The sequence below is a fragment of the Streptomyces sp. NPDC055632 genome (assembly GCF_053618675.1).
Map to the genome: position 1 here is coordinate 56530 of NZ_JBSHHY010000004.1, position 225163 is coordinate 281692.

201 protein-coding genes and 28 pseudogenes (2 of these 229 running past the window's edge) are annotated in these 225163 nt (G+C 70.7%); 113 read left to right on the plus strand and 116 right to left on the minus strand.

Going from position 1 to position 225163, the window contains the following annotated elements; all coding sequences use genetic code 11:
* The 6 genes and pseudogenes from ACWGSR_RS07580 to ACWGSR_RS07605 all read left to right on the plus strand — a co-directional run.
* Positions 1-258, plus strand: a pseudogene (locus ACWGSR_RS07580) (IS5 family transposase) (its annotated part extends 303 nt beyond the left edge of the window); the annotation flags it as partial.
* Positions 259-519: 261 nt separating this feature from the next.
* Entirely contained in the window at positions 520-1161 is a 642-nt protein-coding gene (locus ACWGSR_RS07585; protein ID WP_453564353.1) for a DUF1254 domain-containing protein, read from the plus strand.
* The gene (locus ACWGSR_RS07590; protein WP_453564355.1) at positions 1062-1814 is read left to right on the plus strand and encodes a DUF1214 domain-containing protein; all 753 of its coding nucleotides are present in this window, start codon (positions 1062-1064) and stop codon (positions 1812-1814) included. The genes ACWGSR_RS07585 and ACWGSR_RS07590 overlap by 100 nt, the downstream gene beginning before the upstream one ends.
* 213 nt (positions 1815-2027) lie before the next feature.
* Positions 2028-2648 carry a DinB family protein gene (locus tag ACWGSR_RS07595; RefSeq protein WP_376245232.1) on the plus strand — a complete coding sequence of 207 codons (621 nt, stop codon included), beginning with the start codon at positions 2028-2030 and terminating at the stop codon, positions 2646-2648.
* Between the two features lie 102 nt (positions 2649-2750).
* A pseudogene (locus tag ACWGSR_RS07600) lies at positions 2751-3542 on the plus strand (transposase); the annotation flags it as partial.
* 32 nt (positions 3543-3574) lie between these two features.
* Entirely contained in the window at positions 3575-4156 is a 582-nt protein-coding gene (locus tag ACWGSR_RS07605; protein ID WP_453564358.1) for a hypothetical protein, read from the plus strand.
* 75 nt (positions 4157-4231) lie between these two features.
* Here ACWGSR_RS07605 and ACWGSR_RS07610 read toward each other — a convergent pair.
* Positions 4232-4875, minus strand: a pseudogene (locus ACWGSR_RS07610) (IS5 family transposase); the annotation flags it as partial.
* 345 nt (positions 4876-5220) lie between these two features.
* Here ACWGSR_RS07610 and ACWGSR_RS07615 point away from each other — a divergent pair.
* A complete protein-coding gene (locus ACWGSR_RS07615) occupies positions 5221-7500 on the plus strand; it encodes a PA14 domain-containing protein (protein ID WP_453564360.1) in 2280 nt (759 codons plus the stop codon).
* A gap of 897 nt (positions 7501-8397) precedes the next feature.
* The gene (locus ACWGSR_RS07620; RefSeq protein WP_453564363.1) at positions 8398-8937 is read left to right on the plus strand and encodes an SMI1/KNR4 family protein; all 540 of its coding nucleotides are present in this window, start codon (positions 8398-8400) and stop codon (positions 8935-8937) included.
* A 132-nt stretch (positions 8938-9069) separates the two neighbouring features.
* Here ACWGSR_RS07620 and ACWGSR_RS07625 read toward each other — a convergent pair whose 3' ends face one another.
* Complete coding sequence (locus ACWGSR_RS07625; RefSeq protein WP_453564366.1) at positions 9070-9714, minus strand: hypothetical protein; 645 nt, start codon at positions 9712-9714, stop codon at positions 9070-9072.
* Between the two features lie 82 nt (positions 9715-9796).
* Between ACWGSR_RS07625 and ACWGSR_RS07630 the strand changes: the two genes are divergently transcribed.
* On the plus strand, positions 9797-10663 hold the full coding sequence (locus tag ACWGSR_RS07630) for an IS5 family transposase (RefSeq protein ID WP_453564369.1): 867 nt from the start codon (positions 9797-9799) through the stop codon (positions 10661-10663).
* Between the two features lie 64 nt (positions 10664-10727).
* Positions 10728-11609 (plus strand): annotated as a pseudogene (locus ACWGSR_RS07635) (IS5 family transposase).
* Here the strand turns inward: ACWGSR_RS07635 and ACWGSR_RS07640 are convergent.
* A complete protein-coding gene (locus ACWGSR_RS07640) occupies positions 11610-11954 on the minus strand; it encodes a hypothetical protein (RefSeq protein WP_453564372.1) in 345 nt (114 codons plus the stop codon).
* Between the two features lie 701 nt (positions 11955-12655).
* Here ACWGSR_RS07640 and ACWGSR_RS07645 point away from each other — a divergent pair.
* The 9 genes from ACWGSR_RS07645 (at position 12656) to ACWGSR_RS07685 (ending at position 19113) form a co-directional block, all read left to right on the plus strand.
* Complete coding sequence (locus tag ACWGSR_RS07645) at positions 12656-13162, plus strand: hypothetical protein (RefSeq protein ID WP_453564375.1); 507 nt, start codon at positions 12656-12658, stop codon at positions 13160-13162.
* The gene (locus ACWGSR_RS07650) at positions 13120-13338 is read left to right on the plus strand and encodes a hypothetical protein (protein WP_453564378.1); all 219 of its coding nucleotides are present in this window, start codon (positions 13120-13122) and stop codon (positions 13336-13338) included. The genes ACWGSR_RS07645 and ACWGSR_RS07650 overlap by 43 nt, the downstream gene beginning before the upstream one ends.
* Before the next feature lie 36 nt (positions 13339-13374).
* The gene (locus ACWGSR_RS07655; RefSeq protein ID WP_453564381.1) at positions 13375-14268 is read left to right on the plus strand and encodes a helicase associated domain-containing protein; all 894 of its coding nucleotides are present in this window, start codon (positions 13375-13377) and stop codon (positions 14266-14268) included.
* A gap of 269 nt (positions 14269-14537) precedes the next feature.
* A complete protein-coding gene (locus ACWGSR_RS07660; RefSeq protein WP_376239800.1) occupies positions 14538-15281 on the plus strand; it encodes a hyaluronoglucosaminidase in 744 nt (247 codons plus the stop codon).
* A 23-nt stretch (positions 15282-15304) separates the two neighbouring features.
* Positions 15305-15451 (plus strand): hypothetical protein, encoded by a 147-nt coding sequence (locus ACWGSR_RS07665; RefSeq protein ID WP_376239803.1) that lies wholly within the window; start codon positions 15305-15307, stop codon positions 15449-15451.
* A gap of 83 nt (positions 15452-15534) precedes the next feature.
* The gene (locus tag ACWGSR_RS07670; protein ID WP_453564386.1) at positions 15535-16044 is read left to right on the plus strand and encodes a hypothetical protein; all 510 of its coding nucleotides are present in this window, start codon (positions 15535-15537) and stop codon (positions 16042-16044) included.
* Entirely contained in the window at positions 15929-17449 is a 1521-nt protein-coding gene (locus ACWGSR_RS07675; protein ID WP_453564389.1) for a glycoside hydrolase family 6 protein, read from the plus strand. The genes ACWGSR_RS07670 and ACWGSR_RS07675 overlap by 116 nt, the downstream gene beginning before the upstream one ends.
* Before the next feature lie 512 nt (positions 17450-17961).
* Positions 17962-18720, plus strand: a complete 759-nt coding sequence (locus tag ACWGSR_RS07680; protein WP_453564392.1) for a hypothetical protein — start codon at positions 17962-17964, stop codon at positions 18718-18720.
* Between the two features lie 123 nt (positions 18721-18843).
* Positions 18844-19113 carry a GlsB/YeaQ/YmgE family stress response membrane protein gene (locus ACWGSR_RS07685; RefSeq protein WP_453564395.1) on the plus strand — a complete coding sequence of 90 codons (270 nt, stop codon included), beginning with the start codon at positions 18844-18846 and terminating at the stop codon, positions 19111-19113.
* A gap of 376 nt (positions 19114-19489) precedes the next feature.
* On the opposite strand, the gene ACWGSR_RS07690 is transcribed toward ACWGSR_RS07685, so the two are convergent.
* Complete coding sequence (locus tag ACWGSR_RS07690) at positions 19490-20701, minus strand: saccharopine dehydrogenase family protein (RefSeq protein WP_376239817.1); 1212 nt, start codon at positions 20699-20701, stop codon at positions 19490-19492.
* A gap of 115 nt (positions 20702-20816) precedes the next feature.
* Between ACWGSR_RS07690 and ACWGSR_RS07695 the strand changes: the two genes are divergently transcribed.
* Positions 20817-21518, plus strand: a complete 702-nt coding sequence (locus tag ACWGSR_RS07695) for a TetR/AcrR family transcriptional regulator (RefSeq protein WP_376239820.1) — start codon at positions 20817-20819, stop codon at positions 21516-21518.
* A 258-nt stretch (positions 21519-21776) separates the two neighbouring features.
* Here the strand turns inward: ACWGSR_RS07695 and ACWGSR_RS07700 are convergent, their stop codons facing one another.
* The gene (locus ACWGSR_RS07700; protein ID WP_453564398.1) at positions 21777-22517 is read right to left on the minus strand and encodes a hypothetical protein; all 741 of its coding nucleotides are present in this window, start codon (positions 22515-22517) and stop codon (positions 21777-21779) included.
* Positions 22518-23014: 497 nt separating this feature from the next.
* Between ACWGSR_RS07700 and ACWGSR_RS07705 the strand changes: the two genes are divergently transcribed.
* The gene (locus tag ACWGSR_RS07705) at positions 23015-23461 is read left to right on the plus strand and encodes a universal stress protein (protein WP_376239884.1); all 447 of its coding nucleotides are present in this window, start codon (positions 23015-23017) and stop codon (positions 23459-23461) included.
* Positions 23458-23743 (plus strand): annotated as a pseudogene (locus ACWGSR_RS07710) (adenylate/guanylate cyclase domain-containing protein); the annotation flags it as partial. The gene ACWGSR_RS07705 and the pseudogene ACWGSR_RS07710, both read left to right, overlap by 4 nt.
* Positions 23744-24266: 523 nt before the next feature.
* On the opposite strand, the gene ACWGSR_RS07715 reads toward ACWGSR_RS07710, so the two are convergent.
* The 4 genes from ACWGSR_RS07715 to ACWGSR_RS07730 all read right to left on the minus strand — a co-directional run bounded on the left by ACWGSR_RS07715 (position 24267) and on the right by ACWGSR_RS07730 (position 30938).
* Positions 24267-24998 carry a DUF7873 family protein gene (locus tag ACWGSR_RS07715; protein ID WP_376239826.1) on the minus strand — a complete coding sequence of 244 codons (732 nt, stop codon included), beginning with the start codon at positions 24996-24998 and terminating at the stop codon, positions 24267-24269.
* A gap of 263 nt (positions 24999-25261) precedes the next feature.
* Positions 25262-25480: a hypothetical protein gene (locus ACWGSR_RS07720; RefSeq protein ID WP_453564401.1), complete on the minus strand. Its 219-nt coding sequence runs from the start codon at positions 25478-25480 to the stop codon at positions 25262-25264.
* A 746-nt stretch (positions 25481-26226) separates the two neighbouring features.
* Positions 26227-28017, minus strand: a complete 1791-nt coding sequence (locus ACWGSR_RS07725; RefSeq protein WP_453564404.1) for a ThuA domain-containing protein — start codon at positions 28015-28017, stop codon at positions 26227-26229.
* Positions 28018-28067: 50 nt separating this feature from the next.
* On the minus strand, positions 28068-30938 hold the full coding sequence (locus tag ACWGSR_RS07730; RefSeq protein WP_453564406.1) for a PQQ-dependent sugar dehydrogenase: 2871 nt from the start codon (positions 30936-30938) through the stop codon (positions 28068-28070).
* 640 nt (positions 30939-31578) lie between these two features.
* Here ACWGSR_RS07730 and ACWGSR_RS07735 point away from each other — a divergent pair.
* The 16 genes and pseudogenes from ACWGSR_RS07735 to ACWGSR_RS07810 all read left to right on the plus strand — a co-directional run.
* The gene (locus ACWGSR_RS07735) at positions 31579-33909 is read left to right on the plus strand and encodes a lectin (protein ID WP_453564409.1); all 2331 of its coding nucleotides are present in this window, start codon (positions 31579-31581) and stop codon (positions 33907-33909) included.
* 229 nt (positions 33910-34138) lie between these two features.
* Complete coding sequence (locus ACWGSR_RS07740; protein ID WP_365542302.1) at positions 34139-35320, plus strand: ROK family transcriptional regulator; 1182 nt, start codon at positions 34139-34141, stop codon at positions 35318-35320.
* A gap of 334 nt (positions 35321-35654) precedes the next feature.
* Positions 35655-37178 carry a sugar ABC transporter ATP-binding protein gene (locus ACWGSR_RS07745; RefSeq protein ID WP_453564411.1) on the plus strand — a complete coding sequence of 508 codons (1524 nt, stop codon included), beginning with the start codon at positions 35655-35657 and terminating at the stop codon, positions 37176-37178.
* Positions 37175-38206, plus strand: coding sequence for an ABC transporter permease (locus tag ACWGSR_RS07750; protein WP_453564414.1), 1032 nt, complete (start codon positions 37175-37177; stop codon positions 38204-38206). The genes ACWGSR_RS07745 and ACWGSR_RS07750 overlap by 4 nt, the downstream gene beginning before the upstream one ends.
* Before the next feature lie 45 nt (positions 38207-38251).
* Complete coding sequence (locus ACWGSR_RS07755; protein WP_453564416.1) at positions 38252-39289, plus strand: substrate-binding domain-containing protein; 1038 nt, start codon at positions 38252-38254, stop codon at positions 39287-39289.
* Positions 39290-39425: 136 nt separating this feature from the next.
* Complete coding sequence (locus tag ACWGSR_RS07760; protein ID WP_376239845.1) at positions 39426-40673, plus strand: Gfo/Idh/MocA family protein; 1248 nt, start codon at positions 39426-39428, stop codon at positions 40671-40673.
* 12 nt (positions 40674-40685) lie between these two features.
* A complete protein-coding gene (locus tag ACWGSR_RS07765; protein ID WP_453564418.1) occupies positions 40686-41687 on the plus strand; it encodes a sugar phosphate isomerase/epimerase family protein in 1002 nt (333 codons plus the stop codon).
* A 150-nt stretch (positions 41688-41837) separates the two neighbouring features.
* Positions 41838-42986 carry an inositol-3-phosphate synthase gene (locus tag ACWGSR_RS07770; protein WP_453564421.1) on the plus strand — a complete coding sequence of 383 codons (1149 nt, stop codon included), beginning with the start codon at positions 41838-41840 and terminating at the stop codon, positions 42984-42986.
* The gene (locus ACWGSR_RS07775; protein ID WP_453564424.1) at positions 42983-44188 is read left to right on the plus strand and encodes an SCO3242 family prenyltransferase; all 1206 of its coding nucleotides are present in this window, start codon (positions 42983-42985) and stop codon (positions 44186-44188) included. The genes ACWGSR_RS07770 and ACWGSR_RS07775 overlap by 4 nt, the downstream gene beginning before the upstream one ends.
* The gene (locus ACWGSR_RS07780) at positions 44185-45060 is read left to right on the plus strand and encodes a sugar phosphate isomerase/epimerase family protein (RefSeq protein ID WP_376239856.1); all 876 of its coding nucleotides are present in this window, start codon (positions 44185-44187) and stop codon (positions 45058-45060) included. Before ACWGSR_RS07775 ends, ACWGSR_RS07780 begins: the two co-directional genes overlap by 4 nt.
* Positions 45057-45746 carry an EboA domain-containing protein gene (locus ACWGSR_RS07785; RefSeq protein WP_453564426.1) on the plus strand — a complete coding sequence of 230 codons (690 nt, stop codon included), beginning with the start codon at positions 45057-45059 and terminating at the stop codon, positions 45744-45746. Before ACWGSR_RS07780 ends, ACWGSR_RS07785 begins: the two co-directional genes overlap by 4 nt.
* Positions 45747-45770: 24 nt before the next feature.
* The gene (locus tag ACWGSR_RS07790; RefSeq protein ID WP_453564428.1) at positions 45771-46619 is read left to right on the plus strand and encodes a TatD family hydrolase; all 849 of its coding nucleotides are present in this window, start codon (positions 45771-45773) and stop codon (positions 46617-46619) included.
* 12 nt (positions 46620-46631) lie between these two features.
* Positions 46632-47804, plus strand: a complete 1173-nt coding sequence (eboE, locus tag ACWGSR_RS07795) for a metabolite traffic protein EboE (RefSeq protein ID WP_453564431.1) — start codon at positions 46632-46634, stop codon at positions 47802-47804.
* Positions 47801-49234: an alkaline phosphatase family protein gene (locus ACWGSR_RS07800; protein WP_453564434.1), complete on the plus strand. Its 1434-nt coding sequence runs from the start codon at positions 47801-47803 to the stop codon at positions 49232-49234. Before eboE ends, ACWGSR_RS07800 begins: the two co-directional genes overlap by 4 nt.
* Positions 49235-49803: 569 nt before the next feature.
* Positions 49804-52701: a sigma-70 family RNA polymerase sigma factor gene (locus ACWGSR_RS07805; protein WP_453564436.1), complete on the plus strand. Its 2898-nt coding sequence runs from the start codon at positions 49804-49806 to the stop codon at positions 52699-52701.
* A gap of 142 nt (positions 52702-52843) precedes the next feature.
* Positions 52844-52969, plus strand: a pseudogene (locus tag ACWGSR_RS07810) (IS701 family transposase); the annotation flags it as partial.
* A gap of 126 nt (positions 52970-53095) precedes the next feature.
* Here ACWGSR_RS07810 and ACWGSR_RS07815 read toward each other — a convergent pair.
* Positions 53096-54139, minus strand: coding sequence for a zinc-dependent alcohol dehydrogenase family protein (locus tag ACWGSR_RS07815; RefSeq protein WP_453564439.1), 1044 nt, complete (start codon positions 54137-54139; stop codon positions 53096-53098).
* A gap of 99 nt (positions 54140-54238) precedes the next feature.
* Between ACWGSR_RS07815 and ACWGSR_RS07820 the strand changes: the two genes are divergently transcribed.
* Complete coding sequence (locus ACWGSR_RS07820; protein WP_453564442.1) at positions 54239-55138, plus strand: LysR family transcriptional regulator; 900 nt, start codon at positions 54239-54241, stop codon at positions 55136-55138.
* A gap of 143 nt (positions 55139-55281) precedes the next feature.
* Positions 55282-55877, plus strand: a pseudogene (locus ACWGSR_RS07825) (transposase family protein).
* Positions 55878-56621: 744 nt separating this feature from the next.
* On the opposite strand, the gene ACWGSR_RS07830 reads toward ACWGSR_RS07825, so the two are convergent.
* Both ACWGSR_RS07830 and ACWGSR_RS07835 read right to left on the minus strand, forming a co-directional pair.
* Positions 56622-57077, minus strand: a complete 456-nt coding sequence (locus ACWGSR_RS07830; RefSeq protein ID WP_453564444.1) for a DUF1360 domain-containing protein — start codon at positions 57075-57077, stop codon at positions 56622-56624.
* 323 nt (positions 57078-57400) lie between these two features.
* Positions 57401-57685, minus strand: coding sequence for a hypothetical protein (locus ACWGSR_RS07835; RefSeq protein ID WP_376239880.1), 285 nt, complete (start codon positions 57683-57685; stop codon positions 57401-57403).
* Positions 57686-58070: 385 nt separating this feature from the next.
* On the opposite strand from ACWGSR_RS07835, the gene ACWGSR_RS07840 reads away from it, so the two are divergent.
* Complete coding sequence (locus tag ACWGSR_RS07840) at positions 58071-58391, plus strand: hypothetical protein (RefSeq protein ID WP_453564446.1); 321 nt, start codon at positions 58071-58073, stop codon at positions 58389-58391.
* A 246-nt stretch (positions 58392-58637) separates the two neighbouring features.
* On the opposite strand, the gene ACWGSR_RS07845 is transcribed toward ACWGSR_RS07840, so the two are convergent.
* Positions 58638-58913, minus strand: coding sequence for an ATP-binding protein (locus ACWGSR_RS07845; protein WP_453564448.1), 276 nt, complete (start codon positions 58911-58913; stop codon positions 58638-58640).
* Between the two features lie 20 nt (positions 58914-58933).
* On the opposite strand from ACWGSR_RS07845, the pseudogene ACWGSR_RS07850 reads away from it, so the two are divergent.
* A pseudogene (locus tag ACWGSR_RS07850) lies at positions 58934-59230 on the plus strand (STAS domain-containing protein); the annotation flags it as partial.
* A gap of 545 nt (positions 59231-59775) precedes the next feature.
* On the opposite strand, the pseudogene ACWGSR_RS07855 reads toward ACWGSR_RS07850, so the two are convergent.
* The 6 genes and pseudogenes from ACWGSR_RS07855 to ACWGSR_RS07880 form a co-directional block, all read right to left on the minus strand.
* A pseudogene (locus tag ACWGSR_RS07855) lies at positions 59776-60656 on the minus strand (DUF4394 domain-containing protein).
* A gap of 71 nt (positions 60657-60727) precedes the next feature.
* Complete coding sequence (locus ACWGSR_RS07860; RefSeq protein ID WP_453564450.1) at positions 60728-61108, minus strand: hypothetical protein; 381 nt, start codon at positions 61106-61108, stop codon at positions 60728-60730.
* Between the two features lie 94 nt (positions 61109-61202).
* On the minus strand, positions 61203-61889 hold the full coding sequence (locus ACWGSR_RS07865) for a class F sortase (protein ID WP_453564453.1): 687 nt from the start codon (positions 61887-61889) through the stop codon (positions 61203-61205).
* Positions 61890-62044: 155 nt separating this feature from the next.
* A complete protein-coding gene (locus ACWGSR_RS07870) occupies positions 62045-62683 on the minus strand; it encodes a hypothetical protein (RefSeq protein WP_453564455.1) in 639 nt (212 codons plus the stop codon).
* A gap of 510 nt (positions 62684-63193) precedes the next feature.
* Complete coding sequence (locus ACWGSR_RS07875) at positions 63194-64006, minus strand: DUF4394 domain-containing protein (protein WP_453564895.1); 813 nt, start codon at positions 64004-64006, stop codon at positions 63194-63196.
* A 301-nt stretch (positions 64007-64307) separates the two neighbouring features.
* Entirely contained in the window at positions 64308-64643 is a 336-nt protein-coding gene (locus tag ACWGSR_RS07880; RefSeq protein WP_453564457.1) for a hypothetical protein, read from the minus strand.
* Between the two features lie 199 nt (positions 64644-64842).
* Between ACWGSR_RS07880 and ACWGSR_RS07885 the strand changes: the two genes are divergently transcribed.
* On the plus strand, positions 64843-65178 hold the full coding sequence (locus tag ACWGSR_RS07885) for a chaplin family protein (protein ID WP_453564459.1): 336 nt from the start codon (positions 64843-64845) through the stop codon (positions 65176-65178).
* A gap of 234 nt (positions 65179-65412) precedes the next feature.
* On the opposite strand, the gene ACWGSR_RS07890 is transcribed toward ACWGSR_RS07885, so the two are convergent.
* From ACWGSR_RS07890 to ACWGSR_RS07905, 4 genes and pseudogenes are all read right to left on the minus strand, one after another.
* Positions 65413-65838: a resolvase gene (locus ACWGSR_RS07890; protein WP_453564462.1), complete on the minus strand. Its 426-nt coding sequence runs from the start codon at positions 65836-65838 to the stop codon at positions 65413-65415.
* A 74-nt stretch (positions 65839-65912) separates the two neighbouring features.
* Positions 65913-66035 carry a hypothetical protein gene (locus tag ACWGSR_RS07895; RefSeq protein ID WP_453564465.1) on the minus strand — a complete coding sequence of 41 codons (123 nt, stop codon included), beginning with the start codon at positions 66033-66035 and terminating at the stop codon, positions 65913-65915.
* A gap of 1035 nt (positions 66036-67070) precedes the next feature.
* The gene (locus ACWGSR_RS07900; RefSeq protein WP_453564467.1) at positions 67071-67379 is read right to left on the minus strand and encodes a hypothetical protein; all 309 of its coding nucleotides are present in this window, start codon (positions 67377-67379) and stop codon (positions 67071-67073) included.
* A gap of 47 nt (positions 67380-67426) precedes the next feature.
* Positions 67427-68598 (minus strand): annotated as a pseudogene (locus tag ACWGSR_RS07905) (IS110 family transposase).
* Positions 68599-69385: 787 nt separating this feature from the next.
* On the opposite strand from ACWGSR_RS07905, the gene ACWGSR_RS07910 reads away from it, so the two are divergent.
* On the plus strand, positions 69386-69925 hold the full coding sequence (locus ACWGSR_RS07910) for a TIGR04222 domain-containing membrane protein (protein WP_453564469.1): 540 nt from the start codon (positions 69386-69388) through the stop codon (positions 69923-69925).
* 540 nt (positions 69926-70465) lie between these two features.
* On the opposite strand, the pseudogene ACWGSR_RS07915 reads toward ACWGSR_RS07910, so the two are convergent.
* The 3 genes and pseudogenes from ACWGSR_RS07915 to ACWGSR_RS07925 form a co-directional block, all read right to left on the minus strand.
* A pseudogene (locus ACWGSR_RS07915) lies at positions 70466-71083 on the minus strand (replication-relaxation family protein); the annotation flags it as partial.
* A 681-nt stretch (positions 71084-71764) separates the two neighbouring features.
* A complete protein-coding gene (locus ACWGSR_RS07920) occupies positions 71765-72688 on the minus strand; it encodes an NADP-dependent oxidoreductase (protein ID WP_453564472.1) in 924 nt (307 codons plus the stop codon).
* 106 nt (positions 72689-72794) lie between these two features.
* Complete coding sequence (locus tag ACWGSR_RS07925) at positions 72795-73190, minus strand: MerR family transcriptional regulator (protein ID WP_453564475.1); 396 nt, start codon at positions 73188-73190, stop codon at positions 72795-72797.
* A gap of 225 nt (positions 73191-73415) precedes the next feature.
* Here ACWGSR_RS07925 and ACWGSR_RS07930 point away from each other — a divergent pair, with 225 nt between their 5' ends.
* Complete coding sequence (locus ACWGSR_RS07930; protein WP_376231303.1) at positions 73416-73565, plus strand: hypothetical protein; 150 nt, start codon at positions 73416-73418, stop codon at positions 73563-73565.
* Between the two features lie 129 nt (positions 73566-73694).
* Positions 73695-74003 carry a DUF6300 family protein gene (locus ACWGSR_RS07935; RefSeq protein ID WP_453564477.1) on the plus strand — a complete coding sequence of 103 codons (309 nt, stop codon included), beginning with the start codon at positions 73695-73697 and terminating at the stop codon, positions 74001-74003.
* Between the two features lie 12 nt (positions 74004-74015).
* Here the strand turns inward: ACWGSR_RS07935 and ACWGSR_RS07940 are convergent, their stop codons facing one another.
* Entirely contained in the window at positions 74016-74795 is a 780-nt protein-coding gene (locus tag ACWGSR_RS07940) for a hypothetical protein (RefSeq protein WP_453564480.1), read from the minus strand.
* An 896-nt stretch (positions 74796-75691) separates the two neighbouring features.
* On the opposite strand from ACWGSR_RS07940, the gene ACWGSR_RS07945 reads away from it, so the two are divergent.
* Both ACWGSR_RS07945 and ACWGSR_RS07950 read left to right on the plus strand, forming a co-directional pair.
* The gene (locus tag ACWGSR_RS07945; RefSeq protein ID WP_453564483.1) at positions 75692-75937 is read left to right on the plus strand and encodes a hypothetical protein; all 246 of its coding nucleotides are present in this window, start codon (positions 75692-75694) and stop codon (positions 75935-75937) included.
* A gap of 122 nt (positions 75938-76059) precedes the next feature.
* Positions 76060-76497 (plus strand): hypothetical protein, encoded by a 438-nt coding sequence (locus tag ACWGSR_RS07950; RefSeq protein ID WP_453564485.1) that lies wholly within the window; start codon positions 76060-76062, stop codon positions 76495-76497.
* Between the two features lie 64 nt (positions 76498-76561).
* On the opposite strand, the gene tpg is transcribed toward ACWGSR_RS07950, so the two are convergent.
* The 5 genes and pseudogenes from tpg to ACWGSR_RS07975 all read right to left on the minus strand — a co-directional run bounded on the left by tpg (position 76562) and on the right by ACWGSR_RS07975 (position 80898).
* Positions 76562-77119, minus strand: a complete 558-nt coding sequence (tpg, locus tag ACWGSR_RS07955) for a telomere-protecting terminal protein Tpg (RefSeq protein ID WP_453564487.1) — start codon at positions 77117-77119, stop codon at positions 76562-76564.
* Positions 77120-78366: 1247 nt separating this feature from the next.
* Positions 78367-78840, minus strand: a pseudogene (locus ACWGSR_RS07960) (transposase); the annotation flags it as partial.
* A 140-nt stretch (positions 78841-78980) separates the two neighbouring features.
* Positions 78981-79280 (minus strand): transposase, encoded by a 300-nt coding sequence (locus ACWGSR_RS07965; RefSeq protein ID WP_453564489.1) that lies wholly within the window; start codon positions 79278-79280, stop codon positions 78981-78983.
* A 69-nt stretch (positions 79281-79349) separates the two neighbouring features.
* The gene (locus ACWGSR_RS07970; RefSeq protein ID WP_453564491.1) at positions 79350-79895 is read right to left on the minus strand and encodes an SRPBCC family protein; all 546 of its coding nucleotides are present in this window, start codon (positions 79893-79895) and stop codon (positions 79350-79352) included.
* A gap of 37 nt (positions 79896-79932) precedes the next feature.
* Positions 79933-80898 (minus strand): sterol desaturase family protein, encoded by a 966-nt coding sequence (locus tag ACWGSR_RS07975; protein WP_453564493.1) that lies wholly within the window; start codon positions 80896-80898, stop codon positions 79933-79935.
* Positions 80899-80976: 78 nt separating this feature from the next.
* Here ACWGSR_RS07975 and ACWGSR_RS07980 point away from each other — a divergent pair, with 78 nt between their 5' ends.
* The gene (locus ACWGSR_RS07980) at positions 80977-81639 is read left to right on the plus strand and encodes a TetR/AcrR family transcriptional regulator (RefSeq protein ID WP_376231290.1); all 663 of its coding nucleotides are present in this window, start codon (positions 80977-80979) and stop codon (positions 81637-81639) included.
* Between the two features lie 136 nt (positions 81640-81775).
* Positions 81776-82138, plus strand: coding sequence for a hypothetical protein (locus ACWGSR_RS07985; RefSeq protein WP_453564497.1), 363 nt, complete (start codon positions 81776-81778; stop codon positions 82136-82138).
* Positions 82139-82143: 5 nt separating this feature from the next.
* Here ACWGSR_RS07985 and ACWGSR_RS07990 read toward each other — a convergent pair.
* Positions 82144-82952, minus strand: a pseudogene (locus tag ACWGSR_RS07990) (IS5 family transposase).
* Positions 82953-83046: 94 nt separating this feature from the next.
* On the opposite strand from ACWGSR_RS07990, the gene ACWGSR_RS07995 reads away from it, so the two are divergent.
* The 3 genes and pseudogenes from ACWGSR_RS07995 to ACWGSR_RS08005 form a co-directional block, all read left to right on the plus strand.
* A complete protein-coding gene (locus ACWGSR_RS07995) occupies positions 83047-84885 on the plus strand; it encodes a hypothetical protein (protein ID WP_453564499.1) in 1839 nt (612 codons plus the stop codon).
* Positions 84886-84977: 92 nt separating this feature from the next.
* A pseudogene (locus ACWGSR_RS08000) lies at positions 84978-85745 on the plus strand (IS701 family transposase); the annotation flags it as partial.
* A gap of 48 nt (positions 85746-85793) precedes the next feature.
* Positions 85794-86302 (plus strand): annotated as a pseudogene (locus tag ACWGSR_RS08005) (IS5 family transposase); the annotation flags it as partial.
* Here ACWGSR_RS08005 and ACWGSR_RS08010 read toward each other — a convergent pair.
* The 3 genes from ACWGSR_RS08010 to ACWGSR_RS08020 all read right to left on the minus strand — a co-directional run bounded on the left by ACWGSR_RS08010 (position 86299) and on the right by ACWGSR_RS08020 (position 88849).
* On the minus strand, positions 86299-86676 hold the full coding sequence (locus ACWGSR_RS08010; RefSeq protein ID WP_453564504.1) for a hypothetical protein: 378 nt from the start codon (positions 86674-86676) through the stop codon (positions 86299-86301). The pseudogene ACWGSR_RS08005 and the gene ACWGSR_RS08010 sit on opposite strands and share 4 nt — an antisense overlap.
* Positions 86677-86714: 38 nt before the next feature.
* Complete coding sequence (locus ACWGSR_RS08015; RefSeq protein ID WP_453564506.1) at positions 86715-87614, minus strand: GNAT family N-acetyltransferase; 900 nt, start codon at positions 87612-87614, stop codon at positions 86715-86717.
* A gap of 845 nt (positions 87615-88459) precedes the next feature.
* Positions 88460-88849, minus strand: a complete 390-nt coding sequence (locus ACWGSR_RS08020; RefSeq protein ID WP_453564508.1) for an ATP-binding protein — start codon at positions 88847-88849, stop codon at positions 88460-88462.
* Positions 88850-89074: 225 nt separating this feature from the next.
* Here ACWGSR_RS08020 and ACWGSR_RS08025 point away from each other — a divergent pair, with 225 nt between their 5' ends.
* Entirely contained in the window at positions 89075-89437 is a 363-nt protein-coding gene (locus tag ACWGSR_RS08025; protein WP_376231282.1) for an STAS domain-containing protein, read from the plus strand.
* Between the two features lie 67 nt (positions 89438-89504).
* Here ACWGSR_RS08025 and ACWGSR_RS08030 read toward each other — a convergent pair whose 3' ends face one another.
* Positions 89505-89840 (minus strand): YnfA family protein, encoded by a 336-nt coding sequence (locus ACWGSR_RS08030; protein ID WP_453564510.1) that lies wholly within the window; start codon positions 89838-89840, stop codon positions 89505-89507.
* A gap of 31 nt (positions 89841-89871) precedes the next feature.
* Positions 89872-90654: a MerR family transcriptional regulator gene (locus ACWGSR_RS08035; protein WP_453564513.1), complete on the minus strand. Its 783-nt coding sequence runs from the start codon at positions 90652-90654 to the stop codon at positions 89872-89874.
* Between the two features lie 190 nt (positions 90655-90844).
* On the opposite strand from ACWGSR_RS08035, the gene ACWGSR_RS08040 reads away from it, so the two are divergent.
* A complete protein-coding gene (locus ACWGSR_RS08040) occupies positions 90845-91189 on the plus strand; it encodes a hypothetical protein (RefSeq protein WP_453564515.1) in 345 nt (114 codons plus the stop codon).
* Positions 91190-91216: 27 nt separating this feature from the next.
* On the opposite strand, the gene ACWGSR_RS08045 is transcribed toward ACWGSR_RS08040, so the two are convergent.
* Positions 91217-91681 (minus strand): hypothetical protein, encoded by a 465-nt coding sequence (locus tag ACWGSR_RS08045; RefSeq protein ID WP_453564518.1) that lies wholly within the window; start codon positions 91679-91681, stop codon positions 91217-91219.
* A gap of 399 nt (positions 91682-92080) precedes the next feature.
* Between ACWGSR_RS08045 and ACWGSR_RS08050 the strand changes: the two genes are divergently transcribed.
* The 3 genes from ACWGSR_RS08050 (at position 92081) to ACWGSR_RS08060 (ending at position 95380) form a co-directional block, all read left to right on the plus strand.
* Positions 92081-93085, plus strand: a complete 1005-nt coding sequence (locus ACWGSR_RS08050) for a hypothetical protein (protein ID WP_453564521.1) — start codon at positions 92081-92083, stop codon at positions 93083-93085.
* Positions 93086-94566: 1481 nt separating this feature from the next.
* Positions 94567-95115 carry a hypothetical protein gene (locus ACWGSR_RS08055; protein WP_453564522.1) on the plus strand — a complete coding sequence of 183 codons (549 nt, stop codon included), beginning with the start codon at positions 94567-94569 and terminating at the stop codon, positions 95113-95115.
* Positions 95116-95215: 100 nt separating this feature from the next.
* Positions 95216-95380, plus strand: a complete 165-nt coding sequence (locus ACWGSR_RS08060; RefSeq protein ID WP_453564524.1) for a hypothetical protein — start codon at positions 95216-95218, stop codon at positions 95378-95380.
* A gap of 396 nt (positions 95381-95776) precedes the next feature.
* Here the strand turns inward: ACWGSR_RS08060 and ACWGSR_RS08065 are convergent, their stop codons facing one another.
* The 3 genes from ACWGSR_RS08065 to ACWGSR_RS08075 all read right to left on the minus strand — a co-directional run bounded on the left by ACWGSR_RS08065 (position 95777) and on the right by ACWGSR_RS08075 (position 98522).
* On the minus strand, positions 95777-96232 hold the full coding sequence (locus tag ACWGSR_RS08065; protein WP_453564898.1) for an NUDIX domain-containing protein: 456 nt from the start codon (positions 96230-96232) through the stop codon (positions 95777-95779).
* A 359-nt stretch (positions 96233-96591) separates the two neighbouring features.
* Positions 96592-97464 (minus strand): 3-hydroxyacyl-CoA dehydrogenase family protein, encoded by an 873-nt coding sequence (locus ACWGSR_RS08070; protein ID WP_453564526.1) that lies wholly within the window; start codon positions 97462-97464, stop codon positions 96592-96594.
* Between the two features lie 143 nt (positions 97465-97607).
* Positions 97608-98522 (minus strand): hypothetical protein, encoded by a 915-nt coding sequence (locus tag ACWGSR_RS08075; protein WP_453564528.1) that lies wholly within the window; start codon positions 98520-98522, stop codon positions 97608-97610.
* A gap of 144 nt (positions 98523-98666) precedes the next feature.
* Here ACWGSR_RS08075 and ACWGSR_RS08080 point away from each other — a divergent pair, with 144 nt between their 5' ends.
* Positions 98667-99632 (plus strand): LysR family transcriptional regulator, encoded by a 966-nt coding sequence (locus tag ACWGSR_RS08080; RefSeq protein ID WP_376231269.1) that lies wholly within the window; start codon positions 98667-98669, stop codon positions 99630-99632.
* Positions 99633-100330: 698 nt separating this feature from the next.
* On the opposite strand, the gene ACWGSR_RS08085 is transcribed toward ACWGSR_RS08080, so the two are convergent.
* The 4 genes and pseudogenes from ACWGSR_RS08085 to ACWGSR_RS08100 all read right to left on the minus strand — a co-directional run bounded on the left by ACWGSR_RS08085 (position 100331) and on the right by ACWGSR_RS08100 (position 102178).
* Positions 100331-100723, minus strand: coding sequence for a hypothetical protein (locus tag ACWGSR_RS08085; RefSeq protein ID WP_453564530.1), 393 nt, complete (start codon positions 100721-100723; stop codon positions 100331-100333).
* Positions 100720-101064 (minus strand): hypothetical protein, encoded by a 345-nt coding sequence (locus ACWGSR_RS08090; RefSeq protein ID WP_453564921.1) that lies wholly within the window; start codon positions 101062-101064, stop codon positions 100720-100722. The genes ACWGSR_RS08085 and ACWGSR_RS08090 overlap by 4 nt, the downstream gene beginning before the upstream one ends.
* Before the next feature lie 9 nt (positions 101065-101073).
* Positions 101074-101226 (minus strand): annotated as a pseudogene (locus ACWGSR_RS08095) (transposase); the annotation flags it as partial.
* A gap of 475 nt (positions 101227-101701) precedes the next feature.
* Positions 101702-102178 carry a MarR family winged helix-turn-helix transcriptional regulator gene (locus ACWGSR_RS08100; RefSeq protein ID WP_453564533.1) on the minus strand — a complete coding sequence of 159 codons (477 nt, stop codon included), beginning with the start codon at positions 102176-102178 and terminating at the stop codon, positions 101702-101704.
* Between the two features lie 159 nt (positions 102179-102337).
* Between ACWGSR_RS08100 and ACWGSR_RS08105 the strand changes: the two genes are divergently transcribed.
* Positions 102338-103840 carry an MFS transporter gene (locus ACWGSR_RS08105; RefSeq protein WP_453564535.1) on the plus strand — a complete coding sequence of 501 codons (1503 nt, stop codon included), beginning with the start codon at positions 102338-102340 and terminating at the stop codon, positions 103838-103840.
* Between the two features lie 110 nt (positions 103841-103950).
* Positions 103951-105141 carry an FAD-dependent monooxygenase gene (locus ACWGSR_RS08110; RefSeq protein ID WP_453564537.1) on the plus strand — a complete coding sequence of 397 codons (1191 nt, stop codon included), beginning with the start codon at positions 103951-103953 and terminating at the stop codon, positions 105139-105141.
* Between the two features lie 56 nt (positions 105142-105197).
* On the opposite strand, the gene ACWGSR_RS08115 is transcribed toward ACWGSR_RS08110, so the two are convergent.
* From ACWGSR_RS08115 to ACWGSR_RS08130, 4 genes are all read right to left on the minus strand, one after another.
* The gene (locus ACWGSR_RS08115; RefSeq protein ID WP_376231263.1) at positions 105198-105554 is read right to left on the minus strand and encodes an STAS domain-containing protein; all 357 of its coding nucleotides are present in this window, start codon (positions 105552-105554) and stop codon (positions 105198-105200) included.
* Between the two features lie 83 nt (positions 105555-105637).
* The gene (locus ACWGSR_RS08120; RefSeq protein ID WP_376231262.1) at positions 105638-106972 is read right to left on the minus strand and encodes a SpoIIE family protein phosphatase; all 1335 of its coding nucleotides are present in this window, start codon (positions 106970-106972) and stop codon (positions 105638-105640) included.
* 448 nt (positions 106973-107420) lie between these two features.
* Positions 107421-108071 (minus strand): fasciclin domain-containing protein, encoded by a 651-nt coding sequence (locus tag ACWGSR_RS08125; RefSeq protein ID WP_453564539.1) that lies wholly within the window; start codon positions 108069-108071, stop codon positions 107421-107423.
* 89 nt (positions 108072-108160) lie between these two features.
* On the minus strand, positions 108161-109735 hold the full coding sequence (locus ACWGSR_RS08130; RefSeq protein WP_453564542.1) for a molybdopterin-dependent oxidoreductase: 1575 nt from the start codon (positions 109733-109735) through the stop codon (positions 108161-108163).
* A gap of 165 nt (positions 109736-109900) precedes the next feature.
* On the opposite strand from ACWGSR_RS08130, the gene ACWGSR_RS08135 reads away from it, so the two are divergent.
* Positions 109901-110422: an alkyl sulfatase C-terminal domain-containing protein gene (locus ACWGSR_RS08135; RefSeq protein WP_453564544.1), complete on the plus strand. Its 522-nt coding sequence runs from the start codon at positions 109901-109903 to the stop codon at positions 110420-110422.
* 79 nt (positions 110423-110501) lie between these two features.
* Here the strand turns inward: ACWGSR_RS08135 and ACWGSR_RS08140 are convergent, their stop codons facing one another.
* Positions 110502-111521, minus strand: coding sequence for a DUF389 domain-containing protein (locus ACWGSR_RS08140; protein ID WP_453564545.1), 1020 nt, complete (start codon positions 111519-111521; stop codon positions 110502-110504).
* Between the two features lie 500 nt (positions 111522-112021).
* On the opposite strand from ACWGSR_RS08140, the gene ACWGSR_RS08145 reads away from it, so the two are divergent.
* The 7 genes and pseudogenes from ACWGSR_RS08145 (at position 112022) to ACWGSR_RS08175 (ending at position 120215) form a co-directional block, all read left to right on the plus strand.
* Positions 112022-112564 carry a hypothetical protein gene (locus tag ACWGSR_RS08145; protein ID WP_453564546.1) on the plus strand — a complete coding sequence of 181 codons (543 nt, stop codon included), beginning with the start codon at positions 112022-112024 and terminating at the stop codon, positions 112562-112564.
* Positions 112565-112946: 382 nt separating this feature from the next.
* Positions 112947-113549, plus strand: a complete 603-nt coding sequence (locus ACWGSR_RS08150) for a TetR/AcrR family transcriptional regulator (protein WP_453564549.1) — start codon at positions 112947-112949, stop codon at positions 113547-113549.
* A gap of 126 nt (positions 113550-113675) precedes the next feature.
* Entirely contained in the window at positions 113676-114599 is a 924-nt protein-coding gene (locus tag ACWGSR_RS08155; RefSeq protein WP_453564552.1) for a TauD/TfdA dioxygenase family protein, read from the plus strand.
* A gap of 280 nt (positions 114600-114879) precedes the next feature.
* Positions 114880-116202, plus strand: coding sequence for an MFS transporter (locus tag ACWGSR_RS08160; protein ID WP_453564555.1), 1323 nt, complete (start codon positions 114880-114882; stop codon positions 116200-116202).
* A 76-nt stretch (positions 116203-116278) separates the two neighbouring features.
* Entirely contained in the window at positions 116279-118000 is a 1722-nt protein-coding gene (locus ACWGSR_RS08165; protein WP_453564557.1) for an aldehyde dehydrogenase family protein, read from the plus strand.
* Between the two features lie 52 nt (positions 118001-118052).
* A pseudogene (locus ACWGSR_RS08170) lies at positions 118053-119124 on the plus strand (AMP-binding protein).
* Between the two features lie 578 nt (positions 119125-119702).
* Positions 119703-120215 (plus strand): DUF6624 domain-containing protein, encoded by a 513-nt coding sequence (locus ACWGSR_RS08175; RefSeq protein ID WP_453564560.1) that lies wholly within the window; start codon positions 119703-119705, stop codon positions 120213-120215.
* A gap of 307 nt (positions 120216-120522) precedes the next feature.
* On the opposite strand, the gene ACWGSR_RS08180 is transcribed toward ACWGSR_RS08175, so the two are convergent.
* Positions 120523-121371 (minus strand): LysR family transcriptional regulator, encoded by an 849-nt coding sequence (locus tag ACWGSR_RS08180; RefSeq protein WP_453564562.1) that lies wholly within the window; start codon positions 121369-121371, stop codon positions 120523-120525.
* Positions 121372-121473: 102 nt separating this feature from the next.
* Between ACWGSR_RS08180 and ACWGSR_RS08185 the strand changes: the two genes are divergently transcribed.
* Together ACWGSR_RS08185 and ACWGSR_RS08190 are read left to right on the plus strand one after the other, a co-directional pair.
* Positions 121474-122217, plus strand: a complete 744-nt coding sequence (locus ACWGSR_RS08185) for an SDR family oxidoreductase (protein ID WP_376231245.1) — start codon at positions 121474-121476, stop codon at positions 122215-122217.
* A 470-nt stretch (positions 122218-122687) separates the two neighbouring features.
* Positions 122688-124271: an FMN-binding glutamate synthase family protein gene (locus ACWGSR_RS08190; RefSeq protein WP_453564565.1), complete on the plus strand. Its 1584-nt coding sequence runs from the start codon at positions 122688-122690 to the stop codon at positions 124269-124271.
* A 162-nt stretch (positions 124272-124433) separates the two neighbouring features.
* Here the strand turns inward: ACWGSR_RS08190 and ACWGSR_RS08195 are convergent.
* The 4 genes and pseudogenes from ACWGSR_RS08195 to ACWGSR_RS08210 form a co-directional block, all read right to left on the minus strand.
* Positions 124434-124575, minus strand: a pseudogene (locus tag ACWGSR_RS08195) (glutaminase); the annotation flags it as partial.
* A gap of 347 nt (positions 124576-124922) precedes the next feature.
* Positions 124923-125072 (minus strand): annotated as a pseudogene (locus ACWGSR_RS08200) (transposase); the annotation flags it as partial.
* A 31-nt stretch (positions 125073-125103) separates the two neighbouring features.
* Positions 125104-125688: a S1 RNA-binding domain-containing protein gene (locus ACWGSR_RS08205; RefSeq protein ID WP_376231241.1), complete on the minus strand. Its 585-nt coding sequence runs from the start codon at positions 125686-125688 to the stop codon at positions 125104-125106.
* Positions 125689-126186: 498 nt separating this feature from the next.
* Complete coding sequence (locus tag ACWGSR_RS08210; RefSeq protein ID WP_376231239.1) at positions 126187-126780, minus strand: TetR/AcrR family transcriptional regulator; 594 nt, start codon at positions 126778-126780, stop codon at positions 126187-126189.
* Between the two features lie 125 nt (positions 126781-126905).
* On the opposite strand from ACWGSR_RS08210, the gene ACWGSR_RS08215 reads away from it, so the two are divergent.
* On the plus strand, positions 126906-128336 hold the full coding sequence (locus ACWGSR_RS08215; protein ID WP_453564900.1) for an amidase: 1431 nt from the start codon (positions 126906-126908) through the stop codon (positions 128334-128336).
* Here ACWGSR_RS08215 and ACWGSR_RS08220 read toward each other — a convergent pair.
* The 7 genes and pseudogenes from ACWGSR_RS08220 to ACWGSR_RS08250 all read right to left on the minus strand — a co-directional run.
* Positions 128296-128529 (minus strand): annotated as a pseudogene (locus ACWGSR_RS08220) (hypothetical protein); the annotation flags it as partial. The gene ACWGSR_RS08215 and the pseudogene ACWGSR_RS08220 sit on opposite strands and share 41 nt — an antisense overlap.
* A complete protein-coding gene (locus tag ACWGSR_RS08225; protein ID WP_453564902.1) occupies positions 128453-128974 on the minus strand; it encodes a relaxase domain-containing protein in 522 nt (173 codons plus the stop codon). The gene ACWGSR_RS08225 and the pseudogene ACWGSR_RS08220, both read right to left, overlap by 77 nt.
* Positions 128975-128999: 25 nt before the next feature.
* Positions 129000-129293: pseudogene (locus ACWGSR_RS08230) on the minus strand (relaxase domain-containing protein); the annotation flags it as partial.
* Positions 129242-129529 (minus strand): annotated as a pseudogene (locus ACWGSR_RS08235) (relaxase domain-containing protein); the annotation flags it as partial. The pseudogenes ACWGSR_RS08230 and ACWGSR_RS08235, both read right to left, overlap by 52 nt.
* 407 nt (positions 129530-129936) lie before the next feature.
* Entirely contained in the window at positions 129937-130218 is a 282-nt protein-coding gene (locus ACWGSR_RS08240; protein WP_453564569.1) for a DUF3027 domain-containing protein, read from the minus strand.
* Between the two features lie 288 nt (positions 130219-130506).
* A pseudogene (locus tag ACWGSR_RS08245) lies at positions 130507-130733 on the minus strand (ATP-binding cassette domain-containing protein); the annotation flags it as partial.
* An 8-nt stretch (positions 130734-130741) separates the two neighbouring features.
* Complete coding sequence (locus tag ACWGSR_RS08250; RefSeq protein ID WP_376231233.1) at positions 130742-130915, minus strand: hypothetical protein; 174 nt, start codon at positions 130913-130915, stop codon at positions 130742-130744.
* Positions 130916-130932: 17 nt separating this feature from the next.
* Between ACWGSR_RS08250 and ACWGSR_RS08255 the strand changes: the two genes are divergently transcribed.
* Complete coding sequence (locus ACWGSR_RS08255; protein ID WP_453564571.1) at positions 130933-131262, plus strand: hypothetical protein; 330 nt, start codon at positions 130933-130935, stop codon at positions 131260-131262.
* 22 nt (positions 131263-131284) lie between these two features.
* Positions 131285-132508 carry a serine hydrolase domain-containing protein gene (locus tag ACWGSR_RS08260; protein WP_453564573.1) on the plus strand — a complete coding sequence of 408 codons (1224 nt, stop codon included), beginning with the start codon at positions 131285-131287 and terminating at the stop codon, positions 132506-132508.
* On the opposite strand, the gene ACWGSR_RS08265 is transcribed toward ACWGSR_RS08260, so the two are convergent.
* Positions 132486-132887, minus strand: coding sequence for a hypothetical protein (locus ACWGSR_RS08265; RefSeq protein WP_453564576.1), 402 nt, complete (start codon positions 132885-132887; stop codon positions 132486-132488). The genes ACWGSR_RS08260 and ACWGSR_RS08265 overlap by 23 nt on opposite strands.
* Before the next feature lie 483 nt (positions 132888-133370).
* A complete protein-coding gene (locus ACWGSR_RS08270) occupies positions 133371-133997 on the minus strand; it encodes a TetR/AcrR family transcriptional regulator (RefSeq protein ID WP_453564578.1) in 627 nt (208 codons plus the stop codon).
* Positions 133998-134096: 99 nt separating this feature from the next.
* On the opposite strand from ACWGSR_RS08270, the gene ACWGSR_RS08275 reads away from it, so the two are divergent.
* From ACWGSR_RS08275 to ACWGSR_RS08290, 4 genes and pseudogenes are all read left to right on the plus strand, one after another.
* The gene (locus ACWGSR_RS08275) at positions 134097-134750 is read left to right on the plus strand and encodes a CatB-related O-acetyltransferase (protein ID WP_453564580.1); all 654 of its coding nucleotides are present in this window, start codon (positions 134097-134099) and stop codon (positions 134748-134750) included.
* Positions 134751-134834: 84 nt separating this feature from the next.
* Positions 134835-135430 (plus strand): annotated as a pseudogene (locus tag ACWGSR_RS08280) (glycosyl transferase); the annotation flags it as partial.
* Positions 135431-135577: 147 nt separating this feature from the next.
* Entirely contained in the window at positions 135578-136117 is a 540-nt protein-coding gene (locus ACWGSR_RS08285; RefSeq protein ID WP_453564582.1) for an EF-hand domain-containing protein, read from the plus strand.
* 1032 nt (positions 136118-137149) lie between these two features.
* Positions 137150-138439 carry an outer membrane protein assembly factor BamB family protein gene (locus ACWGSR_RS08290; protein ID WP_453564584.1) on the plus strand — a complete coding sequence of 430 codons (1290 nt, stop codon included), beginning with the start codon at positions 137150-137152 and terminating at the stop codon, positions 138437-138439.
* Between the two features lie 543 nt (positions 138440-138982).
* Here ACWGSR_RS08290 and ACWGSR_RS08295 read toward each other — a convergent pair.
* Positions 138983-139819: a DUF6461 domain-containing protein gene (locus ACWGSR_RS08295; RefSeq protein ID WP_453564587.1), complete on the minus strand. Its 837-nt coding sequence runs from the start codon at positions 139817-139819 to the stop codon at positions 138983-138985.
* A gap of 489 nt (positions 139820-140308) precedes the next feature.
* Here ACWGSR_RS08295 and ACWGSR_RS08300 point away from each other — a divergent pair, with 489 nt between their 5' ends.
* Both ACWGSR_RS08300 and ACWGSR_RS08305 read left to right on the plus strand, forming a co-directional pair.
* The gene (locus ACWGSR_RS08300) at positions 140309-140554 is read left to right on the plus strand and encodes a hypothetical protein (protein ID WP_376231223.1); all 246 of its coding nucleotides are present in this window, start codon (positions 140309-140311) and stop codon (positions 140552-140554) included.
* Between the two features lie 543 nt (positions 140555-141097).
* On the plus strand, positions 141098-141322 hold the full coding sequence (locus ACWGSR_RS08305) for a hypothetical protein (protein WP_453564591.1): 225 nt from the start codon (positions 141098-141100) through the stop codon (positions 141320-141322).
* Positions 141323-141526: 204 nt separating this feature from the next.
* Here the strand turns inward: ACWGSR_RS08305 and ACWGSR_RS08310 are convergent, their stop codons facing one another.
* Both ACWGSR_RS08310 and ACWGSR_RS08315 read right to left on the minus strand, forming a co-directional pair.
* A complete protein-coding gene (locus tag ACWGSR_RS08310; protein WP_453564594.1) occupies positions 141527-145786 on the minus strand; it encodes a caspase family protein in 4260 nt (1419 codons plus the stop codon).
* Positions 145787-145908: 122 nt separating this feature from the next.
* Entirely contained in the window at positions 145909-146787 is an 879-nt protein-coding gene (locus ACWGSR_RS08315) for an antibiotic ABC transporter ATP-binding protein (protein ID WP_453564597.1), read from the minus strand.
* 205 nt (positions 146788-146992) lie between these two features.
* On the opposite strand from ACWGSR_RS08315, the gene ACWGSR_RS08320 reads away from it, so the two are divergent.
* Positions 146993-147265, plus strand: coding sequence for a DUF6000 family protein (locus ACWGSR_RS08320; RefSeq protein WP_453564599.1), 273 nt, complete (start codon positions 146993-146995; stop codon positions 147263-147265).
* A gap of 973 nt (positions 147266-148238) precedes the next feature.
* On the opposite strand, the gene ACWGSR_RS08325 is transcribed toward ACWGSR_RS08320, so the two are convergent.
* On the minus strand, positions 148239-148877 hold the full coding sequence (locus tag ACWGSR_RS08325) for a hypothetical protein (protein ID WP_453564905.1): 639 nt from the start codon (positions 148875-148877) through the stop codon (positions 148239-148241).
* Between the two features lie 819 nt (positions 148878-149696).
* Between ACWGSR_RS08325 and ACWGSR_RS08330 the strand changes: the two genes are divergently transcribed.
* Together ACWGSR_RS08330 and ACWGSR_RS08335 are read left to right on the plus strand one after the other, a co-directional pair.
* The gene (locus ACWGSR_RS08330; RefSeq protein WP_453564601.1) at positions 149697-150029 is read left to right on the plus strand and encodes a helix-turn-helix transcriptional regulator; all 333 of its coding nucleotides are present in this window, start codon (positions 149697-149699) and stop codon (positions 150027-150029) included.
* A gap of 431 nt (positions 150030-150460) precedes the next feature.
* On the plus strand, positions 150461-150598 hold the full coding sequence (locus tag ACWGSR_RS08335) for a hypothetical protein (protein WP_453564604.1): 138 nt from the start codon (positions 150461-150463) through the stop codon (positions 150596-150598).
* A gap of 157 nt (positions 150599-150755) precedes the next feature.
* Here the strand turns inward: ACWGSR_RS08335 and ACWGSR_RS08340 are convergent.
* The 4 genes and pseudogenes from ACWGSR_RS08340 to ACWGSR_RS08355 all read right to left on the minus strand — a co-directional run.
* Positions 150756-150866, minus strand: a pseudogene (locus ACWGSR_RS08340) (IS5/IS1182 family transposase); the annotation flags it as partial.
* Positions 150860-151090, minus strand: coding sequence for a hypothetical protein (locus tag ACWGSR_RS08345; RefSeq protein ID WP_453564924.1), 231 nt, complete (start codon positions 151088-151090; stop codon positions 150860-150862). The pseudogene ACWGSR_RS08340 and the gene ACWGSR_RS08345, both read right to left, overlap by 7 nt.
* Before the next feature lie 15 nt (positions 151091-151105).
* Positions 151106-151744, minus strand: a complete 639-nt coding sequence (locus ACWGSR_RS08350) for a hypothetical protein (protein ID WP_453564607.1) — start codon at positions 151742-151744, stop codon at positions 151106-151108.
* 75 nt (positions 151745-151819) lie between these two features.
* A pseudogene (locus ACWGSR_RS08355) lies at positions 151820-152557 on the minus strand (hypothetical protein); the annotation flags it as partial.
* A 26-nt stretch (positions 152558-152583) separates the two neighbouring features.
* Here ACWGSR_RS08355 and ACWGSR_RS08360 point away from each other — a divergent pair.
* Together ACWGSR_RS08360 and ACWGSR_RS08365 are read left to right on the plus strand one after the other, a co-directional pair.
* Entirely contained in the window at positions 152584-152715 is a 132-nt protein-coding gene (locus ACWGSR_RS08360) for a hypothetical protein (protein ID WP_453564609.1), read from the plus strand.
* 3 nt (positions 152716-152718) lie between these two features.
* Positions 152719-153519 carry a hypothetical protein gene (locus ACWGSR_RS08365; RefSeq protein ID WP_453564612.1) on the plus strand — a complete coding sequence of 267 codons (801 nt, stop codon included), beginning with the start codon at positions 152719-152721 and terminating at the stop codon, positions 153517-153519.
* Here the strand turns inward: ACWGSR_RS08365 and ACWGSR_RS08370 are convergent.
* Positions 153411-154271, minus strand: a complete 861-nt coding sequence (locus ACWGSR_RS08370) for an SDR family oxidoreductase (protein WP_453564615.1) — start codon at positions 154269-154271, stop codon at positions 153411-153413. The two genes, ACWGSR_RS08365 and ACWGSR_RS08370, sit on opposite strands and share 109 nt — an antisense overlap.
* A 173-nt stretch (positions 154272-154444) precedes the next feature.
* Positions 154445-155131: a TMEM175 family protein gene (locus tag ACWGSR_RS08375; RefSeq protein ID WP_376231204.1), complete on the minus strand. Its 687-nt coding sequence runs from the start codon at positions 155129-155131 to the stop codon at positions 154445-154447.
* A gap of 504 nt (positions 155132-155635) precedes the next feature.
* Here ACWGSR_RS08375 and ACWGSR_RS08380 point away from each other — a divergent pair.
* The gene (locus ACWGSR_RS08380; RefSeq protein WP_453564618.1) at positions 155636-156478 is read left to right on the plus strand and encodes a class I SAM-dependent methyltransferase; all 843 of its coding nucleotides are present in this window, start codon (positions 155636-155638) and stop codon (positions 156476-156478) included.
* A 99-nt stretch (positions 156479-156577) separates the two neighbouring features.
* Complete coding sequence (locus tag ACWGSR_RS08385) at positions 156578-157528, plus strand: endonuclease/exonuclease/phosphatase family protein (RefSeq protein ID WP_453564621.1); 951 nt, start codon at positions 156578-156580, stop codon at positions 157526-157528.
* Between the two features lie 2059 nt (positions 157529-159587).
* On the opposite strand, the gene ACWGSR_RS08390 is transcribed toward ACWGSR_RS08385, so the two are convergent.
* Both ACWGSR_RS08390 and ACWGSR_RS08395 read right to left on the minus strand, forming a co-directional pair.
* Entirely contained in the window at positions 159588-160007 is a 420-nt protein-coding gene (locus ACWGSR_RS08390) for a DUF5958 family protein (protein ID WP_453564624.1), read from the minus strand.
* A 69-nt stretch (positions 160008-160076) separates the two neighbouring features.
* Positions 160077-160247 carry a hypothetical protein gene (locus ACWGSR_RS08395; protein ID WP_453564627.1) on the minus strand — a complete coding sequence of 57 codons (171 nt, stop codon included), beginning with the start codon at positions 160245-160247 and terminating at the stop codon, positions 160077-160079.
* A gap of 385 nt (positions 160248-160632) precedes the next feature.
* Here ACWGSR_RS08395 and ACWGSR_RS08400 point away from each other — a divergent pair, with 385 nt between their 5' ends.
* The 3 genes from ACWGSR_RS08400 to ACWGSR_RS08410 all read left to right on the plus strand — a co-directional run bounded on the left by ACWGSR_RS08400 (position 160633) and on the right by ACWGSR_RS08410 (position 163763).
* The gene (locus ACWGSR_RS08400; RefSeq protein WP_453564629.1) at positions 160633-161934 is read left to right on the plus strand and encodes a TerD family protein; all 1302 of its coding nucleotides are present in this window, start codon (positions 160633-160635) and stop codon (positions 161932-161934) included.
* Positions 161935-162797: 863 nt separating this feature from the next.
* Positions 162798-163175: a hypothetical protein gene (locus ACWGSR_RS08405; RefSeq protein ID WP_453564632.1), complete on the plus strand. Its 378-nt coding sequence runs from the start codon at positions 162798-162800 to the stop codon at positions 163173-163175.
* A gap of 60 nt (positions 163176-163235) precedes the next feature.
* Positions 163236-163763, plus strand: a complete 528-nt coding sequence (locus ACWGSR_RS08410) for a hypothetical protein (protein WP_453564635.1) — start codon at positions 163236-163238, stop codon at positions 163761-163763.
* 108 nt (positions 163764-163871) lie between these two features.
* Here ACWGSR_RS08410 and ACWGSR_RS08415 read toward each other — a convergent pair.
* The 5 genes and pseudogenes from ACWGSR_RS08415 to ACWGSR_RS08435 form a co-directional block, all read right to left on the minus strand.
* Positions 163872-165288 (minus strand): annotated as a pseudogene (locus ACWGSR_RS08415) (glycosyltransferase family 39 protein).
* A 163-nt stretch (positions 165289-165451) separates the two neighbouring features.
* Positions 165452-166861 carry a VanZ family protein gene (locus ACWGSR_RS08420; protein ID WP_453564638.1) on the minus strand — a complete coding sequence of 470 codons (1410 nt, stop codon included), beginning with the start codon at positions 166859-166861 and terminating at the stop codon, positions 165452-165454.
* A 225-nt stretch (positions 166862-167086) separates the two neighbouring features.
* Complete coding sequence (locus ACWGSR_RS08425) at positions 167087-167230, minus strand: hypothetical protein (protein WP_453564641.1); 144 nt, start codon at positions 167228-167230, stop codon at positions 167087-167089.
* A gap of 155 nt (positions 167231-167385) precedes the next feature.
* Positions 167386-168498, minus strand: coding sequence for a hypothetical protein (locus tag ACWGSR_RS08430; RefSeq protein WP_453564644.1), 1113 nt, complete (start codon positions 168496-168498; stop codon positions 167386-167388).
* On the minus strand, positions 168410-169072 hold the full coding sequence (locus tag ACWGSR_RS08435; RefSeq protein WP_453564647.1) for a hypothetical protein: 663 nt from the start codon (positions 169070-169072) through the stop codon (positions 168410-168412). Before ACWGSR_RS08435 ends, ACWGSR_RS08430 begins: the two co-directional genes overlap by 89 nt.
* A 949-nt stretch (positions 169073-170021) precedes the next feature.
* On the opposite strand from ACWGSR_RS08435, the gene ACWGSR_RS08440 reads away from it, so the two are divergent.
* Both ACWGSR_RS08440 and ACWGSR_RS08445 read left to right on the plus strand, forming a co-directional pair.
* Positions 170022-170360 (plus strand): hypothetical protein, encoded by a 339-nt coding sequence (locus ACWGSR_RS08440; RefSeq protein ID WP_453564650.1) that lies wholly within the window; start codon positions 170022-170024, stop codon positions 170358-170360.
* A 3-nt stretch (positions 170361-170363) separates the two neighbouring features.
* Positions 170364-170573, plus strand: a complete 210-nt coding sequence (locus ACWGSR_RS08445) for a hypothetical protein (RefSeq protein ID WP_453564652.1) — start codon at positions 170364-170366, stop codon at positions 170571-170573.
* A 124-nt stretch (positions 170574-170697) separates the two neighbouring features.
* Here ACWGSR_RS08445 and ACWGSR_RS08450 read toward each other — a convergent pair whose 3' ends face one another.
* From ACWGSR_RS08450 to ACWGSR_RS08470, 5 genes are all read right to left on the minus strand, one after another.
* The gene (locus ACWGSR_RS08450) at positions 170698-170976 is read right to left on the minus strand and encodes a hypothetical protein (RefSeq protein ID WP_453564655.1); all 279 of its coding nucleotides are present in this window, start codon (positions 170974-170976) and stop codon (positions 170698-170700) included.
* A 235-nt stretch (positions 170977-171211) separates the two neighbouring features.
* Positions 171212-171637, minus strand: coding sequence for an SUKH-4 family immunity protein (locus ACWGSR_RS08455; protein ID WP_453564657.1), 426 nt, complete (start codon positions 171635-171637; stop codon positions 171212-171214).
* A gap of 351 nt (positions 171638-171988) precedes the next feature.
* Entirely contained in the window at positions 171989-172372 is a 384-nt protein-coding gene (locus ACWGSR_RS08460; protein WP_453564659.1) for a hypothetical protein, read from the minus strand.
* A gap of 85 nt (positions 172373-172457) precedes the next feature.
* On the minus strand, positions 172458-173015 hold the full coding sequence (locus ACWGSR_RS08465; protein ID WP_453564661.1) for a hypothetical protein: 558 nt from the start codon (positions 173013-173015) through the stop codon (positions 172458-172460).
* Between the two features lie 325 nt (positions 173016-173340).
* Positions 173341-173481: a hypothetical protein gene (locus ACWGSR_RS08470; RefSeq protein ID WP_453564662.1), complete on the minus strand. Its 141-nt coding sequence runs from the start codon at positions 173479-173481 to the stop codon at positions 173341-173343.
* A gap of 121 nt (positions 173482-173602) precedes the next feature.
* Between ACWGSR_RS08470 and ACWGSR_RS08475 the strand changes: the two genes are divergently transcribed.
* A complete protein-coding gene (locus tag ACWGSR_RS08475; RefSeq protein WP_376231190.1) occupies positions 173603-176155 on the plus strand; it encodes a helix-turn-helix domain-containing protein in 2553 nt (850 codons plus the stop codon).
* Between the two features lie 211 nt (positions 176156-176366).
* Here the strand turns inward: ACWGSR_RS08475 and ACWGSR_RS08480 are convergent, their stop codons facing one another.
* Complete coding sequence (locus tag ACWGSR_RS08480) at positions 176367-176879, minus strand: hypothetical protein (RefSeq protein WP_376231189.1); 513 nt, start codon at positions 176877-176879, stop codon at positions 176367-176369.
* A 146-nt stretch (positions 176880-177025) separates the two neighbouring features.
* Positions 177026-177970, minus strand: a complete 945-nt coding sequence (locus tag ACWGSR_RS08485; RefSeq protein ID WP_376231188.1) for a helix-turn-helix domain-containing protein — start codon at positions 177968-177970, stop codon at positions 177026-177028.
* A gap of 344 nt (positions 177971-178314) precedes the next feature.
* Here ACWGSR_RS08485 and ACWGSR_RS08490 point away from each other — a divergent pair, with 344 nt between their 5' ends.
* On the plus strand, positions 178315-181131 hold the full coding sequence (locus ACWGSR_RS08490) for a helix-turn-helix transcriptional regulator (RefSeq protein ID WP_376231187.1): 2817 nt from the start codon (positions 178315-178317) through the stop codon (positions 181129-181131).
* 85 nt (positions 181132-181216) lie between these two features.
* Here the strand turns inward: ACWGSR_RS08490 and ACWGSR_RS08495 are convergent, their stop codons facing one another.
* The 4 genes from ACWGSR_RS08495 to ACWGSR_RS08510 form a co-directional block, all read right to left on the minus strand.
* The gene (locus ACWGSR_RS08495; RefSeq protein WP_376231186.1) at positions 181217-182089 is read right to left on the minus strand and encodes an alpha/beta hydrolase; all 873 of its coding nucleotides are present in this window, start codon (positions 182087-182089) and stop codon (positions 181217-181219) included.
* 34 nt (positions 182090-182123) lie between these two features.
* Positions 182124-182966 (minus strand): alpha/beta fold hydrolase, encoded by an 843-nt coding sequence (locus ACWGSR_RS08500; protein ID WP_376231185.1) that lies wholly within the window; start codon positions 182964-182966, stop codon positions 182124-182126.
* Between the two features lie 202 nt (positions 182967-183168).
* Positions 183169-183843 carry a hydrolase gene (locus tag ACWGSR_RS08505; RefSeq protein ID WP_376231184.1) on the minus strand — a complete coding sequence of 225 codons (675 nt, stop codon included), beginning with the start codon at positions 183841-183843 and terminating at the stop codon, positions 183169-183171.
* A 285-nt stretch (positions 183844-184128) separates the two neighbouring features.
* Entirely contained in the window at positions 184129-185106 is a 978-nt protein-coding gene (locus ACWGSR_RS08510) for an alpha/beta hydrolase (protein ID WP_453564666.1), read from the minus strand.
* A gap of 227 nt (positions 185107-185333) precedes the next feature.
* Here ACWGSR_RS08510 and ACWGSR_RS08515 point away from each other — a divergent pair, with 227 nt between their 5' ends.
* Positions 185334-186332 (plus strand): AraC-like ligand-binding domain-containing protein, encoded by a 999-nt coding sequence (locus ACWGSR_RS08515; protein ID WP_453564669.1) that lies wholly within the window; start codon positions 185334-185336, stop codon positions 186330-186332.
* A 253-nt stretch (positions 186333-186585) separates the two neighbouring features.
* On the opposite strand, the gene ACWGSR_RS08520 is transcribed toward ACWGSR_RS08515, so the two are convergent.
* The 6 genes from ACWGSR_RS08520 to aztB all read right to left on the minus strand — a co-directional run bounded on the left by ACWGSR_RS08520 (position 186586) and on the right by aztB (position 192014).
* Positions 186586-187254, minus strand: coding sequence for an NADPH-dependent F420 reductase (locus tag ACWGSR_RS08520; RefSeq protein ID WP_453564672.1), 669 nt, complete (start codon positions 187252-187254; stop codon positions 186586-186588).
* 161 nt (positions 187255-187415) lie between these two features.
* The gene (locus tag ACWGSR_RS08525; protein WP_453564674.1) at positions 187416-187748 is read right to left on the minus strand and encodes a glyoxalase superfamily protein; all 333 of its coding nucleotides are present in this window, start codon (positions 187746-187748) and stop codon (positions 187416-187418) included.
* 303 nt (positions 187749-188051) lie between these two features.
* Positions 188052-188942 (minus strand): hypothetical protein, encoded by an 891-nt coding sequence (locus ACWGSR_RS08530; RefSeq protein WP_453564676.1) that lies wholly within the window; start codon positions 188940-188942, stop codon positions 188052-188054.
* Positions 188939-189934, minus strand: a complete 996-nt coding sequence (gene aztC, locus ACWGSR_RS08535) for a zinc ABC transporter substrate-binding protein AztC (RefSeq protein WP_453564678.1) — start codon at positions 189932-189934, stop codon at positions 188939-188941. The genes ACWGSR_RS08530 and aztC overlap by 4 nt, the downstream gene beginning before the upstream one ends.
* Complete coding sequence (locus tag ACWGSR_RS08540) at positions 189931-191127, minus strand: hypothetical protein (RefSeq protein ID WP_453564907.1); 1197 nt, start codon at positions 191125-191127, stop codon at positions 189931-189933. Before ACWGSR_RS08540 ends, aztC begins: the two co-directional genes overlap by 4 nt.
* Positions 191127-192014: a zinc ABC transporter permease AztB gene (aztB, locus tag ACWGSR_RS08545; protein WP_453564680.1), complete on the minus strand. Its 888-nt coding sequence runs from the start codon at positions 192012-192014 to the stop codon at positions 191127-191129. Before aztB ends, ACWGSR_RS08540 begins: the two co-directional genes overlap by 1 nt.
* A 50-nt stretch (positions 192015-192064) precedes the next feature.
* On the opposite strand from aztB, the gene aztA reads away from it, so the two are divergent.
* The 3 genes from aztA to ACWGSR_RS08560 all read left to right on the plus strand — a co-directional run bounded on the left by aztA (position 192065) and on the right by ACWGSR_RS08560 (position 194708).
* Positions 192065-192778, plus strand: a complete 714-nt coding sequence (gene aztA, locus ACWGSR_RS08550) for a zinc ABC transporter ATP-binding protein AztA (protein WP_376231175.1) — start codon at positions 192065-192067, stop codon at positions 192776-192778.
* A gap of 125 nt (positions 192779-192903) precedes the next feature.
* Entirely contained in the window at positions 192904-193950 is a 1047-nt protein-coding gene (locus ACWGSR_RS08555; RefSeq protein ID WP_376231174.1) for a permease, read from the plus strand.
* Positions 193947-194708, plus strand: a complete 762-nt coding sequence (locus tag ACWGSR_RS08560; protein WP_453564684.1) for a TIGR03943 family putative permease subunit — start codon at positions 193947-193949, stop codon at positions 194706-194708. The genes ACWGSR_RS08555 and ACWGSR_RS08560 overlap by 4 nt, the downstream gene beginning before the upstream one ends.
* 72 nt (positions 194709-194780) lie before the next feature.
* Here the strand turns inward: ACWGSR_RS08560 and ACWGSR_RS08565 are convergent, their stop codons facing one another.
* Positions 194781-195290: a hypothetical protein gene (locus ACWGSR_RS08565; protein WP_376231172.1), complete on the minus strand. Its 510-nt coding sequence runs from the start codon at positions 195288-195290 to the stop codon at positions 194781-194783.
* Between the two features lie 104 nt (positions 195291-195394).
* On the minus strand, positions 195395-196198 hold the full coding sequence (locus ACWGSR_RS08570) for an SGNH/GDSL hydrolase family protein (protein WP_376231171.1): 804 nt from the start codon (positions 196196-196198) through the stop codon (positions 195395-195397).
* Between the two features lie 800 nt (positions 196199-196998).
* Between ACWGSR_RS08570 and ACWGSR_RS08575 the strand changes: the two genes are divergently transcribed.
* On the plus strand, positions 196999-197910 hold the full coding sequence (locus ACWGSR_RS08575; RefSeq protein ID WP_376231170.1) for a S1 family peptidase: 912 nt from the start codon (positions 196999-197001) through the stop codon (positions 197908-197910).
* A 170-nt stretch (positions 197911-198080) separates the two neighbouring features.
* The gene (locus ACWGSR_RS08580; protein ID WP_453564689.1) at positions 198081-199448 is read left to right on the plus strand and encodes an N-acetylmuramoyl-L-alanine amidase; all 1368 of its coding nucleotides are present in this window, start codon (positions 198081-198083) and stop codon (positions 199446-199448) included.
* Positions 199449-199518: 70 nt separating this feature from the next.
* Here ACWGSR_RS08580 and ACWGSR_RS08585 read toward each other — a convergent pair whose 3' ends face one another.
* From ACWGSR_RS08585 to ACWGSR_RS08595, 3 genes are all read right to left on the minus strand, one after another.
* Complete coding sequence (locus ACWGSR_RS08585; protein ID WP_453564691.1) at positions 199519-200019, minus strand: WapI family immunity protein; 501 nt, start codon at positions 200017-200019, stop codon at positions 199519-199521.
* A gap of 47 nt (positions 200020-200066) precedes the next feature.
* On the minus strand, positions 200067-200870 hold the full coding sequence (locus ACWGSR_RS08590; protein WP_376231167.1) for an MBL fold metallo-hydrolase: 804 nt from the start codon (positions 200868-200870) through the stop codon (positions 200067-200069).
* Between the two features lie 174 nt (positions 200871-201044).
* Positions 201045-201782 (minus strand): 3-keto-5-aminohexanoate cleavage protein, encoded by a 738-nt coding sequence (locus tag ACWGSR_RS08595; RefSeq protein ID WP_453564694.1) that lies wholly within the window; start codon positions 201780-201782, stop codon positions 201045-201047.
* 295 nt (positions 201783-202077) lie between these two features.
* Here ACWGSR_RS08595 and ACWGSR_RS08600 point away from each other — a divergent pair, with 295 nt between their 5' ends.
* Positions 202078-203502 carry a lamin tail domain-containing protein gene (locus ACWGSR_RS08600; protein ID WP_453564696.1) on the plus strand — a complete coding sequence of 475 codons (1425 nt, stop codon included), beginning with the start codon at positions 202078-202080 and terminating at the stop codon, positions 203500-203502.
* A 99-nt stretch (positions 203503-203601) separates the two neighbouring features.
* On the opposite strand, the gene ACWGSR_RS08605 is transcribed toward ACWGSR_RS08600, so the two are convergent.
* The 3 genes from ACWGSR_RS08605 to ACWGSR_RS08615 form a co-directional block, all read right to left on the minus strand.
* Entirely contained in the window at positions 203602-203835 is a 234-nt protein-coding gene (locus ACWGSR_RS08605; protein WP_453564699.1) for a hypothetical protein, read from the minus strand.
* A gap of 92 nt (positions 203836-203927) precedes the next feature.
* Complete coding sequence (locus tag ACWGSR_RS08610) at positions 203928-204851, minus strand: serine hydrolase (protein ID WP_453564701.1); 924 nt, start codon at positions 204849-204851, stop codon at positions 203928-203930.
* Positions 204852-204975: 124 nt separating this feature from the next.
* Positions 204976-205533, minus strand: coding sequence for a DUF3291 domain-containing protein (locus ACWGSR_RS08615; RefSeq protein ID WP_453564704.1), 558 nt, complete (start codon positions 205531-205533; stop codon positions 204976-204978).
* Positions 205534-205831: 298 nt separating this feature from the next.
* Between ACWGSR_RS08615 and ACWGSR_RS08620 the strand changes: the two genes are divergently transcribed.
* On the plus strand, positions 205832-206341 hold the full coding sequence (locus tag ACWGSR_RS08620; RefSeq protein WP_453564707.1) for a DUF6924 domain-containing protein: 510 nt from the start codon (positions 205832-205834) through the stop codon (positions 206339-206341).
* Between the two features lie 55 nt (positions 206342-206396).
* Here ACWGSR_RS08620 and ACWGSR_RS08625 read toward each other — a convergent pair whose 3' ends face one another.
* The 4 genes from ACWGSR_RS08625 to ACWGSR_RS08640 all read right to left on the minus strand — a co-directional run bounded on the left by ACWGSR_RS08625 (position 206397) and on the right by ACWGSR_RS08640 (position 212178).
* Positions 206397-207758: a carotenoid oxygenase family protein gene (locus ACWGSR_RS08625; RefSeq protein ID WP_453564710.1), complete on the minus strand. Its 1362-nt coding sequence runs from the start codon at positions 207756-207758 to the stop codon at positions 206397-206399.
* Between the two features lie 102 nt (positions 207759-207860).
* Entirely contained in the window at positions 207861-208301 is a 441-nt protein-coding gene (locus ACWGSR_RS08630) for an SRPBCC family protein (RefSeq protein WP_453564712.1), read from the minus strand.
* 131 nt (positions 208302-208432) lie between these two features.
* A complete protein-coding gene (locus ACWGSR_RS08635; RefSeq protein ID WP_453564715.1) occupies positions 208433-209950 on the minus strand; it encodes an MFS transporter in 1518 nt (505 codons plus the stop codon).
* A gap of 227 nt (positions 209951-210177) precedes the next feature.
* Positions 210178-212178, minus strand: coding sequence for an ATP-binding protein (locus tag ACWGSR_RS08640; protein WP_453564718.1), 2001 nt, complete (start codon positions 212176-212178; stop codon positions 210178-210180).
* A gap of 475 nt (positions 212179-212653) precedes the next feature.
* On the opposite strand from ACWGSR_RS08640, the gene ACWGSR_RS08645 reads away from it, so the two are divergent.
* From ACWGSR_RS08645 to ACWGSR_RS08665, 5 genes and pseudogenes are all read left to right on the plus strand, one after another.
* A complete protein-coding gene (locus tag ACWGSR_RS08645) occupies positions 212654-212941 on the plus strand; it encodes a zinc finger domain-containing protein (protein WP_376231156.1) in 288 nt (95 codons plus the stop codon).
* 166 nt (positions 212942-213107) lie between these two features.
* Positions 213108-213317, plus strand: a pseudogene (locus ACWGSR_RS08650) (DUF2199 domain-containing protein); the annotation flags it as partial.
* A 110-nt stretch (positions 213318-213427) separates the two neighbouring features.
* The gene (locus ACWGSR_RS08655; RefSeq protein ID WP_453564722.1) at positions 213428-214522 is read left to right on the plus strand and encodes a barstar family protein; all 1095 of its coding nucleotides are present in this window, start codon (positions 213428-213430) and stop codon (positions 214520-214522) included.
* Positions 214523-214708: 186 nt separating this feature from the next.
* A complete protein-coding gene (locus tag ACWGSR_RS08660; protein ID WP_453564724.1) occupies positions 214709-215431 on the plus strand; it encodes an SMI1/KNR4 family protein in 723 nt (240 codons plus the stop codon).
* 235 nt (positions 215432-215666) lie between these two features.
* Positions 215667-216104, plus strand: a complete 438-nt coding sequence (locus ACWGSR_RS08665; RefSeq protein ID WP_376231153.1) for a DUF4259 domain-containing protein — start codon at positions 215667-215669, stop codon at positions 216102-216104.
* 106 nt (positions 216105-216210) lie between these two features.
* Here the strand turns inward: ACWGSR_RS08665 and ACWGSR_RS08670 are convergent, their stop codons facing one another.
* Entirely contained in the window at positions 216211-216741 is a 531-nt protein-coding gene (locus tag ACWGSR_RS08670; RefSeq protein ID WP_453564727.1) for a DUF7822 domain-containing protein, read from the minus strand.
* A 345-nt stretch (positions 216742-217086) separates the two neighbouring features.
* On the opposite strand from ACWGSR_RS08670, the gene ACWGSR_RS08675 reads away from it, so the two are divergent.
* From ACWGSR_RS08675 to proP, 3 genes are all read left to right on the plus strand, one after another.
* Positions 217087-217551, plus strand: a complete 465-nt coding sequence (locus ACWGSR_RS08675; RefSeq protein ID WP_453564731.1) for a DUF4262 domain-containing protein — start codon at positions 217087-217089, stop codon at positions 217549-217551.
* 89 nt (positions 217552-217640) lie between these two features.
* Positions 217641-218060, plus strand: coding sequence for a hypothetical protein (locus ACWGSR_RS08680; protein WP_453564733.1), 420 nt, complete (start codon positions 217641-217643; stop codon positions 218058-218060).
* A 351-nt stretch (positions 218061-218411) separates the two neighbouring features.
* Positions 218412-219986, plus strand: a complete 1575-nt coding sequence (gene proP, locus ACWGSR_RS08685) for a glycine betaine/L-proline transporter ProP (protein WP_376231149.1) — start codon at positions 218412-218414, stop codon at positions 219984-219986.
* Positions 219987-220144: 158 nt separating this feature from the next.
* On the opposite strand, the gene ACWGSR_RS08690 is transcribed toward proP, so the two are convergent.
* Positions 220145-220549 (minus strand): hypothetical protein, encoded by a 405-nt coding sequence (locus ACWGSR_RS08690; protein WP_453564735.1) that lies wholly within the window; start codon positions 220547-220549, stop codon positions 220145-220147.
* A gap of 5 nt (positions 220550-220554) precedes the next feature.
* On the opposite strand from ACWGSR_RS08690, the gene ACWGSR_RS08695 reads away from it, so the two are divergent.
* From ACWGSR_RS08695 to ACWGSR_RS08705, 3 genes are all read left to right on the plus strand, one after another.
* The gene (locus ACWGSR_RS08695) at positions 220555-221760 is read left to right on the plus strand and encodes a cupin domain-containing protein (RefSeq protein WP_453564737.1); all 1206 of its coding nucleotides are present in this window, start codon (positions 220555-220557) and stop codon (positions 221758-221760) included.
* A gap of 10 nt (positions 221761-221770) precedes the next feature.
* Positions 221771-222667 (plus strand): sucrase ferredoxin, encoded by an 897-nt coding sequence (locus tag ACWGSR_RS08700; protein ID WP_453564739.1) that lies wholly within the window; start codon positions 221771-221773, stop codon positions 222665-222667.
* A gap of 196 nt (positions 222668-222863) precedes the next feature.
* A complete protein-coding gene (locus tag ACWGSR_RS08705; protein ID WP_453564741.1) occupies positions 222864-223598 on the plus strand; it encodes an alpha/beta hydrolase in 735 nt (244 codons plus the stop codon).
* A gap of 149 nt (positions 223599-223747) precedes the next feature.
* Here ACWGSR_RS08705 and ACWGSR_RS08710 read toward each other — a convergent pair whose 3' ends face one another.
* The 3 genes from ACWGSR_RS08710 to ACWGSR_RS08720 form a co-directional block, all read right to left on the minus strand.
* Complete coding sequence (locus ACWGSR_RS08710; RefSeq protein WP_453564909.1) at positions 223748-224065, minus strand: hypothetical protein; 318 nt, start codon at positions 224063-224065, stop codon at positions 223748-223750.
* Between the two features lie 2 nt (positions 224066-224067).
* Positions 224068-224685 (minus strand): RNA polymerase sigma factor, encoded by a 618-nt coding sequence (locus ACWGSR_RS08715; RefSeq protein WP_376231143.1) that lies wholly within the window; start codon positions 224683-224685, stop codon positions 224068-224070.
* Between the two features lie 221 nt (positions 224686-224906).
* A protein-coding gene (locus tag ACWGSR_RS08720; protein ID WP_376231142.1) for an antibiotic biosynthesis monooxygenase crosses the window boundary here: on the minus strand, positions 224907-225163 show its end. Its footprint extends 316 nt past the window's final position; the window shows 257 of its 573 coding nt (coding positions 317-573); its start codon lies beyond the right edge, outside the window — the gene reads right to left on this strand; it ends in the stop codon at positions 224907-224909.

The window sequence follows — 225163 nt, forward strand, 5'->3', positions numbered from 1 at the left end:
GACTGCGCGATCGACGGCTCGCACATCAGGGTCCTGAAGGGGGCTCACACCGGACCTTCGCCGGTCGACCGCGCCCGGCCGGGCAGCAAGCACCATCTGATTGTCGACCGACATGGCACCCCTCTCGCTGTGACGCTGACCGGCGGGAACAGGCATGACGTCACGCAGCTGACGCCGCTGCTGGACTTGATCCCCCGCATCCGCGGACTTCGCGGGCGGCCGCGGCACCGGCCGGGCCGGTTGTTCGCCGACCGCGGCAGGGAATTGTTGCTGGATCGGTCCTGGTGGCGAGGTGGGCTGTTTGGAGGGAGGCTGGCTGTCTGGGCTGGTCAGGAGAGGGCCGTGCAGGGTGTCGGGACTTGAGGTGCTGGCGGCGGAGGCGTACGTCTACGGCTTTCCGATGGTGTTCAACCTGGATGAGGTGGGTTGTTTCACCCGCGAGGGCATGGGCTCGCCGCCGGCCGCCCCTTTAACCGGTTCAGCTACGCCGCCGCTCTGGCCGGGCCGAAGGACACCTTCGTGACCGTCAGCAACGACACCGTGTACTCCATCGCCCAGGTCGACCTGAGCGAGGTCCCGCTCCTGCTGCACGTGCCCGACACCGCCGGACGGTACTACGTGTTCCAGTTCGTCGACGCCTGGACGAACAACTTCGCCTACGTCGGCCGCCGCGCCACCGGCACCGCCGCTGGAAGCCATCTGCTGACCGGTCCCTGCTGGAGCGGCAAGGTCCCGGAGGGCATCACCCGGATCGCGGCGCCGACCGCGGTGGTCTCGATCGTGGGCCGCTGGGCTTGCGACGACCCCGGTGACCTGGCCGCCGTCCAGACCCTGCAGCAGGCCACCACGCTCGAACCCCTCGACGCCGACATGCCGACGCCCGCCGGACTTCCCGCACCGCACGACGGGGTCGACGGTGGCGAGCTGCTGTTCTTCGAGAAGCTGCGCACCTGGATGCGGGCCTTCCCGCCATCCGCCGCATACCGGGCCTATCAGGAGCGGTTCGCCCCGCTCGGCCTCCTGGACGAGGCCAGCCCCTACGCCGCTGCCTCCGCCGCGAGATGGTCCAGGCTCTGGCGGCCGGCTACCGCCAGGGCAAGGAGCGGGTGGAGTACGCCACCACCCACGACGACAACTCCGAGCAGCACAGGTGGAAGCTGACCTACCACGCCTTCGACTACAACCTCGACTTCTTCCAGACCGGCACCCTGAACAGCCCCCGGTGGGTGATCGCGGACCGGGCCACCGCCCGCGTCGTGCGGGCCGCCGCCACCCGTGCCGGACTGTGGGGCAACCACGCCTACGAAGCCGCCTACGCCATGACCTGGAACGAGGGTGACGGCCGGCGCCTGGACGGCACCCGTTCCTACACCCTGACCTTCGCCACGCCCTCGTCGGTGGATGCCTTCTGGTCGATCACCATGTACGACCTGTCCGACTACTACCTCGTCGACAACCCCATCGACCGCTACTCCATCGGCGACCGCACCCCCCACCTGCACCACGCTCCCGACGGCTCCCTGACCCTGCACCTCCAGCCGCAGCGCCCCACAGCACCGGAAGCCGCCGCCAACTGGCTGCCCACACCGCCCGGCCGCTTCCGGCCCGTCCTGCGCATGTACCAGCCCCGCCCGGCCGCCTTCGACGGCACCTACCCCCTCCCGCCCATCACCCGCTCACCCGCTCACCCGGATGAGGACGGCGGCCAGGTGGAGTGGGGCACCTGGTGCGAGACGAACCCAACGACCTCGTGCGCGATAAGAGTCGTCACCGTATCTGTGCAGGTCAGCGGATCAGGCTCTGTGAAGATGTAAAGCGCTGACCTGCAGTGATACTTATCGTGTACGAGGTCGTAAGGGTTGTCCCGTAACGACTGGACGAGACTTGTCAGCCAGGGCCCATTTTGCTGAGGAAAGCGCAGTTTGGCCCGAACTGGTGAGGGCTCTCAGAAAATGGGGCGCGGCCGTTCTGCTGGTTGTGCCACGCTGACGGATCGCACCCAGACCGGTCCTGTGCAGGAGCCTTCGTTGACGACACCGTCCCGCTTGATTCCGCTGCTCGAGCAATTCGACTTCGCGCGCGAGCGCCTCACCGCTCGCATGGCTGGGCCCATCATGGACAGCGGCGACGGGGCGGACACCAGGGTCGGCCCCATGACCGACGAGGAGTATCTCTGGGAGCCGGTGGCCGGTTGCTGGTCGGTACGCCGACGCGTCAACGGGCCGGGATCGCGCGCAACCGCCCTGGCCGGCACCGGCGAGTGGGGGCGCGACGCCGCCTCTTACCCGCACCCCTGGCCGCCGCCCTTCACCACCATCGCCTGGCGCCTGAGCCACCTCAGCGAAATGCTGACCCTGCGCGCCGACCACACCGCCGGTAGCCGTACTTTGACCAGGGACGACTACATGGTCAACGGGGACGTCGCAGGGGCGGTAGCGGCCTTCGACGCCGGCGCCGCGGCCTGGCAGAAGACCCTGCTGAGCGTGGACGACGCCGCACTCGACACCGTGGGGTTGTGCACCTATCCGCATGGCAGCGACGCGGAAGAGCCGTTTCTCGACATCGTGTGGTGGGTGAACCAGGAACTGCTGCACCACGGGGCCGAGATCGCCCTGCTGCGCGACCTCTACCGCGCCCGATCACGCTGATCCCCGCCGAAGCCGCGACGCACACGGCAGTCAGGTTTCCTTCCACGGAAGGCTTGACGTGAGGGCGGTGCTCGCAGTCGGCAGCGCGAGGGGAAAGCCGCCGAACCGGCGCCGCGCGAGGAGAAGGCGGACTCTCCATGGCGGAGCGAGCGGTTCGCCAATCGCGTCCGGGCCAGGCATGCCACGGTCCACGCGCTGCTGGAAGCCGGCCACAGCCGCCGTTCCATCGGGCGCCAGCTGAACATGACCCACCGCACCGTCAAGAGCCTCGCCGACGCCGCCATGCCGGAAGACCTCTTTCGCGGACAGTGGCGGCACAACAGGACCTCCGTCCTCGACGAGTACGAGCCCTGCCTGGACGAACGCTGGGACGAGGGTTGCACCAGCGCCTGGAAGCTCTGGGAGGAGATCGTTCCCCTGGGCCATCGAGGCAGCTACGGCCGGGTCAGCGCCCACCTGCGACAGAAGCGCACCTCGCCACGGCCGGTCACCGCGCAACCGCCGGCACCCCGCGTAGTGACGAGATGGATCCTCAGCCGACCCGAGACGCTGACCGAGATCGAACAGCTCCGACTCAAGACCGTCCTGGCCAACTGCCCCGAACTCGACGCCCTGACCGGTCACGTCCGGTCCTTCGCCCACATGCTCACCGAGCGCCAGGGTGAACGACTCCCTCAGTGGCTCGACGCCGTCCGCCGGGACGACCTGCCCAGCCTCCACACTCTCGCGGCCGGCATCGACCGGGACCGTGACGCCGTCATCGCCGGCCTGACCCTGCCCTGGAGCTCCGGCGTCGTCGAAGGACACGTCAACCGGATCAAGATGCTCAAGCGCCAGATGTTCGGTCGCGCCGGCTTCGCACTGCTCCGCAAGCGAGTCCTGTTGGCTCACTGATCGATGTCAGATGCGCGCGATAGCTTCCCCACATGGGTGTTTACCTGGTGAGCGTCGGCGTGGAGGAATGGTTCGGTGACGAGGAGGACGGGTGGGGTGAAGTCGCTTCGGCACTCGATGCTGAACTCAGGCGGCGGGACATGCCGCCCTACGAGGACGTCCCCGCAGAGACGGCCTTCGCACCTGGCTCAGGACAAGCTTTCGAGGAAAAGCTGACCCCCGACATGACCGGGTTCCTCGCCTTGTGTCAGACGCACCTGTCACGAGCGGAATCGGAGATCCTCTGCGGCTGGACCGTGCTCGTGCCCTTCTCGCTCGATGAGGAGATCTGGTTGCCCATTGAATCCGACGACCACGAGTCCATGCTCGCCGGCGCTCCTCAGGTACTACCGCTCGCCGAGAAGCTGGCGGCAGCCGTCGATCTGCCAGCCGAAACCCCGGCGACATGCGACAACCTCGACCTGAGCACGTGGTTCAGGAACCAAGCAAAGGAACTGGCCACTACTCGAACAGGGCCGTGGACCAAGGACCTGGACACAGCCTTCTACGTCGCACTGTTCCTGCGCGCTGCACAGCACTCGATCCGACGCGGCTGCCCCATTGTCTGCACCTGAGGCCCCTTCGGTCCCGCTGGTCTCACAGCGAAGATCACACACCGTGCACGCGTCACGGAAAGCAAGCCAGAACCGGTTCGCGTGAACAAAGCCACGGGCGATCATCGGCTTGATGCCGCGTTTCCACGGCAGGCGGCGGTACTTGTCGAAGTCGTAGCCCCGGTCGGCATACAGGCGCCGGGGCTTGCTGCGGGAGCGTCCCCGCCGACCCCGGATCGGCGGGACGGCGTCGAGCAGCGGCAGGAGCTGGGTGACGTCGTGCCGGTTGCCACCGGTCAGGGTGACGGCGAGTGGGGTTCCGTGTCGGTCGACGATCAGGTGGTGCTTCGAGCCGGGACGGGCGCGGTCGACGGGCGAGGGGCCGACATGATCCCCCCTTTGAGCGCCCGGACGTGCGACCCGTCCACAGAGCGGTCGTCCAGGTCCAGCAGACCGGCGCGGCGCAGCTCGGTCAGCAGGGCAGCGTGCAGGCGCGGCCATACACCTGCCTCGGTCCAGTCTCACGGCCGGCGCCAGGCCGTCACACCGGAGCATCCCACCGTCTCCGCGAGAACGTCGCGCCACGCGACACCCGTCCGCAGCACGAACAGGACGCCGGCGAGGGCCACTCGGTCAGGAACACGCAGCCGCCCGGGACAGCGGCGGCGCCTCTCGGGAGCGGGCGGCAGAAGCGGGGCCGCCCGCTCCCACAGGCCGTCAGGAACAAGAGCAGCACGCACCCGGACACCCTGCCGACCAAGATCATCGAGTGCAAGACCCGCAGCTCAACTCATTCCGAAACGATCAGTTGTGCGCTCTCCCATCCGTGCGTGCCAAACAGGCGAGCAAGATCACCCGCGATCCGCACGCCAGAACCGCTCCCCCACCCCGCACCCCGAGCGTGTCCACCCGGATGACGCGTGACGGCACGTCACCAACCACCCAAGCTCCCTTGGAAACAAGGGCAAAGCGGACGATTTACTTCCAGATAAACCTCTTTCCGAACGAGCTCTCGAAATGGCACGATCAGGTCGACATACGCCATCCCCTGCACCGCCTTCGATCGAAAGTGTGACCGTCAGCAGATGCGCATATCCCTCGGCGTGGCACGCCGCACCGCCGGTGCCGCCATGCTCTCCTTGGCCATCTCCCTCACCGGGCTCGTCTCCCCCAGCACCGCACAGGCCGCCGTGACCTGCGCGTCCGGCGTGTGGAAGGCCGAGTACTTCGCCAACATCACCCTCACGGGCACCCCGAAGGCCACTGTCTGCGATACCTCCATCGCCGAGAACTACGGCTTCGGCGACCCCGCCGGCGTCACGCTGCCGAGGGACAACTTCGGCGTCCGCTGGAGCACCACTCGCAACTTCGGTTCCGGCGGCCCCTTCGACCTCAACCTCGCCGTCCAGGACGGCGCCCGTGTCTACCTCGACGGCGAGCGCAAGATCGACCTGTGGCGCGATGTCACCTCGACGCAGAAGAAGACGCTCCGGCTGACCGTCCCGCGCGGAATCCACAGTCTGCGCGTGGACTTCGCCGCCGTCACCGGCGCCGCCGACGTCTCCTTCGGCTATGCCCCGGTCATCGGCGCGACCTACGACAAGGTCACGCCCCTGGCCCCGGCCGGCCTGAAGGCCACCTACACGGCGTCCACCCTGAAGTCGACGCTGAGCTGGTCGCGCAACTACGAGATGGACCTGTCCGGCTACCGCCTCTACCGCCGCACGGGCAGCACCGGCACCTGGAGCCAGCTGAACACCACCACCCTCACCGGCACCACGTACACGGACACGCCCCCGGCCACCGGCGCCACGTACGAGTACGCGCTCCGCGCCCTCGACCGCTCCGGCAACCTGTCCCCGCTGTCCGCCCTGGTACGGGTCGTCAGCGCCGACAAGACGCCTCCCGGCGTCCCCACCGGCCTCAAGGCCACGCACGACCCCTACGGCGCCGGCGCCCGGCTCTCCTGGTCCGCGGTGAGCGGGGCGAGCGCCTACGAGGTGCAGCGGTCCCTCGCGTCCGCGGGCCCGTACGCCTCCGTCGGCATGCCCGCGACCGGCACCGAGATGACGGACCCGAGCATCGCCCCGGCCACGACCTACTACTACCGCGTGCGCGCCCGCGACGCCGCGGCCAACACCTCCGCGTATTCCGCGCCCGTCCGGCTCGACGTGCCCGAGGCCAAGCCCCTGGCGCCGACTGGCATCTCCGCCAACGGCCGGCTCGACCGCAACACCATCGGCTGGACGTACACCGCTGACGCGTCCCACCGGTTCCACGTCTACGCCGCCGACGCGGCCACCGGCCCGTGGACTCGCCTGACCGAGAGCCCGGCCCCCAACGCCTTGTACGACGACGTCACGGCCATCGCCGGCCAGGTGCGCTACTACCAGGTCCGGACGGTCACGCCGCTCGGCACGGAGTCGGCCCCGTCGGCGACGGTCTCGGCCACCCGCGTCCGCGACACCACCCCGCCGTCCATGCCGCGCAACCTGAGCGCGTACAGCGAGACGGACGGGGTGCACCTGTCCTGGAACCCCAACACCGGCGACGACACGAACCACTACGTCGTCATGCGCAAGCAGTCGTTGACCGGATGGGAGCAGATCGCCAGCGTGTGGGGCGATTCGTACGTGGACACCAGCACCCCGGAAGGCGTGCAGTACGGCTACACCGTCCTCGCCGTCGACGAGGCCGGCAACGTCTCTCGCCTGCCCGAGCCCGGCTACGGCACCGTCTACGGCAAGCGCCTGCCGGTCTACCCGACCCCGGACGCACCCGCCTCGCTGACCGCCACCATGGGGAACGGCAAGGTCAAGCTGGAGTGGACCCCGAGCACGGCGACCGATCTGTCCGGCTACTACGTCTACCGCACGACCGGCACGGACCCCGCGCAGGCCTACAGCGTCTCCCCGATCCTCACCGGGACGACCTTCACCGACGAAACCCCGCCCGCCGGCAGGACCTGGCGCTACGTGGTCCGCGCCGTCAGCACGCAGGGCAAGTGGTCCGGCTACTCGCCGATGGCCGAGGCCGTGGTCCCCTGCCCGATCCTGACCGCACCGCCCACTCCCCGAATCACCGGGACCGCCGTCGATGACGGTCCCCTCGTCCGGATCGTCTGGGAGCCCGGAACATGTGACCAGGGCATGACCGTCTCGTACAACGTGTACAGGTCCATGTCCCACTCGGGCGTCTTCGCCCCTGAGAACCGCATCGCCTCGGGCCTCACGGAACCGACGTACATGGACCTCGGCCCCTTCACGCCGCTGCGCTACTACTACTACCTGGTCACTGCCGTGGCCGCCGACGGCACCGAATCGGCACCGCAGGCCGGCCCCATCAACATCCCGATCCCGGGCTGACACCCCCTGAGGCCCCCGCCGCCCGGACATCACAGCTCCGGAACGGCGGGGCCTCCCCGTCAGCCGGTCACCGGCCCCGGCCCGGCCCTGCCCCGGCCCCGAAACGACGAAAATCCCGCCCGATCTTGCGATCTGACGGGATTCCCGGTGTCTGTGGGGTGTTCACGATTACCCCTGACCAGGCATTCCAGAACCGTACGAAGACATTGCAGCGACGTACGGCCACCACCGACGCTGCCGGCCCGCACCACAATCCGAAGGCGTCGGTGATGGCCGCAGGGAGACGTCACCGTCGAAAAGGAAAAATCTACTGCAATCAGGCTCGAGAGCCTACGGAAACGCCCAGCTCAGACCACCTGCGAAGCACAGCGGAGCATAGCGGAGCACCCCCGCCACGCCCTTCCGGCGCACAGCGCCGGATCCTCCCAGGACCGCGCAGCGGGCCCGCAAAGAGCAGCGCAACGGAACCCCCTGCCTTCACCCCGACGCACCGCGCCGGCCCCTCACGGGCCGCACAGCGGCCCGTCCGCGCAGCGGGGAACCCGCTGCGCGGGGAGAAGAAGGCCACGCAACTCCCGGAGCACCGCAGGCGTTCCGCATCCCGTTGCCGCGAAACAGCACGTCCGGGAAGCGCTTCGGTGCGCCCAGGTATCGACCGGAGCCGGCCGCGCCGCGCTCTCCTCGCACCGTCAGGCGCGAGGCCGCGCCCCGCCTGTCGCCAGACGAGCGCCGGGCCGTCAGGCCCGGCTTCGAGGGCTTTCTGTCCAGGACAGTCTCCTTTGGCCCCACCACGACGGCTTCATCTGGCCTCGGGCAGGAACGGTTTGAACTGGCCCCACCCGGCTTCCAGGAGGCCCTGTCGACGTCAATGTCGGTGGTGGCACCTACCTTTTACTCATGGCTGATCAGCAGTGGGCGGGTGTCCGTCAACGGGCTGAGGCTCTGAAGGCATCCCCCACGAGCAACGACGTGTTCGGGGCCCGGGGGCACCGATGGGTTCTGGAGGAGCCGCTCAGTTATGCCGAGCTCGCGGAGCTCGAGGCGCAGATGAAGGTGACGCTGCCAGAGGAGTTCCGGGCATTCCTCCTTCTTGTCGGCGCGGGTGGCGCAGGTCCCGCTCATGGCGTGTTCCCGGTGCGGCGAGTGCAGGGCCGCTGGCGGTGGGAGGGCGACGGCGCGGACATGGCAGACCTGTCCCGGCTCGCCGAGCCCTTTCCCGAGCAGGGCCCAGACCCCGAGATGGTCGACGTGCTCCTTGCCGAACGCCCCGAGGAAGAGGAGTTCGATGAGATCGAGGAGTTCGACGACGCCATCGAGGCATGGGACGAACGGTGGGACGCCGTCATGCTCGCCCCCGAGCGCACCGTCGGCGCCGCACGCTCAGCCTGCCGCTGGAGGCCCCTGACCCTCATGTCATTGATGAGCTTGCACGGATAGCCCTCCAGCGTCCCTCCATATGTCGAAGACATTCGCAGCTCGGTGAGCTCGATCGAACGTCCAGACGAGAGGGCTATATGGCTCAGCGACATGCCGACACCCTATGTGCAGGATTCACTTCCGATACACGGCCTAATCGTACGGCGGGCCGATGACCGCCTGGCCGATCTGCTCGGCCAGCCAGGCAGCGTAGCTCTGCGAGTCCCCGGTCTTCTGGACGTTGACGCATACGGTGTGGGTCCCAATTTGCCAGTCGGTTCCAGGGTCTTCGCAGTTGAAGACCAGGGTGATGCCGTCGTGTTCGACCCGCCCGCTGTACCCGCGCTCATCCACCGCCGGCCAGATCACCTGGTCCCAGCGGATCGATCCGTATCGCGGACCCACCAACGCGGTGAAAGCGTCCTCGACGCTGCCGACCGGCTGGTCCAGCAATGACGCCCAGAGCGGGAGCAGGTCAACGAGGCCATCCGCATCCTCAGAAAGCTCGGCCGCTTGCCAGTCGCACCGCAAGCCCGCCTTCGCATCAAACTCCCTCGCCCAAAACTCTTCGTTCTCCGTGCGGAACCAGGCGTCCGGCAGTAACCGCCGCAGTTCCCAGACCTCTGCAACCGTGCAGAGCTCCACGTCCACCGATACCTGGGCATAATCCCGATCGCCCAGCGCGAGGAGCTGACGTGCTGCGGCGAGGGCCGCTACCGGGTCGGACGTGCGGAAGACAGGATGGGAGACGCCGCTGGACATGTGAGCACCCTGCCACACGTCGATGTTGGCCAGCATCTGAGTTTCGAATGCCTGTGACCAGCCCTTTCACAACAGGCCCTAGGAGCCGTCTTCAAAGGTGATCAAGTGATGAGGGATCATGCTTGTCATGGTGCGTCGTCATGAGCTTTCGGATGCCGAATGGGCTGTGCTGTCGCGCTTGCTGCCGAGTTCGGGGGCCGCGGGACGGCCTCGTTCGGACGACCGGGTGGTGCTGAACGGGATCGTGTGGAATCTGCGGACCGGATCTGCCTGGCGCGACGCGCCGGAACGGTATGGCTCCTGGCAGACTCTGTACGCGCGTTTCCGCAGGTGGGCCCTGGACGGCACCTTCTCGCGCATGCTGCGCCATTCAGGCGGAGAAGGACGCGGCCGGGGACATCCAGTGGCTGGTGTCGGTCGACTCCACCATCGTGCGGGCCCACCAGCATGCCGTCGGCGGCAAAAGGGGACGGTCGACCGGGACGAAGCGGGTGATCACGCCCTCGGCCGGTCCCGCGGCGGACTGAGCACGAAAGTCCACCTGGCCTGCGACGGGCTCGGCCGCCCTCTCGGGTTCGTGCTGTCGGGCGGCAACGCCAACGACTGCACTCGCTTCGAGCAGGTGATGGGCTCGATCAGCGTGCCCCGAGTCGGGCCAGGCCGTCCGCAGGCCCGGCCCGACCACGTGATCGCGGACAAGGGCTACAGCTCTCGGAAGATCCGTTCCTACCTGCGCAGGCGCGGCATCGGGCACACGATCCCCGAACACGCCGATCAGGTCATCGGCCGGCTGAACCGTGGCGCACGCGGCGGTCGGCCACCCCGCTTCGACCGGTGTGTCTACCGCCGCCGCAACGTCGTCGAACGCTGCTTCAACCGCCTCAAACAGTGGCGCGGGCTGGCCACCCGCTACGACAAGACCCGCGAGTCCTACCAGGCCACCGTCACCATCGCGTCCCTCCTCCTCTGGCTCCGACCTATTTGAAGACACTGCCTAGGGCCTGTCCGGCGGATCATATGATCGCCTCGCGTGGACCATTGTGTTGGTCGTGGGGCGGGGTGATCTTACGAATGACGAGTGGGCGCAACTTGCCCCACATCTGCCGAAGACCGGGCGCCGGGGCGGACGTTGGATTGATCACTGAACGGTGATCAACGGGATCCTGTTCCGGGTTCGCACGGGTGTCCCGTGGCGGGACCTGCCGGAGCGGTTCGGGAGCTGGAAAACCGTGTACGAGCGCCACCGCCAGTGGTCGGCGGACGGCACCTGGGAAAGGATCCTCCAGGCCGTCCAGGCCGAGGCCGACTCTCAGGGGTGCATCGACTGGAGCATGGTGAGCGTGGACTCGACCTCGTGCCGGGCTCACCAGCATGCTGCCGGTGCACCGCGCAGAACACCCCGTACACCGAAACGGAGATCGGCGCTCCTGCAGCACCGCCCCGACGAAGGACTCGGCCGGTCCCGTGGCGGTCTGACCTCCAAGATCCACCTGGCCGGGGAGGGCGGCCGCCGCCCACTGGTCTTCCTGATCACGCCGGGCCAGTGGGGCGACAGCCCGCAGCTGGTACCCGTCCTCGAACGGATCCGGGTCAAGCGGCCCGGCGGTGGCCATCCACGCACCCGCCCTGATCACCTGGGCGGCGATAAGGCGTACAGCTCTCGCCGCAACCGCCGTTACCTGCGCAGACGGCAGATCAAGCACACCATCCCGGAACGGAAGGACCAGCGGGCCAACCGTCGGCGCCGCGGCAGCCGGGGAGGCCGGCCCGCTGGCTTCGACAAAGAGAGGTACAAGCGCAGGAACGAGGTCGAGCGCACGATCAACCGGCTCAAGCACTCCAGGGCTGTGGCAACACGGCATGACAAGCGCGCCTACGTCTTCCATGGCATCGTCACGGTTGCGTCGATCCGCCTTTGGCTCAGGCCGTGATCAATCGGCTTCCAGAGCGTCGGCCCGTTTCTTGAGGCCCTCTGCAATGTGGTCCCAGTCCGGGCCATGCATCCACAGATTCTCGGCAGCCTCCCACAGCAGTGCCGGTTCGTCCGGCCGTTGCAAGAGCACCAGCCGATAGGCCAGATTCCGGACCCAGACCGGCAGGTGGCCATCCACCACGTGCGGACAAAGTTCACGAAGCATGGCAAGGATCGAATCCGCATCGGCGAACGTCAGCTCCTCGACGAAGTAGTGCTCCCCGTGTTCGAGCCCGCACTCCGGCGTCGGTCGGTACTCGTCTCCGTAGAGACATCTGGCGTGCTCCGTCAGAGTTCCGTGCATGGCCTGGAGCCTTTGCCGCCACGATCCGCCGGACAGAACCTAAAAGCGCCGCAATGTCGTGGAACGCTGCTTCGACCGGCTGAAGCAGTGGCGGGGCATCGCCACCCGCTACGACAAGACCACCCGGTCCTACGAAGCAGCCGTCACCCCCGCCTCACTCCTGATGTGGGCATGCGATTTGACGACAGAACCTAGTGGACCGTGAGGACGTCGACGCTCCCGAGGGGCCGGCGGAAGGTTCGCGGGCCGCTGGAGGCCGCCCCGGGGGTGGGGAGCGCCTATACGGCCAGCAGATGGCCCGTTCGACCTCGCCATCGTGGATGAGGCAAACTCAACCGCTGGCGATCTGGGGTGTCCGTGGGCGGCCATCCACGACAACGCCCGGATCCCTGCCGACTTCCGGCTCTACCTGACCGCGACACCGCGCATCCTCGCCGCTCCCCGGCCGCAGAAGGGCACCGGCGGTCAGGAGGTGGAGCTGGCGACTATGGCCGACGACCCGGGCGCGTGGCTCGCCGAGCTCGATCTGGGCGAGGCAGTCGAGCGGGAGATCCTTGCGGGCTTTGAGATCGACGTGCTGGAGATCCGCGACCCCTCCCCCCGTTCTCGGGGAGCCGGAGGAAGCGCGGCGCGGCCGGCGCCTGGCGCTGCTGCAGACCGCGCTCCTGGAACATGCCGGCGCATGGAACCTCCAGGCCGTCATGACCTTCCACCAGAAGGTCGAGGAAGCCCGCGCGTTCGCGGAGAAGCTCTCCGAGATCGCAGCCGAGCTGTATGTGAACGACGCCTCGGACGAAGACCTCGCGAAGGCGGCAAAGCTCCCGACATCGTCGATCAACGCGGAGTTCTACGAACTCGAGGCCGGACACCACGTACCCTCGGAGCGGGTGTGGTCGGCATGGCTGTGCGGCAACCACCTCGTCTCCGAGCGCTGCGAGGTCCTGCGCCAGTTCGCCAACGGCATCAACGCGACCGGGCGCCGGGTCCACCGGGCCTTCCTCGCCAGCGTTCGCGTTCTCGGCGAGGGGGTGGACATCACCGGCGAACGGGGAGTCGACTCGATCTGCTTCGCCGACACCCGCGGCGCACAGGTCGAGTCGTCCAGAACATCGGCCGGGCCCTCCGCCTCAACCGCGACGGCACCACCAAAGTCGCCAGGATCATCGTGCCGGTCTTCCTGGAACCGAACGAGGACCCCGAGGACATGATCGCCTCCGCGAGCTACAAGCCACTCGTAGCCGTCCGCCAGGGCCTGTGCTCACATGACGAGCGCCTGGTCGAGCAGTTCGCTTCCCGGACACTCACCAGCGGCAAGCGCAAGGTGCGCGTCCGGCGTGACGAGAACGGGCGGATCGTCGGGGCCGGCAACGCGGGCGACGGCTAGGACCAGGAGGACGACGGCACGCAGGCCGCTGCCGAAGTGGCCCTGCTGCACTTCTCCAGCCCCCGCGACGCCATCGCCATCGCCGCGTTCCTGCGCACCCGGGTCTACCGGCCCGAATCCCTGGTGTGGCTGGAGGGCCATCAGGCGCTGATGCAGTGGCGGGCGGAGAACGAGACCACCGGCCTGCACGCCGTTCCGTATGACGTCGAGGTCGAAGTCGGGACGACGAAGTCGTTTCCGCTCGGCCGGTGGGTGCACCAGCAGCGCAAGGCGCTGCGAGCCGGGGAGCCGGAGGAGCGGCGCAAGGTGCTACTGGACGCGTCGGAAGCCGGGATGGTGTGGGAGCCAGGCAAGGAAACATGGGAGAACAAACTCGCCGTGCTGAGGTCTTACCGGCGGGTGATGGGGCACCTCGCGCCCCGTCAGGACGCCGTGTGGGGCGAGGGCGAGGCGATGGTGCCCATCGGGCAGCACATGGCCGACCTCCGCCGCAAAGGCGGCCTGGGCAAGGATCCGGAGCGGGCCGGCGTGCGCGCGCAGCAGTTGGCCACGGTCGACGAAGACCGGGACTGCCCCTGGCCGCTCGACTGGCAGCGCCACTACCGCGTCCTGGCGGATCTGGGCGACGCCGACGGGGTTCTGCCGGCCATCGCACCCGGGGTGCTGTTCGAAGACAATGGCATCGGGCGGTGGCTGAAGCGGCAGAAGAACCCGGGCACCTGGGCACAGCTGTCGACCGAGCAGCAGCAGCGACTGTGGAAGCTGGGCGTACAGCCCAACCAGACCCCGGCATCCGCCCCGCCCCGCCAGCCGCGCGCACCACGAAGGGCCCGAGCAAGGCGCAGGCAGCGTTCCAGCGAGGCCTGCCCCCCTCACGCAGTGGGTGGAACGGGAAGGCGCGGACCGGCCCGTGCCGAGGGGGCATGGTGAACGGATCACCGCCGACGGCGAGACGGAGCCAGTGCCCGTACGACTGGGCGTATGGATCTCCAACACCGAAAGCCGACGGGACGAACTCGACCAGAAACGGCGCGACGCACTACGAGAACTCGGCATGCGGTGGGCGTGATGGATGTCGTCGTCACCGATGCGGGTGTTGTGCGGGGTCGGGGCGGCCGGCCGAGAGCGCCGAACTGCACTTGTGCGCCGGGCGAGTTCCAGTATGGAATACATTTTCGAAACTAGAACAGGGAGGCATCATGACTGTTGGACGCAGGATTTTCCTCGGTGGGTTCACCGCGGGAGCCGTGACGCTGGCGGCCGCCAGCACCGCGGCGGCGAGTACGACCGAGGCGGCCGCGGGCGACCCGACCGTGTTCGACGGGCCGGTCGTTGCCCACGGCTTCCGCGCCGAGGGGACGACGAACGCGGCCTTCTTCAGGACCACCTCGACGACCGAGCACGCGGCCACGATCCACCAGGCCGGCACCTCCGGCTCCGGCGTGGCCCTGAACATCATCTCCGACAACCCGCAGACCTCCGCGGTCTACCTGACCGGCCACGAGACCGACCGCGGCACCCTGAAGATCAGCCACGTGGGCCGGGCCGACGGCACCGACACGGGCGCCTCCGCGATCTCCATCGACCTCAAGACCGCCGGCACCGCCAGCCAGGGCATCTTCCTCACCGCCACCCAGGGCCCCACCACCGGCAACCTCATCACCCTGCGTAATAACCCCGGCGTGGAGGACCTCGCCGTCAAGGGCAGCGGCCGCATCGGCATCGGCATCGAACGCGGCGCGACCCCCTACGCCCAAGTCCACATCGTGCAACGGCCCACCACCCCCGCCGGTCTCCTCGTCGAGGGCACCGTCCGCGTCGGCAACGCCGCCACCGTCCCCACCGGCATCGACTCCAAGGGCGGCGGCGCCCTCTACGCCAAGGACGGCGCCCTCTTCTGGCGCGGCTCCGCCGGCACCGTCACCCAGATCGCATCCGCCTGAGCGGCCACCCCACGGAACACATCATGCAACTGACACCCGAGCAACTCGTCTCCGAGTTCCATGACGCTGTCATGGAACTCTACTTCGCCCGCAAGCGGATCGCCGTCCTGGAGGCGGAGAACGCGGCCCTGCGCACGGAGCTCAACCAGGCATCCGGCACAGCCGACTGACCGGGGTCGGTACCCCGCGGCGGACGCCGGTGCTCCCCGGCCCCGTCCGCCGCAGTCACCGGCAGGTCTCCAAGCCGGTCCCCGTGCGTGTCCTTGAGATTCATGGGACCGTCGGCACCGACAACTCCTCGTTCACCAGCGGCCGCCCGGACCGGGGCGGCCGCGACAGCGACCTCGGAGGCATCGGGTACGCCGGGCCGGAAGCCGAGGCAGCAGCCACGAAGGTGCTCGCCGACGGACTCGTCGTCACCGCCGGCAACAGCGACGACGACCCGAACGAGATGTCCCCGGCACGCGGGATCTTCGTGACCGACTCCATCCACGCGGTCGTCGACTCGGGACACATCGACGGCGTCGAGATCGACCGGCACGATGGCCGCAGCGACACCGTACCGAAGAGAAGAACGAGCCTCTCCAAGACCTCAGTACACGAACCGGTACTCGGAATCCATCCAGGCCCTCCGAAGAAAGCCGAGCATGAGACACTACCCCCTCCCCCTCTCCGCCCTCGTCGCACCGGCGCTCGCCGCAGGTCTTCTCGCCGTACCGGCTCCTACGGCCCAGGCGGCCCCGGAGCAGGCCGTATACGGTGAGCTGGCCCGCAACGGCACCTTCACCACGACCACCGAGCAATGGTGGGGAACCCCTGGCGCGTCGGTGAACTCCGTCGGCGGCGCGTTGCGGGCGACGGTCGAGCCAGCCCCCGCGAGCCAGGTCGGCCAGCTCTACCGTACGGTCGTGGGCCAGAACGGCATCAAGTTGCGCCGGGGTGCCCGGTACACCCTCTCCTTCGACGCCAAGGCGTCCACGGCCACGAAAATCAAGTCCACCGTCCAGCTGGGCACCGATCCGTACCCGGAGACCCTGGCGAACACCCTCGATCTGACTACCACCACCCAGCGGTTCAGCTGGACCTTCACCTCCTCATTGGCCTCGGACGACGGCCACATCGACTTCCAGGTCGGCGGCCGGCCCGTACAGACAGACATCACCCTCGACAACGTCTCGCTGACGACGTCGACGGCGCGCGAGGGCTTCTTCGTCGACCCCGACTCCAACGCGCGCAAGTGGGTGGACTCCAATCCCGGCAGCCCCACCCGCGACAAGATCCGCAACGAGCTGGCGAACCGGATGACCGTCAAGTGGTTCGGCGGCTGGAACACCGACATAGAGACGGCCGTCGACGACTACGTCACCAAGGCCACGGCCGCCGGGCAGCTGCCCACACTCGTCTCCTACAACATCCCCGGTCGTGACTGCGGCGGTGCCTCCGGCGGCGGCGCGAAGGACGCGGACGCGTACAAGGCGTGGATGAACGGCTTCATCGCCGGCATCGCCAAGCGGCCGGCGCTCGTCATCCTGGAACCGGACGCGGTGGCCCAGGCCGACGTGGAGCAGAACTGCCTCACCCCGGAGAGGCGCGAGGCTCGCTTCGACATGCTCTGGTACGCCAACCAGCACCTCGACGCCCAGGGCCCGCACGTCAAGACCTACATCGACGCCGGCAACGCGACGTGGACACTGGGCGCGCGCCGTGAGGACAACCCGGCGGACAAGGGGATCGGTCTGAGCGACATGGCCGACCTGCTGGGCCGCTCCGGGATCTACCTGGCCGACGGCGTGGCGGTGAATGTGGCCAACTACCACTCCACCGACATCTCCAACGACTACGGCCGCCGGCTCGCCGCGCGGGTCAAGGAGCGGCTGGGTGTCGACACCACCTGGGTCGTGGACACCTCCCGCAACGGCAACGGTGCCTACAAGGTCCCCGGGAACGAGACCAGCGGACAGGTCGGCTTCTGCAACCCGCCCCTGCGCAAGCTGGGTTCAGCCTCCCGGGTCGGTGAAGGCGGCGCCGCCTACTACCTGTGGATCAAGAACCCCGGCGACTCCGACGGCCGGCACATCGACGACGCGCGCTGCACGGCGGACGGCCCGCAGTACAAGGCGGGTGACTTCTCGCCTGAGTTCGCGGAACGCCTGATCGACGGCAGCTGACGACGAGCGCGGTACGGCCCGACCATGGTCGGGCCGTACCGCAAGACGGCACCGGCTCTTGCCGGTGACACGTGGTGACAACGTCGCGGTGCAACGCGGAAGCGGGCCTCCCCGCCGGTTCCCCACGCGGTGGTGCGGTAGGACCGGAGCCCTACTTATGGCCTTGAGCGGGGGTACGAGCTCCGGCCACAGCTCGTAGCCCGTGCAGTCGTCCCCGCAACGGCGCTGTGACCGGTGCCCCCGGCACCTCCGCGCCCGAACCTGAGCCCCAGCATCTCCGTCCCAGCGTGTGGCGACAGGCATGGTGATCGTCGGCTTTGCCGCCCTGGTCGCCGTCGTCGTCCTCGCCCTGACCGGCCACTCCGAAGCCCCGGAACCGGCCGCCGTCATCGGTGTCGCCTTCGCCGGCGGTGGGATCAGCATCAGGGTCGACATCCGCCGCCTGACATCGCAGGAAGGGGCCCTCAGGTATCTGCCTGAGGGCCCCTTCCTGTCCGTCCTCGTCGTCAGCGGTGGACACGAACCGGGCGGCTTGTGTACGGGCGGCTACCGGCGGCGCGGGCGGTGGCCCGCACCTCCGCCAGGACGCGGTGACGTCGTTCGCGGTCCGCCGGTTCATCACCCGTGGGCTGTTGGTCGATCTGCCCGGCAAGCCGAAGGGCACGCTGCATCACCCCGGGCAGGTCGCCGAGGTCTGCGCGCGGGCGGACCTGGCCGAGCTCGTCGCCGCGGACACCCCACTCGGCCCCGACCAGGCCGCCGCCCGTCTTCAGGTGAGGCGGGTGGAGTTCGACTGGATGGTCAAGCTCCAGTGGATCCGGCCCGCGGAATGGGCCGAGGCCGAGTTCGGCACTTCGCGGGCAGGAGCGGTCCAGGTCCCGCTCCACCGCGCCGCCGACGTCGACGCCCTCGAGGCGGTCGCCCGAGGTTCCCGGGCGGCCGCCCCTTCCGGGCGGGTCGGGCGGGGTGGAGGCGGTCAGGACGGGGTGGTCGACGTGGTGGTGCTCGATGTCGACGCCGTACGCGCCGCCCCACGCCTCCCAGACGAGCCGGCCGACCGTCTCGGCAGCCGCGACACTGCGGTGCCCGCCTCCCTGGCACGCGACCGTGCGGCGGACGGGGCAACCTACGGGCACCTCGTCCGCCAGGGCGCGCAACTGCACGGCAGTCCGGTTGATCAGGATCAGGGGCCGGGCGTCCTCAGGGCGTGGCGCTCAAGGCTCCTGCTTCAGCCCTGCTCCTGCTCCGTCCTGATCCCGATCACGTCCTGATCAGGGTTGGCGGGCGGGCCGTGCACAGCCTCGTCCATGGAACGCATGAGGGGTTTAGAAGCTGCAGGAGCGCGTATACGCCGTATTGACGCAGACTTTATATCAGCAGGTAGGAGACGCATCATGAGCATCATCGCGTGGATTCTCATCGGCCTCGTCGCCGGTTTCATCGCCAAGGCGATCATGCCGGGCAAGGACCCGGGCGGCGTCATCATCACCATCCTCATCGGCGTCGCGGGCGGTCTACTGGGGGGCTTCCTCGGAAAGGTCATATTCGGCGTCGACTCCATCGACGGTTTCTTCGACCTCTCCACCTGGATCGCGGCCATCATCGGCTCCGTCATCCTGCTGGCCATCTACCGCGTCGTCACCGGTAACCGACGACACGCCTGAGTGGCCTCCGCACAACCGCAGCACCCGTGAAACGGCTCCCCCCTTCCTTCCAGGGGCGGAGCCGTTCGCCGTCTCCGAGTCGCCTGTCTCCAACAGCACGGAGGCGGAATGGACCGCTGCCGCGTCCGGTATGCCGGACGCGGCGGACGAAGAAGTGGTGATCACCTCGCTCGCCACCTCGCCGAACGTGGCCTGCTCCCTGCCGACGCCCGCGCCCTCCCTGCTCCTCACCGCGGTGGACCGGCGCGGAAAGATACGCGCCGGCCTCGTCGCCGAAGGTGTCAAGGCCGTCGGGTTCGACGGCCGCACGGGCACCCTTTGGATGCCGGTGCGGGCGGTCTCGGCGTCGCCGATCGGACGGGACCCCGGCGCCGGCTCACTGCTCGCGCATGCCCCAGGGGGATCCGTACGCGGTCAGCAGGTCGAGGAACGGCTGAGGGGCGAAGGCCTCGGGACCGAGGACGCCGGTGCCGGTCCAGGTGCCGTTCGCGATGAGTTCCAGGGCGATGACCGGGTTGATCGCGGTCTGCCAGACCACCGCCTGGGATCCGTACTCCTTCATCGACCACTGGTTGTCGACGACGTGGTAGAGGTACACCTCACGAGCCCGGCCGTCCTTCGTGCCTTTCACCCAGGTGCCGGCGCAGGTCTTGCCGTGCATGCGCTCGCCGAGCGTCGCCGGGTCGGGCAGACAGGCCGCGACGACGTCACGCGGCGAGACCTCGACGCCGCCGGGCAGGGTCACCTTCTCGGTGCGGTCCAGGCCCAGCTTGTGCAGCGTCTTGAGGGTGTCGATGAATTCGTCGCCGAGGCCGTACTTGAACGTGACCCGCCGAGCGTCCACCCAGCGCGGGATCAGCAGGACCTCCTCGTGTTCGACGTTGACGCACTCGACGGGGCCGATGCCCTCGGGGAAGTCGAAGACCTCCGGCTCGCTGAAGGGGGCGGTGGTGAACCAGCCTCGGTCCTTCTCCCAGATCACCGGCGGGTTCAGACACTCCTCGATCGTCGTCCAGATGGAGAACGACGGTGCGAAGTCGTAGCCGTCGACCGTCAGGTTCGCGCCGTCCCGTACGCCGATCTCCTCGATCTCGTCGAACAACTCGTCCGCGGCGTAGCGGGCGAAGACGTCGGAGAGGCCGGGCTCCACACCGAACCCGACGAGCGCGAGCTTCCCGGCCTCCTCCCACGCGGCGGCCCGTTCGAACTGGCCGTCGCCGAGCTTGGTCCCGCACTCCTCGTACGGGTGCTCCGGGTGTGGGGACGACAGTGACATCGCCATGTCCAGGTAATGTGCGTCGGCCGCCAGTGCGGCTTCGAACAGCGGCAGCACGAACCGCGGGTCGGTGGCGTTGAGCAATACGTCGCACCGCTCCCGGCGGAGCAGGCCGGTGACCGCCTCCTGGTCGGACGCGTCGACGTGCGTGGAACTGAACCGGGTGTCGTCCGTGCCCAGCGCGGCCACGGCCGCTTCGGCGCGGGAGACGTCGTAGTCGGCGACGACCATGTGGTCGAAGAAGGAGCGGCGGGCAGCGATCTTGGTGATCGCGGTGCCCACGCCGCCCGCGCCCACAAGGAGTACTCGCATGACAGGGTGCCTTTCGACGGGGAGGCCGAAGCCTTGGGTGCGTCATGAAACGGGAGCGGCCGAGAACCGTCAACGGTGTTGGCATAAGGTCGTGGCAGCGAACAAGGGGTTACCCATGGCGAAGGAAGTGGTGCCGGAGACGGACCGGCGCCGTAGAAAACCCACGAAGCAGGGTGTCGTCCTCACTCAGAAGCTAATCGTGGAGACCGCTCTGCGCATGCTGCGCGAACACGGCAGGGAGGGGATCACCGTACGACGGCTGGGCGTGGCGCTCGGTGCCGATCCCAGCACCCTGTACCGCTACTTCCGCGGCACCGACGACCTGACACTGGCCATCGCCGACGAACTGATCGGACGCGCGATGCGGGACTGGCGGGCCACCGGCGACTGGCGTTGCGACCTGCGGGACATCGGCCTTCGCATCCACACGGCCTACCTCGACCACCCGGAAGCGGCCGTCCTCACCGCCAGCCGGGTCAGCGGCCGGGCGAACGAGATCGCCACCGACGAGGTCGTCCTCGGCATCCTGCGCGCCACCGGCCTGCCCGATCCCGATGTCGTCCGCATCTACCAGGCGTTCATCGACCAAACCCTCGCCTTCGCCGCCCTCGACGCCGCCAGCCTCGCCCTGCCCGCCACGGCCCGCACCGCCGACGAGGAAGTCTGGCGCGCCACCTACGCCCGCCTCTCCCCCGACACCCACCCGCACATCGCGGCCACCGCGCCCCTGCTGGTGGCCCGCATGAACCACAGCGCCTACCCGACCGCCCTGGAAATGCTGCTCGACAGCGCGGCGGGAACACTCCGGGCGGACTGAGCCAGCTGTCGCGCTTAGGTTCTGTCCGGCGGATCTTGTGACTGTCGGATTGCCGACTCGTTGTGTCTGGCGTGGGGCGGGATGATCTGACGAATGCCGAGGGGGTCCGTAGGATCCCACCAACGAAGCTGCCACACCCACGGAACCAACGAAAAGATCAGTAGGGGCAGCGTTTGTCCGCCGGTTTGGGCAGCAGTTGCGGATCTTGAAGCCTGTGAATGTTCATGGGAAAGAGCAATGGGGGCGCCGCGCGGTGCGTCACTGCGTGGCGGGCCCTCGGGTGAGTCCGGTTCCGACTCTGGTCAGCATCTGGCCGAGGAGGTGGAGGGCTCGTGCGCGTGTCGGCACTCCGCGCGCTGTTCCCGTCCAGTAGGCGTCGGTAAGCTTCTCGGTCGCCGCGAGGATCCGGTCCTCGTCCTGAGCGGCCAGCACGAGGACGAACCGCACGTAGTCGCCGGTGTCGGCGCCCTGCGGGTGCTGGTGGAGGAAGGTCCGCAGCCGCGGTGTCAGGGCGGGCAGGGTGCGGTCTGTCGGGAAGACGACGGCGAGGCCGGCGAGGGCGAGGCGAACCGCAGGGCATTCGGCCGACCAGCGGGTCAGCAGATCTGGAGCGTGAGCCTGGACCGCGCTGCGGGCTCGGGCTTCGCTGTCGGGATCGGCATGTTGCGGGGTGGCCGGCCAGGTTTCGGCGAGGTGGCGCTCAGCGACGGTGGCGGCGCTGAACAGCAGGTCGACGGCTTGGAACCGTTGCCTGGCGGGAGTCCGCTCGTCGACGGCGAGGGCCGCGACGAGGGCGAGGCCGTCGGCGGTGGCGGGCCGGCAGGTGTCCTGGTGGAGGATCTCGTTGTAGAAGTCGGCAAGGAAGCTCCGGTCGTCCCGGTAGGGGTCGATCTCGGGGCCGAACAGCATCACCGCTTGAGGCGGCCTGCGGCCCGGCATGCGGTCGGCGATGACGTGGCGGAAGAGCTGCCGAATCGTCACACCGGACCAGGCGGCCATGCGCCGGGTCAGCCGGTGATCGACGTTTCGCGGTGCGGCCAGGATTTCCGTGCTTCGCCGTTTCCCCGGTCCTGGCCATGCCACACGGAGTTCGTTGCAGGCGTCGGTCTTCGTCACTTCGCTCATGGGAGCCTGGGGAGACGTAGGGTTCCTCGCTGCCCAGGCGGCCACCCGAAATCGTCCGCTGTCCAGCCATCTCGGTATTGAACTCCAGGCCCAGAAGGATGACCAGGGTCGTGATTCACGACCGCGTGGGGAACGGGGTGAGACCGAGTCGTGGGCGGGTTGAGCCGTTTGCACAGCTCTGTGTCCTCGGCCTGGGAAGGAGCCGAGCCGTCGGCCTGTTCACCTGCGCCCGCGCCCACAGGGGCGGATGGGGTGTTCTCAGGTGTGGTGAGCAGTTGCCGCTTCACGCCGTCTTGCCCGCTGTAACGGCCACGCTCTACCTTACTTAAAAGTAAGTTTACTACTGAGTAAGGAGTTTGGCCTTGACCACGATCCCCTATCAGACCGTGCTGGTCGGCACGGACGGCTCGGAGTCGTCGTTCGCGGCGGTCACCAGTGCGGCACGCCTCGCTGTCGCCTGTAAGGCCAGGCTCGTGATCGCCTGCGCGTACTCTCCGATGCGCGGGACCGACCTGGACGTGGCAAAGGACCGGTTGGGAGCCGAGGCGTACCAGGTGGTGGGTTCGGCGCCGGCCGAGGCCACCCTCCGCGTCGCCAGGGACAAGGCCCGAAACGAGGGTGCGGAGGATGTTCGAACGGTCGCGGTGGAGGACAAACCTGTCGCGGCTCTGGAGCGGATCGCGCAGGAGTACGCGGCGGATCTGATCGTCGTCGGGAACCGGGGGTTACGTTCGCTCGCCGGGCGAATCCTCGGCTCGGTGCCGGCCGACATCGCGCGGAAGGCCGGGCTCGACGTGCTGATCGTGCACACCACATGAGCGTGGCGGAGTCAGGAGGAAAGGCTGCGACCGACCTGACGAGGGCCGGTGAGCTGCACCGGGCCATCGAGGAGGTGCTGCTCGGCGGCGGCCGTCTTTGGACCAGGCGGGACATCGCCGAGCGGTCCGGGGTGGGACCGGAGCGCTCGGCGCAGATCTGGCGAGCGCTCGGGTCTCCTGTGGTCGACGACCACGCGAGGGTGTTCACCGACGCCGATGTCGAGGCGCCGCGGTCGGGTGAGCGGCTCGTCGAGGCCGGGCTCATCACCGAGGACGGCGAGAACGACGCGGACGCGTCCGGATCCGCGGCGAAAAGAAATACCTGCTGGAGCCGTCAGATCCCTGCCCGCCCCGGCCCGACCACTCGACTCCGTGAACTTTCCCGGTCGCAGCGCAAGCCCCGGGCCGGAACGTGACGGAGCCCGGGAGCATGTCCAGCTCCCGGGCTCCAGCTTGCCACCCATTTGCGCACACCGGCAGCGTTTAAGAACCGCGGGTCATATTGAGATCGACGTGTTCTGCCTTTGAACTACAGCGCCACGAGAGAGGCGCCGAGGGGACTTGAACCCCCATCCGTCGATGTTCGCCCACGCTCGGTCGATCCGGTGTTCGGCGGCGAATACTGAGACTGGAGCGAGAATCTGAGTTTCACGGGGCCGCCTCTGCCAGGCTTGGGCCACCCCCGCACGTGGTGCGGGGAGAGGGATTCGAACCCCCAACTGACACCCCTTGATCAGCTTCAACATCAGTTTCAGCTTGCGCTCATCGCGCACCCTCCGCTCGCGACGGAGGGCGTGTGTGGGGGCTACCGGAAGAGGTAGCCGAAGACCGCGTCGCCGACCCGCTGGTCGGTGACCTCGGTGTTGTTCGCCTCCTCGCGGGCGAACTTGACGGCCTGCTGGAGCTTCTCGACGCGGTCGAGGAGCTCGTTGACCCGCCGGGCGGGTAGCGCGCCGGAGAACTTCACGGTGGTCCAGTAACCGACCGGGACGTCCTCGTAGTACACCTCGACCTGCGCCGGGTGCTTCTCCGTGGCCTCGGCCTTCACGTGGTTGCGCGGAACCTTCTTCGTGCGGATGGTCCGCACCGGATCCGTCTTCCATGCATCCGTCGAGGGGTCCAGGTTCCACGACTCGGAGGCGTCGAGCACCGGCAGTTTGCGCACGAAGGTGTGCAGATCGGTGAGCTGCTTCTCCAGGAACAACAGGTACGGGACGGGAACCTGGGACAGCAGCACCGTACCGTCGACCATCACGTCCGCGACCGCGGACCGGTTCGCCCAGTCCTTCGTCGCGGTCACGTCGAAGAGCCGCGTCAGCGTCCCGGCGGTCGCCCGCAGAACGTCCTCGGCCTTGATCTGCACCCGCGTGGACTCGGGCGGCAGCTGCTCGCCCTCCTCGTCCTTGGGCTGGTAAGTCCGGGAGATGCCGGCCAGCAGGGCGGGCTTCTGCACGTCCTGGTGAGCCTGGGTGAGCTCCTGGAGGGCCTTGGACTTGACGCCCTTTTCGACTGCGATGATCTGATTCAGCTTCGGCACACGGCGAACCTAACAACTCCGCGCCGCACGTACATCCGATTAAACGTCTGCCCATCCCTTCCGGCCGAGAGGGCGGGGCGGCGGGTGTGAGCCCGGACCGGGACGGGTCACCAACCGTAAGGCGGCCGCTTGACCGGCGGCCCGTGCGGTGTATCGCAAGGCAAAGGAGCACGGCTCCTGTCAGACGTACCTCAGTGGTCCGACAACGTGTCGAGGCGCCGTGCCGGCCGTCGCCACACAGTGCCCCTTCCCGGTCACAGTACCTAGCGGGCGGCGTTCGACAAGGGGTCGTGGTCCGGGCAGGGCGGGCGCAGGGACGGGGACGGAACCCGGTAGTGGATTCGGTCGCGCAGCCGGCCCGTCCACGGCTCCTCCGGGGAGGCGCGCCTGACGAGCGGATGGCGGCTGCTCCCTCGCACGAGAGGGGTGCGGTACTCGTGCAGCAACGGGTCCTCGGCACCGAGGAGGTCCCTCACCTGCACGCCACCAAGACCTCGGACGGCGGCACCCTCGGCAAGACCTCCTGCGCACCCGCCTCCTTCACGGGTGCCGCCGGGGCGACGACCACGAGGAGGCGGTCCCGGCCTGCGTCTGGGAAAAGGCCGAAAACGACGACGGCGAAGTGACCACCGATCGCCACCCCCTCGTGTGCGTACCGGAGGTGTGGGACATTCGCTCCGTGCTCCGGCCCCACATCTCCGGCATCGGACACCTCCGCCGGCGGGAGTCGGACCGAGCCGCCTTGTCCGGGTGTCCCACCCCGACGGTTCATGGAGCTGCGTTCGGGGCACCATCGCCCCGGACAGCGGGACCGCCTTCACCCGCGGCGGCTGGACGGCCGTCCCGCAGCCCGCCCTCGATCTCGTGAACGGGTCCCCGGGCCAGGTCCTTCCCGGCCCGGGGACCCGTACTTTTGTCCGCTGTCGCCGAGACCGCTCTCCACAGCACGGACGCGTTCTCGCGAAAGAACGCCCGCGCGCCGTGCATCTCCAGCACGGCCTGTGCCGGCTTTCAGACGCCACCCCCGGCTCGGCCGCGTCCCCTGTCGGCCCGTGGAGACCTTCAGGCAGCTTCGTCGGCGTCGGTCCCGCCGGGCTGTTCGCCCCGACGATCGCCGGTGTCCCTCCTTCATGACGGCGGGCGTCGAACCGTCGGACGCGAGGAGCCGACGATCGGCCCCGCCGGCCGGGCGGGGCAGATCGGTTCGGTGGCCGGGTCACGCCTCCGGTCAGGGCAGGGTCCACTTCTGGTTGGCTCCGGTGTGGCAGGTCCACAGGTGGACGGCCGTCCCGTCGTTCCAGACCCCTCCGGAGGCGTCCAGGCACTTGGCCGACTGCGGGTTGCGGACCGTGCCGTCGGCCTGGGGCGTCCACTTCTGCGCACCCGTGCCGTTGCACGTCCACAGCTGGATCTTCGTGCCGTCCGCGCTACCGCCACCCGAGACGTCCAGGCACTTGCCCAGCGCCTTCACCGTGCCGTCGCCCCCGACCGTCCACTTCTGCGCACCCGTGCCGTTGCACGTCCACAGCTGGATCTTCGTGCCGTCCGCGGTCTGGGAATTGTCGACGTCCAGGCACTTGCCGTTGACCCCCTTGATCTCACCCGTGCGGGGGGCGGGCTGTCCTCCGCTCTGCTTGATCCGGATGTTGCGGAAGGACACGTCGTCGCCGGTCCCGTGGTTCTGGAGGCCGACGTGTCCCTGGCGCAGGCTCCGGGCCGGGTCGGTGTTGGTGAAGTCGTTGATCTTGGAGCCGTTCAGGAAGATCTCCAGGCGTTCGCCGGTGACCCGGAGTTCGTACGTGTTCCACTCGCCGGGCGGGTTCAGCGCGGCGTCGCGCGCGGCGATGTCGGCGGACTTGAAGCCGTAGACGGCTCCGGTGGTGCGGTCGGCCGCGTCGGTGGCGTCGATCTGGATCTCGTAGCCGTTGTTGACCGCGGACCACGGGTCGTCGGAGGCCGGGAACCCGATGAAGACGCCGGAGTTGTCGTCGCCCGCGGCCTTCCAGTCGAGCTTGAGGGAGTAGTCGCCGGTGAACTCCTTGGCGGAGTACCACAACATGCCGAGGCCGCCCTGGGAGGTGAGCGTGCCGTCCGCGAGGGCGAACCCGCCCGGACCGGCCTGTCGCCAGCCGGTGGTGGACGAGCCGTCGAAGAGGGACGTGTAGCCGGTCTCCGGGCGGCAGTCGGCCTCGGTCATGCCGGCGGCCCATCGGATTCCGCCCAGGAGGTGCCGGCGGAAGGCGGGTTCGGCGTACGACTCGTCGGTGTGGCCGCCTCCGGTGTAGAAGGCTCGGCCGCCCTCGTATCCCTTGCACCAGGCGATCGGGTGGTCGCCGGACATGTTCCCGCCGGAGTAGCTGGTCTCGTCGAGCGAGGCCAGGACGTGGGCGGTGGAGCGCGGGTTGGTGCGGTAGTTGTACCACTCGTCGGTGCGCTGCCAGGTGGTACCCAGGTGGGCGGTGGCGTCGTGCGCGCGGTCCTCCACCTTGACGGTGGCGGACTGGACGGCCGGGTGCGAGTGGAAGAGGGCTCCGGCCAGGCCCTCGTAGAAGGGCCAGTCGTACTCGGTGTCGGCGGCGGCGTGGATGCCGACGTATCCGCCGCCGCCGCGTACGTACTGCTCGAACGCGGTCTGCTGTGCGGTGTTCAGCACGTCGCCGGTGGTCGACAGGAAGACGATCGCCTTGTACTGGCCGAGGTTGCCGGCAGTGAAGGCCTGGGCGTCCTCGGTGGCGTCGACGGTGAAGTTGTTCGTCGTGCCCAGGGCACGCAGGGCCGCGATGCCCGGTGTGATCGAGGAGTGCCGGAAACCTGCCGTCTTGGAGAAGACGAGGACCTTGTAGGCCGGGTCCGCCGCGGCGCGTGCCTCGGCGGTCGTGCCGGTCGTGGCGGTCGTGGCGGTCGTGGCGGTCGTGGCGGCGGAGTGTCCCGGGGGTGCGGCCTGGGCCGCCGCCTGGGGGGTCAGGCAGAGCGCGGCACCGGCCAGCAGGCCGAGAACCGCTTTCAGAGGGGTGCGCATGGAACGGTTGCCTCCTTGTCTGGGGACTGTGGGGCTGTGAGGTGCCGGGGCTACGGCAGGGTCCACTTCTGGTTGGCTCCGGTGTGGCAGGTCCACAGGTGGACGGCCGTCCCGTCGTTCCAGACCCCTCCGGAGGCGTCCAGGCACTTGCCGGACTGCGGGTTGCGCACGGTGCCGTCGGCCTGGGCCGTCCAGCTCTGGGCGGCGGTGCCGTTGCAGGTCCACAGCTGGACCTTCGTGCCGTCCGCCGAACCGCCGCCCGAGACGTCCAGGCACTTGCCGAGCGCCTTCACCGTGCCGTCGCCGGGGACCGTCCAGTTCTGGGCGGCGCTGTTGTTGCAGGTCCAGAGCTGGATCTTCGTGCCGTCCGCGGTGCCGGCGTTGTCGACGTCGAGGCACTTGGCGTTCACGCCTCTCACCGGGCCCGAGCGGGGGCCGCCGCCGGAGGTCGTGATGGAGAACTCGTCCACGTCGAAGAGCGAACCGGTGCCGCCCTTGAAGACGAGGTACAGGGTGGTGGAGCCGGACGGGCGGTCGGTGAGCGCGGTGGTCACGTCCTGGAAGGTCTCCCAGCCGCCGGTGACCGGTACGGCGACCGTGCCGAGCAGGGTGCCGGTCGACGAGCCGGCGCGTACCTCGATCGTGCCGCCCGCCCCCGCCGAGGAGACCCGGGCGGTGAACCGGTCCGCGTTCGCCAGGGCGTACGGCCGGAAGGCGATCCAGTCGCCGTTCTCGACGTATCCGACGGTCTTGCCGCCGTGCGCGGGGGTGTGGGTGACGACCTGGACGCCCGAGGCCTCGCTGTAGTGCTCGGCCTGGCGGTGGCTGGGCTGGGTGACGTGCTGGTCGTGCGCGGTCAGGGCGGGCTGGCCGTTCGCGCCCTTGTCGGTGTACTCGGCGTCGATGACGCCGAAGATGTTGGCGTTGGGGTCGTGCTCCCCGTCGGCGAGGGTCCGCAGGGTGCCGGTGCAGCCGGTGGCCGAGGTCTGCGGGTGTCCGTGGCTGTCGTGCCCGACGATGAAGGTGACCTTCACCTTGGAGCAGTCGATCGTGCCGTCCTCGGGGTCGGTCACGGTCACCTTGAACGGGATCGCCGCGCCGAAGTCGTAGACGCTCCCGTCGGCGGGCAGGTCGAGGCGGACCGTGGGGGCCGTGTTCCCGACCGTGATCAGGACCGAGGCGGTCGCCGACCTGCCGGTGGTGTCGGTGGCCTTGAGGGTGGCCGTGTACTGGCCGTTGGTGGAGTAGGTGTGGGAGGGGTTGGCGGCGGTGGAGGTGGCGCCGTCGCCGAAGGTCCAGGCGTAGGAGAGGACGTCGCCGTCGGGGTCGGAGGTGCCGGCCGACGAGAAGGAGACGGCCAGCGGTGCCTTGCCGGAGGTAACGTTCGCCCGGGCCTGGGCGACCGGGGCGCGGCCGCCCGTGACGTGCTCGATCCGGTAGAGGGCGGAGTTCGCGTCGCCGTTGAAGTACCCGGTGCCGTAGTCGAGGACGTACAGGGCGCCGTCCGGCCCGAAGGCCGTGTCCATCACCTGGGTGCCGCTCCACGGGAAGGGGTTGATCGACTGCACGGTGCCGTCGCCGGCGGCCTCGATCCGTTTGATCCAGCGGCGGCCGAACTCGCCGGCGAAGAAGTCCCCGTCGTACTCCTGGGGGAACTTCACGTCGGAGGTCGAGGCGGCGTCGTAGCGGTAGACGGGACCGGCCATGGGCGACTCCGAGCCGCCGCCGAACTCGGGGACGGAGGAGCCGTTGTACGGGATCCAGGCGGGCTGGGCGGGCGGCAGGTCGGTGAGGCCGGTGTTGCGCGGGGAGGTGTTCTTCGGGGCGGCGCAGTTGAACACCGCTCCCGAGGTGCCGGTGGCGAAGTCGTAGTCCGTGTAGGCGTTGTTCTTGCCCGTGCAGTACGGCCAGCCGAAGTTGCCCGCCTTGGTGATCCGGTTGAACTCGACCTGGCCCTCCGGTCCCCGGGCGGGTGAGGCGGTGCCCGAGTCGGGTCCGTAGTCGCCGAGGTAGACGGTGCCGGTGGCCTTGTCGACGCTCATCCGGAAGGGGTTGCGGAAGCCCATGGCGTAGATCTCGGGGCGGGTCTTCGCGGTGCCGGGCGCGAAGAGGTTGCCGCCGGGGATCGCGTAGGAGCCGTCGGCGTTCACCTTGATGCGCAGGACCTTGCCGCGCAGGTCGTTGGTGTTGCCGGCCGAGCGCTGGGCGTCGTAGGCGGGGTTGCGGCCGGCCCGTTCGTCGATCGGGGTGAAGCCGTCCGAGGCGAAGGGGTTGCTGTCGTCGCCGGTCGACAGGTAGAGGTTGCCGGCCGCGTCGAAGTCGATGTCGCCGCCGACGTGGCAGCACAGCCCGCGGGAGGCGGGCACGTCCAGGATCTTCTTCTCGCTGCCGAGGTCCAGGGTGCCGTCGGTCCTCAGGACGAACCGGGACAGCCGGTTGACCCCGTCGTAGGGGGCGAAGTCGGCGGCCGTGCCGTCCGCGGGGGCGTCCCCGCCCGGAGTGGTGAGCTTGGGCGCGTAGTAGAGGTAGACCTGCCGGTTGGAGGAGAAGCCCGGGTCCGCCGCGACGCCCTGCAGGCCCTCCTCGTCGTGGCTGTACACGTCGAGCTTGCCCGCCACGGTGGTGGTGCCCGCGGCATTGGTCAGCCGGAGCGTGCCGTCGCGCGAGGTGTGCAGGACCGAACGGTCCGGGAGCACGGCCAGGGTCATGGGCTCGCCCGTCTCGGCCACGCCCTTGGCCAGCGTGACCTGCTGGAACTCGGGGGCGGCCGCGGCCGGGGCCGCGGACGGGACTTCGCTCCCGGCACCGTGGTCCCGGTGCGCGGGCGCGGAGTTGGCCGGGGACACCGGCAAGAGACAGCCGAGGGTGCATGCCACGGCGGTCAGCAGGAAGCGGGCGCGTCCGCGCCCGGGCGTTCTCATGCGCACAGAGGTCTCCCGACAGAGGTGGGGTGGTGGCAGCCTCGGTGTGCTGCCGAGGGACTACGGGCGTGCGCCGTCACGCCGTAGGGACCGGCCCGCAGCTCATGACCGGTTCGTTTCAAGGAAGTTAGCGGGCTTTGTCGAAGTCCGTAACCCGGTGCGCGCCAGTTTCCGCGACTTTCTCCATGCGCGGGACAAAGTGCTCGTCACCGGGGCGCGGGGGGCGGGAAAGGAGTGGTGATCGCCGCGGCGCGGTGACTTTGCGTGCGTACAGGACAAAGTATGGACGGTGCCGGGAGAAGTCCCTACTGTGTCCGACGCGACGGTGCGGACCCGCTCCCTCCCGCCCGCAGCGCCTCCGTACCCGGGACGACGACGCGTCCCGGCAGCGGTGGATCCCCCACTTGCCCGATCGAGCCCTTCACGACCTGAAGGGCCGTCAGGAGGTCACGTGCGTCCACGGCTGTACTCCCACCGATCGGCCGGCCGCTTGGCCGGAGCGCTCATCACCTCGTTACTGGCCACCGCCCTGTCGGTCTCCCCGGCCTCCCCGGCCGCTCCCCCCTCCCCCACCGCGCCGGCCGCCCCGGTCTCCCGGGGCCCCGCGCACGACCCCTCCGACACGAACAGGCCCGTCCGCGTGAAGGGCCGTGCCGTCGCGTCCGGTTCGACCCTCGCGGGACGCTCCGCCGCCGCGCTCCCCCCGCAGACACCCGGGGTCACGCTCCGCGTCTTCGACGTACAGGTCCCGCTGAACAACCTTTGCGTGCTGAAGCCGGGGCAGACACCCAACATCGACAAGCTGATGCCGGTGGTGAACTGGTCCACGGCCGCCGACTTCGGCCTGGAGACCCACTTCGTCACCCACGTCGTCGGCAACCTCCAGGTCCCGCAGGCGGGCAGCTACACCCTCCGCCTCGCCAGCGACGACGGCTCCCGCCTCCTGATCGACGACCAGGTGGTGATCGACCACGACGGACTGCACGGTCCGGACCCCAAGGACACGACCGTGAACCTGACGGCGGGCGCCCACTCGCTGCGCATCGAGCACTTCGAGCGCGACGGCGGCCAGCAGATCACGCTGTCCTGGAAGCCGCCGGGCGCCACCGGCTTCACCGTCGTACCGAATTCCGCCCTGAGCACGGACGCCGATGTCGTCCGCGTGACCGCGCCGGGCCGCAAGGAGTGCGAGGGCATCGCGGACACGCCCGGCGACGGCCTGCCGCTCACCGGCGTCCACCCGAACTACACCCTCACCGACCTGCGCCCCAAGGGCTTCGAGCCGCAGGTCTCCGCGATGGACTGGCTCCCGGACGGCCGCCTGGCCGTGACCACCTGGGGCGGCAGCAACAACACCACGGGCGAGGTCTACCTGCTCGGCAACGTCACGGGGAACACCGGCCCCGACAAGGTGACGGTGAAGAAGGTGGCATCGGGCCTCAAGGAGCCCATGGGCGTCAAGTACGTCGACGGCAAGCTCTACGTCTCCCAGAAGCACGAGCTGACCGAGCTGAACGACACCAACGGAGACGAGGTCACCGACCAGTACCGGCGGGTCGCGACCTGGCCCTTCGGCGGCAACTTCCACGAGTTCGCCTTCGGCCTCCTCTACAAGGACGGCTTCTTCTACCTGAACCTCTCGGTCTCCATCAACTACGGCGGGGCGACCACGAACCCGCAGCCGGCGCCGAACCGCGGGACCACCGTCAAGGTGAACCGGCAGACCGGCGAGGTCTCGTACGTGGCCGGCGGCCTGCGCACCCCGAACGGCATCGGCTGGGGCCCCGAGGGCGGCATCTTCGTCACCGACAACCAGGGCGGCTGGCTGCCCTCGTCGAAACTGGTGCACATCAAGCAGGACCGGTTCTTCAACCACTACACGAACCCGGCCGGCCCCTTCGACTCCCGGCCGGTGACCAAACCGGTGCTCTGGCTGCCGCAGAACGAGATAGGCAACTCCCCCAGCACACCGCTCCAGTTGACCGACGGCCCGTTCGCCGGGCAGATGCTGTTCGGCGACGTGACGTACGGCGGCGTGCAGCGCGGCTTCCTGGAGAAGGTCGGCGGCGAGTACCAGGGCGCGGTCTTCCGGCTCACCCAGGGCCTGGAGGCGGGCGTGACCCGGATCAGCGTCGGCCCGGACGGCGCGCTGTACGCCGGCGGGCTCGGCGCGGGCGGCAACTGGGGCCAGGAGGGCAAGCTCGCCTTCGGCCTGCAGAAGCTGGCACCGAACGGCGCCAACGCCTTCGACATCCGCGCCATGCGCGCCGTGCCGGGCGGCTTCGCCCTGGAGTACACCCAGCCGCTGTCGACGCAGACCGCAACCGACCTGGCCGGGCGCTACAAGATCAAGCAGTGGCGTTACGCGCCGACCGCCGACTACGGCGGCCCGAAGATCGGGGAGGAGACGCTCACCGCGCAGTCGGCCGCCCTCTCCGCCGACAGGAAGACGGTCACCCTGGCCATTCCCGGCCTCAAGGCCGACCGGGTGGTGCACGTCCGCTCGCCGCGCCCCTTCAGCTCCTCCACCGGGGAGTCCCTGTGGAGCACCGAGGCCTGGTACACCCTGAACCGGCTGGCCGGCGGGGTGCCCACGGGAGAGGTGCGGGGGCTCGGCAACAAGTGCCTGGACGTCGACAACTCCCAGACCGCGGACGGCACGAAGATCCAGGTGTGGGGCTGCAACGGCACCGGCGCCCAGCAGTGGACGGTGGCCGGGGACGGCGCCCTGAAGGTGCTCGGCAAGTGCCTGGACGTCTCCAACGGCGGCTCGGCGGACGGGACGAAGGTCCAGCTCTGGACCTGCAACGGATCGGGCGCCCAGACCTGGCAGGCCCAGGCCGACGGCAGTCTGCGCAACCCGCAGTCCGCCAAGTGCCTGGACGTCGCGGGCGGCACCTCGGCCGACGGCACGAAGGTCCAGCTCTGGACCTGCAACGGGACGAGCGCCCAGAAATGGGCCCTTCCCTGACGTGAGGTGAGGTGACGTGAGGTGGCCTGACCTCACGTGACAACGGGGTGGTGCGGGCCGTACGCCACGGCGTACGGCCCGCACGCGTTCTCCCTTTGTCCTGAGTGTGGAAGAAGTCGAAGTGGAACTGTGCGCAAGTTCTTCCCCTCCGGGTGAAGCGCTGCTACGTTCCCCTCGAAAGCGAAGCACGGAAGAAGCACGGAAGAGGAGAGGAGGGGACATGCGACGCATGACGGCCCGGCCCGCGAACGCGCATCAGGCCCGCCTGCTGCGGCTGTTGCGCGACGGGGGCCCCAACTCGCGTGCTCAGCTCGGCGATCAGGTCGACCTCTCCCGCTCCAAGCTCGCGGTCGAGGTGGACCGGCTCCTGGAGACGGGCCTCGTCGTCGCGGACGGCCTCGCCGCCTCCCGGGGCGGACGCCGCTCGCACAACATCCGGCTCGCGCCCGGTCTGCGCTTCCTCGGCGTCGACATCGGCGCGACCTCGATCGACGTCGCGGTGACCAACGCCGAACTGGAGGTCCTGGGGCACCTCAACCACTCCATGGACGTGCGCGAGGGCCCCGTCGCGGTCTTCGAGCAGGTCCTGTCGATGGTCGGGAAGCTCAAGGCGTCGGGGCTCACGGACGGACTCGACGGCGCGGGCATCGGCGTACCGGGCCCCGTCCGTTTTCCCGAGGGCGTCCCGGTGGCTCCGCCGATCATGCCCGGATGGGACGGGTTCCCCGTCCGGGAGGCGCTCAGCCAGGACCTGGGGTGCCCCGTGATGGTCGACAACGACGCCAACCTGATGGCCATGGGCGAGCAGCACGCGGGTGTCGCCCGTTCCGTCAACGACTTCCTGTACGTCAAGATCGGCACCGGCATCGGCTGCGGCATCGTCGTCGGCGGAGAGGTCCACCGCGGAACGACGGGAAGCGCCGGCGACATCGGGCACATCCAGGTCGATCCGGAGGGCCGGGCCTGCGGCTGCGGCAACCGGGGGTGCCTGGAGGCCCACTTCGGCGGCGCGGCGCTCGCCCGTGACGCCGAGGACGCGGCGCGCGAGGGACGCTCGGTCGCCCTCGCGGCCCGTCTGGAGGCCGCCGGCGCGCTGACCGCGGCGGACGTCTCCGCGGCCGCCGCGGCGGGGGACGCCACGGCCCTGGACCTGATCCGGGCGGGCGGTGACCGGGTCGGCCAGGTCGTCGCCGGCCTGGTGAGCTTCTTCAACCCGGGAATGGTCGTGATCGGAGGCGGGGTGACGGGACTCGGGCACACGCTCCTCGCGAGCGTGCGGACCCAGGTCTACCGGCGCTCCCTCCCCCTCGCGACCAGGAACCTGCCCATCGTCCTGGGCGAGCTGGGCTCGACCGCCGGTGTGACCGGCGCGGCCCGGCTCATCAGCGACCACCTGTTCTCGCCGGCCTGATCCCGGTCGGCGGGCACCGCGAGGTGCCGAGCACACCGGCACCACGAGGTGCCCAGTACGTGAACACCGCGACGTGTCCAGTACGTGAGCACCGCGAGGTGCCGGGCACCGGGCACACCCGTACGACCTGCCGCACGCGCCTCCCGCACCGCTCGCACCACCCGTAGGCCCCGCACCGTTCATACCGTTCGCACCCCCCGTACGGCCCACCTCTCCGCGGCCGCGCCGTCCGCGCGGAGCCGCGGCACCGCACCGCCGTCGGAACACCCGGCCACGCCCCCCCGTTCTCGCGCCGCCCCGTCAGCTCACGGCCCGCAACAGCCGAGGAATCGTCATGGCACCAGAACCACCCCTGCTCACCATGTCCGGCATCACGAAGTCGTTTCCCGGAGTGCGCGCCCTCGACGGCGTCGACCTGGAGGTCCGGGCCGGAGAGGTCCACTGCGTCCTCGGCCAGAACGGCGCCGGGAAGTCCACCCTGATCAAGGTCCTCGCCGGCGCCCACCAGCCGGACGGGGGCACGATCACCTGGTGCGGGCGGGACGTGACGCCGGGCTCCCCGATCGCGGCCATGCGCCTCGGCATCGCCACCATCTACCAGGAACTCGACCTGGTCGAGGGGCTGTCCGTCGCCGAGAACGTCTTCCTCGGCCACGAGCCCACCTCCGCGGGCTTCGTCGTCCGCACACGGGACGCCCGCACCGCCGCCGCACGGCTGCTGGGACGGCTCGGCCACGGCGAGATCGACCCCGCCCGCCGGGCCGGTGAACTGTCCGCCGCCCAGCGGCAGATCGTCTCCATGGCCCGCGCGCTCTCCCACGACGTCCGCCTCATCGTCATGGACGAACCGTCCGCCGCCCTCGACCCGGAGGAGGTCGACAACCTGTTCCGGACCGTCGGCGACCTGACCGCCGAGGGGGTCGCCGTCGTCTACATCTCCCACCGCCTGGAGGAGATCCGCCGGATCGGCGACCGGGTCACCGTCCTCAAGGACGGCCGGACCGTCGCGGGCGGACTGCCCGCGAAGACCACCTCGACCGACGAGGTCGTCACGCTGATGACCGGCCGCAGCGTCGAATACGTCTTCCCGGAGCGTCCCCGGCGGACGGCCGCCACCGCGGCCGAGCCCGTCCTGCGCGTCGAAGGGCTCTGCCGCAAGGGGGAGTTCACCCCCCTCGACCTGGAGCTGCGTCCCGGTGAGATCGTCGGCCTCGCCGGGCTCGTCGGATCGGGGCGCTCCGAGATCCTGGAGACGGTCTACGGCGCGCGCAGGCCGACCGGCGGGCGCGTCCTCGTCGACGGGGTCCCCCTGCGGCCGGGCAGCGTCCGCGCGGCCGTCCGCGCCGGCATCGGCCTCGCCCCCGAGGAACGCAAGGCGCAGGCCCTGCTGCCGATGGAGTCCGTCACCCACAACGTCACCCTCTCCACCCTCTCCCGCTTCTCCCGCGGCGGCCGGCTCGACCGGCGGCGGGAGCGGGAGGCCGCCCGGCGGGTCACCCGCGAGCTGTCCCTGCGGCCCGACGACCCCGACGCCCGGATCCGGACCCTGTCCGGCGGCAACCAGCAGAAGGCGGTGCTCGCCCGCTGGCTCCTGCGCGGCTGCAAGGTCCTGCTCCTCGACGAACCGACCCGGGGCGTCGACGTCGGCGCCCGCGCCGAGCTGTACGCCGTCGTCCGGCGGCTCGCCGACGAGGGCCTCGCCGTCCTCCTCGTGTCCAGCGAGGTGCCCGAGGTGCTGGGACTCGCCGACCGCGTCCTCGTACTGCGCGAAGGAGACGTCGTGCACACCGCCGACGCCCGGGAGCTCGACGAGCACCGCGTACTCGACCTCGTGATGGAAGGAAGCCCGACGGCATGACGCAGTCGACCACTCCGGCGGGACACGACGCGCCGGTCACACCCCTCTCTCCCCCGCCGGGCGGGAAGACCGCGGCACGCCGGCCCCTGGGCCTGCGCCCGGACGTGCGCAACCTGTCCCTGCTCGGCGTCCTGGCCGCCCTGGTGATCGTCGGCGGCCTCACCCGGCCCGCCGAGTTCCTGGCCGCGAGCAACCTGCAACTCGTCCTGACCCAGGCTTCCGTCATCGGCGTCGTCACCGTCGGCATGACCTTCGTCATCACGAGCGGCGGCATCGATCTGTCGGTCGGGGCCATCGTGGCCCTGGCGTCCGTCTGGGCCACGACGGTGGCGACCCAGGAATACGGGTTCGCCGGCATCCTCTTCACGGCGGTGGTCGTCGGCCTCGGCTGCGGCCTGGTGAACGGCATCCTCATCGCGTACGGCGGGATGGTCCCCTTCATCGCCACCCTCGCGATGTTCGCCTCCGCCCGCGGCCTCGCCCTCCAGATCACCGAGGGCAGGACCCAGATCGTGACCGTCGAGTCCGTGCTCGACCTCGGCGTGAAGGACGCCTACGTCCTCGGGATCCCACCCCTCGTCCTGGTCTTCGCGGCCGTCACCCTCGTGGGCTGGTTCCTGTTCGGCCGCACCACCTTCGGCCGCCGGACGGTGGCCGTGGGCGGCAACGCGGAGGCCGCCCGGCTCGCCGGCATCGACGTGCGCCGCCAGCGCCTCTACCTCTACCTGCTCTCCGGCCTGTGCTGCGGCATCGCGGCCTTCCTGCTGATCGTCCTCGCCGGCTCGGGCCAGAATACCAACGGCAATCTGTACGAGCTCGACGCCATCGCCGCCGCCATCATCGGCGGCACCCTCCTCAGCGGCGGCCGGGGCACCATCGCCGGCTCCGTCCTCGGCGTCCTCGTCTTCACCACGATCACCAACATCTTCGCCCTCAACAACCTGGAGAGCGCGGTCCAGCAGATCGCCAAGGGCGCGATCATCGTGGCCGCCGTCCTCGTCCAGCACCGCGCCGTCCGCGACGCCTGACACCCCGGCACCCCCGCCCCGCCCCGCTCGAAGGGATCCACCGCCATGCCCGCAACCAGCCGCAGACACCTCCTCCTCGGCGGCGCCGCCGTCTCCGCCGGAGCCCTGCTCACCGCCTGCACCAGCAACGAGCCCAAGGGACAGGCGCCCGCCGGGAGCGCCGCGCCCGCCGCCGACGGCAAGCCCGGCGCTCCCGTCACCATCGGCTTCGCCGGCCCGCAGGCCGACCACGGCTGGCTCAACGCCATCAACGAGAACGCCAAGCGGCGCGCCGCGACGTACTCCGACGTCACCCTGGAGATCACCGAGGGCTCCAACGACACCGCCGCCCAGATCGGCCAGGTCCAGACGCTCGTCAACAAGAAGGTCGACGTCCTCGTCATCCTCCCCGCCGACGGCAAGGCCCTCACCCAGGTCGGCCTCCAGGCCATGAGGGCCGGCATCCCCGTCGTCAACCTCGACCGGATCTTCGCCTCCCCGCAGGCCTACCGCTGCTGGATCGGCGGCGACAACTACGGCATGGGCCTCAACGCCGGCCGCTTCATCGGCGAACAGCTCAAGGACAAGCCGGACGCCACCGTCGTCGAACTCGCCGGCATGGACAGCCTGGAGCTCACCAAGCAGCGCACCCAGGGCTTCGACGACGCCCTCAAGAACTACCCCAACATCCGCAAGGTCGCCCGCCAGGCCGCCGACTTCACCGTCGAGTCCGGCCAGGCCAAGATGGCCCAACTGCTCCAGGCCCAGCAGAAGTTCGACGCCCTCTGGAACCACGACGACGACCAGGGCGTGGGCGCGCTCCGCGCGATCGCCCAGGCCGGCCGCAAGGACTTCCTCATGGTCGGCGGCGCCGGGGCCAAGTCCGCCATGGACGCCATCAAGGCCGACGACGGCGTCCTCAAGGCCACCGTCCTCTACCCGCCGACCATGGCCGCCTCCGCGATCGACCTCGCCCGCGCCCTCGGCCAGAAGAAGGGGATCGGCGGGATGTCCGAACTGGAGATCCCCGCCTCGATCACCCTCTACTCGGCCGTCGTCACCAAGGAGAACGTCGACGAGTACCTGCCCACCGGCTTCAACTGACCGGCGCGAGCGCCGCCCGGGCGGACCTCCTGCGGTCCGTCGGCCCTTCGCTCCCGTCCGGGCGGGGCCCCGCTTCCGGCGCGCCACGGAACCGACGTCTCCACCGGCCGTGGCCGGTGCCTGCGAGAGGACACCAATGGAACAGAGCGACAGCGAGAGGGTCCCGCCGACGCTCGGCGTCGGCCTGATCGGTTACGCCTTCATGGGCGCCGCCCACTCCCAGGGCTGGCGCACGGCCGGCCGCGCCTTCGACCTGCCACTGAGGCCGGTGCTCGCCGCGGTGGCCGGCCGGAACCCCGCGGCCGTGCGCGCGGCGGCCGAGAGGCACGGCTGGGCGGCGGCCGAGACCGACTGGCGCGCCCTGATCGCCCGCGACGACGTCCAGCTCGTGGACGTCTGCACCCCGGGCGACAGCCACGCGGAGATCGCGATCGCCGCCCTGGAGGCCGGCAAGCACGTGCTGTGCGAGAAGCCGCTCGCCAACTCGGTGGCCGAGGCCGAGGCGATGACGGCCGCCGCCGAGGCCGCCGCCGCCCGGGGCCAGATCGCCATGGTCGGCTTCAACTACCGCCGGGTGCCGGCCCTCGCGTACGCCCGGACGCTCGTCGCGGACGGCCGGCTCGGCGCCCTGCGGCACGTCCGCGTCACGTACCTCCAGGACTGGCTGGTCGACCCCGACTTCCCGCTGACCTGGCGCCTGGAGCGCGAGCACGCCGGGTCGGGGGCGCTCGGGGACCTGGGGGCGCACGCCGTCGACCTCGCCCAGCACCTGGCGGGCGAACCGCTCGTCGGGGTCTCGGCGCTCACCGAGACCTTCGTACGGAAGCGTCCACTGCTCGCGGGAGCCGCCGCGGGCCTCTCCTCGGGGCCGGCCCGCGGCGGCCACGGGCGGGTCACGGTCGACGACGCGGCCCTGTTCACCGGGCGGCTCGCCTCCGGGGCGCTCGCCTCCTTCGAGGCGACCCGGATGGCCGCCGGCCGCAAGAACGCGCTGCGCCTGGAGATCAACGGGGAGCGCGGCTCCCTCGCCTTCGACCTGGAGCGGCTCAACGAACTGTCCTTCCACGACCACACCGAGCCCGCCGTCTCGGCCGGCTTCCGGCGCATCCTCGTCACCGAGCCCGGCCACCCCTACCTGGAGGGCTGGTGGCCGCCCGGCCACGCGCTCGGCTACGAGCACACCTTCGCCCACCAGGCCCGCGACCTGGTGCACGCCGTCGCGACCGGCACCGCCCCCGAGCCCTCCTTCGCCGACGGCCTCCAGGTCCAGCGGGTCCTGGCCGCCGTGGAGGAGAGCGCGGCGCGGAACGCCGTCTACACGCCCGTACCCGTACCCGTGCTCGCTCCGGCACCGGAGGCCGAGCGCGCGCAGGCACAGGTCTGAGGAGGAGACCCCATGCCACGACCCTTCACGCTCTTCACCGGCCAGTGGGCCGACCTGCCCCTGGAGGAGGTCTGCCGGCTCGCCCGCGACTTCGGCTACGACGGCCTCGAACTCGCCTGCTGGGGCGACCACTTCGAGGTGGACCGGGCCCTCGCCGACCCGGCGTACGTCAAGGGCAGGCGGGAGCTGCTCGACGCGTACGGCCTGAAGTGCTGGGCGATCTCCAACCACCTGGTGGGGCAGGCCGTCTGCGACGACCCGATCGACGAGCGCCACCGGGCGATCGTGCCCGCCCGGATCTGGGGCGATGGCGAGGCCGAGGGGGTGCGGCGGCGGGCGGCCCGCGAGCTCGCGGACACCGCGCGGGCGGCGGCGGCGCTCGGCGTCGACACCGTCGTCGGCTTCACCGGCTCCTCCATCTGGCACCTGGTGGCGATGTTCCCGCCGGTCCCCGAGCGCATGGTCGAGCGCGGCTTCGAGGACTTCGCGGAGCGCTGGAACCCGATCCTCGACGTCTTCGACGCCGAGGGCGTGCGCTTCGCCCACGAGGTGCACCCCAGCGAGATCGCCTACGACTACTGGACCACCCGGCGGGCCCTGGAGGCGGTCGGCCGGCGTCCCGCCTTCGGCCTGAACTTCGACCCGAGCCACTTCGTGTGGCAGGACCTCGACCCGGTCGGCTTCCTGTGGGACTTCCGCGACCGGATCTACCACGTGGACTGCAAGGAGGCCCGCAAGCGGCTCGACGGGCGCAACGGACGGCTCGGCTCCCACCTGCCCTGGGGCGATCCCCGGCGCGGCTGGGACTTCGTCTCCGCCGGCCACGGCGACGTGCCCTGGGAGGACGTCTTCCGGATGCTCCGCTCGATCGGCTACGCCGGGCCCGTCTCCGTGGAGTGGGAGGACGCCGGCATGGACCGGCTCATCGGCGCCCCCGAGGCGCTCTCCTTCCTCAAGCGGTACGACTTCGACCCCCCGGCCGCCTCCTTCGACGCCGCCTTCTCCGGGCCGTGAACCGCGAGCGCCGGCCGAAGCCGGAGGACACGCCCCGGTGGAGGGGCCGTCCATGAGCCGGCGGCGGGCGGGGAGGCGTCGTACCCCCCGCCCGCCGTCTTCCCCACCCACACCGACACCCGCACCACCGACACGGCAGGGAGGCAGTCAGTGCACCACGGGAACGCGACGGGGAGAACGGTCCACGACCGGCGGGCACGCACCGGGGTCTGGTTCGTGGGGGCGCGCGGATCGGTGGCGACCACCGCCGTCGCCGGATGCGCGGCCGTCACCGCGGGGCTGTACCCGCCGACCGGGATGGTCACCGAGACGCCGCCGTTCGCGGGGACGGGGCTGCCTCCGCTGGCATCGCTCGTCTTCGGCGGCCACGACACCGCCGACTGTCCCCTGCCCAAACGCGCCGAGGACCTCACCGGGGCCGGGGTGCTGCCCGCCGGTCTCGCCCGGGCCGTCCATTCCGAACTGGCCGCGGCGGACGGGGAGATACGGCCGGGCGGACCGCTCGCCGGGGACACGCGCACCGAGGAGGATCTGATCACCGGCTTCGCCGACGACCTGACCGCCTTCCGTTCGCGTCACGCGCTGGCGCGGGTCGTCGTCGTCAACGTGTCCTCCACCGAGCCGCTGCCGGGACCGGACGCCACGCGTCTGCCGCCCAGCTCCCTGTACGCCGCCGCGGCGCTGCGCGCCGGCTGTCCGTACGTCAACTTCACGCCCTCGACCGGGCTGCGCGCCCCCGCGCTCACGGCCGCCGCCGAGGCGAGCGGCCTGCCCCACGCGGGCCGTGACGGCAAGACGGGCCAGACGCTCCTGCGGTCCGTCCTCGCCCCGATGTTCGTCCAGCGGGCCCTGGCCGTCCGGGCGTGGTCCGGCACCAACCTGCTGGGGGGCGGGGACGGAGCGGCCCTGGCCGATCCGGCGGCGGCCGCGGCCAAGAACGCCGGGAAGGAGCGCGTCCTCACCGAGACGCTCGGCGCCGGTGTCGAGGGCGACGTCCACATCGACGACGTCCCCGCCCTCGGCGAGTGGAAGACCGCCTGGGACCACATCGCCTTCGACGGCTTCCTCGGCTCCCGGGCCGTCCTCCAGACGATCTGGCAGGGGTGCGACTCGGCCCTCGCCGCTCCCCTGGTCCTGGACCTGGCGCGGCTCGTCGCCCGTGCCCACGAAGCGGGCCTCGCCGGGCCCCGCCCCGAACTCGGCTTCTACTTCAAGGACCCGGACGGCGGGCCGGCGGGTCTGTCCGAGCAGTTCGGCGCGCTCCTCTCCTTCGCCGACCGTCTCCGGGAGGCCGGATGATCCGCTCCCTGTTCCTCCGTTCCGTCCCCTCCCGCGCGGGCGGTCCGGCCACGACGGAGGCCACCGGGCACGGGACGGGGACGCGGTCCGTCCCCGCGCACGAATCCGCCGCCGCGCGCGGGGTCGCGTCGGCCCGGGGGAAGCTGAGGGCCTGGAGCGAGCTCCTGCGCGTCTCGGCCCTGCCCGGCGTCCCCGGCGACGCCCTCGCCGGAGCCGCGGCCGCGGGTGCGCGGCCCGGTGGCGGCACCGTCTGGGCCATCGGCTCCTCGCTGTGCCTCTACGAGGCGGGCATGGCGCTCAACGACTGGGCGGACCGGTACGAGGACGCCGCCGAGCGTCCCCACCGCCCCGTCCCCTCCGGCCGCGTGAGCCCCGGGGCGGCCCTGGGCGCGGCCGGTGTGCTGACCGCCGCCGGACTCGCCCTCGCGGCCCGTGCGGGGCGGCCCCCCTTGGCGGTCGCCGCGGTCCTGGCCGCGACGGTCTGGGCGTACGACCTCCGGCTCAAGCACACGGCCGCCGGTCCGGCCGTCATGGCCGCGGCCCGCGGCCTCGACCTCCTCCTCGGTGCCACGGCGACGGTGTCGACCGCCCGGAGGGGGACGCCGGGCGCACCCGCCGGCAGGGCAGGGGGCGGCTTCCGCCGTACGGCGTCCCCGCCGCTCACCGCCCCGCTCCGCACCGCCCTCCCCCTCGCAGCACCACCGCTCGGCGTTCCCGTGCCCACCGCCTTCCCGCTCTCCGCCCTCCCCGCGGCGGCGGTGCTCGCGGCGCACACCTACGCCGTCACCGCGGTGTCCCGGCACGAGGTCCACGGCGGTTCCACGACCGCGCCCCTGGGCGCACTCGCCGCCGCGGCGGTCCTCGGTGCCCTCACCGCCTCGCCCCGTCCGGACCCGTACCGTCCCGGCGCGCGGCGAAAGCCACCGGCCGCGCCCCGCCGCCTCCCCGACCGTTCCGCGGTGGAGCGCGTCACCCCGCTCCTGGCCGCCGTCTACTTCCGCACCACCGCCCGTCCCCTCCTCGACGCGGCCCTGAACCCGTCCCAGCCGCTCACCCGGCACGCCGTCGTCGGCGGACTCCGGGCGATGATCCCCCTGCAGGCGGCCCTCATGTCCCGGTCCGGGGCACCCGTCGGCGGACTCGCCCTCCTGGGCCTCGCCCCCCTGGCCCGCCGTCTCGCGCGAAAGGTCAGCCCCACGTGAACGGATCCCGCACGGCCACCCTCCGCTACGGCTACGGAACCAACGGTCTGACCGACCTCCGGCTCGACGACGCCCTCGCGCTCCTCGCCGGCCTCGGCTACGACGGTGTCGGCCTCACCCTCGACCACATGCACCTCGACCCCCTCGCCCCCGACCTGGCCGCCCGCACGGCGCGCGTGGCCCGCCGGCTCGGTGAGCTCGGCCTGGCCGTCACCGTCGAGACCGGCGCCCGCTACGTCCTCGACCCCCGCCGCAAACACGGGCCCTCCCTCCTCGACCCCGACCCGGACGACCGCGCCCTCCGCCGCCGGCTGCTGATCACCGCGGTGCGCACCGCCGCGGACCTCGGGGCCCACGCCGTGCACTGCTTCAGCGGCACCGCCCCGCCCGGCACCGCCCCGGACACCGCCTGGGAACGCCTCGCGGAAGCCCTCGGTCCGGTCGTCGAGGCCGCCGCGGCCGCGGGCGTCCCCCTCGCGATTGAACCCGAGCCGGGCCACCTGCTCGCCACGCTCGACGACTTCCACCGCCTGCGCGCCGCCCTGGGGGACCCCGCGCCCCTCGGTCTCACCCTCGACATCGGCCACTGCCAGTGCCTGGAACCGCTGTCGCCCGCCGCCTGCGTCCGCGCCGCCGCGCCCTGGCTGCGTCACGTCCAGATCGAGGACATGCGGCGCGGCGTCCACGAGCACCTGCCGTTCGGCGACGGCGAGATCGACTTTCCCCCGGTGCTCGACGCCCTCGCCTCCACCGGCTACCGGGGGCTCACCGTGGTCGAACTCCCGCGCCACTCCCACGCGGGCCCCGAACTCGCCCGCACCTCCCTCGCCTTCCTCCGCTCCCGGACCCCGGAAGGAGACCCGGTCGCGTGACCGTCACCCCCTCCCCCGACGCCCCGGCCGTCTCGCGCACCGCCCTCGACGCGCGCCTCACCGCCACCGCCCGCGCGTGGCTGGACGACGCGCTGACCGAAGCCGCCGGTACGGGTCCGGACGCGGACCACCGCCGTACCGGTCCGGACGCAGCCTCCGCCCGTACGGAGCCGATCACCACCTCCACCGGCACCGGTCCCGCCTGGGAGGCGCGCTTCGCCGCCGCGGGCCGCCACTGCGGCCACGAGCACGCCGATGCCGTGCGCGTCCTCCTCCTCACCGAGGCCCGCCCCGGCCCGGAGACCCTCGCCTTCCTCTACCACCGGGGCAGCGCCGCCGAGCGCCGGGCCGTGCTCCACGCGCTGCCGCACCTCGTCGGCGGTCCCGAGGCGCTTCCCCTCGTCACCGACGCGCTGCGCACCAACGACACCACGCTCGTCGCCGCGGCCGTCGGTCCCTACGCGGCCGCCCACCTCGATCAGCAGGCCTGGCGGCACGCCGTCCTCAAGTGCCTCTTCGTCCACGTCCCCGTCGACGTGGTCGCGGGGCTGGGGCGTCGCGCCCGCGGCGACGCCACGCTCGCCCGCATGCTCGCCGACCACGCCGCCGAACGCACCGCCGCCGGCCGCGACGTCCCCCACGACCTGGAGCGCGTGCTCGCCCTGACGGCCCAGGCGCGTCCGTAGCCCTCCGCAGCCCGAGGAGTCCCGATGCGCATCTTCGACCCGCACATCCACATGACCTCCCGCACCACCGACGACTACGAGGCCATGCACGCCGCCGGTGTACGCGCCCTGGTCGAGCCGTCCTTCTGGCTCGGCCAGCCGCGCACTTCCCCCGCCAGTTTCCTCGACTACTTCGACGCCCTCCTGGGCTGGGAGCCCCACCGGGCCGCCCAGTACGGCATCGCCCACCACTGCGCCCTGGCCCTCAACCCCAAGGAGGCCAACGACACCCGTTGCGCCCCCGTCCTCGACGTCCTGCCCCGGTACCTCGCCAAGGACGGTGTCGTCGCCGTCGGCGAGATCGGCTACGACTCCATGACGCCCGCCGAGGACACCGCCCTGGCCGCGCAGCTCCAGCTCGCCGCCGACCACGGGCTGCCGGCGCTGGTCCACACGCCCCACCGGGACAAGCTCGCCGGACTGCGCCGCACGATCGACGTGGTGCGCGAGTCCGCCCTCCCTCCCGAGCGCGTCCTCCTCGACCACCTCAACGAGACGACGGTCCGGGAGGCCCGGGAGAGCGGCTGCTGGCTCGGCTTCTCCGTCTATCCGGACACGAAGATGGACGAGGACCGGACGGTCGCGGTCCTGAGGGACCACGGCACCGAGAGGGTGCTGGTCAACTCGGCGGCGGACTGGGGGAGGAGCGATCCGCTGAAGACCCGCCGGGTCGGCGAGGCGATGCTCGCCGCCGGGTTCGACGAGGACGACGTGGATCGGGTGCTGTGGCGCAACCCGGTCGCCTTCTACGGGCTCAGCGGCCGCCTCCGGCTCGACGTGCCGCCGCCACGGGGACTGCACGAGGGGAACTCCGTTCTCCGCGGCGGGGAATGAGAGGGGACGGCGATGCGCTTCCGGCATCCCGACGGGTCCGTCGTCCATCTGTCGTACTGCACCAACGTCCACCCCGCCGAGACCCTCGACGGGGTCCTCGCCCAGCTCCGCGACCACTGCGAGCCCGTCCGCCGGCGGCTGGGGCGCGACCGGCTGGGCATCGGCCTGTGGCTGGCGAGGGCCGCGTCCCGCACCCTGACGGACGACCCGGCGGCGCTGCGCGGCCTGCGGGCCGAGCTGGACCGCCGCGGTCTCGAGGTCGTCACCCTCAACGGCTTCCCCTACGAGGGCTTCGGCCGGGACGAGGTCAAGCACCGGGTGTACCGGCCGGACTGGACCGAGCCCGAGCGCCTCGCGTACACGACCGATCTCGCCCGCCTCCTCGCCGCCCTCCTGCCCGCCGACGTCGACGAGGGGACGATCTCCACCCTGCCGCTCGCGTGGCGCCGGGGGTTCGGTCCGTCCGGGAGCTCGACCGCGCGGGACGCCCTCGCCGTCCTCGCCGAACGCCTCGACGTCCTGGAGGAGCTGACGGGAAAGTCGATCCGAGTCGCCCTCGAACCCGAGCCCGGTTGCGCCGTCGAGACCACCGCCGACGCCATCGGCCCCCTCAGCGCCGTCGGCGCGCCGCACCGCGTCGGCGTCTGCGTCGACACCTGCCACCTCGCCACCTCCTTCGAGGACCCGGCCACCGCGCTGTCCGTCCTGGAGGCGGCGGGCGTCACCGTTCCCAAGGCCCAGCTGTCCGCCGCCCTGCACGCCGACCACCCGCACCTGCCCGCCGTGCGCGAGGCGCTGGCCGCCTTCGCCGAGCCCCGATTCCTCCACCAGACCCGTACCGTCACCGCCGGCGTACTGCACGGGACCGACGACCTCGACGAGGCCCTCGCGGGAGGGACCCTCCCGCGCACGGGTCCCTGGCGCTCCCACTTCCACGTCCCCCTGCACGCGCGGCCCGCGCCGCCGCTGGCCTCCACGCTCGGGGTGGTCGAGGAGACCCTGGCCCTGCTGGTGGGCGGTCCCGCCCCCCGCACGCGTCACCTGGAGGTCGAGACCTACACCTGGCAGGCGCTCCCGCCCGAGCTGCGGCCCCTCACCCGCGCCCAGCTCGCCGACGGCATCGCCGCCGAACTCTCCCTGGCACGCGACCTCCTGACCGACCTCGGCCTCAAGGAACTGCCATGACCGACACGACCGGTTCCTCCGTCCCCCCGCGTCCCACTCCGCTCCTCGTCCTGGACGTCGTCGGCCTCACCCCCCGGCTCCTGGAACACATGCCGAACCTGAGGGCGCTCGCCGCCGCCGGTTCCCGGGCACCGCTGACCACCGTCCTGCCGGCCGTCACCTGCACCGCCCAGACCACCTTCCTGACCGGCACCCTCCCGTCGGAGCACGGCGTCGTCGGCAACGGCTGGTACTTCCGGGACCTCGGCGACGTCCTGCTGTGGCGCCAGCACAACGGCCTCGTCTCCGGCGACCGGCTCTGGGACGCCGCCCGCCGCGTCCACCCCGGCTACACCGTCGCCAACATCTGCTGGTGGTACGCCATGGGCGCCGACACCGACATCATCGTCACCCCCCGCCCCGTCTACTACGCCGACGGCCGCAAGGAACCCGACTGCTACACCCGTCCGCCGGCCCTCCACGACGAGCTCACCGAGAAGTTCGGCACCTTCCCCCTCTTCCACTTCTGGGGTCCGGGAGCCGACATCACCTCCAGCCGGTGGATCGCCGAGGCCACCCGGCACATCATGCGCACCCGGCGTCCCGACCTGACCCTCTGCTACCTCCCGCACCTCGACTACGACCTCCAGCGCTACGGCCCCGACGACCCGCGCTCCCACCGGGCCGCCGCCGAGCTCGACGCCGTCCTCGGACCGCTCCTCGCGGACGCCCGCTCGGAGGGCCGCACGGTCGTGGCCCTCTCCGAGTACGGCATCACCCGGGTGGAGCGGCCGGTCGACATCAACCGCGCCCTGCGCCGGGCGGGTCTCCTGGAGGTCCACGCCCAGGACGGCATGGAGTACCTGGACCCCATGACGTCCCGGGCCTTCGCCGTGGCCGACCACCAGGTCGCGCACGTCTACGTCCGGCGCCCCGCAGACCTCCCGGCCGTCCGGGAGGCGCTCGCGGACCTCCCCGGACTCGCGCGGCTCCTCGACGACGAGGGCAAGAAGGAGCACGGCCTCGACCACCCGCGCTCGGGGGAACTGGTCGCCCTCGCCGAACCCGACGCCTGGTTCACGTACTACTACTGGCTCGACGACGCCCGAGCCCCCGACTTCGCGCAGCTCGTCGAAATCCACCGCAAGCCGGGCTACGACCCCGCCGAACTCCTCATGGACCCGTCCGACCCCTACGTGAGGATTAGGGCGGCCAGGGAGATCACCCGCAAGAAGCTCGGTATGCGCTACCGACTCGCGGTCGTCCCGCTCGACCCCTCTCCCCTGCGCGGCAGCCACGGACTCCTCCCCGCGCACGAGGAGGAGGGCCCGCTCCTCGTGTGCTCCCTCCCCGGAGCCGTGGACGGCCGGATCGAGGCCGTCGACGTGAAGTCCCTGCTCCTGCGCCTCGCCGGGGCGGAGACGAGCGCGGCGACTCCAGCTCCCCACTGAGCAGGGCGCTTCGACGGGGCTCGTGTCGCCGCGCCCCTCACACCGGACGACGGAGCACGCGCCCTCAGCATCCGGCGAGCTCGTGCACGACAGGAGCCGTCGCTCCGTCCGCGGAGGTCAACGCCTCGGGCTCTGCGAAGACGTAAAGCGCTGACCTGCGGTGATTCTTGCCGTGCACGAGCTCGTAGGGTGTGTGTCGCAAGTCCCGCCTCCCCGGCGGCGACCCGGCGACCGTTGTCGCCGACACCATCCTGTCGGTTGCGGGCCAGGCACCCGTCCCGGCCACCACGCTCGCCAAGCACATCGTCGTGATCGGCACAAAAGGTTCTGCGCGGACCCGACGGCGTTGCCTCGGGATCCGCCCGCGCCGCCGGACACGCCGTCGGGTGACAGCAGGCCCTGCCCGGCTCCGGGTGAGCGATCAGGCGGCAGCGACCGGGGACGCGTTCCTCGGCACGATCGCCGACTACCGGAACGGAAAGTGTTATGCCCGGGGCCCCTGCTCGTCTACTAGTGCGACAACCGCCCACCAGAGCAGCCATACCTGCTTCTGTCCGAGGATGTATCGCATGCGACATGACAGGTCCGACGGGACCGACACGTTTCCGGACCGCCGCACGGTGGAGGCGGCCCGCGACGGGGACACCAGAGCGGTCGAACGGCTCACCGCGGGCGCCCTGCCGCTGGTCTACAACGTGGTCGGGCGGGCGGCGGAGACCGACCTCGACGTCGACGACATCGTGCAGGACACCATGGTCGCGGTGATCCGCGCACTGCCGGACCTGCGGGACGCGGCGAAGTTCCGCTCGTGGCTGGTGGCCATCGCGGTCCGCCAGCTCACCGACGCCCGGCGTCGGGCGCGATCCGGCCGGCTGACGACACTGGAGCACGCCGACGAACGGCACGCGCCGGAAACCGACTTCACGACCCTTTTCCTGCTGCGGCAGTCGCTCTCCGCCGAGCAGCGGCAGGTCGCCGCGGCCACCACGTGGCTCGACCCGTCGCACCGCGACCTGCTGTCGCTGTGGTGGCTGGAGGCGTGCGGACGGCTGTCCCGGAAAGACATCGCGGTGGCCATGAACCTTCCGGCGGCCCACTTGGCGGTCCAGGTGCAGCGGATGAAGGCCCAACTGGACGTGGCGCGGACGGTCGTGCGAGCACTGTCCCGCCTCCCGCGCTGCGCGGAGCTGACCGAGCTCGCCGGCCCGGGCGACCCGATTCCCAGCCCCCTGCTGCGCAAACGGATCGCCCGGCACCTGCGCTCCTGCGAGCCGTGCGGTCATCCCGCCGGCCGCCTGGTCCCGCCCGAGCGGCTGCTCGCGGGCCTGCCCCTGCTCGTGCCGGATCGCACGGGAGATCTCGGGGCGGCCGGGGCGACGGGGTGGCCCGGCCCGGCGGAGCAGTCGGCACTCAGTGAGGCGGGGAGTCCGGCGAACGCCCTCGGCGAGCCGGGCCTGGGCACGAACGACCTTGCCGAAGCCGGTGTCGCAGGCACCGGGGGCCTTCCCCACCCGGCCGCGCCCGTCCGGCACACCGCTCACCGGCCGGCGCCCCGCGGGCACAGCCGTCGCGCGACCGGCCGCCCGCGTGGCGACCACGGCGTGCTCGGCGGGCTCTCCGCCAAGGCGACGGGCGCGACCGTCGCCGCCGGGGTGGCCGCGCTCGTTGTGACCGGCCTCGTCATGGTCCCGTCGGGGGCTGAGTCCCCCGCCGGCGCACGGAATGCGGCCTCCCGGGTAAGCCCATCGACGATGGCGGAGACGCCCGCCTCCACCGCGCCCAGGAGCGCCACCCCGCCCGGCCCCGAGCCGACCGCCCCCGCGGGGAGCCGTACCCCCGCCCCGTCCCCCGTCGCCGCGCGCGTCCTGCGCACGTCCCTACCCGTGAAGACCCCCGCCCCGACCTATTTCGTGAGCCCCGGCGGCAGCGACTCCAACCCCGGCACGTCGGCCGGATCGCCGTTCCGCACCCTTCAGAAGGCCGCGGACACCGCCGGCCCCGGCGATGTCGTCGCCGTCATGAACGGCACCTACACCGAGCCCCGCAAGGGCTCCAACGTGCTGACCGTCAAACGCTCGGGACGCCCGGGAGCTCCCATCACCTTCACGGCGTACCCCGGCCACCGGCCGGTCCTGAACCCCAAGACGGCCTGGAACGGCATCAGCGTCTACGGCGCGTCCCACATCGTCATCAAGAACCTGGAGGTCAAGGGCAACAACGCCGCCCTGTCCCTGGCCGACGCCGAACGCTCGTCGAGCAAGACCGACCCCACGTACAACACCAACTGCATATCCGTGGAGAAGAACCGGGAGTCCGGCACGTTCCCCCACCACATCGACATCATCGGCAACCTGGTGCACGGCTGCGCGGGCGGCGGGATCTCCGCGGTCGAGGCCGACCACGTCGACATCATCGGCAACCACGTCCACTCCAACGGCTGGTTCACCGTCTACGGCACCAGCGGCATCTCCGTCCTCACTCCCCGCGACACCGACGGCGGCGGTTCCCAGCCGTACAAGATCCGCATCACCGGCAACCGCGTCCACGACAACGAGACCAAGGTCAAGTGGGAAGGCTGCCGCTGCTACTCCGACGGCAACGGCATCATCGTCGACACGACGAAGGGCGACCCCGGGCGCGGCAGGCCCGCCTACAACGGACGCGTTCTGGTCGCCAACAACATCAGTTACGACAACGGCGGTTCAGGTATCCACGCCTACAAGAGCCAGCACGTCGACATCGTCCACAACACGGCCTACCTCAACGGCCGCAGCACCCGCATCAAAACTCCCTACGCCAACATCTTCGCCCACGACAGCACCGACGTACGGCTCCTCAACAACATCGCCTACGGCCGCCCGGGCCAGGCCACCAACAGCAAGTCCCACAACGTGAACGTCACGTACGACTACAACGTCTACTTCGGCGGCAGGGCGCCCGAGACCAAAGGCCCGCACGACATCATCGCCGACCCGAAGTTCACCGCCCCCGGCAAGAACCCGAACGCGGACTTCCGGCTCACCAAGGGCTCACCCGCCATCGGCTCCGGCACCCCGTTCCCGGCCATGACCACCGACTTCACCGGGGCGATCCGCAAGGGCGGCGCACCGGACCGAGGCGCGTACAGCTTCGGAGCCTCCACGAGTGGCGGTGACTCGTCGGCACCGGAGCAGGAGAGCCCGAACGCGGGCGCCGGCGAACCGTCCGGTGAAACGAACGCGGGCCCCTCGGCCGGTACGGACGCGGTCGAAGGCGCGGGCACGGAGACCGGTGCGGATGCGGCCGGCGGCAAGGACGCGAAAACCGGCGCGACCGGCGGCGACGGCTCCGGCCTCACGGCCCACGGAGAGAGCGAACCGCTGGCGCAGACCGGCGGGACCGACCCGGTGCTGTTGCTGGGTATCGCCGCGAGCGTCCTGGTCACCGGGGCCGGCCTGCTCGTGCTCGCGCGGCGCAGGCGTTCTTGACACGTCCGGGCCGTCCCCGGGACTGTCGGGGACGGCCCGGGCCCTCGTCGTGGCGAGGGAGCCGAGGCCGGACTTGCCGGCCTCGGCCTGGTCACACCTTGCCGACAGAACGGCGATGCCGACCACACCCTCGTCGTGATGACGGTGCGACAACTGTCAGGCCGGAGTGTTCGCCGCTTACGCGATGGGGCGTGGACGGGCTGTGGTGGACCGAGAGTCGTACCTGCCGACGGCCTGGACGTCCGACCGTGGACGCTGCCAGGCCGCACCGACAAGCCACCGCCAGGCACTGCCACTACCGGCGAAGAACCGCTTCGGGCCACAGTCCGCTCCTGGAGCACTGAGCATCCCGCAAGTACGACTCCCTCGTGGTCGCAGTTGCGGGAAAACAACGCTAGAAGGCGATCCGTACTTTCAGTGCTTCGCGGTCGTGCATGGCGCGGTAGCCGTCCGGCACCCCGTCGAGATCGACGGTACGGTCAAAGACCAGGCCCGGGTTGATGGCGCCGGAGAGCACATCGGGCAAGAGCTCAGGGATGTAGGCGCGGGCAGGGGCGACGCCGCCGCTCAGTGTCACGTTTCGGTCGAACATCTGGGGGATGTCCACGCCGGCGCTTCCGCCGTGCGGCACGCCGACGTATCCGACCGCACCGCCGTCACGGGCGATCGAGATTGCGGTGCGCATCGCTTCTTCGGTGCCGACAGCCTCCAGGACGGCGTGCGCACCAAAACCACCGGTCAGCTCCCTGACCGCTTCGACGGCGGCCTCGCCGCGCTCTGCCACCACGTCGGTGGCGCCGAAGGTGCGAGCGATCGCGGTGCGCTGCTCGTGGCGCCCCAGTGCGATGATTCGGTCAGCGCCGAGGCGGTGGGCGGCGAGCACTCCGCACAAGCCGACCGCACCATCGCCCACCACGGCGACCGTGGTACCGGGGCGGGTCCTTGCTGCGACGGCGGCGTGGTGGCCGGTGCTCATCACGTCGGAGAGCGCGAGCAGACTGGGCAGAAATTTCTCCTCGGTGGCCGCCTCTTTGGGCAGTTTGACCAGGGTGCCGTCAGCGTGAGGGACGCGGACGGCCTCGCCCTGACCTCCGTCGGAGCCGACCTCGCCCCAGAAGCCGCCCTCGGGGCAAGAGGTGTGCAAGCCCTCGCGGCAGTAGTCGCAGGTGCCGTCGGACCAGACAAACGGAGCGACCACGAAGTCCCCGCGGGTGAAGCCGGTCACCTCAGAGCCGACCTCCTCGACGAGGCCGATGAACTCGTGGCCAATCCGCTGACCCGCTACCCGTGAAGCCACGCCCCGATACGCCCACAGGTCGCTGCCGCAGATGCAGGCGTTCACCACTCGTACGACAGCGTCGGTAGGCCTCCGCACAACCGGGTCCGGCGCCTGCTCGATCCGGATGTCGTTGGGGCCGTGGATCACGGTGGCGCGCACGGAACTCTCCTTTTTCATGGGGCTGGGCCATTCAGGGTCGCTGTATCCATGCCATTGTGTCCAGCTACATCTACTACAGCACTACTTTAAGGTGAGCTTATGCTCGATGTTCGACGGCTTGTCCTCCTGCGTGACCTGGCTGCGCTCGGCACGGTGACCGCTGTGGCCGAGCTGCACCGCGTCACACCCTCAGCCGTCTCGCAGCAGCTGCGGCTGCTCGAAGACGAGACAGGGATCGGGCTGCTCGAGCGCACCGGCCGTTCCGTCCACCTCACTGCCGCCGGGCACAGGCTCGTCGAGGACACCGGGCATGTGCTCACCGCGCTCGAACGCGCTCAAGACAGACTGCACGCCGGCACGGGAGAGCCGACCGGCCCCCTCCGTATCGCGTGCTTTCCCAGCGTTCTCGTGCCGCTCGCCGTCCCGCTCAGCGCCAGCTTGGAGAGCGACTACGCGAACCTGCAATTGCACCTCACCGAAGCGGAACCCGAAGCGGCCCTCAGACTCCTGCTGCAGCGACGTGTCGACGTCGCCCTCCTCTATCGCTATGCCAATCTGGCCATGCCCCCGTACGCCGGCGTCGAGACCTGCACCCTGCTGACCGATCCGCTCGTCGCCATCCTGCCGACAGACCACCCAGCGGTGCGCCCAAAGGGAATGCCCATCGATCTGCGAGATCTGGCCGACACTCAATGGATCACCGCCCCGCCGCAAACGGACTGCGGGGACGCCGTCCTTCGAGCCTGCCGGTCGGCCGGTTTCACTCCGCAGATCCGTCATACCTGTACCGACTTCTCTGCCATGATCGCTCTTGCCGCCAGTGGTGGTCACACGACCCTCATTCCGCGTATGGCCGCAGGTCACCTCCCTCCTACGATGATGGCGCGGCCGGTGACAGACAGCTCTCTCACACGCACCGTCGAGACTGCGATCAGGCACGGGACAGACCGAGAACCGGCGATCTCCGCCTGTCTCGCCGCACTTCGTGCTGCCGTGTGACGACGGCCCACGCGAGAATCCGAGTGACCGAGCTCTTTCGGAGTGGCCGCTGATCGGGTGACGGGATGACGGACCGAAACACACGAGGCTCCTGCGCCGTCGAGAGGGATTCGGCGTCTCAACTCATCCGCACAGGAGCCTCGTTGGTTTCCTGTTCTGCCGCGCTCGAACTGCCCCGTGCCCCGGCCGAGTGGATGACCGTGCTCACCGTCACCCGTGAGGGTGACCGACGCTGCAAGCTCCCGCTCCACCGGCGCGCTCTCGTCGGCCCGGTCCGCCTTCGCCGGCACGACACGCTCGCGCGGATCGCCGCCGGCTTCGACACGTCCGTCGGCACCGCCCACGCCTACGTCACGGCCGTCATCGGCCACCTGCCCCGAAGGGCGCCTGGGCTGCTACGGGTCCTGCGCGAGACCGATCCAGATCATGTCCTGCTCGCCGTCACGCTCGCCGAGTGCGACCGTGTCGGCGACAGCCGGCAGGGCGTCCCCGTCCTCGCCGACCGCGCCTGCATCGGCACCGGCCTCTGGGTGACCACACCGATCAGACGGCTTCCCCCTGCCGGGCCCTCGCCACGATCCGGCAGGCAGTCGACCGGGTCCTGTCAGTGACGCGAGCACCGGTCGAACGAAGCATCGCGCGACTGAAGTCCTGGCGCATCTTCCTCCGGTCCCACTGGAGCCCCGATGGCATGACGGCCACCGCCGCAGCGGTCCTCACCCTGGAGCGTCGGATCTGAAAAGGCTCCCTACGTTGTGCGGCGGGACAGGGCGGGCCTTTCGTATGGTTCTCCCACCCAGGGGTGCCGGGTGTGGTTCAAAAGGCTCTGCCGCGTGTGGCTTCCAGTGATCGGCCGCCCGGCGCCCCACGACGACTCGGCTGCCAATGAGGAATTGCGAATGATCGCTCCATAGGGAATCGCCAGCGAGGTCGTCCGTCGGGAGGCACCCCGTGTCCTCGCTCCCTCCGAGCCCTTTTCCTGGACGATGGTGTCGAACCCGCCCGCACTGCGGTCGGCACCAGGAACGGACGGTCGTATGGACCTCCTCGACCGCGCCGCCTTCCGCACGGCACGAACCGCCGCCCGTCGCCGTGGCGACGGGCCCGCCCTGCATCCCGGGGGGGTGGTCATCGCGGGGCCTCTCGTCGTACCCGACCACCGGGATCAATGGGACGTGCCGTCCCGCATCGGTGAGCACCGCCGTGATCCGACGGCCCGTGATCTTCCAGCTCTGTTTCGGGAAGACCCGGAACCGGAGTCCCCTGGCTCGGCTCACTCTCCATGGAGGGCTGCCTCAGTCCTTGCCGGAAGGCGGCGCGTTCGATCCCTACCTCGCCTTCCTGCCCGGTTTTCACCCCGTTGGCCGCCTTCGGTCACTGCGTCCCGCCGCGTACGCGGGGTCACGAGCCGGACGGCACGCAGAGCGCCCCTTCTGAGGGGTCCCGGTGCGGAAGGACCCGTACGACATCCGTACGAAGGCGTTCAGGCACCGAGCTTGCCGACCACGTCGTTCAACATCGTCGCCAGCCGCGTCACTTCGCTCGGGTCCGGTGTCGAGATGCCCAGCCGGTCCACCGATTCCGCCCGGGTCAACAGGGCCGCCGCGCCACGGAAGGCGTCGCTGTCACGGGTGGCGGGCCCGGCCAGTTGCGCTCCGCCCTCCAACAGGACCGAGGCAGCGTCGTCCTCCGCCGCCAGCAGTTCACGCGACAACGCCTCGCCGACCATCACGTGTTCCCTTCCATGCGCACCGATGAAGGTGGCCGTCAGCCGGACGCTCAGGCGGAACGGACAGGTGACCAGCTCACCCGCGGTCGACCTGACACCGTCCCCGCGAGGGCTCTCGCTCACCTCGGCAGGGCCCGACGCCGACTCGTACCGTGTGAACGGCGCCCGGAGCGGGCCGGTGACGGACCCCTTGCCGAGCAGTCCGCTCAACCGGAACACGGCCGGTAAGCCAGGTGACCGCCGATCTCTCCGCCGAGCCCCACTCCGATCAGGGTGCCCGTCGCCTTCCGCCGTCCGGGAACCGCGTCGAGCACCACCGCCGAGAACCAGGCGCCGACTCGCAGGACGACGCCAGCGCCGCGCATCAAGGCAGACACGACCAGAAGGCCGCGGCGCCCCGTCCCCCTGTCCTACAGGTGATCGCTGTGGCGGCGGCCGAAGCACCGGACGAAGGCCCACCCAATACGATGGGCGGGCCATCCACCACCAAGGGTCACCCAGGAATCCTGCGGTGACGGGCAGGCGACGCCTGCTCAGGTGCCGACGGCGGTGACACCGAACATCAGGGTCCGGCGGCTGACGTCGTAGTGCACGGTCGGCGTGCTGCGCAGGAGGTCCTGAAGTACGTCGGCGTCGTCGGCGTCGACGGTCAGCACCTCCTCCCAGGCGCCTTCGTCCAGGACGAGCTGCAGGGTGAGGGTGCCCCGGGCGGCGGGCTCACCGGCGACCCAACTGAACTGGTAGTGGCTGAGCTGGCGCACCTTGATGCTGTCGTCCGTGACGGGCTGGGGCACCTTGGTCGTAGTAGCTCTGGGCATGATGGCTCTCCTCGCGTGGGGGATGCGGGTGCGGGCAGCCGGCGTGGGGGACATGGATGTCCGTACGGCCGTGGGCTGCTGGACTCAGACTCAGGGTGCCCGGCAGCACCCGCCAGGTGAGGCGTCCACTCGGCCGAGTCCTGTCCCGCGGATCCGCTTACGACAGCACCGGTCCCATTCACAAACCCCTCTCGAGCAGTGCAACGCCGCGCCCCAGGCCGTCGCCGCCACCGGGGCCAGGTCACGCCGTCGCCGCCACCGGGGCCAGGTCACGGGAGCACGTCGGGGCGTCCTGCGGTCCAAGTGGCGTATCCCGGCATGCGGGCGGAAGCAAGCGCTGGTGGAGTCTGCTGTGTCCATGTCCTCCACTTTCTGGAGAAAGATCATGCTGTCTTTCCGCAAGACCTTCGCCGCAGTTGCCCTGACCGCTGCCGCGGTGATGGCCGGTCCCGGCATCGCCTCGGCCGACGACCACTCCGGGCGGGGCGAGGAGCCGTCGTCCTACGGGCAGTGCAACGACTTCACCACACAGGTCGGCGCGGTGAACGTCAACCAGGGCCCGGTCTGCATCGACTTCGGTTCCCTCTACGAAGAGGACGAGAACAAGGGCGGTGACGGTGGTGACGTGAACTTCAACTGCAACGCTGCCGTCACCCAGGTCGGCCTGGTCAACGTCAACCAGGGCCCGGTCTGCATCGACTTCTGACCCGCACACTGGCGAGCGGCCCCTGTACCGCCGTCTTCGGCACGCCCGTCACGCCGTGTTCCGAAGACCATCAAGGGCCGGCTCGCGTATGGCCGGGAAGGCCCGGCGTTCACCTGCTCGCGTCGCTGCGGCCTGCACAGGAATCAGCACCGGCGTGAAGGTGGGTGGGAAGGTGCGGTCGCCCGGTGGTTCGGGCGACCGCACCTTTGCTGTGGCGCGCGTGCCCGTGGGCCCCGGTCTGTGGTGTCAGGTGAGGATGTCGCTGGGGTCGTCGGCCAGGGCGAGGCGGGCGGTGATGCGTCTGCCGGCCGCCTCGCACCGTACCTCGAAGGTTCGGGCCACGGTCATGACGATTTCCAGACCGTGCCGGCCGATGCGACCGGCGTCCGCGGCCCGGGCCACCGACAGGACCGGAGCGGAGTCACGCACGGCAATCTCCACCGTGTCGCCGGTGATGCCCAGGTCCAGCACAGCCGGGCCGGGTGCGTACTTGCGGGCGTTGGTGACCAGCTCGCTGACCACCGGCTGTTGGAAGAGAAGTGATGGAGACCGGGAAGGCCGAAAGGCCTGTCCGTCTGTCGGTCACGGTCACGGTCACGGTCACGGCCACCGCCTCTGGGGACATCCACGTCGTCTCCCTGACCGGGGAGATCGATCACACCACTGGCGACATCCTGCGCCATGCCTTGGCCGTTCCCGACGGCTCGTCTCCCCGGGTCGTGGCCGACATGCGGCAGGTGACCTTCATGGACTCCAGCGGCATCAACATCCTCATCGCCGCCCACCACACCCTCACCAAGGCGGGCGGCCGGCTGCGCCTGGCCGGAGCCAGCACCACCGTCATGCGTACCAGCTGCCGGGAACGCGGCCGTAGCCCCGGTCGCACAGCGCACGCTCGTCACCGTTCATACCGGTTGACTCTCCCCCGGCAGCGAAGCCGCACGACGGCGGCCGCTCCGTCTTCGGGGCGGCCCTGGCATACGTGCTCTCGCCCTGCCCGACAAGAAGGCCGGGCAGGGCGGGCTGCGCCGACTCCGGCTCGTCCAGCGACGAGCAGGGGAGCCGGTCACCGCAAGAACTCCCTGTGCTCGCCTCCCGGGTGCCGGCTACTGATCGAACCCAGGCTCAGAGGGTGTGCCTTACCCGCGCTGTTGCGGCACCGGCAGCGGGCGGGCGCCCCTCGTCATCGTCCTGGCCTGTGTGCCGCGCCGGAAGATCCGTACCGCGTAGCCGATGGACGCCGCAGGCGTGACCCAGACGAGATGTCCTTCTGCTTCCCGCTGCTTCGCGAGCGTGGTGAAGACCGGTTCCGGCTCAAGGCAGGAGGGTGCTGCGCCTCCGCTGCGCCGTACGCCGGTGGCGGGCGTGGGCCGCATCGTCGTGGTCACCCTCGGCTCGACGCGATCTGGACCGTCCGGGTCATCTCCAAGCGTGGCCCGCTTTCCGCACAATGGCGCGGCCTCGTGCGGCGCGCGGGAGCACGACGAACTCGCGGAAGGCTCAGTCTCGGCGGATCTTCGTGCTTCCTGATGGGCCGCACCGTCTGGTTCGGGGCGGTCGCCGTTGCGGTCCGCCCGTGCGAACCGGGCGCAGACCGGGAATGGTCGGTTCTACTTGAGGATGGTGGCCAGTGCCCCGCTGCCGGTGTCCATGCCGCCGCGCGGACCGGAGTGGCCCTGGTCCAGGGGCAGGGCGATGTCGAAGACCTGCCGGCCTGCGGGGGTCGAGATCGTTGTTGGTGTACGCGGCGGCGGTCACCCCACGGGCGGGGTGGGGATGGCGGGGGCGGCGCGGCCGGGTTGGTCAGCGCGCCGTCGGTGGTGGTGGTCTTCGGGGCGGCCGGGTCGTCGATGTTGTGGCGCAGGTTCTGGCCGGTGTCGCTGATCACGCGCAGCCGGTTGGCGGCGGGGTTGAAGTCGACACCGAAGTGCGTGCCCTTCAGCGCCACGGTCAGCTGGAGACCTTGGTGGCCTTCGCGCGGCTGTCGAGGGTGTAGCTGCCGCCCTTGTCGCAGGCGCCGTACAGCTTGCCGTTCTGCACGCGGTAGGCGATCCCGACGAGCTTGCCGTCTCCTGCGAGGCCGTGGACGCGGCCGCGGGAACGGGGCGGGGAGGGGTCGTGCTCGGAGAAACCGACGAGCTGCTGGTCGGCGGTCAGACCGACGACCTGAAGACCGCCTTGGTGCTTCCCCTGCGCTGTGGCCACCGCCACGACGGGCAGGGCCAGGGTGAGCGCCAGGGCAGGGGCGAGTATGGCTGCGTGCATGGGGATCTCTCGAAAAGCAGGCCCGGGCCGAACGCCGGGCGTCACCCTGTGACACAAACACGCCCACCCGGTCACATCTCGTCACGGCGGTCAACCGGGTGACCGCCGTCGGGTGAGAACTCTTGGAGCTTTTCCTGACGAGGTCGCGTCCATGGCTTGCAGCTACGCCTCCCGGGGACCGCGTGGTCGAGGGGCCGGGTCTCTTCCGGGACGGGGACTTCGTGTGCTCTCCCGCTCGGAGCCCGGTGCCTGGTCAGGGCCGTCGTAGCGGTGGCGGCATCCAGGAGGATGCCGAGTTCCTCCAGTGCGATGCGGCATACCGTCTCTGCGTCGGCGGGGTGGTCATCGGTGCGGCGGGCGTGGGCGAGCGCGGCGGCGCCGACGGCGAGGAGCTGCTCGCGGTGGGTGGCGTCGGGGTCGTGGAGCGCGGCCAGCACTTGCTGCCACAACATCATTACCGGCTCTCATTCCCTCGCCGGGATCACCGGACCGGTCTGCTGGCGTTCACTGCTGCCGGACCTGGTCGCCCTGTTGATGTCCGCCGTGTCAGCCGGTGGGTTGCAGGTGGGCGAAGACGACGAGGTTCTCGGTGTAGTCCTTCGCCGTGCGGTCGTAGGCGCCCGCGCAGGTGATCAAGCGTACGAGGGCGGCGGGGGTGTCGTCGTAGACACGTCGGTCGGGGAAATTGTTCTTGTGGAAGCTTTCCACGGACTCGACGAGAAAGACGGCGGTGGTGCCATCGGCGCGTGCGACCTCGAAGGTGTCTCCGGTGTCGAGTTCGCTGAGGCGGGCGAAGACGGCCGGGGCGGTGGCGGTGTCGAGGTGGCCGGCGATCAAAGCGGTGCCCTGTTCCCCGGGAGAGGTGCCCGAGGTGTGCCAGCCGACCAGATTGGTGTCATCGGCCGGAGGCGCCTCGAGAGCCCCGGAAGGCCCGATCTGCAGGTCGGTGAACGGCGCGTCGACCCCGATCCTGGGAATCCTCAGGCGCACGGGAGCCGACCGCGGCATGGCAGGGCCGGCCGGCGGGGCACTGCTCGGCGAAGCCTGGCGCGAGAGGTCCGGGACGGGCGGTACGGCGGGCTGCGGTGCGGCTGCCGGAGCATGTTCGGCTGCGGAGGAAGCCGCAGGACCGAGCGGCACGGTCGCGTCGTGCGGGAACATGCGCGGGCCGAAGACGGCCAGGAGCACGATCAGCACCAGCGTCCAGAACACCGTGGGTACGACCCACCGCACGGCACGCCGAGACCCTCTCGCTACTGCGGGATCTGGCCGGGTCTTCACCAGGGACACCTTTCGCGCACTCAGAGCACAGAGTCGAGGGGCGGATCAGAAGCGGACGATGCCGGACACGGGAGGCCTGGAAGAGGGCTCCCGCGTCCGGCCGGGTGTCACGCCGTCGCGCCTGCGGCCTTCTTGCGCCGGTAGAGGACGAACGCGGCCGCTCCGCCGGCCAGCACCACGGCGCCGGTCACGTTCGTGCCCGTGCCCGCCAGGCCGCCACCACCGGTGTGCATGCCGCCCTTGGGCTTGTCGTGCTCCTTGCCCTGGTCCTTCTCGTGGTCCTTCGTCTCAGGCTTGGACTCGGGCTTGGTCTCGGTCTCCGGCTTGGACCAGTCATCGGCGTTCACCGCGGTGAGCGCGCCGCCGCCGGTGTGCACGCCGCCGTGCGGCTTGTCGTGGTCCTTCTTGTTCTGCTCGTCCTTCTCGTGGTCCTTCTTGTTCTGCTCGTCCTTCTCGTGGTCCTTCTTGTTCTGCTCGTCCTTCTCGTGGTCCTTCTTGTGCTCCTCGTCCTTCTCGTGGTCCTTCTTGTTCTGCTCGTCCATGGACCGGCTGTCGCCGAGGAGGGACAGGGCACCGGAGCCGGTGTGCATGCCGCCGTGCGGCTTGTCGTGGTCGCGCTTCTGGCTGTGGGTGGAGTCGTCCTTGGACCAGTCGTCGCCGGTGGCGAGTGCGTACGCGCCGGGCGTGGTGATTGCCAGAGCTGCGACGGTGGCGGTGGCGGCGAAGAGAATGCGGGCAGAGCGCATCGATGGCTTCCTTCCGTACGCTGCGCCGGCCGACTTGCTGTCAGCTCTTCAGACGCGGCGACATGGCCCACCGTCGGCCGCCGCTTGTACAGATGCCACTTGAGGTAGTGCATCCGGGAAGCCGGCATGGTCCTGTAGAGCCGAAAGGGCGTCAGCAATACGTCCGGGGCGCTGCGTACCGCCTCGCCATGACATCGATGGGTGCCTGGAAGGACCGCCCGATGAGGCCAGCCGAATGCTGGTCGGACGCTGTCCTTCAGCGCATCGGCGCAATGCCGCAGACTTTCAGGACGACCTGTCGCGTCGGCGCGGGTGGTGCGTCCTGGAGGCAGCAGAGCAGTGAGGGCGGCAGCATTCCCTGCCAGCCCAACAGCCGTGTCTCGGGCCTTCCCGGTTCGCGGCGTACCTCGAGACCGGGCACGGAAGTGCTCTGCCAGCCGTCGTCGGATACCCGGGTGCGGGGTGGACCGGCGGTGGGCCGGAGCGGCCCGCCGCCGGCGTCTGCGGTGGTCAGTGCTGGTTGAGCGGGAGGGCGACGTCGACGACCTGGCGGTCCGTGGGGAAGGCGCCAATGAGGTCGGCGCGGCCGGTGAGGACGTTGATCTGGTAGAAGCGCTGCTTGCCATCGGTCGTCAGGGCCGCGAAGCCGCGGTTGGTCCCGTTGGAGGGCTTGTAGTAGATGTCGAACCCGGCCCAGGGGCCGGCGTTCACACCGAGGCCGCCGGTCGGGGCGAGGGTGCCGGCGTTGGCCGGGGACTGCAGGGAGACGCGGTCGTTGGTGGTGTCGATGTCGAACAGCGTGGTCGCGGTCGCCGCGTCGAGGTCGTTGTTGGTGTACGCCGCGCCGGTGACGCCCAGGGCCGTCGACGGCGGTGTGGTGGGGTTGGTGAGGGTGCCGTCGGCGGTGGTGGTCCTGGGGGCGGCCGGGTCGTCGATGTTGTGGCGCAGGTTCTGGCCGGTGTCGCTGATGACCCGCAGGCGGTTGGCGGCGGGGTTGAAGTCGACGCCGAAGTACTTGCCCTTCAGGGCGACGGTCAGCTGCGAGACCTTCACCGCCGCAGCCTTGTCACTGAGGGTGTAGATGCCGCCCTTGTCACCGACGCCGTACAGCTTGCCGTTCTGGACGCGGAAGTCGATCCCCACCAGCTTGCCGTCGCCCTTGAGGCCGGTGACCCTGCCGAACGACCAGGTGCCGGCGGGGTCGCGGACGTCGAAACCGACCAGGCGCTGGTCCGAGGTCAGACCCACGCTGATCAGGCCGTGGTCCGCGGCCCGGCCCTGCGGCGCGAACGGATCGCCGCCGCCGGCCTCCGCCGACGCCATGACAGGCGAGAGCAGGGAAGTGGCCACCGCGGCAGCAGCGACAGCGGTCGCGACGAGACGAGTACGCACGAGTGAACTCCGATCGACGAACGGCCCGCACCCTCGATGAGGCGAGTCCACGGATCCTTCGACACCCTCATGCGTCAGGGATCGGTACCAAGGGCCACAAACCCTCGGACGGCCCGCAAAAGTCCTACCGCCACGCCCATGCGCAGAGCAATCACCGCCGGTGTCGACGCCCTACTCCCCGCCCCACGCCTCCCAGACGAGCCTGCCGACCGTCTCAACAGCCGCAACACTCCTATGACGGCCTCCCTGGCACGCCACCGTGAGGCGGACCAGGCGGACCAGGCGGACCAGGCGGGCTCACGGGCACCTCGTCGGCCAGAGCGCGCAGCTGCACGGCGGTCCGGTTGATCAGGGTCAGGGCGCCGGGCGTCTTCAGGACGTGGGCATAGACGTCGTCCAGGCCGGTGCGGTAGCGCATCGCGGGGTCATCCGCAGGGTTGCGCAGGACGCGGCGGAGGTCGAGGTGGAGACCGGTGGCGACGAAGCCGTGGGTGCGGCCGTGACGGACGCCGATCGAGGAGGTGGCGGCGGCGACGAGGCCGCGCCCGGGAAGGTGGGTGATCTGCATGTCGACCACGGTTCCGGGCAGCCGGCCTTTCCGACAGGAGTTGCCCCTTGCCTCCCTGGGGACGCGACTCCCCATGCCGATTGCCAAGCGGCTGAGGCAAGGGCTAGGGCCGGACCCGGGTTCGTCCGAACCCGGCGAACGGCCACATCTTCATCTTCGAAGAGGCGTTACTCGGAGAGGCTCGTGTCTGCATGCGCTCATGATCGCTGAGTCGTTCATGATGACGCGCACCCTTGCCCGCGGAACTGTCGTGACCCTGACTCTGCTGGGAGCCGGCCAAGCAGCATCTCCGGCCTGGGCCGGAGGCGTCGGCGACTTCCTGTCGCCGGCCTTCGGTACCAGCTGCGCCAACCACCACACAGGTGCCCGGGCAGACGGGACGACCACCCACGGCACCGGAGCGGCCAACGGCAACCTCGCCGGACTCCCCCTCGGCAGCCCGCTCAACCAATGCGGCGGAGCCGACATCCTCGCGCTGCCCGTCGTCGACCTTCACATTGACACTTTGGTGAAGATCTTTGCCATCGTCGTCTGAGATATCGGCCTGGCACTGTCGGGTGAAGTGCCGGACCACCAGTGACGGCGCGGGGGCGAGGGGGTCAGCGGCCGTCCGTCCACTCGCCCACGACCGTCCACTCCTTCGACAGATCGCTCGCCCGGTGGCCGCGGATCTCGTCCCGCATCTCCTCGAACGTGGCCCGCCCCCGGTGAAGGGGCATCCACGGCCTCGGGGAACATCGGTCGGTACAGCGGCTGTCGGTGATAACAATCATGGTCCGGGCGGCACGAGGGTGCCGACCCGGTTCTCGCAGCCGTGGCAAGCCTTGCGCCGGGCCGGAATCGCTGGGATGCCTTGGGTGCCGTCGAGCGGCTGACAGCGGGCGAGGAGTTGGCGGTGGACCGCTGGTACGGCCGTGACGCGAAGGGTGTAGCCCTGGCCGCGCCGTACGGCCACCTCCTGGCCGGGTGCGGTCCGCTCGACGGGCTCCAGTTCGATGGCGCGCAGGAAGCGGGCGACCTTGCCCGGCATGTCGAGGGTGACCGCGGTCTCCGGTGCTGGGATGTCCTGGCGGTTGGTGATGTGTTCGGGCACGAAGGCAGCGACGGGGATACGGATGGCGTCGCGGCTGACGTAGTGGTCGCGGGTCAGGCCGGCGATGGGCCGGCCGCCCAGGTACCCGCCCTCCTCCCCCACATCGGGGAAAAGCCGGGGGTAGTGGCTCCGCGCCCTCGAGCCGTAACCGCTGAAACGGACGGCGCAGTTCAGGTCTAGAGGATCAGGGGAGTGCCTAGACCACCGGTGAGACCGCCGACACCCTCGTTGCGGGGCAGGTCGAGGGGCAGTTGGCCGAGGTTGCTGAGCACTCCGCTGCTGTGGGCCGTGTGAGCCACGGCCGTGACCTCCCTATGCGCGTTGATCATGGTGTTGCCGTAAGCCGCGTTCCCGATGCCCACAATGTTCTCGCTGGCGGCCGCAGACCCGGCCGAGACGGCAGCGCCGGCGGCGATCACTCCGGTGACTGCCGCGAGACGGCAGGCCGTGCGTGAGACGGACAAAATGGCGCTCCCCCGGAGAGACGGTCCGACCGGTATAGACGGTCCTCCGGACAACGACAAGACACCGCCAGAACAGTCACACCCCTGATCTGAAGTGCAGGAATGACGCCACGGGGCAGCACTCACCCGATCAGATCCCGGTCCATACCGTCCAGGAAGAAGAACCGCTCCAGCTCGGGCCTCGTCGGCTCCTAGGCGAATGGACGCGGTGCCGACGTCGAGGAGACCGACCAGGACGGGGGCGTCGGCGAACAACTCTCCTTGGGGCTCGTCGAGCCGGGAAGGGTGTCCACGCGGCCGGACGCGTCCCCCTGCCGCCTCCGGGAAGCCGGGAGCAGGGGCTTCGAGATCCAGGCCCGTGCCGGAGGGTGCAAGGCTCCAGTCCAGCGCTCTTCGCCGCCCGCAGCCGCGGCTCTCCTCTGCGAGGACAACGGCCGGGCGGACAGGGAACGAGGCGGGCGGGGGCGGGGCGACCCGCTCGGCCTCCGCGATCAGAGTGAGGACGGCGGCCGAACGGGCGGCCCGCCACCCGGCCCGTGCTTCCTTCCACAGGCCCGGCGGGACGAGCAGACGGCGCAGGACCTGCCGCGCCGCCGTGTGCAGGGCGGCGGCCTCCCACCAGCCGCAGCAACTCCTCCGGCTCGTAGTTCGTGCGCGGCAGGCGCCACGAGACCAGCGCGAGGAGCTGGGCGCAGGCACGCCGGGCACGGGTCGAAAGACGCGACGCAGGAGGCACACCTCTTCAACGACTCGGGAGCGTCAGCCAGTACGGGGTCGGTCAGGGGGTGTCGCCCGAAGCACGGCTCCTCTTCCCACGGCTGTCGCGTGGGAAAGACACCTCATGCAGCTAGCCGGTCAAGTCGACCTTGGTCAGCCGGCTGCAAAGGCGGCCAGCAGGGTGTCCGCCCGGACTTCCAGTTCGGGCGTCAGAGTTCCTCTCACGGCCACCATGAGCTCATCGCCGCCGACAGCGCGGGCAAGCCGAACCTCGACCTGTCGATGCTCGCCGACCAAAGGGTACGAGTACCAGCCGTCGGCCCGCTCGTCGTCGGTCGCCTCGACCGCCAGAGCCACCGTCTCCCAGTCGGTGGCATCGAACCCGTAGCCCATGTAGTGCGACAGCAACTCCAGGAACGACCGCAGGTTGCGCTCCCTGATCCATCCACCGACTTCTGCCATGGCTCCCCTCCGTGTTCAGAAGGGACAGCCTGTCATGGGCCGATGTCTCAGTGATCACCCTGCTGCAGCAGGAGGGGAAACGCGACCGCTTCATCGAAGGGGGACGCGTACCAGGAGGCAGTGGTGAAGCTGGCCGAACATCCGGTTGAACAGGCGCCGCAGGGCTTGCACGTGCCAGTCCCCTCCTGCCCGGCTGCGCCGGTAGTGGGCGTCCGCGCCGAATGAACCGCTGAGGGAAGCGAAAGCCCACAGGTGGCCGACGTGGTTGAGCCGATTGTTCTTCACGAATCGGCGTCCGACGTAGCGGCGTTTGCCCGAGGCTCGCGTGATCGAGGCCGATCCCACTTACGCCTTCAGCCCTCCAGCCGTGGCGAACCGTGTCCGGTCGTCGCCGATCTCGCCCAGGATGCGGGCACCGACCTGGGGACCGATCCCGGGGAAGCTCAGCATGATCGGCGCGTCCGGGTGTGACCGAAATATCTCCTCGGTGGCGTGCGCCAGGTCGTCGACCGCCTGGCAGGCCGCGTCCAGACTGCAGCAGCAGGGCCAGCGCCTGCTTGCCCATGGCGTCCTCGACGAGAGGCACCTGCCGAGGGGCCTCGTGACGGAAGAACTGCTGGATTCGTTCGGCATCCGTTTCGATGCCCCGGCGGCGGCCGGCTCGTCGGAGCATGGCGGTCAGCTTCCACATCGGCAGCTTGGCGTCCAGGGCCGGTGTGGGCGCGACGGCCAGGATGCGGCGGGCATCGGGGCGGATCAGGGTTCCCGGCTTGTCCCTGAACGCCGCGATCATCGCCGGGAAGTACTCCCTGAGCAGGGACCGCAGCTGGTTGGCGACCTGCTGGCGGTTCCAGACCGCGTCCTGCTGTGCGCGGGCCAGGACGGCGACGGCCTGGGCCGGGTCGGTGTCGGCGGGCAGCGGGCGGTGCACCGGAGCGTCGGTGCGGATGATGTTCGCCAGCACCAGGGCGTCGCCCGGGTCCGACTTCTTGCGGGGGCCCTGCCGCAGCGTGGCGACGAGCAGGCCGCGGCTGGTCTCGATGGCCACCGGGATCGGCGTCTCCGCGGTATCACCGTGCTCGGCCAGGAGGTCGAACAGTGGCCGGTAGCCGTCCAGGTCGCCGTTGATCCGGCACTTGGCCAGCAGCTTGCCGGTGTCATCCACGAGCGCGACGTCGTGGTGTCCCTCCGCCCACTCGATTCCGCAGAACACGTCCATGGATCCCGGCCCTTCTCCCGGGCTGTTCTCGAAGGCGAGCACGCGGGGCCGCACGGCGGACTAATTCCAGGACTCTGTGGTCCGCCACCTCATCAGCCGTGCGCGGCACCGCAAGGCCGCACGGGCGCGCGCCGTGTCCAGAGCTCGAAGCTCGTGAGGAGAAACGCGTCACCGTGCGGCAGTTAATCCATCGAGGATCCCGAACACCCGACAGACCAGTGGGGGCAGACCGTGCGAGGGCCGGTCGGCGCCCAGCGCCACCAGTCTTTACAAAGACCTCGCACGGTCGGAGGGGTCGTAGGGGTCACCACGGCACCGACCGGACCACACACGTCCTGCCCCGGGCTGGACAACCGCCGCGGGCCCCTCAAAGATCCAGGACCTCTCATTGCTAACGAATTGGAGGTGTCGGCGCATGCGGACGGCTTGCCCGCGCCGGGTGGCCTGCGAAAACGAAGGGTGTCCGTTTCGCCGGGCTCCCACCTGCGGTCACACCTCCGGCCCCCGCCGCATGCACCTCGCCAGGCAACGGTTCAGCCTCCCCCGGTGCAACCCTCCGCCGGCCCCGGCCGGAGAACGCAAGCGGCGTTGTGACCGGTCGAGATAGATGTCACCTGGTCCCGACGTCTGTCACCGCACACTGTTACCCCTCCCCCAGAAGGAGGATCTGCCTTGACTGTCCTGTGCTACCCAAAGTTGATCGCGTGCCATCAGACTCTGAGGGATAGGGAAAGCTTCACTGCCAGGTGACAGATGCAGGCCGTGACGGGGGGCTGGTATGCGGTGGGTGTTCCGGTGGATCGTCAGGGGCTCGGGCGAGACGAGAACCCTGGACGTTTATGACGTCGCGTTCTTGGCGGGCGGGGCCCGGCATGTGGTGGACAGTGCGGTCACCGCGCTGCACCAGCGTGGGTCGCTCGTGGTGAACAACGCACAGGTCCATTCCGTGGAGGGGAAGCAACCTCTGCATCCGGTCGAGCGCGCGATGGTCGCCTTCTGCAGGCACCCGACAGACATCGACATCGTACGAGCCGTCCTGCAGCGCTCCCCAGAGGTTGAGAAGATCGGCCGCGGGCTGGCCACGTGGGGGCTGGTGGCGGGCGCGGAGCGTCAGATGACCCCTGCGGGCCGCCGACATCTCCAACAAGCCCAGCTTGACCCGCGCATGTTGGCGTACGTCTTCCCTCATCGCAGCCCGCGCTGGGAAGGGGCCGCGCCACCTCCGGCGGGCCAGCCCCGAAGGCGGCCGGGCGGCAATCGTCGTTACGGCGGCCCCGGCCTGGATACGGATACACACTCCGGCGGCGGTCACAGCGACGGGGAATGAGGCAGGTGACAACAACCGCGACGAGCTGGTGACAGTCTGCGCGACCAAGGCGGGGCGAACGCGCAGGTCGTGGGGCGCCTGGTGACAACCATCTCGACCAGTCACCGGCGTTCGGAGGAGGACTTGCCCATCCTGTCCCGGGCTTGCGCAGGGGGCCGTGGGCAAGCCCGGGGGAGGTCGCAGCGGCTTGCCCGGGTCCGTGTGGAGGCCGGGCAAACCGCGCCACACCTGCTGGCCGGCGCCGCTCGATGTCAGCAGGGGCAGGGTCGTGGTCGCCACGGTGAGCCGGTGGTTCACACTCCCCACCCGGCGGGCCCGCTCGTGGAAAGCGGCCTCCCTGGTGGCCGGAGCCGCACGGCGCGGCGCGGGTGCGAAGACGAACAGCACCGGCGGGAAGGGCCGCTCCAGGGACGGTCCGGCGTAGGCCTCCTGCCAGTGGGAGCGCGGGGCGCGAGCAGCGTTGCCGCGCCCGGCAGCAGGTGCGCCCCGGTAGGCGTCGTAGCGTTCCAGCTTGTCGATGAGGCGGGTGTAGGACATGGTGCGGTCGATCTCCACGAACGCGCTCGTCCCGTCGTCCAGGAGCATCACGCCGTCGGGCACGAGGCTCCCGGCCGGAGTGGGATGGGCGACCTCCACGCGCCAGTTCGCGTGGTCGGGCACCTGCGCCTGGTGGAAGGCGATGACGGTGTCGACCAGGGCGAGGCCGTGCTCCCGAAGGCCGGTCTTGCCGGCCGCGATGCGCTTGCCCGTCGTCCGGCCGGCCGGGGTGCAGTACCAGTAGCTCTGCTGGGCGCGGTGAGTCCGGCCGACCAGGGCCGGGGATTCTGCGAGCAGGTTGCGCAGTGCGCGGCGGACGTGGTCGGTGTCCTGCTGGTGGGGCAGCAGCAGCGTCTTGAGCTGGTGGGGTGTGGCCAGGCGCAGCCGGGCGAGGGCGAGCAGGACCTCGCCGCGCAGGTCCGCACCGGCCTTCGCCGCCGTCCTCCGGGCCCGGGACGCTTCTCCAGGTACATCAGTACTGGGAGAAGAGGAGTTGCAACCGGCCGGAGCGGGCGAACCGGGGATCTGACCAGCGACAACCGTCAGTCGGCGGCTGGAAGCCGCGGGGCCGGGGAGCGAGGCTTGCCGCAGAACGCGCAGCGGGGCTCGCCGTCGGAGCAGTGTCCGCCGGGGCCAGCGGGGCGGGGGCGATGGTCATCGCGTCCTCACGGTTCTCCGGCCTGCGCGGCCGGATCGGCAGTCCTCCGGCCCGCACACAGACGTGCACGCGAGCCGGAGCCACCGTGAGGAAGACCCTCTTGACCGCGGTCTGACCGCCCCCGCCACCGCCCGCCAGATTCCTCCTCGACCGCCCCTTCGCCGTCCCGGTTTGTCCGTGACCGGTGCGACGTTGAGCGGTAGTTGGATTCGTTGATCACTACTTGGCCAGGCACGCGCGTGAGCGGTCCCGCATCATCGAGTTCTGATCAGGTAATAGGGATCCGTGCGGGTCGTGCCCTTTGGGCCGCTGTGCTGGTGGAGTGCTGACGCAGGGCGGGGTGCCGATCCGTTCGGACGTCTGCGGGCTGGAGGAGGCGCGGTCCAGATCCGCGCCTCCCTCAGCGCATCACCCCGCCATCTGCCGTTCTTCGGGGCATTCCGGCAACGTCTGATCACCTGCTCCGCAGCCCTCGCCCCGCCGGTCGTAAGCCCCTGAACGGGGCCGCTTCTGACCGGTTGTCGACATACGCCTGAACGTTCTCAACCCCGTACAGGTGAACGTGCTCGGTTGATGACGCGCTGACCACGGGTTCTCGCCAGTCCGCGATGGGCGGTCGACGGCGTCAGGCGGCCGGGCACTTCTCATGTCACCTTGATGACGACCTTGCCCGCGGTGTGACCGTTCTCGACGGCGGCAAGGGCGGCCGGGGCTTCGGAGAGCGGATGGACCGCGGTGATGACGGGTGCGAGGACTCCGTCGAGGGCCAGCCGGGCCGACCGCTCCAGGTTCTCGCGGTCGACGCGACGCTCGACGAAACGCCCACCGAGGTCGGGCACAGACGTATCACCCACAGCAATGACGTTGCGGGGATCCCGGGCCAGCGGAGCGACGGTCCGCAGCGAGGTGCCTCCGACCAGGTCGACTATCCCGTCGAAGCCGTCCGGAACCAGCTCGCGTGCCGCGGCGACGACGTCCTCGGCGGTGTAGTCGACGAACCGCACCCCGATGCCCTCGGCGTGCTCGCGTTTGGCAGTACTCCCGGTGCCGATCACGAGCAGCCCGCGCCCGACGGCCAGCCGGGCGACGGCGAGGCCGACCCCGCCCCCGACCCCGTTGACCAGGACCGTGGCACCGGCCGGGAGTCCGAGCTGGTCGAGCACGTCCACCGCGGTCGTCCCGGCCACCGGCAGCGTTGCCGCCACGGTTGCGGACAGGCCCGGCGGGATGCGCGCGGTGTTCGGCGCGGACAGCACCGTGGTCTCGGCGTAGGTTCCGCCGCCGGTCAGTGCGAAGCCGAAGACCGCGTCGCCCACCTCGAGCCCGGTGACGTCCTCGCCCCGGGCAAGAACGGTTCCGGCCGCCTCCATGCCCAGCACGCGGGGAAACGGACGTCCGCCGTCGAGACCGTCGACCAGACCTGAGCGCAGAAGGTGGTCGAGGGGATTCACGCCGGCGACGTCGACCCGGATCAGTACCTCACCACGACCGGGTACGGGATCGGGACGATCGAAGAACTCCTGCACCTCGGGCCCGCCGTACCTGTCGAAACCCCATGCCCGCCCCATCTTCCGCCGCCTCTCGTATGACCGACCCGGTGATCCCGGGCCCTGTCGCCATCCTCACCTCTGACATTGATGTCAGGGGCAACCGGCTGAGACGCAGATCACAGCATCAGGTCGACCGCGCCACCGGTTCCGCGGCCGTGGACAGCTCCGCCCGGTGCCGGCTGTTGGCCCTGATCAGCACGTCGAGTGCATCCCGGGTCTCGATCAGGTGGGCGATGTCGGCGTCGATCCGGTCGCGCTCGCGCATCATCGCCGTGAACGTCTCCTCGGCGACGCCCAGGTCACCCGGGACGTCCACACACGGCAGCACGGTCGCGATCACCCGGCTGGACATCCCCGCGTCGAACAGCTGCCGGATGAGCGACACACGCTGAACCGCGGCATCGGAATAGTGGCGCTGCCCCGCGCCGGAGCGTGAGCTGGTCAACAGTCCCTGGTCTTCGTAGTACCGCAGTGAGCGCGGACTCACGCCCGTGCGCCTGGCCAACTCGCCTATCCGCATCTTTGAGACCCTACGCCCACAGCCTCCAGTTTCAGTCCGCCGAGTACGCCAGCACTGGCCGGCAAGCGCTCAACATCCTGGCCGACCCCGACGCAACCTCAGACGCTGGCCTCGCGCTCTTCCACGCATGCCGGCCGACTACCGCGCAAGGTCACAGGTGCCGGAAGCGATCCTGAGCAGATCCGGCGGCGTGCCGGAGAACGCGGTGGAGCGACGAGGAGCGGCATGGACAACGTGAAGATCGTCTGGGTGCAGGACGGCCGAGAGCGTGGGTCCGCCGTCACGTACAGCCCGTCGGCCGCCGAGACCTACAAGGGCTACAAGGAGGCCGAGGACGGCGTCTCCGACGTACGGATCGTCCCCGCTCAGCCCTGAATCTCCGACGGCGGCGGCACGAAGGAGCGGGCGCCGTCGGCGGAGTCCTTCTCGTCTGTCGGCACGGTTGACGCCGCAGGCCGGCGGGGCTTGGGTGGAGGAGCACGTCCACGGCGAAGGGAGCCGGGCATGGAGCGGGTCAGGCGTTCGGCTCGTCTGCCACGGTGCTCGCGCTGTGGGGGCGGGCTCATCGTGAGCGCGGTGGCGCCGGAGACCGACGAGCACGGGCGGCCGATCCACCTGGAGCTGTGCGCGGCATGCGACACCGGCGACGTCGACCGCCCGGCGGCCGGCCTTCTCGCCCAGTGGTTCACCGACGGCGGCGGGAAGGACGCCAGCCGCGCCCCGGAGGGCGCGCACCTGCTGACGGAGTGGGCCGAGGAGTGCATGGCCGCTCATGGCCGGTACGGGTGGGACACTCCGCCCGAGCAGACCTGAACGGCCGCGCTGTCAGCCTCGCCACTTGGGATCTGCCGGGTATCCGTTGGCAAGCCACCAACTGTCGATGTCGCCCAAGCCGGACAGGTCGGGGTCCGGCAAGCCCGGGTCCACCATCACCTTCGCGCCTTCCGGCACCGGTGTCACCTTGATGCTCCCGCTGTCCGACCCGAGGCTGAACGTCCTCAAATCCTCCAGGGCCTGTGCCTGACCGCTGCCGATCGGAAGGTCGACCGCGAAGTGCCGGGGACTGCCTGCGCCGCGTGCTCCCGCGCGGATCAGCAGGCGCACCGCCTCGGTGAAGCACTCCGGCCCGCCCACGACGATCCGGTAGTGGGGACGGTCCTGTGGCACGGCCTCATCATCCCGCGCGGGCTGTACGGCTTGGGGACGGCAGGTCTCGCACTGCATGCCTTCGTCCACCACGCGTACCTGGTCGCAGGACGCGCACAGCCAGGAGTCGCACTCTTTGCAGCGGCTCGGGGCGGCGTAGTCCGTCGCGTAGACCTCCGCGTCCTGGGGCAGCCGCGTGGCACAGGGGCACGTCGCACGTCGCGCAAGCCGCGCCTGCCGTGCGGCCTCCACTTCGGCGGCTTGGCGCTGTCGCTCCGGCTCCCCCTTCGCCCACTCCCTTACTCGTTCCGCGGCCCTGATCTCCCGTGCCCGGGAGCATTTCGCGCGCTCTTCTTCGCTGAGGTGGATCCAGCAGGCGGCGACGGGCGTCGGCTCTCCCTGAATCACGGGCCAGTCCGTCGTCCTGACCTGGCAGCGGCGTGCCGTGGTCTTCGTCATCCGGTTACACATCGCCTCGTCCGCCGGCCCGGGAAGAACGACGGGGACAGGCGATTCCCGAGGGACTTCCGGCTCCTGCAGGAAGGCGCAGACGGAGCAGTAGGCATCTGGACCTGTCACCGCCCTGTCGGCGCAGGCCGCGCACAGCCACGCGTCGCATGCCGGGCAGCGATACTACGAGCCATGAGACAGTGAGTACCGGCCGATCGTGTCCAGAACCGGGTGGTCCGCCTGGCGCATTACGCAGAGAGGACACAGATCCGGCGGCGTCGACGGTGGTGCGGTGTCGGTGTGCGGCATTCGCCCATCATGCCCACCGAGGCGTGACCGTGCCGCCGCTTCGCGGACCTCCGGCTCAGTGCGCGTCTCGGAGGCCCGCCTCGTACTACGGGACTGAGAGCCGGTTCTGCCCGGGAGTGCTTCGGTAGCCACGCCATTGCGGAAGGCTGTAGCGGGTGACCAGAGTCCACGCGGTCCGGGTGGCGTCCTCCACCCATGCGTGTCCTGCAGCGGGCAGGCCTCCCACCCCGCGCAGTGACTTGGTGATCTGCTCCTCGGAGATGTGCGTGTTGCCTTTCCCGAGGTACTTCAGGACGTACACCGCGAGGTAGTCCACATCATGCCCACAGCCTTGGCCACTGAAGTCGGACATTGGCAGCTGCCTCCTGGGAGGGCGCAGTGAACAGAGTGGCACCGCAGATCATCACTGCCCTGGAGCAGGCATGTGCCGCTATTGGACGTAACTGCCCGATTCTCGGTCTGCGACGGCTGAGACCGCCCTCCTCGGGCTCGGGCACGGCTCGCCGGAGTGAGGCTTTTACCAAGCTGCTGCGGGCTACCTCAGAAGTGCCTCAGGAGTGCCGCCTCCTACGGCAGCACGCTGAACGATGAACGCCATGAAGCTGACTGATTGGCTCCCTCTCGCCACCGCAGTAGCCGGTCTCGTGGCTGCCACGGTGACCTACCTCATCGGTCGCCACGCATCCCGGACCACGTGGAGCTCGAAGACGGCGGAGTGGCAGTATGCCTCCGTCGTCGCCTTCTTCGACGCCGCCATGGACTTCTTCGCCCTCGAAGACCGGCTTCCCGGCTCGAAGAGCGGTGGGGTGCCCTCGACTCCTCTTGACGACGTCTGGACCTGACCGGTCCGGGGCCGCTGGTGGACAAGGCCCGTCCGTTGTACGGGGCCGCGAGCGAACTGCGCGACAGCAGCCGTCCCCCCACGTGTCTGGGCGGTCTTCGGAATCGTGCGTACGAGGACTACATGGAGCTGTCGCAGCGGTCGGACCGCGAAGAACGCGCTGGCCGCATGGTAGAGAAGTCGGGCCTCTACGACGACTACGCCCAGGCGAAGCAGGCGTACAAGCGCCTTTACGAGGCGACCCGTCCCGGCTCGAAGGTGGACTGGGAGAAGGTGAAGAAGGCCGCCGACGGTTGGGCGGATCTGTTGGCGGACAAAACAGACGGCACGACGGGGAATGCTGTGACCGGTCACGAGATCGCCGCCACGCTGGACGGGCACGGAGCCCCGCAGGAGTTGCACCTGGTGCAGATCCAGGCGAAGGCGCGGCTGAAGGCGGAGGTGGAGAAGTTCGTGCCGACGGTCCGGGGGGGAGCTGGACGGAGACCGCATGAGGCGTCACTGCTGACCCTGAAAGACCTGAAGGGTTACCTCGCGGCCAGTCTGTCGCATACCCCATAGGGTGCGAAGTGCTTGGTCCTCGGCAGCTCGAATGTCGAGGACCAGGTGTTTTGTACGAGCAGGTCTACAGCTCGATGCCGATGTGCTCGATGTCGGTGAGCCGGATCTCGATGCCATGAGCCCTCGTGTTGTTGGCGCGGAAGTACATCTCCGCGAGGCCTTCGGCCGCGATCTTCTGGAGTTGCTCTTCAGTGTCGCCACGCTCGCGGGCGGTGAAGAGCTTGCCGACATAGATGGGCGGCAGGGCCTGGGTGATGTCGCGGATGCGGGCCTCGTCAGTGGTGCCGGCGGCGGCCTCGTACCCGAAGGAGGCGCGGGTGGAGACGACGGTGCCGCCGGTGGTGACCACCTCCTGCCGGGCCTTGGCCCTAATCTGCGACTGCCAGCGGCGTTTGACCTCGCGCTCTAGGCAGTCGCGCAGGTCCTGGCGGGGGCGCTTGAGCTTGCCCGCGATGTAGCGCTCCACGGTGCGCTGAGAGATCCCGAGCGCCTGGGCGGCCGCCTTGGTGCCGCCGAACTGCCCGACGAGGTAATTCATCTGCGCGCCGACGCTCTTGGGCGCCGGGCGGGTGAAGACCTTCGCGAGCGCGTTGTCGAGGCTGTCGGTGAGCTTGTTGGCCAAGGTCCGCTCCCCTTCTCCTGCGGTCGGGTCGTCCTTGATGAGGTTGGTCAGGTTGAAGCCGCCTCGCTTCTCGAAGAGCCGTTCGGCCCACAGGACGGTCTGGGTGCCCTGGTGCTTGACCAGGCCCGGGGAGACGCCTAGGACCTGTTGTGAAAGTGTTGGTAGCGGCTGCTGTGGTTGAGCAGTTCGAGGTGAAGGAGGGCCGTGACTGCTTGGGATGGCGCCTCGGCTGCCGCTAACTATGCCGAGGTTCGGCAGTACTGCTCGGTCTCGGCTCAGGCTCTCGAGGCCGCAGGTTTGCCGCCCGCAGAGCGATGGGACGAGAGTGGCGGGACGGCCTTCTACTGGCCGAAAGGCGATCCTGTGCTCGCTCATGGGCCCTGGGTGAACGGAATCGTCGTGTTCTGGGGAGCCAGAGGTGCACGTCGAGGCTGGGGCTGCGCTTCCCTCGATGCAGCTGGCAGCCCCTTGCTTGAGGCCACAACCTGGCTGCCCGTTGCTCCCTCCGTTGCCCCCGGTCTGCTGGCCGAGCATCTTCGGCGTCTGTTCGCCGAAGGCGCTGTGGCGCCTGAGTTCGAGCGTTGATGGAGCGACTGAGGTGTTCGATGGCCTCGGGCAGAAACAGCTCCAACACGCCGATGGCGTTGCCGCGGTTGGTGACCGGGGCCAGGACCCGCTTCTCCTGCGCGCTGTCGGGGACCAGGAGGAGCTTCTGGGTGCGCAGGACCTCGTCGTAGACGCTGTCGGCCAGCGGAACCTGGTTGGCCTGGCAGCCCTGCTGCGAGGCCGTCTCCTCGCTGACCCGCACCACCCTGCGGCCGGCCAGATCGACGAACAGGAACGACACGTACCGTGCACCGAACCGTTCCCGCAGCTTGTGCGCCACCACGTCGAGCGAGGTCACCGGCGCGGCGTCTTCCGTTGCGGCTGGTACCTGGGCCAAACCCATCCGGTCATCCGTCGTCGCCTCCCAGCACCTCTTCCTCCATGCCACACAAGACCGGACCCATCCCACTTCCGGCCTACGCCCCCCCCGGGGCGGGGGCCGGGCACGGTTCCGACTCGCGCCGTAGACAGCGGTGAGGCGACGTACGACGGGCCCGCACCCCGGTGGGCGCGGGCCCGTCGTACGTTCTCGCCCGGGCGCGGGAGCGTTCTACCGGCCCGGGCCGAGGGCGTTGTCGTTCAGGGAGGGGGCGTTGGTGGCCGAGCTGTACCGGGTCTGTGAGCCGCCGACGGTGACGGAGGTGGCCGCCTGACTGGCGTAGACGGTGCTGTTTGATGCCGCGCTTCCGCAGCAGGCGGCGGTACTTGTCGAAGTCGTAGCCCCGGTCGGCGTACAGGTGTCGGGGCTTGCGACGTAGACGTCCCCGCAGACCGATCGGCGGGATGGCGTCGAGCAGCGGTAGGAGCTGGGTGACGTCGTGCCGGTTGCCACCGGTCAGGGTGACGGCGAGTGGGGTTCCGTGACGGTCGACGATCAGGTGGTACTTCGAGCCGGGACGGGCGCGGTCGACGGGCGAGGGACCGACATGATCTCCCCCTTCGGGAACCCGGACGTGCGACTCGTCCACGGAGCGGTCGTCCAGGTCCAGCAGACCGGCACGGCGAAGCTCGGTCAGCGGGGCAGCACATAGGCGCGGCCACACGCCGACCTCGGTCCAGTCCCGCAGCCGGCGCCAGGCCGTCACACCGGAACAGCCCACGGTCTCCGCGGGGACATCGCCGGCCCGCCGGACGTCACGGGCCTCGGCTCCGGCGAGCCAGGCGCAGGAAGAGGAACGGTGCACCTTCAGCAACCGGCACGGGAAAGCGACGGGATGGGTGGTCTTCTCCGCCTCGATGAACGCGTATGTCTCGCTCACCGGTCGCTTTCCTTCGCGAAGAAGACCGCGGCTTTTCGCAGCACCTCGATCGTCCGGGCCTGTTCGGTGACGAGCTTGCGCAGCCGCTTCAGCTCCTCACGTTCCACGATCGTCGGCTCGCCAGGCCGGCCCTCGTCACGGTCGACCTTGGCCCGCTTGTACCAGCCGTGCAGCGACTCCGGACTCACCCACGGTTCCCGGGCGACCTCCGTCACCGACCGCCCGGTCGAGTCGACCAGCGCGACCGCGTCCCGCTTGAACTCCGCCGTGTACCGCTTCGTGTACTTACTTCCCACCTGGCACTGCTTCCCCTGGGCCCACACGTCCCAGTGTCCAGGTGCCCACATCGACGGGGAGCTTCACTTCTACCGTCTCGGTACGGCCTCCACCGTCTGCTTCAGCCGATTCAGTGTCGTGGCCATGCCGGAGCGGTTGACGCGGATCCGGACCGCTGGTGACGTGCCCGCGGCGGCCCGGCCGAGGAGGTCCGCAACGCGCCCCCGGTATCCCCGACGCAGGTCGTGCCAGTACTGGGTGACGTGTGTGGATCCGGAACCCGTCATGGTGTCGTCGTCCGCCGGTCGGAGCAGGAACCTCCAGGAAGCCAGGGGCAGCCCGGCGATCGAGACGCGAAAGGCGAACTCCTCGGGAGCGTCGGAGCGAGTCACGCGGCAGAAGGTGAACCAGCGGCGGTATCCGTTGCGGTTGAATCCGAGGAACGCGGGACCGGGGTTCCCGAGCGCGGGGAGGATCCAGATACCGACGCACTCGGGGCTCCACTCGGGCATCCTGCGTACGTCGCTGAGCGCGGCAAACACCTCCTCGGGCGGTGCCGCGATGACGACAGACTCACGCAACTCCCACGTTCGCGTCCATGCGCCGTCCTGTGCGTTCACGAGATCGCCCTTCATGATGACCGTCCTGTCGTGTCCCGCTCCGGAGTGCCGCTCAGCGACCCGTGTCCACGGCGGCGGGCTCGCAGGCGCACGGGGGACCGGCGGCTGTGCCGGGACAGCAGTCGGCAGTCTCCGCTCTCCGCGATCGCGCGGTTGTACGGACCGCAGGGGAAAGTTCCGTCTCCCCTGTCGGCAGGGGCTGCCAGCCGGGCCTGCCCAGCAGATGGCGCGCCCGGTCACGCCAGCACGTGGCGCGCGCCAGGTCGCGTCCGATGGCGGCGTACTCGTGCGAGACGATGCGCAGGGGGTTGTAGGTGTCGATGTTCTTGGTGAGTCCGTAGTGGGGGCGTTCGGTCTCCTCGGCCCAGGTGCCGAACATCCGGTCCCAGATCATCAGGATGCCGCCGAAGTTCCGGTCGAGGTAGCCGCCTTGCGAGGCGTGGTGGACCCGGTGGCTGGAGGGCGTGTTGATGGTCCGCTCGATGATGCGGGGCAGCCTGCCGATGCGATCGGTGTGGAGCCAGAACTGGGTCAGCATGTTGATCGCGCCGCACAGCAGGATCGCCCAGGGCGGCACGCCGGCCAGGGCCAGCGGGATGTAGAAGATCTGCGAGGTCAGGCCGGTCCAGGGTTGGCGGACCGAGGTGGAGAAGTTGTACCTGCGGCTGGAGTGGTGGACCACGTGGCTCGCCCACAGCACGCGCACCAGATGGTGCTCGCGGTGCATCCAGTAGTAGCAGAAGTCCTGGGCCAGCAGGATCAGCGGGAAGGTCACCCAGGTGACCTCGACCCGCAGCGGGGTGAGTTCGTACAGAGCGACGAAGACGGCGACCGCGATCATCTTGTAGAGGACGTCGACGACCGCTGCGCCCGCGCCCACGGCGAAGCTGGCGGCGGTGTCGCGGACCCCGTAGCCGCTCGCGTTCTCGTCCGGGTGGAGCCGGTAGTAGATCATCTCGACCACGACCAGGAGCACGAAGAGGGGTGCGGACAGGGCCAGCAGGGACGTGTTCTCCATCGGAGCCTCCTATCGGAGCGATCCGCTCCGAAAGGAGTATCGGAGCGGAACGCTCCGACAGGCAATACCTTGGACGCCATGAAGAACTCGGATGCCGCAGGATCACGCGCGGGCAGCCGCTTCGGACGCCAGGCCGAGGCCGAGCGCAACGACCTCCTCGTGCTGTACGCGGCTCGCGCCGTCTTCGCGGAACAGGGCGCCGACGCCCCCGTCTCCGCCATCGCCACCCGGGCGGGCGTGGGGATCGGCACCCTCTACCGCCGCTACGGCAGCAAGGAACAACTCCTCCAGCGACTGTGCTCCATCGGCATCGCCCGGACGATCGCCGAGCTGGGCGTCGCACTGGAGGCCGAAGGCACCGGCTGGGAGGTGCTCGCGGACTACATGGCCGCGGCGGTCGACGCGCGGGCGGGCGCCTTCGCCGCCCTGGCCGGGACGTTCAGCCTGCCGGAGGAAGTCACCGCCGCCAACGAACAGGCGAAAGCCCTGGCGGAACGGTTGTTGCGCCGGGGCCATGACGACGGGACCGTCCGCGAGGACGTCACGACGCTCGACATCACGCACGTCATCGAAATGTTCAGCCGATATCCCCGTCGCACCGAGGAGGACGACCACGCGCGCCGCAGGATGCTGACCTTGACCCTCGACGGCCTGCGCGCCCGGTACACCGGGCTTCCGGGACCGCGCCCCGACTGGGCCGACTACCACCGCACCTGGGACGAACCGGGCGAGCCCTCCTGACAGGATTCGCCGTCCGTTCGCTGCGCGCACCCCATAGGCAACGTTGACGGGCCGTCACTTCACTGCCCAGAATGCGCAGGCGTTGGAGAGCGTTGACTCGCCTTTCCTTGCTCCTCGGTCGAAAGGAACAGCCGGCTTGCTCACGTCTGCCCACCCCCCACACCGCCGCGCCCACCGGTCCCCCCTCGTCGTGCGCACCGCGGAGACCCTGGTCACCGCCACGGCCCTCCTCGCCCTGCTCGCTCCCGTGGCGGACGCCGCACCCGCCCGGACTACCGCTGCTGCCGCTCCGGCAGCCGCAGTCGCCTCGGCCGCACTCCCGACCCGTACCGCCGAGATCACGCTCGATTCGTGGATGGAGCAGTTGCGCGGCTCCGTCGGCGACCGTCCTTTCAACCGCATCGTCATGCCCGGAAGCCACGATTCCGGATCGTGGAGCATCACCAAGAACAGCGGCATGTGCCCGTACGGCGAGAGCGCCGACGTCGCCCGTAACTGATCGTTTCAGAATGAGGTTCGGAGACGTCGCAAGCAGATGATGCTGCAGGCGAGTTGGAGCAGCCCGAGGTGGAGATCGGCGCGTATCTCGTAGCGGGTGCGGAGTCGTTTGAACTGGTGGAGCCAGGCGAAGGTCCGCTCGACGACCCAGCGGGTCTTGCCCAGGCCGGAGCCGTGTGGGACACCGCGTCGGGCGATCTTGGGTGTGATGCCGCGGGCCCACAGAATGCGGCGGTACTTGTCGTAGTCGTAGCCGCGGTCGGCAAAAAGCCGGCCCGGCCGGTGCCGCAGCCGCCCGCGGACTCCTCGGATGCGGGGGATCGCGTCCAGCAGGGGCGTCAACTGGGTGACGTCGTGCCTGTTTCCGCCGGTCAGCGAGACGGCAAGAGGAGTGCCATGCCGGTCGACGATCAGGTGGTGCTTGCTGCCCGGCCGCGCGCGGTCGACCGGCGAAGGTCCGGTGTGAGCCCCCCTTTCAACGCCCGGATGTGCGAGCCGTCGATCGCGCAGTCGTCCAGGTCCAGCAGGCCTGCCTTGCGCAGTTCGGCCAGGAGAACTTCATGCAGGCGGGGCCAGACACCGGCCTCGGTCCAGTCCCGCAGCCGCCGCCAGGCCGTCACCCCGCTGCATCCGGTCCGCTCGGCGGGCACATCTCTTCAGCTCACGTTCTTGCGCAGCACGTACACGATGCCCCGCAGGGCGGCGCGGTCGTCCGCGGGCAGGCGTCCGGGATACCGGTGTCGCCGCGGCGGGCGGGGCGGCAGCAGCGGGGCGAGACGTTCCCACAGGTCATCAGGCACAAGATCATCCGACACCCGAACCACTGTGCCGCCACCCAACCCGACTGCCAAGCCCCTACGCCGAACTCATTCTGAAACGATCAGTAAGTGGCCTGCCCTCGCTGCCAGCATGTCCCGCACCCAGAGCGGCTCGCTCACCCGTCAGCTCGAGGCGGGAGCACGTTACTTCGATCTTCGGCTGTGCAAGGTCGACGGGGCCTGGTACACGTACCACGGCGGACCGCGCGGCGGCCTCTTCTTCGACCGGACCGCACCGGACGGCACGGTCACGCGCGGCGAGGTCGGCGAGGTCGCCGACTGGATCGCCCGCCATCCGCGTGAAATCGTCACCGTCAAGCTCATCACCGCCGCGCCCCCCGAGACCGCGCGCGCCGACAACCAGGAGGCGCTGACCCTCCTGGCGAACGCCTTGGGCGGCGGCGCGGGCCGCCCCGCGCTGGCCGACGACTCGCTGACACCGACGTCGACCTACGACCAGTTCATGGCGGCCGGCAAGCACGTCGTCCTCATCGACGTACGCGGGGACTCCGGCCACCGCTGGACCTGGCGGCAGTTCGCCCTCTCCTACCGGGGAAGCTACGTCGAGGTCGACAAGGACTGGCAGGACATCCTCAAAGAGGTCTTCCTGCCCGGCACCCGTCAGCGCAACTACGACGCGGTCAAGCGCCGTGGCGACGAAGTCCTCGGCCGGGCTCCGGGAGTTCACGCCGACGAGCTCTTCGTCCTGCAGAGCATCGTCGACCCCACCCATTCCATACCGGACGCGGCGGTCGCCCAGGCGCTCGGCGTCCTCCGGCTCCTCTCCCCCACGGTCGCCGACAACTACCTGCTGACCCTGTCGCGGGAGCTCAACAGCCAACTGCTCGGGAAGCTGCGCCAGGACTGGAACCACTCCGACGTCGCCGAGAACATGAACATCATCATGACCGACGACGTCAACCAGAACGGTGCCGGAGTCGGCGCCGGAGAACTCCAGCGGGAGATCGTCTCCAGGAACCTCCAGGTCAAGACCACCCCGAACACCTACTACCACACCGGCCTGTCACCCAGTGGCGAATGGACGCCCGCCACCGCACTCGGCGGAGCGGGCGACTCCTTCCGCTTCTCCGGCGGCCGGCAGTCCATCGCCCCCACGCCCGACGGAGGCCTCCAGGCCCTGGGCATCGGCCTGGACGGCAACGTCTGGCACACCGTCCGGTACCGCGACGGCTCCTGGCAGCGGTGGAACGTCCTGCCGGCCGCCGACAACAAGACCCCCGGCTTCAAGGCCACGGACGTCTCGATCACCGCGATGCCCGGCGGCGACGCCCAGCTCGTCGCGGTCGGCCGTGACGGCCTCGCCTACCACAACATCCGCTACGCCGACGGAGGATGGCAGGGCTGGGCCGCGATGCCCGGCCCCGACAACGGACTCGTCCGGGCGAGCCGGGCCGCGGCAAGCGGCATGCCCGACGGCTCCACCCGCGTGGTCGCCTTCGGCGCCGACGGGGCGATGCGTCTGACCACCCGCGCGGCGGACGGCTCCTGGAAGCCGTGGGCCAAGGTCCCCGGCGTCGGCTCCACCGAGTTCGCCGGCCACGACCTGGCGATCACCGCGGCGGACCGGGAGGCCCAGATCGTCGCCGTCGGCCTCGACGGCAACATCTGGCACAACGTCGTACGCACCGACGGCAGCCTCCAGGGCTGGCGCACCCCGCCCGGCGACGGCACGCCGACGATGGCCGCCCGAGCCGTCGCCGTCGCGGGCGCCGCGACCGGAGAGAGCCGGATCCTCGCGATCGGCACCGACGGCAACGCCTACCACTCCCTCCGCCGCGCGAACGGAACCTGGGAGCCCTTCCGGCCCGTGCCGGTCGGCCCGAGCGACCGACCGGCGTTCCCGGCCACCACGATCAGCATCGCCCTCCACTCCGGTGGATCGGCACAAGCCCTGATCGGCGCCCGCTGACGCACCAGGTGCCTCGCCGGACGGCAGCATGACGGACCAGTACTGCAACGGTCCTTGTCGTGACGGTTTACAGGTGGTTCGTTGGTCTGGTCATGGGTGGGGAGGTTGCTGAGGCCCGGTCGTGGGCGGGTGAACTGCAGTTATTGCATGAGCGGTTCGTGCATCGCTCTGCCAGGTCGGAGCTGCGTGAGTCGGCGCTCGCGTACATGCGGGGACTGATCGCTCCACCGGAGCGGAAGAACGGCTGGACGCTGGTGGAGCAGGCCGGGCATGCGGGCCCGGACCGGCTCCACCGGCTGCTGAACCGGATCGACTGGGACGCGGACGAGGTGTTCGACGATGTGCGCGAGTACGTGGTCGAGCACTCGGGTGACCCGCAGGCGGTGCTGATCGTGGACGACACCGGCTTTTGAAGAAGGAGGTGCGGTCGGCCGCGGTCCAGCGGCGATATTCCGGGACCGCGGGCCGGACGGAGAACTGCCAGGCCAGGTCTTCCTGGCCTATGCCACCGGCCGCGGCCGCACCCTGATCGACCGGCGACTCTACCTGCCCACGTCCTGGACCGACGATTCCGACGGCCCGAAGAGATCTCCTACTACATCGCCTACTGTTCCACCGGCACCACCCTCGATGAGCTGATCCATGTCGCCGGTGCCCGGTGGGCGGTCGAGGAATGCTTCCAGACGGCGAAGCAGGAGTGCGGGCTGGACGACTACCAGGTCCGCCGCTATCCCGGCTGGCACCGCCACATCACCCTGGCCATGGCCGCCCACACCTGCCTCACGATCCTGCGGGCCCGCGAGCTCGACGCCGGCAAAGCAGAAACGGATCCTCCGGCCTCACCCCCTTCAGCCCGGCCGAACCGGCGACGCCGACGACATCAGGGAAAAGGGGCTCCAGGCCGGACCGAACCCGACGACCATGCGCTCGGACGCTCCCGAGGCGGCCTGAGCACGAAGGTCCGCCTCGCCGGCGACGGTCGTGCACGAGACCCCTGGTCCTTCGCGTCACCGCAGGCCAGGCGAGGGACGCCCCGGCCTTCGAGAGCGTCATGGCCGGCATCCGTGTTCCGCGAAGCGGGCCGGGAAGACCGATGAACCGGCCCGATGCCGTCCTGGCGGACCGCGCGTACTCATCCCGCGCGATCCGGAACCACCTCCGCCGACGCGGCATCCGCGCTGTCATCCCCCAGCCGTCCGACCAGATCGGCCACCGTCTGCCGCGAGGCCGTGCGGGCGGCCGACCGCCCGCTTTCGACGCTGAGGCGTACAAGCAACGCAACGCGGTCGAACGGTGCGTCAACCGGCTCAAGCAGTGGCGCGGCCTGGCCATGCGAACCGACAAGCTCGCCATCGTCTACCAGGCCGCACTCCACCTCGCCACCATCCTCATCTGGGCCCGGCGACAGCCCGCTCAGCGATCGACCACCCAGTGCGCGTCCGTCGGCCAGGCCCCCGTGGCAACGATCTGCTTCACCAGCCTGAACGCCTCACGGATGGGGATGGTGTCCTCATCCGGATACTCGTCGTCCTGCCCGTTGGAGAGGACGAACCCGTCGCTCGACCCCTGAGCCCCGGGGGCCACGGCATGCTCGCCGGGGTCCCCCTCGTCTTCGAGCAGCATCACCATCGCGCGCTCGGTATTCGTCACGAAGGCCAGCGACCGTCCGGACGAACTGGTCAGCCACGTCTCCAGCTGCCCGCTGTCGATCCTCGACCGAAGAGCCTCCGGCACCGCCTCGGACGACACAGGGACAGGGCTGTCGCCATTGATCACCCAGGACTCGATCACGAGCACGATGATCTCACGGACGATCTAAGAGACAGTCCCTAGGCCTCTTGGCCTGCCGGATGGAAGTTGATGCGTTCACGGATGACGGGGAAGCCAGCCTTGGCGAAGTTCGCGGCCATGGGGAAGTTGGCCTGGTCCGTCGCTCCGCTGACGAACTCCGCGCCTTGCTCGACGAGGAAGTGGGTGCACTCCGCGAGGAGGTCGTAGGCGTAGCCGCGACCGCGCTGCTCCGGGACGACTCCGATGAAGCCGATCGTCGGGCCGGAGGGGTTGTGGGCCGGAATGTGGATGCCGGCCAGGTCGCCCTCCGGTGTGTGTGCGGTCTGCCACCATTCCCGTGGGGAGGGGCACCAGTGGAAGAAGTCGAGTTCCTCCTGGGCGGCCTGGTCGAGGCCGCCCTCCTCGATGGCCCTGAGCGCGTGGGCGTCCAAGGTGGCGGAGTGGATGCGGCGCAACGCGTCGAAGAAAACGGTGTCGTCGGGTTCGGCGCTGAAGCGCAGGCGTCCGGGCCGCTCGGGCAGACCTCGCTCGGGGGTCCAGCGGTACAGGAAGCGTTCCACCAGGAGTTCGTACCCTGCGGCTCGTGCGGCGGCGAAGCGCGCCTCGGCTCCGGCGCGCAGGTAGGTCTTTTCCCGCCAGCCGCCGGGCAGGTTGATCTCGAGTTCGACCTGCCAGGGAGCGGAGCGCAGGAGTTCGGCCCCGGCCTCCTCCTCGCCCTCGGCCACGTCGAACCAGTTGATGTTGACGGGCTCCGAGTCGTCGGGGCCGCCCCACCACGCGCCGCGTGCGACGACCTCGCCGTCGCGCAGGGCGACGCGCTTCCAGTCGGGGCGGAACCGGGTACGCCGGTGGCCTTCACCGGCGCCGAGGGGGTCGGGGTGTGCGTCGAAAAGATGTGCGTCGCTCGCGGAGAGCGCGCGGATGACCGTATCGGTCATGGATTCCTCCGGGATACAGGCTGCTTGGAGCGCTCCCGGTCAGAACTGACGAACCACGCCGGGATAGCGGAAGAGGGAGCGCTGGAAAGGTGTGAACCGCACGGCACTCGCCTCCTTCCATCCGTCTCAGGGCGTGAAGCCACACAGTACGTGATCTTCCGCGGGTCCGTCCATGGATTTCCGCGTCCCTTGAAGGAGGGGTTCGCGGGACGATGCAGGGCGCCCTCAAAGGCCCGCAGGTCCCTGAGCGGACTGTAGTGAGCCTTTTCCAACCTGGCATCTGCGCTGGTCAGCTTTCTGGTTCCGGTCGGTTCTTCACGGTTGGCACGGGCTTCTGGCCAGGAGTCTCGCGGCCGGTCAAGGTCCGTGGAGACCCTTCGTGAGTTCTGCCCACCGACGCACCAGCAGGTTGGAAAAGGGTCACTCCATCCACTCGATCGCCGCAGGAATGAACACGCCGGCAGGGATTGAGCCGTCACCAGCTCGCCAAGGAGACCGGGCTCAATGAGGCGGGTGGAGTTCGACTGGATGGTCAGGCTCAAGTGGATCCGGCCCGCGGAATGGGCCGAGGTGAAGTACCGCACTTCACGAGCCGGGGAGGTCGACGTCCCGCTCTACCGCACCACCGACATCGACGCCCTCCCCGACGCGCACCCCGAGGCCAGCTGGGAGGAGCTCCGCCAGGTCGGAAAGGGCCGCCGCTCGCCTCACTGCACCCGAAGGCGAAGGCGGCATCGGTGTAGGGGCCGGGCAGGCGAAAGGGGCAAGCGCCCGGGGAGATCCGGGCGGCCGCCCCTTCGTGGTACCGGACGGGGCAGGTCTCTACGCCAGGCTGGGCGCGTCGGTCAGGGCGATGCGGGCGGTGATGCGCTTGCCGATCGGTTCCTGCTCGATGAGCAGAGCCGTGGTGACGGCCTTGACGATCTCCATGCCGTGCCGGCCGATCCGGTCCGGTTCGGTTCGGCGGTCAGCGCTTCGGGGACGGTGGGTTCACCGTCCCACACCACGATGTCCACGCTGCTCGTGCTGATGCGCAGTTCCATCAGGACGGGGCCGGGGGCGTACTTGCAGGCGTTGGTGACCAGTTCGCCGACGATCAGGGCGGTGATGTCGCGCGTGCGTTGCGGGGCGGTCAGGTCGTGTGCGGCGCGGGCCTTGTCGAGGAAGGCGGTGGCGTGGTGGCGGGCGTCGGCGATGTAGGCCCCGTCTCCGTCGAGCGCGTAGCCGGCGCGCATCGGGTGCCCGTCCGAAGGGGGCTGTGCGTTGCCGTCACCGTCGCCATGGGGCCCCACTGGCCTCGTCCTCGCTCCCGTTCACGCGGCGCGGTTACCCGCCCGGCTGATCTGCACGCGGCGCAGGCCGCCCACGCCGCTGTCCGGGTGGGACCGGTCTGGGCGGGTGGGGCAGAATCGACCGCGTACGCCCCCTGTCAGGGCAGCTCAAGCGCTGTTGAGGAGACCATGACCAGCAACGACGAAGCGGAGCGGACCGCCCGGCTGTCCGCGGTGCACCGCGTGGTCGACGGCGTCCGTATCGCCGCCCTGCACGGCGAGATCGATTACGACGAGCAGGAAGTCCTGCGCGAGGTCCTGCTCCCCGAAGGCGAGCCGGTGCTTCCGGTCGTGGCCGACATGAGCGGCGTGACCTTCCTCGACTCCAGCGGCATCAACGTCCTGCTCGCCGTCCACCAGCGGGTGAGCGACACGAAGGGCCGGCTGCGCATCGCCGCGCCCACGGACAATGTCAGGCGCGTCCTGGCCCTGGTCGGCGTCGACGCCGTCATCCCCTGCCACCCCACCGTCGAAGACGCCCTGAACGCCTGACACGAGAGACGGGGCACAGGCGGCTGTCCGGGAGAGCCCGGGCGGCCGCCCTCTCGTCGTACCGACGTCAGTGGCCGCGCGGGGCGTACATGATGACGGCCATGCCGGCGAGGCAGACCAAGGCGCCGGTGATGTCGAAACGGTCGGGGCGGTAGCCGTCGGCGACCATGCCCCAGGCGATCGATCCGGCGACGAAGATCCCGCCGTACGCGGCGAGGATGCGTCCGAAGTTGTCGTCGTTCTGGAGAGTGGCGACCACGCCGTACAGGCCGAGCGCGACGACGCCGGCACCGATCCAGATCCAGCCCTTGTGCTCGCGGATGCCCTGCCAGACCAGCCAGGCGCCTCCGATCTCGAACAGGGCGGCGACGACGAACAGGGCGATGGAGCGGGCGACGAGCACGGTGAAGGGCTTCCTGATGGGGCGGGGCGGGTCAGTGGGTGGCGCCGAAGAGGTCGGTCAGCATCGTGTGGCCGTCGGCGGGGGCGCGGACTTCCAGGTGGAGGCGCGGGCCGTCGAGGTGGAGGCGGAAGTCGAAGAAGGGGCAGCACCGCTGCTCCGCGGCCGCCAGTTCGGCGATGCGCGCGGCCCGGTCGGTGGGCAGGGTCAGCCGCAGGCCTTCGGGCACCGCGGTCCGGGTGGCGCCGTCGACGGCTTCGCGCCACTGGGCGGTGCGCTCGTGCAGGCCCTTGCCGGTCAGTGAGCAGGCCACCGGTGAGGTGCGCCACCGCACCGCTTCCTGTTCAGCGGCCTGACGGCTGGGAGTGAGTACGACGTCGACCGGCTGACCGCCGCGAGTTTCGCCCGGTGCCGGGGCGAGGAAGCCGCATGCGGGGTCACAGCGGCCGGCGCGGTCGGGCAGCGTGTCCAGGTGTCCCAGGGCGCCGTGGAGGGAGGCGGTGAGGGCCGCGAGTTCGGCGGCGCGGGCCTCGGCTTCAGCGAGGCGGGCGGCGATCCGGGGGCGCAGATCGGATTTCACGTCCCGGCACGCGCCGGTCTCCCACACGCCGAGCAGCTCGCCGATCTCCTCCAGGGACAGCCCCAGGTGCTTGGCCGCGCCGATGAACGCCAGCCGGTCGACCGCGTCCTCGCCGTACATCCGGTACCCGGCGGGCGTCCGGGCGGCGGAGAGCAGGCCCGCGCTCTCGTAGAACCTCAAGGTCGTGGCCGGCACCCCACTGCGCTCGGCAAGCTGGGAGATCCGCATGGAGGTCATGCCACCGACCATAAACCTTCTACCCGACTCGAAGGTCAAGCTGAAGCAGGCCGAGTCCCGTGACAGCTTGTCCTCTGACAGGTGATCTTGACCGATTGACAGGCGATATTGACCGACTCTCAGCCCATGAGTGCTCTGCCGTGCCATCCGAGCAAGGGGCGGGGGCCGGCGTGTGCGGGAGGATCGCTTCGTGACCACCCTTGTCCCGCCTCCCGGGCCCGACCGGCACCGGGCGATCGTCAGCGAGGTGGCCCTTCTGTGGGCCGCGCACCACCCCGGGCCGTTCCCCGACGTGCCGTTTGACGACAGACACGATCTGGCGTACCTGGATTTCAACATGGCCTGCTGCGTCATGACCTACCTCAGGAACGGTGGCGTTCCCGGCCCGGGCCACGTCGAGGTTCTCCGGGACTGCCTCCCGGAGCTCCGTGCGGCCGTAGCCCTGCTGTCGCGTTCGGCGGAGTGCCGGGAGGGACTCAGGGTCTTCAGGGGCTTGCTTGCGATGGCCGAACTGATCCTCGCCGACGGGGCGTGAGCCGGTAGCCGTCCCGGCCCTCACCCATCAGATCAGGGTCGAAGGAGTTCCTGACGTCGTCCCACAGCAGACCCGGCATCCCTCGCTCCCCGCCGCCCGGTATGCCTCAGCGGCCTCCGCCCGCGCGCCCTCCGCGGACAGCTCGCGCACCGCGTTCGGGGCAGAGGCGTGCAACTCGCGCGGCTGCCGCTCTGGCCAGACCTGCATCACTCGGAGCACCTCGCCGGTCTTCCCATCTTCGTGGAAGCGGATCAGCTGATGCAGGACCACGGTCGTGTGACAGTGCGTGCAGATGGCGGAAATCTGCCGCAGCCAGGTGCGCATCCCGAATTTGATCTGATGCTCGACAGACGGGTGATCTTTCTGAGGATGCGGCCAGACGTAGGTGTTGAAACCGTGGTCTGGGACCGAGAAGCCGGTGTGGAGGTGGCAGTTCGGGCACAGGCCCGGGGGGGGGACGAAGCCGTTCTGGTCAACGGTGAGGCTGGTCATGGCCCATGGACAGCGGACTGCCGGGGTATCCGGCAGCGAGTTTCCTGTCCCGGTCCAGCAGAAGCACCGACGAAAGGTGCCTCGTCCCCGTGACGGAAGCCGCTGCTGGCGGGGCACCTTTCTTGATTTGTCCGGACCTCCTGCCGGGGTTGCTGCTCGATCGCGGGGAGTGAGCGCTTTGCCTCCCGCTTGATCACATCGGTGTGCCTAAGAGCTGTCCCGTAACTCGGCGCAGAGGTCAGCGGGACGTCACCGCTGGATCGCTCTGTCCGGTTCTGACACGACTTGCGACCCCAACAGGATCCCGGGAAACCAGGCCGAACCGGACACCAGCTAGCGGTCTTCGGAGTTACGGGACAGCCCTTAGGTGCATGATGTGCCTGGACATAGGGGGGACGCATGACGCAGACCACGCCGCCGAAATGGGGGCTGACACTGCCGGGGGCTCCTGAGAATCCGGGTGTGCCGCCGCAGAGGTTCATGCCCGTGCGGCCTTCGGACGGCGGGAACGCTGCGGTGTTCACCGTCGGGGCTGTGGCAATCGGGGCTGAGACCGTGATCGCCGCGCTGGTCGCCGTCCTGTACAGCTTGCAGTCCGAGTCCCACGGAGGCGAAGGCGGCCTCGGATGGCTGTTCGGCACCATATTCGCGCTCGTGCTGCTGGCAGTCATTTCGATGATCGCAGGGCTGGCCGGTTCGGCGATGGCGGTGCTTCCCCTCGTCCTCCTCGGGCGTGCGGTGGCCCGCCGTACGGGTCGGCGCGACAGCTGGCAGCTCACCCTGGCCACTGTGGCGGTCGTTGCCGTCGCCCTGGCGCTGCTCATCGGCTCCTGCATGCTCCTGGCCGGCTTCGGCGGCCCCGGCGACCTGCTCGTTCATCCCGTCCTTGCCCTCAGCCTCATCGTCGGGCTGGCACCCGCGACCCTGTGCGCCCGGGCGGCGGGGAACCCCGGAAAGCCCGGGGCCCGATGGCGGGTGCTCGGGGGCGTGGCGCTGGGCGGTCTGGGGCTGCTCGTGGTGACGCTTGCGGTCGGGGTCGCGGCGTACAGCTCGGGGATCCTCAAGATCTACGAACCGCCCCGGCTCACTGAAGCCGACATCGTCGGCACCTGGACGGACGGCGACGGCGGAAGCCTCCGCTTCGAGGCGGACGGCACGGTGACGGCGAAGGGCGTCAACGAGTACGAGGCCACGGGTGAGCAGTCCGGTGCCTGCAACCGCACCGGGAAATGGCAGCTGACCGAGAACGAGGGTGTCGGTCAGCCGTTCGAGCTCAGCATCGCGGACTGCGAGAGCCTGTCCTTCGGCTGGAAAATCGGCGGTACGGAGGAACACCCGACGGTCTTCACCTGGATCGGCAAGCCGGATTCGGGTGAGCGGTACATCCTTACGCGGCAGCGGTAAGCCACCCGGTACTGAGGTCTCGGGCCTGGCCGGGTGCAGGTGTGCGGTCATGCCGCCCTCGATCCATGGCCTCCACCGCCACACGGGTCCCAGCCGACTGCTCCGAAGCGACGCCGTAAGCACCACGCGGTACGCCAGGAACGTGGGAAACGATCTCCACCAACGCGGGATGGCCCTAGCTGTAGCAGCTCTATCACCGCTCGTCAGCGACTTCCGTCGATGCCCCCAGCATGCTCTGAGCTTGGCGGTCAAACTCACATGGCAAACGGTCAAGATCACCTGTCAGAGGACACAGCTGTTACCAGGTCTTCGCTGCGGTCGAGCACACCACCTCGCAGAAAACGCGCTCACCAGGGGATTCGCCGGTCCTGCCTCACAGATCCACAGGCCGGGCGGGGCTGGTCCCCGCTCACCACGGGCCCTCCGGTGGTGTCGGCGGTACAAGTGAGGAATGCGGTGAGCTCGCGGGTGGCGGCCGGGCCGGCGGCGGTGAGCCGGGCCGCGCAGCCGAGCTCGTCGACGCCCGTGTCGGTGTCCGGGGCGAGGCGGTGGAGCGCGGTGAGCAGGGTGGTGGTGTGGACGCGGACCGGGACGGGCAGGAGGCCGGCGGCCGGATCGGCGTAGTGGCCGCGGCCGGTGGCCAGGGCCTGGGCGAGCCAGGCGTCGACGTCGGTCTGGACGTAACCGCCCGCGCGCCGGGCCGGCTCGTCGCGGGCGGCCTCGTCGCCCTCGCGGGGGCTCGGTCTGCTTCAGGGTGCCGAGGTCGCGCAGCGCCTGGAGCTCGTCGGCGCGGGCCGCGATCCGAGCGGCCTCGCGGATCTCGGCTTCCCGGGCGGCGGCCGCCGTCTCGGCGGCGAGCTCGTCCCGGACGACGGTGTCGGTGTCCGGGTCGCAGACGGTGCCGGGCGGGGCCACGGCGAGCAGCCGGTCGATGCGCTCCCACTCTGTGAGCTCCGCGCGGCCACGCTCCTCGTCGGCCGGGTCCTCGTGCCGGGAGTCCTGCCGAGCGTCGAACCGGGCGTCCTCGAGGGCCGCGGTGGCGGTGTCCATGCCCTTCGGCTGCCGCCCGATACGACTCGGATCGGCCGGCTCGCGGGGCGAGCGGTCACGTCCTCGTCATCTTCGGGCCCGCTTTCGGGGTGCGGATTCGGGAGTGGGCCGCCTCCATCGCATTTCCATGACGGCCCGTCAAACTGTGCCGGGGCCCGGTAGAAGTGTCACCGGGATCGTCGGCCGGCCTGGGCGAACCGGTGGAACAACTCGCGGTGGCTGTCACCGGCTCATCATGCCGCTTGTCACCGGCGCGCGTTTCTCGCGCTTTCTGTCACCGAGATCGCCATGCCGACCGGGTCGTGATGCAACTGTTTCGGCCGAATGTTTCACCCGATCGGGCGAACACAGCTCGGGAACCCCTTCAATACCTTGATCGTTTAGCGTGCGGAACGCAGTGTGCCGAGACGTCGACGAGGAAGGGTCGGCCCATGGGGTACCTGCGCAGGACGAGCTTCCTGAGCTTCCACGACCCGGATGCGCCGACGGAGGAGAAGACCCTCGACCAGAAGGAGATCGCGGAGATCGAGGCCGTGCACGAGGCGGGCAAGACGGACCGCGTCGACGCTCTGATCCGGAGGCAGTCATGGATCAGGCTCGCGAAGCTCCACACCGAGGAGGAGCAGCGGGAGGCCCTCCGCCACCTGGCGAGGAGGGAGGGTGTTTCGGTTCCGGACGAGGCCATGGCCGAAGTGCTGATCGCCGCCATCGTGGAGAACCGCAAGCAGGAGCTGGAGGGGTTGGACCAGGAGGAGGCGCAGCAGTTCCAGGACGAGGGCAGGTTCGATCCGTCCGCCATTCTGGCGGAGTTCCCCACCGACGAGGCGACCGCCCGTTCCGCAGCTCCGAGTCCACCGTACGTTCCAGGGACGGCCGCACCGGCCGGCTCGGGGTCAACTCGCACATCGGCGAGACCCGGTGGGACAGCGGGAAACAGGAGACGGTCGTCACCGGCCGGACCGCGGCCACCCTGTGGGTGAAGGTCGTCGACGGCGCGTGGTCCAAGGGCGCCGACTGGGGCGGGCACCTCCAGGTCACCTGCGCCACTGCGAAGGGCCAGTGGATCGACTCCGGCAATGGATGGGTGCGGCCCGGTCCGCCAGGGGCGACCCGGTCACGTTCTACGGCATGGGCCCGTACTACGAGATCTGGCAGAAGGGCCGCGAGAGCGATCGGCCGCTCATCGTCCAGGACGGCTACCTGCGGTTCGTGCAGGGCGCCACCCCGGGCAAGTTCTTTGCGTGACGACGTGACAACCCTCGCGGCTCTGCACGCAAATCGAGCCGAAGCTCAGAAGTCGTCACCGGCGGGACCGGCTGAGCCGGTCGACGGGGACGGTCGAAGCGGGCTGGTCGTCACAGACGAGGCATCCAACCTGTCACAGGGGCTCCTGGCCGCCAGAGACCACACCTGGGCCCCGTCATCGAAGGTGAGCCCGACTTCGCGCCCTGTCCGCCGCGCATCGCCCCTGCCCCCGAACCACGCGCCGTCTGGACCCGGGAGCGACACGACGTCTTCCACTGGCTCCGCGAAGCCGACCACCGGCCCTACTACGGCGCTCTCAAGCCGCTACGCGAAGACCACGCCGAGTATTTGGCCAAGGCAATCGACAGACGCCGAGCCTGAGCGTGATGGGCAAGGTCAGGACCGCGCGGTCCGGAACGCCGGATACCGGCTGAAGACTTCGTTACTGCCGAGGGTGAAGCGCCACTCCAGCAGGGCCGACCGCAGTTCCGGCTCGGTCAGCCAGCCATGCCAGGCGACCTCATCGGGATCGGGGACCACGGCGTCCGGCACCACGGCTTCGTGCACGCCGAGCCAGTGAGGGCTCAAGCCGCTGCGGTTGAAGAACGTGAACAGCGGGCGCGGCAGCGCACGAACGCCCAGCTCTTCGGCCAGCTCCCTCGCGACAGCCTGTTCATAGGATTCGCCGACATTCGCGGCGCCACCAACCATGACCTCATAGAACCCGGGGAAGCGCGACACCTGCTCCGACCGCCGGTGGACGAGAATCCGTCCACGCTCGTCACGGCACATCGTCACGGCGACTCGGTGCCGCCAACCCTCCTTGACGGCCTGCCGACGGCTGACCACCATCCCCAGCACACGGTCTTGACCGTCGACGCGCTCCACCAGTTCATCCACGGCGCCGCCGCAGACGGCCGTGGATCGCCCGGGACGTACACACCTCGTCGGCCGGGGATCTCCGGCGTGGCCCCGGGCCTGCCGGTCCGCCGGCGCACCCGTGAGCGAGCTGTGGCCGAGGCGAACACGGGTGCGTCACCTGTCGGCCGGGCGTGAGAACGAAGGCGGGCACGGACGACGGCGGAGCCGACCGCGACGACCCACCCGGTCCACCGGGGCTCCTTCGGCGTCGGCCTGAGTGAGCAGAGCGGTGAAGACCTTTGCCGGTGACCGCTCCCCCGCCCTGCTTCGGTGTCCGCTCCGGCCGGGGTTCAGACCTGGGCGGGGTAGTCGTCGTAGAAGCCCTGGCCGGTCTTGACGCCGAGGTGGCCGGCGTCGACGTACTTCTTCAGCAACTCGCGGGGGCCGGCGGGCAGGCCGGGGCGCTCGGCGGCGTAGTGCTCCTCGATGTCGAGGACGACGTCCAGACCGACCTGGTCCATCATCCGGAACGGGCCCGCGGAGGTGCCCATGTTGATCTGCCACATCCGATCGACGTCCTGCGGGGTGGAGACGCCCTCCGCGACCACTGCGAGGGACTCTCGCTTGATGGCCGCCCAGATGCGGTTGAAGATGAAGCCGGTCGACTCCCGGTGTGCCTCGAACGGGAAGACGCCGTACTTGGGCAGTTCCTCCTTGAGGAGGGCGAGGACCGCCGGGTCGGTCCGCCCGTCCGACATCAGGTCGACCGCGTTCTGGACCGGTGGCATGTAGAAGTGCATGTTCACCACCCGCTCGGGGTGGTCCACCCGGTCGATGAACTGGCTGGTCGGGTAGGAGGAGGAGTTGCTGGCGAGGATCGCGTCGGGCTCGGCGGCGGCGTCCAGGTCGGCGAAGACGCTCTTCTTCAGGTCGAGCCGTTCCGGCACCGCCTCGACCGCCAGCCAGGACCCGGCGAGCGCCTGCGTGAGGTCGTCGGTGATCTCGACCCGCCCGGGGGTGCCGCCCTCGACGCGGGCGGCCACCTTCGCGATGTTCTGCTCGACGTAGGCCTTGGCCGCCTCGCCCGCGGGGCCGGACTTGTCGTGGATGCGCACCACGCCGCCACGGGTGGCGAACATCAGGGCGATCCGCCGCCCCAGGGTGCCCGCGCCGATGACCGTCACCGGTCGCTGCTCCACATCGCTGGGAAGGGTGAAACCCATCTGCTGCTCATCTCCTCGGCTGCACCGCGCTTCGGCGGTGGATCGTACGGTTCGGGACTGGTTCTGGGCGCGGCGTCGGGGCGGGGCGGTTCGTGGCCCCGGCCGTCCGGTGCCCGGGTGCCGGGGCCGCCCGCCCGGCGGGGTCACGCGTCGGGCAGGAGGCACAGGCCGGTCAGCGGGTGCGGCAGGGCGGCGATCTCGCGCGGGGCCTGGTCGGCGGCGGGGCCTTCGGGAAGGGGGACCGCGCAGAGGCGGCCGCCGAGGTCGCCGACGTAGACGAGGCCGGCGGTGCGATCGACGGCGAGGCCGATCGCCTCGGCGAAGCCGTCGGCGAGGATCTGCGGAGGGCGGCCCGGGTCGCCGGGGGCCGGCAGGGGCGCCCGGTTGAGGGTGTTGCCGTACGGCGGGGCGCCGCGGTCGGTCCAGTACAGCCAGTCGCCGTCCAGGTGCAGGTCGACGGGCTCGGGCAGGCCGCTCCAGAGCAGTTCGACGTCGGAGCGGTGGCCGGCGTCCTCCCCGGCGGGGAGCTCCAGGCCGGCCCGGAAGATCCGGCCCAGGCCTCCCTTGGAGGGGCCCTTCTGCGTCCAGTACAGGTGCCCGCGGGCCCGGTCCACGGCCACGCCGACGCACTCGCCCGACACGCCGTCTTCGGCGGGGGTGACCATCAGGTCGGCGAGGCCGGTGCCGTCGGTGCGGATCCGGCTGACGCGGTGGCCCTCGCGGTCGCCCCAGTACAGCCACCCGGCGCCGTCGTCGGTCAGCTGCTTGCCGGTGGTGAGGGACCCGGCGGGGGCCACCTCGCGCCGGGCCCCGGTGTCGAGGTCGAAGGCGTGGAGGCCGCCGTTGCGGCGGGAGAAGTCCAGGCCGGCCTCGCCCGGCGTGGCGGGGTCGGAGGTCGGCGTGCCCATGGTGGTCCAGTAGACGGTGCCCCGGTCGACCGTGATGCCGTCGGGAGCGGGGCCGGCGTCCGCCACGAGAGTGCGCACCGCGCCGTCCTCGAGGCCGATCCGTACGACGCGTCCCGGCGCGACCTGGAGTGCCAGCAGTTCCTTCGCCATGAGGGCCGTCCGTGGTGCTCGTTCGACTGTTCCGGCGGGTCCGCCGTCGTGGGGGTCCTTCCGGTTCCCGCGGTGCGGCGGCCGGACTTCCACGAGAACCAGTGCACACCGATCGGGAAAGTCTGTCCAATATATGATTTCCACATGAGTGATATGGCCAGCGGTATAACCTTCTCGCGGCGGCTCCTGGAACAGTTCCTGGCGGTGGTCCAGGAGGGGCACTTCGGCCGCGCCGCCGAACTCCTCGGGATGAGTCAGCCGCCTCTCAGCCAGTCCGTCCAGCGACTGGAGCGGACGGTCGGCGTGCGGCTGCTGGACCGCGGCCCCGGCGGGGTGCGGCCCACCCCCGCCGGCGCGGTGTTCGCCGAGGACGCACGACGTCTGCTCGAGCTGCAGACCGCCGCCGTCACACGGGCCCGGCGGGTCGCGGCCGGGCTGGAGGGCGAGGTGCGGGTCGGTTACGTCAGCCTGCTCGGACAGCTCTACCTGCCCACCCTGCTGCGCGCGGCGGCCGACGAGTTGCCCGGCTTGCGGGTGCGTCTGCTGCACGGGTCCTCGGTCACCGTCGTCGACCAGGTGCGCACCGGCCTCCTGGACCTCGCGTTCCTGCGCGATCCGGCCCGGTTGGCCGAGGACCTGGTCGACACGGTCGTCGCCGTCGAGCGGATCAGCGTCGCCCTGCCGTCCGGGCACGCGCTCGCGGGCGCCGACGCGGCCGACCTGGCCCGGCTGAGCGGAGAGGACTTCGTCCTGCCCGATCCGGCCGCCCTGCCCACGCTCGCCGAACAGCTGAGACTCGCCTGCCGCCGAGCCGGTTTCGCGCCCCGCGCGGCCGCCGTCGCGGACGACCTCAGCGGGCTGCTCAGCTACGTCGCGGCCGGCCTGGGCATCAGCTTGCTGCCCGAGGAACTGCGCCACTTCCCCGCGGGCGGCGTCAGTTTCGTCCCGCTCAGCGGTCCTGCCGGCCCCCTTCGCACCGCCGTGCACGCCGTCCACCGCCCCGATCCCGACGCCGCGGTCACCCGCCTGCTGGAACTGGTCACCAGCCTGCGGCCGCCCTCCGCCGCGGACGGCCCCGCCGACGACACACCTCGCCGGTCGAACCACTGAGCACCGACCGCCACCCGGAGCCCGGCCAGCGGATCGTGACGACCCGCTCCGCTCCGCGCCGCGCCGCGCCGCGCCGTGGCGATACGACCCCGACCCGCTGACCGGCCTCCGGGTCGCCGGACACGGCGCGGTGCGGGCACCAGCAGCGACGCCGTGCCGCCCCCGGTGTCTGCTGGGACGCCACGACGCCGGACCGTCAGGAGATGGAGATACAGCCCCGGCTGCACCGATCACCCCCCTCCAGGCTCAGGACGGAGGTCTCCGCTTCGTGATCCACAGGAAACGGCCCAGGCGCTGTCGTCAAAATGTCACGTCGACGTGGGAACGGGGCGAGGACGATCGCGCTTCGCAGGGCCGGGCGGTCCTGTCTTGCCGGGTGGCAATGCCCTGCCAAGCCCGATTGCAGAACGTCCGTTTGGGTCTGTTCCGGGGTCTAAGCGCTTCTATGGAAGCGGTGGAGCGGACGCGGTCGTCGGCGTTGCCGTCCGTGACGCCGAAGGTCGAGCGGACGGCTCCGGCTGTCACGGGGCGGAAGAGTTCTGCTCGCCCGTCCAGGCTGCCCGGTGGCACTGGCGCGTGGTCGCTCTGCTCGGCGCGGGCCTTGTGGCAGGGCGCCCCGGAGCTTTCCGTGCCAGTGGGTCGCCTTGCTCGCGGGGCTCTGTACGGGGCTTTCGTGCCCCGGGTTTCCGAGACGCGTTTCAGAGACCGGCCGGTGAGCCGGACGTGGTTCCGGCGGATTCCGTACGCCGGCGGGTCAGGAGGGTCACGGCCAGCGGCACGATGACCAGATCGAGGGCGACGTGCCACACGCTGAAGGGGTTCGTGTGGAGGAAGAAGAAGCGGTAGGTGCCCAGCAGGCCGCCAATGGCGGGGAGCACGGCCGCGAGGTGGAGCGCGGCGGGCCACCGCCGGAGGATCGCGACTCCGATCATGAAGTACACGGCGCCGAATCCGGCGGCGCCCAGCACGTTCGCCTCGTGCCGGTAGACGGCGAGTTGGGCGAGGTGGGTGACGCCGGACAGCAGGAGCAGACCCGCCAGCACCTTGGCGTACTGCGGGAGCGTCGAATGTGCCCGGGGCGGTGTGCTCATCGCCGGTGTTCCTTGCACCGCTCTACGGCGTTGCGGTGCTTGTGGACCTCGCGATCGAAGGCCGGCGGGCGGCCGCCGCGGCTGCCTCGCCGGACCCGGTCGGCGATCCGACCGGCCCGCTCGGGGATCGCGTGAGGGATGCCGCGTCGGCGGAGCCGGGCGCGGATGGCCTTGGAGCCGTGGTCCTCGTCGCCCAGGCCGCGATCGGGCCGACCCCGGGGACGACCTTCGATCCGGGCTCCGGCCACGCGCCGATGAGCGCGGACGACCGTGGAGCCGACGGACACCAGCCACTCGATGTCGCCCGCGGCGTCCGCTCCGGCCTGGGCAGCGTGGAGCATCCGGTCGAACGTCCCGTCCGCCGCCCATCTGCGGAAACGCGTGTGGAGTGTGACCCACGGCCCGTAACGCTCGGGCACGTCCCGCCAGGCCGTCCCGGTCCGGAACTTCCGCACAGTCCCGTTCAGGACCCGGCGGTCGTCCAGCCGCTTCCGCCCCCGCAACTACTCGGGCGGCAACGACCGGACAGGTGTCCGTGGGCGGCAACGACGGCCGCAGCAGGGGTGGGTCGTGATCGCGGTCGCGGCGAACGGGGTCGGCGGCGTGACGCTTGGACTCGGCCCGCAGGCCGGCCTCCGCGCCGCCGCGTCCGGCGGCCACGCGGGCCGGACGGCGCGCGGCTGTACGGGCCGGGTGGAAAGGCGCGGTGTCACCGACACCTGCGAGGAGGGCGTGGGCACGAGCGCCGTTCGGCACCGTGCACACCGCCGCCTCACACCGGAGCGTCCGCTCCTCGGGCCGCCGGGCGACTCCGTACAGCTTCACGGCCAAGTCCTCGCCAGCGTCCTCGCCCATGACAGAAGCCGTCCAGAACACGGGTCGAGGCGGGGTGCTCCACCAGGTCGTCGGGGTGCCCGGGAGGGTGGATCTGCCGTCGGGGTGCGAACCGACGCCCGTCTCTTTCCGCCGAAGCAGTGGTTAGTGAGGCCGGTCGCCGAGGGAGCCGGAGGAAGGTGGTGGTGTCGAGTTCGGCTCTGCGAGGTGGGCATCCATGGTGGCGTTCAGATCGTCTACGAATGCTTCGAACCGTTCCAGGAGTCGGGGCGGGTAGTGCGACATGGCGGTGTCGAGGCGGTGGGCGAGCGGGCCGAAGAACTCGTCCGCTCGTTCCTGGATGTGTCCGCCGCTGCGCAGGGTGACGATGCGCCGGTCGGAGTGCTCGCGGGCCCGGGTGATGTGGCCCGCCGCTTCGAGGCGGTTCAGGAGTGCGGTGGTGGCGCCGGTGGAAAGGGAGATCCGCTCGCTCAGCCGTGCCGGTGACAGGGGGGTGCCGCGCTCCTCGGCAGCGGCGATCTCCAGGACCGCGGTCGCGTCGGTGGAGTGCAGGCCCAGCCAGGCGGCGAAGCGCCGGCTGAGCTCGGCGTAGTGGCCGCCGTAGATCCTCAGTGATTCCATCAGCCGCTCACGCCGCTCCGCGACACCGTCGCGCACCGCCTCTTCCACGCCTCCGCCCTTCGCCCTTGTCCTGTGCCCCGCAGGGTCATCCTGCTTTGACAACCTACCGCCACCACTTTACCTTCATGGTGGAATTACTTCACCATGGAGGTACCTGGAATGCGTGACCCGTCCCCCACCCCCGAGGAGACGACCGAGCCCTACCGGTGGCGGTGGCTGATCCTGGCGGTGATGATCGTCGCGGAGATCATGGACCTCCTGGACGCCTCGATCGTCAACGTCGCCGGACCGGACCTGGAGAGATCCCTCGGGGCAGGTTCCGTCGGACTGCAGTGGGTGATCGGCGGCTACGCCCTCACCCTGGGCGCCGGGCTCGTGCTCGGCGGCCGGCTCGGCGACCGTTACGGCCGGCGCCGGATGTTCCTGATCGGCCTGGCGGCCTTCACCGCGGCCTCGCTGCTGTGCGCGGTCGCGCCGAACATCGAGTCGCTGATCGCCTTCCGCCTGCTTCAGGGCACCGCCGGAGCGATGCTGCTGCCCCAGGGCCTGGGCCTGCTGCGGGAGAACTTCTCCGGGCCCGAGCTCACCAAGGTCTTCGCCATCTTCGGCCCCGTGCTCGGTCTGGGCGGCATCATCGGCCCGGTCCTGGGCGGCTTCCTCATCGAGGGCGACTTCTTCGGTCTGGGCTGGCGCTCGGTGTTCCTGATCAACCTGCCCATCGGCATCGCGGCACTGATCGTCGCCGCGAAGTTCGTGCCCAGGAAGGCGGGCGACCGCACGGTCCGGGTCGACATGACCGGCGCCGCTCTGATCGTGGCGTCCTGCGCCCTGCTGGTGCTGCCGCTGAACCAGGGGCAGGAGAACGGCTGGCCGCTGTGGACGTGGCTGTCCATGGCCGCCTCGGCGATCGGTTTCGCCCTCTTCGCCCTCCAGCAGCGCCGCACGGCCGCCGCGGGCCGCGAGCCGCTGGTGACCCCGGGCCTGCTGCGCAAGCCCGCCTTCACCGTCGGTCTCGGCGGCATCGCCCTGTTCTTCGGCGGGCTGATCGGCACCCAGCTCGTGCTGACCCTGTTCCTCCAGATCGGCCGGCACTTCACCGCCGGCGAGGCGGGACTGGGCAACCTGCCCCTCGCGGTGGGAACCGCGATCGGCGGCGCCATCAGCGGCGCGTTCCTCGCCGACAGGATCGGCCGCAAGGTGCTCCAGATCGGACCGCTGGTCCAGCTGGCCGGCGCGGCCGTGCTGTGGTTCGAGCTCGACGGCCTCAACACCGCCTCGTTCTCGATCTGGGACATCGTCCCCGGCACGGCAGTGGCGGGCATCGGCGCCGGCATGGTGATCGCCGCCCTGTTCAGCTTCATCCTGGCCGCGGTCGACGACGACGAGATCGGATCCGCCTCCGGCGTCCTGTCGGCGGTCCAGGCGGTCGGCGGCTCCATCGGCGTCGCCGTCTTCGGCTCGGTGTTCTTCGCCCGGGCCGAGACCGGTGACTTCACCGGCGGCTTCCACCGCGCGCTGATCGTCCAGGCATGCCTGCTGGTGGCCTTCCTCGCCATCACCTTCCTGCTGCCCAAGAAGGGCCGCCCCGAAGAAGAGCAACACGGCATCACCCCCGGGACGACTGCCGACGGCTCCGGCACCAAGCAGCACCTCACCGTGTGAGCTCCGGTCGGGGACCGTGCGTCGCCAGCGGTCCCTGGCCGACCCGGACAAGTCTCGTGCCGGTCCGTCGCCCGGCACGAGGGAAGACGAGCAAACCGAAAGGGAGCGTCATGACACACCGGAACGTGCTGATCGCGGGAGCCGGCATCGCCGGTCCGGCCCTGGCCCACTGGCTCGGACGGCACGGAATGCGGGCCACGGTCGTCGAGCGGGCTCCCGGCCCGCGGGAGGGCGGACAGACCGTGGACCTGCGCGGCGCCGGGCGGGACGTCGCCCGCAAGATGGGCCTGGAACGCACCCTGCGGGCCCACGCCACCCGCGAAGAAGGCATCCGCTTCGTCGACGCCGCGAACCGCACCGAAGCCGCCTTCGCCAGCGGCGCCTTCGGCGGCCAGGGCCCGATCGCCGACCTGGAGATCCTGCGCGCCGACCTGTCACGCATCCTCTACGAGGCCACCCGCTCACACACCGAGTACCTGTTCGGAGACGAGATCACACGGCTGTCCGACACGGGGAAGAGGGTGGACGTCGCCTTCCGCAACGGGCCGGACCGTGCGTTCGACCTCGTCGTCGCCGCCGACGGAGCCCGCTCCCGCACCCGCGACCTGGTCTTCGGCGACACCACCGACCTCCGGCCCGTGGGCCTGACGACCGCGTACTTCACCATCCCCCGCCGGCCCTCGGACGGCAGCTGGGCCCGATGGCACAACGCAACCCGAGGACGCACAGCGACCCTGCGCCCCGACAACCGGGGCACCACCCGCGCCTCCCTGTCCTACCCCTCCCCGCCCCGTGGAGACGAACGCCTGGCACCGGACGCGCAGAAGCGACTCCTGCACCGTCTGTTCACCGGCGTCGGCTGGGAGATCCCGCGCGTCCTCACCGCCATGGACACCGCCGACGACTTCTTCCTCGACTCCGTCACCCAGGTCCGCATGCCCTCGTGGTCCCGGGGACGCATCGCCGTCGTCGGCGACGCCGCATACTGCGCCTCACCCCTCAGCGGCATGGGCACCAGCCTCGCCCTCGCCGGCGCCTACGTCCTGGCCGGCGAACTCGCCCACCACGCACACCACAGGGACGCGTTCGCCCGCTACGAGCACGTATTGCGTCTCTACGTCACCCGCGCCCAGCACCTGCCGCCCGGCGTGCCCCGCATCGCCTCACCCCGCACCCGCGCCGGCATCCACGCCCTCAACACCGTCCTGCGCGCCGCCTCCCGGCCCCGCATCGCCAGAGCCCTCAACCGCTTCCTCGTACCGCCTGCCGACACCTTCACCCTGCCCCCGTACGCGCTCTGACACCGGGTCCCCGCTCCCCTGGAAACCCTCCGTACCTCCTGTCCTGCCGGGCCGGGTCAGCCGGGAAGCCGGGCCAGGGCCAGTGCGAGGGTCTGCTGGGTGTTGAAGAGTTCGTCGGTGCCGGTACGGCGCAGGCGCCGGGCGAAGGGGCCGGTGACGGGGCCGAGCAGGACGAGTCCTGTGGGGGAGGCGTGTGCGTGGAGCATGAGGCCGAGGAGGACCTCGTCGCCGAAGTCCAGGCCGGAGAGGTCGACCACGAGGGGGCGTCCGGTGGCTCCGGCGTCCTGGAACGCCTGTTCCAGGACGGCGATGTTCCACGCTCCGGTGCTGCCGTGCAGGGCCAGGACGCAGGCGTTGGGGTGGGTGTGCTCGGTGATCCGTACCGTCAGGTCATCGGGCGGGGATTCCTGCATGTCTGGTGCTTCCTGTCCGTTGTGGCGCCGTTTATGTACTGTTCGACGCCGGAAGTTGCACGGCTTGGCCACCCGCCCGGGTATCAGGGGTTCGGGGGGACGCGCAGGGAGAGGAGTGCGGTGTCGTCGCTGGCCCAGCCGCCGTGGTGGCCTGCCAGGACCTCGGCGATGCGGGCGTTGGTGTCCGCCGCGTCCATGCCGCGGGTGTCGGCGAGGGCCAGGGCCAGGGCGTCCTCGTCGAAGATGGGCCGGCGGGGCAGCGGGCTGCGGGGGTCGGGACGTGCTTCGCAGGCGCCGTCGGTGTAGAGGAGCAGCAGGTCGCCGGGGGTGAGGCGGAAGCGCACGTCGGTGAGACGGACGGTGGGCATGGTGCCGAGCAGGGTACCCGGGGCGCCGACCTGCTGGACACGGCCGTCGGCACGGCGGATGAGGGCCGGGGGGTGTCCGGCCAGGCACAGGCGTCCGGCCGCGCCGGCGGGGGTGGTGCGGAAGGTGGCCTGTACGGCGGTGAGGTAGCGCGGGGCACGCTGGGCGAGCATGGCAGTGTTCAGCCGGTCCAGGACCGTGGCGGGTGAGAGGTGGTCGCCGGCGTCGGCGCGCAGGGTGTAGCGGGCCAGGGCGGTCACCTTGGCCGCCTCCGTGCCCTTGCCGCAGACGTCTCCCATCACGGCCGTCCACCACGGGCCGCGGGCGTGGAAGAGGTCGTAGAAGTCGCCGACCACCTCGACGTCGCCGGTGGCGGGCAGGTAGCGGGCCGAGGCGTCCAGGCCGGGCACCGGGCGCAGCACCGGGGGCAGGAGGCTGTCCTGGAGGCTGCGGGCCAGGTCCTGTGAGGTGGCCAGCGCACTGCGTGCGATCTTCAGGGCGTTCCGGGCGGTGCTCAGCGAGATCCGCAGGTTGATCTCGTTGGACACCGCCCGGGCCAGGACGGCGAGCGTCTCCAGTTCTTCCGGTTTCCACCGGCGGGGGCCGGCGTCGATGACGCACATGGTGCCGATCGCCTGTCCGTCGCTGGTGACGATGGGGAAGCCGGCCCAGGCGCCGACCCCCCAGGGGCCGATCGCCTGGTGCCCGGCGGTGCGGGGGTCCTTCTCGGCGTCCTCCACGACGAACGGGCCGTTCGCCCCGACGGCGAAGTAGCAAAAGCTCTCCCCCACCCCGTTCTGCCAGTTCTCCGCCCCGCCGTAGGGCAGGTGCGGCACCGACTTCCAGTAGGTGCGCGACTCTCCCACGAACGTGATCGCCGAGATCGCCGAACCCGTGACCGAGACCGCCAGCCGCGTCAGGTCGTCGAAGACTTGCTCCGGGACGCTGCCGATCATCCCGCTGGCCTCCAGCGCGGCCAGCCGGGCCGGGTCCGACAGCACCGCCGGCAGCCCGTCGTCCCGCGTCCCGCCGGGGTACTTCGCCACTCCCACGCCCCGCCCCTTTTTGCTGACCTCTGCGAGGTCTCGCGTAAGTGAGCAAACCACACCGTGCAAGGGCCCGGCGACCGTCCCGTCAGGGACCCCCGTCCGGCAGCCGGCGACCCGCCCCGCTCCGGCGGCGCGATCGGGCCCTTCGAGCCAAGAACAGAAGCGTGCGGGTCGGCGTACCAGCGTCTTGCGGCGCCGGAGCCTGGTACCCGTGTCGGGGCCGTGCGGGTGACAGCACCGGTCGGCAATGAGATCCAGACGTTCGATCAGCGAGGATCGCGAGGCCGCCATGTGTGCGGGGCGGCCTCGCTGCCGGGCTCCACCGCCGCCGCGGCCCACAGCTTTCCCGGAGTTCTCGGGGTTGGCTCGTGCCAGTGGCCCCGCGCCCCTCGCGAGGAGGGCACAGGGCCGCTGTCGTTCCGGACGGAGCTGTGCGCGAGCGGTCCGGGAACTACTTGGGCATGAGGACGGTGTCGACGATGTAGACGTTGGCGTTCGCGGTCTTGACGTTGCCGCAGACGACCTTCGAGGAGTCGTTGACGGTGTAGTCCTCGCCGGAGCCCTTGGTGGTGACCATGCCCTTCTGCAGGGTCGCGAAGGAGCCGTTCTCCAGCTGCTTGGGAGCGAGCTTCTGGCCGACGACGTGGTAGGTCAGGATCTTGGTCAGGGTGGTCTTGTCGGCCAGGACCTTGTCGAGGTCGGCCTTCGGGAGCTTGGCGAAGGCGTCGTTGGTCGGGGCGAACACGGTGATGTTCTGGGCGTTGTTGAGGGTGTCGACCAGACCGGCCTGCTTGACGGCGGTCACCAGGGTGGACAGGGCCGGGTTGTTCGAGGCCGCGGTGGCGACGGGGTCCTTGGCCATGCCGTCGAAGGAGCCCGCGCCGTCCTTGGGCACGCCGGCACACGCCGGGCCGAAGGGCTCGTCCACGGCCATCGAGTCCTCGCCCGGCTCCTGGCTCTCCGTACTGGGGTCGGCGGCGGCCGAGGTGGGCGAGGTGGTCTTGTCGTCGTTGCCGGAGTCCGAGCACGCGGCGAGCGCGAAGGGGAGGACGGCAGCGGCGGCCACGGCGATCGCGCCACGGCGGATGCGGAGGGAGTTCATTTCGTTGCTCCTTGAGAGGGTCGGACTTCCATGGGGGAAGCAGGGGGGGTTGCGGAGAACGCGAAGGCGTTCTCCGGTGGTCCGGTGGTCTAGGTGACGGTGACGAACACGCTGTGCCGGCCGCTCGCTCCGTCGGGGACAGTCCTGGCGCGCTGTTCGGTCTGGACCCGGCCGGTTCCGTCGGTGGCGCGCACCGTGAGGTTGTGTCCGCCGGGAGTGGCCTGCCAGCGGTAGGACCACTGGCGCCAGGTGTCGACGGTGTCCTGGACTGCGAGGTCGGCGTCCTGCCAGGGACCGTCGTCGACACGGACCTGGACACGGGTGATGCCGCGGCGCTGGGCCCACGCGACACCGGCGACCGTGACCGTGCCGACGGCGGGGCGGGCGAACGGCTTGGGCGTGTCGATGCGCGACTGGGTCTTGATCGGGGCACGGCGGGCCCACTTCCGCTTGACCCAGTAGGCGTCGTAGGCGGCGAAGGTGGTGAGCTCGATGTCCTCGATCCACTTGCAGGCCGAGACGTATCCGTACAGGCCCGGGACGAGCATGCGCACGGGGAAGCCGTGGTCGAAGGGCAGTGGCTCGCCGTTCATGCCGACCGCGAGCATGGCGTCGCGGCCGTCCATCACGTCCTCCACGGGCGAGCCGAGCGTCATGCCGTCCACGGAGCGGGCGACCAGCTGGTCGGCCTTGCCGCCGCGGGAGGGGGGCGTCACCCCGCATTCCGCCAGCAGGTCGGCCAGGCGGACGCCGAGCCAACGGGCGTTGCCGACGTAGGGGCCGCCGACCTCGTTCGACACACAGGTCAAGGTGATGTCCCGCTCGATCAGCGGCCGGGCCAGGAGGTCCTCGAGGGTGAAGGTCCGGGCGCGGGAGACGCCCGTGCCGTGGATCCGCAGGCGCCACGTCCCGGCGTCGACCTTGGGGACGACCAGGGCGGTGTCGACGCGGTAGAAGTCCTTGTTGGGGGTGGTGAAGGAGGTGATGCCCGCTACCTTGAGCTGGGCGCCCCTGGGTACCGGCGGGGCCGGTGAACCCGGTGCGGGAAGGACCAGGGCGTTCCGGGAGGCGACGGCGCCCTGGCTTTGACGGCCGGTCAGGTATCTGCCGAGCAGACCGGCCGACGTGGCGCCGATGGCGCCGGCGCCGGCCAGGACGAGGAACCCCCGCCGGTCCCAGCCGCCGTCGCCCGTACCGTCCGTACTCCTGGACGCCCCCTCGGCCTTTCCTGCCAGAAGGTGGAGGAGCACGGCGCCTGTCGCGGCGCCGATGAGCGAGGGCAGGGCGTCGACCACGCCCTCGGCATCGGGACGGCTCAGCGCCGCGGCCGCGCCGACGAGCCCGAACAGCAGGATCCCCGACGCGCCGACCCGCCTGTGCCGAAGAGCGAGAACACCGAGACCGGCGGCGATGAGAGCGAGAACGACGAGGATGCCGAGCTGGAGAACGACCTTGTCGTTCTCCCCGAACGTACGGATCGCGAAATCCTTCACCGCCGCCGGCGTCCGGTCGATGACCGCACCACCGACGACCGTGACCGGCCCGGCAGCGGGCCGGAACAACCCGGCGACCAACTCGGCCACCGCCAGAGCCGTGAAGCCGGCCAACAGGCCGGCCGACGCGCCCAGAGCGGTACGGGAGAGAGTGCTGCGGAAACTGTTCACGCCCGGGCATTCGTCAAGATCCGCCGAACGGATTGGTCCGCCACCCGAAAGAGTGGCAACCCGGCGTGCTTTCCCAAGTCGGAGGCGGACGAGCAGGAACGAGACGTCCGCACACGCAAGCCGCTGCCCGCCCGCGGTGACCTGCGGAAACGAGGGGAGGTTCGCTTGGCCCGCGGCCCCGCCCCTGGTGCCCCGCCGCAAGGAGACCTCCGAACAACGGTTCAGCCCCTCTCCGGCCACGGCACGGAGAACGGCCCTTGGCACAACCTCCACCTCTCCGGCGCCGCCGAACTGCGTGACGGCCGGTTCGGAACCCCCACGCAGACCAACGCGCCCGACGTCATCGCCCGCCTCTCCGCCGAGATGCTCTTCGACGCCCCGGCCATCCAGGTCGACGGACCCCGGGCGTGGAACGAACGCCTCACCGTCGACGTGGTGCTCACCCCCATCGGCGGGCGTCACCGGCTACAACTGGCCGACGGCGTTCTCCCCCACAGCTCCGCCGTCCGGCGCGGGGCGGCCGACGCGACCACCACGACCAGGACGGCAGCCCTGCCCGCCCTGGCCGAAGGCGTGCTCATCGCCCCCCAGCCGGCGGCCGCAGGTATCGAGCTCGAAGGCGAGGCCACCGTCCTCGACCGTCTCGCGGCCTTACCGGACGCCGACTTCGTCGTCGTCACCCCCTGACCGGACAGGTCGCCAGGCCGACCCGCGCAGCGCTCCCCGGCGGCGGTGGGGCCGGTCCGCAGCGCGGCCGGTGGCGGTCTCAGCCTGTGCGCGTCTTCTCGACCGTGCAGGTGGCGGTGTCCGCGGGACACCAGTGGGTGCGGCCGCCGACCAGGCGCAGCTGGAGGTCGGCGTCGCTCATGCCCGCCCGGTCCAGGGCGGCGCGCAGGGCGGTGGGGGCCGGCTGGGGCGGCAGGCCGAGGACGTCGACGAGGACGACGCCGTTGCGGGCGTCGACGGAGGCGATCTGCCAGGCGCCGGCCGAGGCCCAGCGGTCGGCGACGGGCCGGGCGTCGGCCGCCAGGGAGCGGTCGCGGGCGACGGAGATCGTCCCGGTGGTCAGAGGGGCGGCGACCAGGAGGAGCACCACGGCGACCGCGGCGAGGGTACGGCCGTGGAAGGCGCCCACGGCCAGTCCCGCCGCGCGGGCGGCGTCGCGGGTCCGGTAGGCGAGGAAGACGAGGGTGCCGGTCGCGACGATGGCGGCGACGTTGGTGGCGAAGAGGAGCGCGGACTGCCCGGCGTCGTGGTAGCGGTGCACCGTGATCAGCAGGCCGGTGACGGCCAGCGGCGGCACGAGCGAGATGGCGATGGCGACGCCGGGCAGGGCGTCGGAGATGTCGGTGCGCACCAACGCGAACGCGCCGACGGTTCCGGTGGCCAGGGCGGCGAGCAGGTCGATCAGACGGGGGCTGATTCGGGAGGACACCTGGCTGTTGGAGGCGAAGGCGTCCGGGGGCGAGACGATCCAGCCCAGCAGCATCCCGATGCACACCACCGCCACCGCGCCGCCCAGCACCAGCAGCGCGCTGCGCACGACGTGCGGGCGGTCGGCCAGGACCAGGGCCAGCGCGGTCCCGAGGATCGGCGTCATCAGCGGGGCGACGATCATCGCGCCGATCACCGTGGCGGTGGAGTCCCCGACCACGCCGGCACTCGCGATGACGGACGCCAGCACGAGCAGCACCCAGAAGCGGGACGAACTCGGACCGTGCCGGGCGCGCTCGATGAACAGCGAGTCCGCCATTCGCCGGGCAGCGGCCGCGTCGACGCTGCTCAAGGGGAGACGCCCCTTCCTGGGGTGTGGTGCGGGTGCCGGTCCTCATCGTCGAGGGCGCGATCCGTCCTTGTCACGCCGCCATGCGGAGCCGCGGCCCGGCAGAGACCCTTCCGTACGAGGCCGCTCGACAGGCCCCGACCGGGCCGGGCCCGACCGTCGAAAAAACGGGCGTCCCGGTGCCGGGCCGGCGAACACGTCCCTGTGAAGGATCCGGGTCCCGCTGTCCTGGCTGGAGCGGCCCCGCACCGCCCCTCCCGAGCAAGGGGCCGCTCTCGACCTGCTGAAGGCCACCGTCCCGGACGACCAACCTGCTCCACCTGCCCCTCACCCGCGGGCCGGGCTCCGCCCGGTCGTTCCAGGACCGCGTCACCACCGGCTCCGGCCCCTCGCCTTCTGCCGGACACGGATCGTGCGCGAAGCGGCGGTCGTCTACGAACACGAGACGTTCCGGGGCCGACCGATGCAGACGAACGACGACTCCACGCTCACCTTCTACGGGCTTGGAGGTCGGTGACATCCAGGGCGGCGCCGAGCCGGAGTACACGGTCAGCGAGTCCACCGTCGACGGCGGCTACTGGATGAACAGCAACAGCGTCCGCGCGCTGAACGGCGACGACGCGAGCCTGCTGTGGGTCCACGCCGTCAAACGGTCCGGGGACAGCGGCGATGTCGGGGCCGCCCGGGGCCTCAAGGCCGTCGACGGCAGGATCATCGCCTCCTACGTGGTGCGCGGCAACTCCGCGCAAGTGCCGCCGAACCAGCCGGCCAACACGGTCCAGATCCGCGACGGACGCACCGGCGAGCTGCCGCACGGGGCCAAGGCGGGCGGCTTCGCCGCGCTCGCGAACCGGTTCACCGGGCCCGAGGGCCTGGTGGAGGGGAGCCTCGCCTCGCTGCGCAGCTACGCCGCCGACGGCGTGGACCGCACGCCCCGCGCGCTGGCCGAGGTCCGCGGCGGCTCCTTCGCCACCGGCCCGGACGGTGCCCGCGTCCTGGTCCGCAGCGGCACCCGGTTCGTCAACCTGTACGACTCGCGGTGCTGACGTCCGGCGTGGACCATCCGGCGGCCGTCGCCGGCTACGGCGCCGACGGCGCGCGCGGGCACTCCGTGGCCGACCTCGACGGTGACGGGAAGGACGAGATCGTCCTGCTCCCCTTCGACGACTACGGCGCCGACCGCACCGCCGGTCCGATCGGCACGACGGTGTCGCAGCGGTACGCGGCGACCCGTTCCGCCGTCACGCTGACCATCGACAAGGGCCGACGGCCGGAAGGCCCGGCCGCCGGATCCGCGGAGCCGTCACGCGAAGACCCTCCTGGCTCCGCCCGGAGGGTCTTCGGCGTGCTCGACGAGGACCCGTGCCCGGGTCGCTCGGAACTCGTCCCGGGTGACCCGGAGTACGGGTGGGCCCGTAGGCTCGGCGCATGGTCGGAAAACGGGTGCGGGACGAGGGTCGGGGGCCGGGGCGGCCGCGCGAGGAGCGGGTCGACCGCGCGGTGCTCGACGCGGTGGTCGCCCTGGTGGCGGAGAGCGGCCTGGCCTCGGTCACGATGGACGCGGTGGCCGTACGGGCGGGGGTGAGCAAGCCCGCCATCTACCGGCGCTGGCCCACGAAACAGGATCTGCTGATCGCCGCCGCCGAGTCGCGCGTCGGCCCGCTGTCCGTTCCCGATCTGGGGGACTTCCGGGCCGAATTGAGGGTCGTGCTCGAAACCCGTCTGGAGGCGTACCGGGCGCCGGGGGTCGACCGCCTGATGGCGGGGGTGATCGGGGCGGCGGGGGAGGCGGGAGCCGTGCGCAGCGCGTACGGCGCCTATTCCGCCCGGGTGATGGGCGAGACGCGGAACATCCTGGAGCGGGGCATCGCACGCGGCGACGTACGGGCGGACACCGACGTCCGCGCGGTGGCCACCATGGTGGCCGCACCGCTGGTGTTCCGGCTGGTCGGTGAGATGGAGCCGCCCGACGAAGGGCTGGTGGACACGGTGGTCGACCTCGTCTCCCGCGCCGTGGCCGCCCGGGACTGACCGGCGGCCGCCGTCCGGTGGTCCTTGAAATCGATCGGGTCCGACCCCTTGCCTCCGCACATCTCAATATCGATACTCCCAGTAACGAATTCCCGGTCGTCACCGTCGTCACCGCGGAGGAACCCCATGGCCACATCCGTCAGCACGCCCCAGCCGGTCCTCGACAAGCCCCTGCTGCACTACGGGAGGCGGGTCCTGGAACGCACGGCTCCGGGAACGTCCCCCTTCGAGTACCGGTGCGTCGAGGTCTCGCCGCTCACTCCGCACATAGGCGCCGAGATCGGTGCCGTGGACCTGACCAGGCCGATCGACGAGCTCCTCGGCGCGGAACTCCGCCAGGCGCTGCTGGAGTGGAAGGTGATCTTCTTCCGCGACCAGCACGGATTCACCCCCGAGCACCATCTCGCGCTCGCCGGCGTCTGGGGCGAGCCGGAGGCGAATCCCTTCTTCCCCAAGGGCGAGACCGTCGGGGTCTCCCGGCTGGCCAAGGACGCCACGGCCGTCGGCCAGGAGAACATCTGGCACAGCGACCACTCCTTCATGGCCGCCCCCGCCCGGGGATCGGTCCTGCGCGCCGTCGAGGTGCCGCCGACGGGCGGCGACACGATGTGGGCGGACATGGGCGCCGCCTACGACAACCTCCCCGAGGAGACGAAGACCCGCATCGACGGGCTCACCGCGGTCCACGACTGGGTGCCGAGCTGGGGCGCGACCATGACCGGGGCGCAGATCGCCCGCTTCCGGCAGACCCTTCCGCCCGTGGAACACCCGGTCGTCGTCCGCCACCCGCGGACCGGCCGCAAGCTCCTCTACGTCAACGAGCCCTTCACCACGCGCATCGTCGGCCTGTCCGACGAGGAGAACCGCGAACTGCTGGACGAACTCGTGCTCCAGGCCCGCGTCCCCGAGTACCAGGTGCGCTTCCGCTGGCAGCCGGACTCCGTCGCGATCTGGGACAACATCGCGGTCCAGCACTACGCGATCAACGACTACTACCCGCAGCGCCGGGTCATGGAGCGCATCGCCGTCGCCGGCGAACCCCTCTCCTGACCGGTACGGCACGCTCTCGAACGGAGAACGGGCCCCGGCTCCTCGCCGGCCGCCGCCCGCGCGCCAGTCACCCGGGCGCGCGGCGGCCCCCGCCGGCCGGCCCCTTCCCGGTACCTTCCCGCCCCCTCCGGCCTTTCCCCGGCCGCCCGTTCCGGCCCCCTCCTTGCCTCGCCCCTCCGGCCCCCGGCCTTCCGGGCCCTCTCCTCCCCCGCACCTCCCCCTCCCGGCCCGGCGCCCGCTCCTCCGCGCCCGCCGCCGCCCCTCTCCTCCGGAGGTTCCCGTGACCACCGCCGACACCTCGGCCGTGCCTCCGCCCGCACGGACCGCACGCCCCGATCGCACCCCCGGCCTCCGCGCCTGGGCCGTCACCGGCATGCTCGTCGTCTTCATGATGATCAACTTCGCCGACAAGGCCGTGTTCGGTCTCGCGGCCGACGAGATCCGTGCCGATCTGAGTCTGTCCGCCACGGACTTCGGACTGGCGAACAGCGCGTTCTTCCTGCTCTTCTCCGTGGCCGCGGTCGTGGTGGGCCTGCTCGCCGACCGCGTGTCGCTGAAGTGGCTGCTGCTGGTCATGGCCCTGCTCTGGTCGGTGGCCCAGGTGCCCGCTGCCCTCGGCGGCGGTCTCGCCGTCCTGATCGGCACCCGGATCGTGCTCGGCGCCGCCGAGGGCCCGGCTTTCCCGGTCGCCCAGCAGGCCGCGCTGTCCTGGTTCCCCGACCACCGGCGCAACCTGCCCGGAGCACTGGTCACCCTCGGCGTCACCCTCGGGGTGGTCACCGCCGCCCCCGGGCTGTCCTGGGTCATCCGGAACCACGGCTGGCGGTCCGCCCTCTGGGTGGTGGCCGGCGTGGGCCTGCTGTGGGCCGTGGTCTGGTACGTGTACGGAGCCGACGGCCGCCACCGCGGCACCGAAGGGACGGGTGAGCGGCCCGCAGGGCTCCCGCACGGGCGCGACGCCCGGCAGACCTGGTCCGCGTACCGGCGCGTCCTCGGCAGCCGCACCTGGATCGGCACCACCATCGCCTACTTCACGAGCTACTGGGGCGTCGCCCTGATGCTCGTATGGCTGCCGTCCTACCTGAAGAACGGCCTCGGCCACTCGCCCGCCGCCGCCGGCACGCTGGTGGCCCTGCCCTGGGCGCTCGGCGCCGTGGTCCTGCTCGGCCAGGCCGCACTCACCGACCGGCTCATGCGCCGTGGCGTGGGCAGCCGCTGGGCGCGCGGCCGGGTCGGCGCCGGACTGCTCCTCGCCGGTGCGGTCTGCCTCCTCGGCATCCCGCTCGTCGACGGCACCGGGGCGAAGACGGCCCTGCTCGTCGCGGGCTTCGCGCTCGGCGGTTCCTTCGCCACCGTCGCGGTCACCACCGTCGCCGAACTCGCCCCCGCCGCCCGGCGCGGCGGCGCCCTCGGCACGATGAACGCCGTGGTGACCACCGCGGGCCTGATCGCCCCGACCGTCGTGGGCCGCATGGTCGACGGCCAGGGCGTCGCCGGCTACCAGAACGCCGCCGTCGTCCTCGCCGTCCTGCTCCTGCTCGGCGCCCTCGCCGCCTTCGTCCTGATCGACCCGGCGCGCGACGCGGCGCGCACGCACGCCTGACCGTATCCGTCCGACACCCGCACCGCGCCCGCCCGGACCCCCGTCGTCCGGTGCGGGCCGACCGAGGAGCCCCGCCATGACCCCACACGTCCTCGACACCGAGCCGCTGGACCGCGCCGTCGCCGAACTGCGGAAAGGAGCCGGCACCTGGGCGGCCGCACCGCTGACCGAACGCGTCGCGCTCCTCGAACGGCTGCTGCCGCGCATCGCCGACGGAGCCCGGGACATGGTCGCGGCCTGTGCCCGCGCCAAGGGCTACGCGCCCGACTCCCCCTGGGCGGCGGAGGACTGGGCCGGCGCACCGTGGGCACTGGCCCGGACGACGAGCGCCTACCTGCGGGTGCTGCGCCGCGTCGCGGCCGGCGGTGAACCCGTCGAGGCACGTGCGGTCCGGGAGCACGACGGCCGGGTGGCCGTCGACGTCTTCCCCGCCACCGGCTGGGACGGCCTGCTGCTCAACGGATTCACCGCCCGGGTGTGGACGCGGCCCGGCACGACCCCGGACGGGGTACGGAGGCGGGCGGCGGGCGCGTACCGCGGCGAGCCCGCCGCCCCCGGCGTCGCCCTGGTCCTCGGCGCCGGCAACGTCGCGGCCATCACCGCCCTCGACGTCCTGCACAAGCTGTACGTGGACGGCCAGGTCGTCCTCGCGAAGATGAACCCGGTCAACGCCTACCTCCGTCCCCATTTCGAGCGCGTCTTCGCCGAGTTCATCCTCCGGGGCTGGGTCCGGTTCGTCGACGGCGGCGCGGCGGAGGGCGCGCACCTCGCGGCCCACGAGGGCGTCGACGGCATCCACGTCACCGGCAGCGAACGCACCCACGACGCCATCGTCTGGGGCACGGACGAGGAGGCGGAGGAGCGCCGCCGCGCGGACAAGCCGCTGAACGCCAAACCCTTCAGCAGCGAGCTGGGCGGCGTCAGCCCCTGCGTCGTCACGCCCGGCCCGTGGAGCGCCGCGGACTTCCGCTTCCAGGCCGAGCACATCGTCACCAGCAAGATGAACAACTCCGGCCACAACTGCGTCGCGAGCCAGATCCTGGTCCTCCCCCGCGACTGGGACGGCACCGAACGACTGCTGAACGAGATCCGGCGGATCCTGCGCGAACTGCCCGCCCGCACCGACTACTACCCCGGCGCGGACCGGCGCCTGGCCGCCGTGCGCGCGGCGCACCCGGAGGCCGAGGCCCACGGGGACGGCGACTGCCGGATCCTGGTCCCCGACGTCACCGTCGCGGACGGCCCGGACACGATGCTGACCGACGAGGTCTTCGGCAGCGCGCTGGGCGTGGTGCGGCTCCCCGGCGACACCCCGGAGGCCTTCCTCGCCGAGGCCGTCGCCTTCGCCAACGACCGCCTTCCCGGCACCCTCGGTGCGACGCTCCTCGTACACCCGAGGACGGAGAGGGCCCACCGCGCCGCCGTCGACGCGGCCGTCGCCGGACTGCGCTACGGAACCGTCGGCGTCAACTGCTGGTCCGCGATCGGCTTCCTGCTCGGCTACACCCCCTGGGGCGCCTACCCCGGCCACACCCGCCGGTCCATCGGCAGCGGCGTCGGCTTCGTCCACAACGCCTTCATGCTGGCGGACGCCGACATAGAGAAGACCGTACTGCGCGCACCCTTCGCACCCGCCCCCCGCGGCCTGCTCGGCGGCTCGCCGTCGTTGTCGCCGCGACCGCCCTACTTCGTCACCAACCGCACCGGTGCCACCACCCTCGAACGGGTCACCCGCTTCACCACCGCCCCCGCCCTCACGAAGCTGCCCGCCGTCTTCGCCTCGGCACTGCGCGGCTGAACGCGGACGAACCACTCGCCCCTCTCCCTTCCCTCCTCAGGGGGACACCCTCGTGAACCTCTCGGACTCCCTCCACAGCAGCGCGGTGCGGCACGGTTCGAACATCGCGGTCGAACTCGGCGACCAGTCGCTGACGTACTCCGCGCTCGACGTCCTCGCCGGCCGGACCGCCGCCCTGCTCACCGCGCGCGGTGTCCGCCCCGGCGACCGGGTCGGCATCATGCTGCCCAACCTGCCGGAATTCCCGGTCCTCTTCTACGGCGCGCTGCGCGCCGGCGCCGTCGTCGTCCCGATGAACCCGCTGCTGAAGGCCCGCGAGATCGCCCACTACCTGAGCGACTCGGGGGCGGTGCTGCTGTTCGTCCACGAGCCCCCCGCCGAAGAGGTGGACGCGGGCCGGAGCGCCGCCGGTTCGCGGGCCGCCGTGGTCCCGGTCGCCACCGGCTCGCTCACCGGACTGCTCGCCGGCCATCCCGAGCTCGTCACCACCCCGGTCGGCGCGGACGAGGACACCGCCGTCATCCTCTACACCTCGGGCACCACGGGCCTGCCCAAGGGAGCGGAGCTCACCCACACCAACCTCGGCCGGAACTCCGCGCAGGGCCGGATCGATCGGCACGCCGATCGAGGGCGTCGAGATGCGGCTGACGGACGTGGCCGACGGCATCGGCGAACTGTGCGTGCGCGGGCACAACGTCATGAAGGGGTACTGGGGACGCCCCGAGGCGACCGCTGAGACGGTGAAGGACGGCTGGCTGCACACCGGTGACCTCGCCCGCGTCGACGAGGAGGGCTACTACTACATCGTGGACCGCAAGAAGGACCTGGTCATCCGCGGCGGCTACAACGTCCACCCCCGGGAGATCGAGGAGGTCCTCTACGAGCACCCCGCCGTCGCCGAGGCCGCCGTGATCGGACTGCCCGACGACGTCCTCGGCGAGGAGGTCGCCGCCGCGGTGGCCCTGCGTCCCGGCGCCGAGGCCACTCCCGAGGAGCTGCGGGAGTTCGTGCGCGGCCAGGTCGCCGCGTACAAGTACCCGCGGATCGTCTGGCTGGTCGACGCCCTGCCCAAGGGCGCCATGGGCAAGGTCCTCAAGCGGGAGGTCGCGGCCACCCGCCGCTGAGGAACGTGTGCGCCCACGCCCGGGTCGGCCGGGTGACGCCGCCACGCCCGAGGTCCCCGTACGTTCACGCTCACGGGAGCCCCGGAGGGCTCACAGCGGGCCGGACCACCACGTCCCTCCTCATGAACACGGCACGACAGGGCGACGACGTCCGGCGGAACGAGGACGGCACGCCCTGGAACCCAAGATCGCACCGCGTGCCGCGTCGTCCTGCCTGGTGTCCGACGGGCCTCTGCTGAGGCTCGACCCGCGACGGGTGTGGATCGACGCGGACGAGGCCGAGGCGCTCTCCGCCGACGCGCTGAACGGGACGCCCGCCGGGGCGGGCGAGAGCCACTGTTCGGCAGCTCGGAGGGCCCGGAGCTCGGCGTGAGCCATGGCGGAAGTTCCCAGAGAAACAGGGTCTTCTCCACCCCGTCGCATGCTCCCATAGGCGTGGGGGCGGCACAGTCCTTCGGCATGAGGCCCCGCTGCCCCGCCGATGACGCGCCGACATCATTCGCACACGCGCCCACCCGATTCGCTGCCTGCACCGACCCCGTCTGAACGCCGTCAGCACAACCGAGGAGGAAAACGCCTTGGAACGCGATCTCGCCGTCGAGCTGCACCGCCGCGCTGAGCAGGATCAGGCCGCCCGCCATCGTGCGTCCCGGACGGGCGACGGAGCGGAACTCGTCAGGATCGACGTCGCGAACACAGCCTGGCTCAAACAGATCGTCGCCCGGCACGGTTGGCCGGGTATCGCGCTGGTCGGCGAGCAGGGCGCGGACGAGGCATGGTTGCTTGTCCAGCATGCCGACCTCGATCCGGACTTCCAGCGCCATGCCCTCGGCCTCCTGGAACAGGCCGTCGACGCCGGGGATGCCCTGCCTCGCCACTTGGCCTATCTGACCGACCGGGTCCTGGTCGCGGCCGGCGAACTCCAGGTGTACGGCACCCAGTACACCCAGGACCCGGACGGCTCGAACCTACGTCCGTACCCTGTGACTGACCCCGACCAACTTGATGCCCGGCGTATTGCCGCTGGGCTGGAGCCGGCTGCGGAGTACGACCGGCGGATGCGTGACAGCCATTCCCGGGTGGACGGTTGACTCCTCCTGGGACGGCGAAGGGGTCACGGGGGTTTCGTGACCGTCGGCTGCCACCGGCGGGGTGATGATCCGCTCCGCAGACGAGGTGACGATGCCGGATTCGAGCGGAGTCGTCCAAGTCTCGACCACTACGGTCAGCGAATCCCCGGAGGCCACCTCTCCAGGAGGGCGTCACCACCATGCGCCGTGAACTGGCAGGGCACCGCCACCCGAGACCGGCGTGCCCATGCTGGCGTCAGGGCCCTGCACTCGAAGTCCGCGCACAGCTTCAGAAGGGTTACGGTGCGATCGGGTTCACCGCCGTCGGTCACAGGGTGGTGGCGGCGCGGACCAGTCCCGCGACCGCTGTCGAGCGGCTGTGTGGGGGCCAGGCGATGACTGTGGTGACGTGAGGGGCGTCGGGGACCGGTACGGCTATGAGGCCGTCGGGCAGGCCGGTGCGGCCCGACTCCGGGACGACCGCGCAGGCGCGGCCGAGGGCGATGAGCTGGGTGAGCTGGGTGTGGTCGCGCACCTTGGGTCCAGGGCCGTCCGGGAAAGTGCCGTCGGGGCGTGGCCATCGGGGCAGGGGCAGGTCGGGAAGCTTAGTGACCTCGGCGAGCCGTAGGTGGGGGCGGGTGCTGAGGGGGTGGCCCGCCGGGAGAATCGCGACCTGGCTCTCGGTGTGCAGGTCCTCGGTGTCGAAGCCGGCCGTGTCGTCGAACGGCCGGTGCAGCAGGGCCACGTCGGCACGGCCGTCACGCAGTACCGGTGCCTGCTCGCCCGGCCCGCACAGCATGACGTCCACGGCGACGGCGCCCGGCTCGGCGGCGTAGGCGTCGAGGAGTTTCGCCAGCAGTTCGCTGGAGGCTCCCGCCTTCGCGGCCAGGATCACGGTGGGTCGGCCCGTCGCGGAGAGGGCGGCCCGGCGGGTGCGCCGTTCGGCGGCCTCGACGGCGTCCAGCGCGGCTCGCGCCTCCTGGAGCAGCACCGCCCCCGCCCCGGTCAGGGCCACACCCCGACTGTCGCGCTCCAGCAGAACGATGCCCAGGCGTCGCTCGAGCTTGCCGATCGCCCGTGACAGCGGGGGCTGGGCGATGCCGAGCCGTTGTGCGGCCCGGCCGAAGTGCAGCTCCTCGGCGACCGCGACGAAGTAGCGCAGCTCACGTGTCTCCACGCCGCCAGCCTAGCGGGTCGACCAGGAGCGATACCCGGGCGGTATCGCCGCCCACCCGGTCGGTCTTGGACGCCCCGCCCGGTGGGGAGAAGGATCGAGGTCATGACTGAGACGAACACCGTGAACCACCCCAAGGTCGCGCTGGTGACCGGGGCCAACAAGGGCATCGGGTACGAGATCGCCGCCGGGCTCGGCGCGCTCGGCTGGTCGGTCGGCGTCGGCGCGCGGGACGAGGAGAGGCGCGAGGCCGCCGTGGACAAGCTGCGCGCGGCCGGGGCCGACGCGTTCGGCGTACCGCTGGACGTGACCGACGACGCGAGCGTGAGCGCGGCGGCCCGGCTGGTGGAGGAGCGGGCCGGGCGGCTCGACGCGCTCGTCAACAACGCGGCGATCACCGGCGGCCACCCCCAGGAGCCGACCACGGTCGACGTGAACCGGGTACGGGCGGCCGTGGAGACCAACGTGATCGGCGTCATCCGCGTCACCAACGCCCTGCTGCCGCTGCTGCGCCGCTCGCCGTCGCCGCGGATCGTGAACGTGTCCAGCAGCGTCGGCTCCCTCACGCTCCAGACCACCCCGGGCACCGATACCGGCCCGATCTCCATCGCCTACACGCCGTCCAAGACCTTCCTCAACGCCGTCACCGTGCAGTACGCCAAGGAACTGGCCGGCACGCACATCCTGATCAACGCCGTCTGCCCCGGCTTCACCGCGACCGACCTCAACGGCTTCCGCGGGGTGCGCACCCCGCAACAAGGCGCGGTCGCCGCGATCCGGCTGGCCACCGTGGAGGGCCACGAACCGACCGGCCGCTTCTTCAGCGACGAAGGAGAGATCCCCTGGTAACGCGTTTCCGGTTCGCGCCGCCCCGGGAAGAGGGGGCATGCGCGTCCTCGTGACCGGCGCCGTCACGTCATGCCGGTCTGGCGGGCCACGGTCAGTGCCGGGAATCCGGCCGGACCGGGCCACGCCCGCCGGAGCCGACTCGGTGCCAGAGGCGTTCACCGGCACCGACGCCCCCGCGGAGACGCGGACCGTGGCTACCAGCGGGCGTCCGAAGCCGCGGTCGGGACGGCATCCGGGAACACCCGGCCCTCCGCCACCGCTCTCCCGGTCGCCGCGACCTGTCCGGCGAGCACCACCAGGCCGGCGTCGTCGTGCCGTCCCGGCGCACGCAAGCGGTCAACCGCGCGGCGCCGGCGACCGTGCGACCCTGCGGGTAGACGGTCCCGACATCACGGGTCCTGTTCGAAGACTTTAGAGATCTTTGAGCAGGTAAAGGGCGTGGTGGTCCACCACTGGGCAAGGCGCACCGCGTGATACGTGTTGTGATCGTCATACTCATCCTCTGCGCCGCAGTCACGGCAGCCGTAGCCGGGACGGAGGCTTCGCCCCTGTGGTGGCTCGCCGCTGTTCCGCTCGCGCCCTTGGGCCTGCTGGGGGCATGGGACCTGTTGCAGCGCCGACACTCGGTGCTGCGCAACTACCCCGTCCTCGGGCACGCCCGTTTCCTCCTGGAGCGGATACGTCCGGAGCTCCAGCAGTACTTCATCGAGCGGAACTACGACGGCCGCCCCTTCGACCGGGACGTGCGCAACATCGTCTACGAGCGCGCCAAGGGCACTGAGGCGGAGGAGCCCTACGGCACCGAACGGGATGTGTACGAGGCCGGTCACGAGTTCCTCGTGCCCTCCATGGCGCCCTGTGCGGTACCCGAGACACCTCCCCGCGTACGGATCGGAGGGCCTGACTGCGACCGCCCCTACGACATGGCACTGCTCAACGTCTCGGCGATGAGCTTCGGCTCCCTGTCGGCCAACGCGGTCCTCGCGCTCAACGGGGGCGCCGCGGCCGGCGGCTTCGCCCAGGACACCGGCGAGGGCGGTCTCTCCGACTACCACCTGCGCCCGGGCGGCGACCTCGTCTGGGAGATAGGAACCGGCTACTTCGGCTGCCGGACCGACAAGGGTGACTTCGATCCGTCCCAGTTCGCCGACAAGGCCGCCCACGACCACGTCAAATGCGTGTCCCTGAAACTCTCGCAAGGAGCGAAGCCCGGCATCGGCGGTGTCCTGCCGGGGGCCAAGGTCAACGCCGAGATCGCCCGGGTCCGGGGCGTACCGGAAGGGCGCACGGTCGTCTCCCCTCCGTATCACCGAGTCTTCTCGACCCCGCGTGAACTCGTCCGCTTCATCGCCCGGATGCGGGACCTGTCCGGAGGCAAACCCGCCGGATTCAAGCTCTGCGTCGGCTCACGCCGGCAGTTCCTCGCCGTGTGCAAGGCCATGCTGGAGGAGGGCACCACTCCCGACTTCATCGTGGTGGACGGGGCCGAAGGCGGAACGGGTGCGGCGCCGCTCGAGTTCGCCGATCACGTCGGCACCCCGCTCACCGAGGGACTGCTCACCGTGCACAACGCCCTCGTCGGCGCGGGCCTGCGCGACCGCGTCAGGATCGGGGCGAGCGGGAAGATCGCCACCGGCACCGATCTGGTCAAACGCATGGTGCAGGGCGCCGACTACGGAAACGCCGCACGGGCGATGATGTTCGCCGTCGGCTGCATCCAGGCCCAGCGCTGCCACACGAACACCTGCCCCACCGGCGTCACGACACAGGACCCCCGCCGGGCCCGCGCGATCGACGTCACCGACAAGACGCTGCGCGTCCAGCGCTTCCAGGAAGCAACCGTGGCCAGCGCTTTGCAGATCATGGCCTCCATGGGCGTCACCGACCCCGCGCAACTGCGCCCGCACATGCTCCGCCGACGCATCGACCCCGTCACCGAACGCTCCTACGAAGAACTCTACGAATGGCTCCGACCGGGACAGCTGCTCGCCGAACCGCCCGCCTCCTGGGCGGCAGACTGGAAGTCCGCCGATCCCGACCGCTTCACCATGTGATCGCCGGAGGCCGGGCTCGGGCCGTCGGCGGGAGCGTTCTGGGTCGGGATCCGGCGGTCGAAGTCGGCGCTGCGGGCGACGGCGGCCTCGACGACGCGGTGGTAGCGGTTCTGCTCGGCGATCAACGCGAGGCCTCTCCTGCACAGTCCCCAGCCCTTGAGAAGGACTCCATACACACGAGGTGCAGAATTCCGGGCACGATCGCGATGATCCCGCCGCCCGCGCCGCCTTTCCCCGGCAGACCCACTCGGTGGGCGAACTCTCCAGCGGCGTCGTATGTGCCGCAGGTGAGCGTCATGGCGTTGGAGCCCTCACCCTCGCGGCGCCGCCCTGCACAGATAGGCACCCACACAGTGCTGACCTGCGGCTTTGCTCGTCTCCAGCGCTTTCATTGTGACGCTGTTCTCGCGGTCGATCCTTCCCGGCCCCTGCCCAGCGGGCCCTCGTTCTCCCCGGCTGGAGCTTGTGACGGGGGTGGATTGCCGCTGGTCAGAGGGCAGGTTTCAAGTGCTGCCCGCGTCGCGCAGGGTAGCCGAGTTGCGGGTTCGCAGCCGAAGGGCTCTTGCGCGATCCGTTGCGTCGCTCCCGTACTGTGGCGCTGTCGATGGCCGGCAAAGGCCCTGGCGAGTCCTGCGGAGTGATCTGGGCCCGGTCACGCCGCTGGACCCCGGTCCGAATCCGGTGCGGAATCCCGTCGATCACCTGCCGGTGATCCCGCCACCTGCCACAACGCCCTTTGCCGACCGGCAGCAATGGCCGGAGCCGCGCCCACTCGGCATCGCTCAGATCACCCCGCCACATGCTCACGTCAACGGCTTGGGCACGCCTGCCGTCACCTGGCCGGCGCGACACCTCGGTGCCGACCATCCTCCGGCCCGGAGAGGAACACCCGGCGGGTCGGCAGCTCGATTTCCGTGACGACGACGGCGATCTCCTCTCCGAGCTCGAAGTCTTCCACCGGACTCGCCGCAGGACGGCCGTGGACTTCTCTGAAGGGGATCAGCCCGGAAATCCCGTCCCCGAGGTCGACGAAGACGCCGATGGAAACCGTCTTCTCCACCGTCCCGCGCAGTTCCTGGCCCACCGTTGTGCGGTCGGCGAGGGCTCGGAGGGGGTCGGACTCCAGTGCCTTCAAGGACAGTCTGGCCTCCGCGTTGTAGGTGTCGAACCGGAGGAACTCACACGAGACACGCCGGTCCACCTGAACGACATCGGTGGGAGCGTCGATGCGCCGCCAGGACAGTTCGGGAATGACGATGAACCCCACACCGGGCAGAGTGGGATGGGCGGGCCCGTCGTCCAGGGCCACGAAGACCCCGAACCGCTCGATCGCCGCGACGGTGCCGGACAGGATGTCACCGCGGTACAGGGACTCCAGGAGCGCCCGGAGTTTCGGGCTCTCGGACTGCCAATCCATGCCTGCCGCCCTGGCACACGACATCGTGGGCCGACCATGCCCTCGACGAGCTGCGGTCCCCGCCAGGTCTCAGCAGCCGGGGCCATGACCGGCCGGACGAGTCCTGGTCCTCTGCATCGCTGCTGCGGACTGAGGTCAGTCCGCAGCAGTTACCAGGGTCGTCAGTTCGGCCTGGGTCGTCCCGGTCGGCGCACGTACGTCGAATGTGCAGCTGTCGTCGTGGAATGCCAGTCCGATCAGTCCAGGCTGCCGGCGGCTTCGAGGTGGGCGAGGAGGGTGGCCGCGAGGCGTGGTCGGGGGACGTGAGGGACGAGGGCATCGGGCAGGTCGGCTTCCAGGCCCCATTGCGTGTTGAAGGTGATGCTGCTGCCGCCCGGGAAGACGCTGTCCCGCAGCCGGCCGACGCTGATCGCAGGCGGCTCGATCCACCTGTCGCTCCCGCCTCAGTTGGTCCTGTACGTGGAGCGGGGAGCCCAGGGAGGGGGCGTACGCGTCCGGTTACTCCCAGAGGCGGGTCAGGTGCGCGTGGAGGACGTCGTGTGCCTCGGGCGGGGTGAGGTGGCCGATGAGGACGTGCGCGGTGAGGCCGTCCGCGAGGGCGAGGAGGGTGCGGGCCTCGAGTTGCGGATCGAGGCGCACGGCGCGGTCGGCGCCCTCGATGGCTTCCGAGATGAGACGGGTGAACGCCTCCTGCAGGGTTGCGTAGTTCGCCGTCAGCGTTCTGGCCAGTGCCCTGCTCACAGCCGCCTGCGCGACGAAGGCGAGCCAGACCCTGGCCTCGGCGCGGTGCTCTTCCCGCAGCAGTGAGATCTCGGTGACCGCGTGGCCCAGGGCGGTGCCGGCCGACTGGGCGGGGCTCCTGAGGAGGCGGGCCTGTACGCGCTCGCTGATTCGCTCGCCGATGTGTCCGAGAGTGAACACGAGCATCTCTTCCTTGGTGTGGAAGCACCGCTGAACTGCGCCCATCGACACCTGTGCGCGGGCGGCGACATCGCGAAGGGTCACGCCTTCCAGTCCGCGTTCGTCGGCGAGGTGGCATACGGCCTCGGCGATGAGGCGGCGTCGGCTCACGTGATCCACCTGTCTGGGCATCTCTGATCGCCTCTCCGTTTCGCTGCGCTCCGCTTCGCGGCGCAGTTTATTCGATGCGAACGCATCGGTTCCCGAGTACGGTTCTGATGCAGATGCATCGGTACGTGGACGAGGAAGGCGAAGCCATGCAGGACGCCCTATGGAAGATGCCGGCCGCCGCACAGGCGGAGGCTGTACGCAGCGCAGAGGTCTCGGCCGTGGAACTGGTCGACAGCCACCTGCATCGCATCGCCGAGGTCAACCCGCAGGTGAACGCGGTCACGCAGCTCCTGGCGGAGCGGGCACGTGAGGCCGCGGCGCAGACGGACCGCCGGCGGGCCGCCGGTGAAGCGCTGGGGCCCCTCGCGGGGGTGCCCTTCACGGTGAAGGAGAGCACCGCCGTCGAAGGCGTGCCGACCACGTTCGGCACGGAGCGCTTCCGTGGCCTGGTGGCGTCGGCGGACGCACCCCCGGTGGCACGGCTGCGCGCGGCCGGAGCCATCCCCATCGGGCACAGCAACATCCCCACCCTGATCCTGGCGGGGATGCACACGCGCAGCGAACTGTTCGGCGACACGGTCAACCCGTGGGACAGCAGCCGGACCCCGGGCGGCTCCAGCGGAGGTGACGCGGTGGCCGTTGCCACGGGCATGGCAGCACTCGGACTCGGCAACGACTCCGGCGGGTCAGTGCGCATTCCGGCCCAGTTCTGCGGTGTGGCCGGGCTGAAGCCGTCCACAGGCCGGTTTCCCGCCGACCATCGCGTTCTCGGCCCGGACGACCCGGGCCCGGCCTTCCAGATGCTGGTCACCGATGGCCCGCTGGCCCGGAGCGTGGGCGACCTACGGCTGGCTTTCGAGGCGCTGGTCGGGACCGATCCGCGAGACCCGCGGGCCGTGCCGGTGCCCGCCTACGGGAAACCGCTCCCCGAAGGCGTGAAGGTCGCGGTCGTGGCGGACCCTGGCGGGCACGGCGTCCACACCGCGGTTCGCGGAGCCATCGCGTCTGCGGCCGACGCGCTCCGCGACGCCGGATACGACGTGCGCGAGGTACAGGACGTACCACGGATGGAGGAGGCTCTGGAGGCGTACGGCCGGATCACCGTGACCGAGTTCGCCCCGACCTGGCCGGTGGTGCGCGGACTGCTCGGCAAGGGCGGGGACCGCTATATCGAGATGGCGATGGAGCAGACCCCGCCCGTAAGCGCGGAGGAGCTCATGAAGCTGATGGGCACCTGGATGAACATCCGCCGCTCATGGGCCGAATTCCTCAACGAGTACCCGCTGTTGCTCGGCCCGGTCTTCACCGAGCCACCGGTCGAGCCGGGGCTGGAGTCGCGTGACAGGTCAGGCAGGGACCGTGTCGGGTCGGGGATGCGCCTGTGCACCGTGACCAGCTTCGTGGGCGTGCCCGGCGTGGCCGTACCGACCGGGATGGTCGACGGGCTCCCCTGCGGAGTACAGGTCGTCGGGCGCGCGTTCCGGGAGGACCTGTGCCTGGACGCGGCCCAGGCGATCGAGGACCGGCTCGGAGTTCTCACACCGATCGACCCGCGCGTGGAAGGCCGGACTGATTGAGCCCGCGGGCCACAAAGGCGCATACGGCGAACCTCATACCCCTCACGCCCCCGTCCCGGCGCGGCTGAATGAAAGGCGCCCATTCGCCACAAACCGCCCTCAAAGGGATCTCGTAGTCACCGAAGTTCTGCCGCCGGAAAGCGATGATCGGCTCGGTCGACTCCAGGGTGAGCAGGCGCTGCTCCCAGGCCTTGGGCCGCCAGGGCGACGTCCAGGATCTCGGCGACGCGGGCGCGGATCGCGGCGGCCGCGGCCCGGGCCCGCTCCAGCAGCGTGTCGACGAGATGCGCGACACCCTCGAGGAACGCCCGCGCGCTCGCCCGCCAGTCGGCGCGCAGCTGCGTGAGCGAGCGGGACTTCGGCTTCGGCGGGCGGGTCTTCCTGGCCGCGATCCGGTTGAGCTTCGTGCGGGCCTCCTCGGAGACCACGGGCCCGAAGCGCAGGTTGCCGTCCTCGTCGACAGTGGTGACGTCCTCGTGCTCCAGCTCCTGGCGGCACAGGTCGATCTCGTGGCCGCGCTTCGACATCCAGCCGATCAGCTCGTGCGGCACCCCGGCCACCTCCATCACCGGCCGACGCACCACGCTGACGGTGCGCGGCTCGGAGGCCAGGCCCAGCGCCTCGCACACCTCGGCCATCAGCAGCTCGTTCTGGAGAGGAGGCAGCGACCGTGTTCTCGAACAAGACCTTGCTGTGCACCGCGCCCCATTTCCCGTCCGGGCGCAGGCCCCGCAGGGATATGAGGACGCGGCCGTGGAGGAGCGGGGTTCCGGCTCGCGACTCGTAGTGGCGGAAGCGGGCGACGGCCAGGCCATGGACTGGCCGGGTGAAGTAGCGGCCCTGAGTACCGATGCGGATGGTCGAGGGGTTGTCCTCGATCCATGTGAGGGGGTTTCGATCGCCCGCTCGTGCGCGTCCTCGATCGCCCGCCGTGCCCCCTGGTCCCCCAGCGCCCACATCAGATGCACGGTCGGCTGCGGGCGGAAGACCGAGTCCATCCCGGTGACCTTCACCCGGTATCCGAGCGCTCCGGCCCGGCGTGCGACTACGGGCTTCTTCCCGGCTGCCGGCTGCTCGTCCACCAGTCGGTCGGCATGCGGGTGCCGGCCCTCGCCGGACAGGTGGCGCAGTTCGTCCTCGGTGACGACGTCCCCGGCGCTCAGGCCGAGGTCGGCCGGCCGCGTCCCATCCACCGGCCCGGCGGGACAACTGTCTGTTCCTGAGCCTCGGGTAGCGGCGTACGGGCCGATCGGGAGTGGTCACCGGCGACCACCCCGAGGAGGAAGTAACGGCCTGCCTGCCCTGCGGTGATCTCTTTCATGTCCAGCATGGCCACCACGCCGCACCGCCCTGACCAGCAAGAAAAGGCCGATCGGGCGTACGTCCCGCCAGGCGGGAAGAGGCAGCCGACTTTCTCGTCCACGGCCCGCCGGGCGGGAAGCGGCTCCGGGCGAACTCTGAGTGGCATCGCGCTCCGGCACCAGCCCCAGCCTGTCCACTGACACCTATCAGCATCAAGTAACTGTCCCGCGCATGCGGGCCCTGCGAGTTTTGAGTCAAGGTTGCGATGGGCGCTGCGAACGGCGACTCCGAATTGCCTTCAGCCGAAGGCTCCGTCGGCTCGGGCGACGAAGCGTTTGCAGCCGTCGTGCTCGAAACGCACCTGTCCGTCGAACGGCGAGCCGACGCGGGTGCACACCCCCCAGTCCAGGCCCAGTTCGCCGCTCAACGCGATCCAGAACCGGCATCCTCCGCACTGCTCGTCGAACCACTCGTCCCGGTAGCCGGGCTCCCCCGTGAAACGGTTACGCAGCCGCAACCAGCGCTCGTGAATCTCGTCGTCACCTTTACCCTCGCCGTCTGCCCGCAGCTCGCCTGGCATCATCCGCTCCCCGCCCTTCCGCAGGATCCCGCAGGATCCCGCAGGATCAATCTGCACGGAGCCGGCACCGATCCGTCAGCTGATTCCTGCGAGCCGCAGGCCATCGGCTCAGCCCGTCGCAGGCCTCATCCTCAAAGGGCAGCTTCTTCCGGATCTTGGTTAGGGCGAACTTCGCATGCTGCTGCCCGCGCATACATTGGCGGGATGGACGAGCCGAGGCGAGTGGCCAGGCGTGGAGGGGCGAGGTCCGAGCACGTCCGACGGCTGAGCCAGGATCGGGACGCCCCGTTCGTGGAGCCGGTCACCCTGTTGGCGGTGACCGACGAGTGCGCCGTCGACGTTAGCCACCCGCCGTCGGCCTTCTCCAGGTGGTTGACGCAGCGCAGGAAGTCGGACTTGCCGGACCCTGAGAAGCCGAAGAGGCAACAGACCTGTCCGCGCTCCACGGTGAGGGCGATGCCCTTGAGCACCTCCAGTCCGCCGAAGTTCTTGCGGACGCTTTCGGCGCGGACCATGGAGGTGCTCACCGGTTCTGCTCCTTGCTGTTCTTGCCGATCCGTTTCGTGGTTCCGCCGAGAAGGCGACGGAACGGAGAGACGTGGCCGGCGCGGGTGGTGCCGCGCCCGTAACGTCGTTCCAGCCACGCCTGGGGCACGCCGAGGAGGGTGACGAGGGCGAGATACCAGATGCTGGCCACGACCAGCAGTCGACGCCATGCAGAACGCCACCGCGCACGCCGACGTCACCATGCTGGCCGACCCGGCCGCCGCCCTCACCGTCCCCGTCCCCGTTGCCGTTGCCGTTGCCGTTGCCGTCATCAGAGGCGTCGCCCTGATCGGCGAGGTGCTCACCCTCGCGGACTCCCTCAGCCTGCCCCGCGACCTGGCCCTGCAGGCTGAGGGCCTAACGGCCGTGGCGCGCCGAGCGGCAGCGGGCGACGGCTTGGGAGCGGGGCGCCGAACGAGTGGACTCGCCGGGGCCCGGTCGGGCGGTCTGCCGTTCGCGCCGTATCTGGTGCTGGTCTGTCGCCGTCCGCGTCCATGACCTGGAAGAGGCACCCCCCACCATGAGACGAACCTCCCCCCGCCGGCTGCTCGCCGCGACGCTGCTCGCGGCGTCCGTGCTGGCCCCGCTGGCCACCGTTCCCGCCACGGCCGTCCCGGCCCCCCACGCCCCCGCCACGGCCGCCGGTCCGCACGGCGACGGCGACTGCCCCGCCGGCGGCTTCGGCTCCGAGCTGACCGCCCGGCTCGACAAGACCGTCGAGGACGTCCGCAGGCAGGCCCGTGTCCCCGGACTCGTCGTCGGCCTGTGGATGCCGGGCAAGGGCTGCTACGTCCGCGCGACCGGCGTCGCGGACAAGGCCACCGGCCGGCCGATGTTCGCCGACACCTACGTCCGCATCGGCAGCGAGACCAAGACCTTCACCGTCACCGCGCTCCTCCAGCTCGTCGACGAGGGCAAGGTCGGGCTCGACGACCCGATCGACGACTACGTCCGAGGGGTCCCGAACGGCGAGAAGATCACGCTGCGCCACCTCGCCGAGATGCGCAGCGGCCTGTTCCCGTACACCGCCGACCCCGACTTCGTACACGACCTGCTGAGCGCGCCGAAGCGCCCGTTCAACCCGTGGGAGGTCCTCTCCTACGGCTACCGGCACCCGAACACCTTCGCGCCGGGCGCGACGTTCCAGTACTCCAACTCCAACCTCGTGCTACTCGGCCTGGTCGTCGAGAAGGTGACCGGAAAGCGGCTCGCCGACGTCATCCACGAGAAGGTGGTCCGCCCGGCCGGTCTGCGCCACACCTTCCTCCCCGAGGGCGCCGAGTTCCCCGAGCCCCACGCGCAGGGATACACCGACCAGACGCTGACCGGCGCCGTCGCGAACGCCACAGACTGGAACCCCAGCTGGGCCTGGGCGGCCGGCGGCATGATCTCCGACCTCCAGGACCTGCGCCGCTGGGCCCCCGTCCTCGCCACCGGAAAGCTGCTCAGCGCCGAGACCCAGGCGCAGCGTCTCAAGGTGCTGCCGACCGGCTTCCCCGGCACCGACTACGGCCTCGGCATCCTGCGGACCAACGGCTGGATCGGGCACAACGGCTCCCTGCCCGGGTACGAGACCGTGACCGTCTACCTGCCCTCGCAGAAGGCCACCCTGGTCCTCATCCTGAACACCGACTCCCTCGTCGACGGCCAGGAGCCGTCGACCCTCGTCGCCCGCGCCGTCACGTCCGTCGTCACACCGGACAACGTGTACGCCGGAGGGATCACCCCGCGCGACAAGTCCTAGGTCGTGTCCGGTAGCCAGGGCGTGGGCGAGTCAGGTGTCGGCGTCGGTCTGGACGGTACCGGCCCGCGCGCCGGATCAGCTCCTCGCGGGCGGCCTCCTCACCCTCGCGGGGATCGGTCTGCTGGAGGGTGCCGAGCTCGCGCAGTACCTGGAGCTCGTCGGCGCGGGCCGCGATCCGGGCGGCCTCGCGTATCTCGGCTTCCCGAGCGGAGGTGGCCGCCGCCTCGGCGGCGAGCTCGTCCTGGACGACCGTGTCGGTGTCCGGGTCGTATACGGTGCCCGGCGGGGCTGCGGCAGGCAGCTGGTCGATTCGTTCGCCGCTCGGCGAGCTCCGCGCGGCCGTGCTCGTCGTCGGCCAGGTCCTCGTGCCGGAAGTCATGCCGAGCGAAGGACCAGGCGTCCTCCAAGGCCGCCGCGACGGCCCCGGCGTCCCTGCCCTTCACCCGGCGCCGATCGAGTTGTCGCAGCTGTCGGAACGTGAAGAACGCGCCGGTCACTCGGTGGAGAAGCCGGACCTCCAAGACGGTTACGACCAGGCGAAGCGGGCGTACGACTGCCTTCGTCAGGTGTCCCAGGCGGGTTCGAAGGTGGGCTGGGAGAAGGTGAAGAAGGCCGCCGACGGCTGGGCGGATCTGCTGGCGGCACGGACGGACGGCACGACGGGGGAGCGCTGTGACCGGGCACGGGATCGCCTCCATGCCGGACAGTCACGGAGCCCGCAGGGCTTGCATGAGGCGCGGACCGAGGCGAAGGTGCCGGTCTCGGTGCTCGACGTGCCGGAGGTCCACGTCCGGGTGGCGTCGTCATCCGTGGAGGCCCTGTTCTCGTACGGCCACGGCGAACGGACATCTGGCGCAGTCGATCACACGCTCTCTTCCCGACGGACGGAGAAGGCGCCCGCGGCAGCCGCCAGGACTGCCGCCTCCGCGGCTCGTTCCGGGAGTTGCGGGTCCGGATCGGCTCGCAGGAGCACCAGTTGGTGGTAGAGCGGCGCCGTGGCGGCGATCAGCAGGCTCCGCGCGTCCGTGTGCTGTGCGCCGAGTTCACCGCGCCCGATGGCGCGCTCGACGAGGATCTCGCACTGGGCGTACCGGTCCGTCCACAGCTGCGTCTGGGCCTGCGCGGCCTGTTCGGAGTGGAACGAGGCGGCCATCAGGGCGACGGCGAGCGACGGCTGTACGACCAGGGACTCCTGGATCTCCTGGTTGAGGGCCGTCAGATCGCCGCGCAGCGAGCCGGTGTCGGGCGGCTGCCAGTCGATTTCGCCGGCAGCGGCGATGACGTCGACGAGCAGGCCGCCGGCATCGCGCCAACGTCGGTAGACCGTGGCGCGGTGCACTCCGGCCCGCGTCGCGACGCCCTCCATCGTGAGTCCTTCGTGGCCGCGTTCAGCGAGTTCGGCGCGCACCGCATCGAGAACCTGGGCACGGATGCGGGCGGTGCGACCGCCCGGACGGCGGCCCGACGTCATGTCTTGTGGGTCTGTCATCGGCAATCAGTATCCGGTTGATCAAGGCGGCAGGGCCATGCCAGCATCTTAACGCGACGCCTGTCGCTCTAAGTTCGCCAGAAAGGAACCGCTTCCGCGATGCCGCCCGTTCCCGCTGACCCCACCGTGCTCCACCCGATGCCCGAGCACCCGCGCGTGGTTCTGCTCAAGCCGCTCGTGAAGTCGCCGCTGATCGAGGTCGGCGACTTCTCCTACTACGACGATCCGGACGACCCGACCGCGTTCGAGACGCGCAACGTCCTGTACCACTACGGTCCCGAGCGGCTCGTCATCGGCAAGTACTGCGCGCTGGGGACGGGCACCCGGTTCATCATGAACGGTGCCAACCACCGTATGGACGGTCCTTCCACCTTTCCGTTTCCCACCATGGGGGGCTCCTGGGCGGAGCACTTCGACCTGATCACCGACCTGCCCGGTCGGGGCGACACGGTCGTCGGCAACGACGTGTGGTTCGGCCACGGCGCCACGGTCATGCCCGGTGTACGCATCGGTCACGGCGCGATCATCGCCGCCGGCGCCGTGGTCACCGGCGACGTCCCCGACTACGGCATCGTCGGTGGCAATCCCGCCCGGCTCATCCGCACCCGCTACGACGCCTCGGACATCGCCCGGCTCCTGGCCGTGGCGTGGTGGGACTGGCCCGTGCAGCACATCACCAGGCACGTGCGGACGATCATGTCGGGGACCGTCGTCGACCTGGAGGGGGCCGCCGCGCAGATCGACCGGCCCTGACACCGCGCCCTCGCCACTCCGCACGCACCTGCCCGGCGCCGGAGACGAGTGATCGCCGTGTCCCGTCGCCGCGCCCATAGCGCGATGGTCGGCATCCCCGTCGTCAGTCATGTCCTGCCCAGCCTCGCGCCCATCCGCGAACTGGTGGCCCGCGGGTACCGGGGCACCTACGCCGACGACCCGTTCGTGGCCGACCTGATCGAGACCACCGGCGCGGAGCCGGTGCCCTGCACCTGCACGCTGCCCGTCGCGGAGAACGGCTGGCCCGCCGATCCCATCGCCGCAGCGAGCCTCTTCCTCGACGACGCCGTCCGGGCGCTCCCGCAACTGCGCGCCGCCTACGACGACGATCCGGCCGACCTCTACCTGTACCTCTACGACATCGGCGCCCATTCCGCGCGCGTTCTGGCCCAGGCGCAGGGCAGTCCCCTCGTACAGCTGTCCCCGACGTTCGTCGGCCGGGACGGCTATCAGGAGGAAGTCGCGGTACATCTGAGGAAGTTGCCGGGCGCCGACGCGTACCGGGACAGGTTCGGGCGGTGGCTCGCCGATTACGGGGCGGCCACCACGGACGTGGACACGTTCTCCCGCCCGCCCGAGCCCTCGCCCTGATCCCACGCACGATGCAGCCGCACGCCGATCGAGTCGACACCGATGCGGTGACCTTCGTCGGCCCCTGCTCGGCCCCTGCATGGCGGCACCCCCTCTCCCTGAGTAGCGGTATTGCGACTTTGGGTTAGCGGATGGTCATGCGCGTCGACTCTCCGTGTGCGCGCCCGGCCACTACCGACCCCGTATCCGAACCGCACCACCTGGAGAACTTCGACATGACCTCTTCCGTGCAGCTCGACCGCACCCAGAAGCGCTTCGACCTGTGGGACACCAACGGCGACGGCCAGATCGACCGGGCCGACTGGGACGCCGAGGCCCAGCGCATCCTGCGGGCCTTCGGCGAGGCCCCCGGCACCCCGGCCGCCCGTGCCCTGACCGACGCCTACCTCGGCATGTGGGGCTTCTTCGCCGACAGGGCCGGCATCGACGAGCAGAACGGTGCCCTGACGCCCGAGCAGTTCAACCGCATCGCCGAGGAGCACGTCCTGGAGAACGGCGGCACGGGCTTCGACCGGGTTGTCCAGCCGACCATCCAGGCCATCGTCGAGCTGGTGGACGTGGACGGCGACGGGCAGGTCAACCCCGCCGAGTTCAAGTCCTGGCTCGACGCCATCGGCGTCGAGGGCATCGACTCGGCCGAGGTGTTCGCCCAGATCGACGCCAACGGCGACGGACAGCTCTCCGTCGAGGAGCTCGTCCAGGCCGTCCGCGCCTACCACCTGGGCGACCTCGACGTGCCCCTGCTCGGGCACTGACCCCCGGAGGCGGGCCGCAGACGCACCGGACACCGCAAAGGCCCGGGACGCAGGGCATCGTTCCCTTCCCGCCCCGGGCCTTCCGTCTGCCTCATCGTGGTTTCGGGAATCACCAGGCGCAGCACCGCATGGAACTGTGGTGTTCCACGGGGCCCTCTGTGCCGAATCGGGCCCAGAGCAGGGATCCGCCGAGGCCCACGGCCAGCAGGCCACCCGGTATGAGAATCGCGAGGAGCCAGTTCGGCACGTCGCCTCCTTGCGGTACTTGGAGAGCGGCGCCGCTCACAAAGTTCCGTCGTACCGGTGAAAGAAGGTTCCGCCGGGTCCTGATACGTGATGAACAGCGCGGCCGGGGCAGCCCCCACTGCGAGCAGGACGGTATCCCCCGGATGGTTTCCCTGCACATGCGCCCCCGGTCCGCGTGCGTGCCCTTCAGCAGGGCGCCTCGCGGACGGTCTGCCCGTCGGCCGGAGCAGTTGCACCGGGAACAGCCCGTTCCGGGCTGCCGGACGGGAGCAGGGCCGTGTGACACGTCCTGGTCCGAGAGTTCGCCTGTTCGTCTGTTCGTCTGTTCGTCTGTTCGTCTGTTCGTCTGTTCGTCTGTTCGTCGATGAATCGTTTCGACTGCCACCGGGACATGAACACACGGGTGACTACGATGGCGATGCATCCACAACTGCCTTTTACCGAAGCCTCTTTGAGGCAAGCCGGCATCAACGGGGGAATCGCATGTCGGACCCGCAACAGCCCTGGTACACGTCACCTACCGCTCAGGTGCCGGTTCCGGACAACCCGTACGCTCCAGAGGGGTACGGCCCTACCGGGCCGACGCGCCGGAAGCGCTTTGGCACGGGGCCGCTGATCACCCTCGCCGTCGTTCTGCTCATGCTCACCGGAGGAGGGGTGTACGTCGTTGCCGGGGAGGCCGACCGGAGCGGAACGGCACAGCCCGTTGCCCGGGAGACGGGCAGCACCGTTTCGAGCCGGCCCCCGGTGGCGAGCGGTTCTCCCGAGCCGGTACGCACATCACCCATGCCGACCTCGATCCTTCCCGTTCCCGTCGATCCGCCGACCACCGATGAGCTGAACGCGGCCCGCAAGCCGGGGGAAGCACGCGGATGGGTCGCCGGGGACAGCGCCGATCTGCCCCAGAGGGATGTTTTGACGGGTCCTGTGTGGACCGTCGAGGACACTGTGGTCCAGGTTCTCTACCAGGACGTCGTCGCGCGTCGCGTCTCGGACGGTGCGGTGGTCTGGCGCATCTCGCTGCCGGGTCCCGTGTGTGGCGCTCCGGTCGGCCGTGCTCCTGACGGCAAGGTGGTCCTCGCGTACAGAAACCCGGACACCGGGGGACGGGAGAAGTGCGACCGGATCCGGATGCTCGACCTGAAGTCGGGGAAGGAGGGCTGGGGCGAGAGGCTCATCACCACCAACAAGCTGGACGTGCCCGTCAAGACGGTGAACCTCTCCGTTTCCGGGGCTTTCTTCGTGCTGCACCAAAGACTCACCGCGTCGGTTCACCAGATCAGCGACGGCGCCAAACTGTTCGACGTCCCGACGGACAACCCGTGGTCCAGCACACTGGCCGTCGGAGACCGGAGGTGCCACCCCACCGCTTCGGCAGGCGGCACCAAAGTGCTGGTGATCTCCGCATGCCCGGGTGCCGACTCGTCACAGTTCAGCCAGATCATGGAGATCGATCCCCGAGCCCGTAAGGTCCTCTGGCGCTCCAGGGTCAGCGACGGTCAGCGGATCGCCAAGGTCTACTCCGTCGATCCGGCAGTGTTCACCACCACGACCTCGGCCAGCTCCTCGTTCAGCAACTGGCGGATCCTTGCACTCGACCGGGCGGGAAAGCTCCGTTCCACCATCGATCCCGAGAAGCAGGGCATCCCTCCGTGCCTCGGGCTGAGTGACCTGGGAGGCACCTCCACCCAGGTGTGCCGCGGTGCCCTCGCCACTCAGGACACGTTGTTCATGACCAGCAAGACCGGGCTCTCCGCCTTCAGTCTTGCCGACGGGAAACCCCGCTGGAAGACCGATGTCGGCACCGACCGCCAGTTGAGGCCCCTGCGTGCCGAGGGCGACGCCCTGCTCGCCTACCTCGGTCCCTCGAAGCAGGAAGCGGGTCGGATCGTACGGGTGGGGCCCAAGACGGCCATGACGACCGTGCTTCGCCATCCGGCCCTGGCGCGGGAGACGGAGTACGGCATGCAGGGAGGGGACCTGGCACTCGCGGGGCGCCGTATCGTCATCAGCCCGTACTGGGTGAACGGCGACGACCGTCGCCACGACACGCGCCTGCTGTCCTTCGGCCCCTGACGCCCGAACCATGCCTCGAACGTCTCCTCCCGGGCCGGGCGCTTGAGGCGTCGTTCGGCACGAAGGCCGTCCGGAGCCGACGCGATCGACGACGTGAGCCTGTTGCTCGCAATGGTCATGGCAAGGACTGGTCACAAGAGGTCGTAACACACGATTTCGTTGAACGTCCCTGGTCGACCTTGACTGGTGTGATGATTCGGCCGTTCGGGATGGTGTGCGTACTCGGCCGTGGATCGTGGACGATGGCCTGTGGGCGCCGATTGAACCGTTGCTGCCGCCCCGGCCGGAGAGGGCTCCCGGTCCGCGGCCGGGACCTTCGACCGGCCGCACCGGATCCTGCTCGGTGACAAGGGCTACGACTCCGACTCCAACCGTCGTGCACTGCGAAACGCCGGATCCTGCCGTCATCTCCCTCGCCTGCGGACTCATCTGCTACCGGCGGCTCAAAAGGGCTGCCGCTCCATGATCGAAGAAGCTCTCATGGCGGCAATGTCCCTCGGAGAGGGCGGCGGGTGCCCGGGGCACCTGCCACGCACCCGTTCGCTACTCGCCCGTCTCGTGTTCCGGACGGTCCTTGGCGAGAGGCTCGTTGTAGGTGATCACGACCGGCGCGTTCGCCTCCGCCCGTGCGCGGTCGGAAGCCTCCGCGATCTCCTCGTACGTCCATTCCTTGTACAGACGCTCTCCGTGGGCATCGGTGATGTCGATGACCATGCGGGTCCACTCCTCGGCGGGCTGTTCGGGGACGAGTCCCAGTTCGTACGTGGCGTCCTGGAGGAGGGATTCGGTGACGCGTATGCCGGTGAGTCTCTCGGCCAGGGAGAGGACCGCCGCCTTCCCGTCGACGGCCGGGGCGTTCTCGTCGTGCTCTCCCTCGGGAGTCAGCGGGAAGCCGACTTCCCGCAACAGGGGAACCAGTTCATCGGGGCTGCTGCCGTCGCGCGCCGACGGGCCCTCGAACGTCGTACGGAGCTCGCCGTCCTCGAACCAGTGGAAGAGGTGGATGGGCTTGCCGCCGTTGCTCGAGTGCGCCACGACCCGGCCGCCCTCCGACAGGGTCTCCGCACACGGCATCCCAAGGCCACCGTCGAAGCCGAGGACAACCGTCCAGTCGCCGCCCTCCCCCGGAACCTTGAAGGCGCCGGCAACGTAGGACTCGTCCCAGTAGTCGTAGTCCACCTCGGCACGGTGAGCGTCATCCGCCTCGATCAGCCCGGCCGTGCCCTCCCCGGTGCCGCGTGGTTCTGCTTCCATCGCACGCAGCACCTCCTGCGGGCTCCGCCCCCGAATCAGCGTCAAGGTGTATCCGCTCTCCATCATGTGGCGGAAGAGCGACGAGGTGCGGATCCAGGCATAGTCGTGTGCGGTCACCAAGTTCATACGGCGCAGTGTGCCTGACGCCTCTGACAGTCCCCGATAAGCCGGTTCTCACAGCTGGAGCCGGGACTCGGGCTGCGCCCGGTCCGCACCAGTGAGGGTTTCCAACCTCACGCTGTCGCGTGGTGAAGGACGAGAACTGCCTTCACCACGCCGGTGATCCGGTTCGTGCTGCAGCGGAGCTTGGCACCGAACGGAGGGTTGTGTTTGATCCGCTTCGATGGACATCGGAGATCAGGGGGTTCGGTTTGCGGCCCTCGGCCGGGCCACCTGCCTGATGCATGACAGACGAGGTCAATTCGCTGGTCAAGCCAGTACTCGATCTGCAGAATCAGCAGAATGCCACGCTTCTTGTGTGACCACTGCCAACGCCCCCTCACCGGACCGGTCACCAAGGTGAGAGTGCCGCCGCCGGTCCCGATGCCGGAGGTCCCGGGCCTCCGGACACGTCCGGCTCGGATGCCCCGCGGCACCTATGCCAGGAATTTTCAGGTGAGCGTTTTCGACATCGACGTCCCTGGCTTCACCGTGCACCCTGACGACGTGATCGGCACAGAACGGCACCCCGACATCATGCGCTCGACCGGCTGCTGCCAGGGTCCTTCCGGCACCGATGGTCTGAACCTCGTCTGCGTGGGCTGTGCAAGCGAGGTCGGCACCCGGCAGGCAGATTGCTACACCGAGAACCAGGTGATCCTGGAGCCGCGCGCGGTATGTCTCTCCTTCGCCGATGACTGATCACCCGCCCCAGCAGGGCTGAACACGTCCTGTTTCGGCGCTGTCTGGCACAGGTTCGCCGAAATGGGAACCGGGCGAGGGAAGCATGGGAGACCAAAAATCGCCGTCCCCCGCTCCTACCGGCGGGCCACCGGGCACCTCGCGCCGCGTCAGAACGCAGTGGGAGGCGAGGGTGAGACCGAGGGCCTGGTGCTCATCGAGCGGTACATGGCCAATCTGCGCCGGAAGAACGGTTCGAGCAGGAATCCGGAGCGGCCAGCGGTGCGCGCCGCGCAACTGGCGGAGATCGATGAGGCCTGGAACTGCCCCTGCCCTTATGCCACCGGGTGCTCGCCGATCTTGTAGACACCGACGGCATCCTGCCGGCCGTCGAGCCCGGTGTTCTATGGGCGGTGACGACATCGGCGCGTGGCTGCAGCAGCAACAGAAGCCCGGCATCCGGGCACAGCTCCTGTCCCGGCTCCGGCGGCGACGCCGCCCCTCGCGGACGACACCACGCGGGTGTGCGCCCCACGTCGCCCCACACCCGCGAGAAGAAATCCCGTGGCCGCGATCCCTGAGGCCTCCGTGCCCGAACCCCCTCCCCCACCTGTGGGTCCGTCCCGCCGTCTCGCGATGACCGTGGTGGCCGTCGGCTTCGTCGCCCTGGTCGCCGTCGTCGTCCTGGCCCTGACCGGTCACCCCGAGGCAACCGGACCGGCCGCCGCCATCGGCGCCGCCGCCCTCACCGCCGGCGCCATCAGCGTTACCGTCGACATCCGCCGCTGACACCACAGGAAGGGGCCCTCGGGTATCTGCCTGAGGGCCCCTTCCTATCCGTCTTCGTCGTCAGGTGGACGCAGACCGAGCAGCTTGTGCAGGGGCGGCTACCGGTGGCGCGGGGCGGGGGTCCGGGACCCCGCCAGGACGATGCCGGCCGCCGGGTCGCGGTGCCTGGCCCTGAGGACGGACGGCGCCACTTTCCGGACACCCCTAGAGCTCGGCCGGGGTCAGCACCACCGTGTCGCTGCGCATGCCCAGGACGAGGTCCCGGTCCGCGACCGCGAGCGTGTCGCACGTGAGGGGCAGTCGGACCAGGGAGACCAGGGCCCGGTCCTGGAGCCGCCACACCCGGACGGCACGGTCGCGGCCGGTGGCCGCCACGTGCGGCTGTCCCTGCCAGACACCGGACGCCACGGCCCACAGCGGACCTGCCCCCTCCGCGATCCTGGCCGCGTGGCGCGGTGACGCGAGGTCCCACAGGCGCAGTGTCCCGTCGTGCCCGGCGCTCACCGCGTGCGGCCGGCCGTCGACGTCGAGGCAGGCGACGGCCCGCACCCAGCCGCGGTGCCCGCGCAGCACCGCAGTCCCCTCGCCGCTCCGCAGGTCCCAGAGCCTGACCGTCGCGTCGTCGCTGGTCGTCACCGCGAACGGCACGCCGCCGACCGTCGTGCAGGCGACGGCGCACACCCAGTCGTCGTGGCCCACCAGCGTGCGGAGCGCCGCGCCCGTGCGCACGTCCCACACCCGCACGGTACGGTCATCGCCGGCGCTTACCGCCACGGGACGTCCGTCCACGACGGCGCAGGCCACACCTCGTACGCAACCGGTGTGCCCCTGGAGCACATGCCGGGAGAGCGCGGTGTGCTGCTCCCACACGCGCAGCGTGCCGTCGTTGCCCCCCGTCACCGCCAACGCCCGCCCGTCGACCTCGATCGAGGCGGAGGCGCGGACCCAGTCCGTGTGGCCCTGGAACGTCGCGACCGGCTCCGCACCGGAGAACGGCTCCCCTCCCACGTCCCACACCCGCGCCGCGCGGTCGTCACCTCCGACGAGCAGGTGCCGTCCCCCGTCCGCTCGCACCGGGGTGACCGTGCGGACCCAGCCGCTGCGCCCGCTCAGGGTCGCGCGCATCGTTGCCGTCCGGAGGTCCCACAGGCGCGTGGTGTGGTCGTCGGGCCGGGCGAAGGCGTACGGGTTGCCGGCGACGTGGAAGACTTCGAGGCCGCGGACCCACTCGTTCTTCGCGGACAGGACGGACCGGGTCTCGTGCGTGGACAGGTCCCAGACCCGTACGGTCCCGTCGTCGGCGGCCGTGACTGCGTGCGGACGCCCGTCGAGCGGTGTGCAGGACACCGCCCGTACGGGGCCGGTGTGGCCGCTGAGGCGCACGGGTTCGCCGTCGCCGGGTCCGCCGTCGCCGGACAGCGGCTGGAGCCGTACGAGACCGCTGTGATCGCCGTGGACCACCGCGGGCGCGCCGTCGATCGCGGTCCACGCCACACAGAGCACCGGGCGCGAGCCGGTGAACAGCACACGCGACTCGCGGCCCCTGCCGTCGTCGTCTCCGGCGGCTCCGTCCGTGAGGTCCCAGGCCCGCACCGTCCCGTCGTGGCCGGCGGTCACCGCGACCGGCCGGCCGTTGAGCAGCGCGCAGTCGACGGACCGCACCCCGCTGTCGTGACCGGTGAGCGTGGCACGCCGGCGCCGCACGCCCAGATCCCACAGTGCGACGGATCCGTCGTCGCTCGCCGTCAGCGCGTGCGGCCGGCCGTCGAGGACGGCGGTGGCGATCGACCGTACGGGCCCGGTGTGCCCTTCGAACACGGCGAGGAGAGCGGGGTCGGAGGGGTCGGACAGGTTCCACAGCCGGACCGTGTGGTCGCCGGCGCCGGTCAGGACGCACCGGTCGCCGCCCACCTGCACCGTCGCGAGGGCCCGGACCGGCGCGCGGTGCCCCGACAGCGTCGCGCGCAGCTCGGGCGTCACGAGATCGGGCAGCTCCCACACCCTGACCGTCTCGTCGTGGCTGGCGGTGATGATGTGCAGCCGCCCCCCGAAGGTCCCGCTGGACACCGCGTGCACCGGCTCGGTGTGCCCGCTGGACGCCGGCCCCTGCGCGAGGCCCGTCGTCGCCCAACGGGGCTTCCAGGGGCGGGAGCGGGCGAAGCGCTCGGAGAGCAGCGGCTGCCGGGACCGCGCCGCGTCGATGGCGAGCACGTCGCTCCGCTCCTGCGGCGACACCCGGCGGTGGAGGCTGACGGAGGCCCCGTAGATGCCGGCCGCGCGGCGCGCGGCGGAACCCCGCGCCTGGCCGAGGACGCGGACCAGGGCGTCGGGACGGGCGTGGACCAGGTAGTCGGTGTCCTGGAGGAGGGGGTCGAGGGCCCCTCCCGCCGCGGCGTGCGCGGCGAGATGCTCCTTGATGTACCCGTGCGCGGTGCTCCACTCGCGCTCGCCGGTCCACGGATCGACCGTCACGTCCGCCACGAGCGCCCCGGCGATGCTCCGGTGGGCCTCGGCGTCACGGCCCGGGCTGCGGAGCGCCGAGGCCAGCGACTCGTGGAAGAGGCGGTACGCGGAGCCGTACGAGGTGGACTCCTCGATGATGTAGGAGCCCGCCGTCTCCAGCAGCCACTGCACGTCCTCGTCGCTGCAGCTCTCACCCGACAGCGCCGCGGCGACGGGAGCCCACACCGTGGACCACGGCAGCCCCCGCCCTTGCGCGTAGGCCAGCGGGCGCAGCAGCCTGCGGACGAGCCGGGCCGAGCCGCCGAAGGAGTCCAGGTACGCGTCGAAGGCGTCGACGGCGTCCCCGGGCAGCAGTTCCTCCCACCCCGCCCGCGTCACGTCGATGTCGAGCCGGCCGTCGACGACGGCCCGCGCGGTCATCCGTGCCACCAGGAAACAGTTCCCCGCGCGGGCGGCGATCCCGCGGGCCACGAGCGACGCCCAGGCGACGCGCGCCGGATCCGGCTCTGCCCCGGGCGCCGGGCGCGTCCCTGCCCCTCCGGTCCCGGCCCGACCTCCGCCGAGGATGAGGTCCGACGCGTACACGACCATGTCGGAGGGCTCGTTCCACCGGTCCGCGTCCAGGTCGAGGACGTCGACCGCGCGGCCCAGGTGGGGTACGACCGGTCGGCGCGTGCCGATCAGCAGCCGCACGGCCGGCAGCGTGGACAGCGGAAGGCAGAGTTCGCGGGCGACGCGCTTGGCCTCGGTGGCGTCGCCGGCGGGGCCGGCCTCGTCGAGGGCGTCGATGACCACCGTCAGGGGACGCTGCCGCTCGCTGACCCCTCGGAGCAGTTCGTCGAGCGAGGCGGTCGGCAGCCCGAGCGCCGCCGCCATCCGGGCGGTGAGCTCCTCGCAGGTGCGGCGCCGGGCGTGCAGGGCGAGGACCTCGGGGTTGGTCGGCGGGAGGGTGTCGTCCGCCGCGACGGTCGGGCCGTGTTCGTCGGGGTCGGACAGCCGCAGGACCCTGCCGAGGACGGCGGACTTGCCCGAACCGGGATCCCCGGTGACCACCTTCGCCCGGCGGTCGTGTGTGTCGGCCGCCAGCCACGCGGCGATGGAGGCCAGCGCGGCCCTGCGGCCCCGGAAGAAGTCCCCCGCCTCCGCGGCGTGCCCGACGCCCCGTCCGCGTGGGTCGAAGTGACCGTGGCTCTCCTGCCGCAGCCGGGCCGTCGTCTGGACGTCCAGGTCGTTGGCGGGGAGGCCGGGGAGGAAGGCCGGGTTGGGGAAGAAGGGCGCGTGCCCGTCGCTGTCCACAGTGGTGTACCGGGCGTGCTGGGCCGGGTGGTGCTCGGCGAAGTAGCCGTTGATGCCGCGCGTCACGTCCCGGACGCTCACGAACTCCTGCCGCGCGCCGGCCTTGGGACGGGCCAGCACATGGGCGAGGGCGCTGACGAAGGCGTTCTCCGTCGCGCGCTCCTTGCCGCGCGCGGCGGCCATCAGCCAGCGCCCGGCCGGCTCCGGGGACCTCGTACGGGCCAGGGATGCGGCGAGCGAGGTGATGTCGGCGGTGCCCGCCCCGGCGAAGCAGGTGTCGAGGACGATGAGGAGGTGGCCGACCGCGCTGCGGACGAGCGGTCTGCCGAAGTCCTCGCTGGCCAGGGCCGTCCCGTCCCACAGGCCGCGCTCGGTGTCGGAGAAGAGCAGGTAGTGGCGGTCGACGCTGTGGACGCCGTGCCCCGCGAAGTAGAGGAGCACGACGTCACGAGGACCGAGCTCGGCCGTGGCGGTCCACCGGTCGATCCCGCGCCGGACCTCGTCCGCCGTGGGATCGGTGGACAGCGCGGGCAGCGCCGTCTCGTAGCCCATGGGGCGGAGCAGCGTCCGGACCTTCTCGACGTCGGCCGTGACGCCGGTGAGGTCGCTGATGGTCTCGTCCCGGTAGTGGCGCACTCCGACCGCGAGCAGGAACCGGCGTCCGGCATCCGCTGCCGCCGCCCCAGCCGTCATGGCGTCTGCCATGTCCAGTCACCCCCCGGGACTCGACGTGAGGGGGAGATACCGCCGGGGGGCATGCCGTCAAACCCCAAATGCCCCTGAAATAACGGGAGTTCAGCGGAACGGGACGTGCCTCTTCCTGGACGTCAGCGCAGCGGCAGGCCGATCGCCGCACCCGTCCTCGGCGCGGAGAGGTACCGCGTCAGGTCGTGCATCCGGGTGCCGTTCGTGATCCGCTCGTCCCGCACGGCACCGCCGAAACGGCCCGCCAACTCGTCGACGACCGCCACGATGTCGCCCGGATCGGCGATGTTCGTCCACCGCCGGAGGGGCCCCGGCCACGCGCCGACCCCGTCCACGGGGCGGGGCAGCAGGCGGTCGAAGACGATGCCCTGGAGCCCCAGGGGCGAACCCAGGGTCACGAAGTCGGTGACCGGCCACTCGGGGTGCGCGCAGAGCGCCTCGTAGGCCACGACCGACCCCAGCGAGTGCGCCACCAGCACCCTCGTGTCGTCCCCGACCTCCTCGGCGACGCGCGCCTGGGCGGCGAGACGGAGCTCCGGCTCGGTCAGGTACCGGCGTACCTGCTTGAGCGTGAAGATCAGCGAGCGGTCCGAGACCTTGCCGAAGAACCGCGAACCGGCCAGGGCGTCCAGGGCCGACCGTACGAGCTCGAAGCGCAGCATCTGGGCCGCACCGAACCCCAACAGGCCCCGGGTGCCGTCCTGTTCGGGCGGGAGCACGCCAGGGTCGACGCGCGCGGCCTGCTCCCACCAGGCCATGAGGAGGTCCACTTCGAGCCCGTCCTCGACATCGGTCTCGTCCCACGGCGGCAGGTCGGCCGACCGGGTGCCCTTCTCGAAGTACAGGTCTCCGTAGAAGGCGCAGACGATGTCCTCGGCGGACAGCGGCGGCCCGTCGGCCAGCCGCACGCCGTCCCGCAGCGCGGGCGCCACCTCACGATGCATCTGCGCCGGCCCGAGGAACTGCTGCCCGATCCCGTGCACCACCACGACCTTCGCCATACCGCTCCCCCCTGAGGACCATGCCGCTTCCACGGTACGGGTGAGGCGGCCAAAACGCATGAGGGCAAAGGGCGTTGAGAACCGATCCTCGATGTGACGCAGAGCGTCCCTGGTGGCGCACGGGGGTGGCCCCAGCCCGGTCGGCGGTGCCGGACATCCGGTTGTCGGCACCGCTCCTGCCGCCCATGGGCCGGGCTCGTGGCCGGTGGCGCTCCTGGTCGCCTACCTCGACCGCTACCTGCGCCGCCCCGACCTCTCTTACGACCAGGAATCCGCCCTCGGGGCACTTTTGTTGCTCGACGCTCGGCTCGGAGCCGATCGGACGGCCGGATTCCTCACCCCGGGCGGCCTGTGGCAGCAGTGGACCGACGGATCACCCGGCAGGGACGGCGACGCTCCCGACCCCTGCCGCGCCTACATCGGCCAGCTCTGCGCTGTCGCCGAGCAGAGCGCCAGACACGGCAAGGCAAAGAGATGAAAGTCCCACTCGGAAGGACGGCATCTGATCGCAGAAACCCGCCACCGGTGCAGATCTCAGCCTCGTCCAGGAGCGCCCCGTGCGGAAAGGAGGCACGGTCGCCATCGCGCAACCAAGGGCAGAAGGACGGCGGTGACACCCAGGGCGAGGGCGGCGGCACCGAACGACTTCGTCACGGTCGACAGGCCCTTGCCGGCGGACGAGCCAAGACCGGCCGGAACGGCGCCGACGAAATCCAGCAGTATGGACGCCTTGCTATCGGTACGGCCGAAAGCGCGCGGGTTCCCGGAATCCCGAGCTTTCACCGTGCCGCATCCGAGTGGCTATCGCGCAGGCCAGTGCGGGTTCGGCATGCCGTCATCGCCCATGTGGGCCCGCTGCCAGATCTGCTTCCAGCCGTACGGGAGCTCCGGCACGCGCCGGTGCCGCTGCCCACACGGACACGGGGACGGCGCCCACGCACACCCACGGCACATCTCGACCCAGCCATGCCCAGTCGAGCTCAGCACTCGCGGTCCCTCGTCCCCGCAAGCCGAGCAGCCGGGCAGATCGGCGCCGTCCAGAAGCGCGTTCTGCCGCCGGACGTAGTCGGGCAGTCGCAGCGACGGGTGGCGAAACGGGTCTTCGAACCAGGCGCGGTGCGGGCTCTCCCACCAGCTCCGCAGCCACCACGGCCGAGGGTTCGGTACAGCCCGCCACCCAGCCTGCTTCTCCGCCCGACGCTGCACGGCGTACTCCTCCGCCCGCGCGAGCCATAGCACCCGCGCCTCGTGCAGTTCCTCCACCGCCCGCGCCGGCGCGTCCGGGTCCGCCTCCAGGCGCCGAGGGATCGCGGCGCTGAGCGTGAGGTGGTGGTATGTCGCCCGCAGGCCGTAAGGAGCAAAAATGGTGAGGCACGTACGCAGCGCGCTGTGCCGCCGCTGGAGGGGGAGCCGGGCGTCGTGCACGCGCGCCCGGTGGGTCAGGAAGCTGGTCACTCTGCGAGCTCCAGGTCCAGTGCCCGGGCCAAGGCGGCCGTGACGGCGACGGCGTGTGTCGGCAGGTGTTGCTCGGCCCAGGTTCCGGCGAGGCTCGGGAAGTCCCGCAGGTTCGCCCGGGCACCGGTGACGAGCGCGCGCACCCGGTCCACCGGCAGCCCGATCACCGGGCTGCCGTCCTTCGCGTGGGCGTCGAGAGTCAGTCGGCCGGTGTCGCCGACACGTTCGGCCGCCGAGGACGGATCGTGGCCGAAGCAGAAGCGGCCGGTGCCGTCCAGCACCTCCCGCCGGTCCCGCCAGGTCTCCGGGCCATTGCAGCGGCCCGGCTCGACGAAGACGGTGTCGGTGTCGGTGTCGGTGTCGGTAGCCATGTCGGTCACCCGGAACCCGCCGGCGGCGAACAGGTCGGGCATGGTGAGCGGCTCGTGCAGGAACGCACCGAGCGGGTCGGTCGGGCACGGCCCGTGCTCCTCCTCCGGCTCGAAGTCGTCGCAGTCGGCGATCCGCATGACCGCCGTGCCGGCCTCCGCCGGAGGCAGCTTCCCGTCCAGCACGAGGTGGCCGTACGACTCGTGCTCGTCAACCGGCCAGAGCGCGCAGTCGTCGGGAGCGAAGATCTCCGGAACGGGTTGCATCACGATCACACAGGGATGATGCCGGACCCGCTGCGACACCGCCACGGGCTTTCGCTGCGGCATCGCGCTCGGCGGGCGCCCGCCAGCTGGGCAGTTTCGCGGTTCGCTCCGGGTAGGCGGTGCCGACGTGGCGCATGGCGGTCTGTTCGGTGATGCCGAAGAGCCTCATGATCTTGAACGGGTCGCCTGCGGCGAACGGTCTCCTCCAGGCCGTCCAGCGTGTCCTGGATGTGGTCTGCGTTGATTTCCCGAAGCGTTGTCGTGCCGGTTGCCGTCCATGCGGTGAGGACCGGCCCCAGGGTGCTCAGGCAGCGGCGGATGATCGCAGTCCTGTGCAGTCCAGGATCGTCGACGGGCAGGCCACGAGCGCGCAGGAACCGGCAGACGGGCTTGGCCGCGAGACGGGTGTCGAGGCGGGCCAGGTCGTGGACGTCACGCTTGTCAGGGACGGCGCCAGCCCGGCACAGGCAAGGCACAGGCACAGGCAAGGCACAGGCACAGGCACAGGCACAGGCACAGGCACAGGCACAGGCACAGGCACAGGCACCCGGGCGCGTCCCCCCGAGAGGACGCGGCAGCCCGCGACGTTCCCAGTTACGCAGGACGAGTGCGATGGCTGCCAGAAGGAGGCATCCGTGGCTCCTGTGGAGGTGCCGCCGACAGGTCTCGACCTGGCCGCCGGGGGGAGTGCCGGGGTGCTTGTCGGCGTAGTGCTCGATCTGTCGGCGCAGTCCCTCGTTCTCCGCTCGCCAGGAGGCCTTGAAGTTGCACTCGTCGCACCAGTAGCGGTTGACCATGTGAACTCTTTGCCCGGCGTGTATGCGCAGGGAGCGCCGACCTCGACGGTGGCCTCGGTCATGTCGGCTGTACAGGTCAGGGAACCGGCCATCCGTGACCGGTGGTCACAGGTGGGCTCGCCGCCGTCCGTACTGGCGGGTAGGGAGATGTTCGGTGGGTGACGGTCTTGGCATTCTGTTACGCAGGCTCCGCGAGGAGGCAGACCTTACGCAGGAGCAGGTGGCCGAGCGGTCCGGGGTGAGCGTGCACACCATCCGCCCCCTGGAAAGTGGCAGTTCGCCGAACCGAACCTGGGCCGGAGCAAGGAGCCGGGCTTGTTTCCGCGATCGCCCGCGCCCACCCCTCCGGACATGACCTGTCAGGCTCTGTGTCCCCCTCCCCCATCCTGTCGCCCGTCCCTGACTCGCTTGCCGAAGCGGCGCAGGAGCTGGCGACGGAGGTCCGGCACCGCTGGCGCCACGAGGAGGCCCAACATCGGGTCCTGTCGGCCGGGACAGGACCCAGCAAGAGCTGGGCTTCCCCGTACCCGCTGACTTCCGCGAGTGGGCGACCGACTACCCGCAGATCACCATCGACGCCTTTCTGACCGTCTTCCACCCTGCCGGCCCGGCACCCGACCTCCTGACCGCAGGTGACGATCTGCTCGTCCTAGACCGCCTGCTGACGGAAGCGGGTCCCTACGACGTCCCCTACCCCTGGCCCCCGAGCCAGGAGGGCTCTGCCCCTGGGGGACCGCGGGGAGCAGCGAGCGTCTGCACTGGTACCCGGCGGGCAACCGCGTCGTCGTGGTCGACCGCTCAGGCAACTGGGAACACCCGGGCACCATGACGCGGTTCCTGGAGGACATCCTCACCCGCCAGGTGACCTGCCCGCTGTTCCCCGCCACCTTCCCCCGCCCGGGATTCACCACAACGCCCGCCTGAATTCGGCTCTGAAGGCCCGAGCCGATCACCCCTGACCCGCCGCTGGTCCACAGCCCCGCCGATTCCGGTCCCTCGCCTCCGGGACCGGCACCCAGCATGCGTCGACCGGCAGGGCAACAGCGACCTCGCCCCGAGGCGGAGCGCATGGCACGCGTTAAGACTTCGAAACCCCGAAACACGGCGGCAGAGCCCACCAGGCACAACCACTGACCAGCACGTAGACGATCGCGGCGAACAGCGTCTCATCAGGCGTGTCCTGCGTCACACCCTGTACGACTTGATGATCCGCGGCCTGTGCTCGTCCCCGGATCGGGTGGGGAAGAGAACCCGTATCTCCGTCGTGCCTGTGCCCTGGAACATCCTCTTGCCCATGGCGAGGCCGACGAACTCCCAGCGGGCCGTAGCAACGCCCCATCTGTCGCTGCGAATCCAGCAGGCATCGATGTCCCGGATGTCGACGAGCCGTACAAGGGCGCCCTCGGGGACACTCATAGGCAGCGAGCCTGGTTATCCCCGTTCGGGACGCAGGAGGACCTCGCTGCCTATGGGTGTGAACCCACAGGCGAGGAAGGCGCGTAGGGAGCGGGCGTTACCGGGGGACACTGCGGCGAAGACGGGGTCGGCTTCCGGAACGAGGGAGAGGGCGTCGGTGAGGAGCGACCGGCCGTGTCTTTGGCTGCCGTCCTGGACGTTGTGGAGTTCGATGCTCAGCTCGCGCCGTCCGGCGAGGCCGTCGGCCAGGGTGATGAGGCCGCGTTCGTCGCCGTAGACCTTGACGTTCGTCCGCAGTTCCCGGGCATGGCGGACACGTGGATGGTCATCTGCATCGGCCAGCTCTGCCAGACGTGGTGGGCCGCCCGTGCCGCGAGCTGTGAGTGTCGCGTCGGTGACGCCGATCCAGCCTTTCGGGCCGGCCAGATGCCGCAGGAAGTCCGGGGAGAGCGACGCACCGAAGCCATCTGGTGCCTGGGCTTGTACGGCCTGGCTGGTCATGGCGGTGGCGATGATGGCGTGGCCGGTGAAGGCGACCGAGCACTCGAGTCCCCCGGACAGGGGCGGCAGCAGCGTCACCCGGCCGTCGGCCGGCGGGAAGGAACCGTCGGCGGCGGCCGTGAAGAACGTCAGGAGCGGGTGCGATGTGCCCACGGTTGCTCACCTGTCTGTTGGGGAAGCCAGCGGGGAGCAATTGTCGGACAGGTTCTGTCGGTCAGTCGAGGTTGTTCATGCTGCGAAGATTTTCGGGCGTTCGACGAGTCGGTCGCGTTCGAAGCGAGTACCGGCCCGGATCAGGGCGACAAGGTGGGGTGCGTTCACGCGCGCCAACAGGCCTGTGCGGACTCGACCAACTTGAAGCATCGCGAGGGCGGCGGCGCGGGAGCCGGCACCCTCGGTGACCTTGGTGACCTCGGTGACCTTGGTGACCTCGGTGACCTTGGTGACCTCGGTGACCTTGGTGACCTTGGTGACCTTGGTGACCTTGGTCCGCAAGCGGACGGTGGCGAAGGTCGACTCGATAGCCATGGCGATCAGTTTCTTGGCACCGTCGGCGCGGACCTCGATCGTCATCAGGACGACGGCCCTGGTCTCGTCCAGGCGGATCCGCAGGTGGATGCCATCGCCCCAGACATAGACGTAGTCGGTGCCGGACAGGTCACGCTCCTGGAACGCGGCGTGGTCGGACCGCCACTGGGCAGTGAGCGGGTGACGGTGGCCGGCGACAGAGCCGAGGAACTGCTCCAGGGCGGGCACGAAGTCACCGGTGAACAGATCGTGAGGGCAGAGCCACGGCAGCACCTCGGCGATCTTCGGTGACCTGCGGCACCAAGACGCAAGGATCGCCTAGGAGAACCGCTTGTGTTCCCTGGCGGCCGCGTCGACCCGCTTGCCGTTGGCCCGTGGAACCTTCACCTCGACCACTCCGACCGCGATGGTGACCTCCCGCGGATGGTGGTGTCCGTTGCACCGAGGACGGCACGGACCGGGGCATGGACTTCCGGGATGCCGACTTCTCCCCGGACGGCTCCGTCCTCGCGGTGGCCGACGGGGTCCGGGGGACCGTGCTGCTCAGCGGCCAGGACGCCCGATTCCTCGGGAACCGCTATGCGTCGCTGCCCTAGAGCGTGGCGCCCACGGCCGTCGCCTTCAGCCCCGACGGCAAGTGGTTCGCTCAGGGCGGTGCGGCGTCGGGCGATGCCGCCGACCTGACCCTGGCGTTCGCCGACCCGTCCATCGAGCGGCAGCCGCTGCGCATCAGCTTCGAGGAGGAGGCCGCGGGTCACCGCGTGGTCCCGCCGGGCATGGAGTTCTCCGGAGACGGACAACAGCTCTTCGTCGTGACGTCCGACCACGAGGGCACGAGGTTCTGGCTGCACATGATCCGGACCCGGGAGGCCCTGGCCCCGTCGCGGTTCGTGGACGTGACGCACGGCCCTGCCGTCGCCGGGGAGCCTTTCACAGTGACCGGACCGCTGGACCTGGACGGACCGGCACCCACCGCGGCGCCGCGGATCACGGTGCAGCGACTGAACGGCCTTGAGGTCACCGACCTGCCGCCGGTCCCCGGTCTCCGGTCCCCGGCCTCCGAGGACGGAATGTTCGTCCTGCAGGACGTCCTGCCGGACCGGGCCGAAAGCGTCCACTACGTACTCGGCTACGCGGGTGACGAGGTCCATCACCTCTCGGAGCACCGGCTCGTGGTCGACACGGTCAAAGCGTCCAGCAGGATGACCCACGGCGGCCGGTATACGCACAGGGAGCAGTCCGTTCCGGAGACCGGGGCCATCGCCTGCTCGGGGAGCAGTGGGGCCCGGCGTCACGTCGGATCGTGGGCGGCGCCCACCACCGGGGACGACGGCGCGTCTGTCAGGGCGCGGGCGGCGGTCAGTTCGTCACGTGTCGCCTGTTCCACGGCCTCAAGGTAGAGGAAGGCGTCCTCACCGATCGGGACCCGCAGCGGCGTGGCGTTCTCCGAGGCGACGAGAGCGAGCACCCGGGCCGCGAAGTCCTCGGGCCGGCCCATCGTCGCGTCGTCGGCCATGCCGCGCAGTCCGTCCAGCATCTCGGCGGTCGTGGTGGCGTACTCGGGCATCCGCCGTGCGGACCGGCCCAACGAGGTCCCGTAGCGCGTGGCGAAGCCCCCCGGTTCGACCACGGTGACCCGGATGCCCAGGGGGGCGACCTCGGCGGCGAGCGTCTGGCTCATGCCCTCCAGCGCGAACTTCCCCGCGACGTAGGCGCCCAGGCCCGGAAAGGCCATCCGGCCGGCGAGCGACGAGACGTTGACGATGTGGCCGTGGCCCTGGGCACGCATGCCCGGCAGGACGAGGCGGACCAGCCGCCACGGGCCGATCAGTAGGGTTTCCAGCTGGTCGCGTATCTCGGCGTCGGAGACCTCCTCGGCGGCTCCGAACAGCCCGGCCCCGGCGTTGTTGACCAGGACGTCGATGCCGCCGAGCCGTGCGGTGGCGTGGCGGACGGCCTCCTCGCACTGGGCCGCGTCGCGCAGCTCCAGCGGGATCGGCACGATCCGCCCCGGGTGGCGGGCGGCCGTCTCCTCCAGTGCCGCGGTGCTCCGGGCGGTGACCACGACCTCGTGCCCGGCGGAGGCGGCCGCCTCCGCCAGCGCCCGGCCCAGACCCGACGAGCATCCGGTCACCAGCCAGCGTCGTCCCATACGTCCCCCCGTGGTGTACGGCATCGCTGCCGGTCCTCGTCCGGCGGGCGGCCTCGGCCGCGTCCCGGTTCCCGCGCTCATGGTGGGGCCGCCGGGAGCGGCGGGCCATGCCCGTGCGGGGGCGCGTGGGCGCATGGGAGGAGCGCGCCCGGGTGCGGCGGACGCGCCCTGCTTCACCTGTGCTTCTCGTCGCCCTCCGGCCCCTCGGTGCCCGGGCCCGGGCCTCCGGTCCCGGTACCGTCCTTGCGCGCGGCGGCCGCTCTGCGCTGTTCGCGCCGCCCGAGGAACACCTTCACCGGGAAGAGCGCCAGCCAGAACCACAGTGCCGCGTGCGGGGCGACGAAGGCGAGCGGCACGGAGAGCCCGAAGACGAGGATCGTCGCACCGAGGTCGACGGCGGTGTCCCCCCACTCCCCCACCGTCCGGACCCCGTGGCGTGTGCGCAGGGTGGCGAACATCGCGAAATGGAGCAGGTCGACCAAGCAGATGGTGGCGGCATAGGCGGCGACCGCGACCGGTTCGCGGGCCCCGTACTCGGCGAGCATCGAGGTCGGGAAGGGCACGATGGCGATGACGGCGAGGACCGCCAGCGCGAGGTACTGCGGGACGCCGCCGACGGTGGCGGCCATCGACAGGATCTGCCGCTGGTCCCGCCAGAAGACGCAGCAGATGAGGAAGGACAGCGCGTACGCGGCGAGCGACGGCAGGGACGCGCGCAGCGCCTCGTGGAACTGCTCGGTGGCGAGGCCCGGAGGGACCCGTACGTCGAGTGCGAGGAGCGTCATCGCGATCGCGAAGATACCGTCGGAGAGAGTGATCAGACGTTCCGTGCGCGGTGCCGAGGGGCTGGCGTTGTCCACCCCGACACCTTGATCCCCGTCGGGGCCGGAACGGTGGATTACTCCGACCGGTGGCATGCCGCCGGGCCGGTGCTCCTCGGAGGGGCGCCGGGGTCGGAGAGCCGGCTCGGTCGGAGGGCGGTGCCCGTGCCGGCGAGTCGGACGATGTTCATGTGCAGCCCTGGCGGCAGGCAGTGGCGGGGGCTGGGGACCGTCTCGACGACTACGAGCCGATCGAAGGAGAGCGGGACGGCGCTCGGGTCTCCGGAAAGAGCGCGCACGTGTTCGATCGTCCATCCGGTGGGGAGTCCAGAGCTCACCGGCGCATGGCCTCAGCAGTGTGCCCGTCACCGCCACTCGTCAAGGGCTGCGACCAGCGCAGTTGCTTCGTACCGGACGGCGAGCTTTTCGTGCCCGGTGGCGGCCTCCGGCATGGTCGTACGGCGCCGGGGCAGGATCCGTGGGATCCGTACACGTGCGGCGGTGGCGGCGGTCGGGTCGTGCCCGGGAGGAGAGCAGGCAGTGGTGAGGGAAGACACGGGTGCCGAGCAGGAGCGCCCCGGCATCCGGCCGGCGGTGCGGGAGACGTACGGGCCCTTGGACCTGGGGCACCAGCCGATGTTCGGCGGCGGCTTCATCAACTTCGGTTACTGGCAGGGCATCGACCTGGCCGGCCCGCTCGGCGAGGACGAGCGGGCCCGCAGTCAGCAGGCCCTGTACCGGCACGTCCTGGACGCCGCCGGGCCGCTGCGCCGGCGGCGGGTGCTCGACGTGGGCTGCGGGCTGGGCACGGGCTGCGCGGTCGCCCTCACGGAGTACGGGCCCGACGCCGTCACCGGCATGGACATCCATCCCGACCAGCTGGCCCGGGCGCGCGAGGAGCAGGCCGTACTGCTGGGCGAGCAGCCGGGCCGGCTGCGGTTCGCCGAGGGGGCCGCGGAGCGGATGCCCTGGCAGGACGGGGCGTTCGACGCCGTCGTCAGCGTCGAGGCCGTGCAGCACTTCCCCGACCTCGCCGGTTTCGCGGCCGAGACGGCGCGGGTCCTGCGGCCCGGCGGAGCCGTGGCCGTCACCAGCTTCTTCACCGCGGACGAGGCCCCCGGCCGCTCCGAACAGCTCGCGGGACTGCTGGACACGTACGCGAGCGGCCTGGACATCGCCCGGCCCGTGACCGCCCTCGCCGAGGCCTTCGCGGCCGCGGGCCTGGCCGAGGTGCGGACCGTGTCCATCGGCCCGGAGGTCTGGCGCGGCTGGGACGCCTGGCTCTCCCGCTGGTGGGCCCCGGGCACCTGGCCGCGCAACTTCCTGCGCGCGTACGAGGAGAGGATCCTCGACTACTTCGTCGTCACGGCGGTCCGGCCGCGCTGACGCGTACCCCGTCCGTCGCCGTCCCGGGCGCCTCCTCGATACTCGTGCCCTGAACGTGCACGTCAGAGGCACGTTCCTGCCTTGAGGGAGCCTGGGACAATGACTCTTGCCACACCCTTGAGGGCCCTGCGCCGGGCGCTGACCGTCGGTGCAGCCGCCCTCCTGGCGACCGCCGGCCTCGCGCCCACCGCGGCCCGCGCCGACGTCGTCACGCCCTCGACCGCGCCCTCCGTGCGGATGCTCACGTACAACGCCTGCGGCAACCTGTGCGCGCACGAAGGCGTCACGGCGGCGCAGTGGGCCGCCACGGTCAAGACCTCGATGGACAACTGGTCCGCCGACACCCTCCTGCTCACCGAGGCCTGCTACGGCCAGTACGCCGCCCTGCGCGACAGCCTCACCGGCTACCAGCCGGTCTGGCTCGCCACGAGCAGCGGTCCGGCGGGCTGCGACAAGTGGACCGATACGGGCGACAAGCGCTTCGGCATGGCGGTGTTCGTCAAGAGCACCGCGCCCGTGGAGCGACTGACCGCCGACCTGCCGGAGAACCCGCTCGACTCCAACAAGCGGGCACTGCTCTGTGCCAAGGGCGGTATCGAGGGGCGTACGGCGCTCGCCTGCGTGACCCACCTGACGCACAAGGGCGACAAGGACGAGAACGACGAGGACCTGCTCGACACGGCCCGCATCCAGCAGGCCCGGGCCGTGCGGGCCCAGGTCGACGCCTGGTCCCTGCCGGGGAACCTGCCCGTGATCCTGGGCGGCGACTTCAACGCCCACCCCGACGACCCCGAGATGGGCGAGTTCTACGGCTTCCAGGGCGGGACGGGCCGCTACGGCGAGGTGGACGAGACCGACAAGGAACGGTTCCCGACGGGCTGCGCGGGCCTGAACTACTGCCGCTCCGGCGAGTCCACGCACGACAACGGGAAGCTGGACTACATCTTCGTGTCCGCCGACCACTTCAAGACCGTGCAGGGCGATGCCATGGGCCGCACCGCCAACATGTCCGACCACAACCTGCTGCGGGGCGCGGCAGCCTGGGAGTAGGCGTCCGGAGCGCTCGGCCGGGGCTCAGCAGCCGATGTGTTCGGCATGATTCGACCCATTGCGGTCAGGTCGCCGAGGTCTACACGCGGGAGGCCCCGGCCGAACTCGTCGTTGCGGACACCTCCCGGCCCGGACCGAGCCACCGCCCGCCGAGTGGCGTCCATCCGGTGGACGCCACTCGGCGGAGTGGGTGCCGGGCACGGAGGGGCGCCCGGGGCGAGCGGGCGTCGCTTGCCGGCAGAGAGCGCATTGCGGGTATCGGAGTCGACGGCCTGTGGTTCTGGCCCATCACCCGGTTCCGGCGCTGCTCAAGGCTCGGGCGTTGGAGGTCGCGGCAGGCGAAGTCGTCCTTGCCCGACGGTTCACGCCTCGTCGCTGGTTGAGGGCGTGATCGCGTGCAGCGCGTGGCGCGTGTCTAGGGGTGGTCTGCCCCCAGGGTCCGAGTGCGCTGGGCAAGGACCTGCGCCAGCTCTCGCGGTGCGGTCGGTGCCGGCCCGCGCGGTTCAGGAGCCGGATGGCGAGCGGGAGCAGGGGACGGTCGGCGTTGAAGTCGCGGATCAATGGGTGGAGGTACAGCGGGTGCGGGGCGTCGTCTTCGGGCGCGGGCAGGTCGAGGAGTCCGAAGTCGGCCATGGACCGCAGATGGTTCCAAAGGGCAGGGCCGTCAAAGCCTTCGGCAGCACTCCTGTGCGGTCGCCAGGTCTCCTCGACGGTGCGCCGTCGGGTCTCCGCAAACGCCGAGTGGTCGGCGGGCGGGTGCCGGTTCTCGCCGAGCAGATGTCCCAGCTCCGCCCCGGTGACGACCGCCCCGGCGCTCTGGCCGACATCGGCCAAGCCGCGACCCGTCCGCCGGCCGGGCGGGACACGGCTCCGGCCGGCCCCGCAGTGTCATCGCTCTCCAGCACCGCCCTCACCTGCACCGCCCTCAACCCGCCCACTGACACCCATCGGCAACCAGTAACAGGCGCTTCCTGCTTCACCCCGAACACTCACACGGCCCCCGGTACCCACCGGGGGCCTCGTCGTGCTGCCCGGAGGAGAACGCCGTGTCCACGTTCGAAACACTGCCCCGCTTCACCGCCGGCCTCGACCGCCCCCAGGCCCGCTCCCCGCGCGTCGCCCCACCACACCGGCAACCCGGCTCACGGCACGGGGACGCCGTAGCGGATGCCATAGCTCCTCCAGCTGCCGCAAGCGCTCCGGAAGGATTGCACGGAGCCGTTCCACCTCTGCGGAGTGAGCGTCCAGGAAGGCGACGGTCTGACACTGTTCCGAAGTCGATGGTGCCGCCGAGCCGCTCGAACACTGCGGCCTCCAGTCGGACCTGGTCCCGGTTCGCGCGCGGCACCGGTTCCTGCCGGGTGGTCTTCTGGAGGTGTTCGAGGCTGGCCTGGTGCCCGGTACCGGTACCGGTACCGGTACAGCGGGAACGGTAGCGGGCATTCTGCGAAGGATCTCTCCGTGACTCATCACGACTCCTGAACCGCGAACCGTCCGACCCCGGTGCGCACAGGTGGATGTGAGCACGTCTTGACATGTGGTGTGGGTGCGGTCGGAGCCGAGCTCCTTCACGTCCGCCAGCACACGAAGGTGAAGCGTCTGATCGGAGAGCGCCCTGCGGACGCCGGCCCACCGAGGGCCGCTCGTGATTCTGCCGTGAAACCATGTCGAGTGGCCGGTAGACGGCCTACGAAGGCGAAATATCCCTCGGTCGGGTAACACCAAAGAAGCCACCCGACGGCATCTTCACCGAGCCACACGATCACGGGCTGGGACGCTCGTGCGGAGGGTTCACCACCAAGCTCCACCTGGCCGTCGGTCTCGGATCCGGCCGACTACCACCGGCGCCACGCGGTCGAGTGCGGGATCAACCGTGGTGACCCGCCACCGCCCACCCCGTCTCGGCGACCGGTCCGGTAGTAACGGCTCGATCCTCGTCCACTGAGCGTCAGTCGATGACACACGTGAACAAACGGTCAGAAGATCAAGCGGCAACGACCGGGATCTCGTTCGGGTCACCGGGGATCTCGTTCGGGTCAGCGTGCTCCGCCACGGTATTTCACCGGGGAGGCAAGTTGTGCCATGTGTGTCCGCACATGCCTTTGCAGTACGTCTGCCTGCGGCGGGTGTCGGCGACGGAGAACACCGAGACGAGGACACGGAACGCTTTGACATGTTCATCAGCCGGGAGGGCCGCGAACCCGTAGTGAGGCGGGTCCATGCAGATCATCACCGAAGGGTTGGCCGTGGGCTTCACGCCGGACCGGGCAACTCCATCACGTCCGTCCGCCGCCGTGATGTGGGCCTGCATCGCGTAGCCGGCGACTTCCTGCAGTACAGCCTGCCGTGCCACCGGGGAAAGGACGGAGAACCAAGCCGTCCCCTCGTCCAACGTGCGGAGCTTCTGGGCGACCTCGTTGACGACTCGCTCGGCTTCACGCCGAAGCGCCTGCCCATGCTCACTGCTGGACCCCGACATCTGCCGATTGTTCCACAGCACCTCGGTCGAGAACGAGCCTGAGACGAGCGGTATGACTCCTCCGCCGACTCACACGGGCTCGAGCGGCGTGTGCCCGGTCGTCGCCTCCGGGTCGCGGCTCATGACGTCGAGGGCGCCGTCGACCGGGTCGTCCTTGAACCGGCCGTCCTCTTTACCGTCGGAGGAACCATTGATGCCTACCGGGAGGTCCGGCCTGTGTTCTTCGAGTGGCAGGCTCAAGGTGCCGTCTTCGACGTCGAGCCCCCGGAGCGAGGACGAGGGTTCGGGACCACGTTCGACGGGAAAACCGTGACGGTGCAAACGGCGGGCAGGTCAAGGCCGAGGGCGGCCAGGGCGCGTTCGAGGCCGGCCCGCTCGGAGCGCCCCTCCCCCCTGCTCGTCACTTGGTTCGCTCCACGGCCGCTACCGGGGCGCGCCCGATCCGCAAGAGCACGGAGTGCGAGCGGTGGTCCGGGGGCGGCGTCTGCACTCCCATGTGTCACGCCGAGCGGTCGAGGCACCCTCCGGAGGAGTTTCCAACCCGTACCAGATGCAGCTCTCTGATCCGGTCTGATCGGCGAACACCTCCTATGCAGGCGGGACGGTCACGTGCCAGCATGACGGCGTGACAAAGATCATCAAAGGGGGGAACCTGCCGATCCCCGGGCAGGTGTGGCGGATCGCGGTCGTCCGACGGGCGGCCGGGGACGGAGTGCCGGAGGTCGACGCCTCGGCGCTCCTGCTCGACGCCACGGGCCGGGTCAGGGGCGACGGCGACCTCGTCTTCTACAACCGGCTGACCCATCCGTCCGGCGCCGTGCGCCACATCGGGCAGGTGCGCGACGAGCAGCACCGCGTCGCCGACTGGCTGGAGGTCGACACCGCACTGGTGGAGCCCGCCGTCCACCGCATCGTCATCAGCGCCTCGACCGACGCGGGGACGTTCGGACAGGTGCCGGGCCTCCACATACGGACGATCAGCGCCGGTACGGGGGAACAACTGGCGCTGTACGAGGTCGACGACGCGAGCACCGAGACGGCGTTCGTCCTCGGCGAGTTCTACCGGCGCGACGGGGCCTGGAAGTTCCGGGCCGTGGGCCAGGGGTGGGACTCCGGCCTCGTCGGCCTGGCGGAGGACTTCGGTATCGAGGGCAGGGACCCCGACGAGCCCGCTCCCGACGACGAGCCGGACCCCGGCAGCGCCCCGCCGGAGGAAATCCCCGAGGAGCTCCTGGCGAAGGTCCGGGAAGCCGAGGCCGCCGTTCCGGCGCGGGTTCCCGTTCAGGGCCCTGTACGGACCGGTCCGGTGTCGGGCGCCGGCGCCTTCGGCGAGGACTTCCCCGAGTTCGTCCGCAGCGGCAAGGGCAGGAAGACCTTCACGGTCGACGTGCCGATCCCGGCCGGCTACGTGGTGGTCGACTCCGCCCGGAAGGGCGACGGCTACTTCGGCGTGAACAGCCTGGACGAGCGCGGCAAGGACGACGTCCTCCTCGCGAACACGACCCTGGAGGACTTCGAGGGCCGGGCCGTGCTGCATCACCACGGCCGGAGTCCACTGCGCCTGCGAGTGAACGCCGTGGAGCGCGAGTGGACGATCGCCGTCCGTCCGGTGAGCGTCGTCAAGGAACTCGGCCGGAGCGCCAAGGGCCGGGGCGCCGACGTACTGCTGTACACGAGGGGCGCCGGCCGGCTCACCTCCCGGCTCCACACCTACGACCACGCGTACTTCCACATACAGGGCGATGAGCCGGACGGCCGCGACCACCTGCTGGCCAACGTGGCGAGCAGGCGCCCCAAGGACACGAAGGAGCTGCCCGAGGGGCCCCTGCTCGTGCGGGTCAGGAGCGCCGAGGGCGACTGGACCCTGGAGGTCCGTCCGCCGAAGGAGAAGGGCTCCGGCAGGTTCTGGCGCCGGGCCGCGCGCTAGGCGGTGTCTTCAGATGATCATGACCGGTGGATCACGGGGTGGTGATACGCCGTCATGAGCCGTCCGATGCGGAATGGGATTTCGTTCGGCTGTTACTGCCCGGGGTGCTACGGGGGCGGAAGCGGCCGGCCGCCCGCTGGATGACCATGCGGATCCCCTACCTCGTACTCCTGCTCAGCTGGCTGACCGTCTCCAACGAGGCCTGGCGCGCAATGCACGACGAGATGCGGGGCGCCCTGTGGGACGTCCTGTGCGGCGAGGAGCGCTCCCTCGTCGTCAACTGGTTCCACGGCCTGTGGTTCCTCGCTCTCCCTGGTCCTCGGCGGTGCGACACGTACCGCGCGGGAGCTGAAGCACCCGACGGCGTTCGCCCGTCTCATCCCGGCGAACGGCCACTACCGCGGGCCCGGGTGGGGGCTTCTGCTGGAGTTCTGGCTTCTCGTCCCGACAGGGCTGCTCCTGGGTCTCTCCATCGAGGGCCCGGTCCGGGTGGCAATCCTGCTGACCCCGTTCGTCGTGCTGTTCTCGTGGGTCCCGGTCATCGGCCACATGTGCTCGTACGGGTTCCCGTCGTCGTCGAACGTCCTGAGATCGACAGAACCGACCGGTGCCCGGTGGGTGACGTCCTGGTGGTGATCCGTGCCTTCCACCACCGTCCCACCGTGCACACCCGGTCAAGGGACGACCTACTCATCCCCGCCGTCCCGTAGCCCTACGCGACGTCCGAATGGAGACCCGGTGCCCATCCGAGCCATAGTGAACATCAGATCAGGTTGCTCATCCTGGGACCGATCGACCGCGTCGATGCAGCGGCCGACTCCGACACCGGCGAACATCTGGGGTAATCCCAACTCACCCATACGATGACGGCCTTCCGCAAGGGCGACGTGTTCCAGGGCACAGCCTGCTTCTTCTCCGACTACATCGGCATCACGCCCGAGGGCGGCCTCGTCGGAGACGACGGACCGGACATCCGCTGGAACACGCGCGGATCCCAGTGGGGCAACTGGGTCGGCGAGGGCGTCCTTCTCAGCAAGGACCGTGAGGAGGCCGTCCACTCGGCCCACCGAACGGCCCGCTCTGCCCGCTTCGAACACGGCCGGACCGTCGTAACCCCCTTCCGCTCGAACAAGTGGGTATCTCGCGATCTCGGACCGATGGCTCCAGGCTCGCGGGCCGTTCGGGGCACGGGCTGCTCGAAGCTCGGTGTCTCTGTTCCCGTGACCGGTAGCGGTTCCTGAAGGCTCTTCGATCTTGAACGACCTCTCGGGTAGGGTGACGCGACAGTTCGGGGGGGACGGATGATGAAGTGGCAAGTGCTGCGAGCGATGGCCGTGGTAGGTCTGTCAGGGGTGCTCATCACGGGATGCAGTGAGCCTGAAGGTGCGAATCGCACGGATCAGCCCTCGGCCTCCTCCTCGCCGTCGGTTGAGCCGGTCTCGGCGAAGGCGCAGGCTGCCGAGAAGGTGAAGCTCGCCGTTGAGGGGCGCGTCTCGGTGGATGAAGGGCAGTTCGGTTCGGGCACGAACTCGCCCTGCTCGACGTCGTCGCCTCAGATGTTCACCGCGAAGTGCAAGGCAGCAGCCGACGCCACTTCCGAGGCTGCCGGCCTGGCCTTGCGCGAGATCGATGGGCGCCAGGGATTCGCGACGCTCGATGCCGTCGCCCGGAAGCTCCAGGCCGCAGTGCGAACCTACGAGGCCCTGGGATGTGCCACGGGCCCGACGGCAGCCGACACGCGCAAGGCATGCCTGGAGCCGGCCGCTGTCATCGCACAGGGGTTCCCGGACTTGCGGAGCGGGGCCAATTCGGGACTGTTGGGTAAGTAGCCCCGGCAGAGACTCGGGGAACCGTTGATCAGCGAGCCCCGGGCCGAGATGTTCCGGGACTCGCGGGGACGCAGGGGTCACTCGTCCGCGATGGCGCCGTCCGCCCCGTTACCGAGCCGGTTCGATCCGCTCGTACACCACCAGCTGTCGACCGTGGGTCCGCTTCACGGCCACGATCGAGAAGTACTGCTTCAGTACAGAGAGCTTCGTCTCGTCCCGCTCGGTGTTCACCGGTATCGCCGGTGCGTCTGTCACCAGCAGTATCCGTTGCTGGGCGAGCATCGCGGCACGGATCCGGCCGGGGTCCGCCTCCAAGCCCTTCAGAGTCCCGGACGCCTCGGGGCTCTGTGCCAGGGCTATGTCCCGCAGACCGGAAAAATCCTTCGGGGTGACGGACTGGGCGTCCCGGCGCGCCGACGGGATGAAGAGGACGGCGTTCCCGGTTTCTTTCCACTGCCGGACGTCCGCCGCGACGGCCCGGACGTCGTCGATCCGGCTCGCGGGAGATCGCTTGGCCAGTAACTGCGGCAGCAGTCCGATCGTCGCGAGGACGACCACGACGGGAAGCACCCACCTGGCCGTCTTCGGGCTCCGGGACCGGACTGCCCGTGTCGCCGATCCGGCCAGGCTGCCGATCAGCAGCGCAAGGCCCAGCTGGCTGAAGAGGACGTACCTCTCCAAGTACAGCGGCTGGACCAGGGACAGACCGATGAGGCCGAGCTGCGGGATCATCAGCAGCGGCAGCCCCACCGCGGCCAAGGACAGTCGTCCCACTCCTCGGGGGCGGTCCAGCAGTGCGCCAATCCCGCCGATCAGAAGCAGGGCTGCCGGGCCGATGAGCATGTGCCAGGTCAGCGGTGGTATCCAGGAGACCTGGCCGGACTGCCCCCGGCTGAAGAGGATGAGAGGGAGCACGCAGACCACGGCCGCCGAGGAGACGACGGTCCAGCGCTTCCACACACCACGGCCGGCCCGGACCCGGAGCAGCGTCGCCAGATGCGCGGGCAGCATCATGAGCGAGAGCCAGTTCAGGAGTCCGCTCGTCGTCACAGCGACGCCGTACGCCACCCAGTACGCGGACGGGCCTCCCTGTTGGAGCACCGTCACAAGGAGCAGGGTCGCCGTCGCCGCTCCGGCTGCGACCAGGGCGTAGGGCCGCCCCTCTTGCAGATGGAACTGCACGGCGGGAAGCAGGACGAATGCCATCCCTCCGGCAAGGCCCACCCACGTTCCCGCCAGGCGTTCTCCGATGCGTCCCACACATGCGGCCGCCACCCCCCGTGGCCAGAACCGAGGGAAGTCTGAGAGTGGTGGTGCCGGCCCCGAAGCACTCGAACAGTGCGTGCATCAGCAGGTAGTAGCCCCCGTGCACGACGTCGACGTTCCCCAGCATGTACCAGATCTCAGCCGTTGAACGCGTGGCCACCTGCCAGGTCGCGGCCTCGTCCCGCCACACGCTGCCCTGCCGCGACAAACCCCATAAGCCGAGAGCAAGGGACCACAGGAGCGGAATCAGCCAGCTGATTCCGCAGCCTCGTCCTGAACCGGTCGCAGCCGGATCAAGCGCAATGCCGGCCTTCGAAACGAGAGAAGTGGAATGAGAATCGCAGATCGCAGACATCACCTTTACTGAAGCAGCGTCACAGGAATTCTGCCGATGGCGGTGCCCCGCCGACCACTGAACTGTTTTAAGGGACAATGATCAGCGAGCCCAATCCGTCATAGGTTTTTCCGGTGATGGCATCGACGCGCCAGATGTCAGCCGCCGGTTCCGCCGTAATTTCGGTCTGTTCGGCACCGGCACCGAATGAAACGTTTACCAACCATTCGGCTCGCCAGGATCCTTGCCCGCCACCGGCTTTAAGGGTGAATGCCTTGACCTGGATCCCTGCGGTGGGAGCCTGTCCGCTGGCGTGATATTTCTCCACCATTGCTTCACGTACAGCTGTCTCGGCCTGCGCGGCGGTCAGTTTAGGCTCTTCGAGTTCAAGTCGAGTGGGTCCGCGAATCAAGTTCACTTGGGAGATGGTTCCAGTCTTACTGACCTGAACGTCAAGCGTTTGCGGCATCAGGACATCACCGTTGAGCCACCGCCAGACGGTGATCCATCCGAGCCCAGTTTCGGCTCCTACCGGGTTCGTCTTGTGCACGGTGGCATCGACGGCCCACGGGTAGCGATCCTTGATATACGCCAAGGCGATGGCGTAGGCGTCTTTATCGTTGTCCGGCCTCTTCGCGTCTGGGATCGGGTATCCCATCACGGTGGGGCGGTCACTGTCTTCCAGCATGATGTTGAGTCGGTTTTTGTCCGGCCATGAAAGTGTGCCGTTGCCGAATGCCTGGGGATGGTTCTTGTCCCGACTGAGAAGGGTGAAGAGAACGTTCGTGCACGGTGCTCCGACGCAGGGCTGATCGTAGACGTGAGCCAGCACGTAGCGATCGCCGAAGGCTTCGTTCACGGCCTTCTCCACAGCCTGCCGCTGATCGGCACTGGCGGTGGACAGGCCGGTCCCGTCAACGTTGGTGAAGCTTAGGGCCGGACGTGCCAGGCCCGTTCCTGCCAGCAGAATCACCGCCGCGGTGATGAGCGAGGGCTTGGCGCCTGCGTGCCAGTCCAGAGATTCTCGTCGCGTGCGGAGCGCCACTGCCGCCGCGATGACGCCGAGAAGACCGCCGAGGATGTTCATCCGGGCGTCGGAACTGTCGCATACACGGCCCAGGCCGTCGACGGTGGCCTGGGTGAATTCGATGGCCAACGGGAGGGTGATCACGCCGACGAGGACTGGTAGCGGGCGACGGGCGGCTAATGCGGCGAACAAGCCGAGGGGTACGGTCATCGCGAGATTCCAGAGCCCTTGCGTGGTGTGAAAGGGCTGGGCGAACTGATGGTTGATGACGCACGTTTCGCCGACTGGGCCGCCTCCCATGAAGGTTACGCCGAGGACACCGGTGAGTGTGGCTGTCAGTCCGGCCCACCACACGCCTTGAGGCTTGGCCAGGCGGTTCACGAAGAACCAGGTGGCGCCGCCCAGAGCGAGAGCGGTCAGGGCACAGGCGGTCAGATATCCGAGGTGGTTTTGGAAGATCGCGGTGAACACGGGATTCCTCGTTGGGGTGGGGTTGCTGTGCGACGAAGAGCCACGCCGGAAAGGCGGGGGCCTTGGCGGTGTCGACTTCAGCAAATGGCGGCGGACGTCCGGTATTTGCCGCCGCCATAGTCGAGGGTGCCGACGCTGCTGTAGCAGTAGTGGTCGTGCGTCCTGGCTCAGGTTCGTTTCACCGTCTGGCCAGATCTGATGCCGAAGCAGGAGGGGTATGCCGTGCTACCGGGCTGGCGGTACCCCCGGCGGACCGACCTCGACGGAGGCCGCCGCGAGGGCGCCGGCCAGAGCAGCCGTACTGATCTTGTTCACGACGGTGGGAGTCGAGTGCACCTGCTCGGTCGTGGTGGACCCGACGGCGTCCATGACGCTCTTCGGTGGGCCAAGGTGTACGGCCCGCTGGCTTCAGCCGTCTCCCAGCGCAGCCTGGAAAGCGGGCGTCAGGACAGGCACGGTCTGGACATCGCCATCAGACATTGCTGTTAGCGGCCTCGATGAACTTCCGGCCCGGGTTGCCGGGGCTACCCCTTCCACTCCGCCACGTCGTACACGGCTCGGCCGTCCGGTCCTGAGCCTTCGATGTGGGCCCAGGCGATGTACTTGCCTTTGGCGAGGATGGCGCTGTGGCCGCCCTGGCTGCCGAGTTTCCAGAGCTTGCCGGTGGCGAGGTCGTAGACGTACTCGCCCGGGTCGCCGGAGGCGCTCCCGTTCCCCCAGGCGACAAGGGTGTCGGTGGAGGCCAGGTCCATTGTGGGCGGGCCGCCATGGCCGAGTTTGATCGTGACGGCGGTGTTGGTCTTCACGTCGAGGATGTGGAGCAGGGAAGTGTGATTGGGGTTGGAGATGACCCAGGAGATATGTCCGGTGGAGGCGCTGAGGGTGGACAGCCTCTGATCTTTGGCCAGAGGGCCGGAGACGACCTGGGTGTCACGGCCGGCGGTGTCGCGCTTGCGGATCTCGAAGCGGTCCGGGGCGAAAGCGGCGTCCACGTCATTGGACCGGACGTAGTAGAGGTCGTCGCCCAGGACTCGCGGGAGTTTGGCCTTGTCGACGGCCGTGGTCAGGCCGGCCCGGCCATCGAGGGTGTTGGTCATGATTTTGGAGGAGATCGGTGTGGTCTCGGCATCGGTCAACGGGTAGGCCGTCTCCCAGTACGCCTTCTTGCTGCCGATCGCGACGACCGCTCCTCCAGCGGGTGGGGGAATACGGTTGGAGACGGATGCGGAGTCGCCGAGGAGCACGGTGGCTCGCGAGGCCGGGTTATGGACGAAGACGCACCAGTCGACGTTGTAGAGATTGGTGCTCGCGGTCTCCATCCATGCCACAACACCATTGCGTTCGGTGGCGCCCTCGGCCTGGCGGGGGGAGCGGGCGCACTTCTTCCCGGACACCTCGGGAAACGGGGTGAAAGACGCCCGCGCGTCCGCGACGCCCATCTGCTGCTCAAAGAGCCGGATCTCACCGTCCTTCACCGTCGGCTTCGCGCCCAACGAAGTGATCACAGACCCGGTGGCGGTGAGGTCTCGAATCCCGAACCACTTGCCGTCACCGGTCACTCGCTTGGTGGCGTAGTGGCGGGTGCGCTGCTGGTCGGTCGCCGGTGGCGCCGAGGCGGAATCCAGGGTGCGGACCACGCGGAAGGACGCGGGTTTTCCCCGGGTCGCGGACGGCGTCGGAGATGTAGACGAGGCCGGGGGCGATGTCGTCGGGCCGGTGGGCTTGGCCGAGGGTGCCGCCCCGGGCTCCTGGCTGGTGCAGGCGGTCAGCCCGACGAGCGCGAGTGCGAGGGCGGTGGGCAGCGTCAGGCTGGCGCGCATGTGGGTAGGCGTATCCGTTCGGCTGGAGGAAGGTGGCGGTGAAGTCACGCGTGTTGTACTCGAAGGACTTGTAGGCGTCTGGCCAGACGGAGGTGGCGGGGGCGACCCACTTCCCGTACCGGCCGCCGGTGCGGTAGCCGTACGCCGAAATCCAGTGGCCGATCGTCAGGCGGTCGGGGTGGTTGTCGTAGTGACGGCCCTTGGCGAACTCGACAGTGTCCGCGGCGATCGGCTTGGCATTGCCCCCGATGCTGTGTCGCATCGTGCTCACCACGTTGTCCGGGGAGGGAGAAGGCACCTGGACGTAGTGGTTCTCCCCGCGCCAGCGGTTCAGGCCGAAGACGGACGTCTTCGGCGACCAGTCCGTCAGGCCCCGGGCATTGGTGGCCATGTGGGCGCTGTCGGCCAGGCTCTCCCGGCTGATCTCGTCTTCCTGCGCCTGGACCCGGGCCTCGGTGAGCGCGATCTCCTCCTTCGCCTGCTCCGAGAGCTCGATCTGCTGGTCCGGAATGGTGACGTCACTGCCCGTCCAGTTGCCCTCGATGCCTCCGTGAGGTTGCTCTCCCCGTCCACGCCTATGCGCTGGCGCCGTCCGCCGTCACGAGCAGTGCCGCGCGCATCGCGATGGTGGTGCCGTATCGGATTCCGCGTAACCTCACCGGGTTCTCCCTCCGCAGATGACTGCGCTAGTGGACGTGTTCCGGAAGGGAAGGCAGCCTCCACCGCACAGCCGGCGTGCGGGTTTCCCCGCCGCCTCCCCCCGAAGATCCCCGGGATCCAAACACGCCCGTCACAGGAGTCGCAAGGCTGTTCTGGTGGGACAACCCGGTTCCGGCCCCTCCGGATGTCACCGCGCGTAGAAAACCGGCTACCGGGGAAATGAGTTAACTTGCACCCGATTCCAGTGGTACCGGAGGCGTCATACGAGTGAACCAGCAAGGTCCACTTTGAGTCCGGCGACAGCTTTCCGGCCTTCTGGACTTGGCTGGATTCTTCAGCAACGCCAGTCCGCGAGACGCACTACTACCCTCCGCCCTTTTCTGGACTTATCGCACCTTCCAGGCCGGTCTCTGATCGGAAGTGCTGGTGTGATGGGAGCCAGGGCCGCAGCCGACAAGGCTCCCGTGTCGCCGAAGGAGGTATCCAAAGCCTCAGCGCATTTTCACAGGGGCCTCGCCGGTCACCGACTCCACCGAAAGCACCACGCATCTGCGATCACGCCCGACTCGCAGCCCCTGGCAGACCAGGGTCGAGAAGCATGTGCGGGCCCGCCGTTTCACTGCCACAGCCACGGCTGTCATCTGGTTCACCACCAAGGTGCTCTGCCGGCTGTTGCGGCCGTGGGTCTGATACGGGCGTTCACTTATGCGGGAGAGCCGTCTGCCGCCGAAGCGACCCCCGTCATCCAGGCGCCCGCAGTCCAGACTCCCTCCGCCACAGCGGAGGCTGCGGAAGTCAAGCGCGTCATCGACGCCGCCCCGCGCATTGGCGGATACCGGATGCTGTCCGGCGCGGAAGCCGCCGAGTACGAGCAGATGGCCTCCGGGAAGAAGCCGTCGGGCAAACGATGGTTCTACGACGGTCCCGGGGAGAGTTCGGTGGGCGCCGTGCTCCAGATCAACGCCGTTGAATGGGAAGCGAAGCCGACCGAGGCCAAACGCTCGCACACCATGACCTAAGAGATGCGCAACGTCTTCGCCGGGGCGCGGGCAACGGAGGTCACCACGTTAGAGGCGAGGCCCTGGGGCGGTCAGCTGAGCTGTGGTTTCGTGGCGTCGGCCACCGGACGCCCGATCCTGTGCGCATGGACCGACTCCGGCACACCAGCTCAGGTGCTGCCTACAGATGAAGAAAGCCTCTCCCAGGCCGACGAGGTTGCCTTGCAGTCGTGACGCGTGCGTGCCCGACTGCAGGTCTCGCGCCTGTTCGAAAGCCGTGGTCAGCGCGCCAGTGGGCAGCGGCCTTATCCGCGGGACCTAGAACTTGCCCGGCCGATCACGTCGGGCTGATCCGGCTTTACGGCTCGGGGATGACGGTCAGCCGAAGGCGAGCGACGCCGTCGAAGTCCCTTGCCCGGACTTCGACGGCTGAAGTGCCGAAGCGAAGGGTGAAGCAGGGGTCCGCGTCGATGAGCTGTTTCAGGTTCTCGCGGACATCGTGGTCGAGAGGGGGCGAGAACACCGCGTCCCACTCACCCGTGTCGGCGGTGGCCGTCGCTCTGATCGGGATTCGAGCCAGGCAGGTGAACGGGTTGGCCCACCACTCCAGATGCGCCGTCTTCTCGTAGTGGTCCATTTCCCGAGCGTAGACGCCGCTACTCCCCCTCTGGGCTGCTCGTTGTTCCGGGCATGAGGCAGGGTGATCGGTTTTCCGAGCTGCTTTGGACTCAGGTCGGAGTACCCGGAGTACGGCGCTGTCCATGACGACTCCGATGCCGTGGTCACCAGCCCCTACATGAAGGTCATCTCAGTCCTGAGTCGGACATCCCCGCACGGTCCGGGCCTGCGCGCCCCGGATCTGCCGGCCGAGCTCAGCAGAGCCAGCGGTCCAGGAGCCCTGGCCAGAGGAACCCCTCATAGCCGTGGAAGGCCGCCGGGTCGATCTTCTTCAGTTCCTCGGCCAGCCGGTTCAGCTCGGCGAAAGCCCGCTCCTCGTCCTCTTCGGAGAGACACTCCTCGGGGTCGTCCGACTCGCTGAGAAGCGGTGATGCGGTGATGCGACTGCCGTAGCAGTGAAGGACGTCGAGCCACACGCCGACATCCGAGTTGGCGAACCACGCCTCCCCGTCCGGCGTGACGAAGTAGACCGCTCCGGTCTCCGGCTCGACGCAGAACGATGACCGCTCGGCCTGATCATCCGGGTCCGCCCGCTCGGTGAGACGGTAGAGCGGCTCCCGGAGCGTGAGCAGGACCGGCTCGGCCTCGCGCTCTGGATCACGACTCGTTCGATGAGGCACGGAGCTACCGGGACGCCCACCTCGACGAGCTGTGCCTTCATGAAGCCCGGAATCCGCGAGCCGGCCACGACGTCCCGTCCGGCTCGCGTGACATGCCCCGGACCGGCCCACTCGGTCAGCTGGTCGTACGTCGCCATCGAGCGATCCTCTTCCGTCGGCTGTGGCCCCGACCCCATCGAGCCGGTCTCGGGCCACGACCAAGCCGCCGCGCGGCCCACACCCGCTCACAAGACCCAGTGCAGCATGATCCGCCGCTACGTCGTCCGACGGAACAAGAACGCCACCGACAAGTGCCTCAAAGCCCTCGTGAGCAGGGCTAACGCAGCCTGAGCCGCAACAGCACAGGCGCCCTCACCACAGATGCAGGAAGCTCCGGACGTCGTCATAGCCGTCGACGGCACGACCGTCCACGTCTGTCGGATCCGCCTCGGCTCGCACCGCCAGCGACTCCGCCAGCGCCAGGGCGTCATCACTGAGGCGCCCGAAGCGTCGAGCGGTGTGTCCCAGGCACAGGCCGGCCAGCCCGAGCAGCGGACTCCCCGGCACAGCCCGCATCCCGACCTGGACACACCAGCGCTCGACGAACTCCGCGTCGTCGTCGTTCAACGCGGTCCCGACCAGGACTTCGGCCGCCTCGCCCTCCGCCGAGCGGTCACGCAGAGCCCGCTCCAGCGTCTCGACCACCACCTCGTGGGGCAGAGCGGGAGGGTTCTCGAAACTCAGATGAGAATGCACCCCGCGAGACTACGCGGACCGCATCCGACAGCCACCTGTCGCCGTCCCGCCCCACAAGGCGGGGCGAACGTTGCTCGATGCGGCACTAGCGCCCGAGCAGACGGTTCCAGAGGCCGGGCTTCTTCTCCTTCTCGGGGCGGGCTGGCCGGACGCTGAGGGGCCGGATCACGACCACCCACTCGTCCCGTCTGTCGCACTGGACGCGGAAGCGCAGGGGGTACAGGCTGTCGCACCACATCACCCTCCGGTCGAACCCGTGGGGCGGGAAGCTTCTGCCGAGGTGGACGGCCTCCCTGCCGTTCCAGTCGAGGGAGTCCATCCAGAAGACGCCCGAGCCCGTCCGGGCGACGTCGACCAGGACGTAACCGGGCGGAGGCGTCTCCTCCATGGCGAACTTGGCGTCGCCCCTGCCGACGTACACGATGTCCTCGAACTCCCCGCCGAGGATCCCGGTGACCGCGGCCGTCCCGGCGGACAGGGGCCTCCCGGCGGACGGGGCGGGCGAGGGGGTGATCAGCCCCGCCCACCGTCCGTCGTCCGCGAGGTCGATCCGGTGCGGGGGTCGCGTGCGGTCCTTCCTCCGCGCGCCGGACCCGGACCCGGCCGACGCGCCGTTCGAGGCCGGGCCCGTACCCGGGCACATACCCGAGTCCGTACCCGAGCCCGGTCCCGCGCCGACGTCCGGCCCCGCGCCCGGGCTCGACCCCGAACCCGCGTCCGGCCCCGGGCCCGACGACCTGCCGACGGCTCCGTGCGGGATCTCCAACGGAACCGGTCCGGCCTGCCCTGGCTGTCCGGGGGCCGGCAGGTCCTCCCCCTTGCTGATCTGCGTCACGACGTCATGCCGGCACGCACCGCCCGGCCTGCCCAGGGTTTTCTTCGGCACACGCCCAGGGGAGCTCGTGCCATGCGGGGAGCAGTATGGGCGGTCCTTCACCGGGCGGCGAGTACCGCGCCGGGGATCCGGCCTACTGGCCGGCCTCGTGGTGGACGGCCTCCAGGAAATGGCCTGGTGCTTCCGGGTGTTGTCGTCGAGCTGCGGCTGCGGTCGCGAACGCCGTCAGCAGGACCAGAGCGAGGACGGAGAGGATGACGGGCAGCGTGATCATGAAGGACTCCTGACAGGTACGGTTCGGTTCGATCCGGTTCGTCGAATGTCGCCGAAGTCGTGTCCGTCAGGGTTCGGTGGACGAAGATGAACCGTGGCGGACAGGCGGCGTCGGGGGGCACATGCGCGAGGGCGACGGTTCGAACGGGGCAGAAGCGTCTGCGGCCCTGGCGCAGTTACGGGAGTGCCTTGCTCGGGCGGTCGACCGACGCGGCCTCACCCTGGGGCAGCTGCACGGGCTTGCCGGTCTCGGCCGGACCACCGTGCACACGGCTTTGCGCGGAGGCCCCGGGGAGGTGCCTTCGGCCAAGACCGTCGAGGCGCTGGCCCGGGTGCTGCACCTGCCCGCCGACGAGCTGAGGCGGTTGCGGCGCGTCGCCGTGGGCGAGCCCCTTTCCGGGGAGTCGCAGGGGCGACCGGACGGGCCCGGGAGGCCGATCGGGCTGTGGGACCCTCATGATCTTGAGGTCCATCCCGCAGGGGCCGCGCCTCCCGGCCTCGCACCACGGGCCCTGTCCGGCTATGTGCGTCGGGCGCACGACCAGTTGCTGGCGGACGTGGTCCGCGACGCCGCTGCCGGCCGCAGTGGCTTGGTGGTCCTCGTCAGCTCGTCGTCGACGGGGAAGACCCGGGCCTGCTGGGAGGCGGTTCGGGCGTTGGCCGGCGAGCGGGGTTGGCGGCTGTGGCATCCCGCCGTCCCGACGCGTGCCGAAGCGGCGCTCGCGGAGATGGCGGACGTGCGGCCACGCACGGTGGTGTGGCTGAACGAGGCACAGCATTACCTCGGGGACCCCGTCGCAGGTGAGCGGGTCGCGGCCGCGGTGCACGCGCTCCTCACCGATACGGATCGGTCGCCGGTCCTCGTCCTGGGCACGCTGTGGCCGGTGTACGAGCAGCGGCTCACCGCGCTGCCCCGGCAAGGGCAGCCGGACGTGCACAGCAGGGCTCGAGAACTCCTGGCTGCCGGGCGGACGGTGACCGTTCCGGAATCCTTCGACGCGCCGGGCCTGAGCAGGGCGCGCGATCTGGCGTCGGCCGGTGACACCCTGCTCGCCGACGCCTTGGCACGGACGGGTACGACGGGCCGCGTGACGCAGGACCTGGCCGGGGCGCCGGTGCTGCTGAACCGGTACGAACGCGGAACCCCCGCCATGCGCGCGGTGCTCCAGGCCGCCATGGACGCCACCAGGCTCGGCGCCGGACCGCTGCTGCCGACCGCCTTCCTCGCCGAAGCGGCCGTCGACTACATCGACGAGGACGAGTTCCACCGGTTGGAACCCGGCTGGGCCGCGGAGGCGCTTGCCGAACTCGCCCGGGAGGTCCATGGAAAGCAGGCCGCACTCAGACGAGCCGGCGCCCGGCCCGAAAGGCGGCCGCCCGGCCCGGCCTCCCCCTCCGGTGCCACGCGCCGTCCGGACGCCCTCGACTCACCGGGCCCCGGAACGAACCCGCAGCTGCGGCTCGCCGACTTCCTCGATCAGCACGGCCGCGTGGAACGCGGTCTCCTCTGCCCTCCCGCATCCTTCTGGTACAGCGCCCACGAGCACCTGAAAAGTCCTCAGGACTTGCTGGAACTCGCCCGCTCCGCCGACGCGCGTGCCCGCCGGCAATGGGGCCGCCACCTTCTGAGGCGGGCCGCCGACCTGGGTGATCCGACCGCGTTGCTCAGGCTGGCCGGCGAGGTGAAGGACGACCGCGAGGAAGCCGAACGGCTGTGGCGCGAAGCGGCCGACAGGGGTTCCCCTGGTGCCTTGCTCCAGCTGGCCCGGCTCCGCCACGAAGCCGGCGAGCGGCAGGCCGCCGAGTCGCTCTACCGGCAGGCCGCGGACAGCGGCAGCACACAGGCGCTCCGCGGCCTCGCCCGGCTGAGGGAGGAGGCCGGGGACACCGCGGGCGCCGACCTGCTGTACGACCGGGCCGTCGAGGCCGGAGACACGGTGAACCTGATGGTCCGAGCACACCACGCTTTAAATTCAGGGGACCGGGACGCCGCCGCGGCGCTGTACCGGCGGGCCGCGGCCGCGGGCAACGGTCACGCCGTGTACGAGCTGGCCGAGATGCTGGAGGACGACGGCGACACCGAGGCGGCCGACGCCCTCTACGCCCGGGCAGCGGAGGCCGGTCATCCCTTTGCCGTGACCGTCCTGGCGTTACGACTGGAGCGTTCGGGCCGTCCGCAGGAAGCCGAGAGCCTCGCACGGCGCAGTCACGGGATCGCTTTGAGCCTCCTTGCCCGTGAGCGGGACCGGACCGGTGAAACGGAGGGGGCGGAGGCTCTGCTCCGTCAGGTGTCCGAGACCGACACCGACGGTTACGCCCTTGCCGCTTTCGCCCACGACCGCGAACAGCTCGGAGACGTCGCGGGATCGGAAGCGGTCCTGCACACGGCGGTGGAGTCCGGGCTGCTGCACGCGGTCGTTCCGCTCGCCGACCTGTGGACGCGGACGGGCGAGCAGGAGAAGGCGGAAGCACTGCTGAGCGGGGCCGTGCGGGAGGGCAGCGCTCGCGCCATGGTCGCGCTCGCCCGCAAGCGGATGGAGGCGGGAGATCACGCCGCCGCGGAATCCTTGTTCCGGCGGGCCGTGGACACCGGGCAGCCGCTGCTCGGCTGGAGCCCCGAGGAACGGTGGCCGTACGGGCTGGACCCGGACGGCACTCCCACGGCTCCGTGGTGATCGAGCACGCGACGCGGCCGCTTGTACGGGTTCGCCCGACGGTACCGGCCCGGGAGGACAGCCCGCTCCGTTGCCAGGCCTCACCCACGCAAGCCGTACCGGCGCGGTTCGGTACGCGGAAGGGCGGAAGGGCGGGCGGATGACGAGCCAGTCGCCTGTCGCAGGGCAACAGCCCAGGGAAACGAGTCTGTGGTGCGGCGCGAGCGGACGATCAGACCGTACGCGGCGTGACCTCGTACGAGGCCTGCTTCAGGTCCTGCTCCCGCGACCGGGTGCCGCCGCGAAGCAGGTCGATCCAGCTCCCGCCGTGGTGGAGGTGCAACTCCGACGCCCCGCCGAAGAGGCGGCGGCGTCCCGAGACCCGGAGTGCCCGGGACAGCTCCGTCTCGACGGCGGCCGTCATCTCCCCGAGGGAGGGCGCGACCGCCCCGAAGACCGTCACGAGGGGGCTCTCGCCCAGTTCGCCGCCCCAGCCGACGACGAACGACCCGTCCGTCAACAGCACGCGCAAGGCAATCTCGCGGTCCCACCCCAGTGGCAGGGCCAGCTCCAGGTTCTCCTCGCCCTCCCCTGCCGTGCCGAGGTACCACTGGGTCTCGTCCTTGACGAGCCCGGCGGGGTCGGCGGTGGTGAGAAGCGCGTCGACCGCGTCGATCAGCTCCCGCTCGCGCGCCGTCGGTTCGTCCCGGGCGTTGAGCTGCCGGTCGGTGTGGAGATAGGTCATGCCTCAAGCCTCCGTCATCGGAGGAGAGCCTCCAAAACCCGGCGTGCGGGGGGCACGACCACCACCGGCCCTCGGGACCACGCATTCGAAGGACACCACCTGGCCAAGAGTCGGCGTGCGGGCGCCGCTCGTCGGCCGGCCCTCGATCACGCGGCCTGTCGCGCAGTGGCCCACGCGCTGGGCGACAGGCCGTACGCGGCGCGGAAAGCACGGCTGAAGTGGCTGGCGCTCGGGAAGCCCCATCGGTGTGCGACCGCGGCGACGGTCAGGCCCGTCCTGTTCGCTCCTCCCAGTTCCCGTCGGGCTTCTTCCAGGCGTCGCTGCTGGATCCAGCGCCTGACCGTGAGGCCCTGCGTGGAGAAGAGCCGGTGCAAGTAGCGGACGGAGATGTGGTGCGCCGCGGCGATGGACGTGGCGGACAGGTCCGGGTCGTTCAGGCGGGCGTTGACGTGTGTGCGGATGCGCCGTAGGAGCTCGCCCTGGGCCGTCGTCGGGTGGTGACGCTCCGCGGCCTGCGCGGCAGTGCGGTCCGTCGCCAGGGCGGTGACGAGGTCGGCGGCGATGCCGGAGACGAGCTCTCCCAAACGGTCCTGTCCTGCGCCCTCGCGCCTGAGGAGGGTGTGCAGGAAAGACGAGAGCACCTTCTCCGGACCGTCTCCGTCACGGATGGCCGTCGCCGCCAGTCCCGCGAGTACCGCCTCCGGGACCGCCAGCGTCCGAAGGGGCAGTCCGAAGAGGTGCGTGCGCCCGTGGTCGGCGAACGTGAGGCGGTAGGGGCGGCTTGTGACGAGGATCGTCATGTCACCCGCTTCGAGCATGGTTCTCCTGCCTTCCTGGGCGACCTCGGCCACGCCGTGCTCCTGGAGAAGGAGCAGGACTCGGCCGGGACCGTTCCCGGCCGGTTCACTGCGCGCGGTGGGTACGGACGCGGGTGACGAGATGCGGTGCGGCGCGCTGTCCACGGTGGTGACGCGGAGGTAGCCCTGGACGTCCGAGGTCACGGCGACCGTGAACTCCTGGGCGTCGCGCAGAAGTACGTCGACCGGTCCGAGGGCGCTGCGAAGGGCGGCGGCCCATCGTGCGGACTGCACGTGCGGGCATCCCGGGCCGACCGTGCGGAATTCCGGTGTGCTCGGCGCCGCGCCGAGAAGCGGTTCCGGTGCCGGCTTCCGCGCCGTCTTGGTCGGGGAAGGCGGGAAAGGCGGCTCGCCCGCCTTTGTGTGCCGGAGCGGTGCGGGGGGTGATGCCAGGGGGGCGAGCGTCGGTGGATGGAACGTCATGGGGACACGGTGCCCCGGGCCTCCCGACGTTCGAATCGGGGAAACCCCACAGTCCAGGCCGCACCGGTCCTCGGCCGACGCGTGACGCGCAGGGGGCGGGCGTGCGGTGTCGCGGTCGGGCTTCCGCTGCCGCACGGCGGCGTTAAGGTCTTCTCATGATCATCGGGAGATCGGCCGAACGAGCCCGCCTGCGGGAGCTGCTCGACGCCGCCCGCGCGGGGATGAGCGGTGTCCTGGTCCTGCGCGGCGATCCGGGCATCGGCAAGACGGCCCTCCTCGAACACGCCACGTCCTGTGCGCAGGGCATGCGTGTGACCCGTGTGGCAGGGGTGGAGGCGGAGCAGGAGCTCGCGTTCGCCGCCCTGCATCGCGTTCTGCTGCCGGTGCTGTCTCACAGCGGGTGCCTGCCCCCGCCGCAGCGCGCCGCGCTCGACACGGCTTTCGGAAGGGTGAGCGGTCCCGCTCCGGACCGGTTTCTCGTCGGACTCGCCGCCCTCACCCTCCTTTCCGCGGCGGCGGCGGAGCGACCCCTTCTGGTGCTGTGCGACGACGCCCACTGGGTGGACCGCGAGTCGCTGGACGTGCTCGCCTTCGTCGGTCGCCGTCTGCACGCCGACGGGGTCGTCATGCTCTTCGGAGTACGGGACCGGACCGCGGCGGAGCCGGCTCTGTCCGGGCTGCCCGACCACCGGATCTCCGGACTGCCCGAGCAGGACGCGCTCGTTCTCCTCGCCGAGCGTTCCGAGGCGCACGTCGATCGCGTGATCGCGCAGCGGATCGTCGCGGACGTCGGCGGCAATCCGCTGGCCATCCGTGAGATCGCCGGCGGCGTCCCACGCCTCGGGGCCGGGACCGCGTCGAAGCCGCCGTCGCTCGGCCGGCGGCTGGAGGACGGCTTCCTGCGCCGCGTCCGGGCCCTGTCCGAGCCCGCGAGGGCCATCCTGCTCGTCGCGGCCGCCGACACGACCGGCGACCGCGGCCTCGTACTCCGAGCCGCTGCGCGCATGTCGCCCTCGACGGACGAGGGTGACTTCCATGCCGCGATGGAGCAGGTCGAGCGCGACGAGTTGCTCTGCGCGGACGCCGCCGCGGAGGGGACGCCGCTCTTCCGGCATCCGCTGATCCGGTCGGCCGTCTACGGCGGGGCACCGCGGAGCGCCGTCCGTGCCGCTCACGCCTGCCTGGCCGCCGTCACGGACCCGGACACCGACCCCGACCGCACGGCCTGGCACCTGGCCGCCGCAGCGGACAGCCCCGACGAGGAACTGGCGGACCGGCTGCAGGCCTGTGCGGAGCGGGCCAGGGACAACGGAGGGCACATGGCGCAGGCCGCCTTCCTCCAGCGGGCCGCGGAACTCACCGCGCATCCCGCACGGCGCGGCGCCCGGCTCCTGGACGCGTGCGCGGCCGCACTCGTCGCCGGCGCTCCTCACCGTGCCGAACAGCTCCTCGACGCCCTGCCCTCCGGCGCCGGGCCGGTCCTGCGGGCCCACGCGGACCGGCTGCTCGGCCTGGGCCGGGTCATGCTCGGCAAACCGGGTGCCACCCGCCTGCTGCTGGACGCCGCGCTCGCCCTGCACCCGCATGCGCCGCAGACGGCACACGACGTGCTCCTGGAAGCTCTCGACGCCTCCCTGGTCGTCGCCCGGGTCAACCCGGGCACCGGCCCGTCCGAGGTCGCGGACGCGGCGATGGCCTGTCTTCCCGTACGGGCGGCGGAAAGGTCCGGTCCTGCTGCCCCGGAACGCGCTGTCGCCGAACTCCTCCTCGAAGGCCACGCCAAACTGGTGGCCGTCGACCAGCCCTCGGCCGCCCCCTTCCTTCGCGCGGGGCTGCGTGCGATGAGGCTGCCCGGCGCGGAGGACACCGGCGCCGTCCGCTGGAGCCTGCTCGGCATGATCGCCGCGGTGGAGATGTGGGACGTCGACGCCCTCACCGAGTGCGGCGAGCGCTACGCCGCCGCGGCCCGTCGGCACGGCGCCCTGCGGATGCTCCAGATCAGTGCGCACGCCAACGCCACCGCCGCCGTGCTCCGCGGCGACCTCGCGGCCGCCGAGATGCACTTCGCCGAGTTCAAGGACGTCGCCGACGCCACCGGCGCCGACCCCCGCCACTCCCACCCCACCGACGCCATGCTCCACGGATGGCGCGGCGACGAACAGACCACCCTGGCGATCGTGAACGGCCACGAGAGCCTCTCCGCCGGGACGCACGGAGCGATCCCGACGCAGCTCATGCGCACCGCCCTCGTCACCCTGCGACTCGGAGGGTCCCAGTACGCCGAGGCCTACGCCGCGTCCGTCCCCGTCCTCGACAACCCTCCGCCCCACTGCGCCGGGCTCGTCCTGCCCGACCTCGTCGAGGCGTCCGTCCGCACCGAGCGTCCCTTCGAGGCGGCCGTGGCCCTGGACCTCCTCACGAGCCGGGCGCGGGCCGCCGCCACCCCGTGGGCGCTCGGAGTGCTCGCCCGCAGCCGCGCCCTGGTGTCGTCCGACCCGGGAGCGGCCGAGGACCTCTTCCTGGAGGCCGGCTCCCGTCTCGCCTCGACGCCGCTGCGCACCGAGCAGGCGCGCACCGACCTCCTCCACGGCGAGTGGCTGCGCCGCCGGCTCCGTCGGCAGGACGCCCGGAGCCGGCTGCGTTCCGCGTACGAGGCCTTCACGGACATGGGAGCCGTGGCCTTCGCCGAGCGCGCCCGCCTCGAACTCCTCGCCACCGGGGAACGGGCGCGCAGGCGGGTGGCGGAGACCGCCTCGGAGCTCACGCCGCAGGAGGCGCGCATCGCACGGTTGGCAGTCGGCGGAGCCACCAACCAGGAGATCGCCACCGACCTCTTCCTCAGCGCGAGCACGGTCGAATACCACCTGGGCAAGGTGTTCCGGAAGCTCGGCATCGGCTCACGCAGGCAGCTGCGGGCGGCCCTCGCGCGTCGCCCGCTGCGAGAGCCGGGTGCTCAGGTCAGCAGTACTTGAACGAGCTGATCCGGTTGTCGATCCGGCCGGGCGGGCCGGCCCACTGCTCGCCCGGTCCGCTGCGGCGGACGCCGAGCCGGTGGCGCTACGCGGTGGGGTCCACGAACCGCTTGACGAAGGTGAGGGCGGTGTCGGCGACCTCACGCCAGCCGTGGTCGATGGTCAGGGCGTGTCCGCGGCCGGGGATCTCGGTGATCTCGGTGACGGCGTGCTCGTTGCGGGCCTGCTTCTTGTAGGTGGCGTCGGCGATGGCCCAGGGGACGGTGTGGTCCTTCTCGCCGGAGATGATCAGGAGGGGGCCGCGGTCGGTTGCGGTGGTGTCGACCTTGACCTCGGTCCACGGGTTGATGTTGGCGGCGGCGGCCTGGAAGAGGGGCTCGCCGGAGGCGGGCACGGCGAAGGTCTCGTACAGCTCGCGGGCTTCGTCCTCGCTCACGGCGTTGGCGAAGGAGTAGCGGAACTGGTCGTAGGTGAGCGGGACCGCGCGGTGGTGGTTGGCGGGATTGCCGAGGACCGCGCCGGCGGCGCGCAGGGAGGACAGCGGCAGCGGGAGGACTCCGCGGAAGGGGGCGGGGTCGATGGCGACGGAGGCCTGGGACAGGCCGCGTCCGGCACTGATCTGGGCGATCAGGCCGCCGAAGGAGTGGCCGACGACGGCCGGCCTGCGGTCGAGTTTCCCGATGAGGTCGCAGAAGTGGTCGGCGACCTGGCCGACGCTCTTGCCGGCGAAGACCTCGGGGTGGGCGTTGGCCTCCTCGACGGTGTCGGGGTCGTCGGGCCAGCCTGGCAGGACCGGGGCGAACCCGGCCTCTTCGAAGACGGCGGCCCAGCGGTCCCAGCTGGTCGGGAGCAGCCAGAGGCCGTGGATGAAGACGACCGGGGTGCGGCCGGTGGCGTTGGCACGCTCGACCTGAGCGAGGTCGCGGGCGTAGGAGGGACTGGGTGTCGTGTGGGTCACGGGAAGCTCCGGGAGGTGTGGGCGGGTCGGTGGACTACAGGGCGCGGGTGGCGGCCCGGATGAGGGAGGTGACGGCGTCGGGCCTGCTGTGCATGGGCAGGTGGGAGGTGGCGACTTCGGCGGTACGGGAACCTGCCCGGCGGGCCTGGAAGCGCTGGAGTTCGGGTGCGATGCCCCGGTCCCGGGTCGTGATGAGCGTCCAGCTGGGCAGGGTGTGCCAGGCGGCGGCGGTGCAGCGGTCGGTGAACGCGGTCGCGGTGAGCGGGCGCTGACCGGCTGCCAGTACGCGGGTGACGGAGCGGGGGACGTCCTGGGCGAAGACGTCGTGGTAGCGGTCGGGCCGGATGTAGAGGTCGAGGCCGGCCGTGCCGTCGGGAGCGGGGGCGGGGACGGCGGTGAGGGCCGGTTCGAGCTGGGAGCCGGGGAACCGGGCGGCGAGTTCGCCCAGGACCTCGCCCGCGTCCGGGATGAAGGCGGCGATGTAGACGAGGGCCTTGACGTTGGGCGCGGCGGCGGCCTGGGTGATGACGGCCCCGCCGTAGGAGTGCCCGGCCAGGACGACCGGTCCCGGGACGGCGGCGAGGCGGGCGCCGAGGTGTGCGGCGTCGTGGGCCAGGCCGCGCAGGGGGTTGGCCACGGCGATCACCTCGTGGCCGTACCGCTGGAGGCGCTCGGCGACGGGGGTCCAGCTGGACGCGTCGGCGAAGGCGCCGTGCACGAGGACGACGGTCCGCGCGGCGCCGTGCGCTCCCGGCCCGCTTCCGGTCTCCTCGGCCGCGGCGGTGGGAGAGGCCGCGGTCAGTCCGGCGGCGCCGGCTGCCATGGCGGCGGCGCCGGCCAGGGTGCCGCGCCGCGAAAGGGAGGAACGTGCGGTCATCGGGGGTGGTCTCCTTCGGAGAGGGGGGCGGGCCGGTGCGGCAGGGCCGCGGGCCGCCCCTGCGGTGACGGCGGCTGCCGCCGCCCGGGCAGGCCGGTGCGGCAGGCCGAGTGCCTGGTCGGTGGAGGAGCGGCCGGGGCCGGTGAACGCCAGGGGCGGAGGATGAGCAGTCCGGTGTCCATGGGCCGTGGTTTCCGTCCGGTCAGCCGGCGGCGTGCGGGTCGATCATGGAGTGGGCGTAGACGATGCCCAGCCCGTAGGCGCCGCCGTGTTCCTTGACGATGCCGGTGGTGGCGGCGTACGTCTCGGTGCGTGCCCAGTCCCGCTGGAGTTCCAGGAGGACCTGCAGCCAGGTGACGGGGACGGCCCCGGCGGCGGTCATGCGCTGCAGGGCGTGCTCGTGGGCGGCGGGGGTGACGCCGGCCGAGGCGTCGGCGACGACGTAGACCTCGTAGCCCTGGTGAAGGGCGGACAGGGCGGGCAGGACGAGGCAGACCTCGGTCCACAGCCCGGACAGGATGATCTTGCTACGGCCGGTGGCCTTGACGGCCTCGACCAGAACGGCGTCCTCCCAGGGGTTCATCGAGGTCCGGTCGACCGTGTCGTGCTCGGGGAAGACCTCGCGCAGCTGCGGCAGGATCGGCCCGGAGAACGACTCGGCAGCCACCGTGGACAGCACCACGGGGACGTCGAAGGCGCGGGCGGCCTTCGCGAGGCCGACGGTGGCGTTGATGACGGCATCGCGGTCGGTACTGGCGGCGCCGAAGAACATCTGCGGCTGGTGGTCGACGAACAGCATCATCGCGTTGTCGGGGGTGATCAGGTCCGGGCTGGGAGTGGCGCGCACGGCGTCGAGGTCGAGGGTGAAGCCGGTCATCAGGAAGTCCTCTCGGTGGTGGTGGACGTGCGGGTCGAGGGGGTGCGGCCTGGGGGTGGTGGGGGTACGGAGCAGGGGTCGTCCGCCGGGGCGGGCTGTGCGGGGACGGGGCCGCGGGCGGCACGCCGGCGGCGGTGCTCCTCGGACTCGGCGGCGGTCTCGGCCGGCGGTTCCACCTGCCGCGCACCGGCGACGGCCGGGGACGAGGTGGCCTGGTCGCCGCCGAGGGGACCGTAGGCCGTCCCGGCGCGGCTCCAGGACGTGGTTCAGCCCGCCGCGGACGGCTCAGGCGCCGGCGAGGGCCCGTCGCAGCGTGCCGGTGGCGAGCTCGATCGCCGACTGCGCCGCATGGGTCCCGCGCAGGGCGTCGAGCATGACGAAGTCGTGGATGGTGCCCTGGTAACGGACCGCGGTGACGGGCACTCCGGCGGCGCGCAGTCCGTTCGCGTACGCCTCGCCCTCGTCGCGCAGGACGTCGGCCTCGGCGGTGATGACGAGGGCGGGCGGCAGACCGGTGAGCTGCTCGGTGGTGGCGCGCAGCGGGGAGACGGTGATCAGGGCGCGCTCGGTCTCGTCGGTCGTGTACTGGTCCCAGAACCACCGCATGGCGTCGCGGCGCAGGAAGTAGCCCTCGGCGAACCGCCGGTAGGAGCCGGTGTCGAAGGAGGCGTCGGTGACCGGATAGAACAGCACCTGCTGACGCAGGTGAAGGCCGCCGCGTTCTTTGGCCATCAGCGTGAGCGCGGCACTCATGTTGCCTCCGACCGAGTCGCCCGCCACGGCGATCCGTCCGGCGTCCAGGCCGTGGGCGGCGCCGTCGGTGACGATCCAGCGCGCGACGGTCCAGTTCTGCTCGACGGCCACCGGGTAGCGGTGCTCGGGAGAGAGGTCGTACTCGGGGAACACGACGGCCGCCTCGGCACCGACGGCGAGTTCGCGCACGAGCCGGTCGTGGGTGTGGGCGTTGCCGAAGACCCAGCCCGCGCCGTGGATGTAGAGGATCACGGGCAGCGGGCCGGACGCGCCCTGCGGCCGCACGACGCGGGCCCGGACCTCGCCGGTGGGTCCGCCGGGAACGGTCGTCCACTCCTCTTCGACGGCGGGCAGATCGACCGGGCCCGACTGGACCTCGTCGACGGCCTTGCGGCCTTCGGCCGGGGGGATCTGGAAGAGGAACGGCGGCTGGGCCGTGGCCCGGGCGAATTCGGCCGCGGCCGGTTCCAGGACCGGGTCGACATGTATGGGCGAGCTGGGGTCGGACATGATCCGGCCTTCCACTGGTGGCGGTCCGCCCGGCGGCAGGAGGCCGCCCGGCTCGACCCCCGCACGTGAACCGGGGGCGGTTTCGAAAGCTATCCGCGGCTCCACTGATCGGGTCGTCCCTGTGTGCAGGGATCCTGCCTGTGCGTGCACACTCCGCCTCCGGAGGGCCCGGGGCTGTCGGACACTGAAGTCCGGGAAACCGACAGGCCTTTCGAACGGGGGGCTTCATGTTGCTGCTGGACCTGGACGCCTACGCGCCGGAGGACCGCGCGGACGCCTTCCACCACGCGATGAACGACGCCTCGGTGCCCAACGACGTCGTCCACGAGGCGCCTGAAACGGGCATCCGGGCCCGGTTCGACGGATATCGCGTAGGTCCGCTCGACCTGTTCGAGATGCACAGCACAGGCTTCGAGGTCCGCCGGACGGACCGGCACGTCCGCCGCCACCGCGAGCGCCCGGTCGTCTCCGTGTCCCTCCAGACCCGCGGCATCCACCGCGCCGAGAACGCCGGCGAGCGCTATCTCCTGGGCCCGGACGACATCGCCGTCTTCCACGAACTCGCCCCCCGCCGCTACGGCTGGTCGGGCGAAGGAGCCTCCCGGGCCCTCACCATCGGCACGGAGCACCTCGGCGTCCCCGTCGACACCGTCGTCCGCGCCTCCGTACGCCTCCGGGCCAGCCCGGTCCACAGCCTCCTCCTGGCTCACCTGCGCACCTTGTGGGCCGAACCCGGCCTGCTGGAGACGGACCCGGGCGCCGCCGCGGTCGGCAACGCCACCGCCGAACTCCTCCGCGCGCTGCTGACCTCGGCCGCGTACGACGAAGACGACCGGCGCGTCAGGGCCGTCATGGACGACACCCTGACCCACCGCATCACCGCCTACGTGCGCCGCCACCTGACCGATCCGGAGCTGTCCCCGGACCGCATCGCGCACGCCCACGCGATTTCCCGGCGCCGGCTGTACGCCGTCCTCAAAGGGGCCGGCATTCGACTCGAACAGTGGGTCATCGCCGAGCGACTCGAAACCGCCTGCCGCCTCCTCGTCGCCCCGAACCACGCCGGCCTGCCCGTCTCCGCCGTCGCGGCGCGCTGCGGCTTCACCAGCCCCAGTCACTTCACCCGCCGGTTCCGCGCCGCCTACGGCGTCACTCCCCGGGAATGGCGCCGCCTGCGCGGCCAGGCCTCCGCGCGCACCTCCGCGCCCGGTCCCTGGGGCGGTTAGCGGCTCAGCCCCGGCGTTCGGGTGCCGCCGCTGGTCCTGGACGGCAAGGAGGCCCCGGCGGTCGCCGTCGCCCTGCGCGAAGCCGCGCTCAGCGGAGCCCTCGGCACCGGGACGAAGGGACATCGCGTTTCCCGGACATGAGGCATCACCGCCCCGCACCTCGAAAGCCCCGGTCAACGAGCTTTCCCCACCTCACGACGAAGGCGTGACAAAGAACGACGACGACCTTGGCGATGCCGGTCGTCCGGGCCGGTCATCCGGCCGGCGCCCGGGTGTCCGCGTTCGGGAGGACGACCCGGATGCCGAACCCGTACGTGCCGGTCGCCTCCGCGATGCCCATGAAGAGCAGGGCGAAGTGCTCCTGTCCCCGGGCCGTCTCGATGCCGCCCAGGTCGAGGAGGGAGCCGTCGGGCCAGCCCAGGTCGTGCAGAAGGCCGCGGACGGTCTCCTTCGCCGACGGGTCCTCGCCGGAGAGGAACACCGTGCTCGGCCCCTCCAGGGAGTCCGGCGCGACCATCGGCCCTCGGTCGATCGTGGAGAAGGTCTTCACCACGCGCGTGTCCGGGAAGGCCTGCTGGATCTCCTCGCCGAGGCTGACGAGAGGGTGCGAAAGCGTTCCGTCCTCCAGGAAGCCGACGGCGACGTCGAACAGGACCTTCCCCGCGAGCGCCGGAGCGCCGATCGTGTGGAGCAGGGCCACGGAGGCCGTGCCCGGGGTGGCGTTCACCAGCACCTCCGCGTGCGCGGCGGTTCCGGCGGGAGCGTCGATCCGCACCCCCGCCCCGATGAGGTCCTCCAGTCTCTTCGTCAGCTCCGGGTCGTCGGGCCGGCGCGACCCGACGACGACGTCGTGGCCGGCCCGCGCCCAGCCGCCCGCGAGAGCCCGCCCCACATGTCCTGTTCCGAGGATTCCGATTCGCATGCCGTTCATCCTGGTGCCGCCGCCCCGTCCTCGCCTCGGCCCCTGAACCCCCACCGCATCGGCCATTGGTCCTAGGCGTGTTGTTCTGCGGGCTCGTTGGCGCGGCTGACGCATGGGACCCCGTCCGGCACGGCTTCCCTGCCGCACCCTGCCGGTGAGGGTCATTCCGTCGGCGTACCGATCCTCAGCCGGTTGCCGTCGGGGTCGCGCAGCTCGATCTCACGTGCCCACGGAGCGTCCTTCACCTGCACACCGAACTCGGAGGCGACGGCCTCGACATCACGCATGCGGAGGTAGACCAGCGTGTCGGGACGAGCATCCCCCTTGTGCTCCGACAAGAACAACCGCACCCCGCCCCGGGCGACCTCGACGAACGCGGGGAACCCCGACTCGAAGCGGTGTTCCCACTGCTTGGCGAAGCCCAGCCGTTCGTACCACGCGACCGCCGCCGCGGCGTCCTCGACGCGGAGAACGGGAATGACTTCTTCGTCCATGCGGTCATCGTCGCAGATAAGCAGACCACCCAGGGCGAACGTTGCCTGGTGCGGTACTGGGCCGTCTCTTTCGGATCATGCTTGGGCGGTATCCCGTTCTGCTTGCAGCCAGTTGAGTTGCGCCTCGCTGAGCGGTGGCTCAAAACCTCCAGGGAACATGAGCATGAGCGGCTGTGCCCACATGCTTTCGGGCCCGTGCTCTTCACAGTGCAGAGCCACGAGATGCGGTCCCTCCCCGCAAGCCTCGCGCTGGTAGAAGCGGTCATGCGTCTGGCTCACCAACGGTCGGTCCATCGTTGCCCCTCATCGGCCGCCGGCCCAGCGTAACGCTCGCAGGCTCCCGTGGAACGGCGAACGGGGTGGATCGACCTCCTGGACCGAGAACGCCGGCGGGCCGCGGGCACGGAAGGCGGAGAACTTGCCGTTGCCCTGCCCCGCGTAGGTGAGCAGCGAGCCCTGCTTGTCGAGCGTCCAGATGCCCCGGTTGCCGTCACCGTTCAGGTCGTCGGGACCGTCCCGCTCCGCCGAGCGGGCCGCGTAGAGCAGGTAGGCGGTGGTGTCGGAGCGGTTGCCGGGGCACTGCTCGTTGCGGGTGATCTCCTTGCGGTCCTTGTCGAGGACGATCAGGCCGGTGCGCTTCTCCTCGGTGCCCAGGGTGCTGACCAGCCGGCCGTTCTTCAGCTCGACGGCGACGCCGTGGTGGGGAGCCGCGGAGGTGTACGTGGTGGTGGCGGGCTCGCCCCCGGCGAGGTCGTGGGGGTCGAAGGAGGTGATCCGTCCGGTGCCGTCGGTGAACAGGACGGTCCGGTCCGCGTGCCGTACGACGTGGCCGGGCTTGGGGCCCTTGAACTCGATGTCGGTGAGCCGCTGGTCGACGGCGTCCATGACGCGGAAGCCCTCGGAGGTGGAGACGATGACGTGGCGGTCGTCGCCGGCGGGGTTGACGCGGTTGAAGCCGGCCATGGGCATGTCCTTGACGACCTTCAGGGTCCGGCCGTCCAGAACGTGGAGGCCGCCTTCGTAGGTGGCGACGAGCGGGTCGGTGACCGGCTTCGCCGAGGCGCCGGGCTTGTTCTGGTTCTCCTTGGTCTCGGTCCTGCCGGCGGGGTCGGTACCGCAGGCGGTCAGGGCGAGGGAGGTGGCGATCAGGAGGGTGACGCCTGCCGCGGCGCGCGAACGGATCGTGGTGGTCATGGGGTCTTCCTTTCGGTGCCCGCCGCGGGGCGGGCGGTGGGGGTGGGCGCGCCGAGGCCGTCGGCTATGGCCGTGGTGTTGGCGCGCATCATTTCCAGGTAGGTGGCGGCGCCCTCGCCCGGTTCCGTCAGGGACTCGGAGAACAGGGGCAGGACGCGTACGTCCACGGCGCTTTCGCGCTTGAGGGCTTGGGCGAGCCGGTCGGGCCGGGAGGAGTCGGCGAAGATCGCCGGCACCTTCGCCTCCTCGATCGCCGTGGCCAGGGACTTGAGGTCGGAGGCGCTGGGCGAGGCCAGGGTAGTGCCGCTGGGGATGACGGCCCCGACGACGCGGAAGCCGAAGCGCTGGGCGAGGTAGCCGAAGACGTGGTGGTTGGTCACCAGGTCGCGCTTGTCGTCGGGTATCGCGGCGAAGCGCTGACTCATCCAGGCCGAGAGGTCGGCGAGCTGCGCGTCGTAGCGGGCGGCGTTGGCCCGGACGACGGCGGCGTCGACTCCGTCGACGCGCTCGATCAGTCGGTCGGTGATGAGCCGGACCGCGGTGCGCACGCGGAGGGGGTCGGTCCAGAAGTGCGGGTCGGGCCGGCCGGCCATGTCGTCCGAGGCATAGGTGAGGGGATCGACGCCCTCGCCCACGGCGAGGGCGTCCACACCGGCTTCCCGCGCCGCTTCCACGTGGCGCAGGACGTTCTCCTCCAGGCCGAGGCCGTTGTGGACGATCAGGTCGGCCTGTTCGATCTTCGCCGCCTGGGGCGCGGAGACGCCGAAGGAGTGGGGGTCGGCGCCGGGCCCCATCAGAACGGTGACTTCGGCCTGGTCGCCGACGATCTCCCGGGTGATGTCACCGAGGATGTCGGTGGTGACCACGACGCCCGGACGCTGCGCGCCGGTGGTGGTGGTGCAGGCCGTGAGTCCCAGGAGCAGCGTGCCGACGAGGACGAGGGCGGCGGCGAGAGCGGTGGGACGGTGCCGGTGGTGAACAAGGTGCGTCATCGTCCGGTCTCCACCATGTGCGACGGGGTGAAGTCCAGGGAGAAGGTGCGGGCGCGGCGCAGCCGGTCGTTGAAGTCGATCTCGTACACCGCGCGTCCGGCCGGGTCGTTGACATAGGCGCGGCCGGTGTCCGTCTCGATGACCGGTGCCGGGCCGCTGGAGGCCCGCGACAGCAGCGGCGTACGGCTCGTGCGCCTGCCCGTGGCCGGGTCGTAGGCGCTCAGGTGTCCGTCGGCGCCGAGGGCGAGCAGCGGGGTCCCTTCTCCGGCCGTGTTCACGGCGGTGACGGGGCCGGTGTCGATCCGTTTCCAGCTCGGCCCGGTGACGTCGAGGATCCAGGCCGCGTTCCGCCCGGCCCGGGCGGCGAGGGTCGTGCTCCCGGCCCGGTGACGGAATTCGACGGCCCGCTCGGCCGGCGCCACGGATGTGCCGTAGGGGATCTTCCGCGCGGTGAACGCACCGCTGCCCTCGCTGATCAGCAGGGCTCCGTCGGCACAGCCCAGCACCACGCCGCGGCGGGTGAGCGCCGTGCCACGTGGTTCGGAGCAGGCCTGGTTCAGGGAGGAGACCGGTCTGCCGTCGCGGGCGCGGATCTCGACACGGTCGCCGGCGGCACCGGGCACGATCAGGTGCCCCTTGTAGGGGACCACGGGCGCGGTGGCACCGGGCAGGACCCGGCCCGCACCGGGCCGCGCGTCCTCCAGTGCCTCGCGGTCGAGCAGGCGGACCGAGCCGTCGCCGAAGGACAGGGCGGTGACCACGGGATCGGAGTGGGCGCGGACCGGACCGGTACTCCCGACCCGGCCCGCGCGGCGGATCTTCGCGCGGTAGTGGTGCACGTGGTCGCCGTGGTCCACCGTCCAGGCGCCGCCGTCGACGATCTCGGTACCGACGCCGGTGGCGAGGTAGGCGAAGCGGTCGTCGGCGGTGACGCCCTTGACGGGTCCCACCGCCCCGAGGGTGGTGGTGTCCTCGGTGATCAGGTCCAGGACGCGCACCGTACCGGTGGCGGCATCGGCCATGACCAGGCGGGACTGTCGTTCGGCGGACTCCCGCGCGCCTTCGACACGGCCGTGCGGGACCGCTTCCTTCGCTTCGTCCCCGGCCTGTTCCGGCTGGTCGCCGCCGGAGCATCCCGAGGCGAGCAGGCAGGCGGTGAGGATCACCGCGGTGGAGGTCTTCCTGAGATCGATCACGAGGGCACCTTGTCCGTGCGCGGTCCGGGCCGCGCGATGAGGGTGAATGCGCGCCGGGTCGGCCGGGAGCGGCTGCCCAGGCATCCGGCGGCGAGGTGGGAGAGCAGGAACTGCAGGACCGCGACGGCCGAGACGGTCGCTCCGGCCGCGGTTCCCGCGTGCCAGGACACCAGCAGCCCCAGGAACACCGCGACGGAGCCGAGGACTGCCGCGCCGGCCATGATCACGGGGATGCGGCGTGCCCACGGCAGCACCGTCGCCGGCGGTGCGATGAGCAGGCCGAAGACGAGCAGGGTGCCCACGATGTGGAAGGAGGTGACGATCGCCAGCGTCAGCAGACCGAGAAGGGCGGCGTGGGCCGCCTTCGGCCGCAGTCCCAGCGTGTGGGCCTTGCGCTCGTCGAACGCCAGGGCGACGAAAGGCCGGTGGCCGAGGAACGAGACCATCAGGGCCAGGACGAGGGCGATCCCGAGGAGAACGAGGTCGCCCCGGCGGACGGCGAGCACGTCGCCGAACAGGAACCCGGTCAGGTCCACCGCGAAGGACTGCGAGCGGGAGACGATGATCACCCCCAGCGACAGCATGCCGACGAAGAGCAGTCCGATGCTGGTGTCCTGGGACAGCCTGGGCGATCTGCCGACCGCCGTGACGCCCACGGCCATGACGACCGCGCTCACCGCCGCTCCGGCCGGCAGATTGCCTCCCAGCAGGGAGGCCAGGGCGATCCCGGGCAGCATCCCGTGCGACATCGCGTCGCCGAGGAACGCCATCCCCCGCAGGACCACCCACGTACCGGCGAGGGCGCAGATCAGCGACACCAGTACGCCGCCCCACAGAGCCCGCTGCACAAAGCCCACCTCGAAGGGGGCCACCAACCATTCCATGGAGCGGGACCATATAATGAAAATGATTATCAATACAAAGGAGGTGTGCCGTGACCGGCTCGCGCTCGGCATCGCAGGTGTCGCTCAGGGACGTGTCGGCGGGTTACGCCCGCACCGGCGTCCTGTTCCGACTCGACCTGGAGATACCGTCCTTGGCGGTGACCGCGGTAATGGGACCGAACGGGTCGGGCAAGTCGACCCTGCTGGGCCTTCTGGCCGGGGTGATCCCGGTCGCGTCCGGCACGGTGGTCCACCGCACGGCCGTGCGGCCGGCCTTCGTGATGCAGCGCAGCGCGGTGGCCGATGCCCTGCCGCTCACGGCGCGGGAGGCCGTGGCCATGGGACGGTGGGGCCGGCTCGGCCCCTTCCGGCGCCCTTCCGCGAAGGACCGCGAGGCGGTGGAGACGAGCATGGAACGCCTGGACGTCGCCGACCTCGCGGAACGGCAGTTGGGCGAGCTGTCGGGAGGACAGCGCCAGCGCGTCCTGGTCGCGCAGGGCCTGGCGCAGGGAGCCGATCTCCTGCTACTCGACGAACCGGCCGGCGCTCTCGACGGCTCGGCCCGTGAAACGATCGCGCGGGTCCTCGACGAGGTGACGGGCGAGGGAGTCACGGTCGTCCAGGCCACGCACGACATCACGGCGGCCCGCGGGGCGGAGCACTGCGTACTGCTGGACGCCGGCCGAATCGCTGCGGCAGGTCCTCCCTCCGAGGTCCTGGGAGGAGTGGAACCGGAACGCGTGACGCGGCCCTTCGGGGAGTGAGTGGTCTTCGGCTCCGCGCCGACGCGCGGTGAGGGGCGGGGCGGCCGTCGCGACGTCGGCACGCGGGAGGTGCGGGGCCGGACGACAGGTATCTTTCGGTCCGAACATCAGGCAATCGGAGTGGCATGCAAAAGACAGGCGCACGGTCAGAGGACTCGTACGGGGGCATAGTGGACGACGCGGCTCCTGTGGTCGCCGACGAGACCCCCGTCCGCGGCTCGCCCCTCTTCTGGCCCCTGATCCTTCTCGGGGCGGCGGTGCTTCCCGGGACCCTGGTCGTCGTCATCGGCCTGTGGGGCGACGAGCCGGCCGTGCAGGCCTGGCGGAACGTCTGTCTCTCCATCTGCGTGCAGGCGTTGCCGTTCCTGCTGCTGGGAACGGCCCTGTCCGGCGCGATCAACGCGTTCGTGCCGGCGAGGGTGTTCGACCGGGCGCTGCCCCGCAGACCCGTGCTCGCCGTCCCGGTGGCCGGAGCGGCCGGGGTCGTACTGCCCGGGTGCGAATGCGCGTCGATACCCGTCGCCAAGAGCCTGATCGGCCGCGGTGTCACGCCGGCCGCCGCCTTCGCGTTCCTGCTGTCGGCTCCGGCCGTCAACCCGGTCGTCCTGACCACGACGGCCATCGCCTTCCCCGGCAACCCGTCCATGGTCGTGGCCCGGCTGCTCGCCTCGCTCGCCACGGCCGTCGTGATGGGCTGGCTGTGGCTCGCGCTGGGGCGGGAGAAGTGGCTGCGGCCGACCGTGCGCCACACGGGACACCGGCCGGGACACAGCCGCTGGACGGAGTTCCGGCTCGGCTTCCAGCACGACTTCCTGCACGCGGGCGGCTTCGTCGTCGTCGGGGCCATGGCCGCGGCCACCTTCAACGTCGCCGTCCCCGAATCCGTACTCGACGCGTTCTCCGGCTCGCCCTGGCTGTCCGTGCTGTTCCTGGCCGCGCTCGCCGTCCTCCTGTCGGTGTGCTCGGAGGCCGACGCGTTCCTCGCGGCCTCGCTCACCGGCTTCTCGCCCGTCGCACGGCTGGTGTTCATGGTGGTCGGACCGATGGTCGACCTCAAGCTGATCGCGCTCCAGGCGGGCACGTTCGGCCGTGCCTTCGCCCTCCGCTTCTCCGCCGCGACGGCGGTCGTCGCCATCCTGTGCAGCACGCTCGTCGGAGGAATACTGCTGTGAAGCGCTCCCCGCAGGCGGTCCTGCTCGTCCTCAGCGGCACCGGTCTGCTGCACATCTCGCTCTTCACCGACCTCTACCTGAGGTACGTCAAGGAGTGGATGCGTCCGATGCTGATCGCGTCGGGGGTCCTGCTGCTCCTGCTCGGCGTGGCCGACGCCTGGTCGCACCGCGGGCCGGGTCCACGCCGGGACGAGGGCGAGCGGGGTGCGCACGAGGACCACGACGGTCACCGTCACGACCACTCCGGTGTGCCCCGGGCGGCCTGGCTGCTCCTCCTGCCCGCGCTGAGCATGCTCCTCTACGCCCCGCCGGCCCTCGGCGCCTACACCGCCTCCCGGCAGACCTCCAAGGCGGTCGTGCGGCAGGACGACTTCGAACCGCTGTCGGCGACCTCGCCCCTTCCGCTGACCCTCGGCGACTTCACCAGCCGCGTCCGGCAGGACCGCGAACAGGCCGTCGAGGGACGCAGCGTCCAGATGACCGGATTCGTCACGCCCGGCGAGCGGGGCGAGGGCTGGGACCTGACCCGGCTCCTGATCAATTGCTGCTCGGCGGACGCCCAGGCGGTCAAAGTACGGATCCACGGGAGCGAGGCCCCGCCCGCCGACACGTGGGTGACCGTCGTGGGCACCTGGCACGCGGGCGGAACCCTCGGTACGAGTTCCGCCGCGGTCGCGCTCGACGCTCGTACCGTCAGCGAGGTCGACCGTCCGACGAACTGGTACATGGACGCCCTTCCGTCGCCCCTCCCCCGCTGAGGCGACGGTCCACCGGTGGGTGGTGGGAGATGCCGCTCCCCACCACCCACCGGTGGCCGCGCGGGTGCCGGTTCAGCAGCCGCCGCAGTTGTAGAAGGTCACGTCCCAGTGGTTGCCCTCGTCGGCGTAGACGTTGCCCGCGCCGGACTTCCACTGCGGGGCCCCGTCGCCACGCACGCCGATGTAGGTGAAGGTGTTCTTGACGTAGTTGGTGAGGCAGGTGGCCTTGCCGAAGTCCAGCTTGTAGCCGTTCCAGTGGGAGTACGTGCCGCTCGCGTGCCCGGTCTCGGTGCCGCCGGTGATGTTCAGGCCGCAGCCGCTGGCGCTCTTGAGGGTCTGGGCGCCCTGGGCGGTGGCGAGGTTGAGCTGGTCGAAGGAGGTGCAGGTGGGGTTGTTGCGGTTGGAGCAGCCGCCGGAGGAGGACCAGGTGATCCCGGACGACTGGAACCGCGAGGTCGCGGCGGAGTGACTGATCTTGGTGACCGCGTGGGCCTCCCCGGCGGAGGTGAGGGCGCCGACGCCGGGCGCGAAGAGCGCGCCCAGGACGAGGGCGAGGGCGGTCAGGACGGAGCGGAGCTTCATCGGGGGTTCCTCCGGTGGTGGGTCGGACGGCGTGGCCGCGCCCGTTGCGCTACGCGCGTCACAGGAGGGCGCGGCCGCGCCTCGTGGAGTTTCGTCCGGGTGGGTCAGGCGACGGAGCGGAAGGCCGGCAGGTATCCGCCGGAGTGGCCGGCGGCGGTGGGGTGGTAGCTGTTGGAGACGGGCACCGTGACGCTGTGGAGCCAGGCGTTGCCGGAGCAGATCTCGTGCCCGGTGAACTCGTCCACGACGCTGGAGTAGGCGAAGCCCGCGTTGGCGGCCTGCTTGGCGAGCATGGCGTTGAGGGCGTCGCTGCCCCGGTTGATCGCGGTGCGTTCGGTCTCGCTCAGGCCGGCGATGCAGCTGCCGTTCAGCTGGTAGAAGCGCGGGTAGCCGAGGACCACGACGCGGGCCTGGGGCGCGCGGCTGCGGATGGCGCCGTAGAGCGACGAGAGGCTGCCGGGAAGGCTGCCGTTGACCTGCGCGATGGCGTTGTTCACCGCGTTGACGCAGGTCGCCTCGCTCTGCAGCACGCAGGTCTGCATGACGTCGGCGAAACCGACGTCGTTGCCGCCGGCGGTGACGCTGACGAGCGTGGTGGAGCTGTTGAGCGGGGCCAGTTGACCGCTCTTCACCGTGCCGGTCGTCGCCCCCGAGCAGGCGGTGAAGGCGAACGAGGCGGGGGCGTTGGCCGCCGCCCACAGGGACGGGTAGGCCTTGCTGCTGCGCTGGCAGCTGCCGCTGTCGGACAGGTAGCTGCCGGCGCCCACCCCCGAGGAGTAGGAGTCGCCGAGCGCGACGTAGCGCGCCCCGGCCGCCGCGGTGGCGGAGGCGGGTTGGACGAGGCCCACGGTAGCGGCCGTCAGAAGCAGAAGCGTCAGCAGACCGGACCTGAAGCGAGGTGTGGACATGACAAGCGACTCCTTGAGGATGAGGGGCGACACTCTTCTAGCAGGCCACTTGGCTCAAGGGATAGATGTGCGGAGTAGTTTGCTCCTGTTCAGATCCTCCAGAGGTACAGACCACCCACCCTCCATGACGATCACTCAGGAGCCTCGCTTCGGCCACGATCGCCCGGACGGACGAACGCTTCCTGTACGTACGGCGGACACAGGCGGTCGCACAGGGAAATCCAGCCCCGCCACCCCCCGATGCGCATGAATCCGGCCACGTGGCAGATCGGGTGAATGACCATCATTGCCGTGCGCCCGCGGAGTTCGAACCACCGCCGCCACCGCCGTCCGAAGCCTTGAGCAGGAAACCCTCACAGAGGCACAGGGAGATCGCGCGGGGCGTCGGCCATCCGTCCGCCGGCGCCCCGTGGTTGCACCAGCACCTTTTCGGATCCGGGCCGCGGCAAGCGGCGGACCGGAGCCCACCCTCAGGCAGGACCGCACTTCCCGCCCGTTCGAGTCGGGCCGGGACGGGGCAAGGACCGGAGGGGAACTTCCGGTCCGCAATCACCTTCTGCAACTTTCTGATGATCTTTCAGCGGTGGACGAAAAGATCGTTTCTCATTTGTTCGATCTCGTTGGGTGCGCTCCACGGCCCGGACGCGCGTAGAGCGGCCGAAAGGACACCTTGCGGCACCCCGGCACGGAGTCAAGGATTCCCCCAAGCAATTGACAGGTTCATGGCGGCCACCACCGCCGACCCGTGCTCCAGCGGGCCGCTCACCCAAACGGCCCGACCACCCCCACCGGAGGATCAAGTGAACCGATCGTCACGTCGCGTCAGGATCACCCGAGGAAGCCGGCTGATCGCCGTGCTCGGCGCCCTCGTGGCCGCCTCGGCCCTGACCGCCCCCACCTCCTCGGCGCAGCAGGCCGACACCGCGCGGGCCACCTCCGCGGCACTGGCCACCACCAGCAGCGCCGTCCTCCAGGCCGACGTGGCCGGCACCGCCTGGTACACCGACCAGGCCACCGGAAAGGTCGTCGTCACCGTCGACTCCACGGTCTCCCAGGGCGAGATCGCGACCCTGCGCAAGGCCGCCGGCGACAACGCCGGGAACCTGAGGATCGAGCGGACCGCCGGGAAGATCGACAAGCTCATCGCCGGCGGCCAGGCCATCTACGGCGGTGGCGGCCGCTGCTCCCTCGGCTTCAACGTGCGCAGCGGCAGCACCTACTACGCCCTGACGGCCGGCCACTGCACCAACGGTGGCAGCACCTGGTACACCAATTCCGCCCAGACCACCGTGCTCGGTTCCCGGACCGGCACCAGCTTCCCCACGAACGACTACGGCATCATCCGTCACTCCAACGCCTCCGCCGCCGACGGGCGCGTCTACCTCTACAACGGCAGCTACCGTGACATCACGGCCGCCGGCAACGCCTACGTCGGGCAGTCCGTCCAGCGCAGCGGCAGCACCACCGGTCTGCGCAGCGGCACCGTCACGGGCCTCAACGCCACGGTCAACTACGGCAACGGCGACATCGTCTACGGTCTGATCCAGACCAACGTCTGCGCCGAGCCCGGCGACAGCGGCGGCGCCATGTTCTCCGGGACCACCGCCCTCGGCCTCACCTCCGGCGGCAGCGGCAACTGCTCCAGCGGAGGCACCACGTTCTTCCAGCCCGTCACCGAAGCGCTCAGCGCCTACGGCGTCAGCGTCTTCTGATCCCTGATCCGGCGGTGCCGGGGCGGTCCCGTTCGCGGGGCCGCCCCGGCACTGCGGACAAGGGCGACGGCGTTCCCGCTCCTTCGCGTCCCGACACCCCTTCTCGTCCCGCAGGACCGTCTCCCCCAGACACCGAGAAACCCGGCACCGAGAAAGCGAGGATCCACCTCATGACTTCGCCCACTCGCTTCAGACGGGCGCGTACCGCGCTGTACGGCACGGCCCTGGCCGTCGTCGTGGCGCTGGCCGGCCAAGCGCTGCCGGCAGCCGCGCACTCCGCAGGCGGACCCGTGACCACGGTCGATCCGGCTTTCGCGCGGGCCGCCACCGCCTACGACGTGCCCCGGGACCTCCTGGTGGCCGTCGGATACGGCGAGACCCGACTCGACCACCACGACGGCCTGCCCAGCCAGGACAACGGCTACGGCATGATGCACCTGGCCAGCAATCCGATCCAGCACTCGCTGGAGAGGGCCGCCCGGCTCACCGGCGCGACCGTCACCGAACTCAAAGAAGACCCCGCCGCCAACATCCGCGGAGGCGCCGCCGTCCTGCGGGCGCTGGCCGACGACGCGGGTCTGGGCCCCGCCGACAGGCGTCGCGTCGACGCCTGGTATCCGGTCGTCGCCCGCTACGGCGCGCCCCGCAGCGACGCGGCAGCCCGTTCGTACGCCGATGCCGTCTACGACATCCTCAACCAGGGTGCCCGCGCCCGCACGGCCGGCGGCGAGGAGATCGGCATCGCTCCGCGACCGGTCGCGCCCGAGCGGGGCAGGTACGCCGACACCGTCCCCGAGGGCCTGCAGGCCTCCACCGACTACCCGCCGGCCCTGTGGGTCCCGGCCTCCTCCAGCAACTACAGCGCAGGCCGCAGCTCCGCCGTCACGAAGGTGGTCGTCCACGTCACCCAGGGATCGTACGCGGGCTCGATCAGCTGGTTCCAGAACCCTTCCTCGCAGGTGAGCGCCCACTACGTCATCCGCTCCTCCGACGGTCAGGTGACCCAGACGGTACGCGAGCGGGACACCGCCTGGCACGCTCGTTCCGCCAACGCCTCTTCGGTGGGCGTGGAGCACGAGGGGTACGTCAGCAATCCGGCGTGGTTCACCGATGCCATGTACCGCTCGTCCGCCGCGCTGACCCGCCACCTCACGAGCAGGTACGGCATCCCACGCGATCGGGCGCACATCGTCGGCCACAGCGAGGTCCCGGGCAACGACCACACCGATCCCGGTCCGAACTGGAACTGGACCTACTACATGAGCCTGGTGCGTGGCGACACCGGTACGGGGAAGTCGTTCCCCACCTGGGGAACGGACGTGAACATACGGCAGCAGGCCACCACCACCTCCACCCGCGTGGCCACCCTGCCCGGCCCCACGACCGTCCGCGTCACCTGCCAGGTCCGCGGACAGAGCGTCACCTACAACGGCCGCACCAATGACGCCTGGTCCTACCTCCCCGACTACGGCGGCTACATCTCCAACCTCTTCATCGACGTGCCCGAGGCCTGGCTCCCCGGGGTACCCACGTGCTGACTCCGCCGTGGCAGCGGGACCACCGCCGCCCCTGTGGGTCTGCCGGACGTCCACGGTCGCACGATGGAGGTCAACGGGGCGGGAAGGGCGCGAGGTCGAGCTCCCACTGGTCGGCGGCACGAAGCAGAGCGTCCGTGTCCATCCGCACCTCCACGGCGTACTGGTACATGCCCGTGCTCTCGTCGCCCTGCCGCCATGGAGGTGCGGCCTCCGACGACAGGTGAACGCGAATCACTGCCCTGGCCTCGCTTCGATCACTTCGATCACTTCGATCGGCGAGGCTGAAGGCCAGGACCGGCTCGATGAACCAGGTGTCCGGGCACAACTCGCCATCGGGGTCGCGGCCGGTCACGGGCACCGTCTCCGCCGCCACCGCGCGCAGCCAGGCGCTCACCTCACGCGCCTCGTCGGTCAGCAGACAGGGATCGGCGAAGGACCAGTCGCCCCCGGGAGTCGTCACCTTTCCACCGATGACCAGCCAGTTGTCATCGTATGGATCGCCCGGGGCGGCTGGGAACCGATAGCGGAGGGGATGGAGTTCGACGCTGCTCGTGTGATCGCTCAGAAGCACTGCCACAGGATGTCAGATCCGGCCCGGTGAGCCCGGGTCACGGGGGATCAGCGGACGATGAACGGCTCGGTCAGGTGCGGGGTCGCGAGGTGGAGGGTGTCGGCGGTCCGGCTGTGCAGCACCTGCCGCCTCGATGCCCTCGCCTGCTCGGGGTCCAGCTCGTGGACGTAGGCGATCTCGGGGTGGAGCAGCTGGATGGCGTGCACGAGCAGGTCGCCGGTGACGGCGACCTGCTCGCGCCCGGACTCGACGAGCACGCTCTGGTGTCCGGGTGTGTGACCGGGCGTGGCGAACACGCGCTCGCCGCTGCGCAGCGGGGTGTCGCCGTCGAGCAGGCGCAGCTGATCGGTCCCGCGGAGCGGGTCGATCACGGTGGACCGCAGCTGCGGGTTGACCTCCGCGATCGCGTCGAGTTCGGCCCGCTGCAACAGGTACTCCGCGTTCGGGAAGAACGGCCGTGCCCGCTCGCCGCCGACGACCGCCCAGCCGACGTGGTCGGTGTGGAGGTGCGTGAGCACCACGGTGTCCACGTCGGCCGGTTCGATGCCCGCGGCGGCCAGCGACGCCGGGAGTGCCCCGGGCACGGGCGCCCATGAGGCCGCCGGGCCGTCGGCCGGGCCGATCCCCGCGTCGACCAGCGTCACCCCCTGGTCGCTGCGGATCGCGAACGTGCGGAACTGGAGCCGCCAGCGCCCGTCGGCGTCGAGCGCGCCGGGATCGAACCGGTCGGCCGCCGCCCACTGCTCGGTGGTGGCATCGGGGAACGCTTCCCCTCGGGGGGAGAAGAAGGGACCCGCGCCGTCGGCGAGCGCGATGACGGTGTAGGGACCGATCCGAAGAGAAGGCGGCATCTCCCAGATACTGCCATCGGTGGGCGGCCCGTGACCAGGGCGTTCGCCCCGGGGTTCGCCGCAGGTCGTGGGCGGCTCTCGGAAGCCGTCGCCCCGTCGGCGGACGGCTCCGGCCGATGGCCTGCCGTCCCGGCCGGCGACCCGTAACTCCCTTGTGAGACTGAACGCGTGAGGTCAGGGCCGCCGGACGCGGTGCTCGTCGAGGACCTTCCGCGCGACCCGTACGAGGTGGGCGTTGTCCTGTGCGTCCGAGCCGTCCGGCAACGTCAGTACGTCCTCCAGACCGATCCTGGTGTCCAGTCCCAGGCCGGCCGCCACGCGCAGCACGGTCCAGGCTCCGCCGTCCTCGCCGTGCAGCAGCAGGGGCACCGCCGGCCGACCTCCCAGCTCGCGCACCAGGGCCGTGGCCGTGTCGGCGGCCGTGACGGGGTCGGTGTCGGTCACCTCGGCCAGTATCCGCAGCACCCGGTGGGCCTGTGGCCAGGAGCGGAACCGCCGGGCGCCGTCGGTGCCCGACCAGACACCGGCCTCGATGCCGACCCCGCGCTCCAGGAGCACGCCGGCCACCGCTTCGGCGCCTTCTTCGTGCCAGTTCACGGAGGCGTGGTCGGGCAGAACCGTCCAGGACCGGATCAGCTCGGCCCGCCTTCCCGGATCCGGTACCGCCCAGTCTCCGGTGGTGACCCCGACCCGCACCCCTTCCGGGACGACGGCACGCACCGCGCTCACCGCCTCACCCACCACCCGGGGCTCCAGCGAATCGACGCCGTCGGCCCCCTTGGGGTGCAGGTGGACGTCCTCCGCTCCGGCCTCCACCGCACGTGCGGCCTCGATCGCCAACTCCCCGGGGGTGACGGGAACCCGGCGGCTCTCGCTCCGCCTCCGCACTCCGTTCAAGCACACCTGCAGCATGGACCGAACTCTGCCAGACACCGCCGACGACTTGCACGGCCCGTGCCCGACGAGCACGCGACGACGCTCACAGCGGGGGGCGGAACCCGCGTCAGACCTCGATGCAGGCGCCGAACGCCATCGCCCTCCGGCGGCCGGTCCGGCCCTGATCCCGTGCCGAGACCCGAGCGGGAGGGGTCGTGCACGGAAATTCGCCGGCCGTTCGCGAGCCGTCCTCGCCCGTGGAGGACTCCCGTTCGGTCTGAGCGGGGACCGTCGGGCCGCCTCGTCCATGACACCCCCAGAACGGAATCCCGTGACTGCATCGACCGCCCGCCGTCGGCGTCGTGTCCTTCCCCGTCTCCTCGTCGCCGCGTCTCTGCTGGCCGTGGGCGCCCTGTCCGGCGCGCCCACGGCGCACGCGGCCGCGTCCGACGACATACGCGTCAACGAGGTGGTGACCACCGGCGACGTCAACGACTCGATCGAGCTGTTCAACAAGGGCGCCGCGACGGTCGACGTCTCGGGCTGGATCCTGAAGGACGACGACAAGGACCACATCTTCAAGATCGCCTCCGGGACCACGCTGGCACCGGGCGGGTACCGGACGTTCGACGTCAGCGGCACGTTCGGCCTGGGCTCTGCCGACCAGGCCCGTCTCTACCTGGCGGACGGCAGGACGCTGGTCGACAGCTTCTCCTGGAGCACCCACTCCGCCCCGTCCTGGTCGCGCTGCCCCGACGGCACCGGCGCCTTCGGGCGGGCGGCGGCCGTGACCCCCGGCGCCCCGAACGCCTGCGGCACCGGAGGGGGTTCCACGACCCCGGTGGCATGGCCCGGCAGCAGCAGCGTGTCCACGGCGGACGGCTCCAACGTGTTCGGCCAGGACCTCAGCGGCCTCTACCAGGAGGGCGGTGTGCTGTGGGGAGCGCAGAACAGCGGCAAGCTGTGGCGCCTGGTGCGGGACGGCTCCGGCGGCTGGAAGCCGGACACGGCCGGCGGCTGGTCCTCCGGCAAGACCCTGCGCTTCCCCGGCGGCTCCGGCAGCCCGGACGGCGAGGGCGTCACGGTGACCGGCTCGGGCTCGGCCGGCGGGGTCTTCGTCGCCGCCGAGCGCAACGGTGACGCCTCCGGCACCAGTCGCCTGTCGGTGCTGAAGTACGACGTCGGCGGATCCGGCTCGTCGCTGACCGCCGTCAAGGAGTGGAACCTCACCTCCGACCTGCCCCCGACCGGCTCCAACCTCGGTCTGGAAGGGATCACCTGGATCCCCGACACCGCGCTGACCGGTGCCGGGTTCGAGGACGCCTCCACCGGCACGGCCTACGACCCGGCCCGCTACGGCGCCCACGGCGGCGGGGTGTTCTTCGTCGGCGTCGAGGGCACCGGCACGATCCACGGCTACGTCCTGGCCGACTCCGGCTCGTACACCCGCGTCGCCTCCTTCGGCAGCGGCATGTCCGGTGTGATGGAGCTGCAGTGGGAGCCCCAGGCGTCGCGCCTGTGGGCGGTGTGCGACGACACGTGCGACGGCCGTCACCGCACCCTGCGGATCGACGCCGGCGGCACCTTCGTCACGGCCGCCGTCCACAACCGTCCCGCCGGCATGCCCAACTACAACAACGAGGGCTTCTCCCTGGCCGGGGCCGACGAGTGCGTGGCCGGTTCCAAGCCCGTCTACTGGTCCGACGACACCAACGACGGAGGCCACGCCCTGCGCAGGGGCACCGTCACCTGCTGACCGCCCCGCCGTGTCTCCTGGCCGACAAGACCCGGGGGACACGGCTTCGTCCGGCGCCGCCCACCCGGCGGAGCCGTGCCCTTCTCAAGAGCGCGGCTCCTACCGGCGGCGCGGGGATCCGGGCCCGCACCGGGTGGACCAGCCGCCGGCCGGCGACAGCCGCTCTCCGCCGGCCCGTACGACGACGAGCCTGTCGCCTTCGAAAGAGATGCGATCACCGGCAGCCGGGAAAAGCGGGCTCGCCGGCTCGAAGGCGTATCCGTCGTCCGTCTCGAGATCCTCGACCAGTACCCGTCGCGGGATCGGCGTGGTTCCGTCGGCCACCAGGCGCATGCCGAAATCCTCCCACACGGCCCGTGACCGCCCCGCCCCGACGAAACGGCCGGCCAGCGACCTCGACGTCGAAGGACGGGGCGGCCGGGGCGTCAGCCCCGGGGCACCGCGATGTGCGCCTCCATGGGCGTGGCGGTCGGCGTGTAGCGGGACGCGGCGGGCGCGGTCGGGACCAGGTCCCGGTGGATCACCTTGGCCACGGCCTGGATCGTGCTCACGCCGTAGTTCATCGTGCTGTTGCCGTCGGTGAGCACGGAGACGGTGTAGTCGTGGCCGCCGCCCTTGAACGTGCCGATGCTGTGCACGCGCCAGCCGCGCGTGGCGCGCTGCAGCCAGCCGTTCTTGACGTGCACGGACACGGAGGAGGGCGCGCCGGCCGGGGTCCCCCACTTCTGGGAGGTGACGACGCTTCCCATGAGCTTGAGGATGTAGGCGCGGGAGTTGTCGCTCAGGACGGTGTTCTTGGCGGTGATCAGCGAGAGCAGCCGCTGCTCGTCGGTGACGTTGATCTGGGTGAGCCCCCAGTAGCCGTCGGCCCCCGGCACCGTCCGCGTCATGCCGGCGGCCGACAGGAAGCCCTTCACCTTGGTGATGCCGAGCTGCTTCCACAGGGAGGTGGTGGCCGCGTTGTCGGACTTGGTGATCATGGCGTTGGCGAGGTCGGACTCGCGTGCGGTCAGATAGCGGTTGGTCTTCTTGGCGTCCCACAGGAGCGCGGCGAGGACGGTCACCTTCACGACGCTGGCCGAGTCGTACGAGGTCGTGGCGCGCAGGGTGCAGGTGGTGTTCGTGGTGCGGTCGTGCAGGCCGACGGCGACGGTGCCGGTGCGCGTGGCGAGGGCGGCGGTGATGTCCTTCTGGAGCTTGGCGGCGAGGCCGGCCTTTCCGGACGTGCAGCTGACCTGCGGCGGGGCGGCGGAAGCGGGTGCCGCGCCCGCGACGGCGACGGGCACGAGGACCCCGGCGGTGATCACGGCCGGAAGCACGCGGGTGCGTAGGGATATGCGGTGAGTCATGTGGATTCCCCCTGAAAACGGAACGAACACGCCTGCGGCGCGCTCGCCCTACATGACTCCTGAGCGTGCGGATGGTTGTACGAATCCGTCGAATCTCGTGATCGCGGTCGTTCGGGATCCCCTGTCAGCGAACCCGGTCGCCCTTCGGCCCGATGTCTTTGATCCTGGTCGGCGTACCCTCCGGGGCGAATGCGTGGTGGAAGGTGAAGGCGTGCGGCGCGGAGCCGTGGTCGTGGAGGTGTTCCAGCCTGGAGACCCCGTCCCGCCAGGTGGGTGTCACGCCGTCGGACACCCACCAGATCACGTGGCTCGGGCGTCCTGTCCTCTCGAACCAGTCGTAGCGCCTGCTCAACGCCTCGCGGTGCAGACCTGTGTGAAGGGCGTCGAAGGCGGAATGCGGGTCGGTCCAGAGGGAGAGGGTCGCGTCCAGGGCGGTGGTTTCCGCCGTGCGGCCCTTGCCGTACCAGGTCGGTACGGCGAAATCTCCCCATTCGCCCCAGTCCAAGTCGAAGTGCGTGCCCCGGGCTCCGCCCTTCGCTTCAGCACGAGCGAGGTATCCGGGGTGACGGCTGATCTCCTGGTAGACGGCCTTGCCTCTGGCGTGGAGTTCGCGCGTGAGAGGTGCGGGATCGGTGAGAGGTGACTTCAGGACACCGAATGTGTACAGCGCAAGACGGGGCATGTGTCTCTCCCTGGCGGATCGGCGGCCGGTTCGGGACGGGCCGCCTTGACGGCCACGGTACGTCCGCCCCGGGACCGTGCCAGGTACACCGTCCCCGTGCCACCCGCGCCCAGCTCGCGCTCCACGGCGCAGTCGCCGATGCGCTCCGGAAGGTTCACGCTCCACCCCCTGTGTGGCGCCTCCCCCGTCGCGATGCCGCAGGTCAGGCGGACGTGCCACAGACCCCCCGGCCAGGCCGTCTCCCGTGGATCGCTTCCGTAGGACCTGGGTGTCGGTGCGGTGTGGGAGGGTCCTGGGCATGACGACGCCGGAAAGCCTTGGCCGAGCACTGCCCGAGATCGTCGGACGCGATACGTTCGACGCCCTCGTCATCAGGACCGACTTCAGCGACGACGAGTCGTGGAACGCGGTGGTCGGGGAACTGCGCCTGCCGTGGGGACCGGCCGGTGAGTTCCCCGCGAAGGTACGGGCGGTCGATGCGCCTGCTTGGTCGGGAGCGACGGCCGACGAGGTTCTCGCCGCGGTGGACGGGGATGAGTTCCTGAGCGTCGTCTTTGTCGCCGACCGCGACACGACGCGGTCGCCGGCACGGGCCCTGCTGGCTCTGACCACGACCTGGGAGGACGAGGGCGACCTCGATCCCGTCTACTACCAGGAACTCATCGAGTCGCCGCAGCCCCGGGAGTTCCGTGCCGTGCCCGCCGCGGTGCACGAGATCCACACGAACCTGACGCTCGGCAACATGGACTTCGCGGAGTTCGCCGCAGCGGCTTCGAGAGAGCCTGATCAGGTGATGCGGCCTGTCTGACCGGTGCAGCGGACAGCCACGGAGGGTTGCCGTGACGGTGGCGTGGGTGCCGGTGTCAGGACTCGATGCCGTCCAGGGCGCTGTCGGGGATCCAGGAGCCGTGGATTCCGGCGGTCACACGGCGGGGCAGGTGGACGGTAGCGACCCGGTCGAGGCCGGAGGCGTCCAGGACCAGCAGCTGTGAGGCGTCCTGCTTGAGGTCGGAGACGACGGTGAGCAGATAGCCGTCGTCCTCGTCGGTGGCGCCGGCCGCGGGGACGAACACCGCCTCGCTGGGCAACCGGGCGTCGCCGACCTGGTGGATGCGGCGCGCGCCGGTGACGCGGTCGTACTTGACGACGCCGTAGCCCCCGAAGCCCTCCTGGTCGGGGAAGGACACGGCGTACTGGTAGCGGTTCTCGATGCCCGAGTAGTTCTCGTTGAGGGTCGGGAACTCCACGGCGAGATCGTCGATGATCTGCTCGTCGACGGTGCCGGCGCCCGGGTCGACCACCCAGCGGCGGGTGTAGGAGCGGGCGTTGGGTTCGGTGCCGCGCCCGGGAGCGCCGGTCCACCAGTTCCAGGAGAGTTCGAACCCCTTGCGGTCCACGGTGGGGCCTTCCAGGACGATGCGGCCCCGGCCGTCCTCGTACGCGTTGGAGACGTGCAGCATGTTGCCGGGCTCGATGGAGAACCAGCGGACGTGCCGGGCGCCGTCGTCACCGCGCGGCATGACTCCGATGCGGGAGGGCTGCCGGTCGCTCCAGGCGTAGGGGATGCCGGAGTGCTCGGTGGGGTCGAAGGTCACGTTGCCCTCGACGAAGACCACGTGGTGGCGGGTGAGGGCGAAGTCGTGCTTGAGCGCGGCGGTCGCTCCCGGGACCTCGGCACTGCGGACGATCGCGCCCTTGGCGTCGGAGACGTAGTGCGTCAGGTGGGGCGGGAACGGCGAGGAGCCGAAGAAGTGGAGCTCTCCCGTGCGGGGGTCCTCCTTGGGGTGGGCGGTCATGGCGGTGCGCAGCCGGCCGTCGAAGTCGTAGGCGCCGACCGTCTCCAGGTCCGGGGTCAGTTCGAAGGGGAGGTTCGCCTCGCACAGCGCGAGCAGTCGTCCCGCGTGCTCGATGACGTGGGTGCCGGCCGTGCTCGCGGTCAGGTCCGGGCCGTGTTCGGTCATGTAGGGGGCGCCGTCCAGGGCGGGGGTGTGCACCCAGCGGTTGCGGTACCACTCGGCGCGGCCCTCGCGGAGCCGGATCCCATGGACCATGCCGCTGCCCTTGAACCAGTGGGCCGGGGTGACGCCGGGCTTCGGGTTGTGGCTGTTGCGGATCAGCCGGCCGGTCAGCTCGGTGGGCAGGGTGCCCTCGACGGTGAGGCCGGTGGCGGTGATCTCGTCGGCGACGGGGGTGTAGTGGCCGGTGAGGTAGGGGGCGCTGGTCATGTTCGGGTCCTCGGATTCCGTTGGCTGCCGTTGTGGGAGGGGTGGGGCGGTGTGGACGGTGTGGACGGTGGAGCGTGGGGGTGGGCGCGGTGGCGTGCGGGTTCAGCCCGTCTGTTCGGCGTGGGCCTTGAGGTCGTCGAGCCAGTTCTCCAGGGAGGCCTTCAGGGCCGCGGCGAGTTCGTCGGTCGCGGCGTCGACGGGGGCGCCGCTCCAGGACTCCTCGGTGCGGACGAGGACTCCCGCGTCCGTCTGCTCGAAGGTCCACGCGTGGATGCCGACGATGCCTTCGACGGTTCCGCCCCAGACGATGCGTCGCATGGGGAGGAGTTCGCGGAGGGTGGAGGTGATGTCCAGTCCGTGGGTGCACCAGGTGAAGGTGCTGCCGACGACTGCCGGACCGTCGAGCTCGGCGCGGTCGATGCCGGTGTTCCAGGCCGGCCAGTCGTCGATGTCGGTGTGCAGCGACCAGACGGTGGAGAGCGGGGCGTCGATCACCGTTGCCAGGCGGACGACGACGGGGGCGGTGGTGTCGATGGTGGGCATACGTTTTCCTTGTCGGCGGTGACCGGGTCGGTGGTGACCGGTCGGGCGGGATCGGGCGGATTCCGGGTTCCTGGGCTCGTGTCTCAGGTCTCGTATCTCGGTTCTCGTATCTCGGGTCTCGTGTCTCGGATTCAGGCGGCAGGGGGACAGGGGACCGTCCGGTCCCGTCGGGGTGTCGCCGTGGGACCGGCGGGGGCGGTCGCGTTGCGCGGGAGGGTGCGGCCGGTCCGGCGGACGAGCACCGGGGTGAGGAGCGCGGTGGCGGCCAGGACCGCCGCCGAGACCATGAAGGCGGCCCGATAGCCGGCGGTGAGGGCCTCCAGAGGAGGCTGGTGGGAAGAGGCACGGGCGGTGACGGATCCGGCCAGGGTCGCCAGCGCGGCGAGGCCGATCGAGCCGCCGACCTGACGGGCCGTGTTGACCAGTCCGCCGGCCAGGCCCACGTCGTGCCGCGGGACGCCGTCCACGGCGAGCGCGGTGAGCTGGACGAAGGCGCCGCTCAGGCCGGCACCGATCAGGACGCTCGGGCCGAGGACGTCGGCGGTGTAGCTTCCCTCGGCGCCGATCCGCGACATCCACAGCAGCCCGGTGGCCGCGGTGAGCAGGGACGTGGTCGCGCCGGCGGTGACGCCGACGCGCCGGGAGAGGCGGGGCGCCAGGGCGGAGCCGAGCATGCCGGCCACGGCGAGGGGCAGTTGGCCCGCCCCGGTGGCCACGGGGGTGGAGCCTAGGACCTGCTGCTGGTAGAGCGGCAGGAAGAAGAACAGGGCGATCCACACGGACCCCAGCAGCGCCATCAGCAGGTTGCCCGCGGCGACCCGGCCCGCGGCGAATAGCCGCGGGGGCACCAGTGCGTTCGGCCGGCGGAGTTCGACCACGACGAAGACCACGAGCAGCGCGACGGTGCCGAGGAGGGCGCCGAGCACCCGGGCGTCCGTCCAACCGGTGCCGCGTGCGCTGGTCAGACCCCAGACCAGGCCGGTCAGGGCGAGGGTGACGGTGACGGTGCCCAGCAGGTCGAACCGCCCGTCCGCCCGCTCGTCCCTCGGCTCCGCCGTTCTCGGTACGAGCGCCGTCACGGCGGCCAGTACCAGCGCCGTTCCCAGCGCGACGGCGTGGAAGGTCCAGGGCCAGCCCCACGCCTGGGTGAGCAGACCGCCCAGCAGCACGCCGCCCGCCCCTCCCGCGCCGGAGACCGCGCCCCACACCGCCAGGGCCCTGCCGCGCCCGGGGCCGGGCGGGAACAGGTCCATCGTCAGGGCGAGCGCCGCCGGGGCGACGGCGGCGGCGCCCAGCCCCTGAACGGCACGGGCGGCGATCAGTGCGCTCGCGGAGGTGGCCAGTCCCGCAGCCAGCGAGGCCATCGCGAACACGGCGAGCCCGGCGACCAGCACCCGTCGGCGTCCGAGCAGATCGGCCGCCCGCCCGCCGGCCAGGAGCAGTGCTCCGAATGCCAGGCCGTAGGCGTTGACCACCCAGGTGGTGCCGTCGTCCGACAGATCCGCTCCGGCACGGATCTGCGGCAGCGCCACGTTCACGATCGAGGTGGCGAGCATGACGGTGAACTGGGCCGCGGCGAGGGCCGTGAGGGCGGCTCCCGGCCGGGAGGAGAGGACCGCTCGGCCCGTCCGGGTGCGTCGGAGGTTCATGACGCAGAGCTTCGTGCGGGACGGTGTCCACTTCCCAGACCGGTCGGGAACGAGGACTGTTCACTCCTGTCCGCAGGTGTCCACCCGCGCGGGCGTCCGCCTGCCAGACCGCCCACCCACGCGGGCGTCCACCTGCCAGACCGTCCACCTGCCCGACCGTCCGTCTGCACGGCTGCCCGCCCGGCCGGAGGATCCGCCACTATCCTCGGCCGTACGTCCCGGGGTTGCTATCGGGGCCCGTGCAGCTCCCTCTGCCACAGGGCCTCGCAGAGCAGGTCCAGGCCCTGGCGCAGATGGCGTCGGTAGGTGCCGTACGGAAGACCGAGGCGCCGGGCGGCGGCCTCCTGGGTGGGCGCGCCGGAGAAGTGGCCCGCCGTCAGTGCGTCGCGGGCCCGTACTCCGCGCGGATCGCGACCGAGGTCGTCGACGGCCCGGCGCAGCAGGGTACGCAGTTCCTCCGCCGGGTCGGTGAGGTCGGCCGCCAGACGGGTGCGCAGCAAGGCGCAGGCGGCGAAGGCGCCCGTGTCCCGCCAGTGCGTCAGGGCCTCGCGCACGGCCTGGTCGAACGCGGTGCGCGAGGTGCCCGAGGGACCGGAACGGACCGGCACGTCGGTGGCGGATATGAGGTGCCGGAGCCAGGTTTCGACGGGCACCTGACGCCAGTCGATGCTGAACAGGCCGTACGTGTGCTCACCGACCCGCGGCCGCGCACCGGTGTCGCCCATGACGCCCTCGAAGCGCGTGGCCCAGGCGTCGGCGTCCCGGTACACCAGGAAGCCGTGCGCGCGGGCGCGGTCACGGGCGGCCCCCGCCTGGGCTCGGGAGTTGCTCAGGTCGATGACGCGCGAGGGGATCTGGTACCGCTCGGGATAGACGGAGAAACGGGTCATGCCGATGTTCTCGCCGTCGCTCACCGGAGCGGTGGCGGCGGCGTGCTCCCAGGCGGCCGCGACGACGGGATCGGTGGCCACCTCGTCGGGGTCGGGCGGGGCCGGCAGGGTGAGCCGGGCCGTGAAGGCCACCGTCCGGCCGGTGGCCACGAGGCGGAAGACGCTGAACCCCTGCGGCTGCCGCCGGATCCAGTAGCGGACCAGATCGCGGGAGGCCGCGCCCTCGGTCTCCTCGACCATGGCCAGCACGGTGTCGATGTCGTCCGGTCTCAGGGGACGCTCGTGCACCTCGTCCTCGCGGTCCCACGTGCGCAGCCGTGCCAGGCTCTCCACCTCCCTGAAGAGGTAGAAGAGTTCGTCGGTGGCCGCCCACACCTGCTCCTCGGGCGCCTCGCGCAGCATCCGCAGGTACTCCTCCGCCAGCCGTCGGCGCATCGCCGTGAAGGCGTGCGGGGCCCGCCAGCGCAGATCGGCGGCCAGCGTCTCGCGCGCCGCGTCGTGCGGATGGAGCCCCCTCTGCGTGGACTCCATGAAGGGCAGGTCCCTCAGCCAGGCGAAGAGCGGGTGCACGTCCTCCTCCGGAAACACCGAGGCCAGCAGTTCCTCGGACGTCGAGTGCGCCTGTGCCGCCACTTCCAGGGCGCGGCGGTGGGCCGCCGTGGGCACCTCCCCGATCAGCCCCGCCAGCAGGGTGCGCAGAACGTCGGCGGAAGGCGCGCGCCCCTCCTCCCCGCTCCAGCCCGCCGGTCCCGCGGCGGCGGCCAGCGACAGGGCCAGCGGATTGCCCCCGGCGAACCGCAGCACCCGGTCGCGCAGTTCGGGCCGGATCCGCGCCGCGGCCAGCAGGCTCATGGACTGCTCCTCGGAGAACGGCTCCAGTTCGTCGACGCGCAGCAGCCCGGTCCAGGCCGGATCGGCGGTCCACTGCGGCTGCGGCGCGAGGCGGCCGGCCAGTACGACCAGGGCGCCGTCCGCGGCGCGGGGCAGGAAGCGCTGCCACAGCCACCCCTCCAGCCACTGGCAGTGCTCGAAGGAGTCCACGAGGAGCACCGTGTCGGGAACGTCGAGGAAGCACGCGGCCGCGCGCTCGAAGTCGGCCGGGTCCCGGCTGACGAAACGCCCGTCGAGTTCGAGGACGGGCCGCCCCGCCGCACGCGCCCGGTCCGCCAGGCATCGCAGCAGCGCCGACTTCCCGATGCCGCCCGGTCCGACCGCGTAGAACGCGAACGGGGCCCGCGGATCGCCGCTCAAGGCCTCTTCGAAGCGGCGGATCTCGGCCTCGCGGCCGATGAAGGCCCGTACGCGCGCGCTGCTCAGTCTCTCTCCCACCGACACCATGGACGGCTCCTCTCCCCGTTTCCCCTGTGCGCCGGACAGCCGGCGCCCGGGCACTCCTTCTCGCCCCGCGGCGCGGTCACCGCCACGAGGTCCTCTCGCCGCCCGGGTCTGTGCCACGGCGCCGGCCACCGGGGCGGCGAGGGCCGCGACGAGCGCCATCAGAACCGCTTCGGCCGACGAGGTCAACCCCGTTGGACCGCGGCCCGGTTCGAGGCCGATGCGCGGCACGGAGCGGTCGCCGAGGACCGACGGTCCTGGCCGTCGGCCTTCCCTCTCGCGCAGGACGGCGCCGGCGAAGGCGCAAGGGCCACCGCTCCGGGGCAGTGGAACCGACGCGGCCATGAGCCACGCAGAATGAACCGGTTGCGTCTGAGCTGCGGTAATGCGGGTAGGCGGGGCGAACCGCCGCCCTTTCCACGCATGGAGCGCGAGGACCTACGGCCTCGCACTCACGCCGCACGAGGAGATGCCCGCCATGAGCTCCACCACGGTCCTGCCCCTCCCCTGCCGTTCGGTGCGCACCACCACCCGGACGTCCGCCGCTCTTCCGCCTTCGGCGCTCGACGCGATGCTGGACGCCGCCTACGAGACGCACCGCCGTTTCCGGCACGGCGCTTTCGCCGAACCCTGCCCGACCTGCCACGTCCCGGCGGGCGAGCTCTGCCTGGCGCGTCGCAGCGTGCACGTTGCCCGTCGGCTGGCGCACCGGGTCCGGGTGGCGCAGGCCGGACCCTTTCCCCGTACGGCCGCGGAGACCCGCTGAGCGCACGGACGGACGGACGGACGGACGGACGGCAGCAGACGAACACCGCTCGTTGCCGCGCGGGCGCGGCAGAAGCAGATCGTGTCGCGGTCATCGTCGTCCGCCACCGGCCTCCGCCTCTCGGCCGGGGCCGCGCTTCAGGGCTCGGGCCGCAGATCAGCGGCGCTGGCTCACCACCGACCTGCCGGTCTACTCGCCCACGACCCTCAACCTGAAGACGCATGTCCACACCCGCCCGGTCGGTGAACGCCCCTCCACCGAACTGGAGCCCACCGACCATCCCCTCGCCGTCGAACAGCGCACGGGGATCACCCTGGACCGCGTGCGGGAGATCGCGGCGACCGTGCTCCACGTCGGCGGTGGCGAGCGACGGTGACGGCCGGCAGCCCCGCATCACGGATTCCACAGGAGTGGTCGGTGACCGGCCTCGGGGCATCACGACCAGCTGGGTGGGAAACGACTTCGCCGTCGGAACCCGGGCCCGGCATGATTTCCGGCGTGCACGAGAGCGAAGACCATGGCGGGCGAATGCGGTACACACTGACCGAGACGGAACACGGGCATGCCTGGGGCGTCTGCGCCGAGGTGGACGGGCTGTTCGGGGAACCCCGGCGCGGGACCTACGAGTTGTTCGGCTGGGTTCCGAAAGCAGAGGTGGGTGGCTGGGTCGGCAACCGGCTCTGGCTGGTGCCGGACGACGAGACGCTCGGTCCCTGGTTGCTGGAGGACGTGGAGAGCCTGCGGCAGCCCCTCGGGACAGAGAGTCTCGTGCTCACGGGACTGGACGACTACGGAGGTCCGCCCGAGGGGCACAGGGGCCGCGTCCGCGTGCACGACGGGCACCGGTGGCTGGGCTCCTGCCGGGAATTCACCCGTGTCCTGCCGCGCAGGCGGCCGGCGCCCCCGCTCGTCCTGAAGGGGCTCGCCGGGGGTGATCGGCTGCGGGCGGCACTGGCGAAGGGCACCCGGCAGGCGCTGGACCTGGAGGAGGCAGTCCTGGAGATGCGAGACGATCGGGGTGAACCGCTCACCGAACGCCTGCTCTGGGCCAGAGTCACCGCCTGGCGCCCCTCCTCGTACGGGGCGGACCTGATCGACCTGGAACTGCACGGAGAGCTCTTCAGGCCCGTTCCCGAACACGCACGGCCGGTCTGGGAGCGGTGGCTCGTCGGGCCGCCCGACACGGCGGCCGCCTGGGCCGGCCTCGACACCCGGCTTCGCCGGGCCTGGCACGACCTCGTCCGTGAGCGAACCGCCTACCGGGCCCCCTTCGACCGGCCGGCCGGGCACGCCTACGCACTCGACGGCCGGTACGTCACCGACGAACCGGGCCTCTACCTGGCTCTCGGTGAGGCGGTGAACGGGCCGGGCGGCTACTTCGGGGGCTGTCTCGACGCCCTCGACGACTGCCTGGGCGGCACCTTCGGCTACACCGCCCCCGCGACTCTGCTCTGGCGGGACGCCGCGACCGCACGCGAGCACCTGTCCCAGGCCCTGGCACCGGACGGCCGGCCCTACGACCTGTTCGGCATGATCCTCGATCTCCTGGCCGAGGGCGGCATGCACGTCACCCTGGCGTGATGCACGGTCCGCCCACCGAGCGCCGACCTCCCTGGCTTCGCCGGTGCGGGTGGGGAACGGTCGATGCCGAGTTCGGGCGACGGATGTCGATCGAGCGGGTCCGGAACGTCACCGGCTTCCAGGAGCGCCTGGTCGGCGTGCCGGGGTGCGAAGAGGTCTTGCGCACGGGACGGATACCGTCCTGGCATGACACAAGAGTTCGATCTCGGCGCGTCGCTCGCCAGGGGTGTGGAAGGCCGCAGTGGCGCATGGGCCTTCATCCAGGACTTCGCCGCTCACTGGGTCGGTGCCGCTCTGGGCAGCGGTGACGGATGGACGGAAGCCGATCTGGACGCTGCCGAGGTGAGGCTGGGTCTCCAGTTGCCGACGGCGTTGCGGGAGGCGTACGTGCTGTTCGGGCGTCGGCGGGATCTCACCAGCAACCACGATGTGCTGCTCGGCCCGGCAGAACTGTACGTCGACGACGCCAAGGAGGCCTTGGTCTTCCGACACGAGAACCAGGGAGCCGCGTCCTGGGGCATCCTCCTCGACAGCCTCCAGGACGACGATCCTGCGGTGTCCGTCCGGCTCGACCTCGCCGACAAGAGCGCCGAGCGATGGGAGGAGTGGCTGGAGCGCCTCTCCCTCTGCTTCGTCGAGATCGCCCTGTCCGAGTCCCTGCGGGCCGATGAAGAGCTCTGCGACTTCCTCGACCCGGACGACGACAGCCTCGAACTGCTGGAGACGAACTTCGTCCGGCTGCCGTTCCCCGCGTATCCCGTGGGCGAGGAGACCCGGTGGTTCCTGGGCCGGGACGTCATCGTGCGCGACGACGACGGCGCGGCCGTCCTGGCCCGCGGCCGGACGGCGGAAGCCGTCGACCGCGTTCGCGACCTGATCCCGGGCGACTGGCTCAACGACTGTCGCTGACCGGCACCGACTCCCCCTGCCAACCGGGCTGCCCGCCTTGGAGCCGGCCCGGGTTCCGCTGTTCGGCGCGGGCCCGGGTGTCGTAGAAGGCCGTGTCGACCGGATCGGAATCACCGAGCGGCAGATGTACGGACGAGTCGGCTCCACGCTCCTGCGCGAGCGAGTGCTGCTCGTCTCCCGGCCTCGCTGTCAGCGGCCGGTGCGACGATCTCCAGGCAGCCGCACGAGGAGAGACATGGGTACATGGGACATCGGCCCCTTCGACAACGACACCGCCGCCGACTTCGCCGGCGACCTGGACGAGGCGACCGTGGAAGAACGCGAGCCGATGATCCGCAGGGTCCTCGAACTCGCCGCCGGTCCTGCGGACTACTTGGTCACCCCCGACGCCGAGCGAGCAGTGGCGGCAGCGGCTCTGGTGGTCGCGCAGCATCCTGACGGCGAGCCCGCGTGCTCGAACTACGGACCGTCGGAGCCGCTGCCGCTGTTGCCCGCAGACCTTCGAACGCTTGCCGTCGACGCCCTGGACCGAGTGGTCGCCGAGCGGTCCGAAATCGCCGAGCTGTGGGACGAGGCTGCGGACGGGCGGAGATGGCGCCGGGACATCGCCCGGCTCCGCGATGTCCTCGACCCTCCGATCCCGCCACAGGAGGAAGTCCTCTTCGAGGCCTGAAGCGGTTGCCTCCGATCAGGACACCGACCGGGCATCAACTTGTCATACCCGTTCGTCATGCTCTGCGGCATGAACGAAACCGGGCGACCGGTCGATGAGGGCCGGCTCAGGAGAAGGAGAAGTAGAGCACCTCGCTGTAGAAGGACGCGAAGTGCCTCTGCCAGTCGGCTCGGACCGAGGCCAGCCAGTCGTCGTTCTGGCCGGCGATCGCCGCCTCGGCCCGGGCGACGGCGTCGGGGATGTCCCCGGACACCAGACGGCGCACGCTCTCCGCCGGATCGTCGTCCGTCATCGAGACGATCTCCCCGGTCTCGAGGACGAAGTACTTCGCCTGCTGCTTCTCCAGGTGGGCCGTGGTCCTGGCGACGCATTCGGCGAACTCGGCGTCTTCCTCAATGCCTTCGCCGACCACGCGCAGGAGGTCGCGGAGCAGGGCCGCCCCGTCGGCGTAGTCCGCGGCGATGCCGATCGGAGGGTTCCAGATCATGGACGGGACGATCGTCGTGCCGCGTCCCACCATGAGCTTGTGCGCGAGCGGGATGTCCCAGTTGTGCTCGGATATGCATCGGATCCGCTGGGGGACCTCCGTCTCGCTCGGCATCGAGTCCGCGGAGTAGAGATATGAACGGTTCGCCATGGTGGTGACGCTAGCACCGGGGACCGACAACGCCGGCGCCGTCGGGCTCCCGCTCCACGACCGGGCAGCGCAGGGCCTCTTACCGCCGCCGTCGGGAGTCAGTGGCACGGAGCGAAAAGTACCTTGCGACTCGGTCGTGGAGCTCTCGGCGGTGCAAGAGGAGCCTCGGCGCCGTCCGCGCGGTGGCGCGGTGACCCGTCGGGCATGGTGTCCGTACCGGTGTGCTTGGATGCGCGGGTGACTGACCCGACCGTGTCCCCGCCGTGCCCGTGTGTGCTGTGTGATCCTGCCGCTTCGGCGACCCCGCGGGCACGACGGCAGCGGGAGGAGCACTGGTCCCGGGAGATGGCGAACGTCCGTGAACACGGCTGGCACGTGGTGGGTGTCGGCGGTGGGGACATCCCGGACTGGTCCTTCACCGTCGGACTCTGGCACTCCCATCGGATTCCCGAGGTGGCCATGTTCGGCCTGGAGCTCCAAGGGCTGATGCACTGGGTCGATGCCGCGGCCACGAAGTTCCGCGACGGGGCGGCCGCGCAGGCCGGCGCCCTGCTGCCGGGGGTCATCGAAGGGTACGAGGTCCAGGTCCAGCCCGTGGACGTCAGCTGGCACCGCCCCTTGCTGGGCACGGCCGTGGGCTTCTACCGCCGCACTCCCGTGCCCGTCGTCCAGGTCCTGTGGCCCGACCGGAACCACCGCTGGCCGTCGGACGAACGGGCCAGTCCGGGCTGCCGCGCACAGCCGAGGCTGTGGCATGCGGTCGACGAGCATCCGGCCGGGGTCTGGACCGAGGAGGCCGCCGAACACTGACGTCCCGCACAGCGGACGCGAGAGGGATGGCGGCTCGCGGGAGAGGGTTTCTCCGGCCCGAGTCGATGAGATGACACGAGGGAGTCTCGGTGATCACGCAGGGAGTGCAGGTGAGGGGCCGCTGTGATGCCTGTGGCGGCACGGCGGTCCGGGACGTCGGTCAGTTCTTCGACGGCGGTGCGCTCAGCTGGGGCAGCGAGGGACGGTGCGAGGACTGTCCGCACGCGTGGTGCGAGCAGGACAGCGGGCCGGTCACGCCCGAGGACATCCGACAGGCTCTGCTGCGGGCGCACGGGGCGGTGCGGCTTCGCCTGTACGGGGACGCGCCGAATCCGGTCGGTGTGCTGCGGGCGTTGCGCGGTGCGCGGGAACTGTCCCTCGGCGCGGCACGGGCGCAGGCCGCACAGCTTGCCGGGGCCGGTCTGGTCGGCACGCTCGTCGAGATGGAGATCCTGGCGGTCCACCTGCGCCGACGGGCTGTCGCGGTGAGCGTCGAACCAGCGGCCTGACCCCGTCCGGACAGTACGTGCGAGAGCTTGCGGGCGGTGCCGGGAAGGGCTGCGCACAGCGGACCGGGCGGTCGACTTGAGCTCCGTGCGCACCTCCCCCGGCCTGGACACGCCAGGCGGCGGTCGGTGACCCGCGCCTGCCGCTCCCCCGGCTCCGCGAGGCGCTTTCACGCCCCCGGACCGGCCTGCGGCGCGGGACGCCGAGGCCGGGGCTCCGACTCCCGCTTCAGCGCGGTTGGAGGCTCGGCAACGCGCAGGGCCATAAGGGATTGATAAGTGTGCCCCAGCAAACTCGGGGAAGCGGTTCCGACGTGCACCCGGTGATCGACATGACGGACGATTGCCGAGGTGATGCATCGCTTATCGAGACGAAAGGGGCGTCAGCGCGTGGCCCACGTACCTCCAGAGGACCCGACCGGCTCCCGGAGCCGCACACGCGTACCGGAAACGATCGCGAACATTCCCGGGCACGTCCGCGAGGAGCTGGCGCGGCGGCTGCGCCGTACCAAGCGGGCCTACCGCGAGCAGGACATCCAGGTCGTCGAGAAGCCCCTCCTCAAGCGCGCGGTCGGGGCCTCGGCGCTCGGGAACTGCATGGAGTGGTTCGACTTCGGCGTCTACAGCTACCTCGCCGCGACCATCGGCAAGGTCTTCTTCCCGGGCGCCTCGCCGGGGGCCCAGCTGATCTCGTCCTTCGCGACGTTCGCCGCCGCGTTCGTGGTGCGACCGCTCGGCGGCCTCGTCTTCGGCCCCCTCGGCGACCGCCTCGGCCGGCAGAAGGTCCTCGCCACCACCATGATCATGATGGCCGCGGGCACCTTCTCGATCGGCCTGATCCCCAGCTACGCCACGATCGGCATCGCCGCCCCCGTCCTGCTGCTGCTCGCCCGAATGGTCCAAGGGTTCTCCACCGGTGGCGAGTACGGCGGCGCCACCACCTTCGTGGCCGAATACTCACCCGACCGCCGGCGGGGCTTCCTCTCCAGCTGGCTCGACTTCGGCACCTTCGTCGGCTACGCCCTGGGCTCCGCGCTCGTCACCGTGCTGAACGCGGCGCTCTCCGACGAGCAGATGCTGTCCTGGGGCTGGCGCCTCCCGTTCCTGATCGCGGGGCCGCTGGGCGTCATCGGCCTCTACATGCGGCTGAAGCTGGAGGAGTCCCCGGCCTTCCAGCAGCAGCTGGACGAGCACGAGAAGAACCTGGCGCAGGAGTCGGTCGGCGGCGAGTTCAAGACCATCGTGCGCGACCACTGGCGGCCTCTGCTGCTGTGCATGGGCCTCGTCCTGCTCTACAACGTCACCAACTACATGGTCACCGGCTATCTGCCCACCTACCAGACGGAGACCCTGGGCCGGTCCAGCACGTCGGCCGATGTGCTGGTGCTCATCGGCATGGTGTGGATCGTCCTCCTCATCACCTTCCTGGGCCGTCTGAGCGACCACGTCGGACGGCGCCCCCTGTACGCGGTCGGCGCGGTGGCGATGATCGTCCTCGCGATCCCGGCCTTCCTGCTCCTCAAGGCGGAGGGGACCTGGTCTCCGATCTTCGGCATGCTGATCCTGGCCACCCTGCTCGCCTGCTTCGCCGCGCCGAGCGCGGCGACCCTGCCCGCCCTCTTCCCGACCGCCGTGCGCTACGCCGCGATGGGCATCGGCTTCAACTTCGCCGTGGCGGCCTTCGGCGGTACCACCCCGCTCGTGACCGAAGCGCTGGTGAACGCCACCGGCAACGACATGATCCCCGCGTACTACCTCATGCTGGCCGGCGCGATCGGTCTGGTGACCGTCAAGTTCCTGCCGGAGAGCGCCGGGCTTCCGCTGCGCGGCTCCCAGCCGATGGTCGGCTCGCAGGAGGAGCGGAAGGAGCTGATCGGCACCTCCCGTGACCTCATCCGGTACGCCGAACAGGGCTCCCCGGCGCCTTGAGCCCGTCCGCCCACGGCACCGGGCGCCCTCCCGTGCCGTCTCCCCTGCCCTGCTGGGTCCCGTCCCGCTCCGGTTGCCGCTCCGGGCCGCACGAGTGAGCTTGTAAGGGGTACGGGGAGGTTCCGAGCGGGACCACCGATCCCCGACCGTCCGAATCCTCAGGAGGAGACATGGCTTACCCCCAGCAGGACCCGAACCAGCAGGAGGGCCCCGCGGACGGCGGCGCGGCCGGTACGCCCGGCGTGCACGACGGAGGCGCCGACGGCGGAGCCGAGGGCCCTGCGGACGGCGGCGCGGCGGGCACGCCCGGCGTCCATGACGGTGGCGCCGACGGTGGGGCCGAGGGTCCCGCGGACGGCGGCGCGGCCGGCACTCCGGGCGTCCACGACGGAGGCGCCGACGGTGGGGCCGAAGGCCCCGCGGACGGCGGCGCGGCCGGTACGCCCGGCGTGCACGACGGAGGCGCCGACGGTGGGGCCGAAGGCCCCGCGGACGGCGGCGCGGCGGGCACGCCCGGCGTCCACGACGGAGGCGCCGACGGCGCGGCCGACGAGACCGGCCACGGCGTTTGAGCACGGCCCCCACGACGCTTCGGGACACCGCCGCCGACACCGGCCGCGGTGTCCTCGAAGCGCGTCTGACGAACCTCAGCCGCGAGGAGTTCGCCCGGTACGTCTGGGGGCGCGCTCCGCTGCTCACGCGCGGGGCCGATGACTTCTCCGACCTGTTCTCGGCGTCCGCCGTGGACGAGCTGGTCTCCCGGCGCGGGCTGCGCACCCCGTTCCTCCGCGTCGCCAAGGACGGCTCCACCCTCCCCGAGTCCGCGTTCACCGCCTCCGGAGGGGTCGGCGCGACGGTCGCGGACCAGCTCGACGACACGGCGCTGTGGCGGAGCCTCGCCGACGGCGCCACCCTGGTCCTGCAGGCGCTGCAGCGCACCTGGGAGCCGGTCGCGGACCTCGTGTCGCGGCTCGGCACCGAGCTGGGCCACCCGGTGCAGGCCAACGCCTACGTCACCCCTCCGCAGAACCGCGGGTTCGACGCCCACTACGACGTCCACGACGTCTTCGTCCTGCAGATCGCCGGCACCAAGCGCTGGATCGTCCACGAGCCCGTACACCCGGACCCGCTGCGCGACCAGCCCTGGACCGACCACCGCACCGCCGTCGCCGACGCCGCCCGGGGCGAGGCGTACCTCGACACCGTGCTCGGACCCGGCGACGTCCTCTACCTGCCGCGCGGCTGGCTGCACGCCGCCGAGGCGCAGGGCGAGGTGTCGATCCACCTGACGCTCGGCGTCCACACCTGGACACGGCACGCCCTTGCCGAACAGCTCACGCGGGCCGCCCTCGCGCTGCTGCGCGACGACCCCGAGATGCGCGGCTCCCTCCCCCTGGGCGTGGACGGGCCGGACGGCGAACTCGCCCTCGTACGCCGGCGTCTCGTCGAAGCCCTCGCCGAGGCCGATCCCGCGCCGCTGTTCCACCGCGACCGGCGCGGCCGGGCGCGCCCCGGGCCCCTGGGGCCGCTGGCACAGCTCGCGGCCGTCGACGGGCTGTCCGCCGCGACGCCGGTGCGTCTGCGCGAGGCGCTGGAGGCGCGGCTCGACGGCGGGCGGCTCTCCACCCGCGTCGGCTGGCTCGACTTCCCGGAGACGGACCTGCCACAGGTGCGCAGGATCCTCGACGGGGAGGTCCACCACGCCGGTGACCTAGGTCTTCCCTTCGCCGAACGACTTCTGCGGGCGGGCGTCCTGGTGCCTGCCGGGCCGTGAAGCGGGCGGAATGACGGCTCCCGCACGGTTCTTCTGCGCCGAGGCCGCCCGGCTGCGCGGCGACGCGCTCGCGGGCACCGCGCCGTACGGCTCGGTCTGGATCCTCATCGAGTACCGGGCCGGCTGGCCGGTCAACGGCTTCGACGGCCTCGACCTCGACCCCGAGGTCAAGACGCGGGTGTACGCCGCCGCCCAGGCGCTGCGCGCCCGCATGCTGCTGATCAGGCGCCACGGACGCCGCAGGCCGGACCATCCGCCGCGCTGGGCCGTCCTGCGGTACGACGGGGACGGCGCCCACCGCCAGAAGTGGGGCGTCTGGCGCAACGACAAGGACCTGGCGGAGATCGTGGACGCCCTGGACTCGCCGGGGGAACGGGACCACCCGCCCGTCGTCCTCGTCTGCGCCCACGGCACGCACGACACCTGCTGCGCCGTCCGGGGCCGTCCGGTGGGGCGCGCGCTGAGCGACCGCTGGCCGGAGCTGGTGTGGGAGTGCACGCACGTGGGGGGCGACCGGTTCGCCGCCAACGTCGTCGTCGCGCCCGACGGCGTCTACTACGGCAACCTCGACGCCGCCTCGGCGGTGACGGTGCTCGAAGGACACCTGGGGGACCGCATCGGCGCGGACCACCTGCGCGGGTACACCGACCTCGTCCCGTCCCAGCAGGCCGCCCTGTCCGCCGTGCTCCGGCACGCGGGCCCTTCGGGGCGGCACGACTACGCGATCGAGGAGACGGTCCGCGAGGGCGACCGGTGGCGGATCCGCGTCACCGGCCGCCTCGCCGGCCTCTCGGCCTTCGAGGTCGAGGTCCGTGCCCACCGGTCCCCGCCCCTCCGACTCACCTGCCGCGGCCTGTTCCCCGCCTCGGCGGTGTCGTACGAGGTCGTGTCGCTCCGCGTCGGCTGATCCGGCTGCGGAGCCCGCCCGAAAAACCGTTTGGCGGACCGGCACGAGCGCTGTTACGTTTCCGACGGCCGTGCGAGAGAACGAGGAGGTGGTACCCGTGAACGCAGTATCGACATGGGTGCTCCCCTCCGGGGTCACGGTCGGGCGATAGGTCGTCCGGGAGCGCCGTTCCAGCGCACTCCCGAAAGGCACGACCGTGCACTTCACTTCCGAACAACGCCTCGACGACGGCGTCCTCGAACGCGCATTCGCCCTCGGCGAGATCCCCGGCATCCTGTGGACGCCCCCGTCACCCTCCGCACCGGCACCGCTGATCCTGCTCGGCCACCCGCCACTCGGGCTGCGCGGGATGTATCCCCGGCTGGTGGAGCGGGCCCGGCAAGCGGCGGCGGACGGCTTCGCCTCGGCCACCATCGAGCTCCCCGGGAGCGGTGACCGGCCCCGCTGGGCCGGCCTCGAGCAGGCCCGTGCCGATCTGCGCCGGGCCTTGGAGGCCGGCGGGCCGGTCGACGGCGGGATCGTCGACGCCCTCGTCCTCCCGCTCGTCGAGAGGGCGGTCCCCGAATGGCGCACCGCCCTGGACGCTCTTCTGTCGCTGCCCGGGATCGGCGGCCCGGTCGGGTACTCGGGAGGGGTGATCTCCGTCGGCATCCGGCTCGCGGTGGTCGAGCCGCGCGTCTCGGCCGCCGTTCTGTTCGCCGGGAGCCTGGTGCCCGCCATCATGTTCGAGGAAGCCCGCCGGGTCACCGTTCCGCTGCACGTCCTGCTGCAGTGGGACGACGAGGGCAACGACCGGCAGGCGTCCCTGGACCTGTTCGACGCCTTCGGCTCCGAGGAGAAGACGCTGCACGCCAACATGGGCGGACACACCGGCGTCCCCCGATTCGCGGGGGACGCCGCGGCCCGGTTCTTCACCCGGCACCTGAAGTAGGGCCGGGGCCGTCAGGGCCCCCGGCGGACGGCGACCCGTGTCGACCGGGACGCCGTTCCTGCGGCAGGCACCGCGCGCTCGGAAGCGGCGGTGCCTGCACGGGCGGGTGGTACGCGCTGTGCGCGGCCGCGCCGGGTCGTACGCGATCGTCAGGTGCGTTGCAGCGTGCAGCTCCCCTCGGTGCAGGAGCGGCGCAGCCGTCCGGCCGAGACGGTCTCCACGAGGCCGACGGCCCAGCACATCGGGCAGCCGCGCAGGGCGACCAGGCCGATCGGGGCGAGCAGCAGACTCGCGGGACCGACGACCGGGAGCAGGGCCAGTGATCCGATGAGCGCACCGAATCCGATCGCGCCGCGGGCCAGGTGGCGCGGGACGGTGGCGCTGGCGAAGCTTCCGCGTTCGGGCGCGCCGCCATCGGCGGGAGCGCCGGGCGGGACGGCGCCCGTCGCGGTGGGGTCGGTTGTCATCGTCATCGTCCTCGTCCTTTCGTACGTGCCGGCTCCTCGCGCAGCGTCTCGCGCACCGCCGAACGGGCCCGGTGCAGCCGGGACTTCATCGCGGCGGTGCTCAGCCCGAGCCGGTCCGCGACGGCACGGCCGGGCAGGCCCTGGACGTCCCGCATGATCAGCACCTGCCGCTGGTCGGCGGGCAGGGCGGCGATCGCGGCCCCGACCCGTTCGGCCTCCAGGCGCAGCAGGGCGTCCTCCTCGGCGGACCGTGCCGTGTCACCGGACGCGTGGTTCCCGTCCGGCGACTCGTAGCGGCCCGGAGCGTCACCGCCCCCGCGCCCCGGCGTGTCCGGGCCGCGGGAGAGCAGGGTCCGGGTGCGGCGCAGGCACTCGTTGCGGACGATCCGGAACATCCACGACGCCAGCGCCCCGGAGGCCCGCAGCATGCCGATCTTGCGGTAGAGGATGATCACCGCCTCCTGGGCGGCGTCCTCGGCGTCCTGGGGCGTGGCGCACAGGGTGCGCGCGAACCGGTGCACGTGCGGGTACGAGCCGTGCACCAGGGCGGTGAGCGCCTCCGTGTCACCGCCCTGCGCCGCGGCGATCAGGGTCTCGCCGGGCCAGGTGCGGTCAGCCACGCCGACGCCTCCGGCGGCGCAGCACGGTGACGGTGCACGCGCACAACAGCAGCGCGGCGGCCGCGGCGATGACGACGGTGGTCATGGGTTCCTCCCGGTGAGTGGTGGAGCGGACGGGGTCGTCCGCACATGCATCAGAGGCGAGGCGGGCGCGAAAGGATTCACCTCGTCCCGAGAAACGTCCGCGTCCGAAGGAAGCCCTCCTCGCACCCGTGCGGTGCCTACGGGGTGAGCCAGCCGCGCAGGACCCTGCTGACGGCCGGCATCGCCACGTACGTCATGAGCACGTTGAAGACGCAGGCCGTGACGGCGCTGCTGAGGAGGAGGGGGAGCGTGGCCAGGTGGGGCAGGAGGAAGAGGCCCCCGAGGACGGAGATCGGGTAGACGGCGAGGGTCGCGCTGATCGCCATCTTCCACCGGGGCGGCGCGGGCCGGACGGAACCCGGTTCGGCGAACCAGGTCTCCATGCCGGTCAGTT

Bases quoted from the DNA above. Each gene is read 5' to 3' on its own strand.
- ACWGSR_RS07645 (WP_453564375.1), top strand. From the start codon at position 12,656: ATGACCTTCCACCAGAAGGTCGAGGAAGCCCGCGCGTTCGCGGAGAAG.
- ACWGSR_RS08445 (WP_453564652.1), top strand. From the start codon at position 170,364: ATGCGCAACGTCTTCGCCGGGGCGCGGGCAACGGAGGTCACCACGTTA.
- ACWGSR_RS08610 (WP_453564701.1), bottom strand. From the start codon at position 204,851: ATGACTCACCGCATATCCCTACGCACCCGCGTGCTTCCGGCCGTGATC.
- ACWGSR_RS07970 (WP_453564491.1), bottom strand. From the start codon at position 79,895: ATGAAGGGCGATCTCGTGAACGCACAGGACGGCGCATGGACGCGAACG.
- ACWGSR_RS08370 (WP_453564615.1), bottom strand. From the start codon at position 154,271: ATGGGACGACGCTGGCTGGTGACCGGATGCTCGTCGGGTCTGGGCCGG.
- ACWGSR_RS08260 (WP_453564573.1), top strand. From the start codon at position 131,285: ATGAGACGAACCTCCCCCCGCCGGCTGCTCGCCGCGACGCTGCTCGCG.
- ACWGSR_RS07625 (WP_453564366.1), bottom strand. From the start codon at position 9,714: ATGCTGGCCAACATCGACGTGTGGCAGGGTGCTCACATGTCCAGCGGC.
- ACWGSR_RS07880 (WP_453564457.1), bottom strand. From the start codon at position 64,643: ATGCAGATCACCCACCTTCCCGGGCGCGGCCTCGTCGCCGCCGCCACC.
- ACWGSR_RS08470 (WP_453564662.1), bottom strand. From the start codon at position 173,481: ATGATCACGCTGCCCGTCATCCTCTCCGTCCTCGCTCTGGTCCTGCTG.
- ACWGSR_RS08490 (WP_376231187.1), top strand. From the start codon at position 178,315: ATGATCATCGGGAGATCGGCCGAACGAGCCCGCCTGCGGGAGCTGCTC.
- ACWGSR_RS07925 (WP_453564475.1), bottom strand. From the start codon at position 73,190: ATGCGGATAGGCGAGTTGGCCAGGCGCACGGGCGTGAGTCCGCGCTCA.
- ACWGSR_RS08675 (WP_453564731.1), top strand. From the start codon at position 217,087: ATGGCGAACGTCCGTGAACACGGCTGGCACGTGGTGGGTGTCGGCGGT.
- aztB (WP_453564680.1), bottom strand. From the start codon at position 192,014: ATGGAATGGTTGGTGGCCCCCTTCGAGGTGGGCTTTGTGCAGCGGGCT.
- ACWGSR_RS08665 (WP_376231153.1), top strand. From the start codon at position 215,667: ATGGGTACATGGGACATCGGCCCCTTCGACAACGACACCGCCGCCGAC.
- ACWGSR_RS08710 (WP_453564909.1), bottom strand. From the start codon at position 224,065: ATGACAACCGACCCCACCGCGACGGGCGCCGTCCCGCCCGGCGCTCCC.
- ACWGSR_RS07930 (WP_376231303.1), top strand. From the start codon at position 73,416: ATGGACAACGTGAAGATCGTCTGGGTGCAGGACGGCCGAGAGCGTGGG.
- ACWGSR_RS08060 (WP_453564524.1), top strand. From the start codon at position 95,216: ATGGGTGCGGCCCGGTCCGCCAGGGGCGACCCGGTCACGTTCTACGGC.
- ACWGSR_RS07945 (WP_453564483.1), top strand. From the start codon at position 75,692: ATGAAGCTGACTGATTGGCTCCCTCTCGCCACCGCAGTAGCCGGTCTC.
- ACWGSR_RS08295 (WP_453564587.1), bottom strand. From the start codon at position 139,819: ATGAACTTGGTGACCGCACACGACTATGCCTGGATCCGCACCTCGTCG.
- ACWGSR_RS08700 (WP_453564739.1), top strand. From the start codon at position 221,771: ATGACGGCTCCCGCACGGTTCTTCTGCGCCGAGGCCGCCCGGCTGCGC.
- ACWGSR_RS08065 (WP_453564898.1), bottom strand. From the start codon at position 96,232: ATGGTGGTCAGCCGTCGGCAGGCCGTCAAGGAGGGTTGGCGGCACCGA.
- ACWGSR_RS08155 (WP_453564552.1), top strand. From the start codon at position 113,676: ATGGCCACATCCGTCAGCACGCCCCAGCCGGTCCTCGACAAGCCCCTG.
- aztC (WP_453564678.1), bottom strand. From the start codon at position 189,934: ATGACGCACCTTGTTCACCACCGGCACCGTCCCACCGCTCTCGCCGCC.
- ACWGSR_RS08270 (WP_453564578.1), bottom strand. From the start codon at position 133,997: ATGACAGACCCACAAGACATGACGTCGGGCCGCCGTCCGGGCGGTCGC.
- ACWGSR_RS08505 (WP_376231184.1), bottom strand. From the start codon at position 183,843: ATGACCGGCTTCACCCTCGACCTCGACGCCGTGCGCGCCACTCCCAGC.
- ACWGSR_RS08025 (WP_376231282.1), top strand. From the start codon at position 89,075: ATGACCAGCAACGACGAAGCGGAGCGGACCGCCCGGCTGTCCGCGGTG.
- ACWGSR_RS08390 (WP_453564624.1), bottom strand. From the start codon at position 160,007: ATGTCGGGGTCCAGCAGTGAGCATGGGCAGGCGCTTCGGCGTGAAGCC.
- ACWGSR_RS08565 (WP_376231172.1), bottom strand. From the start codon at position 195,290: ATGAAGCTCCGCTCCGTCCTGACCGCCCTCGCCCTCGTCCTGGGCGCG.
- ACWGSR_RS08500 (WP_376231185.1), bottom strand. From the start codon at position 182,966: ATGACCGCACGTTCCTCCCTTTCGCGGCGCGGCACCCTGGCCGGCGCC.
- ACWGSR_RS08240 (WP_453564569.1), bottom strand. From the start codon at position 130,218: ATGCCAGGCGAGCTGCGGGCAGACGGCGAGGGTAAAGGTGACGACGAG.
- ACWGSR_RS08090 (WP_453564921.1), bottom strand. From the start codon at position 101,064: ATGCTCCACGCTGCCCAGGCCGGAGCGGACGCCGCGGGCGACATCGAG.
- ACWGSR_RS07695 (WP_376239820.1), top strand. From the start codon at position 20,817: ATGGCGAAGGAAGTGGTGCCGGAGACGGACCGGCGCCGTAGAAAACCC.
- ACWGSR_RS07790 (WP_453564428.1), top strand. From the start codon at position 45,771: ATGCGCATCTTCGACCCGCACATCCACATGACCTCCCGCACCACCGAC.
- ACWGSR_RS07665 (WP_376239803.1), top strand. From the start codon at position 15,305: ATGCAACTGACACCCGAGCAACTCGTCTCCGAGTTCCATGACGCTGTC.
- ACWGSR_RS07860 (WP_453564450.1), bottom strand. From the start codon at position 61,108: ATGTTGTGGCAGCAAGTGCTGGCCGCGCTCCACGACCCCGACGCCACC.
- ACWGSR_RS08285 (WP_453564582.1), top strand. From the start codon at position 135,578: ATGACCTCTTCCGTGCAGCTCGACCGCACCCAGAAGCGCTTCGACCTG.
- ACWGSR_RS08315 (WP_453564597.1), bottom strand. From the start codon at position 146,787: ATGGCGAAGGTCGTGGTGGTGCACGGGATCGGGCAGCAGTTCCTCGGG.
- ACWGSR_RS07590 (WP_453564355.1), top strand. From the start codon at position 1,062: ATGGTCCAGGCTCTGGCGGCCGGCTACCGCCAGGGCAAGGAGCGGGTG.
- ACWGSR_RS08310 (WP_453564594.1), bottom strand. From the start codon at position 145,786: ATGGCAGACGCCATGACGGCTGGGGCGGCGGCAGCGGATGCCGGACGC.
- proP (WP_376231149.1), top strand. From the start codon at position 218,412: ATGCATCGCTTATCGAGACGAAAGGGGCGTCAGCGCGTGGCCCACGTA.
- ACWGSR_RS07935 (WP_453564477.1), top strand. From the start codon at position 73,695: ATGGAGCGGGTCAGGCGTTCGGCTCGTCTGCCACGGTGCTCGCGCTGT.
- ACWGSR_RS08275 (WP_453564580.1), top strand. From the start codon at position 134,097: ATGCCGCCCGTTCCCGCTGACCCCACCGTGCTCCACCCGATGCCCGAG.
- ACWGSR_RS08165 (WP_453564557.1), top strand. From the start codon at position 116,279: ATGACCCCACACGTCCTCGACACCGAGCCGCTGGACCGCGCCGTCGCC.
- ACWGSR_RS08630 (WP_453564712.1), bottom strand. From the start codon at position 208,301: ATGCCCACCATCGACACCACCGCCCCCGTCGTCGTCCGCCTGGCAACG.
- ACWGSR_RS07775 (WP_453564424.1), top strand. From the start codon at position 42,983: ATGATCCGCTCCCTGTTCCTCCGTTCCGTCCCCTCCCGCGCGGGCGGT.
- ACWGSR_RS07835 (WP_376239880.1), bottom strand. From the start codon at position 57,685: ATGCCCAGAGCTACTACGACCAAGGTGCCCCAGCCCGTCACGGACGAC.
- ACWGSR_RS07750 (WP_453564414.1), top strand. From the start codon at position 37,175: ATGACGCAGTCGACCACTCCGGCGGGACACGACGCGCCGGTCACACCC.
- ACWGSR_RS07820 (WP_453564442.1), top strand. From the start codon at position 54,239: ATGCTCGATGTTCGACGGCTTGTCCTCCTGCGTGACCTGGCTGCGCTC.
- ACWGSR_RS08125 (WP_453564539.1), bottom strand. From the start codon at position 108,071: ATGAACTCCCTCCGCATCCGCCGTGGCGCGATCGCCGTGGCCGCCGCT.
- ACWGSR_RS07940 (WP_453564480.1), bottom strand. From the start codon at position 74,795: ATGACGAAGACCACGGCACGCCGCTGCCAGGTCAGGACGACGGACTGG.
- ACWGSR_RS08625 (WP_453564710.1), bottom strand. From the start codon at position 207,758: ATGACCAGCGCCCCCTACCTCACCGGCCACTACACCCCCGTCGCCGAC.
- ACWGSR_RS08150 (WP_453564549.1), top strand. From the start codon at position 112,947: ATGGTCGGAAAACGGGTGCGGGACGAGGGTCGGGGGCCGGGGCGGCCG.
- ACWGSR_RS07725 (WP_453564404.1), bottom strand. From the start codon at position 28,017: ATGCGCACCCCTCTGAAAGCGGTTCTCGGCCTGCTGGCCGGTGCCGCG.
- ACWGSR_RS08105 (WP_453564535.1), top strand. From the start codon at position 102,338: ATGCGTGACCCGTCCCCCACCCCCGAGGAGACGACCGAGCCCTACCGG.
- ACWGSR_RS07615 (WP_453564360.1), top strand. From the start codon at position 5,221: ATGCGCATATCCCTCGGCGTGGCACGCCGCACCGCCGGTGCCGCCATG.
- ACWGSR_RS08225 (WP_453564902.1), bottom strand. From the start codon at position 128,974: ATGGCCGAGGTGTGCGAGGCGCTGGGCCTGGCCTCCGAGCCGCGCACC.
- ACWGSR_RS08515 (WP_453564669.1), top strand. From the start codon at position 185,334: ATGTTGCTGCTGGACCTGGACGCCTACGCGCCGGAGGACCGCGCGGAC.
- ACWGSR_RS08020 (WP_453564508.1), bottom strand. From the start codon at position 88,849: ATGCGCGCCGGCTACGCGCTCGACGGAGACGGGGCCTACATCGCCGAC.
- ACWGSR_RS08525 (WP_453564674.1), bottom strand. From the start codon at position 187,748: ATGGACGAAGAAGTCATTCCCGTTCTCCGCGTCGAGGACGCCGCGGCG.
- ACWGSR_RS07630 (WP_453564369.1), top strand. From the start codon at position 9,797: ATGCTTGTCATGGTGCGTCGTCATGAGCTTTCGGATGCCGAATGGGCT.
- ACWGSR_RS08070 (WP_453564526.1), bottom strand. From the start codon at position 97,464: ATGGGTTTCACCCTTCCCAGCGATGTGGAGCAGCGACCGGTGACGGTC.
- ACWGSR_RS07920 (WP_453564472.1), bottom strand. From the start codon at position 72,688: ATGGGGCGGGCATGGGGTTTCGACAGGTACGGCGGGCCCGAGGTGCAG.
- ACWGSR_RS08510 (WP_453564666.1), bottom strand. From the start codon at position 185,106: ATGTCCGACCCCAGCTCGCCCATACATGTCGACCCGGTCCTGGAACCG.
- ACWGSR_RS07640 (WP_453564372.1), bottom strand. From the start codon at position 11,954: ATGCACGGAACTCTGACGGAGCACGCCAGATGTCTCTACGGAGACGAG.
- ACWGSR_RS08110 (WP_453564537.1), top strand. From the start codon at position 103,951: ATGACACACCGGAACGTGCTGATCGCGGGAGCCGGCATCGCCGGTCCG.
- ACWGSR_RS08450 (WP_453564655.1), bottom strand. From the start codon at position 170,976: ATGGACCACTACGAGAAGACGGCGCATCTGGAGTGGTGGGCCAACCCG.
- ACWGSR_RS08530 (WP_453564676.1), bottom strand. From the start codon at position 188,942: ATGACCACCACGATCCGTTCGCGCGCCGCGGCAGGCGTCACCCTCCTG.
- ACWGSR_RS08570 (WP_376231171.1), bottom strand. From the start codon at position 196,198: ATGTCCACACCTCGCTTCAGGTCCGGTCTGCTGACGCTTCTGCTTCTG.
- ACWGSR_RS07755 (WP_453564416.1), top strand. From the start codon at position 38,252: ATGCCCGCAACCAGCCGCAGACACCTCCTCCTCGGCGGCGCCGCCGTC.
- ACWGSR_RS08595 (WP_453564694.1), bottom strand. From the start codon at position 201,782: ATGCTGCAGGTGTGCTTGAACGGAGTGCGGAGGCGGAGCGAGAGCCGC.
- ACWGSR_RS08085 (WP_453564530.1), bottom strand. From the start codon at position 100,723: ATGAGCACACCGCCCCGGGCACATTCGACGCTCCCGCAGTACGCCAAG.
- ACWGSR_RS07840 (WP_453564446.1), top strand. From the start codon at position 58,071: ATGCTGTCTTTCCGCAAGACCTTCGCCGCAGTTGCCCTGACCGCTGCC.
- ACWGSR_RS07740 (WP_365542302.1), top strand. From the start codon at position 34,139: ATGACGGCCCGGCCCGCGAACGCGCATCAGGCCCGCCTGCTGCGGCTG.
- ACWGSR_RS08620 (WP_453564707.1), top strand. From the start codon at position 205,832: ATGACGACGCCGGAAAGCCTTGGCCGAGCACTGCCCGAGATCGTCGGA.
- ACWGSR_RS08605 (WP_453564699.1), bottom strand. From the start codon at position 203,835: ATGCGCCTGGTGGCCGACGGAACCACGCCGATCCCGCGACGGGTACTG.
- ACWGSR_RS07975 (WP_453564493.1), bottom strand. From the start codon at position 80,898: ATGGAGAACACGTCCCTGCTGGCCCTGTCCGCACCCCTCTTCGTGCTC.
- ACWGSR_RS08345 (WP_453564924.1), bottom strand. From the start codon at position 151,090: ATGAGTGTCCCCGAGGGCGCCCTTGTACGGCTCGTCGACATCCGGGAC.
- ACWGSR_RS08645 (WP_376231156.1), top strand. From the start codon at position 212,654: ATGAGCTCCACCACGGTCCTGCCCCTCCCCTGCCGTTCGGTGCGCACC.
- ACWGSR_RS08080 (WP_376231269.1), top strand. From the start codon at position 98,667: ATGAGTGATATGGCCAGCGGTATAACCTTCTCGCGGCGGCTCCTGGAA.
- ACWGSR_RS08640 (WP_453564718.1), bottom strand. From the start codon at position 212,178: ATGGTGTCGGTGGGAGAGAGACTGAGCAGCGCGCGCGTACGGGCCTTC.
- ACWGSR_RS07730 (WP_453564406.1), bottom strand. From the start codon at position 30,938: ATGAGAACGCCCGGGCGCGGACGCGCCCGCTTCCTGCTGACCGCCGTG.
- ACWGSR_RS08255 (WP_453564571.1), top strand. From the start codon at position 130,933: ATGCAGAACGCCACCGCGCACGCCGACGTCACCATGCTGGCCGACCCG.
- ACWGSR_RS07620 (WP_453564363.1), top strand. From the start codon at position 8,398: ATGGCTGATCAGCAGTGGGCGGGTGTCCGTCAACGGGCTGAGGCTCTG.
- ACWGSR_RS07685 (WP_453564395.1), top strand. From the start codon at position 18,844: ATGAGCATCATCGCGTGGATTCTCATCGGCCTCGTCGCCGGTTTCATC.
- ACWGSR_RS08215 (WP_453564900.1), top strand. From the start codon at position 126,906: ATGCAGGACGCCCTATGGAAGATGCCGGCCGCCGCACAGGCGGAGGCT.
- ACWGSR_RS08075 (WP_453564528.1), bottom strand. From the start codon at position 98,522: ATGGCGAAGGAACTGCTGGCACTCCAGGTCGCGCCGGGACGCGTCGTA.
- ACWGSR_RS08425 (WP_453564641.1), bottom strand. From the start codon at position 167,230: ATGGACGCCGTCGGGTCCACCACGACCGAGCAGGTGCACTCGACTCCC.
- ACWGSR_RS08360 (WP_453564609.1), top strand. From the start codon at position 152,584: ATGGACTTCCGGGATGCCGACTTCTCCCCGGACGGCTCCGTCCTCGCG.
- ACWGSR_RS08100 (WP_453564533.1), bottom strand. From the start codon at position 102,178: ATGGAATCACTGAGGATCTACGGCGGCCACTACGCCGAGCTCAGCCGG.
- ACWGSR_RS08555 (WP_376231174.1), top strand. From the start codon at position 192,904: ATGCAAAAGACAGGCGCACGGTCAGAGGACTCGTACGGGGGCATAGTG.
- ACWGSR_RS08385 (WP_453564621.1), top strand. From the start codon at position 156,578: ATGACTCTTGCCACACCCTTGAGGGCCCTGCGCCGGGCGCTGACCGTC.
- ACWGSR_RS08655 (WP_453564722.1), top strand. From the start codon at position 213,428: ATGATTTCCGGCGTGCACGAGAGCGAAGACCATGGCGGGCGAATGCGG.
- ACWGSR_RS07675 (WP_453564389.1), top strand. From the start codon at position 15,929: ATGAGACACTACCCCCTCCCCCTCTCCGCCCTCGTCGCACCGGCGCTC.
- eboE (WP_453564431.1), top strand. From the start codon at position 46,632: ATGCGCTTCCGGCATCCCGACGGGTCCGTCGTCCATCTGTCGTACTGC.
- ACWGSR_RS08290 (WP_453564584.1), top strand. From the start codon at position 137,150: ATGCCGACCTCGATCCTTCCCGTTCCCGTCGATCCGCCGACCACCGAT.
- ACWGSR_RS07745 (WP_453564411.1), top strand. From the start codon at position 35,655: ATGGCACCAGAACCACCCCTGCTCACCATGTCCGGCATCACGAAGTCG.
- ACWGSR_RS07805 (WP_453564436.1), top strand. From the start codon at position 49,804: ATGCGACATGACAGGTCCGACGGGACCGACACGTTTCCGGACCGCCGC.
- ACWGSR_RS07760 (WP_376239845.1), top strand. From the start codon at position 39,426: ATGGAACAGAGCGACAGCGAGAGGGTCCCGCCGACGCTCGGCGTCGGC.
- ACWGSR_RS08635 (WP_453564715.1), bottom strand. From the start codon at position 209,950: ATGAACCTCCGACGCACCCGGACGGGCCGAGCGGTCCTCTCCTCCCGG.
- ACWGSR_RS08015 (WP_453564506.1), bottom strand. From the start codon at position 87,614: ATGACCGATACGGTCATCCGCGCGCTCTCCGCGAGCGACGCACATCTT.
- ACWGSR_RS08210 (WP_376231239.1), bottom strand. From the start codon at position 126,780: ATGCCCAGACAGGTGGATCACGTGAGCCGACGCCGCCTCATCGCCGAG.
- ACWGSR_RS08115 (WP_376231263.1), bottom strand. From the start codon at position 105,554: ATGCAGGAATCCCCGCCCGATGACCTGACGGTACGGATCACCGAGCAC.
- ACWGSR_RS08465 (WP_453564661.1), bottom strand. From the start codon at position 173,015: ATGTGCCCGGGTACGGGCCCGGCCTCGAACGGCGCGTCGGCCGGGTCC.
- ACWGSR_RS07800 (WP_453564434.1), top strand. From the start codon at position 47,801: ATGACCGACACGACCGGTTCCTCCGTCCCCCCGCGTCCCACTCCGCTC.
- ACWGSR_RS08435 (WP_453564647.1), bottom strand. From the start codon at position 169,072: ATGGCCACCAATGCCCGGGGCCTGACGGACTGGTCGCCGAAGACGTCC.
- ACWGSR_RS07660 (WP_376239800.1), top strand. From the start codon at position 14,538: ATGACTGTTGGACGCAGGATTTTCCTCGGTGGGTTCACCGCGGGAGCC.
- ACWGSR_RS07900 (WP_453564467.1), bottom strand. From the start codon at position 67,379: ATGGCAGAAGTCGGTGGATGGATCAGGGAGCGCAACCTGCGGTCGTTC.
- ACWGSR_RS08330 (WP_453564601.1), top strand. From the start codon at position 149,697: ATGCGCAGGGAGCGCCGACCTCGACGGTGGCCTCGGTCATGTCGGCTG.
- ACWGSR_RS08480 (WP_376231189.1), bottom strand. From the start codon at position 176,879: ATGACCTATCTCCACACCGACCGGCAGCTCAACGCCCGGGACGAACCG.
- ACWGSR_RS07605 (WP_453564358.1), top strand. From the start codon at position 3,575: ATGGGTGTTTACCTGGTGAGCGTCGGCGTGGAGGAATGGTTCGGTGAC.
- ACWGSR_RS08050 (WP_453564521.1), top strand. From the start codon at position 92,081: ATGACGCAGACCACGCCGCCGAAATGGGGGCTGACACTGCCGGGGGCT.
- ACWGSR_RS07995 (WP_453564499.1), top strand. From the start codon at position 83,047: ATGTCCCGCACCCAGAGCGGCTCGCTCACCCGTCAGCTCGAGGCGGGA.
- ACWGSR_RS08265 (WP_453564576.1), bottom strand. From the start codon at position 132,887: ATGACTTCCGGCACGAGGACCTGGCCGACGACGAGCACGGCCGCGCGG.
- ACWGSR_RS07690 (WP_376239817.1), bottom strand. From the start codon at position 20,701: ATGCGAGTACTCCTTGTGGGCGCGGGCGGCGTGGGCACCGCGATCACC.
- ACWGSR_RS08520 (WP_453564672.1), bottom strand. From the start codon at position 187,254: ATGCGAATCGGAATCCTCGGAACAGGACATGTGGGGCGGGCTCTCGCG.
- ACWGSR_RS08670 (WP_453564727.1), bottom strand. From the start codon at position 216,741: ATGGCGAACCGTTCATATCTCTACTCCGCGGACTCGATGCCGAGCGAG.
- ACWGSR_RS07980 (WP_376231290.1), top strand. From the start codon at position 80,977: ATGAAGAACTCGGATGCCGCAGGATCACGCGCGGGCAGCCGCTTCGGA.
- ACWGSR_RS07885 (WP_453564459.1), top strand. From the start codon at position 64,843: ATGATCGCTGAGTCGTTCATGATGACGCGCACCCTTGCCCGCGGAACT.
- ACWGSR_RS07870 (WP_453564455.1), bottom strand. From the start codon at position 62,683: ATGCGCTCTGCCCGCATTCTCTTCGCCGCCACCGCCACCGTCGCAGCT.
- ACWGSR_RS08045 (WP_453564518.1), bottom strand. From the start codon at position 91,681: ATGACCAGCCTCACCGTTGACCAGAACGGCTTCGTCCCCCCCCCGGGC.
- ACWGSR_RS08325 (WP_453564905.1), bottom strand. From the start codon at position 148,877: ATGCAACCCGTTCCGGAGATCTTCGCTCCCGACGACTGCGCGCTCTGG.
- ACWGSR_RS08475 (WP_376231190.1), top strand. From the start codon at position 173,603: ATGCGCGAGGGCGACGGTTCGAACGGGGCAGAAGCGTCTGCGGCCCTG.
- ACWGSR_RS07700 (WP_453564398.1), bottom strand. From the start codon at position 22,517: ATGGCCGCCTGGTCCGGTGTGACGATTCGGCAGCTCTTCCGCCACGTC.
- ACWGSR_RS08185 (WP_376231245.1), top strand. From the start codon at position 121,474: ATGACTGAGACGAACACCGTGAACCACCCCAAGGTCGCGCTGGTGACC.
- ACWGSR_RS07950 (WP_453564485.1), top strand. From the start codon at position 76,060: ATGGAGCTGTCGCAGCGGTCGGACCGCGAAGAACGCGCTGGCCGCATG.
- ACWGSR_RS08055 (WP_453564522.1), top strand. From the start codon at position 94,567: ATGGGGTACCTGCGCAGGACGAGCTTCCTGAGCTTCCACGACCCGGAT.
- ACWGSR_RS07875 (WP_453564895.1), bottom strand. From the start codon at position 64,006: ATGGCGTCGGCGGAGGCCGGCGGCGGCGATCCGTTCGCGCCGCAGGGC.
- ACWGSR_RS08205 (WP_376231241.1), bottom strand. From the start codon at position 125,688: ATGGATTGGCAGTCCGAGAGCCCGAAACTCCGGGCGCTCCTGGAGTCC.
- ACWGSR_RS07765 (WP_453564418.1), top strand. From the start codon at position 40,686: ATGCCACGACCCTTCACGCTCTTCACCGGCCAGTGGGCCGACCTGCCC.
- ACWGSR_RS08035 (WP_453564513.1), bottom strand. From the start codon at position 90,654: ATGACCTCCATGCGGATCTCCCAGCTTGCCGAGCGCAGTGGGGTGCCG.
- ACWGSR_RS08615 (WP_453564704.1), bottom strand. From the start codon at position 205,533: ATGCCCCGTCTTGCGCTGTACACATTCGGTGTCCTGAAGTCACCTCTC.
- ACWGSR_RS08580 (WP_453564689.1), top strand. From the start codon at position 198,081: ATGACTTCGCCCACTCGCTTCAGACGGGCGCGTACCGCGCTGTACGGC.
- ACWGSR_RS08405 (WP_453564632.1), top strand. From the start codon at position 162,798: ATGACGGCCTTCCGCAAGGGCGACGTGTTCCAGGGCACAGCCTGCTTC.
- ACWGSR_RS08590 (WP_376231167.1), bottom strand. From the start codon at position 200,870: ATGCCGCCTTCTCTTCGGATCGGTCCCTACACCGTCATCGCGCTCGCC.
- ACWGSR_RS08660 (WP_453564724.1), top strand. From the start codon at position 214,709: ATGACACAAGAGTTCGATCTCGGCGCGTCGCTCGCCAGGGGTGTGGAA.
- ACWGSR_RS08410 (WP_453564635.1), top strand. From the start codon at position 163,236: ATGATGAAGTGGCAAGTGCTGCGAGCGATGGCCGTGGTAGGTCTGTCA.